Here is a 229,841-nt window from a genome sequence, read left to right on the forward strand (position 1 = left end):
TCAATTAAGCTAAAACCATTCGCCGGAATTTTTGTATTTTTCCAACTTGATAGAAACATATTGCGGCGTTCGTCTAGAGTTTCGAGTTCTTCTTTACTTAACCAAGATAGATCAAGATTTTGACTGAAAAGGTCGTCATTAGGAAGAAGCTGTTGAATAATAAATAACGCCAGTGTGCGTGATTTTTCTATGATTTCTTGGGTGGTTTTTGGATCTTTGAGAGTGTCTAGAAAGAAAACAGCACCATTTTTATCGTATGCTTTTTCTGTGCTGAAAAATATGGTTTCATAGTTAATAGCGACACCATATTCTTCTTCGGTAATACAGTTAAGACTGGCAGCAAGATATTTGATGATTTTTTCAATAGCAGAGTTTGTGATTTTATTTATATCAAATGAAAAATAACTTTTATTTACACTTTTGATGGCGCCAACATTAGGTGCAAGAATGATTACCTGGTTTTCTTTTAATTTTGACATGGTAGCTCCACTGTTATTGACTATATATACATACAGATAAACTTAGCAGCTGTGCCATGTCGTCAATAGACAGAATTACCGCGTTTTTTGATGCTATATCACTAACTTAAGTTCATGGATATGATTTGGGACTATTGCATTTTTCTCATTAAGGAAGGGGAGTGGGTCAGAACCAGCAAAGACAGCTGGCCGTAAAGAATTGATGGCACGATGCTGAGCACTTCGCGTTTGCTCCCCGACATCCAGCGTGAAGCCGACACGGTGCCTCATATTTTTTAAGTATTTGCAGAGCATGTTGCTGAAAATTTGATGTGTAACGTTTTTGCCTACCGGGCGTTTGACTGACCGAGCCTAACGGGTGTCTAGAATATCCGGGGCGATTCAACAATGGCATATGCTCGTTTGACTTTATGAAAAGTTGAAGTGGAGACGACAATTTGCCTCTATAATTGTTGTCCTCACCTGAACTTGACATAATTCACAAAAAGCTTTGCAAAGACAGTTTTGTTAAGTTTTATCATGCCTTTCAAATGGAATTATTTTCATTTTCTCTGCTAAATAATCAATGAACATTCTTAGGCGTATAGGAATGTTCTGCTTATAAGGATAGACAGCATATATATCCGCGTTAGGGAGTTGATAGTCGCTAAGTATCTTCTTTAAAGACCCTTGCTTAATATGATGATAAACATCCCATTCCGCCCTTATTGCAATACCGTGCCCCTTTAAAGTCCAGCTTAGAACGCTTTCGCCGTCATTGGAACTTAAGTTTCCTCCGACCCGAACATGGTAAATTTGATCTTCTTTTGTGAAATGCCAGTTACCGTAAGTTTCGTCATTTTGTCTAAGTACTATACAATTGTGATGAGAGAGTTCATGAGGTGTTGTGGGTTCATTTTTAGTTGCAAAATAACTAGGTGAGGCACACAAAAAACGTCTATGTGAGGCAATTTTCCTAGCGTGTAAACCAGAGTCTGGTAGTGAACCGAACCGGATCCCGATATCAAAGGAGTTGGTGATTAAATTCAAAGGATGATCTGATAGATGCAGCTGGCATTCAATTTTAGGGTGCTCTTCTATAAAGTCTGAAACGAACTTTGAAATATACTTTCTCCCGAATCCGAATGGTGCATTAATTCTGATTGGGCCTTCGGCTTCGTCAGTCTTTTGACGTAATGCTAAGCTCATTTCTTCTAAAGTTGATGTAACTTTTCGGGCGTATTCCAAGTATATCTTTCCATTAGTAGTAAGGCCCATAGAGCGAGTTGATCTTGAAATAAGCTGGCAACCAATATTTTTTTCAATATTAGAAAGACGCTTGCTGGCAGCAGCGGGAGTTATATCAAAATCCTTAGCCGCTTTAGATAAACTTCCAGATTGACAAATTAAAATAAAAAATTCGAAATCATTGCTAACCATGATTGTTAACTCTAGGTTGTTTCTGTATTAACTGATAGTATATTGAAGTCATTTCCACTTGTCATCTAATGTCTGAAGGGCCAAGCAAACGTATTTTCTTATAAAAAAATATATAGGTAGGAGCATTATATATGCGTAGTCATCGTGTTGCAGTTATCCCTGGTGATGGAATCGGCCTCGAAGTGATTGAGGCAGGCAAGCAAGTGCTAGAAACGTTGGCGAAAAAAAGTGGAGATTTCCATTTTGAATTCGAAGATTTTGACTGGAGCTCTCAGCGCTACCTTAGCCAGGGTGAGTACATTCCGGAAGGAGGGCTAGAAAAGCTGTCAAAATTTGATGCTATCTACTTTGGTGCGGTGGGTAGCCAAGATGTTCCCGATCACGTTTCCCTTTGGGAGCTTAGACTTGCTATCTGCCAAGGCTTTGATCAGTACGCGAATGTACGTCCAGCTAGGGTACTGCCGGGTGTTAACAGCCGCTTAAAAGGCGCTGAAGAGATTGATTGGGTAATTGTTAGAGAAAATAGTGAAGGTGAATATTCCGGTAACGGTGGCCGAGTTCACCAAGGACACCCTGAGGAAGTCGGTACTGAGGTATCTGTTTTCACACGAAAAGGGATCGAGCGAATCCATCGTTTTGCGTTCAAACTTGCACAAAGCCGCCCCCGTAAAAAACTGACTTTAGTCACCAAATCTAATGCTCAGCGGCACGGTATGGTGCTATGGGATGAGGTGTTCTTTGAAGTCGCAAAAGACTTCAAAGATGTAAAAATTGATCGGGAGCTTGTGGATGCTGCGACTACTCGCATGGTTCTCAAGCCGGAGACGATGGATGTCATTGTTGCAACCAACCTTCACGCAGACATTTTATCCGATTTAGCGGCAGCTCTTTCAGGCAGTCTAGGTATAGCGCCCACCGCAAACCTGAATCCTGAAAGGACTTACCCTTCCATGTTTGAGCCAATACATGGGTCAGCTTTTGATATTGCCGGACAAGGTATTGCCAACCCAGTGGGGTCCTTTTGGACAGCTGCCATGATGCTGGAACACTTGGGGGAAGCTACTGCGGCTGAAAGACTGATGGCGGCCATTGAGCGGCTGACTGCCTCTGGCTTACAAACAAAAGATCTCGGTGGCTCTGCGAATACGCGCGATGTTACTCAGGCTATTTGTTCTGATATTGAACAACAATAAGGGCATGGCCGTGACTTCAAGAATTGTGTTCTTGAAGCGGCCGAGAGCATCAGTGGTGTTGTTTCGATGCTCAATGCCTACGGCTTTCCTCTGTAGAGGGGATAGTAAATGAAAATTGTCATTGCTCCTGATAGTTACAAAGGCGCGTTATCAGCTCAGGCTGCAGCGGTTGCGATGGAAAAAGGTATCGCCCGTGCTTTCCCTAGCGCAACCACTATTAAGTGCCCCATGGGCGATGGGGGAGAGGGTACGCTTGATGCACTAGTCTCCTCTACAGGAGCTGCCGTATTCCATAAAGAAGTTGCCGATGCTTATGGTGGATCGCGGCGAGCCGCGTGGGGATGGCATAGCGCCAGCTCTACAGCATATGTCGAGTTGGCGGAAGCTTGTGGCCTTGAGTATGTCGATGTCGTAAAAAACTCCATTTACAACAGCACTACTTACGGAGTTGGTCAACTAATTGAACAGGCTTTGAATAAGGGCGCTAAGTCCCTTGTCCTAACATTAGGAGGAAGTGCAACTAATGATGCTGGGGCTGGGATGCTAGTTGCCCTAGGTGGGAAGCTTCTTGATAAAGAGGGTGGTGAACTTCCTCCAGTGGCTGAGAGCTTACATAAGCTGGAGAAAGTTGATCTCTCGGGATTAGATCAACGTTTAAAATATTTACAAGTAGTAGCAGCCGTTGATGTTGATAATCCACTTTTGGGTGCTAATGGCGCCACTGCGATATATGGCCCCCAAAAAGGCGCCTCGCCGGCGGATGTTTCTGTCCTTGACGCATTGTTAGGCAATTTCTCCCAAAAAGTCAGCGAAGTGACTGGCGTCGATGTCAGTGACTTTCCAGGTGCTGGTGCCGCTGGGGGAATGGGATATGCAGCAATGGCTTTCTTAAAGGCAACGCTTAAGCCTGGTATCGACGTTGTAATGGAACAAGTCAATTTTAATAATCATCTTGATGATGCTGATTTGGTCATTACGGGAGAAGGTCGTTTAGATGGACAAAGCTTGGCAGGTAAAACGCCGATTGGCATTGCCAGAGTTGCCAGTGCAAGGGATATACCCGTTGTAATCATCGCTGGACAGTTAGGGGAGGGGTGGCGTGCATCATACTCACAAGGTGTTTCTGCTGTATTTTCGCTAGTAGATGGGCCAATGAGTTTAGCGGAGGCTATTGAGAGAACCGATGAGTTACTCAGTGATAGATGTGAATCAATCGTTAGGCTGTTTCATGCTAGTTCGCTAAGCCACTGTAAATTAACCAACTCAATAAAGGAGGGATTTATTATATATTCGTAATATTTTTTGATTATTGGTTTTAATTAATAACTACAAATTAATGGAGTACTTATTATGAAAATGACAAAAGTTGTAGCAGTCGTATTGCTTGGAGGCACCGTTGGAGGTGCTATCGCTGACGAAGGAAAAGAGAACTGGCCCGAGAGTCTTTCTATTGCGACGGGTAGTCAAGGCGCCACTTATTATATTTATGGTTCAGGCTGGGGGAACCTTGTCGGTGAAGCAACCGGGTCGACATTTGGTGCTGAAGTAACAGGCGGTCCGGTGCAGAACGTGACCCTTGTCCAAATGGGGGAAAGTGAGTTCGGCATGGTGACGACTGGCCCTGCCTTTCAAGCATGGAATGGGGAAAGTGAGCTTGCGCCTGGCGTAGAGCATAAGGACATTCGCGCTGTTTTCCCGATGTATCAAACAGCTCTCCAAGTTATTTCGCTTGAGGGGTCTGACATTGATTCAATTTCCGATCTGGATGGAAAGACAGTTGGTATTGGGCCTGCTGGTGGCACAGGCGATATGTATTTTCCCCAACTCTTCGAAAAGTTGGATGTTGAAGTCGAAACTCGAAATGGTGGTGCTGCCGATCAAGCGAGCCAGGTTCAAGACGGCTTAATTGATGCCTTTGCATTTGCTTCGGGTATTCCCGTGTCGGCTTTCAGCCAGCTTGAGGCTCAGGCAGACGTTAATATTTTCTCATTCTCCGAAGAGGAAATGAGTAAATTCCTTGATGACTACCCAGAGTTGAGCCAGGGAACGATTCCTGCATCCGCATACACCAGCCTTGATGAAGACGTGCCGGCTATCTCATTGTGGAATTTTGCCATTACTCATAAGGATATGTCTGAATCCTTCGTCTATGAGGTTACTAAGACGGTAATGGAAAGCCAGGAGAGGATGTTACAAGTACACGGCTCGGCACGTGAAACGATACCCGAAAACGCTGAGCACAATTCCTTCATTCCGTGGCACCCAGGTGCGGTTCGTTGGTTCGAAGAGAACGGCTACGAGATTCCTGATGACCTACGTGGCTGATTATTAATTATTCAATGCGCCGACTAACAGTTGGCGCATTGTCTCTTCGAACTAGCGGGTAACTGTAACCTCCAAGGTGACCAGGAATGACTCAAGATACTCTACTTCAAGGAGCAGAGGAGAAGATCGGTACTGATAGCGTCTCCGATGTTCCCCTCGCTCATAATGAGCGCGAGTTATCCGGATTGCTCGGTAAAACAGTATTCATTGCATGTGTACTATTTACCGCGATGCATCTTTATGCGCTCAATGTTTCACCCATCGAAACCTGGACGTTTCGCATTCTCCACGTAGCTGGAGGCTTAGCCGTTGGGTTTGCCATCACCGCAGCGATTAGCCTGGATCGCAGCGGCGGAGAAGTACGCGTTACCCAGCGAGAATGGTTTGCCCTAATACCTGCGATAGCCGCTGTTGGCTACGCTAGCTTCTGTTTGGTCTTTGCCTGGTTTCAGCGCGATATTCAGGGAACGATCCCTTCCAATTGGGTTCTGGCTCATTTGAGTTGGGCGCTGGTTGTGGCGAGTACCATTGCGATTATCGGCAGTTGGGTTGGGCGAAGCTCAAGTCATTCGATACATTGGGCTGATATCGTACTGATTATTGCGTCGGTTCTGGTCGCTGGGTACCTTGTGCTAGTGCTCAACCGTTGGCGTATGACGGCGGGTATGCCTATGGCCAACCAAAATGATTTTCTTGTGGCTGCGGTGGGCGTTGCGCTGATTATGGAGCTGACCAGACGTGTAGCAGGACTGGCTCTGATTGCTATTACCGCAGTGTTTCTAATCTATGCATTTGCGGGGCCTTACTTGCCAGGTCTTCTTGAGCATCGCGGTTATACGGCATCACGTTTTTTCACCTACCTCTACACTGACAATGGCGTTCTTGGACCCACTACCGCTGTCTCCTCCACCTACATTATTTTGTTCATTACCTTCGCGGCGTTTCTGCAAGCATCACGTGTGGGCGATTACTTCGTGAATTTCGCCTTTGCGGCGGCTGGGCGTACCCGCGGTGGACCGGCTAAGGTTGCTGTGTTTGCCTCTGGCTTGATGGGTATGATCAATGGAACTTCTGCTGGTAATGTGGTGGCTACCGGTTCGTTGACGATCCCTTTAATGAAGAAAGTAGGCTATCACCCGCGTAGTGCTGGTGGCATTGAGGCTGCTGCTTCAACCGGTGGGCAGATAGTACCTCCGATTATGGGTGCAGGTGCCTTTATTATGGCGGAGGTCACCGGTATTCCCTATACCGAGATCGCGGTGGCTGCACTGCTTCCCGCTGCACTTTACTTTCTTTCGATTTACTTCATGGTAGATCTAGAAGCGCGCCGCGATGGCATGCAGGGTCTGTCTCGGGATCAACTGCCAGTTTTTAGACAATTGGTTAAACAAGTCTATCTTTTCCTACCCATCGTTATTCTGGTGAGCACCTTATACATGGGTTATTCGGTAATTCGAGCCGGTACCCTTGCGATGATCAGTGCCGCGGTAGTTTCTTGGTTTACTCCATATTGGATGGGGCCTAAGGCGCTGCTAAACGCGCTATCTTTAGGTGCACGAATGGCGATTCCGTTGATAGCGGTATGCGCCTGTGCAGGGATCATTGTTGGTGTCATTTCGCTAACTGGCGTTGGTGCCCGGTTTGCTTCCATGCTGCTAGGCATTGCTGATGCCAGCCATCTGTTGGCGCTGTTTTTCGCCATGTGCATTTCGATACTTCTAGGTATGGGGATGCCAACTACAGCAGCCTATGCGGTTGCAGCGTCAGTGGTCGCCCCAGGACTGCAGCAGATCGGTATTCCACCACTGGTTGCGCACTTCTTTGTGTTCTATTACGCAGTGTTATCGGCAATTACTCCACCGGTGGCGCTTGCTGGATACGCCGCCGCGGCAATTGCAGGTACTGATCCTTTGAAGACAGCTGTTACATCTTTCAAATTTGGCCTGGCAGCCTTCATCGTCCCCTTCATGTTCTTCTATAACCCTGCATTGCTCATGGAGGGTAGCTGGTTTGAGATACTGCGCGTTGCCATTACTGCCGGCGTAGGTATCTATTTACTAGCAGCTGCCGTTCAAGCCTGGTTCCTCAACGGCCGAGTAAATTGGATACAGCGCGTATTATTGCTTGTGGCTGCGCTGGCCATGATCGCTGGTGGATTGATGACGGACTTCATTGGTTTAGGACTCGGGGCGTTGGTCTTCGTATGGCAAGCTTCCCTCGAAAGAAGCAAGCATAAGGCACCAATCTGATTACTTATTGCCTCGTTAAAGTGGGGACGTTGCGGGCAGGTGACATACCCGCAATCTACTCCCCGCTTACGCAACTGAAGAAGATACCTATGACAAAAATTGCCGATATCCGTGCCCTTGAAGTACTCGACTCACGCGGTAATCCCACCGTAAATGCTGAAGTTCGCCTAGAAAGTGGGGCCACAGGAAGTGCTTGTTCCCCTAGCGGTGCCTCCACTGGGTCTCGCGAGGCTTTAGAGCTACGTGATGGTGATGAAGGCCGTTACCTTGGTAAGGGCGTTCTAAAAGCCGTCAAAGCCATTAATGGTGTTATCCGTGAAAATCTAATCGGAATGGACGCCTGCGATCAGCGCCGTCTTGACGATACTATGCTGGAGCTCGACGGTACTGACAATAAAGCCACACTTGGCGCCAATGCCATCCTAGCCGTCTCACTTGCAGCTGCTAAAGCGGCGGCAGTCGCCAAGGACATGCCTCTGTATGCGCATATCGCCGTGCTCTATGGCCAGCCGGGCCAATATATGATGCCGATACCTATGATGAACATTCTCAACGGTGGTGAACATGCTGATAACAATATCGACATTCAAGAATTCATGGTAAGGCCAGTAGGTGCACCGAATTTCCGTGAAGGTCTTCGGATGGGCGCTGAGATATTCCACGCCTTGAAGAAAGTGCTTTCACAACGAGGCATGTCTACTTCGGTGGGTGATGAGGGTGGTTTTGCCCCTAGTTTGTCCTCCAACGCTGAAGCGCTTGCTGTGATCCAGCAGGCGGTAGAAGAGGCTGGCTATGTGCTAGGTAAGGATGTCGAGTTAGCGCTGGATTGTGCTGCCTCTGAGTTCTATCACGATGGTCAGTATCATCTTGCTGGTGAAGATAAGTACTTTGATGCAGCTGGCTTTATAGACTACTTGGCTGAACTCTGCGACCAGTATCCCATCACCTCTATCGAAGATGGCTTGGACGAGTCTGATTGGAAAGGATGGAAGAGGCTAACCGATAGGCTCGGTGAGACAATACAGCTGGTTGGAGACGACCTTTTTGTCACTAACACAAAGATCCTTAAGCGCGGTATTGACGAGAAGATTGGCAACTCCATTCTAATCAAGTTCAACCAAATCGGTTCGCTCACCGAGACCCTTGATGCGATCCGGATGGCCCAAAATGCGGGGTTTACGACGGTGATATCCCACCGTTCCGGCGAGACCGAAGACACTACCATCGCCGATTTAGCCGTTGGGGCCTGTGCCGGGCATATTAAGACCGGTTCGCTTTCCCGTAGTGACCGTGTAGCAAAGTATAACCGGTTGTTAGTGATCGAAAGCGAGCTAGAACGACATCGCTAGATGGCCTTGATTGAGCAATGCTCCCCAGTCAGCTCCACGTTAACTCTCTAGGCATATTATGAAACGGCTACAACGACATCCCATTCGACGTACTAAAATCGTTGCCACCCTGGGTCCGGCCAGTGACCGTGATGGGGTGCTCGAAGCAATGTTAAAAGCTGGCGTCGATGTTGTGCGCCTTAACTTCTCCCACGGCTCGGCGGAAGACCATCGCCTGCGATTGTTAAGGGTTAGAGAAATTGCAGATCGCCTTGGTCGGAGCGTCGCTGCCCTGGGCGATCTGCAGGGGCCGAAAATTCGAATTGCTCGTTTTGAAAAAGGGGCTGTGGAACTGACGGAAGGCCAAACTTTCGTGCTCGATATGGCAATGGAGGGCGACGCTGGCAATAACGAGCGAGTAGGTTGCGATTATGCGTCGCTAGTCGAGGATGTGGTCTCTGGCGACCGACTGCTGCTCGATGACGGGCGTTTAGTGCTTGATGTTACCCAGGTTGTAGAAAAGCAAATTCATACCACTGTAGTAGTGGGTGGAAAGCTTTCCAACAATAAGGGCATTAATAAACAGGGCGGTGGGCTTTCGGCACCGGCACTGACGGAAAAGGATAAGGCAGATCTCAAACTAGCAGTAGAGATCGGCGTCGACTATTTAGCGGTTTCCTTTCCACGTAGTGCTGCCGACATGCAGGAAGCTCGTCTCCTGCTTGGTGAGGCTGGAGAGGAGATCGGTTTGGTCGCCAAGCTTGAGCGCGCTGAAGCCGTTGCCGACAACGCTAACCTGGACGGTATTATTGAGGCTAGTGAAGCAGTTATGGTGGCGCGTGGCGATCTAGGTGTGGAGATCGGCGATGCTCAACTAGTAGGCATCCAGAAGCGTATTATCAAACAGGCTCGTACGTTGAATCGCGCGGTGATCACTGCTACGCAAATGATGGAATCGATGATTGAGTCGCCGCTACCCACACGCGCTGAAGTGTTCGATGTAGCCAACGCTGTACTCGATGGAACTGATGCCGTCATGCTCTCTGCTGAAACCGCCGCCGGCGATTTCCCAGTAGAGACCATTGAAGCTATGAACCGTATCTGCCTTGGTGCCGAGCGTGAGCGCATCATCCAAGAATCGGGTCATCGTATCCATGAGGGCTTTAGTCAAATCGATGAGACGATAGCGTTATCCGCCATGTACGCGGCCAACCACCTGTCGAGAGTTGGCGCCATCGCCTGCATGACGGCCTCGGGCTACACACCGCTGATCGCATCGCGCATCAGCTCAGGCTTACCGATTATTGGACTAGCTCATAGTCCCATTGCCCAGCGTCGTATGGCTCTTTATCGGGGCGTTGTCTCTATTCCTTTCAGCACTAGTGAAATGAGTGCCGAGGAACTCAACGATCAAGCCCTAGCGCTGCTGGTAGATAAGGGAGTCGCTGAGAAAGGCGATCGTGTGATCTTGACTCGTGGCGACGAGATGAATGCACACGGAGGCACGAATACCCTTAAAGTTTTGACTATCATATAGCTGGCTATGAAGAGCAGAGAATGAGTAAAAGGGATTACAACATAACTGTTATGAATTGTACGCTATCTGTATGGTCATGGTTTTCCAAACGATAAAATAATAATGGTCGGTTAACCATCGTCTGAAAGATAATTATAAGGCTGAGCACAGCGACGGTTTTGTCGTTAAGGCTTCACTCTATTACTAAATCGTGCATGTTATATGTTTGAAGTTCTTCAGCCCTATCTGAAATTGATTGGTATTAAAGCTTGCTAAACAGGCTTATGTTGGCCCTCCGAAGCCGAGGGGCGCAGGTTCAAATCCTGTCTTTCATACGGACTCAATCTGGCATTCTAAGGCTTCGGCTGAAACAACTTAACCGATCCAATATTATCAATTGATTACTTATTAGAACGGGAACCTAGTGAACATGCTATCCATCGAACTCTATTGGTCTTTTCGCAGCCCATACTCCTACCTCGTTCTGCCTCGTGTTCTATCGTTGACGAAACAGTTCTACGTCAATGTCGATCTGCGGATCGTGCATCCTGCTGCCGTGCGCAACCCTGACTATTTCAAGGGAATGAACCGGCTGGCACGTCCTTATTTCTTCAAGGACACGGCGCGGATGGCGGAATTCCTGGGAATACCGTTTCGTCGCCCGATTCCTGATCCAATCATTCAGGATCCAATTACATTAATGATCGCGGAGGAGCAACCGTATGTCTATCGGCTCGGCAGACTCGGAATCGCGGCAGTTCGCCGCGGTCGCGGCCTGGCATATTGCGACGAGGTTTCGCGCATGCTGTGGGACGGCACAGTCGATGGCTGGAGTACCGGTAACCATCTAGCTAAAGCAGCGCAACGTGCCGGGCTGTCGCACGATGAACTGGAGCGCAGCATTGCTGCCGATACGGCCTCGTTCGACGCTGAACTTGACGCGAACGACGACGCATTGCGTGCGGTCGGACACTGGGGCGTGCCGACGATTGTATTCAAAGGAGAACCGTTTTTCGGGCAGGACCGCTTCGACGTGCTGATGTGGCGCCTCCACCAGCATGGTTTATCGCCGCGATAATGAACTGCGTTGCGAAAGTGAAGCGGGCCTTCTCTGATGCTCTACCTGTACCGAGTCAACCGACCGCACAGCGCCCTCGTAGCACGGATTCCTGGAAGCGAGGATTGCTGAAACCTTTCCCTTCAATAGGTAAACGTGCCGCATCTCGCTATCCTTCGGATTGATGAGGGCCTCTACTTTGGTAATACCCGCTTACTAGAGGAAATGTTGTTTAGTTCGCTGCTGCTAATCCACCCTTACACCCTAAATTCAAAAATTAATCGCAGCACCTGCGGTTTTTAGCGCTACTCAAGAAGGGGGTAACGTCGGCGCGACCAATTGCCGGGACAATAATTGCCCTTGCAGAAAGCCTAGGGTTGGGCGTGATTGCTGAAGGAGTAGAAACAGAAGATCAGCGCTTGGTACTCGCCAATCTGGGGTGAGGTATTTATCAAGGCTTTCTATTTGGGCGCCCCTCGCCAGTGGATATTTTTACAGGCACTTTAAAAGGACAGTTAACCCACTCATTGGATTAGTGCCTTGCTTTCGCGTCTATGCGGGGAAACGGCATTAGGTAGATGGCGTTTACTACTCCATCTACCATTAAACCTTAGAACCAATAATTAGAAACACTCTGGATCAATCTGCAGCGTGAGTCGTCTTGGATCGCGGGGGGACAGGGCCATACGCCCGCCACGAGTATTGCGTAGCATTATGCTGGGTAGAACGCGCGTATGGCCGGTATAAACTTCTTCAATTTCTCTCAGATACTGCCTTAAGCGCGGCCAATGCCGGTTGGCACCAACATTCGGTCGACGTGTGCCCAATCCTTCAAAGGCGTCATCAAGGACATCTCTCAAGAAGTAGCGAAGCTCGATCTCAGAGATTTCATTGAGGCTTAGTTCAGAAAGCCTTTCAAGCATAATACCTATCAAAAAATTAGGACTTAAATCATCAACATCGGCCGCTTTAAGTAGAGCCTGAGCCAGACAGTTGGGATCTTCAGGGTGTTGAATATCCCCATATTCGCTGAAGTCTTTAGTATTTTTTGGGTTGGTAGCTAGCGCATTACTAACTTTAGCAACAGCCTCTTGGAAGGCATCTTTGGCTTTACTTTTCTCGACGCAGAGTTCTGTACCGAATACATCCATCCAGACTTCTTTCAACCGTGAAAGAGCATTCCAATAGGCTTGTGCTGCTCCTTTCCCTTTATCATCGAATGCAAAACTCATAAATAACCTCTATAAATTAATAGCGTGTCGGTACGTTAATGCGGCAATGAGCAACTTTTGTTGCGCACTTGAAATGAACCGATTATTCCGGGGTGCGGTTTATTTGAGGCCGTAAACGATGGCCTTGCATCGCATGCTGTTAGTGTGCCTCAAACTTCTGTTTATTCTGCCATTGCCATTGCCATTGCCATTGCCATTGCCAGCGCATTATCTACTTCAATCCCAAGATATCTTGCAGTGCTTTCCAGCTTCGTGTGGCTCAGGAGCCGTTTCACGGATTCCAAGTTGTTCGTGCAACGGCGTATCAATCTACACATGTGGTCATGTGCATGGTATTGCCTCCCGCCAAAACTGGATTGACGTGTCGGATACCACCCCCTGCTTGGTGCCGATCTCCATGACCGCTTGCTGAAAGGCGCGGGCAAGGTCTGGCTGATGGCACAAGACTAACGACCGAATGATACGTGAGATTCGTAAATGGTTATGGCCACCGGCTTTCAGCCAGATGTGTGTTGGCATCGCCAGGGTTGGTTGAGCGACGATGCCATTCTCTTCCCGAGTGAGGCCAAAAAAATCGAGCATAACCTCCAGCGAGCGCTGCTGGTGCTGGCGCATAACGTCGCTACCCTCAAAGGCTGTTTTGACAGTAGGCGTTAAAAGGGGCGCAAAGCCGTTAAACCGTCCTGCCTCAGGGATAGGGAACAGCCACTGAATGTAGTCGTGGGTATGCTCTAGCCAGAAAGGCGAGAGTGCCCAGATCTCTTCAAGTAGACGCCCTTTATGATCGTGGCCTTCCCCACGATAAAACACGATTAAGCGCGCATTATTGTCCATTATACCCCCCGCACTAATGGTTCAGCGTGTCCATGCAACGCCATTTCGAGCGCGTGGCGTTCGGCATCGTGATCGTGGTGGGCCTCAATGCGTTCCAGCGCACGAATATAGTAGGCGGGTAATCCATGTTCACGTGCACCGGCCAGCACATGGTGCTTGTACCATGTATATGGACGAAGCCCTAGGGCGGTGACGTTGCCCACATACGCCTGCACCTCAAACTGACGGTCACTGGCAAGGTCCGTGACCATCAGCCAGGTTTCGTTGTAGGCCACCCCAAGCCCCTCGTAACGATCGAGGGTGGGCTTATGATGAGAAGCAACCTCCCAAATAACCCCATATACCGCGGACTGCTCTGAGGCGGGCACAATATCGCACTTGCCCGAGCCGTCCCCACTACGCTGATGAAACGCTAACCGATACGCAGGTAGCAGGGCGGTAGTCACAAAGCGTGCCGGAATCCGTGCGGCTAAGCGCTGCGTTGACATATTGGATCCATAGGCAAAGCAGAGCATGGCGTTCTCCTTAACGTGACGTGGTTATTAACAGCCCGTGTTTAGTGCATATCGCAGGTGTCCGGGGTGTCCTGGTAATGTGCCAGTACCTGGGCCGCATTTGCCTTTAGGGTCTCTCGCCACGCACTTGGTGCAAGCACTTTGACATTGGTGCTCATGCCCATCAGCCACCAGAGGGTTTGCTGATCATCGGGCACCTGGGCGGTCAGGCGATACCACTGGCTGCCCGGCAGGGCTTCAATCGTTTGTTGCTCTGACAGCGGTGTTTCTTGCAATAACCAAGCGACCGGGCGTGCGATCTCTGCCTCTAACACCACATTGTCTGGACCTTGGCGATAGCCAAACGCACCGCTTTGGATATAGCGATCAATATCGAAATCGTCACGGGCTTGCCAAGCGCGCTGGCTGAACGCCGCGTGTTTTACCCGGTGCAGCGCGAACTGGCGTAGATCCTCAAACCCATCGACGTGCGCCAGTAAATAAGTAGCGCTATGGCGGCTTACAATCCCCTGGGGATGAAGCGTTAACGGCTTTTCTGTTTCAGAGGTGCGTGATAAATACATCACGTCGATTGCTTTTTGTTCCAGCAATGCCTCAGCGACCGTCTGCCAGATAGCTTCATCTAGCTCGGCGGGAATTAACGCTTTGCCATTAGGAATCGCGCGCACGCAGCGGGCCCATTTACTCAGGCCGTTAGACGCCATGCCGTCTAGTAACTGCCGTGCATCGTTAAAGTGGGGCGTTAACTGACCCACCACCACCGGGGGGAGCAGTCCTTTAAGGTACTCCTCGGCAAGCACCAGCGTTAACGCACTCGGCACGTCCAGTGCCGGTAAGTGGCACTGGAACGCACGATCAAAATACCAACGGTAAGGTTTTTGGCTATCGTCGCAGCCAATCGGAAATTGCGTTGAGAGTTTTTGACCTAAATCACGCTGTAACGACCGCGTATCAATATGAAAACCGCGTTCCGCGAGTTTCTCTTTTAGCACCGGGGTAGAAATGCGCCCTGGGGAGCGAGGAATGAGCTGCAGTAGCGTCAAATAGCGAAAAAGCGTATCGCGCGCATCGGACATAGTGACGCCACCCCGAGGATTAATGATGAAAACGAAAGAGTCTACCGTGACTCACAAAACTTAGCGACTCTCTCGGGCAGTGTATCCGTCTCCCGAGCGAGCAAATGAGCACGGTGACGCCATAGCGTCACGGTGCTCTGTTCAGGTGTCGTATTAGGCAGATGCGCCCAGAGCGCGGCAGGGTGTATGTCGGCCGTTTTCTCTAAAGATGTATTGGGGTGTCCTTCAAGCCATCGATATACCTTCCGCGCGCTTCGCCCAACGCAGACGGGAAACAGCAACGCATCAAACGGGAGCGTGATACCCAGCTCAAGCAACAGTGCGTTCACCTCATGATCACAGGCGAGGTGCCAGCGGTGGTGGTTAGCGACCAGCGGCGCCGTTAAGTGGCCCGCGACACAGTGCCAGAGTAAGTGCGCCTGTAAAAAACGGCGTGATTCATCGGAAAGGGAAGCGCTGTATCGCGGACAGAAATAGAGATGTCGCCCATCGGTACTCGCGGAATCAAATGACGGCGCCACGACCGGCGTTAGGGTCAAAAACTGGCTTAAAAAATTCATGACAGGGAGCGTGTTAGCCCAAGTGTCGCGATCCGCTTGCCACTTGGCAAGCTCCCTCTCTTGCTGGGAAGTCACCGAAGCGGTTAATGAGCACGTCTGTATATCCATATCCTATCTTCCCCAAATGAAGAAGGTAGTACGCTACGGTAGTGCTGCGACAATGTAAGCCGCATAAAGCGAGGATTACCTATGACTGTTCCGTTAACCGCGTATAAGGTGCTGTGCTTCTTTGGACTGTGGGGCGTAATCGCAAGGTTGACGCAAAAGCCGTACTTCCATTTGATAGCCAACGGCACAGGACACATTAAAAGCGATGCGGTTATCGCAGTGCGGGTTGTTTTTACACCAGAAGTGCTGGAAAAAGCCTGAAAGGTTTCCAAGGCGGTGGTGCAAGGTTGGTTGATCAGAGAGCGCGTCATGTCGGCGCTATCTGGAATAGCGCCGTCAATCGTGACCAAGTACGCAGCTCGTACCTCAGATGGTTAAGGCAAACCTTACTTCCTAGTAGGGCAATGCGTGTTATCCATTAATGGAGTGAGTCATGTCCCCCAGCGGCTGTGACAGTATAAAGGGGTCATTGCATCGGACTGCTTTATAAAAAATCATCTTGAGGGCCAACTTTAAAAGTACCCTTTTCTTTGTATAAGGCTATTCCATGCTCAATGTCGATATCTGCATCAAACAGGATCCCCCAGTCACCATTCTCCATGAATAATATATTACGTGGAGTGAGGGCATTGAAAACTTCTTCTTCACTAAAGAATTTATCGTAAGTATTTTTTAAGTACACAGAAATGCTAGGAATTGAAGTTTTAATAATATCTTCAATTCTTTCTTTATATTCCGAGAATGCTGTCCTTTGCTGGTCAGAAATTCCCTCTCCATTGTAGGCATGAGCTGTAATCTGAACATCCACTCCCGTTGTATTCCACCAATAAATGCTTTGCCTTCTATACCAAGAGTGCTTGTACGCCATCTTCCCAAAAATAGGATCGTCAAGCGTGGTAGTATTAGCGCTTTTAGTCATTTATGCGAACCCCTTCTTTGCTTCAGAAATACCGCCAGAGTGTGGAATGTTTCCGTGAACCAATGATGGTACAAGATCCATAGTTTTCTGATCGCTTCGCTCATGCCAGCTTAGGCCATTTTCTTTACGATAGGCTCTTACGTCCGAAGGAGACCAAGCTTTGCCATTTTCTTCTTTCTCTGTCCATTGCTTAGCGCAATTCTCATCGGCCTGAGTGAAGTTGGCATTTCGGTCGGCCGTAAAATCATCTATCTCCACGGTCGCTTCACTAACCGCCTCAAAATTTGGCTCCCCCTTTTCAAAAGGGATGGATTCAAAACTAAGCTCTTCTTTTATCTGTTGCCATGTCATTCCTTCGGGATTGTGTTTTTTGGGTGAAATGCCATCATCCGACACCCAGTCCGAGTCTCCCCTGTCGCCACTCCACTCACCACCGCTTTCAGGCAAGTATCTTCCTTCCGCCGCATAGGGATGAGCCTCGACTTCTATGTTATGAGAAAATCGGGGCACTATCTTTTCATCCAGCTCAGATGTATCTATCTGTCCCTCATAAGAGGAGAAAGTGATAGGCTTGTCCAAATCATCAATGCTGAGTACTTCCTCTGCCTCTAAGGATGTGGGGGTGAAAGATGATGTTTCTTGTAGTAAAAATGATTTACTGAACTCCATCAGAAGCCCCTTTGTTCGATATGGTTACGCCATGCGGAATAAATTTCTATATTTCTATGATTTTGTTGAGCAAAATTATTTAAAAGGCATTGTTGGGTCGAGAGACGTAGCTCTATTGAAATGTCTCCAGCAAGCGTGCTTACCATGTTGTCTAATTTTTCAGCAAGCTGGCCTATGGGGAGTGGGTGCTGGGCAATCTTGTTAACAAAGTTGTGACAACCCAGTAGACATACCACTTTCTGAGCGGTAAGAGAAAAGTCCTCTGTCTTTAGCGTTGTGCTTCTAACATCTTCTTTATATTCGTTCACTTCTTTACTTAGTTTTGCTGTTACATCATCTTTTAATGCTGGGTCGGACAAACCCTGCTCTATGAGCTGGAGGTTTATATCACTCATTACTCGGTTTCTGAGAATAAGCTTCAATGCTTCTTTGTTGAAATGCTTACGGTTGAATTGTGTAGTCTCTGCAGGCTTGCGATAAATCACTTCCTGTCCAGAAAATTTGTTGACTTGGCAGAGTACTGGTTCCAACCAGTCATTCTGATAGACGACCGCAACCCCCTTTGGCAGTTTGGCGATCTCATCGAGTTGTTCGTCCCTCAAGGCCGCGGATTTGCCTATCAATCGCCGATCAGCCTCCTCAGGCAGGCGCAGAATGATTTTTGTACTGGTATTACGAATGGCAGCGATATCAACGGCGTTGGGGGATTGGTCGACGATGATGAAACCCTCGCCATAAGTCCGCATCTCGGCAATGGCATTGGTTAGCATTTCAACCGCTTTGGCGGCAACACCATTCCCTTCACTACCACTGTCCGATGTACGGCGGAGTATGTTGTGAGCCTCCTCCAATACCGTGATATGACGCAACGGCTGGTTCATGCCTCCCTGAGTCATGCGATATTCACTTAAACGCATAACCAAAAGGCCCATAATGAGAGCCTTGGTTTCGGAAGAGCCGACACGGCTGAGGTCAATAATCACGCGACTATCGAACAACACTTCGTCACCAACTTCGTCGCTAGTGAAAATCTGCCCGTTCAGCCCGTTGGTGAGAGAATTAACACGTGTAGAAAGCGAGCCAATGTAGTTGCCTTTAAGTTCTTGTGAATAGGCTGAGTCCTCAATAACCCTCTCCAATGCTTGAAGAAGATCTACGAAGGTAGGAAAAAGGTCGTTACCATTACTATTAGTTGAATCATCAAGGTTCCAACCGCAATCCCGATAGGCATTCAGCACCGCATCTTTTAACACTGCAGGCATGGCCGCATACATTGGCCAGCAAATATTGAAGATTTCGACCAAGCGATCAATGTGCTCCAGCACATGAATTCCTGATGGGAATCGGAAAGGGTTAATCTTGAGCAGTTCGGTATAATTCGGGTTGGTACCGAACACGCGAACGCCGGGCAATTGACCGAAGACATTCTTGTATTCCCCCTTCGCGGGTTCGATGACAAGAAAAGGAATATCAGCTGCGCTGATCTGTTCAAGCATACCGTAAAGTGTATTGCTTTTGCCTGAGCCGGTAGAGCCGCTGACGAAAACATGGCTTGTCAGATGATTAAGGTTCAGCGAGATATTCTGGGGTAGGTTTTGCCACAGGTGGCGCAGTTTTCCCAGGATCAGACTTTTCACCGCGTCGGTATCACTTGTCGTATCGTCCAGGCGCTGAACCTTGCGGCCAAAGGTTTCAGTGGTGACGACAGAAACCGTTGAAGTCGAGCTGCGTGGTAAGCTCAGTTGGATCGCCAACTCTTTGCCTGAGACCAATGTCGCCGGCGTAAGATAAGTGATAGGGATCTGTTTCGAGAAGTTCGTTTGAAGCTGAGGGTGTCGGAATGTCGCTAACCAGTCGATGATGTTTTTCTTGTTTCTGGAGTTCCAGGTACTTAAGGCAAAATCTTCATGGCTGGATTTACTGCCCCGGATCAACCCGAGGAAAATACTGGCCAATGACTCGGAAGACGCTTGGCTATCTCCAATAAAATAAGCTGCAGAGTTCCATCCGCCGTAGGTTTTAGCTTCGTCGATACGCTCCAGGTGGTGATCGATTCTACGCAGTAACTGCTCAATGCTCTTGTCGGTGGCCTCAATCGAGACCTGTTTGCTCGACCCTAAAGTCTTGTTTAGCGAGCGACTATCAGTAACACCCGTTGTTTGTGTGGTCGAGGTTGTTTCGGAGGTAGCAGTGCTTTGGTTGGTGCTAGAGCTTTCGTTCGTGCTATGGGCAGTCGAATGGTTTGACCCCGTAGTTCTCTGGTCAGCAAAAGCGCCCGCGACTGTACCACCCAATTGGGCACCTAGCATGGCACCCATTGGGCTTAGGCTGACCACCCCACCAATAGCCATGCCTGCTGTAGTAGCGACGATAGAGGCGGTTTTTGCGGTTGCTGTCTGCTTGCTTTGAGACTCAGAACTGCCTGTCGTTTCTGTCGTGGATGTTCCCTTGGTCTCCGTCGTACCCTTGGTCTCGGTCAGCCCTAGACTTGTGCCCAGTGATTCGCTTAGGCTCTTGCTTATATTTAGGCCAACACTATCGCTCTCCTGTTCACCGAACGATAACTGCTGTTTGAGCAGCGGGGAAAGTTGTGTGGCGACTTGCTCATAACCTGCACGAATCAGATCGAGGTTCTGCGAGGAAACCGGCTCGGCCAGAATAATAGCCTGATAGGCACGGCCTTCGGCGGCATCAATGAAGCGCTCCAGACCCTGCATGAAGTGTTCGCGATTATCGGTGGAAAGAGCAGGCACCCCTGTCACGGATGTGACGCAGGCAGAAGGATTATTCCGCTGCTCCTGTACATTATTGAGCAGTTGATTGGTTTCTTTCAGCGCTAGAGGGTGCAATGCACTACCTGGAAAATGTCCTTTGAAAACTTCCTTTAACAAGTCGCCTGAATTCTTACCCAGCAATTTGCCGGGCTCGCCACGAGTGCCGAGATAAAGCTCGGTCTGTTGCCCATCGGAGTTCAACAGCATGAATACCGCATATCCGGCGGCACCTAGAGCGGTATAGGCAGCCGTTGTGCTTTCCAATACGGATTGCTTATTGGCCTGAACAATACGTTCAATATGGAACAGTCGCATATCGGCGGCACGGCTGAACTGTGCCTCGGACGTACTTGTCTCTTGAACCGGGTACTGATCAAGTTCCGCCAGATAGCTGCGGTTAATTAGAGTTTGCGAGGCTGCCAGTGAAAGGGCAGCATTTTCTTGGACTTCACGAATGGCCAGAGGCTTTGAGGATGTATTGCTCATTAGTTCTGTCCATTTATCAAAGTAATCAGGAGAATCGCGAGGGCGGCAACTGCACCGCCAATTATCAGCGCGGTCCTAAATACTCGCTTGTGTTCGGCATTGTGCTGCTGAGGTTGGCTGCTGGCAGCATGGGAAAGCGTCTGGCTGCTGCTGTCGTGAGATTGTGTGTTGCGTGCAGCAAAACCTTCGACACCCTGCTGGCGCAGTAAGCTTCGTACTTCGATCAGATGTAAAAAACGCTCTTCGGAGAAGTTGGTTTTCAGGTAGACAACTTGATTAGCATAGTACTCGCTGTCCCAGAGCTTGCTGTCGGTCACCATGCCACGTGCGAGCATCTTCTCCGAGTAAGCCTCGAACAAGCCCGGCACCCTAGCCTTGGTCCACTCGAGATCAGCCCGCAGTGCGTCGCTGGCTAGATTATTTCTGTTCAACTCCAAGCGTAGAGCAGTTCTTATAGTGGGCAGATCACCTGATGCAACGAATTTTTGGAGGTTATCAGAGGGTGTGTGGCTTGAAGCCATGCTGGGTGTACTCCCTTGGTTAGAATTGGAAAAGCGAGGTGGTGAAGGCACGAAGCCTTTCACGCCTTTATCACGCAAAAAATCACGTACCTCAATTAGATGCTCAATTCGCTCGCGGGAGAAATTGTACTTAGCGTGCTCAATATGATGGTCAAAGTATGTTGTGTTCCAGGCTTTGGCTTTCTTGCTTAGAATGTTGTCTTCATTTTGTTGGAATTCACTTAGCAGTTGGGGAGCGTGCCGCGTAGCCTCATTAATGAGACCACGCAAGTGAACCGAACTGACTTCAGGTTGATTGAGCGATGAGAAAAATTCTTTCCTAATCTTATCAAGCCACTCATTAGTCAAAGTCATGGTGCTCTCCCTATTAAATAGCCAGCGTACTATCGAGGTTGGTCTTAAAATTTTCGATCCACGTATGAAGCTCTTTGGCTTCGGCAATGGCTTGCTCGCGGGCTTCACGATCTGTGGCTTTTTCTTTCAGAGAGTCAAGCAGCTCCGCAAATTTAAGGTCGAACTCGTCAGTCATGAAAGCTACGAACTGGTCAATCTGTCGATTCTTCCCAACTTCAATTTCGTCTCGCGCATTTTGTACCAACTTGCTAAATTCCGTTTCGATATGTGTGAGCCTGTCTTCCCACAAGGCACCAAGATCAACGTAGCTTTCAGTACCGTATTCATTAACAGTTTTTTTGCGGCCCCAAGAGAAGGGGTTATACCATTTTGAGTCTTTAACTGGCCGTGAGCCGATGACAACTTTCTTTTCTTGAATATCGTTAGCTTTAACGTTCAGATTGAATGAAATATCGGCGACAGTTTTCTTAATCCCTTCTAGGATTGGCAAGTCTAAATGCTCAGACTCTAGGAAAATATTAGCAATGTAGCGCTGGTAGTCCGCTTCCAAGTCTTTTCGAACGATATCTTGAGTCGAATTGAAGAGGTTCTCGTAGGCATTTATCAGTTTTTTGTGGTGGAACTGGAGGGTTTCCTCGGCTTCCTGAACGCGCATTTCTGCGATGTTGACTTTGACGGGTTTCTGCTGCTTGTCGAAGCGCGCCTCTAGTTTTCGAAGGAATGGATCTGCTGTTGCCTCTAGCTCGAGCAACTGTTGTTCTGTTTCCGGTGGCAGCGTCTTACCTTCCCGTTCCAACTTACCTTTGTAGGCCGCAGTATCAAAGCCCATCTTCTGGCGCTGCTGCAGGGCCTCAATTTCTTCGTTGAGTTGCTCCAGTTGCCGTTCGTTCTGGCCGAGCTGCTCGATCAGTTCGGCTTCGTTCAGTCCAACCTCGATAGCACGCATTAAGGCGTCATAGGCGCGCTTGAGGCGATGTGGAACGTTGTACTTGTCGATGTATTCGTCAATCATTGCCTCGACAGCAGGTAAACCACTGCTCAACATCAAGGGGGAGAGATTTCTCTGTTGTAAGCTGCGTTTCACCTTTTCAGTGATCGGCATATATTGCAGTAGGTTCATGCTTTCCTCTTCGCTGAAGAGGTCAGCCATGGATCGGAAATCACCGCGTTCCTTGCGAGTGTGCTGGTCCTGGGGCTTGCGAATAAGGCGCGTCAGGTTGGCCGAGGCCGGGTAGATTAAAGGGCTATGGATGTCGTTATCGATCAGGTATTGTTTAACCCGTGACAGTACTTGTGAAGGATGTTCGCCGCTTTCTGGGTCGAACACGTCCATCTTGTTAACCACGAAAATAAAGCGATCCTTACTTTGCTTTCCACCCTTGTGCATGGTTTCGGCGACCAAGCTCAGTAGGTTGCGGTCGTCATTGGTGCCTAACTGGCTTGCATTGAGTACATAGAGAATCAGCGGATTACGTTTGGAATCTTGAACGAAGCCCATAGTCGTACGCTGATGTTCTTCATCTTGGCTGTTATTCGGACCGGGAGTGTCGGTCAGTACCAGGCGTACATCGGGGCGCTCCTGAATGGCTGCGATGTTACCCTCGATGTCGATCAGCTGGGTATCGGCTAACTGATTCCACTCCTTCAGCAGTTCCTGATCGGCTTTCTCTTCTTCACCTACCAATTGGCCGCTGCGGTCGAAGCGTTTGGCCGTAAAGTGATCGGGCTTCTGGTCATTATCGGTAATTCGGGCAAGGGTGGCGGTAGTGGCTTCATTGGCGGCGGGCAGCAGATCGCGACCCAGCATTGCGTTAATCAAAGTTGACTTGCCCGATGACATGGTTGCTACAACATACACGTCAAAGTCCCGATTGAAGGCTTCTTCAATTGACTGGCGCGCTTCATCGTTTTCTTCGATAAAGCGCTTGAATGTTGGATGTTCGTTCGCCTCACCTATTAGATCACGGATTTTTTTTAGGCGTTGATCGGCTGGCTCTGACTCTCTCCATACCAGTTCCACCTGCATGCCGTTGGCGATAGCATCATGAGCCGCTTCCTGAACATCTAGAAAGTCTGATTCCACGCCCTGGAAAACAATGTGGAAATTATTGTCTTGGTTAAACAGTTCACTCAATTCGCTGAATAGATCTTCGACCCAAAGTTGTAGACGTGACTCGGTATAGCTGGACAGTTTGCAGCTAGCCGCTGGCGCTTGGCCATTGATCCTAAATTGGGTATCCACCGTAAAGGGATTGTGGATGATTTCAATTTTATTCATGCTGATACCTTGTGTTTTGCTTTTTCTTTACGGGGTTGTGCCTGCAAGAGTGCTGCCCGCTGCCGATTGATAATTAGGACCACTGCCGCTAATCCGCTATACGCCATCAGAAGGTAGAGTTCACTTTTGTCAGCTGGGGTGTCAGTGGTTTTTCGGGACGTGATCTGCATGTACTTCTTAACGTTTTTGCTGATAACGTCAGGTACACGCGAAGCATTAAGAAGAGCGCTACTATCTTGTAAGTAGATGTCCCTGAAATTCGCGAATTCGAGACGTTGTTTTCTTGAAAGAGGCTTGCCTATCAATTTTTTCCTAGCATAAAGCGCCGCATTGGCGATCATGGGAACGATGGTAGGGTTGGTAAAGCCAATATCGACAAGATAAGCAAAGGCTTGCTCAACGTGTTTCGTGAGACTTTCCCCTTTTTCGCAATCCAGCTGGTCGACTTTATTCAGGATAAAAATGACCTCATGTGGCCGCTGGAGTTGGGCTAGTTCGTTTTTGACGGTTGTTAGTAGAGTTCTGTCATCGCGTGTTCCAAGCTGAGTAGCATTTAGAATGTAAAAAACCATATCGAATGGAATGTTCTGAATGGCGTCTATAGTCAGTTGGGCGTGACGGGGATCTTGACTGTTATTGGGGCCAGGCGTGTCATGCAGCGCCAGGCCTTGTGCAGGTCGGCAATAGGTACTGAGGTTCCCTTGCAAGGCAATATTTTTGACCCGGTCATCACTGTTCCATGTTTTTAGCTGCTCAGCCTGAACGTTTACTACCGAATCCAACAGGTCGCCATTGTAGGCATAGCAGCAAGCGCTGGTTGACTTGCTTTGGTCATCATGACTAAGAGTCGTGATACATGCAGTGGTGGCTTCATTGGCAGCATGCAGCAAGTCATCCCCAATAAGTGCATTGATGAAGGAGGATTTTCCTGCACTCATTGTCGCCAAAATGAGTATATCGAAAGGGGGATAAGTGACTGAAGATTGCTCTCTATACTTAGTCAATGTGATGTCAACTTTTGTGGTCGTGAATAGAAATTACCCACCTGGTTAATTTTCCGCTTGATATTCTTTACTCATGCTTTGGCTTATGTATCTGAATTTACAGCCTACACGCACCAAAGGAACTTACGGTCTTGGTGAACTCAGGCATAAAGTCATGCCAAGGATTTCTATAGGCTCAGTTAAAATTTTACTTTGTAGTCAGGCGACATTTAATTAGCTATCGGCTGTTAGCCTGATTACTTTAGAAGCCACTACATTGAAATATCCCAATGGATATCGTCCGCTTCAAATGCCTGTTGAGGTGGCCTGCAATACGTTCGAGATTAGCCCCGCTATTAGAGAATGCAGTCAACACTGGGGCCATTTGGATCGTTTGTTGCATCGGCTACGGATGCTGTATTCACGTCTAAATGTGTTCCCACTGCATGGCCGACCCCTTTGTTGGCTACTGGACTCATCATAACGCCCTAGTACGACGTATTGTGTCGCATTGGATGATGATAAAGAGGGTGTTAAAGGCTATGCGTCTGCTTGCTCAGCCAGCCACTGATGTATCACCTGCTGCGCTTCCGATGATGGCTGGGTATTTCGTACGCCGTGTGCTTGGCTGAGTCCCCACTGGTGGCCCTGAGGCGCAATGGCAATCGTGACCGATTCCGGTAGATGCAGGTGATAAATCGCGACATGGCCCAGCGCAACGGGGCGGTCATAGCTGCCCACACAGTGGTGCATCCGCCTCCCTTCTAGCAGCAATCCTTTCCACGATGTGATGGCCGTAATGGCACCACGGTTAGGTAGTGGTGGTGATGGGTAAGGCCCATGGCGCTTCTCAAGTAAAGCGGCATCACGGGCCATATCCCCCATACCCATGCGCGTATTAAAACTTGTTACTTGTCGGTCGTGCAGTGCTTGCAATCCTGTCACCGTCGTTACGCGATGTAGCGCCTCCAGGTTAGCCTCGGCCAAGCGCTGAGTATCGCTCAGCATCTCTTTCAGCCATGCACTCCCACGGCCAGCACGGCTGGACGTTAGCGCGTCATCCATTAGCAACAGTAAGCCCGGCCAGCGCTCACCGTCGTAATTCGCTAAGAACATAAGTTGCTTCACGTAAGGAGCGGGGTAATGCCGTAACAGCCGGGTCGTCGACGGGTCGTGAAGTGCGCGTTTAAGCACGATAAATTCCCGCTGAATCATAGGGCAGAGCTGACACCGACGGAGCAGCTTGGCGCTGGCCCGTGTGTCTGGCAAGCCGATTATGCCGCATAGCGTGGCTTGTTTTTCGCTAAGCGCAGCAGAAAGTGTCTGTTCAGACCACTGTGCCTGCAGACCTTTATCGACGAGCAGGATAAGCAGAAGTGGCGACGATGTTGCCAGTTCTAACGCTGCACTCAAACGCCCAGCCACTTGCGCCAGCGCGACGCCCAGGAAGGGCACCGAATTAATGGCAACTCGGAGTGCCTCTGGCATGCATTGGGTTAAGGCACCGCCGTGGGTATCCATCAGCGTGTTCCAGCTAATACCGGGCGGTTCTAAAAAAGCGCCTGACGCCAGCGGCTCACCTTCCGCCTCGCTTAGCCACGCAAAGGGTGTTGCAGATTGCCAAGGAGAAAGCCGCACCACCATCGGATAACCCACCGCAGAAGACATATCAAGTGCGATGCGGTGATCAAATGGTGGCTTCTTATTAGGCCAGAAGCGCCGCAAAAAGCCAGAAAGCCCGCTAAGGCAGGTGGATGTAAAGGGCTGGCTGATCAGGGAACGCATCGATTGTTTAACCTAAAGGCAGGGTGGTCGACTGATGGTGATAGATGCATGCGACGTTAGGTGTCGCTTGATTGGGTTAAGCTAGTACTAATGGTTTAGTAAGGTATTTGTAGGATCGACTATTTCTTCTTATAGCATAGTGATAACCTCATTATTATTAATGATTACTCACTATTTAGCATGATAAAAATAGTGCGACGGGGGGGCGGAGCTTTTGCTCACCCTCCTGGCATCCCTTTGTCGCCTCTGGTTGAAACTAGGAAACAGGCATGTCAGCTCTTTACACCCTCGGTGAGCGAGTGGTTATCCGTGATTGCGAATGGATCGTCCGTCGGGCAGATCCCAGTGACGACGGCGGCTATGTGCTCACCGTGGAGGGCCTTTCGGAACTGGTGAGCGGCAAAAGCGCACGTTTTCTTATCAAACTGGAAGAGTAGACCGGTGCCATTCGCACGCTCGACCCCGCTGAATCTCGGTTACGGCGTGAGCAGTCTTAAGTTAAGATAGGTTCGGGTTGGGATGCAATCGCCAAGTTTGCTGACCAAGCTGTTGAGGGCCTTATAGCACAGTATCGTGCAGCGGGTATGCCAGCGATCTCGTAAATGATAAAGGCGAAGTAGTGGCGAATCTGGAGCTTGCTTGGTGGGGCTCAAACATTGGTGTTGCTATAAATGAGCAAGATAATCAGGCGTCACGGAAGTTAGGTTGGCGCGTCGATAAGGTCAACTTCACCATAGAAAACGTCCATCAGCTACAAGATGTGTTGCTGTCAGGATGAAACGTTGAGGTGTCCATTGTTACTGGTCAGGATCAAATCCACTCTGACCCACAGAGTTGTGACAGGAAAGATCAAAATCACCCCCGAGATGCTGGAGGACTGACCAAAGATGACGGTTCAGGTTGCAACATGCAGTGCTGCCCAGTTGTTTTCCGGTTACTTGCTGGGAGATCAGGTTACGGGTGATGCTCGCATTCTCAGTAGTGATGGCACGGCCATTGTTGGGGAGTTGACGATTCCCGAGTATCAACGCCCTTACTGTTGGCAGGATACCCAGTTGAGCGTCTTACTGCAGGATATTACTGAACACAGCAGACACCACCCGGCGCTGTCTTACTACCTTGGCAGCCTGATTCTGCATCAGGCCCATGGTCAGTTGAATATTATTGATGGCCAGCAGCGCATCACCACCTTAGCGTTGATGGGTTGTTTACTACAATCGCACAGCGAAATTCAGGCTTCTTTGCTACAAGGGTTGGAGTACGAGCATCCCATCAGTCAGCAGCAGATCAAGCACAACCTGAAATGGCTGAAAGAGAAATTCAGCAGCCAGCCGGAGTATTGGCAAGGTTTGGTGGATTTTAACAAGCTGCAGTTCACACTGGTGGTCACCCAGTCGGAAGACGACGCTTACCGCTTTTTTGAAACCCAGAATACCGGGGGTGTGCGTTTGGGTGGGCCGGATATTATTAAGGCGCACCACCTGCGTGCGGTAGATAAGCTGCATCAGAAGCCGTTTGCCAAACAGTGGGAATCCTTGGGCAAGCTGGATGACACCGTCAGCGCGCTGTTAAAGGGCCGCTATTGGCAGCGGATCGGTATGCGTGAGCTGCCTTCGCATCAGCAAAAAAAGCAGCTGCGGGACTGCATCGTGTCGGAATTCGCACAACAAACCGGCAAGGGTGAAGATATCGCTTTTGGCCGTACCTATCGCTACACCGGACTGTCAGGTGATGTCAGCCACCATCAGGCGCAACAGGGCTACGATGTGCGCCAGCCGCTGAATGCCGGGGTCAATACCATTCGTTATCTGAGCTATTTCCAGGGCTTGTATAACGGCTACTGGGAAAAACCCGACTTGCCCCATCTGCCCGGCTATCATTCACTCATCGTCTGGCTCAAAGGCATGGAGGGCTGCGGCTATCTGGAAGGTTTGTACAAAGCTTGCCTGCTGCTCTATATCAGCCAGTTCGGCGAGAACCAGCTGGAACAAGCAGCCAAAAAACTCTTCCTTGTGGTGTATTCACGTCGGGTCAGCAATCAGAAAGCCGTGCGTGAAAAATCAATTTATGCCTTTACCAGAGAGTATCCGGTACTGGATTGGATCGGGCTCAGTTACACGCCGGAGCAGTGTTTCGCCTATCTGGATAGCTTTGTGTTAACGGTGGAGGGCAGCAATCTGGATAAAAACAGTGTGAAAAAACGTTATATGGACAAAGTCTGCGAGTTCTTTGCTTTGGAATTGAAGCCTGGGCAATACAAAGAAAGCTTTGCTCAGGCGCTCACTCTTAAAGTGGCAGGAGATCCACTATGAGTTCAGTGGCGACCTGCCATCAGGTGAACACAGAACTACTGACCTTGCAGAAGGTGAACGACCGCGGCCTGGGTTTTCTGATTCCCAGTTATCAGCGGCCCTATGTCTGGTCAGACGACGATGTGGTCAAGTTGTTTGAGGACATTAAAGAGGCTTTCTCAACCGGCGAGACGCAATACTTTATTGGTAGTTCGCTTTCTGCTCGGCGAGCTTTTGACGATCGAGAAGTGTATGAACTGATCGACGGGCAGCAGCGCACAACGACCCTGATGCTCATTTCTATCGCCTTCAAGGCAAAGGCAGAGGGCGTGTATTCGAAACTGGCCGAAGTATCGCTGTTGGCTGAGCATTCACGCCTGAGCTTCGAGATCCGCGATTCTGTCAGCAATCTGCTAGGCAGTTATGCGGGGTTGGAAAAACTTCCCCGGCCAGGGGATGAAGAAATCAAACACGATGAATACCTGAAATCGCTGGCAGCCAACCTGACAGTGCTCCAGCAGCAGGTCGAAAGACTGAAAAAGGACCCTGACTTTGATCTCGGTGCTTTTGCCGATTACCTGTACAGCAAGGTTATTTGGGTCAATAACATCGTGCCAGTCACCATGGACCTGAACCGCCTCTTTGCAAGCATGAATACTGCCGGCATTCAGTTGGAGCCGGTGGATCTGTTGAAAGCTCGCCTCCTGAAGAAGATCAACACCGATAAAGCGTTGTATAGCAAGATCTGGCAGGCTTGCGAGCATCTTGAAAACTATTTCGAGCGCAACCTGCGTCAACTGTTTCCCCAAACCGGTTGGAATGATCTGGAATACAAGGCTCTGAAACGGTTCAGTGGTGCCTTTTCACAACCGGAAAGCGCATCGGGCATAGAAGATAGCAGGGGTAAATCAGTGGTTCTGTTATTGGCAGAGGTGAATGCCGGCGATGCCCCGGAAAATGCCAAAGAGATAGAATTGAACGACACTACGGAAAATATCGACGCAGAAACGGTGTACTGTCGTTCCATCATCGGCTTTGAGCTGCTGCTGATTCATACCCTGCGAATTTTTCATGCGCAAAAGGGTTGGCCTGATCTGGGGCCACGCATCAAAGCCGGTAACTTACTAGCCTGCTTTGAGGGGTTGCTAAAGCAGGATGAGGCCGTCATTAAGGCCTTTATCGAGCTACTGTGGCAAGTGCGCTATCAGTTTGATACCTGGGTGGTGAAGTGGGTTGAACATGATGACAGGGAAGACCCTCAGTTACGTTTAACCACCATCAGCCGATCCTTGTCTGGAAATCATTACTACATCAACCGTACGGCAAAAGATCTGGGCGAATTGGTGCAGTTGCAATCTGTGCGTAATTTTACCGGCGATCGCTCAGCCCAGTATTGGCTAACAGCACTGCTTGGTCGCTTGATTGACCAGCCTGATATGACGGACTCACAGGTGCTGGCAACACTGGAACAGCTGGATAACGAACTGTCGTTAACCACTGAAACCCAGAAAGAAGCCAGCTTTAAAATAGCCAGCGGGCGGCACCCAGTGTTGGCTGCCTGGTTCACGAAGGAGCGGTATTTGGATACGCCCCTTGGTACCAGTTTTGAGCACTACTGGTTTCAGAAGCTGGAGTATCTGCTGTGGAAGAATGGCGATAAGCGCAATGACAAGCTGAAACGCTATCGCATCACCTCGAAGAATTCTATTGAGCATGTGCATCCTCAGAATGAGGAGCATAAAACTGTCCTAGCAAAGAGTTCATTGAATGCGTTCGGTAACCTGGTGCTATTGAGCCCGGGTGAGAACTCATCCTACAGTAATCAGACTGTGCTCAAGAAAAAGGCAGATTTTCAAAGTAAACCCCGGTATGACTCATTAAAGCTCAGAGAGATTTTTGAGCTGCACACCGATGTCGGAAATCAGTGGGCCGAGGCAGAACTTGCCACACACCAAAAACGGATGCTTGAGGTGCTGCGCACACACCAAAAACGGATGCTTGAGGTGCTGCGGATGCATTACCAACAGGGAGAAGGCAGTGATGGTTAGCCAAACCAATGAGCAGACACTGGAGACTACTATCGAGCAGGCCTTCACTGGTATGACAACCGAAGAGCTGAAAGCTGCCGGCGATGTGAGGAAAACACCGGCCGACGATCTGGTGGCCAACAGCGGTTTTCGTCTTGGCTTGCCTATGGTTTTTAAAGCCCAGTACGTCATTGATGAAAAGCTGTTCTGGCGATTTTTTGGAGCAAATTCAGAGCATTCAGCTGGCTAAGCTAAAAAGCATAATCCTGCTGACTGGCAGTGCAAGCTACTGGAACGCTATGACCGGCTGATGAAAAAGCACATCCTACATCTACTGAAAAAGGGCCTGTCAGTCGATCAACGGCTCATGGATCCTCCTAACTTTTAGCATAATACCCGCAGGTGTCTACGAAACCTGGGGCGATTCAGTCCGAATCTCTTCCTGCCAATAGAAAACCATGAGCTTATGCATGCGCAAGCAGGTTATCTTGTCAATGCAGACGAACATGCCCTTGCCGGTCTCCCAGCCGTTAGCGTAGTGGGCCACAAAATCCCTGGCAATTTGATCGAGCCGGCTGCTGGAGGTGATGATGTGGTAATCCCGTTTAAGCTCCCGTTCTAGACGCTGCTGGACATCCAGGTCGTCAATTTCGAGCTCATCCAGCTTTTCCGCAATCTTCTCGTTCAGGCCTTTCGGATCTGCAACGCTATGCCGATTGCCATCTTCGTCTGTGAACAAGAGCTCCTCACCACGGGCATCGTAATACAGCGGCACTGTGGCCTTGTCTTCCACTGCTCTTTGAAAATCATAGGTGGATATATAGTCACCAAAGACTTTTTTGGTGATTTCATCATCCTTGAACAATGGAGTGCCGGTAAAACCAATGAAGCTGGCGTTGGGAAGAGCGTTTCGCATATTTAGAGACAGGGTGCCGTACTGTGTCCGGTGGGCTTCATCGGTCACCACGATAATGTCATCGCGGCTAGAGTATGGATTCTCAGGTTCAACCTTCTCGTTGAACTTCTGAATCAGCGTGAATACGAAGGCTTTTTGCTGGCCAATCAGGGCCTTTAGGTCTCTTCCGTTTCCAGCGCGGCATGGGTCTCTGTCGTTATCCACCAGCCCACAACCGGCAAAGGTTTTGTAGATTTGCGTATCTAGATCTTCCCGGTCAGTCAGCAACACAAAGGTGTAGTTACCACCGAGTTTTCGATGAACCATCTGAGCGAAAAACACGATTGAGTAGGACTTACCGGACCCTTGCGTGTGCCAGAAAACTCCAAGCTTTCCCTCGCGTTCCTGCCGGTGTTTTACCGCTTCGATAGCTCGGGTTACCCCAAGGTACTGATGGTTCCGGGCGACAATTTTTACCAGTCGGCCAGAGCTCTGGTCGAATAGGGTAAAGTTCTCGAAGATGTCCATTAGATTGTGTCGGCTGCATGTGCCCTTCAGCAGAGTTTCCATGTCAACGACACCGGTATCTTCTTCGTGCAGGCGCTTCCAGTCGTTAAAGTGCTCGAACTTACTAGAAACCGAACCAATTCGGGCATCAATGCCGTTACCCAGAATGATAAAGGCGTTGTGGTAAAGTAGATGGGGCACGGTGTCTTTGTAATCGGCAAGGTTTTGCTCATAAGCCGCCCGTATGTCTTTGTGGACGTTTTTTACTTCCATGAACAATAGGGGAATGCCGTTCACAAATCCCGCCAAATCTGCCCTGCGGCGATAAATATCGCCTTTCACCCAGAACTCCCGCACCAGCAGAAAGTGGTTGTTCGTGTAGTCGTGGAAGTCGAACAGCCGCAGTCGTTTCTTGACCCGCTCTCCTTTGTCGTTCAGAAAGCTGACCTCAACGCCGTTCTTGTGCAGTGCGTACTTTTCCCGGTTTACCGCCAGAATGTTGGCTGTTGCCGGAATCTCGGTCACGATTCGAAGAGCTTCCTGATAGGCTACCTGAGGCAGTCCCGGGTTCAGCTCTACGAGCTTTTCCCCCAGATAGCGGGTTAACACCACTTCCCGCTCCGAGGTGCGACCAAGGTCACCCTCTTTGCCAAGGCGCTCATGCATGCCCATGACGGATTGGTTCCACATGAGTTCATTCAGCAAATAGTCTGCGGTAACTTCCTGAACCAGGGTTTCTTCGGTCATGGCCATAACAACGGGATCCTTTTACTGCTCGGCCTTAATGAATTGATAGCGTACTGGACGGCTCAGCTTCTTGATCTGTTCCTCGTTTACAGCACGCTTTAGCCATTCGTTAACCTGGGTTTTATGCAGTCCCAGTTTTTCCGCAATGTCTTCTGCTGCAAGCGGTTCTTCGGCCAACCGGGCCAGCTCCTGCAAGAATAGCTGGTAGAAGTCCGCGGGTTCCGCACCTGCTGAACTGTGCTCGTTGTCGGTCGCAAAATCTGCCGTCTCTTCTTTGGCAGAAAACAAGGTCGGCTGTGACTGCTCAGCAAACCGATCATTGCTTTCAGTAACTTGATGTCCATTGAGGTTAGGGCTCTCAAGCAACTCTCTGACAGAAATCTTGTCGGGGCTGCTTTTACACCAATAGCCACCCTGATTCACCAGATCCGTATTGGCGGCGGCAGGGTCATCGGTCGGTTTTACCCAGAGAGGCACCCAGCCGTGTTTCAGGTTCTCCTTAGCGCCGTTAAAAGTGCCGCCTTTCTTGCCGGAGTGGATCACCAGCGAACTGTCTGCCAGGCAATAGATGTATTTGTTTCTTGCCATGGCATTGCCAGCGCTGAAGCCCGCCTCGGGGTAAAATGGGGACACCAGAACAAGGTTGCCGTCCATCAGGCCTTTACGCCACTTTGCGCTGGTGGCGGCTTTCAGAAGACTGTCTGCCATAACACCGATCGTAGGGCCGCCCTCTTCAATAGCCCCAAGCATGGCGGTTTCATCCACGCCACGAGCTCCACCAGACACAATGGCGATACCCGCAGAGGCAGCCTTGGTGCCAACCTGCTGAGTGAACTGCAGGTCTCCTTCATTAGCGCTGCGGGAGCCAATGATCGCAAGGCCGCCGGTATTGAGAAGCGCTTTATTGCCGCAGCCAAATAGCACCGGAGGTGAGTCGGTTTTGAGCCTGCGTTTCAGGCGCGCGGGGTATTCTTTGTCTGAGCGGGTGATTACCCAGAGGCCAGCCCGTTGCCACTTCTCGACCGCCAACGCCAGGCTGTGGCCACGGTTCAGCAAGTTGACAATACGATCGTGGGTGATCTTGGCATCGTGCCAGCTCTTCAACAGGGCCTGCGGGTCAGTCTTCAGCAAATCAGCCGGGGTGCTGTTCTGGTCCCTCAGCCAGAGCGCAAACCGGCCCCACTCTTTGTTGGTCAACGGCCGCACCTGTTCCGACGAAGCTTTGGAGAAATAGCTGGTCAGCAATAAGGTGGCTTGTGCGGTATGGGATAGATTCATGAGTCTTTTACCGAAGAAGAAGCCAAAGCAACCGGGTAAACAAAACCGCTGCCGGATTGTTGTAGCAAGGCGGCAATAACGGTCAACGTCCACCCTGAATCAACAATATCATCTACAAGCAAAACCGGCTTTTCTGGTATGCCTTCGGTGATCGAAAAGGCACCATCCAAATTCCGGCACTGATGAAAACGATTTTGCTGCCCCTTCTGGGGTTGGTTTTCCTTGATCTTGGCCACTGCATCAATAAACGGCAAGTTCATTTTTGTGGCTAGGCGGCGGGCGAAATCCGGCACCAGCTCCGGATGATTACTCGAGGGTACACAGCAAACCCATTCCGGAGCAGGATTGGGCTGCCAGCGCTGGAGGATCATCTCTGCAAGAGCATCTGCCAGGTCATCGCTGAAGCGCCCGGCGTGTTTTTGATCTGCAACCATACGGCCCCATCCGGCATCACCCCAGCGGGACAGGACGCGGCCTTCCTGCGTCCGCAATTCCTGCGGAAGGTTACCTTTGAACCCATACTCCAAAAAGGCATTCGCCGCGACCTGGGCTTTGGGTGAAATCACCATTTCAGCGTTTTTCAGGAATGTTGCTGCCTGATGGGTCAGTGCAGGGTCAATCGTCTGGTTGATCACTGGTTGTTCAAGGCAGGATTCGCACTTTCCGCAAGGTGTTGTGTCGTTGTCATCCAGTGCTCGACGAAGAAAGGCCATCTTGCAGCCGGTTTCGTTCAGGTAAGCTTGTACCTCAGCCCATTCCTGTTCCCGCTGATGGGTCAGATGGTCAACTCGGGCCTGATCCATGGCAAATGGGACCGCAGTTCTGCGCCATTGGTTGCCCATTTTGACCACCGGTGCCGGGTTCTCGACGCTCAGCAACTTGAGGACTTTCTCGATTTGTCCATGGCGAAGGTTAGTTTGTTCTTCGATCGTGCGAATTGATAAACCGTCACTTCCTGCGAGCACCTGCAGTATTTCATGCACGTGAGCTTGGGAAGGGAAAGCTGAATCTCGGAAGAACTCGTGAATATCGCCATCTTCGGTTCCCGACATCAGCACGCCAACGGCACGGTCTATGCCTCGGCCACCGCGGCCTACCTGCTGGTAGTAAGCCACGATGGAGCCCGGAGCTTGATAGTGAATCACAAAACTGAGGTCCGGCTTGTCGTAACCCATCCCCAGCGCAGTGGTGGCAACCAGTACCTTGAGGTTGTTATTTAGCAGCAGTGTTTCCAGGTGTTGGCGATACAGGTTGCTGTTCTCGAAACCATCCGCCTCAATACTGCCGTGATAAGCCTTTGCGTCGATACCCTGTGCATTTAACCATTGGGCTACTTGTTCTGCATCCCGTACCGTGAGCGTATAAACGATGCCGGTTCCCTCTAACGTCGGGATTACCTGGGCCAGCCACGCCAGACGCGAAGCCTGGTCGGGCAGAACCAAGGTCTGCAATGCGAGGCTTTCCCGGGTCAGCGGCCCCCGCTGAATCCTGATATCGCCGAGCTGGGTTTGAATGTCTGCAACAACCCGGTTGTTGGCGGTTGCGGTAGTGCCCAACACGGGAGTGTTAGGGGGCAGCTGTTGGAGGATGCTCACAATGCGTCTGTAGTCGGGCCGGAAGTCGTGGCCCCAGTCAGAAATACAATGGGCTTCGTCAACCACCATCAGTCCAATCCGGTCGGCTATAGGCTGGAGCACGGTTTCAATAAAGCGATCGTTGGCCAGGCGTTCCGGAGAGATCAACAGGCAGTCGATTTCGTTATCTAGCATACGCTGGGTAACGGTCTGCCAATATTCGCTGTTCGTGGAGTTCATGGTCTCGGCCACAATGCCGAGATTGCGAGCCGATTCGATCTGGTTACGCATCAGGGCCAGCAGGGGCGAGACGATAATAGTTGGTCCCAGCCCCCGGTCCCTGAATATTTTGGTACTGATAAAGTACACCGAACTTTTGCCCCAGCCGGTGCGCTGCACAACAAGCAATTTCTGCCGTTGATTGACGATGGCATTGATGGCTTCCCACTGGCCCTCCCGGAAAGCCGCGTTAGGGTTGGCGAGGGCGGTTTGAAGAAGTTGTTCGGCGTTGGTTTTATCAGTCTGGGTGTTCATCGTCGGTCCTTGATGGGGTTATACGGTGAGCTCTCCACTCATGAGTTTGGGGAGGAGAAGGTCTCGGGCTTGGGCGAGCTTTTCGTTGTATTCCTGAAGTTTGATTATCTGGGCCTGGATGGGATTGGCCTCTTCGAGGAATTGCCCGAGGATGGTGTTGTCGGGAATCAGGATTTCTCTGCTGTAAGCCATGTCGCGGTTTAATCCTGGCACAGCAACATCTGTATTGATGAACTGCACGCTCTGAAGAGCATGAAAAAGAAAAAGATTGCTCTCTTCGCAGTTGATAAAATACACGGTATCGATCGGGTAGAAGTCACGATTTATCCAGAAAACACTCCCCACATTGCCTTTTCGCCCGATAACGATGCCGGGGCCTTTGCACAAAGCTTTTTCATGAGTGCCGACTTCACCGCTAGAACCATATACAGGGTAGGAGCCTGGCACCCTGAGTTCCGCCTTGAGTGCTTTTCCATAATTGAGTGTTGCAATCTGTTTGAGCGGTTTTTTTGCCCACCCCTCAGGAACACCGTCCGTAATACGGACTTGCTCGTGGCCGGGGAATCGCAGGTGAACGAACCACTCTTGATACAGCAGGTGGGCGAATTCATCCAGTAGTTGAATGCGGCGGCGGTTGTTCTCGACCAGGTCGTCGTATGGCTGAATTGCGTGCTCGATGTCTTTTTGTATGGATGAATCTGCGGCAAACCGAATTTTCCTCGCATGCAGATCATTGCGATTAACTCCCGGCACTGCCGCTTTATCGCTTTGCATCCCCCGCAATACAAATTGGAGGAAATAGTAGATGAATCTCGACCGGTTTCCTTTGAAATCTTGCACGTAGAGCGCTGTGTTAAGCGGCCAGCATTGTTCATCCAAATAATAGACTTCTCCCAATGTTCCATATCGCCCGGTCACGACGGCTGGCCCATCTATTTTTGCTTCGTTGTGAAAGCCTGTAATTCCAGAGGAAGAAACTACGGGAACCTCGCCATCTTTTCGCTTTGCGTGAGGTAGGTCATACCCCCTTTTCAAAGTGAGAACGTCTCCGAGGTGGCAGGTAATCCAACTCATACCCCCAACTCCTCAAAGTTCCGGGCAATCTTTTCGGCCAATTCTACCGCTTCAGCATTCAGCCCTGTCAGCTCGATGTGAATATCCTTCAGGGCTTCTTCGAAGTCGAAGTCCTCGTCCACATCTTCCGGTGCCACGCCCACATAGCGCCCAGGAGTCAAGCTCCAGCCGGCGGCTTCAATCTCGCTGATGTCCACCAGTTTGACCAGGCCTTCCACATTTCGCAGCTGGCCTTCAGGAAAGCGGCTGAGTAGCCAGTGGGCCTGCTTGTAGAAGTAACGAACCTGTTTTAACTGCTCCACGGCCACTTTGCGGGCTTCATCGGCGGCCCTTCTCAGGTTCTTGCGGCCACGGCCACTGAACAGAGTGCTGTCCCAGAGTTCGCTGTCTTTGGCTCCGTTGGCTTCGGCCTGCTCGATCACACGGGTGGCCAGCTTGTAAGCCAGGTCCACCTCTTTGATCATGTCACGGCTCTGATTGGCCAGGTCTTTCAGGCAGGCGTCCTTTTCGGTGAATTCCAGCAGGTTTTGGGCATCCTCGTAATCGTACAGGTTCCAACACTTCTGCAGGACGTTGGTAGAAATCTCGAGCACGGACCAGCAACCTTCTACAGCCCCTTTGGCATTTAGGAAGTCGACGTAATGCTCAACGTCTGTGCCATTCTTTTCCAGCTTATCCATAAATGGCTGAAAGGCTTCGGTCAGTTGATGGAGTTGGCTGAGGAAATCCGGCAACGGCTGGCAGGATGGCTCTTCGAGAAACTCGCAGGCGCGGGCCTCCAGAAGTGAGCGATCGATGTAATGTTTGACCAGATCGACAAACCGGCCATTTTGCCCTCGGTAGAGCCAAACAACCGCTGTCAGGTTCTGTTGTTGTTCGGGGCTGAAGTCGTAGATTTTTCGGGTGACCTTGCGGTAAACGTTGCGGGCATCCAGCATCAGCACCTTGTCTTTCAGGTGTTCCGGTTTGTTTTTGTTCAGAAACCAGAGCTGGCATGGCACAGAGCGGGTATAGAAAAAGTTGCCCCGGATATCCACCATGATGTCGACGTGGCCAGTGCGTACCAGTTGTTCCCGCACTTTGGCTTCATCCCGCCCAGCGCTGGAGGCCTGGCTGGACATCACAAATCCAGCTCTCCCTGTCTCGTTCAGGTAGCTATAAAAATACTGAATCCACAGGTAGTTGGCATTGCTCACTCTATTGTTTTTGTTAACACCTGGCAGCCCGAAGGGCAGCCGGCGTCGGTCGCCTTTAATCTTGTCGGCGTCAACTTCGTCCACGTTAAATGGTGGGTTAGCCATCAGATAGTCTACGGTGCCAAACAGGCCATCGTGTGGGTCGTTGTAATAGGTGATGGCCGTTTCGCCCCCTTCTACGTTGCCTTCCAGCCCGTGTACTGCCATGTTCATTTTGGCTAGGCGGGTGGTTACCCGGTTCTTTTCGTGGCCGTAAAAGGTGAGTTCGTGAGGATCCTGGGCATGGCGCTCCATAAAGTGGGCGCTTTGTACGAACATGCCGCCGGAGCCGCAGGCCGGATCAAATACCTTCCCATGGTCTGGTTCCAGTATGTTTACGATCAGCTGGACCAGCGATACCGGAGTGAAGAACTCACCTCCGTCATGGGCTCCTTGGTCGGCAAACTGGGTCAGGAAGTATTCGTAAATTCGTCCGAAGATATCTCCAGTGGCCCGTTGAAGCTCTTCCGGGTTCAGGTGCCGTAACAGCGTCCCGAGCACTTCGTTTGGGATGGTGTTGTATTCCTGCTTGGGCAGCTGGTTACGAAGGTTACTGTAATCCGCTTCGATAGATTCCATGGCCTGGATAATGGCCTCGGCCCGGTTGTCGGCATCGGTCAACGCTACGAGGTAATCAAACTGTGCCTCGGGTTTCAGGTAGATGGCACTTTTTTGGGAAAAGTCTTCTTTGGTTAATGCCCGGGTTTTTCCGCTCCGGCTGGGTAGTGTTTCTGAGATATTGTCCTTTACGGCGAGGTAACGGCTGAAGGCATGCCGCAGGAAAATGAGCCCCATAACGGGAAGGAAGTACTCGTTGCTGGCCAGTTCGGAGTTACCCCGCAGGGTGTCGGCTGCTTTCCACAGCCGTTTTTCGATTGCTTCAATGTTTTCCAGTTGTGCCATGGGGCCAAAATTCCTAGATATCTTTTGATTCATTCGTTTCGCTGACACCGGCACGGTCGTGCTAAATATTGTCAACGCACATAGCCCAGAAAGAAGAGCAAGGGTAAAAGTGATTCACTCTATTTTTGATCGCCAAACAAGCGCTCGAAATCAACCTTAAAGTTGGCAGGCATGTCTGAAAAATATCTCCAGAACTCAACCAGACCATGGATGGTTTTCATATCGGTATGGCCGCAGTCCAGCATGATTTTGAGCAGCTCCAGTGTCGGCATCACCTGTGCGTCGAAAGTTTTGGCTAACTCAGTCATGTCCTGATCATCGGTAACCATTGGAACACCTAGCTCCAACGCATAGGCGATATACCATGCGTCCACTCTGGACGGGCCTGGCAACTCAGTCTGTACATGATCCCAAACGTATTCGAAGGTCTGTTGGATGGACTTTTTCTGTTTTCTGCCGACCTGTGGAAAGTATTCGCGGTTCTCAGCGAATTCTTCTTCACCCACCCAGGGGAACTTGCTTTGCAACTTTGTGGCTGCCAGCTCTTTATTGAGTTCAGGCAGGATGTACAGGCAGTACTCGTCATCACCAAAGGGCACGAACAATAAAGGGCGTATGGTTTTGGCCAACCTCAGGTATGCGTTGGTATCAACGAGGATCTTCGATTGGGGCATCAGGTCAACTCTGCGTGGATACTCCGTGCATCCAGTAGCGGCATATCCAGCACAGTATGGACATACCCCGGTCCTTTATCGTGCTCTTTTAGGTATTTTCGGAGCAGGTTAAAGAACGGAGTTTCAAAAGCACTCTCTGCTTTTTCGATGTAGTCATGCGCGCTCGGTTTGCCATGTTCGTCGAGCTCGCTTCCCCCGAAAAGGGCTTCACTAAGACTGAGAAACTGCTGGTTAAATTTCGTTACAGCCCCGAAAAAGGATCTACCCATTTCAATTTCAGGCTTACTCAGATGGTTTGCGTACTTGTTAACCTGCTGAAAAATTGTGTTTGGTGAAATTACCTGCTGCTCGGCCATCTGCTTTAACGTGTTGATCTTTGCAGCCGTCGATGGCTTCCTGGCCAGAATCTCATAAGCTTGGGCGGCAAGCTCATGCGGGTAGAGTAAGCTTGCGGCGAAGGCATCTGCAAAATCTTCAGCTTCGTCGCCTTCAAGGCTTGGCGATAAGCAGTGCCCCAGCTCATGGGCCATCCAGAACTTGAAATCGTGGATGTTAGTATCCAAGTTCAGATAAACCCATGTGCTTCCTGAATCAGGAAGGTGTATGTGCACGGCGTTTTCATGGCGCTGTTTAGCCCCCCACATTACTGGCACCACAACAGCTTGAAGCTCACTAAAACGGCGAATCAGGTGAGTGAAATCGACGCACTCTACCGGCCCGAGATTAATATCTTCTCTGACTTTTTTTGTCACCGCGCGCAGGTAGTCATAATCGCAGCTTGGTGACTTGAGCACCGGTGGCATTTCAAAAGTATCAAACGGCAAGTAAGGTACAAGATGGCGCAAAAAGCGTCCGATCTCCTGCGCCTTTTCGATGTGATGATCCTTGGTTTTGGTGCCGCGCATTTTGCGGAACGCCACTTTCGGAGCATAAGGATCTTCTTTGATGACCAAATCATCGAAAGGAAGATTCAGCAACTTGCCGAACTGAAGTAGCTTGTTGGGGCGAGGAAAAGACTTGCTTGAGAGCCACTGGGAAACGGCTTCTTTCGTAACGCCGAGGGCATCGGCCACCGCAGTCTGCGTAAGGCCGGCTTCTTGCATTGCTCGCTGGGCTTTGGTTGTGTCTAGTCTTTTTTGCATGGCAGGCAGTTTAGATTCGTGTCAAGTTTTGTCAAGTTTTATTGGGCTTGAAGTTGGTTGGATTTGCTGGAATCCGGATTCTTTCCATTTGATTTTCAGCTGTTGTGCAGTGAGCGAGCTTCTTTAATTTCAAGGTGGCTTTGACAGGGCTTTGCCATTGGTTGCTCTGTGCCACCAGCTTGGTCCACCTCACATGTATTGAATGCGTATGATCGATGGTCTCCAGAGGCTTATTTGTCGGTCTGGGGGGCTTGGGTCGATGGGCGCCCGAAACAGCATGTCGGCGAGAATTCTGGGTCAGGAGTCGACCGGGTATTTAGTGTGCAGGATGTTTGTCGCAAGGGCGTCAGCCTGGGCGCTTCGCGCCACCCGTATCTACTCCGGGTATCCCGAGAGGACGGCTCTCAGCTTGGCGGTTGCAGTGGCGGTAAAGAGCAGGTGAGCCAGCACGTAAGTGGCGAGAGACCAGGAACAGCATCAGGCAGATCGCCTCGTAGTGCTTGCACGCTGCTGCGAGGGCTGCACGATCTAACACCAGGGCGGCCGTATCTTCAGACCAGCGCAGATATGTTATATGGATAAGCAGTGCTTCGGTGAAGGGATAGTGTTCCACTTTTGGCCCTCCTTTGGTCGCATGACGATACTGCTCCCAGGGATTGGATATATATCAGTAAGTTCTAAAGTTCCGCTTTTAACCGAAATCTGGCGCATAAAAAAAAACCGCCAAGCGAATTCGCTGGCGGCATTAAAATAGGGTTCTTCGTCACTTCATTGCATTTGCAACGCAGATTCTCCCGGTCGCCAAAAGAGATTTTGACCCAGTCGGCTGAAGCCCCAACCACCGGTACGGCTAAACGCTCGCTGCTGGTTATCTGTCATGGCGCTTTGCCCATCCGCATCACGGATATAACGGGCCAGTGTCATGGCCGCTGGCTGGCCGTAACGCGCACCCGGTGAAGCGCATGTCCAAATATGACGCAAGGTCATCGCAATATCAGGCTCATGTTGGTCCAAGTAGGCAAGGCCATAGGCACACGCTTCTAACGTAAACGCATCGTGGCTACAGAGCTTCCAGGCGGCATTTGGCTTGCCCTTGGAGTCATAAGTATATGTCTTACCAATATCGTGCAATAGTCCTCCCACGAAACAGGCTTCCTGCATGAGTCGAGGCATGGTTGGCTCGTTAAGGCGCAGCATAGCGACTGAGTGATTACCAACTTCCAGCGAGTGCTTTAGCAAACCACCTGGATACGCATGGTGATAATTGGCGCTGGCCGGCGCATTCAATAAAGCTTCAAGACGATCCTTACGTTCCAGTACCCGTGTCAAAAACGCTCGAAGGCATTCTGATTGTAGCGACTGTACGGTCGCGACTAACTTATCGAATACCTCTGGCATCGGGGAGTACACACGTGGCAACGATTGCAGGGTATCCATAGAGGTCACTTCAACCCGGGACGCCCTGCGGAACTCATCAAGAATGAATTGGCCTGACAAACACTTCACCCCAGAGGCGGTGACAAAATCCAAATGGCCGATGCGCTCAGGTACCGTTGTTTTGCTCAAGTTGAGCATCGCGATGTGATCCCCCACGCAATCGCTTAGCCGCAGCTTTAAGAAGGGCGTTTTCTCGTCATCAAACTCAACCACGCGTCCGGTAAGGCGGTAAGTGCCTGTGAAGGTGCGAGACAGGTGAGTCGGGACTTTATCAAGCCGTTTCATGGCGATGCTCCTTCTGGGGCTTGGTAGGCGTGGAATTGCCGAGCAAACGCTCAAAGGCTGAGCCATCCATACGGGTGGCATTGGGGACGTAACGGGAATAGACCTTGAACAGCATCTCGGTTGAACTGTGGCCTAGCATCCGGGCCACCCATTCTGGATTTTCGCCAGAAGCTAAAAAGAGTGTCGCGGCGGTATGGCGTGTTTGATAAGGACGCCGCTTGGTCAGCCCAAGAGACTTCAGCAAGGGATACCACACGCGCTTCGTTACGTTATTGTGATCAAGCGGCTGCCCCAACTGATTGCAGAACACATATTGGCTCATATGCCCAGTGGCGGCGTACTGCGTTTTGAGGGCGTCGTACACTTGACCAAACATGGGGATTTCACGCTGCGAGCCATCGGTCTTGGTGTATTCTGTTTCGCCGTTGATCAATGTTTCGCGTACCAAAATTTCCCGCTTAGCAAAATCAACGTTTTTCCACTTCAACCCATCGACTTCACCGGTGCGCATGCCGGTAAAGAACCGCACTGTGTAATAGTTGCAATAGTCTGCGCGGACGTTATCGATGATGCGTTGCACCTCATGTAGCGAAAACGGCTCGATATGCGTCTTCTGTAGCTTTAACGGCTTAATATTTTTGTACGGCGTCTCGAAATCGAAACGCTCGGCCGCCTCATCGAGCACCATACGCAAAATGGACATATGGCTGTTGATCGTTTTAGGCGATACCAGCCCCGTGGCCCCACGGCCCTTGCGCTTGGCTAGTTTGGTGCGGAACGCCAGGATGTCCGCCTTGGTGATATCTCCGATGTGTTTTTTCCCAAACGCTGGCTTCAACGAGCTATCCAAGATCGAACTCACATTGCGGACGTGGGAAGCACGCCACTGGATTTTGCTCTCGTCGAACCACTGATCAGAAAAATCATTGAAGAGTGGTGTCTCCACAGCCGGTAGAGTGTTCTTGATCTGGGCAGATTGAAGAGTTTGGTTTTTAGCGGTGTTATTTAACCCCAACTTCTGCAAATTTTTACTGCCAGGGAAAAACTCGGCATAGTCGAGATCATCTAGCAAAATCTTTGCTTCTACCTTTGCCAGTAATTGCTCCACCTTTTTTCTGTTAGTAGGCGTGTCTTTCAGTGCGGTTTGTTCACGCAACCGTAGGCCTTGGTAGAAAAAATCCAGATAGAGCTTACCCGTCTCTTTTCGTTGGCGAACCTTACCCATGGCTATAGCCTCCATTTGCCATCGGAATGGAAATAGTGCCATGAGCGGCTTTCAGCATTTCTTTTTCAACGGCTTCCCACAAGAACAAAATTTTCCGTCGGCCAAATGGCTTGATGTAGTGGGTGCCCTCGATAAGGACGCTGTCTTTTAGCTGCTGTCGGATAGTACGGCAGTCGTACTTGATGCGCTGGGCAAGCTCTTCGGTCGTGAGATAGGTATAAGATGATTCCATCGAAAGCCTCCAAAAGGAGTGGTATTCTGCGTGACTAAAAGGCATTCCAAATATCAGAATGTCACCCTGAATGACATTTTAGACAGCAAAAAACCATTTGCAAGCGTTTTTTGCCATTTAGGATGACAAAAAGCATTTGCAGGAGGTTTTGATGGTTCGTTGTCATCTCGCGCGCTTGATGGGTGAGCACAAAATGAAGATCGTGGATGTTGCGCGTGAAACAGGTCTTAACCGCAATACTGTTACGCTTCTTTATAAAGAAACCGCTCAGCGAATCGAGCTGGATGCATTAGATAGGCTATGCAAACTTTTCAATTGTAAGGTGGGTGATTTGCTTGAAATTCAAGAAGATTATGAGAAAAATGAGGAATGATTAATGCTGCCAATCGTTGACTGAAGGTCGTAAGTATAAATTTAAGAGGCAAGCAACGGAGCGAATGTGTCACATATACGTCACAGATGTGTCACAAGAAGTTAGCAGACGAACAGAAACAAAAAAGGCAGACCAGTAAGTAACTGATCTGCCTCTCAAAATATTGGTAGCGGGGACCGGATTTGAACCGATGACCTTCGGGTTATGAGCCCGACGAGCTACCAGACTGCTCCACCCCGCATCAACGTGTGGCGTATTCTACAGAAGTTTTAGGTGAAGTCAATAGAGGGATTAACACGTTCGGCTTATAGCGGTTGCGCGCCTGCTGCTGCAACATGGAGAAAGTGCAGCTATGCTTTACGTAGCTATAACAACAAGCTTACGTTGGTGCATTGCTCAAGCAAATAGTGCACCAGGGTAATACAGGCGCAGTCGCGCTTATTCACAATGGCTTGCGGCGCAAGGTGCGTGCTTAGAGATCCAAGCCATTTGTAATTTCAGGGAGGTAGTCAATGGCCAATCAAGCCCCCGTCGCCTGGGTAACTGGTGGAACTGGTGGTATCGGTACGGCAATTTGTCGTTCGTTGGCAGATGCGGGATATCTTGTCGTGGCGGGTTACCGCAACCCCGACAAGGCCAAAACCTGGCTAGAAACGCAGCACGCCGACGGCTATAACAATATCGAATTGTCGGGAGTCGATCTTTCTGACCACAACGCCTGCCTGGAAGGAGCCCGCGAAATCCATGACAAGCATGGCCCCATTAGTGTGCTGGTGAACTGTGCGGGGATTACCCGTGATGGCACCTTGAAGAAAATGTCCTATGAGCAGTGGTACGAAGTGCTCGACACCAACCTCAACAGCGTGTTTAACACCTGTCGTAGCGTCATTGAGATGATGCTCGATAGTGGCTATGGCCGGATTATCAATATTTCATCCATCAATGGTCGTAAAGGCCAGTTTGGTCAGGTCAACTACGCGGCGGCGAAAGCCGGTATGCACGGCTTGACCATGTCGCTGGCACAGGAAACGGCGACCAAAGGGATTACCGTCAATACCGTATCGCCTGGCTATATCGCCACCGATATGATCATGAATATTCCAGAAAAAGTGCGCGAAGCAATCCGGGAAACAATCCCGGTGAAGCGCTATGGCACGCCAGAGGAGATTGGCCGACTGGTCACCTTCTTAGCCGATAAGGAGTCAGGATTTATCACCGGCGCGAACATTGATATCAACGGTGGTCAGTTCATGGGTTAGCAGTTAGCCCAAGAGGAGAACGCAAACGGGAGGCTATAAGCCTCCCGTTTTCTTGCTAACGTTATGGCAGCGGGACTCGCGCCAGTCGGCTCAGCAGGTTATCCAACTCTTCTACTTCAGCCTCCCATAGCGTGGCTGGCATTGGCCCTAGCGCCAATAGCGCGACCAAAATATCAATCACTTCTTGATCACGGCTGCGCTCTTGATTGAAGCCTTCATTCAAACGCTCTACCTGAATCGCCAGGCGCAGCGGCTCATCGCTCTGCCGCACGCTACCCACGGCTAGCATCGAGAGGTGCACTCTTAGTCTGGCGAGGGAGTCGGCGAGGCGAGCGTGATCAGCGTCTGATAGCGGTACCGCGACGCTATGGCGATGTTGGTTGCGTGTGTTATGCGCCTCATTAAAGGTGGTAGACAGTGAAGTGCCGAGAACCGCTTGTGCGTCCACATCGCTTGGGGTTCCCTCGCAGAGGTAGCGCTGGTCGGCAGCCAAGTGAGCGCTCACTAATGGCATGATCGCGTGCCACTGTTGAACCGTATCGGCAACCGCCAGACGGTTTAAGCGTTCTCGGCGCGCACGCACGATGCCACTCATCCGCCGCTGCATGCCTTCGCTGCGCCGATTGCGTGGCAGCGGCTCAAGCTGATTGGCCTGTTCAATAAAGCGCTCTAGCGTGGCCGACTCACTCGCCTCAATCGGCTGCCAACTATCCATTGCGTCGATCAGCGTTTGCATCTCATCAAGTTGCTGTTGCTGGCGCGCCGCCTGCTCATTTTTATGCGCATCGCGCTGGGCAAAGAGTTGATCACACTCATGGCGAAAGGTTTTCCACAGCGTTTGCTCTTCGCCTTTGGGCGCCCGGCCTAAGGCTCGCCACTGCTGCTGCAGCTGTTTGGTCAAGTGAATGCGTTGTGCTAGGGGCTGGTTGTCGTCGCTGCGTAGCGCGCTTACCTGACTGATCAGTTCGCGTTTTTGCGCGGCGATCGTTTCAGCGCGCTGATCAATGAGTGTCTGCAACTGGTGACGAATAGTGCCAAAGCGTCGCCCAACGGCCTCGGAGCGTTCACGGGGAACGGGGCTGTAGTGCCGCCATTGGTGGCGCGCTTTGTCGCGGATTTGTCGCAGTACATCCGGGTCGGCGTCTTCGGCAGGCTGAGCCAGCAGGCTTTCAAGCTGATCACACAGTGCTTCGCGGGCTTGAAGGTTGGTCTCACGCTCTTCGCTGAGCTGATCCCGCCAAGGGGCGAGTCGCTCGTGGATGCGGTCCGAGGCGCTGCGGAAACGAGCAGACTGCTCGCGGTTGGCCGCCGCATCTCCCAGTGATTTCCACTCTTTGACCAGTTGGCGATGGTGGCGGTCAAGCGCTTCTTCCGCCATGTGGAGATCGTTAGCCAGTGCTTCGATACTGGCACATAGCTGCTCGCGCTTGGGCCCGGCGACAAACCCCCGCCAGTCGCGTAATTCCGCAAGCCGGGCGGCAAGGTGCTTTAAGCGCGCTTTGAGCGGTTGAGCGGCTGGGCTTTCCAGCGCTTCAATGCGCGGTTTTAGCCGCTGATGCAGGCGGCTGGCGCTTTTAAAGGCGCCGCGCTCTAACAAGTGCTCAAAGGTATCGAGTTCCGCGCCATGTGCCTCAAGTGTGGCGTTGTCTTCGGTAGGCTGCGAAGCCGCGTTGGTTTCAGTGTTAAGCTCCGCTTGGGCGCGGCCGAGCAGCGCGGGAGGCGTTAAAGCATCCGGCCATTGGCATTCGTTAATCAGGGTGGTCAGGTTGGCGTGGTCGCCGCTGGTCAGTGCAGTTTCGATGGAAGCGCTTACCGCACACCATCGCTGCCATGCCTCTAAGCACTGGTCGTAGTGTTGAATCGCCAGCGTATAGCGCTGGCGCATGGTCTCGCTGGGCGGGTGGATATCGGAAAGCGCTTGCCAGCGTTGGCTGAGCAGTTGGCGTTGGGCGCGCAGGCTGTCGATATCCTGTACGGTCATGGCTGAAGCGTGGCACAAACCGTCGAAAGTCTCTTCGATCCCTTCAAGCAACTGCTCGCGGGTGCTTTCGGCTTCCTCTCGGCGCTCGTCGCTCTGCTGGCGAGCCTGCTCCTGGGTTTCGTGGTCGTGTAGCGTTTTCCGGCAATCGATTACGGCTTGATGAAAGCGCTGCTCCTGCTCAACGCTTGGTGGCTGAGTTAGTTGTTCCCACTGCCGCTCAAGGTGGCGAAAGCGGCCACCGTAGAGCGGTTCCCAAGGCGCACGGGCGTGCTGCTCCAGTTGTTTCAGGAGCGTTTCGCGTTGCTGCTCTTCTGCTTCCAGCCATTGGGCGTCGCTACGCAAGCGGTTGAGGCGTTCCCTCGCTAGGCGCACCACTTGGCGGTCGCGGCGCGCCTCTTTCAATAACCGCTTAAGCCCCTCTTCGTCCTCAATGCGCTCGGCAGCCTGGTGGCGAACGGCGGCCACACCGTTGTGGCAGGCTTGATGAATCAGATCATTCTCATCGCTCAGTTTGCTCAGTGCGACCAAGCGTAGATTAAGGTTGTCGCCCTGTAGGGCCACTGCGCTCAGCGCCCGCGGCTCTTCGATCTGCTCGACTAATGATTGGCGCTGATGCAGGTCGGTATGGCCTTCACGTCCGCTGAGGCGTTGGCAAACGGCATTGAACCAGGCTTCATCCTGCTGATGGTGTGGGTAAGCGTCGACAAGACCTGCGCAGTCATCCAGAGCCAGCAGCGCGGCAAGGCGAATCTGGCTATCGCTATCTTGAGTGAGCGACTGCAGCGCTTGACGCTGCTCTGCTTGCTCGGGGTTCAGTCGTTGGAGGGCCTGACGGCGCACCTCGGGGTCAGGGTGCTGCCACCGAGGGGCGAACAGGCGTCTTAACAGTCCGTGCATGGATCATCCTGCTAGTATGAGATGCGTAGCATAAAAAAACGGCTCGGTGGTTGCAGTCACCGACGCTGTCGCTTAGCTTGGCCTTACTATGGTGTGATAAGCGTCTATTTTCTAGGTCACACTGCTTCTAAATCACACTGTTTTTAGACTACAGTGTTTCTAGACGACGAAATGCGTGATAGTACGCTACCTTTATCATCTTATATGAACATGACGGGGAGTTCGGCCATGAGCCTTAACGTGGATACTGCCGCAGTGGCCTTTACCTTTAAAGGCGGCATGCTGCCGATGACCGTCATGGAGCTAAGTAGTGCTGATCCGGAGCAAATCCGGCAGCAGCTGGCTGGCAAATTCTCCCAGTCTCCCGCTTTCTTTCAGCATACACCGGTTGTGCTCAGCGTGGAAAAACTCGATGAACCCCACTTAGCTCTTGAGCGCATTTGTGCCGTTTGCCGTGACCATAAACTGCTACCGGTGGCCGTGCGCGGAGGTACCGAGCCGGTACGTCAATCAGCCTGGGCGTTGGGGCTGGGCTGGTTTCCACCGGTGGCAGAGGGTCGTGCCCGGGTGCTTGAGAGTGTGAGTAACTCGCCGGTGCAAGAAGTCTCCCGCGATGAGGCGGTAAGCCAGGTGGAGGCGCCTTCGCTTGCCACGCGGCTTTATCGCGGTACCGTTCGTTCGGGGCAGCAAGTGAGCGCCTCCGATGGAGATTTGGTAGTAATCGGGGCGGTGAATGCCGGGGCAGAAGTGCTGGCAGCTGGCAGTATTCATGTTTATGGCGCGCTGCGTGGCCGTGCGCTGGCGGGCATTCATGGTAATACTCAAGCGGGTATTTATTGCCGTGAATTGGAGGCTGAATTGCTTTCAGTGGCAGGTAATTATAAACGTTCGGAAGATATCGATGCGCAGCTGCTGGGGCGACCCGCAGAGGTTCACTTTAAAAAAGAACAGCTTGAAATTAAGCCACTGGGGTAAGGTTTTTGTATGAGGCTGCGTTGGTGCTTCATGCCTAGCGACGCCGAAGACGCTATCCGTTACAGTATGGCATGTTGATGACATTGACGTTCCCGTTATGCGCAGAGCGCCTACTGACTCGCGCTCGCGACGAACGACTTCAAGAAGGAAGTGACTTTTGGCCAAGATAATTGTAGTGACCTCTGGTAAAGGAGGGGTCGGTAAAACCACCAGTGCTGCAGCAATCTCCACAGGGCTTGCGCTGCGGGGTAAAAAAACAGTCGTAATCGATTTTGATGTGGGCCTGCGTAATCTCGATCTCATCATGGGCTGCGAACGACGTGTAGTGTATGACTTAGTCAATGTGATTCAAGGCGAGGCGGGGCTTAATCAAGCGCTGATTCGCGATAAGCGCGTCGAAAATTTATTTATTTTGCCAGCTTCCCAAACCCGCGATAAAGATGCCCTGACCCAAGAGGGTGTCGCGGAGATTTTGGAGAAGTTGAAAGAAGATTTCGATTTCATTCTTTGCGATTCACCTGCAGGTATTGAGCGCGGTGCGCAGTTGGCCATGTACTTTGCCGATGAGGCGATTGTGGTCACCAATCCTGAAGTATCGTCAGTGCGCGACTCCGACCGTATTTTGGGGCTGCTGGCTTCCAAAACCCGGCGTGCAGAGCAGGGCGATGATCCCATCAAAGAGCACCTGTTGGTGACTCGCTATAACCCCGAGCGCGTTACTTCCGGTGATATGCTGACGCTCGACGATATACGCGAAATTTTGGCGATTAACTTGCTGGGCTTAATTCCTGAGTCGGAAGCCGTGCTACGTGCATCGAACCAGGGTGTGCCGGTAACCCACGACATCTCCAGCGATGCGGGCCAAGCCTACAGCGATACGGTATCGCGCTTGCTCGGTGAGGACATGCCGTTGCGTTTTCACGAGCTGCAGCGTAAAGGCCTGCTTAGCCGTATGTTTGGGGGGGCGCGCCGATGAAATTACTGGAGTTCTTGAAGCGTGAGCGCAGGAAATCTGCCTCGGTAGCCAAAGAACGTTTGCAAATCATTGTGGCACATCAGCGTAGTCAGCGCGGCCAGCCCGACTATATGCCGATGCTTGAGCGCGAACTGCTTGAGGTGATTCGTCGTTACGTACACGTGGACGATGACGCCATTCAAATTTCCTTGGACAGCGAAGACAACTGCTCTGTGCTGGAGCTTAACGTTACGCTTCCCAAGAGCTGAGCTCCTTGCCTAAGTTCAACAACTGAAGACGGGGCGAAAGAGGCGGTGGGTGTGCTAGGCTTGGGCTTTTCATTGCCGAGCGGAGTGTTTATTCATGGCGCCACCCAATGCTGCCCCTGTCAGTTTCCTCTGGCATGACTATGAAACCTTTGGGGCGGATCCGCGCCGCGATCGGCCCGCTCAGTTCGCAGCCCTGCGCACCGATGCTGATCTGAACGAGATCGGCGAGCCGATCGAACTCTACTGCAAACCCGCCGATGATTACCTGCCTCATCCTGCCGCCTGTTTGATTACCGGCATTACCCCTCAAAAAGCTCAACGCCATGGTCTTCCCGAAGCAGAGTTCGCGGGCGAGATTCAGCGCCACATGAGTGAGCCGGGCACCTGCGTGGTGGGTTACAACAGCCTGCGCTTTGATGACGAAGTCTCCCGCCATCTGTTTTACCGCAATTTGCTCGACCCTTATTCCCGCGAGTGGCAAAACGGCAATTCGCGCTGGGATTTGATCGATATTGTGCGCGCCTTTTATGCACTGCGTCCTGATGGCATTGAGTGGCCGCTGCGCGAAGACGGCGCGCCCAGCTTCAAGCTCGAGCACTTAACCGCGGCGAACGGGATTGCCCATGAGGGTGCCCACGATGCGGTAGCCGATGTACGGGCTACGATCGCGCTGGCCCGCTTGCTCAAGGCGCGCAATGCGAAGCTGTTCGACTATCTACTCGGTCTGCGCGGTAAGCGCGCGGTGGCTAAGCAGCTCGACTTGCCCAACGCCAAACCGCTGCTACATATTTCTCGCCGTTATCCCGCCAGCCGGGGCTGTAGTGCGTTAGTGATGCCGCTGGCCGAGCATCCGACAAACCCCAACGGGGTGATCGTTTACGATTTAAGCGTTGATCCCAGCGATATGCTCAGCATGTCGGCGGAGCAAATTCGTGAGCGCGTGTTTGTCAGCCAGCAGGATTTAACCGAAGGTGAGGCGCGTATTCCGCTTAAGGTGATCCATATCAACCGTTGCCCGGTGGTGTTTCCCGCCAGTGCTTTAAAAGACGTTGAGGGCCCCCAGCAGGGCGAGTACGGCGCCATCGTCGCGCGCTTAGGCTTGGACGTGATGGCCTGTCGGCAGCACTGGAAAACCCTGCGCGATGCCAGCGGTGTCGCCGCTAAGGTCGCAGAGGTGTTTAGTGCAGGTTACGACGATGCGCCGCAAGACCCTGACCTAATGCTCTACTCGGGCAGTTTCTTCTCCGCCGCCGACCGTCAGCAGATGGAACGGGTGCGGGAGATGGGGCCGTGGGATTTGGTAGGCCAGCGCTTTGCGTTTCAGGATCCGCGCTTGGAAGAGATGCTGTTTCGCTTTCGGGCGCGCAGTTACCCCGACACGTTGGAAGGCGAAGAGCGCGAGCAGTGGGAAGCGTTTCGTTGGATGCGGATCAATGATCCGGCCTTGGCGGGCTTTACGCTTAAGGCGTTTGCGCGGGAAATTGCTCAGTACAATCAGCAAACGCTCACTGATCGTGAGCGCCAGATTCTGGAAGAGCTGGTGATGTTTGTGGAAGCCATGATGCCGGCTCAAGCGTTTGACGCCTGAGGTGCTGAGTAAAAAAACCGGAACAGCTCTCTGCGGGGGCGCTATGAACCCCTCCCTGGGCGCTAAATTCGCCATCCATGGCGAATAACCCCCGCTTCAAGCTGATTCCGTTTGCTAGCTTCACGAGCTCTTATTTAGTTTTGGGCAGCGGCGAGCGCGCTTCACGATAAACGCTTACATCGCTGGGTTCGTCGCCGGGGTTGAAGCGTATGTCCAGGCTGTGTTCGCGCAGCGATGGCCATAGCGCCTGTATATTCTCAAGGCTCACGTTTAACACCAGCTCGGCCAGTTGGTCGCGGCGATCAAAGCGCACGTCTTCCATCGCAGTGGCTTGCCAGTAGCGGTTGGCCATGCCTGCAAGGCTGGTGTCGCGCTGGCGCAACTGGTCGTGAACTGCTTGGCGATAAGGCGCTAAGTCATCGTCGCTGAGTTGTTCAAGACGCTGGTTAGCCTCGTCGAGAAACACATCCATGCGTTCGGCAATGGTGCCGCTGTCTACGTCAGGTGATTGCACCATAAGGGCAATTCCTGGCGCTTCGAGCAGCGGCGAATAGCCGGCGTTAACGATGTAGCCGAGCTGCTGCTCGGTGCGCAGCTGCTGATAGAACGGCGTTTCCAGCCACTGGGCGATTACCGCGGTGGTGGCTTGCTCCTCTGGCGTCTGGTCGCGGCCTTGCAGATAGCGCAGAACCAAAGACTCATCCCGAGAGCTGTGGGGGTGCAGCACGCTGTGCTCTTCACTCACTGCAAGTGGGGTGAGGTTGGCAATATCGTTGCGGGTTAACCGCGGCTGGAGCTTGGCACGCATCATCTGTGTCTGTTCACGCGCCAGGTCAGCGTCCAGGTTGCCCACCGCCATGGCATCGACGTACAGGTCATCTAGAAAGCGTTGGCGAAAATCTTCCAAGTGACCACGGTCAAAGCGCTCGCTGGCGGCAAGCAGCTCAGCGGTAGACCACTGTGGTGTGAGGAGGGCTTCGCCTAAGGTGCGGCTGGCTTGACCGGTAAGCGACGCCTGGGGCGCGTTGCGCCACTCGCGCTGCAGCTGGTAACGCACCCGCTCGAAAGCACTGCCGGAGATCTCTGCGTGCGCTAATTGCTCAAGGGCTTGCTCAATCAGCGGGGTTTGGCCATCACGCCAGCCTGAGAAAGAGAGCGTCATGCCCCTGGCATGGGGGTAGGCGCTAAATGATTGCCCTGCCAGCCACGCTGGGTAGAGAGACTCATTCAAACTGTCGTTGAGCCAACTGGCGAGCAGCCGAGTGAGCACTGCTTCGTGGGCGGAGTAGCTGGCGGTGGGGCTTTGCAGGCTGACCCGCCACTCAACTTTGGGAGTGTTAAAGCGCTCATCCTGCATATGCCAAGCGGTAAACGATGGCGTATTGACCAGCAGGCTGGGATGCTCATCCTGGCCTTCCAACAGCGTCAGGTCGCTGGCAATAAAGGGGTTGGGCCCCGGGAGTACCAAACCGCTCAGGGTCTGGCCCGGCTGGTTGGGCACTTGCTCTTCCCACTGGGTATTGAACCACGGCGAGACAGTGTCGCTTTCGATATCCGGTGCTGAATAGAAGCGCAGCATGTTATCCGGCGTTAAAGCGTCAAGATAAACCTGCTGGCGCTCTGCATCGGGGCCATCCATGCGGTAGGCCGCGTACTGCACGTCCTCTACCGGGTAGCGAGATAGGCTCATAGAAAGGCGAGTGGCTTCCTGCTGTGGAGCGCCATGCTGCTGGAAGCGGAAGGCCTGCTCATTGAGTTTTGCCTGCTCTTCGTAGCGCCATTCGGCGAGACCGTCGTTGCGCAGTTGCTCAATGGCGGCAAACAAGGAGGCTTCAATATCATCCAAGCGCTCGGCGCCTGCAGGCGTCAGGCTGATGGAGATAGTGAATAGCGCTTCGTTGCCATCGCCGCGGCCTACTCCGGCGGAAAGCCCATCCGCCAGTCCAGCATCGCGCAGTACCGCTAACAGGCTGCCATCACCCTCGTCACCGAGTAGGTGGGCGATAAGCTGCGTCGGTTTCGTGCGATAGTCATCCGTAGGGTCGGGTACCGGGAAGTAGAAGCGTAATTGACGACGATCCTGCAGCGACTGGCGCTCGATATAGCGGGGCAGAGTGTCGTCGTCCACCAACGGCGCATCGATGGTGGGCGCGCTTAAGTCGTTGTCGGGAATATCGGCAAAGCGCTCGGCTACCCACTCCTCAAGCGTATCGAGCGGCTGTGGCGCCACAATCGCCAGGTTCATCACATTGGCGTCGTAATGCTGGTGATAAAAATCGATGACCCGCTCGCGTAGCGTTGCCTCGCTTTCAGGCGGGCTAGCTAAGGTTTCCCGGCTACCCACGGCAAACCCGGTGGTGGGGTTGTGGGGGTTGAGCAGTTGGTTGAGCACATCGTTTTCGCGCCGGGACTCATCACGAATACGCGCCATATACTCCGAGTGAACGATATTGCGTTCGCTCTCCAAGCGGTCGGCGTTAAACAGCGGTGAGAGGAAAAATTCGCTGAAACGATCCAGTGCACCCGGCAGTGCCGACGGCTCAATATCAAAAAAGTAATTGGTATCCTGCTGTGCGGTAAAAGCGTTGTGAGAGCCCGCGTTGTTGGATATATAGCGCTGGTAGGCATCGGACTCGGGGTAGGGTTCGGTGCCTAAAAACAGCATGTGCTCTAGAAAGTGCGCTAACCCCTGAAGGTCATCGGGATCGTGGGCGCTACCTACTCGCACATTCATCGACGCCGCCGCCTTGTCCGCTTCCGGGTCGCTGACCAGCAGCACATTGAGGCCGTTCTCTAGCGTCAAAACCCGGTAGTCGCGGCTGTCATAGGGGCTAATGATCGGGGTGACTGTCTCAGCAATGGCATCGGCAACGGCGTCATCGGTGGCGGCGAAGGCCAGCGGCGTTAACGCGATGCTGGCGATAACGCCAATCAGTGCGCACTGCGGGAAAACACGCCAGCGGGTTAAGCAAGAGGATCGCAACATTACAGCTCCTGTGGCACGGCCCAACGCAGCATCGACCCGGTAGGATGGGCGCAAGCCGGTGACTGGTAGGCGGGATTATTGACATGTTTAGATACCGGAAAAGCGCCCAACAGTTCCAGCGGAGCGGGCGTTAAAAGCGAATTAAGCGTTTCGGCATCGGTATTTGGATTGAGCCAAGCGGATAATGCATGGCTGGGTATAGTGACCGGCAAGCGGTCGGTTAACGGCGATAGCAGCAGATTGGCGGGCACGGTGATCAGGGCAGCAGAATCGGTGAACGCCGTTAACGTGGTGTGGTAGCGACACCACAGTGCGCCCAACAGCAGCGGCGCTCGGGATACTTGTGTAACTAAATAAGGCTGCTTGCTGCGCGCCTGGGTTTTCCATACATAGAAACCGCTCACCGGAATAACGCAGCGGCGCGCGCTAAAGGCATCGCGAAACATCGCACGTGATTCAAGGGTTTCGGCCCGGGCGCAGTGGGGGGCGTGATCCAGCACCTCCAGCCAGGGCGGTGTCAGGCCCCAGAAAAGCGATGAGAGCCGGTACTGCCCTTGCTCTAAGCGAATCGCTGAGATTGGCCGACGAGGCGCTAGGTTAGGCGACTCAATCAACGGTTCAGGAGTGGCTAGCGTCGGCAATAAACGGGTTAGCGGTAAGTTTTGAACATGCAGTCGCCCCGTCATAGCTATCTCCTTAAGCAGAATCGTCGTGGAAGTGTACCTGGATGGCGGGGGACTTCGCGCAATAAAGCACGAAATGTAGCGTTTTAGTGTCGAAAACAGTGTTCGATGTAAGGTATCCTATCGTATCCCTTGCTCCCGCTAAAGCGCAGTGAGGCTTCCTCCTTGTTTGCCGTTGACCTTAAGAGATCGCCATGGCCCGTCCTAGACAGCATGCGCCCGATGCCCTCCACTCGCAGGTCATGCACGCTTGTGATGAGTGGTTGGCTGAGCAGCCAGTCCATGGTCTCTCACTGCGTGCCCTGGCCAGAGAGGTCGGTTGCGCTCCCAGCACCCTACTGAAGCTATATGGCAGCTTCAATAACTTATTGCAGCACGTCAATGTGGAAACCTTGGCGCGTTTACAGCACACCATTACCAGTCTGAGCGACGATGACCCCGAGCCCTGGCTGCGCGCTCTGGCGCTAGCCTACTGGCGGTTCGCCGAGCAGGACTGCTATCGCTGGCATCTGCTGTTTGATTACCCGCTGGCCCAAGAGGGTGAACTTGATCAGCGCCAGAGCGATTTGATCGAAGCGCTGTTTACCCAAGTGGAAGCGTCGCTTAAATCCTACCAGCCGGCGCTGGGTGATCTTGAGGCACGCCGTTTGGGGCGCACGCTGTGGGGTAGCGTTCACGGGCTAGTCCAGCTTGGGCTGAATGAACGGTTGGGCTATTGGCAGGGTCAGCAGTTGAAAGTGGATGAGCTGTTGGATCAACTGATGAGCACCATTCTGGCCGGCTTGCGCCATCGCGAGGCGGCGACGTGACTGGGGTCACTGCGGCGCGCCAGGTGCTGCGCTGGATAATTTTGGTTTCGATGCGCCTCTGCTACCGGCTTCAGGTGCATGGGCGTGAGCATATCCCCCAGCAGGGGGCTGCGCTGGTGGTGTGTAACCACGTCAGTTTTATGGACGCTTTGGTGCTCGGTGGTGCTAGCCCCAGGCCTTTGCGTTTTGTCATGGACCAGCCGATTTTTGACTCGCCCTGGCTTAAGTGGTGGTTTCAGCTGGTTGGCGCAATCCCTATTGAATCTGAGCGGCGAAGCCCTGGCGCCCTTCGGCGCGCCCTGGATGACGTAAGCGCAGCGCTGCGCCAAGGGCAGGTTGTGATGGTCTTTCCTGAGGGGCGATTAACTCCAGATGGCGAGATTCACGCCTTCCGACGCGGCTTAGAGGCCATTCTCGCTCGCGACGATGTGCCGGTGATTCCGGCAGGGTTAGCAGGCTTGTGGGGATCGTGGACCTCTCACCATGATGGCAAGGCGCTAAAGAAGTGCCCTAAGCGCTTTCGGGCACCGGTGAGCCTGCATTTTGGGCCCCCACTCAACCGCCTGGACGCCGATGATATAGCGCTGCGGCGGTTTCTCGAAGCGCGGGTTAGGGCGCTAAAAGCGGCGGCTGATCAGGATCTGTCCAACCGCCGTTAACTCGCTTGTCACTGACTAGCGGCGTGGCGCCCGCAGCTTTTGCCAGCAGCGCGCTGAGGTAATGAGATTATCGCGAATCTCCAGAATCTCCATGCGCATATTGCCAATCTGTAGGCACGCCGGGCCTTCTGGAAAGGCTTCGAGGTGCTCAAGAATGAGTCCATTGAGCGTTTTGGGGCCATCGGTAGGCAGCTGCCAGCCGAGCATCTTGTTAATCTCACGAATATTGGCGGTGCCTTCAATCACATGGCTGCCGTCATCCTGCTGGTGAATCTCTTCATCTTCAGAGACATCGGTGGTGAACTCGCCGACGATCTCTTCCAGAATATCTTCCAGGGTGACCAAGCCCTCTACGTCGCCGTACTCATCCACCACAATGCCGATGCGCCGTTTCTGCTTCTGAAAATTGAGCAGTTGGGTATGTAGCGGTGTGGACTCAGGAATGAAGTAGGGCTCCCGTGCCTCTTGAACAATTGAGGCCTTGGTAACTTCGTCCCGAGATAGAAAGCGCGCCGCGTTGCGCAGATGCAGCATGCCGATAATATTATTGATATCGCCTTTATAAACCGGCAGCCGGGTGTGCTGGCTGGTGCGAATTTGGGTCAAAATATCTTCCAGCGAATCATCCAGGTCGATACCCAGCACTTCGTGGCGCGGCACCATGATGTCGTTCACGGTGACGTTTTCAAGGTCGAGAATCGACAGCAACATCGCCCGGTGGCGGTAGGGGATCAGCGTGCCTGCCTCGTGAACCACCGTGCGCAGCTCATCACGTGTCAGGCTGTCGCCCCCGTTATCAACGCTTTTAACGCCTACCAGCCGGAGCAGACCGTTAGACATCACGTTAACCAACCATACCAGCGGGTAAAGCAGCTTTAGCAATGGCTCAAGGGCGTAAGACGTAGGATAGGCAATCCGCTCGGGCTTGATAGCCGCGTAGGTCTTGGGCGTGACTTCCGCAAAGATCAAAATGGTAATGGTCAGCAGGGCGGTAGATATTGCAGGCCCAGATACGTCGCCGAAGAAGTGAATGGCGATAATGGTGGCAATTGAGGCAGCCAGGTTGTTAACGAAGTTGTTGCCGATCAGGATAACGCCGATAAGGCGGTCTGGGCGGGTGAGCAGGCGCATGACCCGTTTGGCTCTGCGGTCACCGCTATTGGCCTGATGGCTCAAGCGGTAGCGGTTAATCGACATCATGCCGGTTTCAGAGCTGGAGAAAAACGCAGAAAGCAGTATCAGTAAGGCTAGCAGGCCGAACAGTAACCCCAGGGGGAAGTCGTCGCTCAAGTCGAAAAGTCCTTTGTGGCGGATTAGGCTCGATTTGTAGAAGGTAGCGAGTGGTGTGTCAAGACAACCAAAGGCGTGGTCACGCCCGGTTAGCGGTTGAGCCGTTATCGGTTGAGCAGTATCTCAAGTACAAACTTACTGCCAAAGTAGGCCAGCACCAGCAGGCCGCAGCCGCCCAGTGTCCAGCGCACGGCACGCATGCCGCGCCAACCAAAGCGGTAACGGCCAATCAGAAGCGTTGTGAAGATTATCCAAGCGAGCAGTGACAGCACGGTTTTATGCGCCAAATGCTGGGCGAAAAAGTTGTCCAGAAAAATAAGCCCGCTCGCGATGGAGAGCGTCAATAAAATAATGCCCGCCCACACCAGCTCAAACAGTACCCGTTCCATCGTGGTCAGCGGCGGTAACGACTGCACAATGCCGCGAATGTGATGATGGCGCAGCGCCTGGTTCTGCAGGCCGACTAGCACAGCTTGGGCGGCGGCAATCGCCAGTACGGCAAACGCCAGGGCAGAACTTACCGCATGTAATAAAATGCCCGGAGTCAGGCCAGTATGGCCGCCTTGGTTTGGCAGCCACGTGGCGGCGATTAACGCAATGCCCGCCAGCGGGAAGAGTGCAATTCCGGCGTTCAGCACCGGTTTAAACAGGCTGGCTACCAGCACGACGTTGACCGCGACCGCCATCAGCAGCGTGGCGCTGGTGGTGAAGCCGGGCAGCAGGCCAGGGGATTGGCTGACTAATTTAACCACCACAGGAATGTGCATCAGTAAGCCCAACACGGCGAGCAAACGGACCATGCCCTGGCGTGGGGGCACACGCCGGAACAGCGTCATGCCCTGCCAAATGGCAGCGGCGACATAAAGAATAAAAGCAATCGTGGCGAAAGGGAGCGCCTGCATGATGCTATCCGTGCGCCTTGCAGCGCGTTGCTGTGAATAAATAAACGAATTAAGTGTGATTACGACGAGAATCTATCCAACTACTATAACTAATCCAAGCGGCGTCGCCCAGCAGGGTGGGCGTACGAAAATAGCCATGGGTGCTGAATGCACCCCATGGAGACTCGAGGCGTGAGCGCGTATAATCGCTCCACTATCAGTCCAGGGCGTGCGCGCCAACGGCAGTGACGGAGGCAGAGAGGCCCCATGTTCCAGAATCTAAGCGAGCGTCTTTCCCAGACGTTAAAGTCGATTAAGGGTCAGGCTCGCCTGACCGACGACAATATTAAAGATACCCTGCGCGAAGTACGCCGCGCACTGCTTGAGGCCGACGTAGCACTGCCGGTCATCAAGGAGTTTATCGAACGCGTGCGCGAGCGGGCGGTCGGGCAGGAAGTGTCTAAAAGCCTGTCGCCAGGCCAGCAGTTCGTCAAAATCGTCCAGCAAGAGCTGGAAGCGATTATGGGTGAAGCCAACGACGGCTTTGTGCTCAAGGGCTCTCCCGCCGTTGTGTTGATGGCCGGTCTACAGGGCGCGGGTAAAACCACCTCTGTGGCCAAACTGGCCCGCTACTTACGCGAACGCGAGAAGAAGAAAGTATTAGTAGTGTCTGCCGACGTCTATCGCCCGGCGGCCATCGACCAGCTTGAAACCCTCGCCAAAGAGGTTGAGGTAGATTTCTTCCCCTCACGCTCTGACCAGCAGCCGGTCGCCATTGCCGAAGCGGCTATTAAGCACGCCAAGATCCAGTTCCACGATGTGGTTCTGATCGATACCGCCGGTCGTCTGGCGATTGATGAAGCCATGATGGCGGAGATCCAAGCGCTGCATAAAGCGGTCTCGCCTCAAGAAACGTTGTTTGTCGTCGACGCGATGACCGGCCAGGATGCTGCCAACACCGCTAAGGCGTTCAGTGAAGCGCTGCCGCTAACCGGTGTGATCCTGACCAAAGCCGACGGTGATGCCCGCGGCGGTGCGGCGCTTTCAGTGCGTCACATTACCGGTAAGCCAATCAAGTTCATGGGTGTCGGCGAGAAAGTCGACGCCCTGGAGCCCTTCCACCCAGACCGGGTCGCCTCGCGCATCTTGGGCATGGGCGACATGCTGTCGCTGATCGAGGAAGCCGAGCGCACCGTCGATAAGTCCAAAGCCGAGAAGTTGGCCAAAAAGGTCAAGAAGGGTGACGGATTTGACCTGGAAGATTTTCGCGACCAGCTCCAGCAGCTCAAGAAAATGGGCGGTATGGGCGGCCTGATGGGCAAGTTGCCGGGTATGGGGCAGATGGCCGAGATGGCCCAAGGCCCCGGCCCCGAGAAAGAACTGGGCAAGCTGGAAGCGTTGATCAACTCCATGACGCCCAAAGAGCGCCGCAAGCCCGATATTATCAACGGCTCGCGCAAACGCCGCATTGCCTCGGGTGCTGGTCTGCAAGTGCCTGACCTTAATCGTCTGCTCAAGCAGCATAAACAGATGCAGAAAATGATGAAGAAGGCGGGCCAGAAGGGCGGTATGCAGAAAATGATGCGCGGCATGTCAGGCATGATGGGCGGCGGTGGCCCGGGTGGGCCCGGCGGAATGGGTGGCCCTGGTGGCATGGGTGGTATGGGTGGCCCAGGCGGATTGCCCCGGCGCTAAGGCACCCATAGTAAAGTGCTGATGCGCTTGGTGAGGTTGACGGCCTATCAGTTTTCTGGCTGTCAGGCTTTCCAAGCCGAGCGCATTTGCGTAGAATGCGGCCTCTTCATGCGTGGGTGTTGCGTAAAAGCGCGTTAATCGCGGTGGCAGCGCCTATTCAATGAAGGCCTTTATAAGCATGTAGCACGACGAGTGTTCCGATAGCGGTAAGCGCTATAAACACACTCTCGTAACCTCAACCGAAGGATAGTTATCGTATGGTTACCATTCGTTTGGCCCGTGGTGGCGCCAAGAAGCGTCCCTTTTACCACCTGACCGTTACCGACTCGCGTAACGCTCGCGACGGTCGTTTCATCGAGCGTATCGGCTTCTTCAACCCGGTTGCCCGTGGTCAGGAAGAGCGTCTGCGCGTTGACCTAGACCGCGTTGTTCACTGGCAGAGCCAAGGCGCCCAGCTGTCTGGTCGTGTTGCTGAGCTGGTAAAAGAAGCACGCAAACAGGCCTAAGCCTGCTTTTGAGTCTTGTTGTCTGAGACTTGTTGCGTGAGAAAGAAAGTGAGTGCTGGGTAGCCGAGGTCGTCGATGACGCGTTTTGAAATAAGCCAAACTGACGACACGCATGTGGTGCTAGGCAAGCTGACTAGCCCTTATGGGGTGAAAGGTTGGCTCAAGGTGTACTCCTACACTAGCCCAATGGACAGCATTCTTGAGTACCCGGAATGGTGGGTGCGCCAAGGTGAAACCCTGAAGCGCATTAGCATTGTTCAGGGTCGTCGGCAGGGCAAAGGATTAGTGGTGCAGCTTGAAGGGGTCGATGACCGTAGTGCGGCGGAAGCATTAGCCCAAACGGACATTTTGATGCCCAAAGAGGCGCTACCTGAGCTTTCTGACGATGAGTATTATTGGCATGAGCTTGAAGGCATGGCGGTCTTCACTCAGGCCGGCGAACGGCTAGGACGGGTAAGCTACCTGTTTGAAACCGGCGCCAACGATGTCATGGTAGTTCGCGGCGATTCTGAGTCAATCGACAAGCGCGAGCGACTGCTGCCATTTTTGCCAGACGACGTCATTATCGAAATCAGTTCCCAAGAGGGCCGCATGGTCGTCGACTGGGATCCTGAGTTTTGACCAAACTTATGAACAGTTTGAGTAATGATGCATCTACCGACTCACCAGAGCCGGATAGTGGCAATGCACCGGAAACGGAGAGCGAAGCAGCAGCGCCTGCCATGTGGATTGGAGTAGTCTCGTTGTTTCCCGAGATGTTCGACGCGCTAACGCAACAAGGCGTGATCGGCAGAGCGGTAGAGAAACAGCGTATCGCGTTGGAGTTTTGGAATCCGCGGGATTACGCCACTGACCGCCACCGTAGCGTCGATGACCGCCCCTATGGCGGTGGTCCAGGCATGTTGATGAAAGTCGACACCCTACGCGCAGCGATCTTTGCAGCCCGGGAACGGGCGCAGAAAGCCACCGGCTTAGTGCCGACGGTGATCTACCTCTCGCCCCAGGGGCGTAAGCTGGATCAGCAGGGCGTTCAAGCACTGGCTTCCGCCGGGCCTTTAGTGGTCGTGGCAGGGCGCTATGAAGGCATTGATGAACGCGTGGTGGAGAGTGACATCGATGAAGAGTGGTCGATTGGCGACTATGTGTTGAGCGGCGGTGAGCTGCCAGCAATGGTGCTGATTGATGCAGCGGCAAGGCTGATTCCCGGCGTGCTGGGCCATCAGGACTCCGCTGTCGAAGACTCGTTTAATGACGGTCTGTTAGACTGCCCGCACTATACCCGTCCCGAAGTCATTGACGGGCGCCAAGTGCCAGATGTGCTGTTAAGCGGTAATCATGCAGCCATCAAGCGCTGGCGGTTAAAGCAGTCGCTAGGCCGTACATGGCAGCGTCGTCCGGATCTGTTGGAAGGGCGGCCGTTAGATGCCGAACAGCGCAAGCTGTTGAACGAGTTTATCGAGGAACACGCTCTGTCCACTAATTAGGCCAGAGCGGCGGTGCAGGGCGAAAAAGCGCACCTGTGTCACCCATAACGACTCCCGCGTAGCTCGTTTCGAGCGCCGGGATCACGGCTTCCGCCACCCATGATTGAGCGGTCAAGCCAACACGTTATTCAGGAGTATGATGATGAGCAGCAAAAGCAAAGTGATCCAGGCGATCGAATCTGAGCAAATGGGCAAGGAAATTCCTGCCTTTGCCCCCGGCGATACCATTGTCGTTCAGGTAAAAGTAAAAGAAGGTACTCGTGAGCGTCTGCAGGCGTTTGAAGGTGTGGTCATCGGTAAGCGTAACCGTGGCCTGAACTCCGCTTTCACCGTGCGTAAAATTTCTCACGGCGTTGGTGTAGAGCGTACTTTCCAGACCTACAGCCCGCTGGTTGACTCAATCGAAGTCAAGCGTCGCGGTGACGTGCGTCAAGCCAAGCTTTACTACCTGCGCGAGCGCAGCGGTCGTTCTGCACGTATCAAGGAAAAGTTGGCTTAAACCGCCACTGTTCCCAAGGCGAGCGCGGTACTTTGATCTGCGTCTCGCCTGGATACCAAGACCCCGTCACCGCTTTGCGGGGCGGGGTTTTGTTTATGCCGCTCAATAAAAGCGACTGGAGGTGCCTAACGTATGAGCGTTATTGATGCTTTTTTGGATGCTCTCTGGCTTGAGCAGGGCGCCAGTGATCATACGTTATCCGCCTATCGGCGTGACTTAACCGCCTGGCAAAGTCACCTGGAGAGCCACGGTGAAGCCCTCTTGGCACCGCCGCCCGAGCGCCTTAGTGAGTGGTTGGCCAGCCGCCGAGAGGAAGGCTATCAACTGCGCAGCAATGCCCGGCTGCTGTCGACGCTGCGAAGCTTTTACCGCTGGGGGCGTCTTAATAACCAAGTGACGAGCGACCCGCTCACCGACATCAAGCTGCCGCGTGTCATCCCCGGCTTGCCTAATACGTTGGAAGAGGACGAAGTAGAGCGCCTGCTGTTAGCGCCAGATACCGATACGCCGCTGGGTGTTCGTGACCGCGCCATGCTGGAGCTGCTTTACGCCTGCGGTTTGCGGGTGTCTGAGCTGGTAGGGCTCACCGGCGATGCGGTCAACCTGCGCCAAAACGTGGTGCGGGTGCGCGGTAAAGGCGATAAAGACCGCTTGGTGCCCATGGGTGAAGAGGCGGCAGATTGGCTGGCGCACTATATGCAGACCGCTCGGCTGGCGCTGATGAGCGACCCCACACGCCCGGCGCTGTTTCCAGGCCGGGGCGACAAAGCCATGACTCGGCAAACGTTTTGGCACCGGATTAAGGTGCATGCAATAACGGCAGGGATTACCCGCCCACTGTCGCCACATACGCTTCGCCATGCATTTGCCACCCATTTATTGAATCATGGGGCCAATTTGCGGGTCGTACAGCTGCTGCTAGGTCATAGTGATCTGTCGACGACCCAAATTTATACCCATGTAGCCCAGGCCCGCTTGGAAAGCCTACATGCAGAACATCACCCACGAGGTTAAATTGAAGATGCGTCAACGCCGTTTTGTAACTCTACCTTTACTAACACCTTTCTCAATGCTGGCGTGTTTGCTAACCGCCAGCCTGTTACCTTCTGCTGCCCAGGCTGACGACGTGGCAGATCGACTGGCTGACTCACTTAGCGTCAATGGCCAGTCGATGCCCGTGGAAGCGGTCACCGAAACACCGATGGATGGCGTTTATCACGTACGGTTGGAGAGCGGCGAATCGTTTTATACCAATGCAGACGGCAGTCACTTCCTGGTCGGCGACCTATATGAAAATGCGCCCGATGGGTTGGTCAATTTAACCGAGCAAGAGCAGAACCAAGAGCGTGCCGATGCGCTGGCGGCAGTACCTGAAAGTGAGCGAGTGATCTTCCGCGGAGCTGATGAGCCGAAGGCTACCATCACGGTGTTTACCGATCCTAGCTGCCCTTACTGCGCACGTTTGCACGACACTATTCCGGAATTGAATGAACGCGGCATTGCCGTTCACTACTTGGCGTTTCCTCGCGCGGGTATGGGAAGCCAAGCCGCTACAACACTGCAGCAGGTATGGTGCTCGGATAACCGTAGCGAAGCGATGACCCAAGCCAAGGAAGGAGAAGCTATTTCCAGCGCAGCAAGCTGCGACAATCCTGTGGCGGGGCAGTATGATCTGGGTAAGGCGCTGGGCGTACAGGGTACGCCAGCGATTATTTTGCCCAATGGGCAGCTAGTGCCGGGTTTTGTGCCCCCTGAGCGACTCTCCGCCATGTTAGGCTTGGATGACGAATAACGTCACATTAAAAGATAATGCAAAACGCTGAGACACGGTCTTTAAGATCGTATTCAAAACCGTAATTAAGGCCAGCACCGCCAGGTGCACAACACGAAAGGGGAAGTATTTTGAAACCGGTAAGAGTAGGTATTTGTGGTCTAGGCACTGTCGGTGGCGGCACCTTTAACGTATTGACCCGCAACGCTGACGATATTTCGCGTCGTGCTGGCCGCCCTATTGTGATTGAGCAGGTTGCTCACCGCAGTATTCATCCTGACTGCGATATTACCGGCATCAATGCCACCTCCGATGTGTTTGAAGTCGCCACCAATCCCAATGTGGATGTCCTGGTGGAGCTAATTGGCGGTTACGATATCGCTCGCGAACTGGTGCTGACGGCGATCGCCAACGGCAAGCACGTGGTCACCGCCAACAAGGCGCTAATTGCGGTGCACGGTAACGAAATCTTCAAGGCCGCTCACGAAAAGGGCGTTATCGTGGCGTTTGAAGCCGCAGTCGCAGGCGGCATTCCGGTGATTAAGTCGCTACGCGAAGGCTTGGGTGCCAACCGTATCGAATGGGTGGCGGGGATTATCAACGGCACCGGCAACTATATTCTTACTCATATGCGCGATGAAGGCCGCGCCTTTGAAGACGTGCTCGCGGAAGCTCAGGCGTTGGGCTACGCCGAATCTGATCCCACCTTTGACGTGGAAGGCATCGACGCCGCGCACAAGCTGACGATTTTGGCCTCGATTGCTTACGGCGTGCCGCTCCAGTTTGAGAAAGCTTTTACTGAAGGCATTTCACGGATTACGTCTGAAGATATCGAGCAGGCCGATAATCTGGGCTACGTGATCAAGCACCTGGGTATCTCCAAACGCACCGATCAAGGCCTGGAGCTGCGCGTTCACCCCACGCTGATTCCCAAAGAGCGTCTACTGGCCAATGTACATGGCGTGAAAAATGCCATTGCGATCATGGGCGATGCCGTTGGGCCGACGCTTTACTACGGTGCTGGTGCGGGCGCAGAGCCGACTGCCTCAGCGGTCGTGGCCGATTTGCTCGACGTAGCGCGTGATATCTCCACCGATCACCACTACCGAGTGCCTTACCTGGCATTCAGCGGCATCGACGAAGATGTCACTCAACTGCCCATCATGCCGATGGAAGATATCATCACGGCGTACTACCTGCGTCTGCTGGCGGTAGACCGTCCCGGCGTGCTGGCACGAGTGGCAACGATTCTGGCTGAGCAGGGCATCTCTATCGAAGCGCTGATTCAGAAAGAGGCCACTGAGGGCGAACTGGTGCCGATCATTCTGCTGACGCATCGCACCAAAGAGAAACAGATGAACGAAGCGATCCGTGAAATTGAGTCGATGGCCGATATCGCCGGGCCGGTAACACGCATTCGCGTGGAAAGCCTGGACGAAGGGGAGTAAGACAAGATGCGCTATATCAGCACGCGTGGGCAGGCGCCCGCGCTCTCCTTTGAAGAGGTAGTACTCACCGGCATGGCCAGCGACGGCGGATTGTATGTGCCAGAGACGCTGCCGGAGTTTTCCCGTGAGGAGCTTGCCGATATGGCCGGGCTCTCCTACGCGGAAATAGCCTTTCGGGTGATGAAGCCGTTTGTGAACGGTGAGATCGACGATGCCACCTTCCGCAGCATCGTCACCGAGGCCTACGCGACCTTTAATCACGATGCGGTGCTGCCGCTCAAGCAGCTGGATGCTAACCACTTCCTGCTTGAGCAGTTCCATGGCCCGACCTTGGCGTTTAAAGATGTAGCGCTACAGCTGCTAGGCCGCCTGCTTGATCACTTCCTGAAAAAGCGCGGCGAGCGTGCGGTGATCATGGGTGCAACCTCCGGTGACACCGGCTCGGCGGCGATTGAGGGTTGTCGCCACTGCGACAACCTGGATATCTTTATCCTGCATCCGCATAACCGGGTCTCCGAAGTGCAGCGCCGTCAAATGACCTCGGTGCTGGCTAACAACGTTTTCAATATTGCTATCGAAGGTAACTTCGACGACGCCCAGGCGATGGTCAAGGCGAGCTTCGCCGACCAGACGTTCCTCAACGGTACCCGCTTGGTCGCGGTTAACTCGATCAACTGGGCGCGCATTATGGCGCAGATCGTTTACTACATCGCCTCCGGTGTTGCCCTGGGTGCGCCACACCGTGAGGTGAGCTTCTGCGTACCGTCGGCCAACTTCGGCAATGTGTTTGCGGGCTACATGGCCTATAAAATGGGGCTGCCGGTGAAGCAGTTCATCATCGCCACCAACGCCAACGACATTCTGCACCGCACGCTGGCCGCCAACGATTTCTCTAAAAAAGAGCTAGCGGCTACTTTAGCGCCCTCCATGGATATCGTAGTGTCGTCTAACTTTGAGCGCCTGCTGTTTGACGCCTACGACCGCGATGGCTTGGCCGTGGCGGCGCTGCTTGAGCGCTTCCAGCAGGAGCCCACGGCCTTGGCTGATGCACCGCTGGCCAAGCTGCGCGAGAAGTTCTCCAGCTACAGCGTGGACGATGCGACGATTCTGGAAGTGATCCGCGACGCCCATAAGCGCACCGGTGAAATGCTCGACCCGCACACCGCTACCGGCTATCGCGCTGCCGAGCGTGCCCGCGCTGATCAATCAACGCCGATGATAACCCTCGCCACTGCACATCCGGCTAAATTTGCCGAAGCCGTGGTGAAAGCGGGCTTCCTCGGTGTGCCGCTGCCGCCGCATATGGAAGACCTGATTGAGCGCGAAGAGCGTTACACGGTGCTCCCTGCGGAACTTGCCGCTGTGCAGCAGTACGTTGCGGAAAACCGGCGTTAACGTATCAATGGCCTCAGTGACCGATTTGCCCCATAGCACGCTGTCTGCTAGCACCACCAGACCGCGTTTAGAGCCTCGTCCGGTGGATGAGGCGCTGTATGCCCGTGCTCAAGCCGAAGGCTTAAGCGAACTGCAGGCACGGCTGCTGGCGTCCCGGTTACCCGGCTACAGCGGTGATCTGTTGCCGTTAATCTCACCTAGCCTGCGCTATCTGGCGCATCCCGAGAAGCTTGCGGACGGTAAGCGCGCCGCTGAACGTATCGCCCAGGCGGTGGCAGAAGGCGAAGCCATCGGTATTCTCACCGACTACGACGTGGATGGCATTACCTCCCACGTGGTGATCCGGCGCACGCTGGTGGAGCTGTTTGGGGTGCCGGAGGGCAAGCTGCACAGTTTGATTGGCCATCGTATTCACGACGGCTACGGCATCAGTCTGCCGCTGGTAGAGCGCACGCTGGCGCAAAAGCCTTTTCCCACCCTGGTCATCACCGCCGACTGCGGCAGCTCCGATGAGCCGCGTATCGCGCGATTAAAAGCGGCGGGTATCGATGTGGTGGTTAGCGACCACCACGCCCTGCCCATTGAGGGGCCGCCAAGCTCGGCATTCGCCTGCGTTAATCCCACCCGTGATGACTGTGAGTATCCCGACAAGACCATCGCCGGCTGTATGGTGGCGTGGCTGTTGATGTCACTGGCTCGCGGTGTGCTGATTGAGTGGGGGGCGCTATCAGAGTCGACGCCCAAGCTGTCGCCCTGGCTCTCCTACGTCGCCTTGGGCACCGTGGCTGACTGTGTATCATTGGGCGGCAGCCCCGCCAACCGCGCGGTGGTCAATCAAGGGTTAAAGCTGATCAACCGTATGGATGCGGCGTGCTGGCGCGCCATGGCCACGCGCTTAGGCGCTGACAGCGTGCCGTTTAATGCCGAGACGTTAGCGTTTCAGATGGGGCCGCGTATCAATGCCCGCTCTCGGCTGGACGACCCCTACGCAGCGCTGCACTTTATGCTGGCCGAGAACGATGGGGTCGCTAATCGCCAGCTCGACGTGCTGGATCAGGATAATCAGTCCCGCAAAGCGATTGAAGCCGATATGGCCGCCGAGGCGCGCACTCTGGCGGTAAGTGCGTTAACCGCCGATGAGCCCGCCGTGGTGGTGCTGCTGGAAGATGGCCACCCTGGCGTACAAGGCATCGTCGCCTCGCGGTTGGTGCAGGCCTACGGGCGTCCAGCGCTGGTGCTAACACAAGCTTCAGCACCGGGCATGCTAACCGGCTCCGGCCGTTCGATTGACGGGCTGCACCTGCGCGATGCCCTACAGCGCACCTTTGAGCTTGCTCCCCAGGCGTTACCGCGCTTTGGCGGCCATAGTGGCGCGGCAGGCGTGGGCGTGCCACGGGATCAGCTTGACGCCTTTAAAGCGGCTTTCTTGAGGGCAGTAGGCGAGCAGTTGGAGGGGCGAACACTCTATCCGCGCCTATGGACGGATGGCGAGCTCTCAACTGCGCAGCTTTCTCTGACCACCTTGCAAGAGATTGAAACCCTTGGCCCCTACGGTCGTGAATTCGACCCGCCGCTGTTTGAAGGCCGCTTTATTGTCGAGGCGCTGCGCCCGGTGGGTGCCGACGGCGCGCACCTGATGTTGGAGCTTTCCACTGGCCCGGTGACCTGTAAAGCGATCTGGTTTCGCGCTCTAACGCCGGGTGAACTGCCCGGTTTTAGCGTCGGCGATACGCTGCACTGTGCCTATAAGCTTAACCGCAACCGCTGGCGTGGCCGCGAGACGCTGCAGTTGATGGTCGAGCACGCCAGCCCAATTTAAGCGGTACATCGCATCATCTACTAACAATTTAAGTAAGGACGCCCTATGCGCGTGGAAGATTTACCCAAGGATCAGCATCGCCCCTATGAAGATGTGATGGCGATGCTGCTGGGCACGTTCTTTGTCGCGCTGGGAGTGACCTTTTACACCCATGCAGTGCTGCTAACCGGCAGTACGGCAGGCTTAGCGCTGCTGCTTAGCTATATGACCAGCAGCGTTACCGGTTGGGGCTTTGGGGTGTACTTTTTTGCCATTAACCTGCCGTTTTACTACTTGGCGGTGAAGCGGATGGGGTGGAGTTTTACCCTGCGCACCTTCGCCGCCATCGGCTTGGTATCGCTGTTTTCGGAGCTAACCCAAGGCTGGGTGCAGTTTGCCAGCGTGCCCTCCATCTACGCTGCCTTAATGGGCGGCGCGCTGATGGGAATCGGTATGCTGATGCTATTTCGCCACCGCACCAGCCTGGGCGGTATCAATATCCTCGCGCTCTACTTGCAGGATAAACACGGCCTGCGCGCAGGCTACGTGCAGCTCGCCATCGATGGCGTTATTCTGTTGATTGCGTTAACGCAGCTACCGCTGGATCGCGTGGGCTACTCAGTGCTGGGGGCACTGACACTCAACCTGATTATCGCCTTGAACCATAAGCCAGGGCGCTATATTGGAGTGAGCTAAAAACGTTTAGCCAAGCCAGAACCACCACACTATCAGCGCGATTAGGCCCAGGCCTGCCAAGTTGATCAATAAACTCATGAGGCGTCCTCCTGGCTGGCTTTCCATAGCCGCAAGCGGTTGGCATTACTCACCACGGTGATGGAAGAGAGTGACATGGCAGCGCCCGCTATCATCGGTGAAAGCAGCATGCCGGTGAGCGGGTAGAGCACCCCCGCCGCGATGGGAATACACAGTAGGTTGTAGCCAAAGGCGCCCACCAGGTTCTGTTTGATATTGCGCAGCGTGGCGCGGCTAATCTCGATCGCAGACGCCACCCCGTGCAGCGAGCCGCGCATTAGCGTGATGCCTGCGCTCTCAATGGCCACATCGGTGCCTTGGCCAATCGCAAAGCCCACATTCGCCCGGGCCAGCGCCGGGGCATCATTAATGCCATCGCCCACCATACCAACGATTTCTCCCGCCTTCTGGCGGCGCTCGATCTCGGCGTGCTTGTCCTCGGGTAACAGCCCTGCCCGAAACTCATCAATGCCCACTTCCTGGGCAATGGCTTTGGCGGTGTGCTCGTTATCGCCGGTTAACATAACGATGGTTAAGCCGTCTTTTTGCAGGCGCTTGATCGCGGCCACGGTGTCGTGGCGAAGCGGGTCGCTGATGCCAAACAGGGCGGCCAGTTTGCCATCCACCGCCAAGTACACCAGCGTGCGGGCCTGCTCCTCCAGGGCGCGGGCTTGCTCTTCACCTGCCTTGAGATCCACCCCTGCCTCGCTTAACAGACGCGCATTGCCCAGCAACAGCGCCTTGCCGTCGGCGGTTTGGGCTTTTACCCCGCCACCGGTCACGCTGTCGAAATCCTTAATCTCGGCAGGGTTGGCGTTGTGTTCCTCCGCGTAGGTCATTAGCGCCGCCGCCAGTGGGTGTTCGGAGCCGCGCTCCAGCGCGTTCACCAGCGCGAGTGCTGTGGATTGTTCCACGCCAAACATCTGCGCATCGGTAACGCTGGGCTTGCCCTGGGTGAGCGTGCCGGTCTTATCGACTACTAGCGTGGTCAGCTTGCTGGCGGTTTGCAGCGCCTCGCCGCTGCGTACCAGTACCCCATGCTCTGCCGCTTTACCGACGCCGATCATGGTCGAGATTGGCGTCGCCAGACCCAGCGCACAGGGGCAGGCAATAATCAGTACGGTGGTCGCCGTCACCAGCATATGGATCACCTGGGGAGCGGGCCCCAGGTTGAACCACACCAGGGCCGTCAATATGGCAATGATCATTACCGAAGGGACAAACACACTGGAGACCTGGTCGGCGAGCTCGCCAATCGGTGGGCGCGAGTTTTGGGCGCTCGCTACCTGTTCGGTAATCTGCCCCAGGCGAGTGTCGGCGCCCACCCGCGTGGCGCGATAGATCAAGCTGCCCTTGCCATTCACCGTGCCAGCGCTGACTTCATCCCCCGCGCTTTTGGCGATGGGAAGCGGCTCGCCGGTCAGCATCGATTCATCGATATGGCTTTGACCCTCAACGACCTCACCATCCACCGGTAAGCGCTCGCCAGGGCGCACTCGTACATGGTCGCCAGCACGCACCGCGTCAATATCCACTTCTTGCTCGTGACTGTCGCGAATCACCCGCGCGGTGCGGCTCTGCAGGTCAAGCAGACGCTTTAGCGCATTGCTGGTGCGGCCCCGGGCGCGTAGCTCCATGGCATTGCCGAGTAGGATCAGTCCGATCACCATGGCAGAGGCTTCAAAATAGATACCCTGAGCGACTTCGGGCAGCCATGGCGCAAACAGCACTACGGCCATGGAGTAGAGCCAGGCGGTGCCGGTACCCATGGCAACCAATGTATCCATATTGGCTTGGCGATGCCTAAACTGCTTCCAGGCGTTGACGAAAAAGTGCCGCCCTGGGAAGGCCATAATGCCCAGGGTTAATAGACCAATTACCAGCCAGTAGAGACGCCCTAACCCCATCGGGTGAGGGTGGAAAAAGAGCATGCTCACCATGAGCGGAATCGCCAGTGCCAACGAGATGGCGCTGCCGCGCAGCCGTTTTTGGTATGTCTTGGCATCCTGCTTTGCACGAGTGCGTTCGGCTTCCCGCATATCCACAATCGGTTCGGCGCCATAGCCAGCTGACTCAACGGCGGCGATTAACGCTTGGGTCTCGGCAATGCCAAACACCTGGGCGGAGTGGGTGCCAAAATTGACGCTGGCGGTGTCGACTCCCTCTGTGCGCTCTAGCGCTTTCTGAACGCTTTTGACGCAGCTGGCGCAGGTCATCCCGCTAATCACCAAGCGCTGCTTTTTGCCTTGCCCGTGAGAGTGGGGGCTTGAGCCTTTTTCAGCATCAGCGGGTGTTGCGATTTCTGGCTGTTGATCCGCTACATTCAGAGCAGCTTCGCCTGGCGGGTAGCCCGCCTCGGTCAAGCGTTGATCCAGCTCGGCGTCGGTTAGAGACGAAACAACCTCAAGGCGTTTTTCATTAGGCGTGCCGATCACATCGGCACTAGGGTCAACGCTTTGCACTGCCTCGCGCATACGCTTGACGCAGCCCTGGCAATTCATGCCAGGAATGGTTCGTGTGGTGGCTCCCTTGGCAGGGCTTTCGCTGGAGGCGGCTTCGGTAGAGGCGTCGCTCATGGGGTCTCCTTGGTAGACGTTGCGTCAGGAAAACTCTCGATCAGGCGGCACACGCTGTGGCCGTCTGGGGAGCCATCGGGCATATGCTGCCAACTGGTCAAAGCATGCTCCATACGCTCAGCCAGTGCTTCGAGCTCAGCAATACGCGCCCGTATCTGAGGCAAACGGCTAGCGAGTAGATCGCGGACTAACGGACACGGTGAGTCGCCTTGGTCTGCATGGGTCAGGATGTCGCGAATTTCCGCCACGCTAAAGCCTAGCTTTCGCGCCCGCTGGATAAACCGCAGCCGCTCTAAGTCGTTATCTGAAAATAGCTGATAGCCATTATCAGGGTGACGTTGCGGGGCAAGCAGCCGCTCACGAGCGTAGTGGCGAACGGTCTCCGCGGTAACCCCGCCACGTTTGGCAAGCTCGTTAACTTTCATAGCCTGTTCTCCCGACCGGTTAAATAGTCACTATTTAGTGTAGAACCTATGGGTTACCCATAGGTCAAGGGTGCCTTTGTTCAATAAGCCGAAATGACTAAAACACTGATTTAAAACGGGCGTGCGACTAATGTATAAGCCAGAAACGAAATAAAACGAACGTTTGCCCTTGATCCTTTGGCCCAGTTGCGAGAAAACTGTCATGTGAAAAATAACGAAGGTGGATCTTCGGTATCCACTGGATCATCCGGGAATAGAGACCAACTATGAATAATAAATTTAATAAGCTTACCCTGGCCGCTGCAATTACGGCCGCCTTCGCCAGCCAAGCCCATGCGGGCGGGTATCAAATCAATGAGCAGAGCGTGAGTGGGCAGGGCTACGGCCACGCCGGGCGTAGCTCCAATATTAATGACGCTTCGATTGTCTATGGCAACCCTGCGGGTATGTCGTTTTTAGACCGTGCACAGATTACGGCGGGTGGGACTTACTTAAATGTTAATTCTGATATAGATAATGTCTCTTCAAGCCGCTCTTTGGAAACACAAGCAGGCTCACTGCCACTCGGCTCGGTGGAGGGAAGCAATGAAGGTGACATGGTGCCGGGAACATTAATTCCGTTTGCCTTTTATGCTCAGCCCGTCAACGAACAGTTGGCCTTTGGTTTCGGTGTCTATGCACCTTTTGGCTCCAATACCGACTACGAGGACAGCTTCGAGGGGCGTAATCAGGGTAATTACACCGAGGTGAAGGTGATGACGGCTCAGCCAACGGTCTCTTACCGTTTTAATGAGCAGTGGTCCGTTGGTGCCGGCGTTACTTACAACCGCGTTGAGGGGGAGCTTCATCGGCAGGTACCTACTGTTCTTGGACAGGCGGCTGATGGCTCTCTAATTAGTACTGAAGTAGATTCCCGTGTTGAGGGTGATGACGAAGCTTGGGGCTATAACTTGGGGGTAATCTACCAGCCAGTGCCCGAAACAACGTTAGGTTTAACTTATCGATCAAAAGTTGATTTCAACCTCGAAGGTGGCTTTACTGCGAGCTCGCCAGTTTTAGATCAACTGGGGATCGGTACGCAAACGGATACTGCCGCTCTAGATTTAACAACGCCTGAAACGGTGAATTTCTCTTTAACACAGCAAATGACTGACCGCCTTAAACTGATGTTTGGTGCATCCTGGGCACGTTGGAGCCGTTTCGACCAAATCTTGGTGACTGGCAGTGAGCGCCCTGAAATTACCAATGAGCAGCAGAACTATTCTAATGCTTGGGCGTTTTCAACCGGCGGAGAGTATCAGTTGACACCTCAATTAGCTCTGCGAGCAGGGGTGACTCTTGATTTTACGCCTACCCAAGATGCTACTCGTAGCGTGCGAATCCCTTCCGATGATCGGCGTATTTTCTCCATTGGCGCCGGTTGGAGCCCCACACCAGATCTAACACTGGATTTGGCTTACTCCTACTTGACTGAGCGTGGTACATCTGTTGATCAAACTAAGACAGATCCGCGTATGGGCGCCCCTAGTATTACGTCATCCTACTCTGCCGACTACAAAAACGAAGCTCACGGTTTCGGCGCGCAGCTAACCTACCGCTTCTAAGCTCTAGAAAGCCAGAACCCAATGAAACCCGGCCATTGCCGGGTTTTTTATTACCTAGTGGCAGGCCATTGGATGCGGGGCGTGTCGGCTTTCGTTACACTATGCGCTTTTCTGATCGATACACCTCTGTACGATCCGAGTAGACCAAGCTAGGGCGATCCCATGTTGGAAACCAATCCGATTCACAACCAGCTCAAGGACCTGTCTGAGCGGACAGACGTTCTTAGGGGGTATCTTTGACTATGCCGAGAAGAAAGATCGGCTAGAAGAGGTCACCCGCGAACTGGAAGACCCCAATGTCTGGAACGATCCAGACTACGCGCAGAAGTTAGGCAAAGAGCGCGCCTCCCTCGAAGCCATAGTGGCGACCATTGATGAACTTGAGCAGGGCCTTGGCGATAGCCGGGATCTGCTAGAGCTTGCAGAAATGGAAGAGGATGAAGGCACCGTCGAAGAAGTGTGCAAAGAGCTGGACAGCATGCAGGCGGCGTTAGAAAAGCTTGAGTTTCGGCGCATGTTCTCCGGTGAAATGGATCAGAACAACGCCTATCTGGAAATTCAGTCCGGCTCTGGTGGCACCGAAGCCCAGGATTGGGCCAATATTTTACTGCGCATGTACCTGCGCTGGGCGGAGAGTCACGGCTTCAAAGCCGATATCACCGAAATCTCTGCTGGCGAAGTGGCGGGCATTAAGTCGGCCACCGTGCATATCCAGGGCGATTACGCTTTCGGCTGGCTGCGTACTGAAACCGGCGTGCACCGCTTAGTGCGTAAAAGCCCGTTTGATTCCGGTGGCCGTCGGCATACCTCTTTCGCATCGGTATTCCTGTCACCGGAAATTGACGACAGCTTCGAGGTGGAGATTAATCCCTCGGATCTGCGCGTTGATACCTACCGCTCCAGCGGCGCGGGCGGTCAGCACGTTAACACCACCGATTCGGCCGTGCGGATTACCCACGAGCCGACCGGTATCGTCGTGGCCTGTCAAGGCCAGCGCAGCCAGCATGCCAACCGCGACTTTGCCATGAAGCAGTTGAAAGCGCGGTTGTGGGAACACGAGATGCAAAAGCGTAATGCCGCCAAGCAGGAGGCCGAGGACTCCAAGGCGGATATCGGTTGGGGCAGCCAGATTCGCTCTTACGTGCTGGATGATCAGCGCATCAAGGATTTGCGCACCAGCGTGCAGTCCAGTAACTGCGATAAAGTGCTCGACGGGGATATTGATCAATTTATCGTCGCCAGCTTGAAGCAAGGTTTGTAATCTTTTTAGCGTTTGAACATCAACAGGGTGCCCCATGGCTAACCAAGACGCGTCTCCTGCAGACAACGAAAACCACCTGATCGCCGAGCGCCGTGCCAAGTTGACTGCTCGCCGCGAGCGCGCCGCTGAGCAGGGAAAGAGTGCGTTTCCCAATGATTTTCGCCGTGACAGCTTAACCGTCGAGCTGCAAAGCGCCTTTGGCGATAAAGACAAGGCCGAGCTTGAAGCGCTGGATCACCACGCCGCTGTGGCAGGTCGTGTGATGCGTCAACGTGGCCCCTTCATCGTCATTCAGGATGTGGCCGGGCAAATCCAGCTCTACGTGGATAAAAAAGGCCTGCCCGCCGACGTGCTTGAAGACGTTAAAAGCTGGGATATTGGTGACATCGTTGCTGCCCAGGGGCCAGTGCATAAATCTGGCAAGGGCGATTTGTACGTGATGATGAAAGAGGCTCAGCTGCTCACCAAGAGCCTGCGCCCGCTGCCGGATAAGTTTCACGGCCTCACCGATATGGAAGCCCGCTATCGCCAGCGCTATGTGGATCTGATCATGAATCCGCAGTCGCGCAAGGTGTTTGAAACCCGCGCAGCGGTCATCAGCTCCATGCGCCGCTTCTTTGAAGCCCGTGGCTTTATGGAAGTAGAAACGCCCATGCTGCAGCCGATCCCCGGCGGCGCGGCGGCCCGGCCGTTCATTACCCACCACAATGCGCTGGATATCGACATGTATCTGCGTATTGCGCCAGAGCTTTACCTCAAGCGTTTGGTGGTGGGCGGCTTTGAAAAAGTCTTTGAGATTAACCGCAACTTCCGCAACGAAGGGTTATCAACGCGCCATAACCCAGAATTCACCATGGTGGAGTTCTACTGGGCGTACGCGGATTACCGCGACCTGCTGGATATGACCGAAGCCATGCTGCGTACCGCCGCTGAAGAAGTGCTCGGTAGCGCCATCATCGAGTATCAGGGCGCCAGCTACGATTTCGGTAAGCCGTTTACCCGTTTGACGCTGCGTCAGGCGATTCTTGATCACGGTGACGGCATTACCGACAGCGATTTGGATTCGTTGGAGGCGGCGCGGGCAACCGCAGAGAAACTGGGCATTAAGGTCAAAGAGAGCTGGGGTCTGGGTAAGGTGCAAACGGAGATATTTGAAGAGGTTGCCGAGCACAAGCTCGACCAGCCGACCTTTATCACCGAGTACCCGGCTGAAGTGAGCCCGCTGGCGCGGCGTAATGACGCTAATCCGTTCGTCACCGACCGCTTTGAGTTCTTTGTGGGTGGTCGCGAAATCGCCAACGGTTTCTCGGAGCTCAACGACGCTGAAGACCAGGCTGAGCGCTTCCGTGCCCAGTCAGCGGAAAAAGACGCCGGCGACCTGGAAGCGATGTATTACGACGCGGATTACGTGCGTGCATTGGAGTATGGCATGCCGCCCACCGCTGGCGAAGGCATCGGTATCGACCGCCTGGTCATGCTGTTCACCGATAGCGCCTCGATTCGGGATGTCCTGCTGTTCCCGGCGATGCGCCCTGAAGTGGACTAACACGCTAAGATAGCGGATGAAAAGTTGGTAAGGGCGCGTTATAGCGCCCATAATGGTCAACGTTTCGACGGCGAGGAGAATCCCATGAAACTGCTTAACCGCTCCGCACTGAGCGTCAGGCCGACCCAGCCCTTTGTGGACTGGATCAACGCGCTGGAACCCACCATGGGAGACGACGACCTGACCCTGGACGACGTCGAACGTGAAAGTACCATTTACCTGATTCCAGAGATGGATACTCCAGAAGCGCTGGAAACCTTTGTGCGCGACCGCTACGTGGAAATTCTCGAGACTGAGCTGCGCGCTTGGGAAGAGGACGAACGTCAGTGGCCAGACAAGTTGGACTGGGAATTGTTTCAGGAATTTGTGCGCGTCGAGCACAGCTACCTGGCGATCGACCTGGATGACGAAACGGCGTTAGAGATTTCAGAAGTCGATGATGCACTGCTGCTCGACAGTGAGCAGGACTAGCCGTTAGCGTGCTAGTATTTAAGCAAGCCTAGTATTTAGGTAAGCTTGGTGCTTGCCTGAAAGGCTGGTTGCTAACAGCCAGCTAGCGCTCTTCGAAATAGCGCAATTCGGAACCGGCTTAGGCCGGTTTCTGTGTTTTTAAGACAATGTTTTAAGACAGTAGTTTTTAATACCACTATTTGAGTCGTTTCGCTTTCACTGTGTTGTTTAAGATATCTCCTGCCTAGGAACGCTTGCATGCGACTGTTTGAAACTCGCCCCGGCGACGATGGCCTGCCTGGGCCTGAACGCGCCCTTGCCGTGCTGGCGCTAGTGACCGGCACCTTGATGGCGGTGGTGGATACCACCGTGATCAACCTGGCACTGCCCACCATTGCGGCTGATTTGAATGTCTCGGCTTCCCGGGCGGTATGGATTACCAACCTGTTTCAGGTCGTTTGTGCGGCTTTTTTACTCGTGTTTGCGGGCATTAGTGAGTTAATCACACGACGCAGGCTCTACCTGTTTGGGCTGGCCACCTTTGTTGCTGCCGCACTGGGCGCTGCGCTATCGCGTAATTTAGAAACGTTGCTGGTGTTTCGTGCTTTTCAGGGGCTAGGCGCTGCGGCCACGCTATCGATTGGCCCATCACTCTATCGCGCCATTTTCCCCTCGCGCCTATTGGGCAGCGCCCTGGGCTTAAGTGCCTTGGTGGTGGCCGGTGGCTACGCGGCAGGGCCAACGCTAAGCGGTGTGATCCTGTCCTTTGCCGACTGGCCCTGGCTGTTTGCGCTAAATGTGCCGCTGGGTCTCTGTTCGCTATGGCTCGCCAAGCGTGCGTTGCCACGAGAAGAGCCGCGCAAAGGTAGTTTTGATGTAGCTGGTGCACTGCTCTCAATCGTTATGCTGGCCAGTTTCTTTATTGCCATGGACGCCGTGAGCCACGCCGCGCCGATTTGGCAAAGCGGTGGCTGGGCGCTGCTAGCGGTACTGGCCTGTGCCGGTTTTATTGCTCGCCAGCGTCGCGCACCTTATCCGCTGCTGCCGCTTAGCGTATTTGCTGAGAAGCGCTTTACGCTAGCGGTATCTGCCTCTGGGCTTGCCTTTATTGGCCAAGGGCTTACCTTTGTAGCGCTGTCGTTTTTCTACCAGGAGCAGATGGGCTTTTCGCCGCTAGAAACCGCTTGGCTGTTCACCCCCTGGCCGCTGGCCATTATGTTGGTTGGCCCCATCGCTGGACGCTTGGCTGACCGTATTAACCCCAGTATTCTCTCTAGCAGTGGGCTCGGCCTACTTATCATTGGCCTGATTGCGCTGGCGCTAGTCGATGAATCAACCGGAGTCGCGGGAAGCCTATGGCGTACCGCGCTATGCGGCATTGGTTTTGGCTTGTTCCAGCCACCCAACAACCGCGAAATGATGGGCAGTCTGCCGCCGGAGCGCAGTTCCAACGTTTCTGGCGTCATGAGCACCACGCGTACCGTGGGACAGTCGTTTGGCGTGGCCCTAGTCGGTGCTGCGCTGGCGCTAGGCTGGCCAGTTCAAGTAACGCTCTGGCTGGGGGCGGCGACCACGCTGCTGGCACTCTTGGCAAGTATGGCGCGTATGCCGCTGGCAAGGCGCGCGTTACACGCCCGCCGGGCATCGTCGGCGGGCCAGTAAGCGCGTACAATAAAACGGTTTGTGATCTCTCAAGGAGAACCTTATGACGCTGCAGACACAGATTGAGCAGAAGTTAGCGGCACTTGCGCCGGACGTGCTGCAGGTTGAAAACGAAAGCCACATGCACAACGTGCCCGCTAACTCTGAAACCCACTTCAAAGTGACGCTAGTCAGTGAGACCTTTGACGGTCTGATGCCGGTCAAACGCCATCAAAAGATTTATGCGCTGTTGGCCGATGAGCTATCTGGCCCGGTGCATGCCTTGGCGCTGCATCTCTATACGCCCAGCGAATGGCAGGCGCGGGGCGGTGAACGCCCGAATTCGCCCAACTGTCGCGGCGGCGGGAAGTGAATCAAGAAGTTACTCGGCGCCACTACCTGGACGCCATGGGGATTACCGCCTGGGCCGCTAAATACCAGCTGCCTAATGCGCTGCCAACCGAGGCCTGCGAGTGGGAGGATTCGACGCCTGCCCCTACGCCACCTCGCGAGCGGTTGCAGGCGCTACTGGACGACGCCCCTGCGCCCAGGCGTCAAACGTCCAAACCTCAAACGCCCGAACTTCAATCTTCCGACCCACAGGCTTCTGGCGAAACCATTGCCTCACCTTCGGCGGTGCGGGCCCTGTTGGGTCAAGACAAGCAAAGTCAGGATCAGAAAAAGCCAGCGATTGCCAACCCGGATGCGTCAACGCCTAGCGTGGAAGCTGCGCCTGCCACGCCAGCCAAACCCCTTAAGTTCGAACTCTCATGTGTCTGTCTTGAGGGCCGCTGGATGATACTGCATGCGGGGGAAATGAGTCCGCTTGAGCAGCAGCTGCTGGCTAACCTGTTACAGGCCGCTGGCATTCAGCGTGGAGCGTTGCCGGAAGTGAGCCATTTCACCTGGCCGCAAATGGCCAACGCCTTTGCGGTAGAGGACCCGCTGGATGAAGCCCGCGAGGGCTTGGCGGCGTTTATCGCCGGCAGCGCGAGCCGACAGGGATGGCGTTTAGAGCGATTACTTTGGTGGGGTGAGTTAGCAGCCGAGCTCGATACCAACTCAGGGGCTGAGCAAGCGCCGCTGGATCGCATACTCAACGTGACTGATGGCCACAGCCAAACGCTTTCGCTGCCCTTATGGCAGGGGCCTCCACTTGGGTCGCTGCTCGACGGCAGCCATAGTAAGCGCGACCTCTGGCCTGCGTTGCAGGCGCTAGGCCAGCTGTGGGTGGCTGATGCTAAGCAGACAACTGATGATCACTGAACTCAACGTTGAACACCTGGCCCTGCTGATTGCGCTTGAGCGTCAGGCGCAAAGCGGCACTTCTGATACGCAAATGCTTGCAGCGTTGGGCAGCCAAGACACCTGTGTGTTGGGCTGGTGGCAGGATGAGCAACTGTTGGGGTACGCCATTGTAGCGCGACTGCCGTTTGAGGCGGAGCTGCAAGCCATTGGGGTTTTACCCGAGCGTCGTCAAAGTGGCGCGGGTTTGGCGTTGATGGAAGCGGTGTTTACCACTGCGCAAGGATGGTCCAGCGAGCGGCTGTTGTTAGAGGTGCGGGTGGGTAATCTTAGCGCTATCCGGCTCTACCAGCGCTGTGGATTTAGCGAGGACGGACGCCGCAAAGGCTACTACCCAGCGGCCAAAGGGGTCGCTGGGCGAGAAGACGCGCTACTCATGTCGCAGATACTCTAAGTAGCGCAAAGTCCGTTACGAAACGCTGGTTGTTTCGAGACTGTCGAATTTGCTGAGTAGGCTATTGAGGCGACGCTCCCACTCTTCACGCTCCTCTTTAAGCTTGGCGTTTTCGCCGCGCAGCTCTTCATTTTCCAGTTTCATCATTTCCAGCGCGTCAACGGTATCGGTAACTTTCTGTTCAAGCTGATTAAATAATTCCAGACTCATGTATCTCTCCCTAGCGTAAGAACGAAAACCCATAATAGGTCATAAAAAAGCACCCAAAAAAGCAAGCGCAAAGCTTGTCAGTAGGGATGAATGAGGCGAGCGTAACGCCACCTTCGCTTGGCGGCAAGCGCTGTTTACGGTGCTTGACGTTGATAAAGCCGTGCAGTGCTTTCGCCCGCCTGGGTTTCGCGGTGCAATTGCCAGTTGGCGGGCACATTGGGAGCCAGCGACGTCTCGGTTTCGAGGTAAATCATTGCCTCTTCGCTTAGCAAGCCGCTATTTTCCAGCGCCGAGCAGCAAGGTGCAGCTAATTGCTGATGGAAAGGCGGGTCGAGAAAGACCAGCGCATAGGGTTTGGCTGGGCGAGCCAGGTAGGCCTGAACATCGTTAACATGCACCGCGCTTGCGGTAATATTGAGCGATGCCAGATTGGTCGACAGCTGTGCCGCTACCCGTGGGTCGCGTTCGACAAAATCGACCCACGCCGCGCCGCGGGACAGGGCTTCTATGCCCAGCGCGCCGGTACCTGCGAATAGGTCGAGTACCTGCTGGCCGTAAAGCTGCTGCCCGAGCCAGTTGAACAGCGTTTCACGTACGCGGTCTGGGGTTGGGCGCAAGCCGGGGCTATCCAGCACCGGCAACTGACGGCGGCGGAACTCGCCGCCGATAATGCGCAGTTTGCCAGGTTGTTTACCACCCCGCTGAGCAGGTGTGCGGCGGGACGTAGGGGATCGAGGGGGGCGTTGTCGTGTCATGAAGCGGATTGTAGCGGGCTGTTTATCCAAAGTCTTGGGTTACGGTGTTAGCATAACCCTAATGTTCACTATTTATGTCGGGTAACACTCATGTTTGGTTTTTTTAAACGTAAGAATAAGCAAGATCCGCAACAGGCTCATAATGATCCGCAGCAGGCGCCAGATGAAGAGCAGCTTTTAAAAGATCAGCCTCAAGAACAAGCCGATGAGCTGAACACTGCGACGCCCGACACTTCCACTGAAGCTGTTGAAGAGACCTCAAAGGCGCCGGAAACTTTGCCAGAGCCAGAGCCAGAGCCAGAGCCAGAGCCAGAGCCAGAGCCAGAGCCAGAGCCAGAGCCAGAGCCAGAGCCAGCGCCCGCCCGCGAGACATCCCCGCCGCCCGCCTTGCAAGAGAAACCGGTGGCCACCAAAAGTGACCAGAAAGGCTGGTTTGCGCGTATCAAGTCAGGCTTGGGAAAAACCCGTGCCAACTTAACCGATGGCATCGCTGATCTGTTTCTAGGTAAAAAACAGATCGATGACGAGCTGCTGGAAGATCTGGAAACGCAGCTGTTAATGGCCGACGTGGGCATTGAAGCGACGACCGAGATTATTGGTCGCCTGGAAGCGCGCGTTTCGCGCAAAGAGTTGAACAACCCCGAAGCGCTTTACCGTGGCCTGCAAGAAGAGTTGTCCACTATGCTGGCGCCGGTCGCCAAACCGCTTGTGCTTGAGAAGGCGGGCAAGGGGCCGTTTGTTATTTTAGTGGTGGGCGTTAACGGCGTGGGTAAAACCACCACCATTGGTAAGCTCACCCAGCGTTTTCAGCGCGAAGGCAAAAGCGTTATGTTGGCGGCCGGTGACACCTTCCGTGCTGCCGCTGTCGAACAGCTCAAAGTGTGGGGCGAGCGCAACAAGGTGCCGGTGATCGCCCAGCACACCGGCGCGGATAGCGCCTCGGTGATTTACGATGCGGTAGCGGCCGCTACTGCGCGAGGGGTTGATGTACTGATCGCCGATACCGCCGGACGGCTACCTAACAAAAGCCATCTGATGGAAGAGTTGAAAAAAGTCCACCGTGTGATGCAGAAGCTCGATGATACGGCGCCTCACGAAGTAATGCTGGTGCTGGATGCGGGAACTGGCCAAAACGCAATTTCCCAGGCCAGCACCTTTAACGACGCCGTGCCGGTCAGCGGGATCACGCTAACCAAACTGGACGGCACCGCCAAAGGCGGGATTATTTTCGCGCTGGCCAAACAGCTGGAAACGCCGATTCGCTTTATTGGCGTAGGGGAGGGCATCGACGATCTGCGCCCCTTCGAGGCCAATGATTTTGTCCAAGCGCTGTTTGACCGCCAAGGGGATGATGCCAGCGCATGATCGCCTTTGAGCATGTGGGAAAACGCTACGGCGGACGCTTTGAAGCGCTGGCGCACCTTAACTTTCGGGTTGCCCGGGGCGAAATGGTGTTTCTTACCGGCCACTCCGGGGCAGGGAAAAGCTCGCTACTACGCTTAGTGATGCGTCTAGAGAAACCTAGCCGTGGGCGCGTCGTCGTAGCAGGGCACGATATCGCCCAGCTGCATGCCAGCCAAGTGCCGTTCTATCGGCGCCAAATTGGCGTGGTCTTCCAGGATCATCAGTTGCTCTTTGATCGCAGCATTTTTCACAATGTCTCTCTACCTCTGGAGATTCAAGGGGTTGAACCTCGGGAAGCCGCCCGCCGAGTACGTGCCGCGTTAGATAAAGTGGGGCTGCTGCATCGTGAAAAGGCATTACCCATAGAACTCTCCGGCGGCGAGCAGCAGCGGGTAGGCATCGCCCGGGCGGTGGTTAATAAGCCCGCGCTACTGCTTGCCGATGAACCGACGGGTAACCTGGATCCCCAGCTCTCGGCGGATATCATGGCGCTGTTTGAGGATTTTAATCGGATTGGCACCACGGTGATGATCGCCAGCCACGATTTGGCCCTGATTGCCCGATTGCGCCACCGCATCCTGCGCTTAAGTGACGGCAGGCTGGTCGCCGATGAGGGGGCGGTATGAAGTCATCCGCGACGCCCAAGCGCCGTCAGGGGGCGGCATTAAGGACTCCGCGCAAAGCCGCTGTTAAACCAGCAGTTGAGAAAACCCAAGCGCCACAGCGGGGCGCCAGATCGCAGCAGACGCGTTTTTCCAGTCGCCTACGGGCATGGGGGCGCCATCACCGCAGCATGGCGTGGGATAGCTTTCAGCGCTTAGTGCGCTACCCGCTGGGTAATCTCCTGACCATGCTGGCGATCGCTATTGCGCTGGTACTGCCTGCGGCGCTATGGCTAACCCTGGACAGTGCTCGGTTGCTGGATGCAGAGCTTGATGAGAGCGCCACCCTAACGGTTTACCTGGAGTTGAGTGCCGATGATGCCCAGTCGCTGCGTATCGAAGAGGCAGTCAACGCGGAGCCGGACGTTCTCGAAACACAGTTGATCAGCGCCGAGCAGGGGATGGCGGAGTTCCAGCAGTCGCTGGGGCTTGATGATGCCTTGGCAGGGCTGGAGAGTAACCCGCTGCCTATCAGCATGGTGGTACGCCCAGAAAGTGTTGATCCGGTTGCCATGCAGCAATTGGCCGCCCGCCTGGAAGCGCTCTCTGGGGTTGATGAGGTGCGCCTTGATCTAGCCTGGGTGGAGCGGCTGCGAAACTTGGCGGAACTAGGCCGACGTGTGGCGCTGGCGCTGGGTGCGCTGTTTGGTTTAGGCGTGCTGCTGGTGGTCGGTAATACCATTCGCCTCTCGGTGGAGAGTCGCCGCAGGGAAATTGAAGTTGTGATGCTCATTGGTGCTACGCATGCCTTTGTTAGGCGGCCTTTTCTGTATAGCGGCGCTTGGTACGGTTTTGGCGGTGGGCTGTTGGCGCTGGCTTTGTTAGGTCTGGGCAATCACTGGCTTTCTCTGCCGGTAGCCGCTCTGGCGGCCAGTTACGGGGCGAGTTTCTCTTTACCCCAACTCGACGTGACAGGCTCTACAATTCTGCTATCTTGCAGTACACTACTAGGCTGGTTGGGTGCCTGGCTGGCGGTTACACGTCATCTCTCAAGCATTCGGCCAAGATGATTGATAGATTCTAGGCAGCTAATGCGATACTGCTGAAATGCTTAACGTGCGAACTTTATTTTTGCGTTAAGGTCTTAGTATGCAGACTTTGTATGACTGAATTATTAGTATCACGGTTTGGTAATAGGTTATTGATAACGTGCTACGTCAACCACGATGGGTTACAGGGGAGACCACCTGCACATGAGCACTAGTCTTCTACCGGTGGGGCAGCTTTCGCCCGGCGGCGATCTGGGCGGTTACATCCGCGCGGTCAATGGAATTTCGGTATTAACTGCCGATGAAGAACGCGAACTCGCTTATCGCCTTTATGATGAAGGCGATTTGGAAGCCGCTCGCCGTTTGGTACTGTCGCATTTGCGCTTTGTGGTGCATATCGCGCGTAGCTATTCGGGCTATGGGTTGCCTCAAGCGGATTTAATTCAAGAAGGTAACGTTGGCTTGATGAAAGCCGTCAAGCGCTTCGACCCGAACCAGGGCGTTCGTCTGGTCTCTTTTGCCGTGCACTGGATAAAAGCGGAAATTCACGAATTTGTACTGCGCAACTGGCGGATCGTTAAAATCGCCACGACCAAAGCCCAGCGTAAGCTTTTCTTTAACCTGCGCAGTGCGAAGAAGCGCTTGGCGTGGTTGAACAACGACGAAGTGGCCGCCATTGCCAAGGATCTCGACGTAAAGCCTGAGATCGTTCGCGATATGGAAGGGCGCTTGTCGTCTTACGATGCAGGCTATGATGCCCCGGCAGGCGATGATGAAGAGAGCACCTATCAAGCGCCGATTCACTTCTTAGACGATGCCGCTTCCGACCCTGCAACGCAGTTGGAAGATAGCAACTTCGAGGAAGACTCGACCCGCCGTTTACAGCTTGCACTCGAAGGGCTTGATGAGCGCTCGCGAGATATTCTCCAGCGCCGCTGGTTGGCCGATAGCAAAGAGACGCTGCATGATCTGGCCGATGTGTATGGCGTCAGTGCAGAGCGAATCCGCCAGCTTGAAAAGAATGCCATGAAAAAGCTACGTCAGAAAATGGGCGAGGCGATGGTGGCTTAAACAGCATTGCCAAATCGGTTGTCGCTTTTTTAGCACCAAAAAACCGGCCCCTTTAAAAGGGAGCCGGTTTTTTGTGCCACCTACACGCTAGGCTAAGCGGGCTGCACCGCAGCGCGCAGTAATTGCGCAGAAAGTAATGACCACTGATCTTCCCAGTGTTCGGTGGGCAGGCGCTTAAAGTCGCTACGCACATACTGTGAAATTCGCCCCTCCGCCTGGGCCGCCAGTAAATTGGCAGCAGCAGAGGCGGGAATCGTGGGGCGCAGGCCTTCGCGCAGCTCGGCTTCACGCAGGATCTGCTTAAGCTGCATTTCCAGGCGTTCAAACAGCTGATTAACCCGCTGACGTAGCCGGGCGGTTTCGCCAGTAAGCACGTCGCCGCCCATTACCCGCGCCAGTCCAGGATTTTTTTCAGCGAAGCCCAGCAGCAGTGCGAGGATTGTGCCGCAGCGGGTGGTGGCATCAGGAACGTCTTCTAAAATACGCGTGATGCGGGCAAAAATACTCTCTTCAATAAAGTCGATCAGCCCCTCAAACATACGCGCTTTGCTGGGGAAGTGGCGGTAGAGCGCCGCTTCTGAAACGCCGACCTGACGGGCGAGGGCGGCTGTGGTAATGCGCTTGCCGCTATCTTCCTCGAGCATCAATGCCAGGGCTTGGAGAATCTGCTCGCGGCGGCGAGGTTTTTGATCTTCGCTCATAATGTGGCCTCCGTCGCGGTTAGCTCGCGTCCTTGATTTGAGTACCTACCCCAGCGTTGGTGAAAATTTCCAGCAACACCGCGTGGGGGACACGGCCATCAATAATGTGTGAGCTGTTCACGCCGCCCTTTACTGCCTCCAGCGCGCAGCGGATTTTGGGCAGCATACCTCCATAAATCGTGCCATCGGCGATCAAATCATCCACTTGAGCGGTACTTAAACCGGTGAGTACTTCGCCTTCGGTGTTCATTAAGCCGGCGACATTGGTGAGCAGCATCAGCTTTTCTGCATTGAGCGCTTCGGCGATCTTGCCCGCGACCAGGTCAGCATTGATATTGTAGCTGTGGCCTGCGTCGTCGACGCCAATCGGCGCAATCACCGGAATAAAATCACGCGCCGCCAACATCTCGATAAGCTCGGTTGAGATTGACTCCACTTCGCCTACATGGCCAATATCGATGATTTCAGGGGCGGTCATTTCGGGGCTTTGGTGCTCAACCTTGAGCTGGCGGGCGCGTATTTGTGAGCCATCTTTACCGGTCAAGCCGATCGCTTTGCCGCCGCTTTGATTGATCAGGTTGACGATGCTTTTGTTGACCAAGCCACCCAGCACCATCTCAACGACGTCCATGGTTTGCGAGTCGGTAACGCGCATGCCGTTGACGAAGCGCGACTCAATGTTGAGCTTTTTGAGCAGGTCTCCGATCTGCGGCCCGCCGCCGTGTACCACTACCGGGTTGATACCGACTTCCTTCATTAACACGATATCGCGGGCAAAGGAGTCAATCAGGGTGCTCTCGGTCATGGCGTTACCGCCGTATTTGACCACCACGGTTTTGCCGGAGAACTGCTGAATATACGGGAGGGCTTCGGAAAGCACCTCCACAACGACCTGGGGGTCGCGACTGGCTGAACTCATGAGGTTGTCCCTTGCGAACGTTTATTATGCTGCTAACGTTTATGCTGATTGAGTGGTGAGGGTCGCGCTTTCTAGGTGGTCGCGATCCCTTCAGCGCCTAACTAATTAAGAGCTATTTGAAAAGCTATCTGTCTAGTCGGGTAGCTCAATGTCTGGCGCGACGCGCAATAGCGCGTCGTTAAAAACTGCTTTGATGCGTGCTAGCGCGGCCTCGTCTTTGCCTTCAAAGCGCATGACCAGTGCAGGCGTGGTGTTGGAAGCGCGACACAGCCCCCAGCCATCCTGGTAGTCAACGCGGATACCGTCCAAAGTTGTTTTGATACCTTCGCCGAAGTCGCCCTCGCGAGCAAGCTTATCCACCAGAGAAAATTTGTTATCGTCGGTAACCGCAATATTAATTTCCGGCGTAGCCACGTCTTGGGGGAAGTGGGCAAAAAACGTATCGGCGTCGTCGGCTTGGTTGGCGAAAATCTCCACCAGCCGAGCGGCGGCATAGAGGCCGTCGTCAAAGCCATACCAACGCTCTTTGAAAAAAATGTGCCCGCTCATCTCTCCGCCAAGCTGAGCGCCGGTTTCCTGCATGCGCGCCTTGATCATCGAGTGTCCGGTACGCCACATTTCCGGTTCGCCGCCGGCCTCGCTGATGACTCTGACCAGGTTGCCGGTGCACTTAATATCGAAAATAACCTTGGCCCCAGGTTGGCGCGCGAGCATATCGGTGGCAAACACCATGAGCAGGTGGTCGGGATAAATCAGCTTGCCTGAAGGTGTGACAACGCCCAGGCGGTCGCCATCACCATCGAAGGCAAGGCCAATGTCGGCCCCGGTTTCGCGTACTTTGCGGATCAGATCCTGGACATTTTCCGGCTTGCCCGGATCAGGGTGGTGATTGGGAAAATTGCCGTCAATCTCCGCAAACAGCGGGATAGTCTCGATACCTAATCGTGCCAGCAGCTGTGGGCCGAGTTCCCCGGCAACGCCGTTGCCGCAGTCGACCACGGCTTTTATCGGTCGATTGATCTTAACGTCGCCTAAGATGCGCGTTAAATAGCGTTCACGAACATCCTGTTGGGTGATACTGCCATGACCACTGTCTAAGTTACCGGACTGGATACGTTCGAAAAGGCCGGTAATCGCGTCGCCGGAGAGCGTTTCGCCGTTAAGCACAATTTTAAAGCCGTTATAGTCAGGCGGGTTATGGCTACCGGTAACCATCACACCCGATTGGGTGCCATCCAGTACATGGGTGGCGAAGTAGAGCGCCGGGGTGGGCACCATGCCGATGTCTATCACGTCGCGCCCTGCGGCGTTCAGGCCCCGCATCAACGCTGCTTGAAGCCGAGCGCCTGAAAGGCGACCGTCGCGAGCAACGACCACGCTGGATTCGCCCCGCGCGGCCGCTTCGGAGCCGACAGCACGCCCGATCATTTCGACCGTCTCTTCAGTGAGCGTGTCGTCAACGATACCGCGAATATCGTAGGCGCGAAAAATCGAAGCGGGTACAGAGTGTGCGTTCATAGGGCTTCCCAGCTAAACAGACGTTTCCTTAAAAAGGCTTCCTAAGCAGGCGTGACTATTCGCTACTGACTGCCCGTACTACCAAATCCGCCGCTGCCCCGGGACGAGTCTTCAAAAGCGTCCACCAAGGAGAGTTCGGCTTGCACGACAGGCACAAGCACGTACTGGGCCAGTCGATCGAAAGGGTTTAGCGTAAACGTACTTTGACCACGGTTCCAGACCGAAATCATTAGTTCGCCCTGGTAATCTGAGTCGATTAAACCCACTAAATTGCCCAGTACGATGCCATGTTTATGCCCCAAACCTGAGCGTGGCAGGATCATGCCCGCCAAACCCGGATCTTCAATATAGATGGCAATGCCGGTGCGTACGAGCTGACAATCGCCGGGTGCTAATATTAACGGCTCATCCAACAGGGCGCGCAGATCCATTCCCGCCGAGCCCGCTGTCGCGTAGGCAGGGAGGTAGTCGTGCAAACGCTCATCTAATACTTTGCACTGTAGGCGGGGGCGGGCACTCATTGAGACTCTCCAGATGTTTTCGTAGGGGCTGTTGTGGGTAGCAGGGCGAGCGCTTGACGGATAATGGTGGTGGCCAGCTGGGTCTTAGGCTGCGCTGCTTCTGAACGGCTCTCGACGCCTTTAGGGGTGCGCCAGAGTAACCAGGCGGCGTTCTGGTCGCTGCCAAAGCCCAAACCCGCCTGGGAGACGTCGTTGGCGACGATCATATCCAGTCCTTTGCGCTGTAATTTATCCCGTGCGTAGCGCTCAACCTCCTGGGTTTCGGCGGCAAAGCCGATCACCAGCGGGCGCTGTTTGGCGGGTAGTGCCGCGACGCTGGCGATAATATCGGGATTTTTAACCAGCGTCAGGGTGAGTGTGTCGCTATCGTCCTGCTTTTTGAGCTTATGCTCGGCAGGGGACGCCGCGCGATAGTCCGCGACGGCCGCGCAGCCGATAAACAGCGCCGCCTGGGGCGCTAGCCGCTGAGCTTCAGTGTGCATCTGCTCGGCTGACTCAACGTCAATCCTCGTCACGCCCTGGGGGGTGGGTAGGTTAATCGGCCCGCTGATCAGCGTCACCCTGGCGCCTTCAGCTACCGCGGCTGTGGCCAGGGCAAAGCCCATTTTTCCCGAGCTGTGATTGGAGAGGTAGCGTACGGGATCCAGCGGCTCCCGGGTGGGGCCAGCGGTAATCACAATATGCGGTGCATGTGAGTAAGGTGCTGTGGTGAGAGGCGCTGCAAACAGCGCCGTTACCGCGCCAAAAATCTCTTCAGGCTCGCTCATGCGGCCTGGCCCCACATCGCCACAGGCTTGATCACCGGCGGCGGGGCCTATGGGCTGCCAGCCGTCATGCTCCAGCTGCACTACGTTGCGCTGGGTGGCAGGGTGGCGCCACATCGCCTGGTTCATCGCCGGGGCAATTAGTTTGGGCGCTTCAGAGGCCAGGCAGAGCGTGGTGAGCAGGTCGTCGGCCATACCGTGCACCAAGCGAGCGATAAGGTCCGCAGTCGCCGGAGCGATCAGTACGACATCCGCCCAGCGGGCCAGCTCAATATGACCCATGCCCGCCTCGGCCTCGGGATCGAGTAACGAGGTGCGCACAGGCTCACCGGAGAGCGCTTGTAGCGTGAGTGGGGTAATAAAGGCTTGGGCTCCGTCGGTCATCACCACGCGCACCTCGCAGCCGACCTGCTTGAGCAGGCGCACAATCAGCGCGCTTTTGTAAGCTGCGATACCCGCACTGACGCCGAGCAGTATGCGTTTGCCTGCGAGCGTCGAAGCGCTTGTCGAGTTAACAGCAGAGGCCATGGTCAGTGATCCATATCCGCGTTCGTAAGGAGGCTTACCATACCATTGGCACCAACAATTTGGCATATTGAGCACAAACAAGGTTAAGCTAGGTTTAATGAGCTTATTGCTGTAAAGCTAAGTGCGTTGAGGCTGGCTTTAAGCGACAAAGATGGGCAGCGCGGGTGAGGTGCGATGGGAATCAATCACTGGCCGGAAGGTGAGCGGCCCCGGGAAAAGCTATTAAATACTGGAGCACAGGCGCTTTCAGACGCTGAGTTGCTGGCAATTTTTTTGCGTGTTGGCGTGCAGGGGCGCTCGGCGGTCGATTTAGCGCGTGATTTACTCACTAGTTTCGGTGGTTTGCGTCAACTGCTTGAGGCCGATCAAGAAAGCTTCTGCACTGCTCGTGGGTTAGGTAGCGCCAAGTACGCACAGCTCCAGGCGACGCTTGAGCTATCGCGCCGCCATTTAGCCAGCCAGTTGGCGCGAGGCAATGCGCTGACATCGCCTGCATTGGTACGCCACTATCTGAGTTCGCAGCTGCGTCATTTAGGGCATGAAGAGTTTGCGGTACTTTTTTTGGATACCCAGCACCGAATTATTCGCTATGAATCGCTGTTTCGCGGTACCCTAGACAGCGCATCTGTTTACCCCCGCGAAGTTGCCAAGCGCGCGTTAGAGCTTAGCGCTGGCGCTGTTATCCTGGCGCATAACCACCCTTCTGGTGTGGCAGAGCCAAGCGATGCTGATCGACGTATCACGGAACGCCTAAAAGACGCGCTGGCACTTTTTGACTTGCGCGTGCTGGATCATTTCGTGGTGGGGGACGGAGAAGTGATCTCTTTTGCCGAGCGCGGCTGGCTATAAGCAGCGTCAGTATGCAGTGCTCCATGCAATGTTGACTAAGTAGAATGAGCAAAAAAGTGCTTTTTCAGCCTTTTTTGTGGGTTTTGCTTGCTGTAAGTCGGGTGCTCTGGTATAAAGTGCCACCTTTAAACTTGGGTTGAATAACGGATTTGGATAAAGCTTGGCGGTTAACGGCGTCGACACCTTCCCTGCTCCGGTTTGCCCGACAGTTTTGAACACTCAGGTTATTATATCCTGGCCAAGCAGTTGGAGGCTCTAATGTCCAAAGTATGTCAGGTTACCGGCAAGCGTCCGGTAACTGGAAATAACGTTTCACACTCAATGCGTAAGACACGTCGTCGTTTCTTGCCGAACCTGCATACCCATCGTTTTTGGGTTGAGTCTGAAAACCGCTTCGTCAAGCTGCGCGTTTCTACTAAAGGAATGCGCATTATTGATAAAAACGGTATCGACGCAGTGTTGGTTGATATTCGTAAGCGCGGCGACGCTATCTAAGCCAGCGTTTCGGACCAAGCATTTTGGAAGGATTAAACCATGCGCGATAAAATCAAGCTGGTGTCTAGTGCCGGTACAGGTCACTTCTACACCACTGATAAGAACAAGCGGAACACTCCGGATAAATTCGAATTCAAAAAATTCGACCCGGTCATCCGTAAGCACGTGATCTACAAGGAAGCCAAGATCAAGTAATCGCTTTTGCGATGTTGATCGGCTTCCACTGCAGGCGAGCGCCTGTTCAAAAACCCGGCCTCAAGCCGGGTTTTTGCATGCATGTCTTTCGTGTATCGCATGCTTTGCTAAACCACCTTCACTAGGCTGTCACTACAGGCCGGTACGATGTCTCAATATGCCCGAACTTCCTGAAGTTGAAACCACCCGACGCGGGATTGCTCCCTATATTGAAGGTCAGGAAGTCACCGAAGTGCTGGTGCGTCAGCCGCGGCTGCGTGTGCCCGTGCCCGATGACCTGGCTGAGCGGTTGGTGGGCGCGCGCATTGGGGTGTTGATGCGGCGGGCAAAATACCTGCAGATTCCTATTCAGGCGGGTGGCGCGCTTGAGGGTGACGCTAGCGCGACGCTGCTATGGCACTTGGGTATGTCGGGCAGTCTACGGATTGCCCGGGTGGGGGATTTGCCCAAAAAGCATGACCACGTGGACGTAGTGACTGCCAGCGGCTATGTGCTGCGCTATCACGATCCCCGACGGTTTGGCTTTGTGGATTGGCAGGCCGCAGACGCAGCGCAGGATAAACGGCTTGCTCACCTGGGCCCAGAGCCGCTGTCTGATGCATTTAACGGCAAATGGCTCTATGCGCTCTCGCGTAACAAGCGCGTGGCGGTAAAGCCGTTTCTGATGGATAACCAGGTGGTTGTCGGTGCCGGGAATATCTACGCGGCAGAAGCGCTATTTATGGCCGGTATTGATCCGCGCCGTGCGGCGGGGAGAGTTTCCCGTGCTCGCTACGACGCTTTGGCTCTGGCCGTGAAAGAGGTGCTGGCGGCGGCGATTACCCAGGGCGGCACCACGCTGCGGGATTTTGTCAGTGGCCAGGGCGAGCCCGGTTACTTCGCCCAGCGCCTGAATGTTTATGGCCGCCACGGCCAGCCCTGCTTGCGCTGTGGCACGGAGCTTCGCCGCATTACGCTAGGTCAGCGAGCCAGCGTTTTTTGCCCCGGTTGCCAGCGCTAATGCCTACTTATAAGTGCTACTGTCTTATTTAAGTATCGCTTTGCCTCATCTTTTTGCCTTGTCTGAGTTTTTAAGACACAGGTTCTTAAGACAAAATTTTTGGAGATTGCTGTGACCCAACGCCTGCGCCTGAATAAAAATGCTGACCGCCGCCTGAAAGCGGGCCACCTCTGGATTTACTCCAATGAGGTGGATATCAAAGAGACGCCGCTGAAAAACTTTGCGGCAGGCGAAACCGCACTGGTAGAAGCCTCCAATGGTAAAGTGATGGCTGTCGCCTATGTAAACCCGCATTCGTTAATTGCTGCCAGAGTGATGTCGCGTGACCCTGAAATGCGCTTGGATCGCTCGCTGTTTGTGCACCGCTTTAATCAAGCGCTGTCGCTGCGTCAGCGCCTTTATGCGCAGCCGTTCTACCGCTTGATTCACGGCGAAGGCGACCTGTTGCCAGGCTTGGTGATCGATCGTTTTGGTGATGTCCTCGTCGTGCAGCTCAATACCGCGGGTATGCAGGCGCTGGCGGATGAAATTGTCGATGCGCTGGAAAAAGTCATCAAACCGGAAGTGATCGTTTTCCGTAACGACACCGGTGGCCGTCGTCAGGAAGGTCTTGAGGCCCACGTTGAAGTCATTAAAGGCACGCTGCCTGACGAAGTGGTGTTGGAAGAGAACGGCACTCGTTTTGTCGTGCCTGTTCTGAACGGTCAGAAAACCGGCTGGTTCTTTGATCACCGCGTTAATCGCGAATGGGTCAATCGCCAGGTGGAAGGTAAGCGCATGCTGGACGTATTCAGCTACGTAGGTGGTTGGGGCGTTCAGGCGGCTGTTCACGGCGCGAAAGAGGTGATGTGCCTGGACTCTTCAGGCCCAGCGCTAGACCAAGTTGCGCGAAATGCCGAGCTCAATGGGGTACAGGATAAGGTAGCGGTTAGTGAGGGAGACGCGTTTGAAGCGCTAGCAGCGTTGAAGGCAGAGGGCGAGGAGTTTGACGTGGTCATTATTGACCCGCCGGCGTTTATCAAAAAGCGCAAGGATATCCCTAACGGCGAGCGCGCCTATGCCCGCTTGAACCGCGAAGCCATGCGACTGTTGGGTCGTGATGGTCTGCTGCTGTCAGCCTCTTGCTCAATGCATCTGGCACCTGAGCGTTTAATGGACGTAGTGCGTGGTGCGGTTCGCCATCAGGATCGTCACGGGCAGGTGATTTTCCAAGGCCATCAAGGGCCTGATCATCCGGTGCATCCAGCTATCCCTGAAACGTCTTACCTGAAGGCGCTAGGTGTGCGAGTGTTCCGCGACTAGTTCATGTGGACAGGATCCAGAGAAGCCAGCGTACAGGGGAGTCAAGGTGCACAGGAGTTAGCCGATGGAGTGGGCGCTACCCGATCCTTTTGTGATCGATATCCGCGTGGCTGATGAGGCGATCGATGCTTATCAACACGTCAACAACAGCGAATACCTGCGCTGGGTTGAGCAGATTAGCTGGGCGCACTCGGTCGCGCTCGGCCTCTCTCTCGAGCGCTACCGAGAGCTTGACCGGGCAATGGTGGTTCACCGCCACGAGCTGGATTACCTCGCGCCTGGCTTTGCAGGCGACGAGCTACAGCTTGCTACCTGGATTGTCGATTGCGATGAGCGCTTCAGTCTAACGAGACGTTTTCAGCTAGTACGCGTCAGCGATGCGAAAACACTGCTTTATGCCCGCACGCGCTTTGCCTGTGTGGCGCTTACTTCGGGTCGGCCCAAACGCCTGCCCGAGGAGTATCGACGCATTTACGGCGGCGCGGTTGTTGTGGAGTGACGGCGAACAAAGTGGATTTTTTCGTGCAGAATCGGTAATCGCTAGATTTTTCTCCTAAAAAACGCCTTAACCGGCGTTTTTTTTGTTTTGCGTTCCTGGGGTGGTGGTCAACGTTAGCTGTGCTGTAATTTGCTTAACAACACGACTGACCTTTAAAAGCACAGGAAAAATCCAATGAAAATCGCCGTCCCCAAAGAGATCAAAAATCACGAATATCGCGTGGCTTTAACACCTACCGGCGCACGGGAATTAACCGGACGCGGCCATCAGGTGAGCGTTCAGGCCGGAGCTGGTGAAGGTGCAGGCTTTAGCGATGCTGATTTCCAAGCCGCCGGCGCACAAATAGAAGCGGTTGTGGATACTTTGTGGCGTAACGCCGAGCTGATCCTCAAGGTGAAAGAACCGCAGCCGGACGAGGTGACGCGACTCACCCCGCAGCATACGCTGTTCACCTATCTACATCTTGCCGCCGAAGAGCCCCTTACCCGCGGTCTGATGGAGAGCGGTGCCACCTGTATCGCCTACGAAACCATTACCGATGCCCGCGGTGGCCTGCCGCTGCTGGCGCCTATGAGCACCGTGGCGGGACGAATGGCGGTACAAGCGGGTGCTCATAGCCTTGAGAAGGCCCAGGGCGGTGCAGGCGTGCTGCTGCCCGGTGTACCCGGTGTAGCGCCGGGTAAGGTAACCGTGATTGGCGGTGGCGTAGTGGGCGAAAACGCTGCACGCATGGCGCTGGGGTTAGGCGCGGAGGTGACCATTCTGGATAAGTCGTTAGCACGGCTTGAAGTACTGGATGACCGTTATCAGGGCCGCATCAAAACGGTTTATTCCACCGCAGACGCGCTGGAAACGGCTACCCGTGAGTCGGATATGATCATTGGCGCGGTGCTGGTACCCGGTGCCGCTGCGCCAAAATTGATAACGCGCAGCATGCTGGCTGATATGAAGCCTGGCAGCGTACTGGTCGATGTTGCGATCGATCAGGGCGGCTGTTTTGAAACCAGTAGGCCCACCACCCATGCCGAGCCGACCTACATAGTCGATGGGGTGGTGCACTACTGTGTGGCCAATATGCCCGGCGCGGTAGCACGTACGTCTACCCAGGGGTTGACCAACGCCACGCTGCCCTTTGTGCTCGCCCTGGCTGATAAGGGCTGGCAGCAGGCGCTGCGTGACGACCCGCACTTCCTGCCGGGACTGAACGTGCACGCGGGCCAGGTCACCTACCAGGCCGTAGCGGATGCCTTTGGGCTGGAAAGTAGGGACCCTGCGAGCGTTGTTGGCAGCTAAGCTTTTGAAAGCTAGCTGCCGGCGGCTAATTAATAAGCCGCATCGGGAGCTGTCGCTAGTTCAGTAGTGCGGCGGAAGTTCATCCTCGGGGCGCTGGCCGCCCTGAGGGTCGCTTGCCTGAAGTGCCTGGTGCTGCTCGCGCAGACGTTCACGCATTAGCCCGCTGAGCTGCTCCAGTTTCTCCAGGCGCCGCTCCTGTTGTACCACTGCTTGATCCAGGGTATCCAGCCAGTGCTCTTGATGGGCTAAGCGGCTCTCTAAAGATTCAAGACGTTGAACTAGGTCAACAGGCGATAATTCGTGGGTCATGATAACATTGCAGCCTTATGTAGTAGTATGCCGGTGCTATTGGGAATGGGCCTGATAGTACGGGTATTGTCCTTCGTCTGTTACCCATACAACAAGAGAGCTTTTTTTTTCTATGAACCCAAAAGTTGTGTTTCGCTGTTTCTTAATCAGTGTATTACTTGCCGCCCCCACGCCACTTTTGTTGGCGGGGATTGTTCATTTAACCAATAGTGCCCTCGCTGAACAGTTAATGGAGGTGTTGGCAGACAGTGGCGGGGTCTATATTGCCGTTGCTATAGGTAGTTTTATTGTTCTGTGTATTGGCACATTAGCGTCTGCCGCTTTTGCGCCCTCGATTGTGGTGGCTCACTCCAAGCCAGCACCGCGCCAGCCCCAAGCAGCCGCTCCGTTGGACGATGATGAGGATGAAGATATCATCGACCCTAACGATGGCCGTGAAGAGGGTGAAGTGAAGTGGTTTAATACCAACAAAGGCTACGGTTTTATTACCCGCGATAATGGCGAAGATGTGTTTGTTCACTTCCGTGCCATTCGTGGCCGTGGTCCGCGTATGTTGGCAGAAGGCCAAATTGTGCGTTATCACGTGATTAAAAATGAGCGTGGTTTGCAGGCCGACGATGTGAGTATTATTGAGTGAGCCCAACGTCTAGCTAAATTGATCGTTGGATAGCAAACGACCCCGCTTCGGCGGGGTCGTTTACGTTTAAGCACTCGCTTAACGCCCTGAATCGGGCCACTCTATTGCGCCTTCTTTCCCGCCGGGCAACACTTGCCAAAAGCGGTCGGGATCATCCCCGGGGTGCCAGCCGCCTAGTGAGCAGCGTACCTCGGTTTGCAAGGCCTCCGCGGCCTGCTGGGCACACTCCTGGTCGGTCATCCACGGCGTGTGGTTGCTATCAAACCATAGGCTGGCAAACCCATCAGCGGCTTTGTCTACCAGCAATACCGGCACGCAGTCGCCCTGGTATTGGCCGCGGGTTTTCCATTGGCCTTTGCCTGCGGGGCTCAGCGGCGGTGCGATTAGCGCGCTTTTCAACCACTCATTGAGCGCATCAAGCGACACGCTGGCTAGGTAAATCTCTATATCGGGGTAACGCTCAATCATAGGTTTACCTCGCCGGAGGAGAGCAGCGCTTGCAGCGTCGCTTCGTAAATCCGGCTTAAGTCGTCCAGATCGCTGGCGCGAACACGCTCATTGACCTTATGGATAGTATCGTTGAGCGGGCCTAGCTCGACCACTTGAGCGCCAAGGGTGGCGATAAAGCGGCCATCCGAGGTGCCGCCGCTGGTAGAGAGCGCCGGGCGCTCGCCGGTCACCGCTTCAACGCCTTTAATGGCGGCGTCAACCAGCGCGCCTTCCGCGGTTAAAAACGGCTCACCGTTGAGCGTCCAATCTACCTGATACTCCAATCCGTGCTGGTCGAGAATGGCCTCTGTGCGCGCTTTAAGCTCTTCATGGGTCACCTCGGTGGAGAAGCGAAAGTTAAACACCACTTCCACATCGCCAGGGATCACGTTGGTGGCCCCGGTGCCTGCGCGCAGATTGGAAATCTGAAAGCTGGTGGCGGGAAAAAAGTCGTTGCCCGTGTCCCAGTGCTCGTTGACCAGCGCATCCAGCGCTGGCATCGCCTGGTGGATCGGATTACGCGCTAAATGCGGATAGGCCACATGACCCTGCACGCCTTTAATGTGCAGGGTGGCCCCCAGTGAGCCGCGGCGCCCGTTTTTTATCACATCGCCCAGGCGCGTGGTCGAGGATGGCTCGCCGACAATGCAGTAGTCGAGGCGCTCATTGCGCTCGCGCAGGTGTTCGACCACCGCGCGGGTGCCGTCGACTGCCGGGCCCTCTTCGTCGGAGGTGATCAGAAAAGCAATACGGCCATCGTGATCCGGGTGATTGGTCACAAAGCGCTCAACGGCGGTCAGCATTGAGGCTAAGCTGCCTTTCATATCCGCCGCACCGCGTCCGCACAGCATGCCCTCGTCGTCAATGCAGGGCTCAAACGGTGGGTACTGCCAGTTGGTATAGGGGCCGCTGGGTACCACGTCGGTGTGACCGGCAAAGGCCACCACCGGGCCGTGATGACCGCGAACCGCCCAGAAATTCTTTACGTCGCCAAACGGCAGCCGCTCAATATGAAAACCGAGCGCTGCTAAGCGCTCGATCATGAGTTCCTGGCAGCCTTCATCGTCCGGCGTTACCGAGGCCCGGCTGAGCAGCTCAAAGGCGAGTGTGAGCGTCGGGGACAATCCTTCAGGCTCAGTTGTGGGCATGCAGCGCCTCGTTCAAGGCGATAGCGCTTTTATTGGTCAAGCACTCAATGCGGCCATTCTGGGAGTTGCGGCGCCATAGCTGGTCGTCTTGTCCGGCCAGCTCGCGGGCGGCAACGGTGTTCACTTCCTGGCCTTGGTCATCCAGTAAGGTTACTTTGGAGCCAGCGGTGATATACAGACCTGCTTCTACCGTGCAGCGGTCACCCAGCGGAATGCCGATGCCGGCGTTGGCGCCGATCAAGCAGCCTTCCCCGACCTTAATGACGATATTGCCGCCACCTGAGAGGGTGCCCATAGTTGAGCAGCCGCCGCCCAAGTCGGAGCCTTTGCCGATCATCACCCCGGCTGAGATACGGCCTTCGATCATACCGGGGCCTTCCGTGCCCGCATTGAAGTTGACGAAGCCTTCGTGCATGACGGTAGTGCCTTCGCCGAGGTAAGCGCCCAGGCGCACCCGCGCTGTATCACCAATGCGGATGCCGGTGGGAACCACGTAGTCGGTCATTTTGGGGAATTTATCGACACAGTCGACGGACAGCGCGCGGCCCGCCATGCGCGCCTTCAAGCGGCGTGTAGGCAACTCTTCAATGTCGATGGCGCCTTCGTTGGTCCAGGCAATATTGCGCAGCAGGCCAAACATGCCGGTGAGATCGAGACCGTGAGGTTTGACCAAGCGGTGCGACAGCAGGTGCAGTTTTAAATACACCTCTGGCGCGGTTTGTGGCGCTTCGTCGCTCTCTAGAAACATCGCAACCAGCGGGCGCTGGCTGGCAGAGAGCGCTTCGGCAAGCTCTGCCTGGTCAGAGTGCCCGGCGGCTTCTAACGCTTTAGCCAAGCGTGTGCAGTCTTCGGGCAAAAAGCTGATGGCGGCGTTGCCTTGGGGGGCGTCAAGAGCCTGTTTAGCGGCTTCCACTAGGCTGGCTGGCGGGTTGAGCAGCGGCGCCGGGTAGTAGATTTCCAGCCAGTCGCCCTGGGTGTTTTGGGTGCCGATTCCAAGCGCAAAGCTCAGCATAAGAAGGTGTCCTGTAGTGATAAATAGTGAAGAAAAATAGGCAAAGCCAAGGTGCCTGGTTGTTTAATTACTTTGCTGCTGAAGCACTTGGCCACTTGAGTACTTAGCCGAGCTTGTCGTAATCGCCCTCGCGGTAGCCGACTAAGATAGTGGAGTCGTCTACTTCGAGCAGCGGCCGCTTCAGCAGCGTGGGATGTTTCATCAGTAGTTGGCGGGCCGAGTTGGCGTCGTAATCTTTTTCCTCATCGGAAAGTTCGCGCCAGGTTTTGCTGCGTTTGTTAATGACTTCCACAAGCGGCACGCGATGTAAAATATGTTCTAGCAGCGCAGCGGAGAGACCATCTTTGCGCAGATCGTGGGTTTTATACAGCAGCGCTTTCTCATCCAACGCTTTACGCGCTTTGCGGCAGGTATCGCAGTTATCGATGATATACAGCGTCAGCATACGACCTCCTGAAAATGTTGAGCCAGAGAATGTTGAACCAGAAAATGTTGAATGCGTTAACCGCGCTCTAAGAGTTGACGAATTCGTTGGGCGGCTTCAAGAGTGGGCGCTAGTTCTGCCACCAGCGCGAGGCGCAAACGCCCTGCGCCGGGGTTAACACCATTTTCACCCGTACGCCCCATTAGGCTGCCCGGCAGTACGCTAACGTGCTGCTCGGCAAATAGCCTCTGCGTGAAGGCAATATCGTCGCCACTGGGCACCGCAGGCCATAGGTAAAAGCTAGCTTGTGGTGCGGGAAAATCCATGATCGGGGCAAGCACCTCGGTGACCGCGCTAAATTTTTCGCGGTAGGCGTCGCGGTTGGCGCGCACGTGCTGCTCATCCTGCCAGGCGGCGATGGAGGCGTGCTGAAGCGGCAGCGACATGGCACAGCCATGGTAAGTGCGGTAGCGCTTAAACGGTGTGAGCAGTGCCGCATCCCCCGCTACAAAGCCCGAGCGCAGGCCCGGCAAGTTGGAGCGCTTGGAGAGCGAGTGAAACACCACGCAGCGCCGGTAATCATCACGACCCAGCTCGGCGCAGGCTTGCAGCAGTCCCGGTGGTGGGGCGGCTTCATTGAGGTAGAGCTCCGAGTAGCACTCGTCCGAGGCGATAATAAAGTCGTGTTCGTCGGCGAGAGCAATCAGCTGCTTAAATTCATTAAGGGGCGTGACCGCGCCGGTAGGGTTACCCGGCGAGCAGATAAAAACGATTTGCACGTCGCGCCACGTAGCGGCGGGCATAGTGCTAAAGTCGGGCCGAAAGTTGTTCTCAGCGGTGCAGTCTAAATAGAGCGGCTCGCCGCCTGCCAGCAGCGTCGCACCTTCGTAGATTTGATAAAACGGATTGGGTACCGCGACTTTCGCCGGGCGGCTGCGATCCAGTGCCGCCTGCACAAAGGCAAAAATGGCTTCCCGAGTGCCGTTAACGGGCACCACGTGCCGTTCGCTGTCGAGTTCGCGCAGTTGAAAGCGTTGTCTTGCCCAGTTGGCGATGGCTTGGCGGAGCGCTGGCAGGCCGTTGGACGCAGGATAACGGGCCATTTCCAGCTGGTGCGTCACCAGCGCTTCAAGCGCTGCGGGGTAGGGCGCGTGCTGGGGCTCGCCAATGGTCAGCGGGATATGCGCCAAGTCAGTTGGGGGCGTTAGTTCGGCTTTCAGTGCGGCCAGCTTTTCAAACGGGTAGGGATGCAGGGCGTCGAGGTCGGCGTTCATGATATGTCCGTTGATGGCTGGCTGGCGTAAACCGTCGATTATAGGCAAGCCCCGGTGCAGGCTCAAACCTAATGGTCGGCTCTAGTTAGGCTGCCGGTCGACAGGGTCACGAGGAGGCGCTGTAAATCCCTCCCTGGAAGCTACATTTGCCATCCATGGCAAATGACCTCCTCTTTGACCTGTCCCCGGCGCCTTAGGCTAATGCTGATTAAGCGTTTAAACCCCCAACACTTCAATTAAGCGTTCGCGCAGCTGCTGCTGGCGCTCGGGGTCGGTAAGCGGTTCGCCTGCTTTGGTGGTGATGAAAAAGACGTCCTCTACCCGCTCGCCGAGGGTGGCGATTTTTGCCGCGGAAAGCGAGATATCCTGCTCCATAAAGATACGCCCCACCCGGGCAAGCAGGCCAGGGCGGTCGGGGGCCGTTAGCTCCAGCAACGTACGTTCATTGGCCGGATCCTGCTCAATTAGCACCTCTGTGGGTACCTTGAAGTGCTTGAGCTGGCGCGGCGTGTGGCGGGTGACGATATCCGGGTAGTCGTCGGGGTCATCGAGCTCTTCCACCAGGTGTTGGCGCATCTCTTCGATGTGGCCTGGGTCACGTATGGGCTGCCCATGGCTGTCGAGCACGATAAAGGTGTTTAGCGTCCAATCGTTGTGGGAGGTCGCAATGCGCGCATCGTGAATTGAGAGCCCCAGTTGCTCCATGGCAGCGGCGGTAGCCGCGAAAAGGTCGTCCACCGAGCGGGTGTGGATAAACACTTTGGTGCCGCCTTCGGACATGTCAGCAGTCGGCGCGCTGATCAACACCAGCGGCAGCGGCGACTGGTTGTGATTCAGAATGCCCTGGGTCTGCCAAACGATTTCGCTGGGCGCGTACTGCAGGAAGTAGTCTTCCCCTAGCGATTCCCAAAGATGATCGATTTGCTCACGATTAACGCCAATTGTTTGCAGTAGCGAGCGAGCTTCGGTGCGCGTTTCCCGCACCCAGTCATCGCGGTCGGGCGGGTTGTTCAGGCCGCGGCGCAGGGCGCGTTTGGTTTCCGCATGCAGCTGGCGCAGCAGCGACGCCCGCCAGCCGTTCCATAGCGTGGGGTTAGTGGCATTGATGTCGGCCACGGTGAGCACGTAAAGGTAGTCCAGACGCGTTTCGTTACGCACCACCAAGGCAAAATCGCGAATCACATCGGGGTCGCTAATATCGCGCTTTTGCGCCGTCATCGACATCAATAGATGGTGCTCAACCAGCCAGCTCACCAGATTGGTATCGTGGGGCGAAACGTGGTGGCGCTGGCAGAACTGTTCAACGTCTCGGGCGCCGATTTCCGAGTGGTCGCCGCCGCGCCCTTTGCCTATGTCGTGAAACAGCCCCGCGATCCACAGCAGATCCAGTTTGGGCAGTTGCTGCATTAGTACGGCTGCCACCGGGAAGTCGCCTTTCGCTTCTGGTTTGCGGAAATTGTGCAGAAATTTGAGTAGCAGCAGGGTGTGGGCATCGACCGTGTAAATATGGAACAGGTCATGCTGCATCAGCCCTATGGCACGGCCAAATTCGGGCAGGTATTTGCCCAGAATGCCGTAGCGGTTCATGCGCCGTAGCTGGCGGGGCACGTTGCCGGGGGCGCGCATAATGGCCATAAATAGCCGCTGGTGGCGCGGGTCTTCCCGGTAGTGGTCGTCGATCTGGTGGCGATGGTCGCGAATTAGCCGGATGGTATCAGCACGTACCCCTTCGATTTCGGGGTGCTTGGCCATCAGCAGAAATAGCTCCAGCATCGCCGCAGGCCGCTCGCGGAATAGATTGCGCGAACGGACTTGAATATAGCCGCCCTTGGTCTCAAATCGCTCGTTGAGTTTGACCGTAGTGAGCGTCTCCTTGCCGCGCAGAATGACCTCGTCAAAGTGCTGCAGTAGCATATCGTTGAGACCTGCCAGCGCAGTGACGTGCCGGTAGTAGCGCTTCATAAACTGCTCGACCGCGAGACGCTCTGGCGTATCGCGGAAGCCAAACATTTCGGCGATGGTGCGCTGGTGGTCAAACAGCAGGCGGTCTTCGGCGCGGTCGGTAATCATATGCAGGGCATAACGCACCTGCCACAAGAACGCCTGCCCCTGGCTTAAAATGCGCAGCTCGGCATCGTTCATAAAGCCGTTGGCGACAATGTCGGTGTACTGCTCGGTACCGAAGTGGCGCTTGGCCACCCAGCCGATCATCTGGATATCGCGTAGCCCGCCGGGGGAGCTTTTGAGGTTCGGTTCTAGGTGGTACTCGGAGTTGTTGTAGCGGTAGTGGCGGGAAATCTGCTCCTGCCACTTGGCTTCAAAAAAACGGTCGGCGGGCCAAATGTGCTCGGCGCTGAGGCGCTCGCGCATCGCTTCGCGCAGGCTTTCTGGCCCGGCGATCAGGCGAGATTCGAGCAGGTTGGTAATCACCGTGACATCCGCTTCGGCTTCCCGTTCGCAGTCGCTAAGCGAGCGAACGCTATGACCAATTTCCAGGCCAATATCCCACAAGAAGGTGATAAAGGCGGTCAGCGGTTCTCGATAGGCGGTGTCGTCGTCCTGCTCCAGTAGTAGCAGTAGATCGATATCCGAGTGGGGGTGTAGCTCACCACGGCCATAGCCGCCTACCGCCACCAGCGCAATACCATCATCGGGCCACTCATGCTGCGCCCAGGCAATCGCCAGCAGCTGATCCAGGTACCAGGCGCGGCCGCGCACCAGGTCGCGGATGTCTGCACCGGCGCGAAACTGGTCGTCCAGGCGCGCCTGTAGCTCGCGCAGTGCGGCCTTGAAGGGAGCAACTGGCGAGCGAGATCCGGCAAGTTCAGTGCGGAAAAGATCCAGGTCGTAAAGCGTGGTGTCCGGCTCAAACCGGTGGTGGTGTAGGAGCATCAGTTGGTCAAAAAACTGAAGTCTTCATCGCCACGCGCGGTCAGCACTTCGACGCCGCCCTCGGTCACCAGCAGCGTGTGCTCCCACTGCGCCGAAAGACTGCGGTCTTTGGTGACGGCGGTCCAGCCATCGCGCAGCACCTTGGTTTTATAGCCGCCAACGTTAATCATTGGCTCGATGGTAAAGCACATGCCGGCGGCGAGCTTAATGTCGGCATTCGGGGCGTAGCCGTCGTAGTGCAAAAACTGCGGCTCTTCGTGAAACTCGGCGCCAATACCGTGGCCGCAGAAGTCGCGAACGACGGAGTAGCCGTTGCTTTCGGCATGTTTTTGAATCACGCGGGCAAGCTCAGACAGGTGCACGCCGGGCTTGACCAGCTCGATGCTTTTATACAGGCACTCCTGAGTGATGCGGCACAGCCGTTCACCCTGGATGGTCTCTCCCACCACGAACATCACGCTGGAGTCGCCGTGGTAGCCGTCGGTGGTCTTAACGGTGATATCTAAATTCATGATATCGCCTTTTTTGAGCTTCTTGGCGTCATCGGGGATGCCGTGGCACACCACATGGTTCAGCGAGGTGCAGGTCGCTTTGGGAAAACCATGGTAGTTCAGCGGTGCAGGGGTCGAGCCCAGCTCGTTAACAATATACTCATGACAAAGACGGTCGATTTCCCCCGTGCTAATTCCCGCCTGGACGTGGGGGGTGATCATTTCAATTACGCTAGCCGCTTGGCGCCCGGCTTCGCGCATGTGTTCGATTTCAGAAGGCGTCTTGATAGGAACGTTCATGAATGCTCGATATGAATGCAGAATGGATAATTGAATGGCGCAATTTAAGACCGTCAAACGGGGTGCGACTTCATCTTGGCAATGATCTATGGTATAAAGCCGCGCGCTTTCCTGCAATCGTGATTCCTAGCTTCTTATTAGCTGGGAAGGACGCAGTAGGGCAGGGCGATGAATCCGCAGGGTGCTCGTTAACGGGCGCGTTGCTTACTATCAAGCCTTAAAAACACACATGCACCGGCACATGGTCCCGGGTGCCGCTGGCAGCGTTTAACGCGGTCAACGGTCGGATCCATGGGGTGCGTGGAGGCCTAACCCGAGTTTTAGGAGTTCTACCATGTCTCACGTTAATATGCGTGACCTGCTGAAAGCAGGCGCTCACTTTGGTCACCAGACCAAGTACTGGAACCCGAAGATGAGCAAATTTATCTTCGGCGCGCGCAACAAGATTCACATCATCAACCTTGAACACACCCTTCCGGCGCTGAACGAAGCGATCGATGTGGTCGAGAAGATGGCGGCATCCAACAACAAAATTTTGTTTGTTGGCACCAAGCGCAGCGCTAGCAAGGTAATTAAAGAAGAAGCCAATCGTGCTGGTCAGCACTTCGTCAACCATCGCTGGTTGGGCGGCATGCTGACAAACTTCAAGACCATCCGTCAGTCGATTAAGCGTCTGCGTGATCTTGAAGCTATGCGCGAAGATGGCACCTTTGAGAAGCTGACCAAGAAAGAAGTTTTGGTAGCGACTCGCGAGCAGGAAAAGCTTGAGCGCTCTATCGGCGGTATCAAGAACATGGGCGGCCTACCGGACGCACTGTTCGTGATCGACGTTGACCACGAGCGCATCGCGATCAACGAAGCCAACAAGCTGGGTATCCCGGTTATCGGCGTGGTGGATACTAACTCCAACCCCGATGGCGTTGATTACGTAATCCCCGGCAACGATGACTCTATCCGCGCTATCCAGATCTACGTAAAAGCGATTGCGGATGCCTGTGGTCGTGCCAAAGAAGGCAACGCTCAAGAGTTCGTTGAAGTGACCGAAGAGGCCGCTGCAGCTGAAGACAACACTGCCGCCGAGTAATCGCAGCAGTGGGTGCGGTGAGCAGGTGTGCCGCATCAAGATAAAGGGGGCTGTGCCCCCTTTTTCCCGCTACAGATGAGCTGTCTGAGCGGACGAATTTGCCGGCACTCAGTACCGGCCCCGTAATACAGAGAGACATAGGGCAGCGTGATACATGATGGTCATTTATCATGCCTATACTCTGTGTTGCGTCTAACTCTCATAGAACCATTTTAGAGGTGAATTCTCATGGCAGCTATCAGCGCCTCTCAGGTCAAGGAACTTCGCGAACGTACCGGTCTCGGCATGATGGAGTGTAAAAAAGCACTCACCGAAACCGACGGTGATATCGAAGTTGCGATTGAAAACCTGCGTAAAAGCTCCGGCCTAAAAGCGGCGAAGAAAGCCGATCGTATCGCCGCAGAAGGTGTAGTGGTAACGCGTGTAGCGGAAGACGGTAGCTACGGCGTAATGGTTGAAATCAACTCCGAGACCGATTTTGTTGCTCGTGATGACAACTTCATCGCGTTTGCCGACAAAATCGCCGCAGCCTTCTTTGCAGCGAAAAGTGAAGATGTTGCCGCCGTTATGGCTGGCGAACTGGAAACTGCCCGCGAGCAGTTGGTTCAGAAAATCGGTGAGAACATCGGTGTGCGTCGCGCCATCGTAGTTAACGCTGCTGACGGTGGCCTAGTAGGCGAATACGTCCACGGTGGCCGCATTGGCGTTCTAACCGTGTTGACAGGCGGTACTGCGCAAGTCGCTAAAGACGTTGCTATGCACGTAGCGGCGATCAACCCTGCGGTTGCACATCCTGCCGATATGCCCCAAGAGCAGCTGGATCAAGAAAAAGCGATTATTCTGGCGCAGCCGGATATGGCCGGTAAGCCGGAGCAAATCGCTGAGAAAATGGTTCAGGGCCGCTTGAAAAAGTACCTGGCAGAAAACAGCCTGACCGAGCAGCCGTTTGTTAAAGATCCCAACCAAACGGTCGCTGAGTTCGTCAAAGCTGCGGGCGGCGAAGTGGTAGGCTTTACGCGCTTTGAAGTTGGCGAAGGTATCGAGAAAGAAGAAGTCGACTTTGCTAAAGAAGTTATGGAACAGGCTGGCCGTCGCTGAGGTCAGAAGTTTCAGAAAAAAGATGGCGTGCGCGTGAGCGCACGCCTTCGCGTATCCGGCCCCTGTATAATCAATGCTAGAATAATCGGCCCTTTTAAAGCTGGTTTTATACACTGGTTTTTATACCAAGGGGGCTGCCCCGCCTGCCTGTTTACAGGTCTGCCTCAGGAGAGATGCCATGTCGCGTGATGTTCAAGAGCCTACCCCCCATGTAGCACCCAGCAAAGCTGAGGGCTCGAAGTCAAAATACAAACGTATTTTGCTCAAGCTTTCTGGCGAAGCGTTGATGGGTGAGCACGATTTTGGTATTGACCCTAAAGTACTTGACCGCATGGCGCTGGAAATTGGCCAGCTAGTCGGCATTGGTGTGCAGGTGGGTATCGTGATTGGCGGTGGTAACTTGTTCCGCGGCGCGGCGCTCAATGAAGCCGGCATGGATCGCGTCACCGGTGACCATATGGGTATGCTGGCTACCGTTATGAATGCGTTGGCGATGCGCGATGCTCTAGAGCGTTCCAATATCCGCTCGCGAGTGATGTCGGCTATCCCGATGAGTGGCGTGGTAGAGCATTATGACAGGCGTACCGCCATTCGCTATTTAACTTCAGGGGACGTGGTGCTGTTCTCTGCAGGTACTGGTAATCCCTTCTTCACCACCGACTCTGCTGCTTGTTTGCGCGGTATTGAGGTGGACGCCGACGTCGTGATCAAAGCGACCAAAGTCGATGGCGTCTACAATAAAGACCCGGTAAAACATCCGGATGCGGTGAAGTACGACCAGCTCTCTTACGACGACGCCCTGGATCAAAAATTGGGCGTTATGGATTTGACCGCTATCTGCCTGGTACGTGACCATAATATGCCGGTGCGGGTATTTGACATGAATAAGCCTGGCGCCCTACTGAATATGGTCGTAGGGGGCAAGGAAGGCACGCTGATATACAGAGGGTAATGACGTGATCAACGATATTAAGAAAGACGCCGATTCGCGCATGCACAAAAGCGTTGAGGCGCTGCATAGCAACTTCAATAAAATTCGTACCGGTCGTGCTCACCCGAGCATTTTAGACGCCGTTACCGTGGACTATTACGGCAGCCAAGTACCGCTTAGCCAAGTGGCATCGGTCAACGTTGAGGACGCCCGCACGCTGACGATTGCGCCGTGGGAGCAGGGCATGGTGCAGAAGATCGAAAAAGCCATCATGACCTCTGATCTTGGTTTGAACCCGGCCAGCGCTGGTAACGTGATCCGTGTGCCGATGCCGATGCTCACCGAAGAGACCCGCAAAGGTTACATCAAGCAGGCGCGCAGCGAAGCTGAAAACGCCCGCGTTGCCGTACGTAACGTACGTCGTGATGCGAACGGTGACTTCAAGTCGTTGTTAAAAGATAAAGACATTACCGAAGACGATCAGCGTGAAGGCGAAGACGCGATTCAAAAGCTGACCGACAAGTATATTGCTGAGATCGATAAAGCGCTGACTGCAAAAGAGCAGGATCTCATGCAGGTATAAACCTGTGCTTTATTCAGCCGCGGGCAGCTTAGGCTGCCCGTTTTGCCACACTCTGGCTGGTTTTTTTATGACTGAACTTTGGTGCGAGAATCCATGACGTCTCCGCAGCTTCCTGATAAACAGCCGGACGACGCCTGTGCTTCTTCTCTGGCCGGGGAGGCCCCGCCGTCTCACGTTGCCATCATTATGGATGGCAATAACCGCTGGGCGCGCGCGCGCGGGCTTTCGGGGGTGCGCGGGCACCGCGCAGGTGTAGAAACCGTCCGTGCGGTGATTCAGCGAGCCGCCGAGCGCGAGGTGCAAACGCTCAGCCTGTTTGCCTTCTCCAGTGAAAATTGGAAGCGCCCAGCCGCAGAAGTCAATGCGTTGATGGAGCTGTTTTTGATGGCGCTTAAGCGCGAAGTCAAAAAGCTCAATGAACGTAATGTTCGCCTTTCAATTATTGGCGAACAGCGCGGTTTTTCCCACGCTATCCAAAAGCATATTCAGCGTGCTGAAGCGTTAACGGCAGACAACACGGGTATGCATCTGGTGATTGCCGCTAACTATGGCGGTCAGTGGGATATCGCACGCGCCGCGCGCACTTTAGCCGAGCAAGTGGCGGCTGGTGACTTGGCACCTGCAGATATTGATGAGGCGTGCTTTGATACCGCGATGGGGGTTGATGACGTGCCGCCGGTGGATCTATGCATACGCACCAGTGGTGAGCAGCGGCTATCCAACTTTATGCTTTGGCAGTTAGCTTATGCCGAGCTGCACTTTTCCCCACTGCTATGGCCCGATTTCGGTGCGGATGCGTTTGATGCGGCATTAAACGACTTCTGTCAGCGCCGTCGTCGCTTTGGCATGACGGACGAACAAATAGAGGCGCAGGGTGCTTAAACAGCGGATTATCACCGCAGCCTGGCTAGCACCTCTGGTGCTGGCTGGCCTGTTTGGTTTAGACGGCGGCGCTTTTGCGCTTTTTACGGCGCTGATAGTGCTACTCGCCACCTGGGAGTGGGCCAATCTGGCGGGCGTTACCCGTTCGGCGCAACGTGCCCAGCTCGTGGCCGTGATGGCGGTGTTGATGTTGGTCATGTGGCTGATCGGGGCTGCCACATCGATATGGCCGCTTTGGCTCTCCGCCGCTGGCTGGCTGGTGAATCTCTACTGGGTAACCCACTACCCTGCGGCGGGTGAGCAGTGGCAAGCCACCACGCGGCGCTTGGCGATGGGCCTGTGGGTGCTATTGCCCTGCTGGGTGGGCTTTAACGTTCTGCGTGACATTGGCATGGCCTGGCTGCTGTTTGTGTTGCTGCTGGTCTGGTGCGCGGATATCGGCGCCTACTTTGTGGGGCGTAATTGGGGAAAGCGCAAATTAGCTCCCCATGTGAGTCCTGGCAAATCATGGGAGGGTGTTTACGGCGGCTTAGCGGCGACCGCTATTTTGGCCATCCTCTTTGCGCTGTGGTTGCCGCTGGGTCTAGTGGGTGGCATTACTCTGATACTCATCACCGCCGTGGTCACCTTGGCCTCTGTGCTCGGGGATCTGCTGGAAAGCATGCTCAAGCGCCATCGTAATATCAAAGATTCAAGCCAGTTGCTTCCTGGTCACGGCGGAGTGCTGGATCGTATTGATAGTCTTACCGCAGCGATTCCGCTGTTTGCGCTGTTCTATGTGGAAGTACTGGTTGAGGTGTTTGCTCAGGTGCCGCCGCTATGAGCCAACTCGCTAATAAGCAACGCGTGACCGTGCTTGGCTCGACAGGCTCTGTGGGCACTAGCACGTTGGATGTGATTAGCCGCCACCCCAACCGCTATAGCGTCCATGCCCTGACCGCGCACACCTCAAAAGAGGCTCTGCTAGCGCAGTGCTTGGCACACCATCCCGCGGTCGCCGTGCTGGATGATGAAGCCGATGCGGCTTGGCTGCGCCAAGAGCTCAAGCGGGCAGGCCAGCTAACCGAGGTGAACTCAGGTCCCGAGGCGCTGTGCGAAGTCTCCCGAGAGGCCAGCGTCGACTGCGTAATGGCGGCCATCGTAGGGTCGGCGGGCTTGCTGCCTGCGCTAGCCGCCGCGGAAGCAGGCAAGCGCGTGTTATTGGCCAATAAAGAGGCGCTGGTGATGAGCGGCGCGCTATTTATGGAGGCCGTGGCACGCTCTGGCGCAACATTACTGCCGATTGATTCCGAACATAATGCCATTTACCAGTGTCTACCTGCGGAGCATCGTGGCGGGCTTGCCAAGCACGGCGTTCGTCAGCTGCTGCTAACGGCCTCAGGCGGGCCGTTTCGTACCTGGAGTCAGGACGATATCAATAATGTCACTCCCGAGCAGGCCTGCGCTCACCCGAACTGGTCAATGGGGCGTAAAATATCGGTGGATAGCGCCACACTGATGAATAAAGGGCTAGAGCTTATTGAAGCCTGCTGGTTGTTTGATGCCACGCCCGAACAGATCCAGGTGGTGATACACCCGCAAAGCGTGATTCACTCCATGGCGGCCTATCAGGATGGCTCAGTGATTGCCCAGTTAGGTAATCCTGATATGCGCATCCCCATCGCATACGGGCTAGCGTGGCCAGAGAGAATTGACGCTGGGGTCGAAACACTGGATCTTTTTCAGGTGGCGCGGCTTGATTTCGAAGCCCCCGATGAAACCCGTTTTCCCTGTTTAGGGCTTGCCCGTGAAGCGATGCGGCATGGCGGCATGGCACCCGTTGTGCTCAACGCTGCCAATGAGGTTGCGGTTGAGGCATTCCTACAGCGTCGGCTCGGCTTTACAGCCATTGGGCAGTTAGTAGCCGACGTCTTGTCGCGCCCCTGTCAAGGCCGTGTTGATAGCCTTGATAGCGTATTAGCAACAGATCAATGGGCGCGACAGCAGGCGCTGGAACTGGTAACAAGGTGGTCCGCTTAAGCATTCGCTGAGCTGGTCGTTAGAGCGGGGCATTAAGGAGTTCAGTGTGGGCCTTATTCAGAATATTTTAGCGGTCATTGTGGTCTTGGGCCTGTTAGTGACCTTTCACGAGTTTGGCCATTTTTGGGTGGCCAGGCGATGTGGGGTCAAAGTGCTACGTTTCTCTGTAGGCTTTGGTAAGCCGCTATGGTCACGAGTTGACCGTCACGGCACCGAGTTCGCGATAGCCGCCATTCCGCTGGGCGGCTATGTCAAAATGCTCGATGAGCGTGAGGCGCCGGTTCCGGAAGAGCAGCTTGACCAAGCGTTTAACCGCAAAACCGTGTGGCAGCGTATTGCGATTGTGGCAGCGGGGCCTATCGCCAACTTTTTACTGGCGATCGTCGCTTACTGGGCGCTGTTTGTGGCGGGCACCACGGTGGTGTCGCCGATGGTAGGCAGCGTTGCCCCTGACTCGCCCGCCGCCGAAGCCGGTCTTGCCAATGGCGACGAAATTGTCGCTATCCAGGGCGATGAGATGCGCTCCTGGGAAGATGTTAACCTCAAGCTGGTGTCGATTATTGGTTTCAGCGGTGAGCTGGATATCGACGCCCGCCCTGAAGGCGCCAGCGACCCACAGCGTTTTGGTTTATCGGTGAACGATTATTTGGTTCGCCAAGATCCGCCACAGCCGCTGCAATCGCTGGGCATTACCCCTTGGCAGCCGGAATTTCCAGCGGTCTTAGGTCAAGTGATCAGCGGTGAGGCCGCCGAGCAAGCAGGCCTCGAGGCGGGCGATAGGATAGTAGCGATTAATGGCGAACCAGTGGATGATTGGATGCACTTCGTTAATATGGTGCGAGGTAGTCCTGGTGAAACGCTGCAGCTTACCTATGAGCGTGACGGTGAGCAGTCGAACGTCGACTTAACCCCTGGGCGTAACCGCTTGGAAACGGGGGTTGAAATTGGTTATATCGGTGCAGGCGCCGAGCAGGTTGAGTGGCCAGCAGCGTTTCAGCGTGAAATCCGTTACGGGCCTATTGAAGCGGTAGGTCAGGCACTTTCACGCACCGGCGAGATGACGCTGCTCACCATCGACGCCATTCGAAAAATGCTGGTGGGGCTGATTTCGCCCTCCAATCTATCGGGGCCGATCACCATTGCGCAGATCTCGGGTGATTCAGCCCGTGCTGGAATGGAAGCGTTTATTGGCTTTCTAGCGTATCTTTCTATCAGTCTTGGGGTGCTTAACTTACTGCCTATCCCGGTGCTCGATGGCGGCCACTTGCTTTATTATTTTATGGAGGTTGTGCGTGGACGGCCAGTATCTGAAAAAACTCAAGCTGTAGGATTGCGCATTGGGCTTGCCATGGTCGGCACCCTGATGTTGATGGCACTCTATTTTGATCTGATGCGCCTGTGGTAATGACGCGTGTAGCGCGCAGGATGCCTTGTCATCTGCCTGCACAAATGTATATGGTGCCTTTCTGGAATGAACGGCAGACCAACGCGAGCGAATTGACTGCATGAAAATCAAGACCCTTGGAATGGCGGTACTCTTGCTGGCAGGCGCCAGCGGCGCCCAAGCACAATCCTTTGATGTTTCAGACATTCGAGTGGAAGGACTGCAGCGGGTATCCGCCGCCTCGGTCTTCAATGCCTTCCCGGTAAGCGCCAATGAGCGTGTCAGCGAAGCGCAGTTGGCTGCCGCTGCCCGTGACTTGTTTGCCACCGGGCTATTTGACGATGTCTCCCTGGCCCGCGAGGGAGACGTGCTGGTTATTCAGGTTGTCGAGCGCCCGACCATTGCGCGGCTAGATATTAGCGGCAACGATCAAATATCTGAAGAAGACCTGCGCGATGGTTTGCGTCAATCCGGGCTCTCGGAAGGCCAGGTGCTGGAGCTCTCCACGCTTGAAGAGATTCAGCGTGAGCTCGAAGGTGTCTACCAGTCTCAAGGTCGCTATAGCGCCAGCATCGATACCGAAGTTGAAGAGGTCGATGAGGGCCGTGTTCAAGTCAATATCAATATCAACGAAGGCGAAGTTGCTAAGATTCGTCAAATTAACATCGTTGGTAACGAAGCCTTTGACGATGAAACGCTGCGCGGCGTGTTTGAGTTAAATGATCGGCCAGGACGCTTTTTCGGCTGGTTCTCTAGCGACGAGTACTCCCGTGAAGCGCTATCCGGTGATATTGAGCGACTGCGTTCGTTCTATTTGGACCGCGGCTACGTCAACTTTGATGTGACATCGACTCAGGTGTCGATTGGTCCTGAAAAGTCCGAAATCTTTATTACCCTCAACGTCGATGAAGGTGCCCAGTATCGGGTTGGCAACATCCGTTTTGTGGGTGATCTACAGATCAGTGAAAATGAAGCCCGTCAACTGTTGACCGTCGAAGAGGGTGAGATTTTCTCCCGTGGCGATGTCAATACGTCGACTGAAGCCTTACGCCAACGTCTAGGTGCCGAGGGCTTCGCCTTTGCTGATATTCAGGGCGTACCTGAAATGTCAGACGATGGTGAAACGGTCGATCTTGTTATCTCTGTTGAACCCGGTGAGCGCGCCTATGTACGCCGTATCGAGTTCTTCGGTAATACCACTACCCAGGATGAAGTGCTGCGGCGTGAAATGACCCAGTTAGAGGGCGCACCCGCTTCCACCGAAGCCATTACACAGTCCCGCCAGCGCCTTGAACGGCTGGGCTTCTTTAGCCAAGTCGAAGTTGACACCCAGCCTGTTCCGGGTGAACCCGATTTACTCGACGTTACTTATACCGTCGAAGAGCAGCCCTCTGGCTCGGTTTCCGCAAGTGTCGGTTTCTCCCAGAGTGCCGGTGTTATTTACGGCGTCGGTCTGTCGCAAAACAACTTCCTGGGCACAGGTAACCGGGTCAACGTAGGCGCACAGCGCAGCGACACTTTTACCAGCGTGAACTTTGGTTTCACCGACCCCTACTGGACACTGGATGGCATCTCTCGCGGCTATAATCTGTTCTACCGTGAAACCGACTACGCCGATTCGGATATCTCGACGTACTCAACGGATGCCTACGGTGGCGGTATCAACTTCGGTTACCCCGTCAGCGAGCTATCAAGGCTTAACTTTGGTGCCAGTATTGAAGAGTTGTCGGTTAAAACCTACAACGATACGGCCTCGGAAATTCTTCGCTATGTGGAAGATGAGGGCGAAGATGCGCAAAGCCTGAAGCTGACCGCTAGCTGGACACGCAACAATCTCAACCGCGGTATTATGCCGACCGATGGCAACTATCAGCGCCTATCGCTGGAAACCGGCGTGCCCGGCAGCGATTCGGAGTACTATAAGCTGCGTGCGCGGGCTCAACAGCTTTTCCCGATTAACGACGATGAGTCATGGGCGTTCAAATTTACCGGCAACGTCGGCTATGCCGATACCCTGGGCGGCAACGATCCCTTCCCCTTCTATGAAAACTTCTACGCCGGCGGCCTCGGCTCGGTGCGCGGCTATACCTCCAATACGCTGGGCCAACGCACCACGCCAGCAATGGAAGGCGGCCGTGACCGCACCCTAGGCGGTAACGTTTCTATTGAAGGCAGTGCCGAGATTATCTTCCCGCTGCCCTTTGTTGAAGATCAACGTTCCCTGCAAACATCGCTGTTCCTGGATGGGGGTAATACTTTCCTGAGCTCTTGCTACGATGTGCTTGAGGAAGATGCAGGGCGCCAGCAGTGCAACTCCGGCGTTGATCTGGGTGATTTGCGCTATAGCGCCGGTATCGGCCTTTCTTGGCTGACGCCGGTAGGCCCGCTGACCTTTAGCGTTGCCGAACCATTGAACGATGAGAGCGGAGACGATACCCAGTTCTTCCAGTTCTCACTCGGCCAATCGTTCTGATTTTGCTAGTCCGCGTGCCATGGTGGCGCGCGCTAGTTTAATTTAAGGAGATAACAAGATGCGTAGACTAACAGCGGTGGTATGTCTGTTGGGCGCGATGATTTTGCCTGCTCACGCCGCAGAAGTAGCGGTGTTGGACTGGCGAGCGGCACTGATGAATACCCAGTCTGCACAGGCGTCAATGAGCAGCCTGGAAGGTGAGATTGGCAATCAGCAGCGTGAAGCGCAGAGCCTGGGTAATGAGTTGCAACAGCTTCAGCAGCGTTTGCAGAACGAAGGCGAAACGATGCCTCAGTCCCAGCGGGAGTCGCTGATTAGCGAGCTTCAGCAGAAAGGCAGTCGTTTTGAGCAGCTTCGCCAGGAAGTGTTGCAGGCCCAGCAGCGCTCTGAGCAGCAGTTTTTAGAAGGCGCCGAGCCGAAGCTTGAGCAAGCTGTTGCGGAGGTGCTGGAACGCCACGGTATTGATGTACTGGTCGAACCTCAGGGCGTACTGCACTCTGGGGTTGATCTACCCAATGTGACCAATGAAGTCACCCAGATTTTTGATTCCTTGAACTAAATTTAAACGATGATTGGTGTGGCTTGGCCACACCAAAGCTTCCCTGGGCTCCTATGACGCACGCTTCTCATCAGCTTACTCTCGCAGACATTGCGCGCCAATTGGGCATTACCGTTAGCGGCAATGCCCAGCAGCCGATACGTGGTTTGGCGACGTTAAAAGAAGCGCAGCCGGATCAAGTCGCTTTCCTGGCGAATCGTGCCTATCTGAAAGATTTGGCGACGACTAAGGCGGCAGCGGTATTGCTGCACCCTGAACACGGCAAGCATTGCCCGGTACCTCGTCTGGAAATCGATAACCCTTACCTGGGCTATGCCAAGCTATCGCAGTTGTTTGACCCGCTGCCCGCCCGCGACGTCGTCGGTATTCACCCCACGGCGGTAGTGGCGGAAGACGTTAAGCTAGGCGCCGATGTCTGCATTCAAGCTCACGCCGTGATTGAGTCTGGCGTAGTGCTGGGTGACCGCGCAGTGATTGGCGCGGGCAGTATGGTTGGGGCCGACAGCATTATTGGTGAAGCAACGCGGCTGCATGCCAATGTCACTGTGTGTCATGGAGTGGTGGTAGGTAAGCGAGTCATCCTGCAGAGCGGCTGTGTTATCGGCGGTGACGGTTTTGGCTTCGCCCACGACGGTGCTGGCTGGCATAAAATTGCCCAGCTAGGGGGCGTTGTGCTGGGCGATGACGTTGAGGTAGGCAGCTGCTCCAGCATTGATCGTGGCGCCCTGGGTGATACGGTGATTGGTGATGACGTCAAAATTGATAGTCAGGTACAAATTGCCCATAACGTCATCATTGGCGACCACAGCGCCTTAGCGGGCTGTGTGGGGATTGCTGGCTCTACCAAGGTGGGTAAGCACTGCATGCTGGGTGGCGGCGTTGGTTTATCCGGCCATCTAACCATCTGCGATGGCGTCCAGGTAACGGGAATGAGTTTAGTGACTAACTCAATTCATGAGCCAGGGGTCTACTCCTCCGGTACCGGCGCCATGGCTAATGCCCAGTGGCGTAAAAACGCAGTGCGTTTTAAACAGCTTGATGACATCGCTAAGCGTCTGGCGAGATTGGAAAAAAAACAGCGTGAGTAGTAATAGCTGATTGAATTTTACCTGCTGCGGTTTTGTGGCTAGATAGCAGCGGGGTATAATCTACGTCTTTTAATCAGCGGACGTGCTGGTATTTGCCTGACTCTCTTCAGGAGTACATCAGGTTTTTTGTTATTTTAGAGGTCGCTACGATGGTTATGGATATCAATGAAATTCGCGAGTACTTGCCCCACCGTTACCCTTTTTTGCTGGTGGATCGAGTAACGCAACTAGCCATCGGTGAATCCATCGTTGCGTACAAGAATGTCAGCATTAATGAGCCGTTTTTCAACGGCCATTTTCCCCATCACCCGATTATGCCCGGCGTGCTGGTGATCGAAGCACTGGCCCAAGTCTGCGGCATTCTGGGCTTTAAAACGGTTAATAAATTGCCTGCCGATGGCTATGTCTACTATTTGGTTGGCAGTGACAAAGTGCGCTTTAAGCGCCCGGTAATGCCGGGTGACAAGCTCACCTTAGAGGCCGACGTGATTAAAGGTAAACGTGGTATTTGGAAATTTGCATGCCGTGCCACGGTTGACGGTGAGCTGGCCTGCGAAGCGGAAATTATTTGTGCCGAGAGGAAGGTGGCTTGATACATCCTACTGCACTGGTCGACCCCACGGCGCGCCTTGCCGACGACGTTGAGGTAGGCCCTTTTAGTATCATCGGCCCCGACGTCACGATCGGCGCGGGCTCGGTGATTGGCCCCCATGTGGTGGTTAAAGGCCCTACTACGCTGGGTGAGCGCACGCGTATCTTTCAGTTTGCCTCGGTAGGTGAAGACTGTCAGGACAAAAAATACGCCGGCGAGCCCACGCGGTTAGTCATGGGTGACGATAACGTGATCCGCGAAGGCGCCACGATTCACCGTGGCACCGTTCAGGATCGTAGTGAAACCACCATTGGTTCGCGCAACTTGTTGATGGCCTACGTTCATGTCGGCCATGACTGCGTGATTGGTAATGACTGCATTTTGGCCAATCAGGTAACCCTGGCGGGGCATGTCACCGTCGGCAATCATGTCATTTTGGGTGGTTTGGCGGCAGTGCACCAGTTCTGCCATTTTGGCGATCACGCCATGGCAGGTGGTGGCTCGATTATCACCAAAGACACGCCCGCCTACATCATGATTAATGGCAACCCTGCCGAAGCGCGTGGCCTAAACCTGGTGGGCTTAAAGCGCCGTGGCTTTAGCCGCGAAGCGATTAATGCCTTAACCGCCGCCTATAAAATGGTTTATCGCCAAGGGCTGACCACTGAGCAGGCGCTTGCCGAAATGCGTAGCCGCTTTGAGCTACCCGAAGTCGAGCATTTTGCTGCCTCCATTGAGCGTTCGACTCGCGGCATCACCCGTTAACCGATGCTAATCATTTTATGACCCTGCAACGCGTCTACCTCGTGGCCGGAGAACTCTCCGGCGATATTCTTGGCGCTGGGCTGATGCGTGAACTTAAAGCACGCCATCCCGACATCGAGTTCCGTGGTATTGGCGGGCCGCGCATGCAGGCGGAAGGCATGGAGAGCCGCTTCCCTTTAGAGACCCTCGCGGTGATGGGGCTGGTTGAAGTGCTTAAGCACCTCCCCGAGCTAATCCGGGTGCGGCGCACCCTAAAAGCCGAAGCGTTGGCCTGGCAGCCGGATATTATGCTCGGCATCGATGCGCCCGACTTCAATCTAGGCCTTGAGCGCCAGCTTCGTGAAGAGGGGGTTACCACTGCCCACTACGTGAGTCCTTCCGTATGGGCGTGGCGCCAGGGGCGGGTAAAAGGCATCGCTAAGTCGGTAGATGGTATGCTGACACTGCTCCCTTTTGAAGCCGCCTTTTATCGCGAACACCGTGTCCCCGTCGCCTTTGTGGGACATCCGCTGGCAGATGAAATGCCACTGGAAAATGACCGCGCTGCCACCCGTCTGGCTCTGGAACTGTCGCCTGATAGCCAGGTGTTGGCGCTGCTGCCAGGCTCCCGAGCCAATGAAATTCGTTTTTTGGGCGACACCTTTCTTGCCGCCGCCGAACAGCTTTGCCAGCGCCACCCCGCGCTACAGGTAGTGATTCCTGCGGCCACACTTGATCGGCGCCGGGAAATCAGCGCAGTGATGGCCAAATACCCGCTGCTTGCCGAGCGAACTACGCTGCTGGATGGCCAGGCCCGCGAAGCGATGGTGGCTAGCGATGTCGTACTGCTGGCCTCGGGTACCGCCGCGCTGGAAGCCATGCTGTGTCACCGCACCATGCTGGTGGCCTATAAGATGGCACCGGTCACCCACTGGTTGGCTAAGCGGTTGGTAAAAACCCAATGGGTCTCACTACCCAACCTGATTGCACAGGAAACGCTGGTGCCTGAGCTAATTCAAGACGCCGCCTCGCCGGAGGCGATTGCCGGTCAGCTCAGCACCATGCTGGCGGACGAAGATAGCCGCCATGCCCTGGAAGCGCGCTTTGCCGAGATGCACGCCACCCTCCAGCGCAACGCCAGCCGCCGCGCCGCCGAGGCAATTAGCCTGTTGGCCGCGCGTCAGCCGCTGGAGACTGTTGATGGCCATTGAGTCCTGGTTGATTGACCACAAGGATTTTCCACCACTAGAAATTGCCTACCGTGGTGAGCGGCTGGCAGGGGTTGATGAAGTGGGCCGCGGGCCGCTGATCGGCAGCGTGGTGGCCGCTGCGGTGATTCTCGACCCCGCGCAGCCGATTGACGGTCTTACCGACTCTAAAAAGCTGTCTCCCCGCAGGCGTGAAACGCTGGATACACAAATTCGCGAGCGGGCGTTAGCCTTTGCCGTAGCAGAAGCCAGCGCTGCCGAGGTGGATACGTTGAATATTTACCATGCCACCCACTTAGCCATGCGTCGAGCCATTGATGCGCTGGCACCGGCGGCGGAATATCTACTCGTGGATGGCAATAAATTACCTGAGCATCTGTTGCCCGGCCAGGCCGTGGTGAAGGGCGATTCACGCCACTGTGCCATTGCCGCGGCGTCGATTTTGGCCAAGGTCGCTCGCGACGCCCAGATGGTCGCCTTGGATGAGTGCTATCCTGAGTATGGTTTTGCGCGCCATAAAGGTTACCCGACCAAAGAGCATCTGACGGCGCTGGCAGCCCACGGGCCACTTACCGAACATCGTCGTAGCTTCGCGCCGGTGCAGCGCCAGTTGGCGTTGCTTTAACGTATTTTTTCTTCATCTAGCGTTTTGCTGAGAGTCCCATGACGGTTCCGTTCGTTCATTTACGTTTGCACAGTGAATATTCCCTGGTCGATGGCTTAGTGAAGCTCAAGTCGCTGGTCAGCACCACGGCTGAACGGGCGATGCCAGCGCTGGCCTTGACCGATGAAACCAACCTATTTGGCTTGGTGAAGTTCTACAAAGCCGCCCAAGGCGCGGGATTGAAGCCAATTATTGGCAGCGACTTATGGCTGCAGAATCCCCATGACGAGTCGCACCCTTACCGGTTAACGCTGCTGGCGATGAACGATGTTGGCTATCGCAACCTGACCGAGTTGATCTCGAAAGGCTGGACGCACGGCCAGTGCCAGGGGAGGGCCATTCTCGATAAACAGTGGGTGCTGGAACAGAGCGAAGGCTTGATTGCGCTCTCCGGTGCACGGGAGGGTGAGATTGGCCGTCACCTGCTATCTGATAACGAACAAGACGCACGGGTGCTGCTCGAAGAGTGGCAGGCGGCATTTCCCGAGCGCTTTTATCTAGAGTTGGTTCGAACCGGGCGCCCGCTGGAAGAGGCTTGCGTTCACGCCAGCGTCAAGCTGGCCATTGAAACAGGCACTCCAGTGGTGGCGACCAATGACGTGCGCTTTCTGGAGCGCGAAGATGATTGGGCTCACGAGACCCGCGTCGCCATCGGTGAAGGTAAAGCGCTGGACGACCCGCGCCGCGAACGCCGCTATACCGAAGAGCAGTACTTAAAAAGCCCCGACGAGATGGCGGCGCTGTTTGCCGATATCCCCGAAGCGCTGGAAAACAGCGTGATGATCGCCGAGCGCTGCAGCGTGGACGTGCGCTTGGGCGAGATTTTCCTGCCCGAGTTCGGCATTCCTGAAGGCATGACCCAGGATGAGTTCTTCCGCAAGGTCTCCCATGACGGTTTAACCGAGCGGTTGGATTTTCTGTTTCCCGCTGAACGCTATCCTCGCGACAGCGAAGAGTACCAGGTGATCGACCAGCGCTACCGCGACCGGCTGGAGTTCGAGCTCAACGTTATTATCCAGATGGGCTTCCCCGGCTACTTCCTGATCGTGATGGACTTTATCCAGTGGGCCAAGGACAACAGCGTGCCGGTAGGCCCGGGGCGTGGTTCCGGTGCTGGTTCGCTGGTGGCCTACGCGCAAAAGATCACCGATCTGGATCCGATTGGCTACGACCTGCTGTTCGAGCGCTTTCTTAACCCTGAGCGTGTCTCCATGCCCGACTTTGACGTCGACTTCTGCATGGAGAAGCGCGACAAGGTGATCGAGTACGTGGCCGAGCGCTACGGGCGCAATGCGGTATCCCAGATTGTCACCTTTGGCACCATGGCTGCCAAGGCCGTAGTACGTGACGTCGCCCGTGCCCAAGGCCGCCCTTACTCGCTGGGGGACAAGCTCTCCAAGCTGATTCCCTTTGAAGTGGGGATGACCCTGGCCAAGGCGATTGAGCAGGAACCCGCGCTCAAAGAGTTTATCGGCAACGATGAAGAGGCCGAAGAGATCTGGGAGATGGCGCTCAAGCTTGAGGGCACCACCCGGGGTACTGGTAAGCACGCAGGCGGCGTGGTCATCGCGCCGACCAAACTGACTGACTTCTCGCCGCTGTTATGCGATGAAGATGGCTCAGGTCTGGTGGTCCAATTTGATAAAAACGATATCGAAGAGGCGGGGCTGGTCAAGTTTGACTTCCTGGGTCTACGCACGCTGACGATTATCGACTGGGCGCTGGAGATGGTCGATAAGGTGCGCAGCGTTAATGGCCAGGGGCCGCTCAAGATCGAGAGCATTCCGCTGGACGACGCGCCGACCTTTGAGATGCTAAAACGCGCCGAAACCACGGCGGTCTTCCAGCTTGAATCCCGCGGCATGAAGGAGCTGATCAAGCGTCTGCTGCCCGACTCACTGGACGACATGATCGCCCTGGTGGCGCTGTTCCGCCCTGGCCCGCTGCAGTCGGGCATGGTTGACGATTTTATCAACCGTAAACACGGCCGAGCCGAAGTCTCTTATCCACACCCGGATTACCAGCACGAGCTGTTGAAACCAGTGCTGGCGCCTACCTACGGCATTATCCTCTACCAAGAGCAGGTCATGCAGATTGCTCAGGTAATGGCAGGCTACAGTCTCGGTCAGGCCGATATGCTGCGCCGGGCCATGGGTAAGAAAAAGCCCGAAGAGATGGCCAAGCAGCGTGACGGCTTTATGGAGGGTTGTGCCGCCAACGGTATCGATAAAGACTTGGCCGGTAACATCTTTGATCTGGTAGAAAAATTCGCCGGTTACGGTTTTAACAAATCGCACTCGGCCGCCTATGCGCTAGTTTCTTACCAAACCGCGTGGCTGAAAGCCCACTATCCGGGGCCCTTTATGGCCGCGGTTATGTCCACGGAAATGGACAACCTGGATAAAGTGGTACCGCTGATTGAGGAGTGTCGCAACCTCAAGCTCACAGTGACCCCGCCGAACGTTAACGTCGGTGGCTATAAATTCACCGTCGATACCGATGCTCGTGTGGTTTACGGCCTGGGCGCGATTCGTGGCGTGGGCGAAGGACCGATTGGCGCCATTGTCGAAGCCCGTGAGGCAGACGGCCCGTTTAAGGAGATCTTCGACTTCTGCCGTCGCATGGACCCCAAGCGGATGAATAAGCGCACCCTGGAAGCACTGATTCGTTCCGGCGCGCTGGATACCATCGGTCCCAACCGCGCAGTGCTATTCGCTGCCATGGAAGACGCACTGAAAGCCGCCGCCCAGAACCATACCAATCAAAACCTGGGTATGCTGGACATGTTCGGTGATGCTTTCGTCGAGAGCGACGACAGCGAGAATGATGTTTACGCGGAGTACATCAACGCCCGTGAGTGGACTGATCGCGAGCGCCTCTCCGGGGAGAAAGACACCCTAGGGCTTTACCTGACGGGTCACCCGATCGACGAGTACGAGCGCGAATTAAAGCGCTTTGTGTCGACGCGGATCAGCGATTTAAAACCCTCACGCGACCCCCAGCGCGTTGCTGGCCTAGTGGTCGGCGTGCGCACCATGAAGTCCAAGCGTGGTGATACCATGGCGTTTATTACCCTGGACGACCGCACTGGGCGTATTGAAGCCTCGCTGTTTGGGGAGTTATTCGAGCAGCTACGCGGTCAGATTGAGGCCGATCAAGTGCTCATCGTAGAGGGCGAAGTCTCCAGCGATGAATTCTCTGGTGGCCTGCGCCTGCGCGGTAAAGACGTTACGCCGATGGTGACGGCACGTATTCGCTACGGCCAAGCGGTGGAGCTGGCGCTGGACGCGGGGCAGATCAATGGTCGCTTAATTGAAACCCTGCGCGACAGCCTGACGCCGTATCGCGATCAAGAGGGCTTACCGGTGCGCCTGCAGTATCGACACCCGGCAGCCGTCGCGTGGTTGGAACTCGCCGATGAGTGGAAAGTCGCACCGAGCGACGATTTGCTGCTGGCGTTGAGGGATGTCCAGGGCCAGACAGGCGTTCAGCTACGTTATCGTTAAAAGTATCGTCAACGGGTAAACGGGCGAGCACCCACCTTGCGCAGCAGGGTCAGGGTGCGATAATGCTCTTTATACTCTTTAAACACATATGCATGCTTATTTTGACCAGGCAGAGCCGATGAATCCTAATTATCTCGATTTTGAACAGCCCATTGCCGAACTCCAGGCAAAAATTGAAGAGCTGCGTTTGGTCAGCTCTGATAGCCAAGTGAACCTTTCCGACGAGATCTCTCGACTGGAAGAGAAAAGCCGTAAGCTGACGGAATCGATCTTCAAGGATTTGACTCCCTGGCAGGTTTCTCAGATATCTCGACACCCCCAGCGGCCCTATACGCTGGACTACCTCGAACACATCTTCACCGACTTTGACGAATTACACGGCGATCGAAATTTCGCCGATGATGCCGCGCTAGTCGGTGGCATTGCACGACTGAACGATGCGCCGGTGATGGTGATTGGTCATCAAAAAGGCCGCGATGTAAAAGAGAAAGTACGTCGTAACTTCGGTATGCCGCGCCCAGAAGGCTACCGCAAAGCGTGCCGTCTAATGGAAATGGCCGAGCGCTTTAAGATGCCGATCCTGACCTTTATCGATACGCCTGGGGCTTATCCTGGTATCGACGCGGAAGAGCGCGGCCAGTCTGAAGCGATTGCCTATAATTTGGCCGTTATGTCGCGACTGAAAACGCCAATTATCTCCACTGTGGTAGGTGAAGGCGGCTCCGGTGGCGCACTCGCCATTGGCGTATGCGATGAACTGCAAATGCTGCAGTACTCCACTTACTCGGTGATCTCGCCTGAAGGCTGCGCCTCGATTCTGTGGAAGAGCGCCACCAAAGCCTCGGACGCCGCTCAGGCCATGGGGATTACCGCTGAACGCCTAAAAGAGCTGGGTTTTGTCGATTCACTGATCAAGGAGCCGCTTGGTGGTTCTCACCGCCACCCGCTCACCACCGCTGAACGGGTCAAAGAGGCGCTTACCGGCAGCCTGGAGCGTTTGCAGGCGATGGACACCGACGCGCTGCTAGAGCGTCGCTATAAGCGTTTAATGAGCTATGGCGCCCCAGCCGCTTAATTTGCTGCAAGCCTTACTCAACGACGCCCTGGCGGAAACCCCGCCGGGGCGCTCTATTTGGGTGGCACTCTCGGGCGGTTTAGACTCCTGCCTGCTGCTCGCGTTAGCCGCACAGGTCTGCGAACAAGCAGACCGTCGCTTGCAGGTAATCCACATTAACCACGGTCTGCAGTCGGCAGCGCAGGCATTCGAAGCGAACTGCCGAGATATGTGCGTGCGTTTAAACTTAACGCTGACAGTGGTCAATGTGACGGTAGATGCCCAGGGCGAAGGTATCGAAGGCGCCGCCCGCAACGCCCGCTACGAGGCCTTCTTCGCGACCGTTCCTGCGGGTGACACCCTTTGGCTGGCCCAGCATCAGGACGATCAGGCGGAAACCTTTCTGCTCGCCGCTCTGCGCGGCAGCGGACTACGTGGCCTGGCCGGTATGCCCTATCGCCGGGACGCTCAGAGTATCTCTCTGGTGCGCCCCTGGCTCACCGTGCGCCGAGCGGAACTTGAAGCTGCGGCTAGGCTGCTTGAGTTGCGCTGGTGTGAAGACCCTACCAATCAAGATATTCGCTTTGATCGCAACCGCTTGCGGCACCGGCTACTACCCGCTATTCGCGAGCGCTGGCCGACGGCAGAGACGGCGCTGGCGAATAGCGCTGTCCATGCCAGTGAAGCAGATGCAGTGCTTAGTGAGTATTTAGCTGCGGAGCTAACGGAGCTCTTTACCGGAGAAGGGCAGGTAGATGCAAGCGCGCTTAGTCAGCGCTCCCGCCCCCGTCAGCGGCTGCTGGTGCGCACTCTTTGCCAGCAGCAAGGATTGCCAACGCCGCCGCAGAAGCGTTTAGAGAGCCTTCTAGATCAACTGACAGCCAAAGCCGATGCCGAGGTGTGCGTTGAGTGGCCGGGTGCGCAGGCGCGCCTATGGCGCCAGCGGCTCTATCTGCTTAAGCCCCTTGAACCGCTACCGACTTGGGAAGTTAGCTGGGATGGTCAAACGCCGCTGGAGACGCCCATTGGGCCGTTAGGCTGGCAAGTGGCATTATCTCAACCGCACTCTCAACTATTGAGGGCGAGCTGGCGACAAGGTGGGGAGGTTATTCAATTGCCCAAACGAGGGCGGCGCGATCTCAAAAGGTTGCTACAAGAGGCAGATATGCCGCCCTGGGAACGCGAGCGGCTGGTGGTCATCTTGCTGGATGAGGCGTGCATTGGGGTGATTTGCCCCCCTGCTCAGCTGCTATGGCAGGCAGAGGGCGTTCGCTTTACCCGTCTAACTTCGCCTGCTTAATGACCAGCTTAAAACCGGCGGCTTCCATAAACGCCTGCTCCTGCTCCAAGTCAGTACTCAGTAGGGTAGGTTCATCATTGGCAGGCAGAGTGATCGTCAGGCTATCGCTGTCGGCGCTTATTTCCGGTAGCGGTGGGGCGGTTTCTGGGCGCGAATGGTTGAGCAGTACGGCTAAACGCAACAACCGTGCGAGCTTCTGGGTGATCGACTGCTGCGCGTTGGGCAGGCTCTGCCACTCTTTGAGCGGAAATTTGCGCCGATGGGCGCGCACTAAAAACGCCAATTGACGCTGTTCAGGGCGTGAAAAGCCAGCAAGGTCGGAGTGCTCAAGCAAGTAGGCACCGTGGCGATGAAACTGGCTGTGGGAGATCGCCAGGCCGATTTCGTGCACGTGGCTGGCCCATTGCAAATAGCGTCCTTGATCAAGGTTTAGCGACCAGTCATGGCGCACCTGATTAAACAAGCGCTCGGCAGTGTCGGCAACGTTAACCCCTTGGCGGGTATCGACATCGTACGTGCGCTGCAGCGACTCCAGGCTTTTCGAGCGTGAGTCTTCCGCGGTATTGCGCCCGGCCATGTCGTAGAGAACGCCTTCGCGCAGAGCACCATCGGCAAAGCGCATCTGGGTTAAATCAAAGGCTTCAAAGATCGCGCCAAGGATGGCAATACCCGCCGGGAAGACTTTAGCGCGGTCGGCTTTTAGGCCATCAAGCACGACTTTATCCAGCTGCTTGCACTTTAGCAGCCGTTCGCGCAGTTTCTTCAAACCGCCACGGGTGATCACACCTTCGTGGGGCGTATCGCCGTGAGCATACAGCACGCTGGCGGCGGCCTTGATCGTACCGCTTGAACCGACGGGGTCATCCCAGCCCAGGCGCTGGTAAGGACGCTGAATATTGGCAAGCTCCGAAAGGGCGGCTAGCTCGGCGCGGCGCATACGTTTTTCGTTTAACTCGCCGTCGGGGAAGAAGCGTCGGGAAAAGGTCACGCAGCCCATACGCAGGCTTTCCAGCGCTTTGGGCTCAAAGGCTTCGCCAATGATAAATTCGGTTGAACCGCCGCCAATATCGACGATTAAGCGGCGGCCATTTTCGGCCAGCGCGTGGGCGGCGCCTAAATAAATCAGCCGGGCCTCTTCGCGTCCAGCAATAATTTCGATGGCGTGACCTAATTGAGCCTCGGCGCGTTCGATAAAAGCTTGGCTATTATCGGCATCGCGCAGCGCGTTAGTGCCGACAATGCGCAAATTGGCATCGGTAATGTCGTTTAAAAACGGCGCAAAGCGGCCCAGGCAGTCCAATGCGCGCTGCATTGCCTCTTCGCTGAGCTGGCCGTCATCGTCTAATCCCGCGGCTAGCTGCACCTTTTCACCTAAGCGAGCAACTACCTGGAGGCGTTCATGCTGGTAGTTGGCCACCAGTAGGTGAAAGCTGTTAGAACCCAGGTCTATGGCGGCGAAGCGCTGCGGTGCACCGCTGTCTGCCTCCGCGGCAGAGGTGGCAATGGGGAGCGAAATATCCGTGGGCATGAGCATTCCTTCGTATTGGCTGTGCCAAGGTTGCGGTGGCCTTTATCTATTGTCAATTGCCAAAGGCTTGCGTTTGTCGCGGCGCTTGACTACCATCGAGCTACTGGCCTGATCTGACCTGATTAGTTAGTGTGTCCACAAGTACTTCGTTGTTAAGATGGTTTAGATAGACGAGTTAAATAGACAGTTTAGATAAATCATATTGCATGCGTCGTTCAAGTACGGCACCTTGGTCGCCCCAGACGTTATTCATGTTTATCCCGTTAGCGTCAGCCAGAATTCCAAGTCGTCAGATAGCCCACTGGTCTCACTACTCTCCTGTGTAACCAGATTAAACAAGTGTTAGCACCCTCGAGTTGAGTCTTAAAAACAACAAGCAGTAGCGTTGTTAATTAAGTCCAACGCCGTTCCTTTCATCTTCGAGCGCGTGCCTTTACCGGGGTCTGAACGCATCACACGGCGTCACTTTCACGCCTCCTGTCTTACTCCCGGCGCCTGGCGCCCAGCTTCCATGAGCAACTTTCTAACACACCGATGAATCTCACTGAACTCAAGCAAAAAACCGTTCCCGAGCTCCTCGATATCGCCCGTGAAATGGGTATTGATAACTTGGCCCGTTCGCGCAAGCAGGACATCATTTTCGCCATCCTCAAGAAACACGCCAAAAGTGGCGAGGATATCTATGGCGACGGTGTGCTGGAAATTCTGCAGGATGGCTTCGGCTTCTTGCGTAGCGCTGACAGCTCCTATCTCGCCGGTCCCGACGATATTTATATATCGCCTTCGCAGATTCGCCGTTTCAATCTGCGCAAGGGTGACTCCATTTCCGGCAAAATCCGACCGCCGAAGGAGGGTGAGCGTTACTTCGCCCTGCTGAAGGTCAGTCAAATCAACTTTGACCGTCCGGAAAATGCCAAGCACAAGATCCTGTTTGAGAACTTAACGCCCCTGTTCCCAGACGATCGTATGCGTATGGAGATCGGTAACGGCTCCACGGAAGACCTTACCGCTCGGATCATCGATCTAACCGCGCCGATCGGTAAAGGCCAACGTGGTTTGCTGGTATCGCCGCCCAAGGCGGGTAAAACGCTGATGTTGCAGAACATCGCGACCTCGATCACGCGCAACAACCCAGAGTGTCATCTGATCGTACTGCTGATCGATGAGCGCCCTGAGGAAGTGACCGAAATGTCGCGCACCGTGCGTGGCGAAGTAGTGGCGTCGACCTTCGATGAGCCGCCGGCGCGTCACGTGCAAGTTGCTGAAATGGTTATCGAGAAAGCCAAGCGTTTGGTTGAGCACAAGAAAGACGTGGTCATCCTGCTCGACTCGATTACCCGCTTAGCGCGTGCTTACAACACCGTGGTGCCGAGCTCTGGCAAAGTGCTCACCGGTGGTGTCGATGCCCATGCCCTCGAGAAGCCGAAACGCTTCTTTGGTGCGGCGCGTAACATCGAAGAGGGCGGCAGCCTGACGATTATCGCCACGGCGCTGGTCGATACCGGCTCCAAGATGGACGAAGTCATCTTCGAAGAGTTCAAGGGTACCGGCAACATGGAAGCCCACCTGGACCGTAAGCTGGCTGAGCGTCGCGTATTCCCGGCGATCAATATCCGCCGCAGTGGCACCCGTCGTGAAGACCTGCTGGCCTCTGAAGATGAAATGCAGCGCATGTGGATTCTGCGTAAGCTGCTCAATCCGATGGAAGACACCGCCGCCACTGAATTCCTGATTGACCGTCTGAAAGATACCAAGACCAATCTTGAGTTCTTTGAAGCGATGAAGCGCCGCTAAGGCGGCGCACTTGCCAGCCAGGGAGCGTGCCTTGAAGTATAAAGACTTGCGCGAGTTCATCGCAGCGCTTGAAGCGCAGGGTGAACTCAAGCGTATCTCCGTCGAAGTCGATCCTTACCTGGAAATCACCGAAATTTGCGACCGCACGCTGCGTGCCGGTGGCCCGGCGTTGCTGTTTGAAAACGTCAAAGGCCACGACATGCCGTTGCTGGGTAACCTGTTTGGCACGCCCAAGCGGGTGGCGCTAGGCATGGGCCAGGACTCGGTAGAAGCGCTCAGAGAAGTGGGTAAGCTGTTGGCGTTTTTAAAAGAGCCTGACCCGCCCAAAGGCTTGAAAGACGCCTGGGACAAGCTGCCGATCTTCAAGCAAGTGCTCAGCATGGGGCCGAAAAACGTCAAGCATGCACCGGTGCAAGAGGTGGTGTATGAAGGTGACGAGGTCGATCTTGGCCTGCTGCCGATTCAGCACTGCTGGCCGGGCGATGCGGGGCCACTGGTTACTTGGCCGCTGGTGATCACCAAGGGGCCGCTCAAGAAGCGTCAGAACCTAGGGATTTACCGTCAGCAGAAGATTGGTAAGAACCGCCTAATCATGCGCTGGCTCTCCCACCGCGGCGGCGCGCTGGATTTTCTGGAGTTTCAAAAGGCCCATCCTGGCGATCCCTTTCCAGTCGCAGTGGCGCTTGGCGCCGACCCGGCGACGATTTTGGGTGCCGTGACCCCGGTTCCGGATTCGCTCTCAGAATATGCCTTTGCGGGCCTGCTGCGCGGTTCGCGTACCGAGCTGGTCAAGTGCGGCCACGCAGACCTTGATGTGCCTGCGTCCAGCGAAATTATCCTCGAAGGCTTTATCTACCCGGATGATATGGCGGCGGAAGGCCCCTTTGGTGACCACACCGGTTACTACAATGAGGTCGACCACTTCCCGGTGTTTACCATCACGCGGATGACCATGCGGCGTGATGCGATTTACCACTCGACCTATACGGGGCGCCCACCGGATGAACCGGCGATTCTCGGCGTAGCGCTCAACGAAGTCTTCGTGCCGATCCTGTGTAAGCAGTTTCCCGAAATTGTAGACTTCTACCTGCCGCCGGAAGGCTGTTCTTACCGCATGGCGGTGGTCACCATGAAAAAGCAGTACCCCGGCCACGCCAAGCGCGTGATGATGGGGGTATGGAGCTTTTTGCGTCAGTTTATGTACACCAAGTTTGTGATTGTGCTGGATGACGACGTGGACGCACGCAATTGGGAAGATGTTATCTGGGCGATCACTACCCGAATGGATCCCGCACGCGACACCGTGATGGTCGAGAATACGCCGATTGATTATCTCGATTTTGCTTCGCCGGTCTCGGGCCTGGGCTCGAAAATGGGGCTAGATGCCACCAATAAGTGGCCGGGCGAAACTGACCGTGAATGGGGCACCCCGATTGTGATGGACGATGCTGTTAAAGCACGCGTGGATGAACGCTGGGAAGCGCTGGGGATTGACCTTGAGTTACCGCCCGCTCGCCACTGAATGCGATGTATCGCTGACCAAATTTGTAAAAAGAGGCTTTCATGAGTGCAAGGACGTTGACTTGCCAAGTCACCGAGGTTGAGAACTTAAGCCCCGATGTGTTTGGTGTGACGCTAACCGGGCGCGCCGAAGCCATGCAGCATGCGCCGGGGCAATATTTAGAGCTTAAATTGGACGACACCACCTGGGTGCCGTTTTCAATCGCCAGTGCCGATCGCAGAGATGGGATTATCGAGCTGCATATTCAACACTGGCCGGAGCGGGATAACTCAGCACGGCTGCGTGAACTGCTGCAGGTAGCCAACCAGCTCACACTGCGTTTGCCCGGCGGTGAGTGCGTGCTTGATCGTGAGAGTGAAAGGCCGCTGCTGCTGATTGCAGCAGGAACCGGTTTTTCCCAGATGAAAGCCATTGTCGAAGCAGTACTGCATGAACAGCCCGAACGAGAAGTTTCGCTGTGGTGGGCCGCCCGTGAACACCGCGACCTCTATTTGGAGCAACTGCCCAGTCAGTGGGCGCAAACCCACGCCAATGTCTGCTTTCATGCGGTAACCGAATCAGCCTTGGAAGAGCCGTTAGCTGCGGGCGAGCGGATCACCCATCACCTGGGGCGTATTGATCAGGTGTTGAAAACCGCAGATATCACGCCAGACACCCACGATGTGTATATCTCGGGTTCGCCCAACATGGTCTACGCCTGCCTGGATGTGCTCGATACAAAAGGCATAAAGCTTGAGCGGGTGTTTTCGGATGTGTTTGCCTACGCCCCCCGTTCTACTTAATATGACCGCAGCGTTGTAACGCTCCCCCTGATATAGCGTTGATAAAAAAGGAGGCTAACATGGCCCATCACGACGAAAACTTTAAAGACGATTCTGGTTTCCTGTCCATCTTTCTAGGATTGGTGGTGCTGGTTAGTATGAGCGCGCTGCCCGCTACCATTGGTTGGGTACAAGCTTTTAGCGGTTGAGTGTTGCCATTTGCAGCGCTTGCAGGCAGGATAAAACCACAGCGCTATAGCGCGGCCCTGTCAGACGGTTTACTTGGGCTAGCTATTCGGTACTAACAGAATCTAACGGAATATGGGCATGCAGCGACTAACCAACCCTCATACAGTGAACCCGCAGCCAGAATTGGCTGGCGGCTTTGCGTTTTATGGGTATTGGTTTAGCCACGGTGTGCCCCTGGCCGACGCCTAACGTCGCGCCACCAGGCACACCACTCGGTTGCCTGCCGCAAGCACAGAAGCCCCGGTCGGTAACCCCGCCGGGGCTTCTGGCGTTTTAGGGCCCTAGCGATTTATAGACTGAGCGATTTTCGGCAATAGTTATTCATCATTATTTCATCAAGGAGCAGCATCATGATTTCTCGCGCACTGACTAACGCTTACGCTACCGGTTTTGTGGGTTACGGCTATAGCTGGCGATTTAGCGACGCGCGGTTGGTGCTAGCTACCACCTCCGACCGTGTTCACTTGGGTGGTCACACAGCCATACGATGTCACACGATTGCGGAGAATTAATCATGAATGCGCCTATCAGCCCTGTTATTAATAAAACCACGGTAACCCCTGCCCACGCTACTTCCCGGCTAACGCCTTCAGCGCCTGAGCCCAATGCAAAGCGGCTGCCTACCCCCGCCGAACTCCGCCAACGTATCTCGTTAAGCGACCCGCTAATTGAGCAAATTGCCTGCCAGCGCCACTCCGTACAGCAAATTTTGAGCGGTCAAGATGAGCGCCTACTGGTGGTGGTCGGCCCCTGCTCCATTGACGACCCCGATGCAGCACTAGAATACGCGGATCGCCTGGCTGCGCTAAGTGAAGAGATAGGCGAACGTATTTTGCCGGTCATGCGCGTCTACGTTGAAAAGCCGCGCACCACCGTGGGCTGGAAAGGGCTTGCCTACGATCCAGACTTGGATGGTAGCGGCGATATGCCCCGTGGTTTGGCGCTCTCTCGTGAACTGATGCATGCCGTAGCCGCACGCGGCCTGCCGGTGGCCACCGAGCTCCTACAGCCGATGCTGGCACCTTATTTGGACGATTTGTTGAGCTGGGTCGCAATTGGTGCGCGCACCACCGAGTCGCAGCTGCACCGTGAGCTGGCCAGCGATTTGTCAGCGGCGGTAGGGTTCAAAAATGCCACCAGTGGCGATGTACAAGTGGCTATCGATGCCATGAGTGCGGCGGCCCACCCGCACCAGCGTTTCGCGGTAGATCCTCAAGGCTACCCGATCGTCCAGCAAACTGCAGGCAACCCGCACACCCACGTGGTGCTGCGTGGCGGGCACGGCGAACCGAACTATCAGGCACAACACGTTCGCGCGGCAACCACCGCGCTGCGCAATGCAGGGCAAAACCCACGGCTAATGGTGGATTGCAGCCATGCCAATGCGCGCAAAGATCATCGCCGCCAGAGTGAAGTAATGCTGGATGTATTGGCGCAGCGTCAGGCGGGCGAAGCCAACCTGGTGGCGCTGATGCTGGAAAGCCACCTGTTCGAAGGTAAGCAGCCGCTCAAGCCTGGGGCCATGCGCTACGGCGTATCGGTCACCGACGCCTGCGTGGGCTGGGAAACGACCGAGCAATTACTCAAAACGGCTGCAGAACGTTTGGCGTAATTGCATTTGTAAACGCTATTACTTGTTTGCCCTGGCCAGCCCCGTATCATAAGTAACTTATTTTGATGATGAGACTGGCCATGGTATTTACCCTAGAGCACCACGACCCCGAGACCTACCGCCGTAAAGCCCGCATGATCAGCTTTGCCATGGCGGGGCAACTGATTATTTTTGGCCTCCTATTCTCAATGCTCCTTACCTCCACCTTTGGCAGCAGCCTATGGCTCAATGCCCTAGGCGTGCTACTGGGACTATTGGCCACCAGCGCGCTATTTGCCGTGCTGCGTGAGCGCCCATGGATGACGGAGGTGCGCTACGTCTGGCAGCTCAAACATCACCTCTCGCAAGTCAGTGGCTATCTTTCGCAACTGCGCAAAGCGGTGGAAGAGAACAATCGCACGGCGCTGGATCTGCTCACTTTCTATCACCAGGGCATGGCACAGTTGGCGGAGCTTAATGGGCGCACCACCGACGACGATGCCGAACGGCTAGCGGAAAAAATGCAGGTTAAAATCAAGCGTGAAGAGTTGGAGCTGCCTCCGCAGGTGGAAAGTATCGATACGCACGATCTTCAGGCGTTCAAACGTGGGTAAGTAGCTAAAAAAATAGAATTAGTCATACAGGGAGCATGATGCATGAATTCATTAAAAGCGTGGGGTGGGGCCATCGCCGCTGCCGGTGTGATGGTGGTGCTCGCGGGGTGTGCAGCCACCCCCTCCACAGAAACTACGGCCGCTAACCAAGCAACGCTGGATAACCGGGCTCCCTTTCTGCCCTCGGCGCTGTTTCCTGGCTCCGCTGAGCAATTTGCCGCATGGCACTGCGAGCCTGCGAAACAACACTTGGTCACCGCCACCAATGCCAACGATTTGCGCCTATGGTCGCTGCACGGCGCATGGCGGCTGCCCCAAGCCGTCGTAGCCAGCGGCGCCCGCTATCAAGATGGTGAGATCAGCTTCTGGAACCGGGGTGACAAGGCGCTAGTGGAAACGCCTCGAGGGCAACTGCAGTGCTCGCTGGCCGAGCAGCGTGACGCCTTAACCCGAACTGCGAAGCCCGGCGTGATGTTCTTTGGCCAGGGTAACGAACCGGGCTGGACGGTTGCGTTAGCGAATGACACGCCGACGCTAACGATGGAGACAAACTACGGGGAAGAGCGCCTTCAACTACCGTATATGGTTAGCGTGATGGACAACGAAGCGGGACGGGTCGTGATTGAAAACGCCGACGTGGAGCCCTTTTTCCGCGTGCGTATCGACGCTGGGGCCTGTTTCGATAACATGAGCGGTAAGCCTTTCCCCGCTCGCGTTACGCTGACCTACGGTGGTGAGCAGTATAGCGGCTGTGGCCAAGGTATTGCTCCCTAATAAAGCGTTAACTCAGCAGCGATAAACAACACGCTCGGCCCGCCACTCTTGCGCTACAAAGTCGCTGGCGCACAGGGCCGAGGTGTTACCTGTGGCTCGAGCGGCGAGACGCGATAGCGTTTCCATCTGAATACCACGGGTACTCTCCAGCTGTTCGCTGACCGCAAGTGGCACCCAGCGTTCGTCCTCTAACGTTGCCAGAGTAAAGCTAAACGGGTGAAAGCCTGGGAAGCCGAGTCGAATATCGGTGGCGATCAGCGTCTCTTTTCCCTCTAGCTGCCGCGTTTCATAGCGTAGGAAAGGTCCCGTAAACCAGGTTAAGCGCAGCCCTTGCTGGCTGGCCAAGGCGAACGTTTCTAGTTCAGCGTTACGAACCAGCGGCTCAAGACGCGGTTGACGGTCACCGTCAAATACGCTGATAAGGCTTTCATAATAGCGCTCCCCGTCAATCACCGTGGCGCGCCATAGCACAATGTTAAACGGCGTTGGCTGTATCAGCAGCGGCGCCTCTTCCAGACCCCTCTCCGCTAGGGCTGGGGCAAGACGTTGCTCTACCGTCAACTTCGCACCCGCTGCTACCACTAGGTAAATACTCGTGATGGCCAATCCCCATGTGCAGGCTTTACGTACCCGTTGAGAGATCAAGGCAATCCCCAGGGTGAGTAACAGCGGCAGCGTATAGAACGGATCAATAATAAAAATAATCGGCCACGCGGCGGGAGCGAGGTCAAGGGGCCAAAGTAACTGGGTACCGTAAGTGGTCAGCGCATCAAGCAGAGGATGGGTAAGCAAAATAAGCGCAAAGAAGCACCACCAGTGAGGCAGACTAATATCTTTTGCGGGAGCAAATCGCGCGCTCAGCAGCGCCAACAGGGTGGCCAACCCTGTTAGTACAAAAAGCGAATGGCTAAAACCGCGATGCTCGGTGACATTGGCCACGGCATCGCCATAATCCAACGCTACATCAAGATCGGGCAGGGTGCCCAGTACGGCGCCGATGAGAATAGCCTTCCGGCCAAGGCGTCGGCCCAGTACCACCCCACCAATGGTTGCGCCAAGTGCGGCTTGAGTGACTGAATCCACAGGTTTCTCCGACAGGTAAACCCAGCTAAGATAAACGTTATGATTTAATTATACAGCGTTGTAGCGATTTATTTTCGCTGTCACGTTTCTGTAAAGTATGACCAAGCCCCTTTTTAACAGGAGTCGATATGCAATATCTACATACCATGGTGCGTGTTAGTGACCTAGATGCTTCGCTGCGTTTTTATTGCGATCTGCTGGGTCTTAAAGAAGTACGCCGTAAAGAGAATGAGAAAGGGCGCTTCACGCTGGTGTTTCTGGCCGCACCAGAAGATGAGCCACGCTCCGAGCGGCTGACGGCTCCGGAGCTTGAACTGACGTATAACTGGGATCCCGAAGAGTACACAGGCGGGCGTAACTTTGGCCACCTAGCCTATCGGGTGGATGATATCTATGCGCTCTGCCAACACCTTAAGGACAATGGCGTGACAATTAATCGCCCGCCCCGTGATGGCCATATGGCGTTTGTTAAATCACCGGATGGTATCTCTGTGGAACTGCTGCAGAAAGGCGATGCCTTGGCGCCACAAGAGCCATGGGCCTCCATGGATAACACCGGTAGCTGGTAGCTGTTACATAAATAGCTATTACACAAAGAGCTATGCCACACAGACTATTCCACAAAGGCTATGACACAAGGAAAGTTCACCATGACCATGAAAGGTTGGCGCTTACTGCCACTGCTCGCTTCCGCTGCGCTGCTGTTAAGTGCTTGTAGCAGTTCGCCAGAATCAGGCTCTGCGCCGCAACCAGGGCCGAGTGACGCCTCGCTTTCGGGCGCTATCGTCGACCAGCGTTGGAATTTATTGCTGGTGGGAACCGATGAGCGGCTCTCCATGCCGGAAACGCCTTTTTTCCAGATTTCAAAAGAGGGCAAAGTTAGCGGCTACGACGGCTGTAACCGCTTTACTGGCGAAGTAACACTCGGTGAGAACCAGCGCATTGAGTTTAGCCAACTGGCCACCACCCGAATGGCGTGTCCACAAATGGCCGATGCCAAACGGGTCACCGATATGATGGAGACCGCCTATCGATATTTAATTGACCACGATCGGTTGGTCTTCTTTGGTCCGGATAGTCGGGTGCTAGGCGGTTGGCGCGAAGGTAACTGATAGCCGGTTAGTCTTCAAAAGGCGGATTGAAGCGGGCGATAAAGCGCGCATCAATCCGCTTTTTCCATTTCCATACCCATTTTCCTGATAGGCCAAAGGTACCGCGGCTGGCAATTGCCCGGCCATCGCCTGTACCAATCAGAGCCAGTACGCGCTTGGGTGGCTGCCAATCGTTGAGGGTCTCGCCGTGGCAGGCATGGCGCAGGTTATCCGCTAAGGGTGGCCCCATGCGCACCGCATAAACGCCGGCGTTTGGCAGTGTGGGAGTGAGCGCGGCGCAATCACCCGACGCAAAAATGCCCGGCTGATCGATGACCTCAAGGGTTTTCGCTACTCGAATAAAGCCATTTTTATCTAATGGCAGCGCGCTGTCAGCGAGCCAACCATGACCCACCGCCCCAGTGGCCCAGAGTACTATATCCGCAGGAATGAGTACGTTACAGTGAGTTAATACCCCGCCGTCTACCAATGCTTCCCCACGTACTTGATGATGCACGCTAATGTCTGCGCGTAATAACGCTCGCTGAATAAGCCAGCGCGGTAAGTCACCAGCACCGGGCAGCAGCTCGTTTGATGCGCTTAGTAAATGGCCCTGCCAACGAATATCCGGGCGCTGTTTACGTAGCTGAGCCAGAACACTCATCAGCGTTTCGCAGCCCGCCGCACCGCCACCAACGCCCACCACGCGTTGGTGGCCGCCACTGGGTAAGTGGTTAACGTCATTTTGCAGTGCCTGCCAGCGTCGATGCAGCGTACTTAACGGGCGCATAGCGATTAACTGGGGTAGCCGATTCCCGTGCTGTTGGGGAGGTTTTAACGTGGAGCCGATATTGAAAGAAGCGACGTCAAAATCAATCCGGTCACCATTTGCCAGGATTACGTAGCGCGCCTGGGTATTCACCGTTTTAGCCGGGGAGAGAATCAGCCGGGCATTGGCCCGCTGGCACAGCGCGGCTATATCAATCTGCGTCTCTTCCAGCGTGCTTTCACCTGCAAGCCAGGCTGGCACGCTGCCTGAGTAAGCGGCGGTAGCTGCGTCGCTCACCACGGTCAGTGCGATATGGTGATCTGTCTGGTTGGCAAAGGCCTCCAGTACAAAGGCGTGAGCATGGCCCGCGCCAATGAGTAACAGCTGCTTCATTGACTGTCACCGCGCCGCCAATTGAAGTAGCGCTTCAATAGTGCCAGCACCCGTTCGGGTTTATGAGCATTCTTCCATACACCCGCAGTGGCTTTGGCCGCCTCGCCGAGTGTGGGGTAGGGGTGGATAGTGCCCAGCAGCTTATTGAGACCCAGGCCGTGCTTCATGGCGAGGGTGAATTCGCCCAGCCATTCGCCGGCATTTTCCGCCACGATGGTTGCGCCTAAAATCTTGTCTTTGCCGGGCACGGTAAGCACTTTGATAAAGCCTTGGGTCGCGCCTTCGGCAATGGCACGGTCGCTTTCGCTCATGGCGTAGCGGGTGATTTCAAAGGCAATGCCCTGTGCATTAGCCTCTTTTTCGTTTAACCCCACCCTGGCTACTTCCGGCTGCACATAGGTGACGGCGGGCATATAGCGGTAATCCACCGCAAAGCTTTTCAGCTCACCAAACAGCGCATTGACTGCTGCGTGCCACGCCTGGTGAGCGGCGGCATGGGTGAGCTGATAGGGGCCCGCTAAATCGCCGCAGGCCCAGATATTGGGTAGATGGGTTTGCAGACGCTCGTTCAGCTCTAACGTTCCCGCTTGGGTGGTCGTGATGTCTAATGCTTCCAGCCCTAAGCCTTCCACATTGGCTTGACGACCGGCACTCACCAGCAGGTAGTCAAAGGCAAGCATCTTGCGCTCGCCGTGATGCTCCACCGCTAGCCGATAGCCAGTTTCGTCGCTGATAACTTCCAGCGCCTTGGCGTCGGTCATTACCCTGACACCTTCGTTAACCAAAGTGCCTTCGATCAACTCACCTACCTCTGGGTCTTCGCGACCCAGAAGTTGGGAAATGCCTTCGACCAGGGTGACTTGGCTACCCAGGCGGGCAAAGCTCTGGCTTAGCTCGCAGCCAATGGCACCACCGCCCAACACCACTAAACGCTCGGGCAGTTCAGTAAGCGACCAAAGATTTTCTGAGGTTAGAACGGGCGCATCCATAATGCCGGGTAACGGGGGTACTTTGGGCCTAGCGCCGGTGGCCAGCACGATATGTCGGGCGGTGAGAGTTTTATCCCCCACCTGCACTTCCCAGGGTGAGATCAACTTGGCGTGGTCCTGGTACACCTCAACGCCTAGGCCGCTGTAGCGCTCCACGCTGTCGTGGGGTTCGATATCGCTAATTGCCTGTTTCACATGCCCCATCACCTTGGCAAAATCGACCTGCGGCTCGCTGGCAGTCACTCCGAACCGGTGTGCGGTGCGAATCTCATGGGCGGAGCGAGCAGCGCGAATGAGCGCTTTGGAGGGCACGCAGCCGGTATTCAGGCAATCGCCGCCCATTTTGTGTTTTTCCACCAGCGCCACTTTGGCGTTCACGGCGCTGGCGATATAGCTGGTGACCAGCCCGGCTGAGCCGCCGCCGATGACCACAATGTCGTAGTCAAAACGCGCTGGCTGGGTAAAACCTTTATAAGCTTTGCGCTTCTGCAACAGCTGTACAATGCGCCGAGCTATCCAGGGGAAGATAGCCAGCAGTAAAAACGAGGCGATAAGCGTCGGCGAGAGAATACCCCCCAGACTCTCTAAATCACCTAGCTGCCCACCCGCATTCACATAGATGGCGGTGCCGGGTAGCATCGCGAGCTGGCTTACCCAGTAAAAAGTGATGGTTTTGATGCGTGTCAGGCCCATGACCAGGTTGATCATAAAAAACGGAAACACCGGCACTAAACGCATTGTGAAGAGGTAGAGAGCTCCATCGCGCTCGACACCGCGATTCACTGAGGCAAACTGGCGCGGAAAACGCTTTTCAATGGGGCTACGAAAGAGAAACCGCGAGAGTAAAAAGGCCAGCGTGGCGCCCATTGTGCTGGCGAAGGAGATAATCAGCAGCCCCCAACCTAAACCAAATAGCGTACCGCCAAGCAGGGTCATCAGCGTGGCGCCCGGCAGTGAGAGCGCCGTTATCACCACATAAACGACAAAAAACATCCCGGCTACCTGCCAAGGGTTTTGATTAAATGCCGTTTGGAAGTCGCTTTGGTACGCTTTGATGGTTTCCAGGGTGAACCATTGATGGGCACCGCTGATGAAAAACACGCCAATGGCGGTGATCAGTAGCGCTGCAATAATCAAACGTTGTCGGGTCACAATAAAAGCTCCAGCGCTAATAAGGTAAGTATCGGGTGGTCACTGAGTGAGGAGAGAGCCCGTTTCCTTACATCGACACGGGCAAACCTTTCCAGCGCTGCCAGTCTTCGGGGCGATCCACATCCCAAATAGTCGCGGGGTAGGCGGCGCGCAGGCCTAATGCTTCAATGCGCTGCTGCGTGGTGGTCAGCACGCTTTGGGTACCCCAGGGGATATCTTCAAACAACGCGGGGTAGTCTTGCCTAGTGCCCACAAAACCGTAGCCGCCATCTTCAGCGGGTAAAATCACCACCTCAAAGTTAGCCAACTGGTGCGCGCAGGTAGTTATCAGCGCGCTGGTAATGCTTGGGCAATCGCTGCCCATCAGCATGGCTGGCCCTGGGGTACTGTTCAGGGCATGGCGAACCCGTGCGCCTAAATCGCCGTCTGGCTGGGCGCTTAACGTTACACCAAACGTCTCGCTAAGCTCGGTAAACAGCGGGTGGGCGTGATCAAGCGCCGTCCATAGCGTGATATTTTCGGCTGACAGCGCTTTGCAAGCATTAGCGACGCAGTGGCGTACCAGCTCCGCGTGGGCGTTGGCAGCACCTTCCAAACCGAGTAGGGGCGAGAGGCGCGTTTTAGCTTGCCCCGCTAGCGGGGCTTTGGCTAGTAGGTGTAGATGAGGCGTTTCAGCGGGCATCGCGATACTCCTTGGCGAGTTGGGTTGCGCTAACGCCGCGCCAGTAGCGGTAGCGCAGCCGCCACATCAGGCGGATGGTTTTCCAGGCGCCGAACGCATCCCAGCGCCTGCCCGAGCTTACCACTTTCGCCTTCAAACAGGCGGGCCGAGACACCCGTTTGAGCCGTTTAGACAGCTCAATATCTTCCATCAGTGGCTGTTCGGGAAAACCACCGCCTGCTTTGAAAGTGCTTGCGCGCAGAAACAGGCCCTGGTCGCCGGTGGCGATGCCGGTAAGCCGTGAGCGTTGGTTCATCATCCAGCTCACCACGGGCAGCCAGCCGCTGCGCCCTGCAAGCTCAATATCAAAACGCCCCCAGGCGTGGCGGGAAAGCGCTTGGGTTATCTGCTCAACGGCATTCTTGGGCAGTCGGGTATCCGCGTGCAGGAACAGCAGTGCGGGCGCACTGGCATGCTGGGCGCCCAGGTTCATTTGCAGTGCCCGTCCGGCAGGGCTGCTGAGCAGGCAATCCACCAGCGGTTTGGCAATGCGAGCGCTGTCATCGCAACTCCCGCCATCCACCACAATGATTTCTATGGGTATAGCAATGCGCAGCGGTTGCAGCGGCGTCAGGGCCGACTCAATTCCCGCGGCCTCGTTAAGCACCGGTATCACGATGCTGAGGAGGGGAGGTTTTTCAGCCGAGCTCAATGACTGGTCCTCCTGCCGCGCCTGCATCAGCGTGGTCGTGGGTGACCAGTAGCGCGGGCAGACCTGCCTCACGCAGTTGGCTAAACACCAGTGCGCGCATCTCCTGGCGCAGCGCTGTATCCAGCTTTGAAAACGGCTCGTCCAGCAGCACTGCGTGAGGCTTGGAAAGCAGCAGACGCATCAACGCTACGCGCGATTGCTGGCCGCCGGAAAGGGTGGTCGGGTCGCGGGCCTCAAAGCCCGCTAGCCCAACCTGTTCAAGCGCTTGAGTAACCTGCTGGCGCTTCTCTTTGCTGTGGCGAGGTAGCCCGAAACGCAAGTTGCCGCCCACGCTTAAGTGCGGAAACAGCAGCGGATCCTGAAACAGCAGACCAATGCCGCGCTTTTCAGCGGGAAGGCTGAGTAAATCGTGCTCGCCTAGCCATACGCCGCCGCTGGCGTTGAACTCACGGTCAAGAAAACCTGCAATATACGCCAATAAGGTGGATTTCCCCGACCCAGAAGGCCCCATTACCGTGAGTACCTCACCGGGGGCAATAGTGGCATTCACTGTCAGTAACTCGCGGCCTGACAGGGCGATGCTGATTTGCTCAAGACGTAGCGGCGCGCAAAAAGAAGCTGTCACAATGTTCCTCTTAGGTAGCTAGACCACGGCGGTGGGTGCCCAATAAACGGGGCAGCCCTAGCGCAAGCATAAAGCCAATCAGTGGCAGGCCCGCCTGCACTAATGCCCAGACACCGATTAAACGTCGATTACTGCCAGAGGCAAGCGAGACTGCCTCGGTTGTCACGGTAGTTACGCGGCCCGCCCCGAGTAACTGGGTGGGTAAGTATTGGCCAATGCTCACAGCCAAGCCAACGGCAAACGCCGTTAATAGCGGCGCGAGCAACAGCGGCAGGCGAACCCGCCAAAACGCGGCGCTACGTGACACCCGCAATGAACGCGCCACCTTTAGCCAGCGCGGATCCAGGCGGCGATAGGTTTCCGCCAAGGAGAGGTACACATAAGGCAGCACAAACAGCAGGTGGCCCGCGATAACCAGAACCAGTTGAGGGCGAACGCCCAAACTTTCAGCGGCCACTATTAGCCCAAAGAGAAACGCAATTTGCGGCACTAATAGGGGTAAATAGAGTAACCATAACGCGCGCTTGGGTTGGATGTGCTGACGGTGTTCATTTTCCAGCGTTGCTACCACCAGCGCTGCGGCAATCGCGGTGGAAATCAGGCCAATCAGTGCGGTATTGATGAGCGGTGTGACCAACGAGGGGCCGCTGCGTTGCCAGTGATCTAGCGTTAGCGTCTGCGGCAGCAGCTCTGGAAAGCGCCAAAAACCGGCCAGGGAAAATAGCCCCAACCCGACCAAGGCTGCCAGCGCCGTGATACTCGAAAACAGTAACGCCGAGCGGCCAACTATGCGTAGGACAATTTCACCGCGCTGGCGGCTGCCGTCGGTCAGCCAGCGACGCGTCAGCATACTGATCAGTTGCTCCAGCAGCCACCAGCACAGCAGCGCAGCGATGGTGACCCCTAACTGCAGTATCGCTGCCGCCGAGGCCATAAAGCGGTGGCTAATATCGGGGTCGTTGAACCAACTTAAGATAGACACGCTCAGCGTGGGCGGGAGCGTCGGCCCCAGAATCAGCGCCATATCGACGACCGAAGAAGCGTAGGCGATCACCGCATATACTGGCAGGCGAATCAGCGGGTAGAGCGAAGGCAGCACCGTTTTTAACCAGGCAATGGTGGGTGAATAGCCTAGCGAGCGTGCCAGTATCAAGCGTTTTTCAGGTGCTAACTGCGGCAGCGCCGCTAAACTCATCAGCAGCAGGAAAGGCACCTCTTTCAACACTAGCCCTGCTATCAGAGAAAGCCCCCAAGGGTCGTTGATGATCAGCGCATCTGGCGGGCGCTCCCAGCCGGTTAGCGACGGAGAAATCAAACGTGCCATCAGGCCTGATGGGGCAATCAAAAAGGCAAACCCAAAGGCGATAGCCGCATGGGGAATGGCGAGCAGCGGCGATACCAAACGTCGTATGCCGCGATCTAACCAGGTGCCCCGACTGGCGGCCAAAAACAGCACCACAATAACCAGCGCTACGGCGGTGCTCACCAACCCGCTGGCAAAGCTAACCGCCACTGAACGTTCAAGCCCCGGCTGGGCAAACAGCATCTGCCAGGGGGCTAAGCTGAAGGTATTGCCGCCTAGCGCTGGCAGGTAGCCAAATGCTGGCAGCAGAACCATGAGTAGCCCCGACCCCACGGGCAGCACTAGCAAGGCAATGATCAGTATCGGGGGCAGTCGCAGCATGGCCTAGTTAACGCCGTAACGCTCAAGCCAGGCGTCTTGCAAGGCGGTCATCCAGCTGGGGTGCGGTTCGGGTAGGGTGTTAGACAGCGCGTCCGCTGGTAGCTCTGAAGGATGGCGATCTCCCCGCTCAAACAGCGCTTGAGACTCACCGTCTAGCTGATCGATATCCAGCACGCTGCGGTCGCCCCACATCGCTAGCGACTGCTTTTGTGCCTGAGCTTGCGGTGAAAGCAGGAAATTGGCGAGCGCCATAGCGCCGACTTTATGCGGCGAATTATAGGGAATCGCTACAAAGTGAACGTTACCCAGCGTGCCGCCTTCCAGCACGTAGCTGCGTACGCTTTCGGGCAGCTCATACTCCATGACCGCCACGGCGGCATCGGTGGGGTAGAACGAAAAGGCTAGGCTCAGCTCGCCGTCGCTCATTAACGTACGCAAATGGGGACCCGAGTCGGGAAAGGTGCGCCCGCTGCGCCACAGGTGCGGGTGCAGCGTATCCAAATAGGTCCACAGTGGCGCTGTCACGGCCTCGAAATCGCTCTCTGAAACCGGTCGGTAAAGCGCCTCATCCTGCTCGGTAAGCTCGATCAGTGCCTGCTTCAAAAAGGTACTGCCGGTGAAGTCAGGAATACGCGGGTAGCTGAACTGGCCGGGGTTGGCTTCGGCCCAGGCGAGCAGTGCCTGCATATCCTGGGGCGGAGTCTCGGTTTGGGCACTGTCGTAATAGAAGGTGATCTGCGCTTTACCCCAGGGCGATTCATAGCCATCGGTGGGTAGCGTAAAGTCGGTCACCACTTCAGGATTTTCGGTCGCGTTGGTGAGCGCGAAATTGGGCAGCGACTCGGCAAAGGGGCCGAATAGCAGATCGTTTTCGCGCATGGCAGCGAAGTTCTCGCCGTTGATCCAAATCAGGTCGATACTGCCCTCGTCTTGGTTACCCGCCTGTTTCTCCGCCAGCACCCGCGCCACGGCACTGCCGGTATCGTCCAGTTTTACGTGCTCAACCTCGACGCCGTACTGCGCCTGCATCTGCTTTGCCACCCAGTCGATGTAGCGATTGGTGCGCGTATCACCGCCCCAGGCATTCCAGTAAACGGTTTGGCCTTCGGCTTCTGCTACCACACTTTGCCAATCACTAGGGTCAGGGTTGGCCATTGCCGGAAGCGTAAAGGCTAGCATCGCTGTGGAAATAGTTGTGGCTAGCGCTGTTGAAAAAATCGCATGCAGCGGGTGACGGGTAATGGACATCGCACACCTCAGTATTAGGGAAATAAAAACGTTATAGGGAGGCTTGTAAGCACTGAAGCTCGCTATGAACGTGATCAATAATCGGCAGCGAGAGGTAGTGCTCAACGCGGTCGCGCACGTGGTCAATCACCGCGGGGTCGGTGAGCTCTGCCGACCAGTCTTCACCGCGCTGTTGGGCATCTTTGGCGTTTAAGTGCTGGGCGCGCCATTTAGCGCACCAAGTTAGGGACCAGAGCCAGGTTGCGCGGCGGCAAGCGACCAGCGTGTCCGTGTCGGGCGAGTCGCCCATGGCTGACTGCCAGCGGCGGTAAAAGTTAATCACCTCACGCAGTGAAAGCACGGCTTGGCTGTTGATATCCCAAGTGGTCGAGGTGTAAAGCGAGGTATGGGCAAGATCGATACCCGGCAGGCCATAACGACACTTCTCTAAATCCACGAGCACTGCACAGCCATCGTCACGGATTAAAAAGTTGCCTGGGTGGGTGTCGAAGCTAATCAGCGTAGGGGCAGCATCGCTTAAGCGGGGCGGGAGCAGATCCAATTCCTGTTTAATGCGCTGCGTGACTTTGCTCGAAAGCTGGGCGTCGCCCAACCAATTCGCCTGCTGGCGCACCTCATCGACCATCGCCTGCCATGGGTCTTCAGGCGCAAGCAGTGGTGCCTGCTTAGCGACACTGGGCAGCGGTTGGCGATGCAGGCTCGCCAAGGCATCGGCGATGGCGGGTAAGTCTTCCGGCAACTTGGCCAAACGACCCCGGATAGCTTCGACCAGCAGCCCGCCCCGGGGCAATGCCTCGCTTGGCGGCAGGGTGTCGTGAAGTGTTGGCGTGTGCCCGCCAGGGCTAGAGCGCTGGTAACAGGCGGTCTGATAGGCGAGGTTCTCTGCAGGCGGCAGGTTCATCTGACTCTGCTTCGGTAGCCGCGCCACCCAGTCATCGCCTTCGCGATGAATCCAGACGTGATCGTGAGCCAGACCGGTATCCGCCATCGGCGTAAGCTCACGGTAGGTGATTCCGGCCCGCTTTAATTCGGTTGCCAGCGCCTGTAAACGCGCTTCAGTTGGTGTCGGCATAGAGCAGTCCGTGTTGTTGCTGAATCAGCGATGCCACTTAGTGGCCGTTCTTGTACCAACCTTACACCGTTTATAAGAAAAAGTGGTCAAGGCGTGGCGTAAGAGCGCAGAAAGGCGTCGATTCCCGCGGAGTAAGCCGGTTCGCTGTCTAAGAAGCCGATATTATGACCGCCTTGGATCTCTAGTAGTTGCTTGGGCTCCCGGGCTGCCTGGTAGACCGCCTCACCTTGGGCGAAGGGAATGATCTCGTCGTCGCGGCTGTGGATCACCAGTAGCGGGGCGGATATTCGCGTTACGTAGGTCTCCACTGGGTACTCAATGCGCGCAAACCAACGGGCGGGTAGGAAGGGGTAGAGCTGCTGGGCGAGCTCTGGCACCGAACGAAACGGTGACTCGAGAATCACCGCTGCGGGAGTTGATTGTTGCTCGTCAAGGCTCGCGGCGAGCTCTGCGGCCACTGCCGCACCCAGCGAGCGACCAAATAAGACGATCTCGCCTGCCTCTTGCTCGGCTTCATCACGCAGCCATTGCCAGGCGGCGCGAGCATCCAGCGCCGTGCCTGCCTCAGACGGACTCCCCTCGCTGCGACCATAGCCGCGATAATCAATGATTAATACCGACAGCCCAAGGCGCTGAAACTGAGCGATACTCTCCAGCCGGTGTGAAATATTGCCTGCATTGCCATGAAGGAACAGCAGGCTGGCGCGGGGCACTGGGGCGGGTATCCACCAGGCATCAAGGGCCACGTCATCTTCAGTGGTTAGCGTCACTTCTTCCCACGCCAAGCCTAGGTCGGCGGGGGTGGCAGCATGCTCGCGACCCGCATTAGGCAGGTACAGTAGACGATCCTGGAAAGCCCACATCAATGCCACTACCAGACCATAGATTATCGCTAGAGACAGCAGTATTTTCGCCATCATGTTCGCCATAGATTCGACTCGTGGCTAGTATGAGCAAAATGCAGACGGCACCCTTGGGTGCCGTCTTTAGTTTAGCTAAGAGTGAGCTTTATAACGCTTCAATCTTAGCCCGCTGCTCTTCCAGCAACTGCTTGGTGGCCTGAAACTCGGCCAGCTTGCCGCGCTCTTTATCCACCACGGCGACCGGGGCTTTGGCGATAAAGCCGTCGTTGCCGAGTTTCTTCTCGATGCCGCCGATCAGCTTGTCTTGCTTCTCGATCTCTTTGCAGAGGCGGGCGATTTCGGCATCTTTGTCGATCAGATCCGCCATCGGCACCAGCATTTCCATATCACCTACCAACTGGGTGGCTGAGAGCGGGGCGTCATCTGGGTTTTCAAGCCAGGTAACGCTTTCCAGCTTGGCGAGTTTGGACAGGAAGCGACGGTTGCTCTCCAGGCGCTCGGCGTCTTCGGGCTTGCCTTTGGTGAGCAGCACGTCAAGCGGTTTGCCGGGGGCGATGTTCATCTCGGCGCGGATATTACGCACGGCGATGATGACGCCTTTCAGCCACTCGATATCCAGGCTGGCCTGGTCGTCGATTTTGCTTTCGTCGGCTTCGGGCCATGCTTGCAGCATGATCGACGCATTTTCACCCATATACACGCCCGCCAGCGGCGAGACGCGCTGCCAGATCTCTTCGGTGATATAGGGCATCATTGGGTGAGCAAGGCGCTGAATCGCTTCGAGTACGCGTACCAGCGTGCGGCGGGTACCGCGCTTCGCCTCTACCGTGGCATTTTCGTCCCACAACACTGGCTTGGAAAGCTCAAGGTACCAGTCGCAGTACTCGTTCCAAACGAATTCATACAGCGCCTGGGAGGCGTGGTCGAAACGGTACTCGTCCATCGCCTTGGTGACCTGAGCTTCGGTTTTTTGCAGTTGTGAGATAATCCAGCGGTCGGCCAGGGAAAGCTCAACCTCTTCACCACCAGTGCCGCAATCTTCGCCTTCGGCGTTCATCAGTACGTAGCGCGAGGCGTTCCACAGCTTGTTGCAGAAGTTGCGGTAGCCATCCAGGCGGCTCATATCGAACTTGATATCACGCCCGGTGGTGGCTTGGGAGAGGAACGTAAAGCGCAGCGCATCGGTGCCGTGGGCTTCAATGCCGTCCTTGAACTCGTCCTTGGTCGCTTTGGCAATCGCTTTGGCCTGTTTCGGTTGCATCATATTGCCGGTGCGCTTTTCGAGCAGCTCATCCAGCGTAATGCCGTCGATCAGGTCGATGGGGTCGAGCACGTTGCCTTTGGACTTGGACATCTTCTGACCCTGACCGTCGCGCACCAAGCCGTGCACGTAAACCGTCTTGAACGGTACCTGCTTGGTGAACTTCAGGGTCATCATGATCATCCGGGCAACCCAGAAGAAGATGATGTCAAAACCGGTCACCAGCACGCTGCTGGGGTGGAAGGTCTCCAGCTCCGGCGTCTCTTCTGGCCAGCCGAGGGTGCCGAACGTCCACAGGCCCGAGCTGAACCAGGTATCGAGTACGTCTTCATCTTGCGTCAAGGTTATATCGGGGCCTAGCTCATGCTTCTCGCGCGCTTCAATCTCCGTACGGGCAACGTAGACATTACCTTCGGCGTCGTACCAGGCCGGAATGCGGTGGCCCCACCATAGCTGACGGGAGATACACCAATCCTGCAGGTCGCGCATCCAGGCGAAGTACATGTTCTCGTAGTTCTTGGGCACGAACTGGATATCGCCATTTTCCACCGCTTCGATAGCGGGCTTGGCGAGGGACTCCACGGCCACAAACCACTGGTCGGTGAGCAGCGGCTCGATGACATCACCGGAACGGTCACCATAAGGCAGGGTGTTGTTAACGGCTTCGACTTGCTCCAGCAGGCCCAGGGCGCCCATGTCGGCCACGATCTGCTTGCGTGCTTCAAAGCGGTCGAGGCCTGCGTACTTGGCGGGCAGGCTGGCATCTTCGTCCGGCTGGGGCTGGCCTTTAAGATCGAAAATCTCAGCGCTTTCAAGGATCGCCGCGTTTTTGGAGAAGACATTGATCAGCAGGTGATTCTGGCGCTTGCCGACTTCGTAGTCGTTGAAGTCGTGAGCGGGGGTGATCTTGACACAGCCCGAGCCTTTCTCCATATCGGCGTGCTCGTCGGCGACTACTGGAATGCGGCGTCCGACCAGAGGCAGCTCGATAAACTTGCCGACCAGTGAGGCGTAGCGTTCATCTTCCGGGTTAACTGCCACGCCGGTATCGCCCAGCAAAGTTTCCGGGCGGGTGGTGGCGACCACCAGGTAGTCTTTGCCATCGTCGGTTTTGACGCCGTCCGCCAGCGGGTAGCGGAAGTGCCAGAAACTGCCCTGCTGCTCTTTGTTCTCCACTTCCAGGTCAGAAATGGCGGTGTGTAACGTCGGATCCCAGTTGACCAAGCGCTTGCCACGATAAATCAACTTCTCTTCATGCAGGCGCACAAACACTTCCTGCACCGCTTTGTAGAAGCCGTCGTCCATGGTGAAGCGTTCGCGAGACCAGTCGACGCTGGCGCCCATGCGGCGCAGCTGGCGGGTAATATGGCCGCCGGACTCGTGTTTCCACTCCCACACCTTGTCGATAAACGCATCGCGGCCCAGGTCGTGGCGGGTCTTGCCCTCTTCAGCCGCAATCTTGCGCTCCACCAGCATCTGCGTGGCGATACCGGCGTGGTCGGTGCCTACCTGCCACAGGGTGTTATTGCCCTGCATCCGTTTCCAGCGCGTCAAGGTATCCATGATGGTGTCCTGGAACGCATGGCCCATGTGCAGGCTGCCGGTCACATTGGGCGGTGGAATCATGATCGAAAAAGGCGTGCCCTGGCCGGAGGGAGCGAAACGGTTGTCAGCTTCCCAGCGCTCGTACCAGCGGGTTTCGATCTGTTCGGGTTGGTAGGTCTTTTCCATGGAGAGTTGGCTCACGGCTGGCGAGAAATGTGAATAAGTGCATAAGTTAATGGGCGTGAGTATACCGCGTAAGGGCCGTGGTCGTCAGGGGCTACTCACGCTCTATTGTGGGTGCAAAGTACTTATGCGATGTGTTTATGAGAACTGTTTATGGGCAGAAAACCCGCGCATGGCGATAAGCCCGAGGATGGGCCCTGGCAATAGCCACCAAATGACCGCCAGCGACTGGCTCGACCATAGCGAGGTGACCAGTGCGATGGAAGGAATGGTCAACCCAAAACCAATAGCATTCATCATCGCCAGCGCCGCCCCTAGCCGCTCGGGTGGAGCCGTGGCGCTGGCCAGCGCAGAGAACTGCGCGGAGTCGGCAATAACGCTAACGCCCCATAATCCGAGAAGTGTCAGCAGCAGCCAGGGCGAGGCGCCGCCCAACAGGGGATAAACCAAACAGAGCGCACCTGAGGTTGCCAATGCTATGCAGGCCACTCGGTCGCTGCCGATGTGGCGGCTCCATTTGCCTGCGAGCACGCAGCCCGGTAAGCCCAACGCGATCACCGCAAAACTTAGCCAGGGCTGAGCGCTGTTTGAAGCGCCCAAACGCTCCAGTTCCCGGGCGACCAGAAACGGCACCAGCGCCCACAGCGCATACAGTTCCCAGCAGTGGCCGAAATAACCCAGCGCAGCGGCACGAAAACGGGGCTGCCTGAACGCCGCTAAACCCGCCCAAGGCCGTCCGCTTTTGGCGGTCGCCGGGAGGTGGGGGCCAACGCCCAGTTTGAAAATCATCAGCGCGGCGACCAACGCCAGCAGTGAGGCCAGCAGCAGTGGCCACTGCCAGGGTAAATTCAGTGTTAAACCGCGTAGCAGGTGCGGGGAGGCGATACCCAGGGTGAGCATACCCACCAGCCAGCCCAACGCCGCCCCGGCGTGGCTGGGTGTCCAGCTCACCACCAGCTTCATACCCAGCGGGTAGATACCCGCCAGGCAGAGCCCTGTCGCAAAGCGCGCAACAGCAGCTAACGTCACGCTCTCGGCGACGCCGATAAAGGCGGCGTTGATCAGCGCGCCGAGAACAGCGGAGATCGCAAACAGGTGGCTGGCACGAATGCGGTCGGCAATGCCGGTGGTTGCGATCAGCAGCGTGCCGCTAATAAACCCGGCCTGAACGGCGATGGTGAGCAGACCTAAATCGCTTTCGCTTAGGCCTAGTGCCTCCTGAAGCGCCAAGCCAACGCCATTAACGCTAAACCACAGTGAGGTGCCAAACAGTTGGGCGATAACAATAACGGCTAAAGGGTAGCGCGTGAGCACGTTGACGTCTCCATGGATGCGAATAGCGCGGCAAGGACCCGCTTATGGTAATCAACAATTTACCGTTACGACGAATTTTTTGAAAACAGCAGTGTCGGACCACAAGACCCGTCAGGATTTTGTCGGGCAGGAAATACAAATTTGTAAGTAATTGGAGTTTTTATGCACGTAGCTAAGCTTTTCGTTCCGGCAGTCGCAGCACTGGCATTCAGTGTTCCCGCCATGGCCCAACAAATGGGTGGTGGCACCCCCAGTGTCGATGACCAAGTTAATCAACTCGACGAAATGGTGGATCTGGATGAAGGCCAGAAAGAAGAGATGAGCAACCTCTTGACCCAGATGCAAGATGAAATCAGTGGCAAGGAGCAGGAAGCCCAGCAGTTGCAACAGCAACTCGGCGAGCAGGTTCAGCCCGATTACGATGAAGCTTCCATTCGTGCGGACGCGGAGCGTCTTGGTGACCTAACGGCCGAGATGACCGCTGAAAGCGTCATTATACAGTCTCAGATCGAAGGCGTATTCACTCAGGAACAGCGCGAACAACTGGATGAGGCCATGGCTCAGCAGCAAGAGCAAATGCAACAACAGATGCAGGAGCAGATGCAGGAGCAGATGCAGCAACAGGGTGGCTAACTCTGTTAACGGCCCCGCCAAGTGCGGGGTCACGTCTTTATGGTATATGGTCTCCCCGGCCATTTACCCCAACTTATGCGGCACGACCTCATGACCCATTTCTTTATAGCGCTGCCAGCAGGCGCGTTTGGCGACCAGCACTTGTTGATGCTGATTGATGATCTCGGCAATTCGCGCGTAGCGCTCTACGCCTTCGGGGATATCGGGGTGCAGGTTGAGTAGCGCGGTCTCTTCCTTGGGCACCGGCAACTGCTGCCAGCCTAGCGTGATCGGTACGCTGTTGGCCATTTCACTATCTTCTAATGCGTGGGGCAGGTAGGCGTCCGGGCGGAAATTCCACAGCGCGTTATCGGCCTGCTCGGCGAGGGCTTTATCTTCGCAATGCAAATGCAGGCGGTAGCCTTTGCGCCAGATGGTTTCGGCGAGCTTGCAGGCAAACTGCAAACGCGCTTCTAAGGTTGTATCGGGCAAAATGTAGAAATCAATGCGCGCCATGGCGGTTCCACCAGGTAAGTCGGTTCCAGAAACAACACCGCCGCATAAAATGCGGCGGTATGTGGGGTAAGCCCTAGCGTTACACCAGCTTGGTTAGCCAGCCGTACTTATCTTCGCTGCGGCCGTACTGCAGATCGAGTAGCTTGGTCCGGATGCGCATGGCGACCTCATTGCTGTTGTTATCTGCTGTGAGACGAATACGCTCGTTCCCGCTGACCAGTTCGCCCACCGGGGTGATGACCGCAGCGGTGCCGCAGGCAAATACTTCGGTGATCTCGCCAGACGCCGCGCCTTCACGCCACTCGTCGATGCTGATAGCGCGCTCTTCCGGCGTCAGACCTTCATCTTTGGCCAGCGTGAGGACAGAATTGCGCGTCACGCCTTCTAAAATGGTGTCGGTCAGGCGCGGGGTGACCAAGCGACCGTCTTTGAAGACGAAGAACAGGTTCATACCGCCGAGCTCTTCCACCCACTTGTTTTCAGCGGCATCAAGAAACGCAACCTGACCACACTGATGGGCTTCGGCCTCTTTCTGCGCGGCTAATGAAGCGGCGTAGTTACCGCCACATTTAGCAAAGCCGGTCCCACCGGGGGCAGCGCGCTTATAGTTCGAGGAGAGCCAGATCGAAACCGGGGCAACGCCGCCTTTAAAGTACGCCGCCGCCGGAGAGGCGATCACGTAGTAATCGACTTCCTGCGATGGACGTACGCCCAGAAACGCTTCCGAGGCGATCATAAACGGACGTAGATAGAGGCTGCACTCGTCAGAAGCGCTGGCAGGCGTTGGCACCCAGGCGTGGTCTTGCGCCAATAGCGCTTTCAGTGAGCCAATAAAGTCTTCATCGGAAAGCTCTGGCAGTGCCAAGCGGCGGGCACTGCGGCGAAAACGCTCGGCGTTTTTCTCTGGGCGGAATGTCCAGATAGAGCCGTCGGCATGGCGATAGGCTTTGATGCCCTCAAAAATCTCCTGGCCGTAGTGCAGTACAGAGGCAGCAGGGTCGAGGGTTAGCGGGCCGTAGGGGCGCACCTGATGTCCGTGCCAATCAGCATCGCCAGTCCAACGGATGTGCGCCATATGATCGGTAAAGTAGCGACCAAAGCCGGGATTTTTAAGAATATTGTCACGTATTTCATCGGCCATCGGTTGATTGGATGGCAGGGTTTCAAAACTCGTTTCAAAGCTGGCAGTGGGCACGGCTGTTACTCTCCGCTTGAACCGACTCTGTTAGCAGGACGGTTGGGTGTTATTGACGATAAGTTGATAGCGATAGAGGCCCAGCGAGTGTTAGCCCGCTGCACCTTGATATGTTCAGGTTTAACGGTTGCCGCGCTGAAAGGCAACCGTTGATGACGCGTTGTGATATTAGGTGTCGCTCTTTTCTACTTGCGCGTCTGTTTCACGATCAAGCAGGTACTGGGTTAGCAGCCCCACAGGACGGCCGGTGGCGCCTTTCTGCTTGCCGGAGTGCCAGGCGGTACCGGCAATATCCAGGTGCGCCCAGGGGAAGTGATCGGCAAAGCGCGACAAAAAGCATGCGGCGGTAATCGTGCCCGCCGGGCGGCCGCCAATATTGGCCAGATCGGCAAAGTTGGATTCAAGCTGCTCTTGATACTCGTCCCATAGCGGTAGGTGCCAAGCGCGATCCCAGGCGGCTTCGCCCGCATCCAGCAGATCCAGCGCCAGGTCGTCGTCGTTGGAGAGCAGCCCGGTAGCGTGGTGGCCCAGGCCCACAATCACGGCGCCGGTGAGAGTGGCGATATCCACCACGCTGGCCGGGGTAAAGCGCTCGGCATAAGTGAGTGCATCGCACAGCACCAGGCGGCCTTCCGCGTCGGTATTGAGCACTTCGACGGTCAGGCCTTTAAGGGTTTTGATGATATCGCCAGGCTTGGTGGCATTGCCGTCGGGCATGTTTTCCGCAGCGGCAACGATAAATACCAGATTGAGCTTGGGTTTAATCGCCAACACCGCTTTGACGGTGCCGAATACGCTGGCGGCGCCGCACATGTCGAACTTCATTTCGTCCATGCCTTCGCCGGGCTTGAGCGAAATGCCGCCGGTATCAAAGGTAATGCCTTTGCCTACCAATACATGGGGCGCTTCTTCGCTTTCTTCGGCGCCCTGGTACTTCATAACGATCAGGCGTGTTGGCTCTTTGCTGCCACGACCTACAGAGAGCAGCGAACCTGCGCCCAAGGCTTCCAGCGCTTCTTCATCGAGAATTTCGACCTCAAGCGCGCCTTTTGAGTCGCGGCCCAGTTGCTGCGCCTGCTCTGCTAAATAGCGGGGCGTGCAGATGTTAGCGGGCAGGTTGCCCAGGGTGCGGGTATAGTTGATGCCTTGGCCAATAGCATTGCCCACTAACGCACCTTGCTTAACCTGGGGCACAGCATCAGCATCGCTGATCATTAATGTCAGCTTGGCAAGGCTGGGGGCCGGTGCAGGCGATGATTTGAACTGGTCGAAGCGATAAATAGCCCGCTCGGCCGCTTCCATTACCTTGCGTGCTTTCCAGGCCGCATCGCGGTCAGTCAGCGGAACATCGCCAAATACGACGCTGGCTTCATCGATGGGCAGCTTTACCAGCGCGGTCATGGCCGCATCCAGCGCCTTGATAAAGGCCGCTTCCTGGCATTTTTCGCGCTCACCCAAGCCCACCAGTAAGATGCGTTCGGTGCCCAGGCCCGGTGCAAAGGGTACCATTTGCACGTTGCCCAGCGCTGAGTCAAAGTCGCCGCGCTCCAGTAACTGGCCGATCAGGCGCTCGCTGGCGTCGTCCAGTTTGGCGACGGTGGGTAATAGATCGCCCCCTTTAAAAACCGGTACCAAGAGGCAGGGTGTTTCAGCTTTGGCTGGGTTCGCGGTCTGAACGGAAAATTCCATGACGTCTCCAACAAGACAAGCATCGAGGGATTCGGGATAATGCCCCGTTGCTTTTGATTTTGAAAAGGGACTGTGAATAGTTTGATTAGTGTACCCAAGCCATGCGCTTATTGCATGGCATCCTGCACGACTAGCCGGAGAGCGCGTTGATTTTATTTCGGTATCTAACTCGCGAAGTGTTACTCACCATGTCAGCGGTCGCTGGCATTCTACTGCTGGTGATCATGGGCAGCCGCTTTATCCGTTATTTTTCGGACGCGGCGGAAGGCGATATCCCTGTCTCCATGTTAGGTAGTCTGATGATGTTTCACCTGCCTGGCTTTATGGAATTGATCCTACCGCTGTCGTTTTTTCTAGGCATCCTGCTCGCCTACGGGCAGCTCTATATGAACAGCGAAATCACCGTGATGGTCGCCTGCGGGATGAGCCCCACGCGGCTGTTGAAAGTGACCCTGCTGCCCGCCAGCGTCGTCGCGGTGCTGGTCGGTATCTGTAGTCTATGGCTGACGCCTTTTGGGGCGCTGCAAACCGAGACTGCGCTGGAAGAGCAGCGTAGCCGCCTGGATGTTTCCGTCCTGGCCCCAGGGCGCTTTCAAGAGTTCGGCGGTGGCCGTACCGCGTATATAGGCGGCTTCTCTAGCGACGGCACAGAAATGCGAGACGTGCTGGTGCACGAACAGAACCAGCCGGGCGACGAAGGCACCCACGACTTCGTTACCCGCGCGGTATCGGGTTATCAGGAAACCCGCCTCGAAACCGGTAGCCGTTTTCTGGTGTTGGATGACGGTGAGCGCTACGGGGTGACGCCTGGCGAGAAGAGCGCCGAGCGGCTCACGTTTGAGCGCTACACGCTGCGCCTGGGTTTGAGTCGCGACCGACAGGAGCTTGATTCACTGGAGTACGCCACCACGGCCGCGCTATGGAATAATCCCAACCCCCGTGCCCAAGCCCAGTGGCAGTGGCGGGCCGGGCTGCCACTGATGGTGTTTGTATTGGCCTTATTGGCGCAGCCACTTTCACGGGTTAATCCCCGTCAGGGGCGTTTTGGCAAGCTACTACCTGCCGTATTTTTATACGTCGCCTATCTCAGCCTGCTGCTTGCGGTAGTTGATGCGATTGGCAGCGGTACTTGGCCCACCATGCTGGGCGTTTGGCCAGTGCATGGGCTGTTTTTAGGGCTGGGCCTATTATTGCTATGGCGCTCGCAACACAAGGGGATGCGCTAATGGTGCTTGACCGTCTCGACCGTTATATTGCCCGCAACGTGCTGGCGGCCATTATCGTCGTTCAGTTCGTGCTATTGGGCTTGGATATTACCATCGCCTATATCGATGATTTAGGTGATGTACAGGAAGGCTATACGGCCTTAGATGCACTCCTTTACTTGCTAATGCGTACACCTTGGCGCTTCTATCAGTACGCCCCGGTGGCGGTATTGATCGGGGCGCTGATTGGTTTGGGCAGCATGGCTTCCAGCAACGAGCTTACCGTCATGCGCGCCGCTGGCCGCTCCCTGGCGCGGATTTTGTGGGGAGTGATGAAGCCAGTTCTAGTCGTAGTGGTTGTAGTGCTGTTAGTCGCCGAGTATGTCAGCCCGCGCACCGAGCAGTATGCCGAGGCGTGGCGACTGGAAAAAGTCCAGGGCGAAGGGACCATGCTAACCAGCCGCAGTGGCTGGCAGATTGAGGGCGACAGCGTCTACCGTTTCGGGGCGATTCGTGCGGATGATATCGTGCTTGAATTATCCCGCTACCGTTTTGATGAGCAGCAGCTAGTCGAAGCCACCTACGCCCAGCGTGCTCGCTGGGAGGGCGATGCTTGGCGTTTGGAAAACGTCACTACCACGCGCATTTTTGATGATCATACCGAGTCTGACCAAGCCGCAAGCTTGGACTGGGAAACCTCCTTTACGCCCACCCAACTAGAGCGGCTGCTGCGCGATATTGAGAGTCAGGCACCCAGCGAACTTTGGGCTTATGCACAGTTCCTTGAAGGTCAGGGCCTGCAGAATGACCAAGCGCTGCTCTATTTTTGGCAGAAGATGCTGATGCCACTCACCATGGGGTCGCTGGTGCTAATTGCTGCCTCCTTTGTGTTTGGTCCCCTGCGCACCGTGGCTGCAGGCACCCGGGTGTTTTACGGCGTTATCACCGGGCTTACCTTTAAGTACGTTCAGGATCTGCTGGCGCCCGCCTCGACGATTTTTGGCTTTTCACCCGTCTGGGCTGTGCTGGTGCCGACTCTGGCGTGTGCAGGGGTCGGGATCTTCTTCCTACGTCGCAACGGTTAATGCCGCAACGGCGAGCTACTACGGCCGATGATTATCCAAAACAGCCAACCAGGAGCCGAGAAAAACGATGGGAACACGACGCTTTACTCAGTTGGATAGCGTATGGCCAGCGGGCCTTGGCCGACGACTGGGCGCCATGCTGTACGACGGCTTCTTAGTCACCGCGATTTGGATCGCGGTCACGGTCGCGCATATGGTTTTTTTCCGCTATGTGCTTGGCCAACAGCCCGAAGAGGTTGGCACTACGCCCGGTGATATTTGGAGTCTGCGTCTTATGCTGGTGTTTTTTGTCACACTTTTTTTCGTTTTTTCCTGGTCGCGTGGGGGTATGACCTTGGGCATGCAGGCTTGGCGATTAAGGGTGCAAACGGAAGAGGGGCGTTCATTGAACTTAAAGCAGTGCCTTATCCGCTGCGCGGTAGCATGGCTCTCGCTATTGGCGTTTGGTTTGGGCTACTTATGGGTGTTGTTCGATAAACAGCGTCGTAGCTGGCCGGATATTGTTTCCAAGACGCACACGGTGGTTTTGCCGAAAAAATAATTCTTACTGACGTGAGCCGAAAAGTAGCGCTGAGACAACATCTTATGGTGGTGCTTTTGTTGGTTAAGACGAATAGATAACAAAAAGCAGTCATTTCTACTTGATAAGATGTATGCGAATCATTTACATTCATCTCATGACTTTTATGAGGTGTCGCCATGTACGTTTGCGTGTGCAAGGGAGTAACCGACCATCAGATTCGCCAGCACGTTAGCGACGGAGCGCGCAGCTGGCGAGAAGTACGCGAAGCAACCGGCTGCGCAACGCAGTGCGGTAAGTGCGCGTGCTACGCTAAATCTATTACCCGCGATGCCGTTCATGAAGCACGCCAAGAAGCCGATATGGGCCTTGCTTACGCCGTGTGACGCGAATCACTATTGTTAGGGTTATCTTTAGCAAATATATGATTTGCTTGAACTTTTGAATACCTTATCTATACTCTCTGGAAAGCTGGGAGTATAGCTATACACGTCTATACTTCTCTCCAAACGTAACTGCTTGATCGCGTTATTTAAAGGCCAGCTTAACCATTGGCATATACATCAGCATTACAGTAGATAAGGTGACGTTATGAAAGGTGATACTAAAGTTCTCGAGCATCTCAATAAGGCGCTCGGTAACGAACTGGTCGCGATTAATCAGTACTTTTTGCACGCCAAAATGTACAAAGATTGGGGCCTGAAAGCGCTAGCCAAATGGGAATACGATGAATCCATCGAAGAGATGCAGCACGCTGACAAGATCATTGAGCGCATTCTGTTCCTTGAAGGCATTCCCAACCTGCAAGACCTGGGCAAGCTGCACATCGGTGAAAACGTCAAAGAGATGCTCGAAAGCGATCTTAAAATCGAGCACGATGGCCGCAACGACTATATCGAAGCCATCACTTACTGCGAAAGCGTTAAAGATTACGTTACCCGCGATATGCTCCGCGATCTGCTCGCCGACGAAGAAGGTCACATCGACCATATCGAGACTGAGCTCAAACTGATTGAGCAGGTCGGTATTCAGAACTACCTGCAGCGCCAGATGCAAATGGCAGGCGAAGAGTAAAACGCTTTAGCCAATTTGTTAGCTGACTTTTAGCTCAGCTATTAGCGCAACGCAAAACGGGCAGCCCATAGGCTGCCCGTTTTTTATTGCTGGTACTCAACCTTCATCGCACTACGAACTAGTGGCCAGCCTATCACCTGTTTTGCCAGCGGCGAGCGCTGATGTTACAGGCTCATCAACGGCAAAGGTTGTGCGGCTCAAGCGGCGTACACGCTTCATAAACAGCGCAATGCAAAGGAGCGTGCCTAGCGCAGCCACCACATAGCTTAGCTGCAGCGGCAGACCAAAACCGATCGGCGCATAGGCTAAGTAGGTAAACGTGGCCATGGTCATAAAGGTGGCGGGGATTGAGGTAATCCAGTGAGGCTTACGCGACAGCACCAGGTACATGGTACCTACCCATAGGGCGATGACGGCGGTGGTCTGGTTCGCCCAGGAGAAGTAGCGCCACAGCAGGGTGAAGTCCATGTGCGTTAGCGCGTAAGACACCACAAACAGCGGGAGAGCGACCATGACGCGCTTCATAATCGGCTTTTGATCGATCTTGATGTAGTCGGCGATGATCATCCGTGCACTGCGGAAAGCGGTATCGCCCGAGGTGATCGGCAGCACAATAACGCCGAGTACCGCCAGGGTGCCGCCTACAGCGCCGAGCATGGTGGTAGAAACTTCACTTACTACCGCGGCAGGGCCACCGGCAGCCAGTACATCGGAAAGCGACTGGTCGCCGTAGAACAGGCTCATGGCGGCGGCCGCCCAGATCATCGCAATGATGCCTTCGGTGATCATCATGCCGTAGAAAATTTTGCGGCCATTGGTTTCGTTTTGCGTGGTGCGCGAAATGATCGGCGTTTGGGTGGCGTGAAAACCGGAAAGCGCGCCGCAGGAAATGGTTAAAAACAGCAGCGGGAAAATCGGTGCAGCGTCGGGGTGCATATTCTGGAACGAGAGCTCGGGAATCGGAGCGCCAGTAACGATCAAGCCGATACCGATACCCGCCGCGCTGAACAGCAGCAGGGCACCAAAGTAAGGGTAGATACGACCGATGACCTTATCAATCGGCAGTAGGGTGGCAATCAGATAGTAAATAAAGATAGCGACGATGATCAGCGTTAGCGACAGTGAGGTCATATTGGCCAGCAGCGCCGCAGGCGAGGTGACAAAAACCGTGCCGACTAACAGTAGCAGCAGAATGGCGAAGCCATTGACCACGTGCTTCATTGCTTTACCCAGGAACTTGCCTGCCAGCTGTGGCAAGTGAGCGCCGTGGTTGCGGATCGAGATCATGCCGGTCAGGTAATCGTGCACGGCGCCGGCAAAAATGCAGCCGACCACAATCCAAATAAACGCCACCGGTCCATACAGCGCGCCGAGAATTGGGCCAAAAATAGGGCCGACACCGGCAATGTTTAATAACTGAATGAGCGAGTTACGCGTGGTGTTCATCGGCACGTAGTCGATGTTGTCGCGCATGCTGAAAGCGGGCGTCTGACGTTTGCGGTCAGTCACGAAGACGCGCTCAACGAATTTCCCATAGGTAAAGTAGCCCGCTATCAGCAGCAGGATCGATACGATAAAGGTGATCATCTAAGGTACCTAGAGCAGTGAGGGGAATGGGCGAGCATGCCGATGAGCATGCAAGCAGGCACTTCTTTAGCCGGGCTGAATGTACAGATAAGCACTATAAAATCACAGTTAGACTTTAGTGGGTTGTAAGCAAAAAAATGGACAGCCGAATGGCTGCCCATTTTATCGTTTAGCAACGGCAAATTTTAAGACTCAACGATGCCGCAGGCCATCCGGGTGCCGCCGCCGCCCAGGTGGGGCTCATCTTTGTAGGTATCGCCACCTTCATGAATCATCAGGCTGCGACCCGGCATATCTTCCATGCTGAGGCGCGGGGCAAGAACGGGCAGATTGGCTTCGCCCTCTTCATTAACGGTTAGCACCGGCAGATCGCCTAAATGACCTTCACCGTAAGGACCTTGGTGCGTGCCGGTCTCTTCGGGGTCATAGTGGCCACCTGCAGATAGCGCAGCGGTCATTTCACCGCTGTCATTCTCTTCAGGTTCACAGCTGGCGTTCTGGTGGACGTGAAAACCGTAAACACCGGGTTCAAGATCCGTAAGCGAGGGTGTCAGCAATAAGCCATGATCCGTATGCTCCAGGGATACGGTACCAATCGACTCTTCAACTCCTTCGGCGCTGACTTTATGCATCTCCACATCAAGCGTTTCATTCGCATGCGCCGCCGACGTGGCGAGCAGTAACGAGGCAGCAATAGCGGTAAGTGGTGTTGAATAGCGCATAGAGTATTCTCCTTCCGAATCCATGGAAACGCTGTAGCAGCGTTGCCCATTCAAGGTAGCCGTCTAGGGTGGACTTCGCCACCTTATCCAGTTGATGACATCTCATGGCCAAGCCGCGACAATGGCGCCCTATTTAGATTGTTAGCTTTAACCGGGGATCGTTATGACGCCACTCAACATCCTCTACCAGGATGAGCACCTCGTTGCAGTGCATAAGCCGGCAGGGCTTTTGGTGCATCGCTCGGCGTTGGCGCGTGGTGAAACCGAATTTCTACTTCAGCGCCTACGCGACCAGCTTGGCAAGCGGGTCTATCCCGTTCACCGGCTGGATCGACCGACTTCGGGGGTGATCGTGTTTGCGCTATCTTCAACAGTGGCTGGCCTGCTCAGCGAAGCGTTTAGTGAGCGGCAGGTGGAGAAGCGCTACCTGGCGGTGGTGCGCGGTAAAGCGCCGGAAAGCGAACGTTTGGACTACCCGCTGCGGGAGGAGGACGGCACACGCCCCAAGGCGGAAATGCCAGCCATGCCGGCGATGACCGATATTCGCCGCCTAGATAGCGTTGAGCTGCCAGTGCAAGTCGACCGCTATCCGGTGGCGCGCTATTCGCTGGTCGAAGCGCGGCCGATGACCGGGCGCCGCCATCAAATTCGCCGTCACCTCTCGCGGCGGGGCTATCCGATTATTGGAGATGCCAAGCACGGTAAAAGTGTCCACAACCGCTTTTTTGCCGACCAGATGGGCGCGCCACGCTTACTGCTCGCCGCAACCTATTTGGCCTTTGACCATCCCCTGTTAGACAAGCGTGTGCAATTGAGCTGCGCCTTGGATGACACCATGATCGCGCTGTTTAATCAGCTTGGCTGGGCGGGTCATTTGCCGCTGGATAGCGTGCGCACACCGCCTCACACCACGCCTTCAGCCCTTCAAGCGCTATGAGTGAATCTGCTATGCCCTCAACCTCTCCAATGTCCACGGCTAACGTGAAACCTCCTTCTGCAGACTCAGTTGCTAGCGACTCAGTTTCTAATGACTTAGTTTCTAACAACAATGTTTCTAGTGATTATGACTTTCGCTTTGGTGGGATTCGTCGCCTCTACGGTCAGCGTGCATTTGATGCGTTTCGCCATGCCCACGTGGTGGTGGTCGGTGTCGGTGGGGTTGGGAGCTGGACGGTAGAGGCGCTGGCACGCTCGGGCATTGGCAAGCTGACGCTGATAGACCTGGATGACGTCTGCGTTTCCAACGTTAACCGCCAGCTCCACGCGCTGGATGGTACTATCGGTCAGCCCAAGGTTGATGTGCTGGCCGAGCGCTGCCGCTTGATTGCCCCGGAAATCGAGATTGTGGCGGACACTGCCTTCGTGACCCCCACCAACCTGGCCGAGCGTATCCCCGATGATGCTGATCACGTGGTGGATGCCATAGACAGCGTGATTGCCAAAGCCGCGCTGATCGCCTGGTGCAAGCGACGCAAAATGCCCATCACCGTGACCGGTGCGGCCGGTGGACAAACCGACCCAACGCGCATTCAAGTAGCGGATCTCACCCGCACAGAGCACGACCCGCTGCTATCCAAAGTACGCTCGCGGCTGCGTCGGGATTACGGCTTTTCCCGCAACCCCAAACGGCGCTTCTCGGTGGAGTGCGTTTACTCCGATGAGCAGTTGATCTATCCCGGCGCCGACGGTGAAGTCTGCCTGCAAAAGCCCGGCAGTGGTGATGCCACGCGGTTGGACTGCGCTTCGGGCTTTGGTGCGGCAACCTTTTTAACCGGCACGTTTGGTTTTGTCGCCGCTTCAAAGGTGCTCGAACGCCTCGCCAAAAAAGCCAACCAGCCAGCCGCCGCAAACGCCACTCAAGAGGAGAGCCAATGAGCGCCCCCGTTCCCGGTATTTATCGCCACTACAAAGGCAGCCTTTACGAAGTGCTCGGCACTGCCCAGCACAGCGAAAGCGAAGAGCCTCTGGTAGTCTACCGCGCCCTTTACGGTGAATACGGCCTCTGGGTGCGCCCGCTCGACATGTTTGTTGAAACGGTGACTAAAGAAGGTCACACCCAGTCGCGCTTTGCGCTGGAGAAAGCGTTTTAAGCCGGAATTTCGCTATCAAGGAGTATTCATGCCCCCTATATCACCGCAGCAAACGCTGAAAGACGTATTTGGTTTTGACGACTTTCGTGGCGGGCAGCAGGCGGTGGTCTCCAGGGTGTTGGCGGGGCACTCCACGGCGGCTATTTTCGCCACAGGCGCGGGAAAGTCACTTTGCTATCAACTCCCGGCACTGCATTTGCCGCACTTAACCCTGGTGGTATCGCCGCTGCTGGCGCTTATGCAGGATCAGCTCGCTTTTCTGGCCCGCCACGGCGTGGCAGCGGCTAGTATTGACTCTACCCAAGACCGCGACACCACCCGGGATGTCATGGAGCGCGCCAAAAGCGGCGAGCTTAAAATATTGATGGTCTCGGTGGAGCGGCTCAAGAACGAGCGCTTTCGGCACTTTCTACGCCAGGTTCAGATATCGCTGCTGGTGGTCGACGAAGCCCACTGCCTCTCTGAATGGGGGCATAACTTCCGCCCCGACTATTTGAAGCTACCGGACTACCAGCGCGACTTTGCTATTCCCCAAGTCCTGCTGCTCACCGCCACGGCAACGCCCACCGTTATTGCCGATATGGGCGAGAAGTTTGCCATCGCAGCGGATAACGTCATCACCACCGGTTTTTACCGTTCAAATTTGGAGCTACTGGTGGCGCCTGCCATGGAGGATCGCCAACAGCAGCTGATTGACTGGCTAAAGCCGCAGATGCAGCCGGGTAGCGAAGCGCCGACGATTATTTACGTTACCCTCCAGCAAACTGCCGAACGCGTAGCAAAGGCGCTAGTGGCCCAGGGTATTGCCGCCCAGGCGTACCACGCGGGGCTAAATTCCCAGCGGCGGGACGAGATTCAGCGTCAATTTATGGGCGGGGAATCGCCCTGTATTGTGGCCACCATTGCTTTTGGCATGGGCATCGACAAGGGCGATATTCGTAACGTGGTGCACTATGACTTGCCTAAATCGATCGAGAACTACAGCCAGGAGATTGGCCGGGCGGGGCGCGACGGCCTGCCTTCCACCTGCCTGACCATGGCCGGGCGGGATGGTCTGCGGGTACTGGAAAACTTTGTTTATGGCGATACTCCCGAATACGGCGGCATTTACCGGCTACTGGAAGAGATCGCTACGGCAAGCCAAGCGCCGGATCGTCAGTGGGAGGTGCTGCTCAATACGCTTTCCCGGGATACCAATATCCGCCCGCTGCCGCTTAAAACGCTGTTGGTGCGGCTGGAGATGCACGGCATTATCGCGCCGCGCTTCGCATTTCTAGCTGAGTATCGGCTGCGCTACCATCTCGAGCCTAGTGAATTGGTAAACCGTTTTGAAGGTGAACGGGCGACCTTTGTGCGGCTTTTAGTCGATAATATTCCCATCGCACGCACCTGGGGCACGGTGGATTTTGACCGCCTACACCAGGCGGGGCAGGCGCAGCAGATTGATGGCTCCCGCGCTCGCGTCATTACCGCCCTTGAGTACTTTCAAGATAAGGGCTGGCTGACCCTGGAAGGCAAACGGATGACCGATGTCTACGAAGTGTCCAAGCCGAATTTTGCCATTGAGACGCTGGCGAGCCAGTTGTACGACGACTGCCTGAATCGGGAACGGATAGAGATTGAGCGACTGCAGGCCATGCTGGCGCTGTTTGAGTCGGAGAGCTGCCTGACGCGGCGGCTAGCCGAGCACTTTGGCGATAGTACTTTTGATACACCATCCAATGCCGAGCAGGGCCGCTGTGGTCACTGCTCGGTGTGCTATGGAAACAGCGTGCGGCTTCCAGATGCGCCGCTTCCTCCCTCACTCTCTGACGCTGATTTTCAGCGTTACGCCACACCATTGATTGAGCGCCACACCGAACAGCTCGGCCAGCCGCCCAATGCCCAGCGGGTGGCGCACTTTTTGTGCGGCTTAACCATGCCGGTGTTTACCCCGCTCAAAGCGCGAAGCCTTAACGGCTTCGCGGTCTTTGAACAGCGCGGCTATCCACAGGTGCGTGAGTGGGCGGCGGGATATGTGGAACGCTAAAAGGTACTGTGTTTACACATAAGGCCGATCATTGTCTACGCTGAAGCACTTTCTTGGAAATTAATGCAGGGAGCAGCAATGTTAAGCGGAAGTGGGGCGGCCATTCTTATTACGGCGATAGCGGTACTGGCCAGTGTGGTTGTGCATTTTGAAGTGGCCATTCGGGTGAGCCGTAAACTTGAGTATTGGCCGCTAACGTTAAGGCGGCGTTTTTTAGTACTCATGTTTTCGCTGTTTGGAGCGCATGTTGCCGAAATTTGTCTGTTTGCCCTCGCGTTGGCAGCTCTTCAATACCTGCCTGAAACGGGTCAACTTTCGGGCAGCGAAGCGGTGACGATTTGGGATTATCTCTATGTGTCGGCAACAAGCTATACCACCCTCGGCTTTGGTGACCTAACCCCCGAGGGTGGTATCCGATTGCTTCTCAGCGCCGAAGGTCTGATCGGGTTTATGCTGATTACTTGGTCGGCTTCGCTCACCTTCCTGCAAATGCAGCAGCACTGGGCCGTGGGGGCAGAGTAGCCGGTTAGGTTATTCCCAGGCAGGGAAGGGGTCGGGTAGTTGCTTCCACGCGGTCATACCAAGCAACAGCTCACCTTCGCTTAGTAGGCAGGCGTCCAGCGCTTCACGCATCCGGGGTTGATCCAGATTCTGGCCGATAAATACCAACTCCTGGCGCATATCGCCAAACGGCTCCTGCCACTTCTCCATAATAAACTGACGCGTTTCTGGGTCTGTTGGCCAACGCTCTTCGGGAATGGCTTTCCAGAATACCCCGGCCGGGCCGTGGTGGGCGATGCCGCCTGCCTGGCTCCACTGACCAGCAGATTGAGGGCGAGTGGCCAGCCAGAAAAAGCCTTTCGAGCGCAACAGACCTTTACCAAACCACTCCTGGTTCAGCAGATCGTGGAATTTCTGCGGATGGAAGGGGCGACGGGCGTGATAGGCAAAGCTGCCAATCCCGTACTCTTCGGTCTCTGGCACATGCGCGCCGCGCATCTCCTTTAGCCAGCCTGGTGCTAGCTGGGCACGCTCGAAATTGAACTTGCCGGTATCCAGCACTTTATCCAGCGGCACGCCGCCTTGGGTGATTGGCACCAGCTCCGCGTTGGGGTTCAGCGAGTGTAGGATAGCCTTTAGCGCCTCTAGCTCTTTTGCATCAATCAGGTCCGTTTTGCTGATTAGTAGCACATCGCAAAACTCGATTTGATCGACCAGCAGGTCGGCGACGTTGCGCTCGTCGTCTTCACCTAAACTCTCACCCGCTTCGGCGAGACTTTGCGCTTCACGGTACTGGTCCAGAAAGTTGGCACCATCGACCACGGTCACTAGCGTATCTAACCGTGCTACATGGGAAAGGCTCTGACCACTTTCATCTTCAAAGGTGAAGGTTTCCGCCACGGGCAGCGGCTCGGAGATGCCGGTGGACTCAATGACCAGGTAATCGAATTTGCCTTCTCGGGACAGCTGGCTTACTTCTTCCAGCAGGTCTTCGCGCAGGGTGCAGCAGATGCAGCCATTGCTCATCTCCACCAAGCGTTCCTCTGAACGATTAAGGGCTACTTCGCCATCCAAAGTCGACTCGCCAGGGCCGCCGCGCACCAGCGCACCGTCGATATTCACCTCGCTCATATCGTTGACGATGACCGCCACCCGACGGCCTTCACGATTGGCGAGAATATGATTGAGCACGGTGGTTTTGCCAGCGCCTAAAAAACCCGACAGAACGGTGACGGGTAGGGGAGAAAACGCAGTCATTGCTAATACACCTCTAGAAGTTTTATGTTATGTGATAATATAACAATAAAGGTGTTTAGAGAAAGGTCTGTTTTGGAGGAGGTCGGATCAGTTTCGTATCTGCTAGTGAGTCTCAGCGCTTATATTGTGTCGGGCAGTATCCACGGAGAACGTCTGGCGAGCGCAGGGCTTGGTGTTTGGTGGCGCGGCCGGTGACACGTTTGCGCCATAAACGAAACGAGGCGGGTTTAAGCTGGTGGCGCATCACCTCAATCACATCGGGCTCGGCAAGCCCAAACAGCGTTTCGATCGCTTCAAACGGCGTGCGGTCCTCCCAAGCCATTTCAATCATGCGCGACTGCTCATCATCGGGTAAGCGGCGAAAGCGCTTAACGGGGGCTTTTGGCATCGATCACCTCAACGTATCTGAGTGGCGGGTATTCAGGTTGCGGACAGTGTAGCGCTTTTTAACATACCAGCGCAGCGCATCAATCAAGACGAAAATCAGCAAGCTGACACCCCATACTGGCAGCGCCAGGCCCAGCGCGATAGCGATAAACAGCACGCTTAGTTTGGCCGTGAGTGGGAGCAATAACCAGGGCTCTGTTAGCGTTGGAAAGCGCTGACCACTCGCCGTGCGCAGTCGCCGCCACGCCATGACATAACCCCACGCGATAAGTGTCACCAGCCCGACGGCGATTAACGCCAGCACTATTTGATTAGCAATACCAAATAGCACTCCCATATGCAGATCAATTCCCCAGCGGGTCAGCTTGGCGGCTAGTGGAAAGGTGGCGAAGTCGGTTTGATCGGTCACCGCCATGCTGCGCGGATGCAGCGCCACTTGGTCTACCTGCGTAGGCCACTGGCGGTCAATTTCTGCTACCCGCCACGCCTGCTGGGGGCCGCTCGGGGGCGTTAGTTGGAGTCGTCCAGCGCTGAGTCCCGCCTCACGAGCTGCACTCAGTGCTCGGTCAAAGTCTGCTAAGACGATGGCCGTGGAAACCATCGCCATGTGTCCGCGATGCTCGGCATGTTCATTGGCTACTGGGCTATCGGTATCGCTTAGCGTCGTTGAAGCACTAGGCGTGTTCCAGCCCCAGGCATGGCGAAACTCTGCAATATTACCCCCTGCCCACTGTGACCAAGTAAGCCCCGTTGCTGAAAAGAACAGTAGCCCGAAGGAGAGTATTACCCCTAGCGTTGCGTGTCGACGGCGGGTCGTATGGGCCCCCGGGAGAGCTTTTAGCGCCCAGCGTTGCTGAATCCACAGCGTTACGCCACCCAGCGCGGCAAGCCAAAGCCAAGAGGCGGCCAACTCACTATAGAGACGTCCCACCTCGCCCATTAACAGCTGGCGGTGAAAATGATCGATCGCTGTGCGTAACGGTAAAATACCGCTGGTACCGTAAACCGTCGTATCACCGGTCACTTCCAGAGAAATAGGGTCGACAAACAGCGCATGATGTTCAGAAGGCCCCAGTCCTGACTCGCTAAACATTAGCCGGGTGGTGTCGCCTAGTGTCGGTGCAGGGCGCACTGCGCTGGGTATGGTTGGGGCGCCCAGGTGCCGCTGGGCAGCAGCGATCTGTTCAGCAAGTGGTTGAGGCTCACCCTGCGTAACGCCATACAGGGTGTCATGGTATAGCCACTCTTCAAGGGGTGGGCTCAGTAAGTAAGCAATACCGGATAGTGCCGCGATGAGAATAAAAGGGCCGATGAAAAGGCCCGTATATAAGTGCAGTCGGCTAAGCAGGGCAAAAAGCAGTTTGCTAGAGCGAGTAGGGGAGCGGGCTGTCATTCGCTGAATCCGAGTGGTATCGGTAAAGTAGTGAGACAGCTTAGATAGTTTACTTAACGATCGCTAGCCTTCACGCAGCGGTAAAAAGTCACACGATTAACGTTTAGAAGGCACAGGTTTGTAGGCTAGCAGTGCACGGAATAAGCCATCCATCAGCACCGGTTCGTCATGACGAATCTGGAAGCCAGCCTCGGTGAGCAGTGGCTGCGCTTGACGAGTAATATCGGTCGCAAGCGCTGATGTTAGCTGGTTCAGGAGGCGCCGACCCGGGCCTGCCGGCTGTTCATCCGACTGAAACTTATCCATCACACACAGCTGTCCGCCGGGTTTTAGCACACGGTGCGCTTCGGCAAGCCCTTGTTGCGGGTCAGGCATTACCGCAATAATCAAATGCATGATGACGGCATCAAAGTGCTCGTCGGGGTAGCTGAGCGCCTCGGCATCCATTACACAACACTCAACATCGCGGCGAAGGGCTTCGGCCCTTTTAGCCGCGCGCTTCACCATGGCTGGAGCGATATCGGTGGCGTGCAATTCGATATCATGAGGCAGAAAAGGCAGATCTAACCCTGTTCCGGCACCTACCAACAGCACCCGCATACCGGGCTCCCAATCCACTTGGCCAAGCGCAATACGCCGCGGTCTGCGAAACGCACGAGCGGCTACCGCATCGTAGAAAGGTGCGTACACGTTGTAGCGTAGGCGATTCCAAGCGGTGGTGTTGAACATAACGCCTCTTTGCAGCGCAACGCTGCGATTGCTGAAGAGCGGATGTCGACCATCTACATCAAACTACCTATAGCATGAAAGTAATCATTTAACCAATAAAGTATGTCCTTGTTGTATGGCTAATTTTATAAAAAAATGTTGTAAAAATAATGCTATCCACCCTATTTAATTCATTGCGTGAGATTTATAAAGTAGTAAAAAATACATGAGCTTTTAATTAATTTTTTTGTTGCAGTTGTTGATTGTTTTTAAGGTTGTGCAAGAGAGCTCTTATCGCTATAAATTATTAATCTTTTTGTAGGCGTGTGGTTAAATTTTCAACAATGTCGATAACCAGCATGCGATCATCTTGATTTAAAGGCTCTAAAAGCTGTTCCAATCTGCTTGTTTGATCATCGATATGAAAACTTGCTTGCCCAAACAACTCCGCTGCTTCGCAGTTGAAAATTTCAGCAAGCTCTATTAGACGCACAATGTTGGGGATCACCCGCCCGCGCTCAATGCGCGAAACGGCTTCATTACCAACACCTAAGCGCTCAGCAACTTCTTCTTGGGTCAATTGACTGCGCACCCTCTGCTTGGCAATGGCCCGGCCAATACTGCCCGCCAGCCGTTCCTGTTCTGTTTTATTCACAATGCCCTCCATTAGACCTAGATGGTTGAGGAACGACCTATTGACATGAAGGACTGTTTAGGTTGAATATCATCTTCTAAGGTTGATTTGGATGCTGCTGGTTACTTTTTGTATCATTTGTCTACTAGCTGAAACATATAATAGAGCGTTAGTGATTAAATTTTGCATCGATAAAAATTCTGTAGCTATGAGGTAAATAACTGAACGCAGATTGAGAAATGCACGAGATAATTATGTTTTTAATAGTAATGTTTGAGATTTTTAATGATTTTTTGAAGTTATTTAAAGGGTATTTAAGTAACGGTTGTTGAGGATTGAATGATTTTCTTTTATGAGCTTTTAATGTTTTGTCGACAGCCGAAAAACGTTTATGCGGTAAGCGGGTGTGTTTTTTTGCAAAAATACTTTTCAAATAAAGCGGGTGAGAAGCTTGATGTGTAAATTCGAAGGCGCTTGATAACATGCTCCCTACTTCTGCTCCAGAGATTTTTCGACAGTTGGCGGATAAGTTATCTAACGTCAGTGAAGAAGGTTTTTTTCAACACCTTGTGAAGTCCTTGGCGGACATCCTTGGAGTTAATCATGCCGTTGTTGAACATGTCGATAGCCGTCAGGGCATTTCGACAACGCTGGCGGTGTGGTCTCAGGGCGAGTTCATTGAGACGGCCCCATATTCGCTACAAGGTACACCATGCCAACAGGTCGCCGAACACTCACGACTGTATGTACCCTCTCAGGTTCGTCAGCAGTTCCCAGATGATCAACGCTTGGCCGCTTTGAGAGCTGAGGGGTATTTGGGTATCGCCATCGCAGCGCCTGGAGGGGGATTCTTGGGCGTCATTGCGCTAATGCACTCCTCTGCTTTGAGACTTCCACCGTATACCGATGAAGTGTTACGTATCGCTGCGGCGTTGGCTGGTGCCGAGTTGGCGCGTCAGTTAGCGGAAGGCCAAACGCGCGAACGTATGCTGCATAATCAACGGGCGCTGAAGCGCATTGGCCGACACAACACCGCCTTAATCAATACCATTAATGAGCAACAGCGCTTCCAACACGCCGTTGTCAGCGTGGCGACCGCTGTTTCGGCTGAAAATGGCGAAGCGTTTCTGCACCAACTGACCGCCCATATGGCTGAGGCGTTATCCGCCGAAGTGGGGTTTATTGCACTGCTGGATGAGCAAGATTCTGATATCGCTCATACCTTAACACTGTATGTAAATGGTCAAGTTCAAAGCAATTTTGCCTACTACCTTCCCGGTGTTCCCTGCCACAAGGTGATGGTGGAACAGGAGTGTATCGTTCATGAGGGCGCCGCCATTATGCTACCTGCTGAAAGCAACGGGGCGCTTTCCTGGGTAAATGGTTATGTTGGGCGGCGGCTAGATAATAGCCATGGTCAGCCGTTGGGACTTATTGGCGTAATGTTTAAAAAGCCGCTGGCCGATGTCGATGTTGTGCGTAATGTATTGCAGATATTTGCAGCACGGGCAGCTTCAGAGCTTGAACGTCAACAAGACGAAGTACGCATACGCCAACTCGCTTTTTGTGATCCCGGTACTCGATTGCCCAATCGTGCTGCCTTTATGCGCCACTTAGAGCGAGTGGTCGCCGATACGCAGACTACTGAATTGGCGCTATTGCTACTGGATCTTAATCATTTCAAAGAGATCAACGACACTGCTGGCCACGATCTGGGGGATTTAGTGCTTAAGGACGTTGCCAAACGCTTTGCAGCGTCGCTAACTAAGGGACAGTATTTAGCACGCTTAGGCGGTGATGAGTTTGTGGTGGTGTGCCCTGGGATCGAGGAAGACAGCGCAATAGCCATCGCTCAGCGGCTCTATGACAGCATCGCGCTACCGTTTATTGTTGAGCAACACTCTTTCGAACTCACGGTGGGAATCGGACTAGCGCTTTATCCTCAGCATGCGGCAACACCCTTAGAGCTGTTGAAACACGCTGACATCGCTATGTATCAAGCCAAACGGCAAAAGCTTTCCGTATGTGTATTCGAGTCCTGGATGGGGCGCGTTGTGGCCGAACAGCTGCATATTGCCAAACGTCTGGCGTCTGCCATTGCAGAAAAACAGCTTAGCCTGCACTTTCAGCCCCAAGTGGATTTGCACAGCGGTTTATTGATTGGCGCTGAGGCGCTGTGTCGGTGGCACGATGATGAGCTTGGCGACGTATCGCCGGGTAAATTTATTCCTATTGCTGAAGAGCGCGGTATGATTGTCGCGCTCGGTAACTGGGTGATTGAAGAAGCCTGCAGTCAGTTGGCCGCGTGGCGAGAGCAGGGACACCCTATGGTTGGCCAGTTGGCGATTAATATTGCCGCACAGCAGTTTGAAGAGGACGACCTGGCCGCCAACGTGCTCCATTGTTGTGCCCATTACGGCGTTGAGGCGTCACAACTGAGTCTGGAAATTACCGAAAGCGGCATCATGGAAAATCCTGAAAAGGCGATCGCCATGACTGAGGTTTTAAAGAGCAAAGGGTTAGGGCTTTCCATTGATGATTTTGGCACTGGCTATTCCTCGCTTGCCTACCTAAAGCGCTTTGCCGCCGATAAAATAAAAATCGATATTTCTTTTATCCGCGATATGCTTACCAGTGACAATGACCGTGTCATTGTGGCGACGATTATTGCTATGGCGAATACGCTGGGACTTGAGACCATTGCGGAGGGTATTGAGAACCAAAACCAAATCAAAGCATTGCTTGCAATGGGCTGTGCTCAGGGGCAAGGCTACTACTTTGATCGGCCATTGGCAGCCGCACAGTTTGCCCAACGCTGGCTCATTTAGCCTAGGTAGATAGACCATGAAAATTTCTGCATGCCTACACGGTGACTGAGCTTATAGTAACTGTCAGCAGAAATACTTACGCCTGTAGCCCACCAGCTTAATAGATCGCCCATCCTCACTGCTCAACATATTGAGTAAGTTCTAATTTTTCGCCTCAGTCCTTTCAAAAAGCTCGGTCAGTCAGGGTGCCAAGTAGTCTAGACTCATGCTATACCTAAAATGTAATCTAATCTTTACATGCGCGCATGGTGTGTATTTTGGCGATGGCGAGCAGTAGCAGAAGGACGCAATTAGCTGATCGAATGGTCTCTCAGGTATGTCGATTCGGCAAATAAGCGTATTTGAATTCAGTCAAAGGATTGTACAGGAGGATTACGCTAAATGAGTGGATCGACCCCGCTAAGTAAATTTTCACGCCGCAACGATTTTTTTTCTCTAGCCGTTCTAGGCGGGCTGCTGGTTGGAAGCTTTCCTCTTGAGGCTTTTGCATTTGGCTTTGATGATGTCGCTAGAAAAGCAGAAGAGCTGGCCCAGCAGGGCTATCGTGCTCCAGAAACATCGTTGCCCAATGAACTGCGCGAACTCAGCTTTTCGGAATATGCGCAAATACAGTTCAAGCGAGATCGCGACGTGTGGAGCGGTAGAGGCGCACCTTTCACCCTGAGCTTTATCCATGAAGGGATGCATTATGACAGTGCCATCCAGCTAAACAGCATTGATCAGGATGGCGAAGTTCATGGCTTTGCTTACAACCCAGATGACTTCACGTACGGTGATTTAGGTATCTCCGATGAAGTGAAGAATAGCGATGGCATTGGTATTGCTGGTGTCAGGATCAACCATGCGCTCAATGAAGGTGATCGCAATGAGGAGATGATGGTCTTTTTGGGGGCAAGCTATTTTCGCGCTATTGGCAGAGGGCAGGTTTATGGTCTTTCAGGGCGCGGCTTGGCTGTTGACACAGGGTTGCCTTCAGGCGAGGAGTTCCCTCGTTTTACAGAAATGTGGATCATCGAGCCTAGCCAAGAAAGCCAGTACTTGACGATTTTCGCCCTGCTTGACTCGCCTAGCGTTACCGGTGCCTATCGCTTCGTGTTACGCCCCGGAGAAGACACCTTAGTAGATGTACAGTCGCGGCTATATTTGCGCCGGGCGGTCGAGAAATTGGGGATAGCACCGCTCACCAGTATGTACCTTTACGGCCCGGAGCAGCCCTCTTCGACACAACACTATATCCCTGCAATCCATGACTCTAATGGCCTATTAATCAATGATGCCCAGAATGGTTGGACATGGCGCCCGCTAGCCAATCCGGCCAGGTTGATGATGAATCGACAGGCAACGCCTCAGTTACGCGGCTATGGCCTGATGCAACGGGGTCACAATTTTAGCGATTATCAGGATATTGCCGCACGTTATGATCTGCGCCCAAGCGCCTGGGTTGAGCCACAAAACGAGTGGGGGGCCGGTAGCGTTGAGCTGATCCAGATTCCCACAGACAACGAGACCAACGACAACATCGTATCGATGTGGCTGGCTGATGAAACGCATGATCCTGGAACACCGCTGGCGTTCGATTACCGTATTACGTTCACAACCGATGAAAGCCGCCACCTTGATCCTCAGCTTGCGTGGGTTGAAGAGACACGTCGCTCACGGGGAGAAGTGATTCGCGATAACTTGGTGCGTGAGCCCGACGGTACGCTCGCTTTCGTCCTCGATTTTATCGGGCCCTCGCTCTCCGGTATCCCCAGCGATGCAAATATGGGCGTAGAGGCCAGCGTTGGCGATAATGGCGAATTAGCCAATAGTCGCGTTGTTCATAATCCGGCGACCAACGGTTGGCGGGTGTTTGTCAACGTGAAGCGCAATAATGGCAACCAGCCTTTAGATATCAGGGCCAAGCTAGTACTCGATGGCAAGCAAATGTCCGAGACTTGGTACTATAGGCTACCCGCTAATGGCTGAAACAATATCTCCCTCCCAGGCAACGCCAACGGATCTTTATTTAGAGCGATTGGCGTTGGAAACCCAGGATCGTAAGGAGCGCTACACGTTATTAGTGGGTGATCTAGATCAACACGATATGGCGGCGCTACATGCTGCGTTAGGTGGGGACAGTGACGTCGAGAAAGATTGGTCGAGTAAGAGTAGTGATGATCCAGCAGCATTATCAGTAGGTCGACGCTTGGCGCTTGCCTATGCAGAGCCGCCGTTAGCGCCGCCAGAGGTATTGTCAACGGATGCGTCTGGCATTACGCGCCTGCGCACTGCGCCACCGATGAAACGAACACCGTTGGGCCCCCAGAAGTGGTCGACTAACCCCTTTGTGAATATTGGTCGACGTTTCAAGCGCTGGGCTAACGGGGATTTTGGTCAGCGCAAAAGAGCGTCGCCCTCCGCGTCCTGGAAGTGGGTTGCCAGAAGGCGCCGTTGGATTTTGCTGGTGCTGATTTTTGGTCAAAGCATCATCGCTGCCAATCAGATGCGTACTGTACTCCCTGGCCAGGGTCTGCAGTGGCTTGAGATAGCGATCCTATCGCTGTTTGTGCTGCTATTCGCCTGGGTGTCCGCCGGGTTTTGGACCGCGTTGATGGGGTTCTTCCAGCTATTACGACGCCATGACCGCTACGCCATTGACAGCGAAGTGGGTGACGAGCCGATTGATGATGAGGCGCGCACAGCACTGCTGGTGCCGATCTGTAATGAGGATGTTGCACGAGTCTTCGCCGGGGTGCGCGCCACCCTGGAGTCACTGCGCAGCACAGGCAATGACCGGCATTTCGATATCTTCATCCTAAGCGATACGTCTGACCCCGATATTGCCATTCAAGAAACCTATGCCTGGTTGGTGTTGTGCCGTGACCTGGATGCTTTCGGCCAAGTTTACTATCGCCGTCGACAGCGCCGGGTCAAGCGCAAGAGCGGTAACCTTGACGATTTTTGCCGACGCTGGGGGGCGCTCTACCGCTATATGTTGGTACTGGACGCCGATAGCGTTATGAGTGGCAAATGCCTTACCCGGCTAGTGCAAATGATGGAGGCGCGTTCCGAGGTTGGTATTATCCAAACGGCGCCACGGGCTTCCGGGCGCCTCAATTTGTACGCTCGCATGCAGCAGTTTGCGACGCGGGTTTACGGGCCGCTGTTTACCGCAGGGCTGCATTTTTGGCAGTTAGGCGAGTCGCACTACTGGGGGCATAACGCGATCATTCGCCTGGCCCCGTTTATGCAGCACTGCATATTAGCGCCGCTACCCGGTAAAGGCTCAATGTCCGGCGAGATTTTGTCCCATGATTTTGTCGAGGCGGCGCTGATGCGGCGCGCCGGTTGGGGGGTATGGATTGCCTACAAACTGGAAGGGAGCTATGAAGAAATGCCTCCTAACCTTCTCGATGAGCTCAATCGCGACAGGCGTTGGTGCCACGGCAATTTGATGAACTTCCGGCTGTTTTTCTCCCAAGGCATTCATCCTGTTCACCGTGCCGTCTTCCTGACCGGTTTAATGTCTTATCTTTCAGCGCCGCTATGGTTCCTTTTCTTAGTTCTTTCTACCGCACTGTTAGCCGTGCATAGCTTTAGCACCCCCAACTACTTTCCTGAACCGGGAATGTTGTTTCCTGTTTGGCCGCAATGGAATCCCACCTTAGCGGTGGGGCTGTTCGGTGTGACGGCGTTACTGCTGTTCTTGCCGAAACTGCTAAGCGTACTGCTGGTGTGGATAAAGGGCAGCCGTCAATTTGGTGGGCCGCTCAAGGTGTTGGCGAGCATGGTGCTCGAGTCGCTATTCTCGATGCTATTAGCGCCGGTAAGAATGCTGTTTCACACCCGCTTTGTACTTACATCAGTGATAGGGTGGGCGGTTCAGTGGCGCTCACCGTCCCGAGAAAATAGTGACACGACGTGGCGTGATGCCATCCGCGCGCATTGGTCCCAAACGCTAATAGGGGCTGTGTGGGCAGCGGGTGTTTACGTGATGGAACCGACATTTCTTTGGTGGCTCTCGCCCATCGTCGTTGCTTTGATGCTATCCATCCCGGTGTCGGCACTCTCAAGCCGTGTTTCGCTAGGGCAGCTCAGCTTTCAAAAGCGGCTGTTCCGGATTCCTGAAGAAACGCAGCCACCACGGGTGCTGCGGCGCATGGTTAGCTTACTTACCCGCATGAACACAGGGTTGTCGGCACCCTCTTTTGTCCGTGTGGTGGTTGAGCCCGTGCCTAATGCGTTGGCAACTGCCTTAGGAGCATCACGACACACCGATGTCGAACCCATACGCCAGCGCCGAGCCGAGCGGGTTTCTCGCGCCGTATTGATGGGGCCAGCGGGGATGAGTCGATTGGAACGGCTGGATTTTCTAGATGATCCAGTGATGATGTCGCAACTGCACTATCACCTGTGGGTCGACAGCAAGGCACATCGCACTTGGTTTGAGTTGGGTCTGCCAGGGCGTGAATCGACGCATCTACCGACCTTTAACTAAGCTTAATTTTGCGTTAAGCGTATGTGACGGACACTCACCAAACTGCTGCTTATAGTCGTGGGCGAACTGACCCAGATGCCAGAACCCCCAGTAGGTGGCTATTTCCGTTACCGACTGCTCGGGTGATGCGGCGCGCAGCGCTCGACGCACACGATTGAGCCGCGTTAAACGTAAATACTGCAGTGGGCTAATACCCAAAATGGCCGTAAAGCTGTACTGCAGCGTGCGCCGACTAACATGGGTCAGCTTGCAAAGTTCATTCATCGTTACCGGGCCATCCATATGCTCGTCCACGTAGCGCTTTACCCGGTCAACCACTTCCTTACGGTGGGCATAGCTGGGTGGCAGCTCTGCTCCAGGCTGTTCGACTTGCAGGAGTTCCAGCAACGCCATTAGTAGAATGTCTTGATGGATATGACTGGCAATGGCCAGCGTTTGGCTAGAAAGCAGGCGCTCGATAAGAAACGCGACGGCATTGAGCGTTTCGTTAGCCGCTTGTCGGCGGGGCATGACATGCCAGCCTGTATCCAAGCTCACACCTTGTCGCTTAGCCGCCTCTGCTAACGCTGGCAATTGAATCACCAGCCCGTAGATATCGAAAGCCTCTGGGGTAACCAGTTCAAAATCCTGCCCACCGGGGCGGCACATTACTTCGCCCTCGCTAAGCGCTTGGCCATTGATCCGCGTGCCATGGCGAGTAGTGGGGATACCGATCCATAGCGAGTTTGGCCATACCCGACACTGCTGGCGTAGCGCTTGCCCGGTGTGCTCCTTAAACACCTGCATCGTCTCTAATGCCACTTCATCCAGGCGACCATAGAAGCTACCAGGGCTGATTTGATCGTACTCCTGCTGCCAGCGCGTCAGGTTTTGCGCGTGCTCATCGGCATCGAACGCTTCCTGAACGCATCTTTTTGGTGCAAATGCGCTGTCGAGCGTGGTCATGGGGGCTCCTCGGGGCGTTATACGCGCTCACTATTGCTTGGTTAACGCCTTATGTTTCTGTATTTATTTGAATTTATGAAATGTTGACGGGTTTGCCGAAACTCGATACTCCCTCTCTAGTGATAGCGCTATGGTAGAAACAAGCAAGTTTTATACCTTAATAAGCAGTCGGCGAAATTAAAAAGCAGGCGTAAATAAAAAAGGAAAGCTCCATGGCGCAGACCTATCACACCACGGTGGGGAGTCGCAGCTACCGCTTCGCAAGCCTAGCCGAGCTGATGGCCAAAGCCACACCGCCCCGTTCTGGTGACCGCTTAGCTGGAGTAATGGCGGAGAGTGCCGAAGAGCGCGTGGTCGCCCAGATGGTACTCGCCGAGCTCCCGCTCACCACTTTTTTGAATGAGGCCCTGATTCCATACGAAGAGGATGAGATCACCCGGCTGATTATGGATGATCATGACGCTAACGCCTTCGCCCCCATTCGCCATCTTACCGTGGGCGATTTTCGTAACTGGCTACTCTCCGATCACGCGACTAGTGATGTATTAACGGAAGTGAAAGCGGGGATTACCCCCGAAATGGCCGTCGCCGTCAGCAAGCTGATGCGTAATCAGGATCTGATTCTAGTCGCCAAGAAGTGTCGGGTGACTACCGCCTTTCGCAACACGATTGGTCTGCCGGGGCGACTCTCGACACGCCTTCAGCCCAATCACCCCACCGATGATGTGACCGGTATTGCCGCCAGTATCTTGGATGGCCTGCTCTACGGCAGCGGCGATGCGGTGATTGGCATTAATCCCGCGACAGATAACGTCGCCCAGAGCGTCAAACTGATGCGCCTGATGGATGAAGTGATCCAGAAGTATCAAATCCCCACCCAATCCTGCGTGCTTACCCACGTAACGAACACCCTGGAGGCGATCGAGCAAGGCGCCCCGGTCGATCTGGTCTTCCAATCGATTGGCGGCACTGAGGCCACTAACCGCAGCTTTGGTTTTGACTTGAGCACTCTCGCCGAAGCCGAAGCGGCGGCGCAGTCGCTCAGTCGCGGTTCGGTGGGGCGCAACGTGATGTATTTCGAAACCGGCCAGGGCAGCTCGCTCTCTGCCGATGCTCACCACGGGCTCGACCAACAAACCTGCGAGGCCCGCGCCTACGCGGTGGCGCGTAAGTTTAATCCACTGCTAGTGAATACCGTGGTGGGCTTTATCGGCCCCGAGTACCTGTTCGACGGCAAAGAGATCACTCGCGCAGGGCTTGAGGATCACTTCTGCGGCAAGCTGTTGGGCGTGCCTATGGGCTGCGACGTTTGCTACACCAACCACGCCGAAGCCGATCAAAACGATATGGATAACCTGCTGACTCTTCTGGGCGTGGCGGGCTGCAATTTCATTATGGGCATCCCCGGCTCAGACGACATTATGCTCAATTACCAGACGACTTCGTTTCACGACGCGCTCTATGCGCGGCGAGTGCTGGGGCTAAAGGCGGCGCCGGAGTTTGAGCGCTGGCTCGAAGAGATGCAGATTTTCCAGGATGTCAGCACCCACCGGTTAAATGACCAGCTTCCGGCCGCCTTTGCCAACAGCCTGCGCCACCTGCCCAAGGAGCCACGTCATGGCACATGATCCCTCATCACCCATCGTGGTGGAGAACCCTTGGGAGCGGCTAAATGCCTTTACCGACGCGCGGATTGGCCTGGGGCGCGCAGGGGTCAGCCTGCCCACCAGTAAACTGCTGGCGTTTCAGCTAGCTCACGCCCAAGCCCAGGATGCCGTTCACTATCCGCTGGATGTGGAAGTGCTCTCCACCGAGTTAACCCAAGCCCTAGATTTGTCTGAGGCACCGCTTCGCCTGCACAGCCATGCCCAGGATCGTGCCATGTACCTGCAACGGCCCGACTATGGGCGGCGCCTTAATGACGAGAGCCGTGAATACCTGCGTGAACACCTGCAACAAGCCGCCGTGTCTCAGCAGCGCTTTGACCTTGCGGTGGTCGTGGTCGATGGGCTTTCCGCGTTGGCCGTGCAGCAGAATAGCTCGCCGTTTCTTAGCGCGCTTTATCAGATGTTGAGCAGTGATAGCGCCGATTGGCAGCTGGCGCCGTTAACGATTGTCGAGCAGGGGCGGGTAGCGATTGGCGATGAGATTGGAGGGCTGCTCAATGCTGACGCCGTGCTGGTGATGATCGGCGAGCGACCAGGGCTAAGCTCGCCGGATAGCTTAGGGCTGTATATGACCTGGGCGCCGGAACCGGGGCTTAAAGATGACCGGCGCAACTGCATTTCCAACGTGCGTCCGGCGGGTTTGCAAATAGAGGAGGCCGCCCGGCGTTTCTTTCTACTCTTAAAAGAGGCCCGCCAGCTCAAATTGTCTGGCGTTAAGTTGAAAGACCGCAGCGAAGACGATGTGTTGGAAGGGGATTCAGCATCAGGCTCGACGCGTAACTTCCTGGTGGCGGAGTAGCTTCCCAAAAAGCGACTCCTATAACAACGATCAAACAACAACAGTCACATAACAAAATGGAACAACGTTGGTAAACAACAGCACGCCGCTGACGACGATTTCGTTCCACACTGAAAGGGCATAACGATGACACAACCATCGATAGATCAGGCGTATCTGGCAAAACGCCAACTGCGCAAAGGCACCGCTGGCTGGATACTGCTGGCGGGGCTTGGGGTTTCCTACGTCATTTCCGGTGACTTCGCCGGGTGGAACTTTGGCATCGCTGAAGCGGGTTGGGGTGGCTTTGCGATTGCCGCCTGTTTGATGGCGCTGATGTACTTAGCCTTGGTGCTGTCGCTCGCGGAAATGTCAGCGGCACTTCCCGCTGCGGGCGGTGGCTACAGCTTTGCCCGCCAAGCAATGGGGCCTGCCGGCGGTTACTTAACCGGGTTGGCGGTATTGATCGAGTACGCCTTGGCCCCAGCGGCGATTGTGATTTTTATCGGTGCCGCCGTAGAGGCGTTACTAGGCATTAACGGCCCGCTGGTGTACCTGATTTTCTACGCCGTGTTTATTGGAATCCATCTGGCGGGGGTGGGGGAAGCGCTCAAGGTCATGATGGTGATTAGCGGCATGGCGGTGTTCGCCATTCTGGCCACCGCTGTCGCACTGATAGGCAGTTTCGACGCTGCCAACCTGTTTGATATTGCCCCCACCGATGCGGCGGGCGCCAGCACCTTCATGCCGTTTGGCTGGTACGGTGTTTGGGCGGCGCTGCCGTTTGGTATGTGGCTGTTCCTGGCAGTGGAAGGCGTACCACTGGCGGCGGAAGAGGCCAAAGACCCCGCCCGGGATATGCCCAAAGGCATTATCGCGGCGATGCTGTTTCTGCTCTTCACTGCGCTGTTAGTCGTGGTGCTACTGGCCGGTGCGGCGGGTGCCGAAATGATTGGCCAAAGCGGCGTACCCTTAGTAGATGCGCTGAACGCGGCGGGCAATCCAACCCTGGCCACGATAGTAAACGTGCTGGGCTTAGCAGGGCTCATTGCCTCGTTCTTTTCGATTATTTATGGCTATAGCCGGTTGGTGTTCGCGCTCTCACGGGCGGGCTATTTGCCTAAGCGCTTATCGCTGACTAGCGGGCGTAAAGTGCCTTATCTAGCGCTGATCGTGCCCGGTGTGTTTGGCTTTATAGTCTCACTCAGCGGTGAAGGTGACCTAATGCTGGGCATGGCCGTGGTCGGTGCCACCATTTCCTACGCACTGATGGCACTTAGCCACATTATGCTGCGCGTACAGCAGCCCGATCTGCCTCGCCCCTATAAAACCCCTGGCGGTGTTGTGACATCAGGCATTGCGCTAGTGCTCTCTCTGGTCGCGCTAACCGGGGTCTACGCTTTTGACCCGCGCGCTTTTAACTACACTATTGTGCTGTTTATTGCCGGTGCGGCCTACTTCTTCCTCTACAGTAAAAATCATCTGGTGGCGAAAACCGCAGAGGAGGAGTTTGCGCTAGTGGTGGCATCACCTGAAGACCTAGGCGGAGACGAGCCTGCTCACGCAGCGCCCTCTACCAAGCTGTAGCGTTCACTCTTTCGCTCACAGGGCAAAGAAGCCTCTGCATCTATGGATGTAGAGGCTTTTGTGTTTCTATCGACTAACACTTAATCGCTTACCTATGGGGAGCACCGATGACGTTGATATTTGATAATCCTAATGAGCAGCAGCGCTGGTACGCAGTAGATGATGACGTAATGGGCGGTGCTTCCCAGAGCGCGTTCAGTGTCATCGACGGTGAAGGGCGTTTTCATGGGGAGGTATCACTGGAAAACGGCGGGGGTTTTGCGTCCGTTCGCCGCGACCCCAACGGTTTTGAACCCACGCTAGCAGATGCCCAGGGCATAGCGCTGACAGTACGGGGTGATGGTCGTACCTATCAACTGCGCCTAAAAAGTACCTCTCTGGGCAATGCCTCAGCGTATCGGGTGAAATTTACGCCTGCTCAGGATAGCTGGGAAACGCTGCACTTCCCCTGGAGCGTCTTTGAGGCGGTGCGGCGTGGCACGTTGCTCAACGATGCCCCCGCAGTAACGCCCAGCGAGATTCACCAGCTCGGCTTTTTAATTGCAGACCGCACCGCAGGGCCTTTCTGTTTGCAGGTAAGTGCGATAAACGCAGTGCTTGATTAACGATAAAAATAGCAGCAGTACCATCCAATAGTATTAGTTGGTTGTCTTAGGTACATGATGCTGCTAATTTTAATACGGCTTACAGTTTGTGCATAATTTTTGTGGCAGGTCTGTAGAGCTTTTTGGTGGGTCGAAATGCCTGCCATTCGTTCAATCAGGAGGTGTGGTAATGGCGATGGAAACGGTTCGCTTTGGTGGCGACGATATTGAAAATTCACTGGCGAAAATGGATGACAAAAAACTCGACGAGTTAGCCTTTGGGGCGATCCAGTTGGATGCCAACGGTAAAATTATTCAATACAACGCCGCGGAAGGCGGTATTACCGGTCGAGACCCCAAAAGCGTGATCGGTAAAAACTTCTTTACCGACGTAGCCCCCTGCACACAAAGCAAAGAGTTTCAGGGCCGTTTTAAAGACGGGGTTAAAAGTGGCGACCTCAACACGATGTTTGAATACATTTTTGACTACCAGATGACGCCTACCAAAGTGAAAGTGCATATGAAGAAAGCCATTTCAGGTGACACTTACTGGATTTTTGTTAAGCGTTTATAACGCGCCAAAAGCCGCTTGCTCAACGGTCAACAGGGGTAGGCGGCTTGGTGCTTGAACCGGACAATGTTTCTGACGTCGTTAAGGATAACAAGATGCCTCAGTGGCTAAGCGAAGCCGATTGCAAAGCGGTTCTGCAATCACTGCTGAGCGCAGAACTGTCTGTTTACCGGGGTACCTCAGTGCCGAACTGGCAGGATACACCGGCTATCGATTCCCTCGAACGACTTCACCTCGCCGCTTGTGTTAACGAGTTCTTCTGTTTGCACGAGACCGGCGCCGAAGACCGCCTGTTAATGACCCAACGCTTTGATGATTGGGCGGCCCTAGTGGCGCGAGCCATCACTGAAACCTCAGGGCTGACGTTTAGAACTTCGGGCAGTACTGGGTCTCCCTCCGCTCATTTACACCGCTGGGAAGATATTGCAGCCGAGGCGAATGCCTTAGCGCAGCGTTTTGCGTCGCTAGCGACGTTACACCGCGTGATTAGCTGGTTACCGCTACATCACCTATACGGTTTTATGCTGGGGGTGGCGTTGCCAGGGGTGATGGGTATTCCGCGCATTAGCGTCGACAACGCAACGCTACCTACTTTAACTGCTGGTGATTTAGTGGTCACGGTTCCTCCCCGCTGGGACTATTTGGCCTTATCGCGCGGCAGCTGGCCCGCCAATGTCGTCGGGGTGTCTTCGACTGCACCGCTCTCTGCCGAGACCTCAGATACGTTGAACGCACGCGGACTAACCGGACTGCTGGAGATTTACGGCAGCACCGAAACCGGCGGTGTCGCCACCCGCTGGCAGCAGGATGAGCCTTATCGGCTGTTAGCCCATTGGCAACGCGTCGATACGCGGCATATTCAACGCGTTAATAGCCGCATCGCCACACCGCTGCTGGATAATACCCACTGGCACGACGAACACACCTTCACGCTGCAGGGGCGTCACGATGATGTAGTGATGATCGGCGGCGTTAACGTCAGTCCCCGCTTTGTGGCCGAGCGCTTACGTACTTTGGAGAGCGTGGCTGAGTGTGCGATACGTACCACGGGGCCCACCACAAAACGGCGGTTGAAAGCCTTTGTGGTACCTGTGAAAAACGAGCAGGAAACCGCTAACGCGATAGCGCAAACCATTGCCCAGTGGCCTGCCGCCGAGCGCCCCGTGGGGGTTACTTATGGCGCTGCCTTGCCCACCAATACGATGGGCAAGCTAACCGACTGGTAGTTATATAAAACAAGCTTCTAGACAGGATATGCCGCTATGGACGATGGGCGTCGCACGCTTGAAGAGATTGAACGGATTGCGTTGGGGCGACAGTCGATAACACTATCCTCAACCGAAAAAAACGCGGTGGCAAAAGCCCATGCGTTTTTATGCACGGCCATTGAACAGCGTCGGCGAATCTATGGCGTGACAACCGGATACGGACCGCTGGCGACCACTGATGTGGATCCCAAGCAGTCGGCGTTGCTGCAGCAAAATTTGGTTTATCACTTGTGCAGCGGTGTTGGCGAGCCGCTATCGCATCGCCATGCGCGCGCGATGATGGTAGCGCGCCTGGCCAGCTTAGTGCGCGGTCACTCGGGCGCCAACCCTGTGCTAATTGAACGGCTGCAGGCTTGGTTAGAGGCCGATTTGGTGCCTGAAGTACCGTCGCGTGGCACCGTGGGCGCTAGCGGCGATTTAACCCCGCTGGCGCATTTAGCGCGGGCACTTAGCGGTGAAGGAAAGGTTAGCCTGCGCGGGGGAAGTTGGATAGACAGCGGTGAGGCACATCAACAGTTGGGCTGGAAGCCGCTGGTATTACAGGGTAAAGACGCTATCGCGTTGGTCAATGGAACGTCGACCACGGCCGGCATTGCTGCCTTGAACGCCACCGCAGCGCAAAGGGCACTAAAACTCAGCACGTTGCTGGTATTGCTTTACGCCGAACTGTTGGAAGGGCATCGCGAAGCCTTTCATCCCGCTATCGGCGAGCTGCGTCCGCACCCTGGTCAGCAGCAGCTGCACCGCTGGCTTTGGTCACTTTCTGAAGATAGCGATGCGTTAACTCCCTGGCAGCGGACCCCTTCATCGCTGCCTGATATGCACAACGATATCGAACAACACCGGCCGCTACCCCAAGATGCCTATACCTTGCGTTGCGCGCCGCAAGCTTTGGGGGCTGTTTGGGACGTAGTCGAGCAGCACGCACAAACCGTGCGTATCGAGCTGGAGGCCGTTACCGACAACCCGCTACTGTTGGCTGATGACGATCTTATCCTCCACGGAGGCAACTTTTTTGGCCAGCAGCTCGCCTTTGCCAGTGACAGTCTCAACAGTGCGCTTATCCAGATGGCGCTGTACAGCGAACGGCGTATTGCCAGGATTACGGATCCATTGAAAAACAGAGGTTTGCCTGCCTTTATGCAGCCGCTCGACACCGGTTTGCATAGCGGTTTTATGGGCGCCCAGGTCAGCGCAACAGCGCTTGTTGCAGAGCTGCGCAGCCATGCCATGCCCGCCTCTATTCAATCGATCCCCACCAACGCCGATAACCAAGATATCGTCCCCCTGGGCACCATCGCCGCAAGGCGGGCCAGCACAAGCTTAGAGCAACTTTACCAAGTGTTAGCGATTGAAGCTTTGGTACTGGCACAGGGGGCTGAGTTAAAAAATGCACACCTACTTAGCCACGCCTCCCAAACGCTGTGTGCCTGGGTGCGCGAGCATGCGCCGCCGCTTAAGCAGGATCGGCCACTGTCAGAAGAGATTGCCAAAGTGGCAGCGGCACTCGCTGACCCGGACGAGGTAGCGCCGTTAATAGCGTTACTGAGCTCAAAGCCTTAACCCCACCAAGGTCGTCTCGCATGTAGTTTCCGGTTACGCGAAGCTGGTAAAAATAATCAGGAGCCCGGCCCGTGAAACACTCACCTGCGTACCGCTTAGCGACGACGATTTTGCATGGCTTCGATGAGTACCGTGCGCGTTTTAAAGAGATCACGGCGGATGCAAGCCGCCGCTTTCGTGACGCGGCGTGGCGTGATACCCAACTGGCTTCGGCGGAGCGCATCAATCTCTATCAGGAAAAAATCGACGTCACTCTGGGGCGTTTAAAGCGTACCTTTGACCCCGAGGTGGTTTCTCACTGCGAGTGCTGGCGAGAGGCGCGCAACCACTACGCCGAACTGATCAGCCATCGGCTCGATTTTGAACTGGCGGAAACCTTTTTTAACTCGCTGTTCTGCGCCATTTTCCATCACCGCCATATCCGCAACGAGTGGATGTTTGTGTATAGTTCACGGGAAGATGCCGCTCACCGCTCGGGGATTGATCTCTGCCGTCGCAAACAGGTTAATGGCGACTGGCAAGCCGCGCTCAAATGGGCGCTTATCGATGCCCCCTTCGAAAATCGCTTTGCGGAAATAGACCAGGATACCCAGTTAGGCGCAACGTTTTTACAGCAGCACTTACCGGCGGCAATTTTGCACGCCGATGATGCTGAAATCGAGCTGTTGAATAGCGTCTTTTATCGCAATAAAGGTGCTTATCTGGTGGGGCGGGTTATCGGCGGCGGTCAGCAGGTGCCGCTGGTGCTGCCGGTACTCCACGGCGAGGGCTTTGGTGAGCAGGCAGGCGGCGATCCCAGCCTGCACCTGGATACGGTATTGATCGAAACTGACGAGGTGTCGATTATCTTTTCCTTCACCCGCGCTTACTTTCAGGTCGAGGTAGCGGTGCCCAGGGAGTTTGTCGATTACCTTCAGCAGTTGATGCCGCATAAGCCAGAAGGTGAACTCTATGCTGCCATCGGCTTTTTCAAACATGGTAAAACCGAGTTTTTCAGGGCCCTGAATCGTCAGGTGGCGAAGCGCGAAGATCAGTTTATTATCGCCCCAGGCGTGCGTGGCATGGTGATGGCGGTGTTTGTGCTGCCCAGTTTTCGCACCGTATTTAAGATCATTAAAGATAAATTCGACCCGGCCAAAGACGTGACCCACGCCGTAGTACGCGAGAAGTATCGGCTAGTGAAGCGCCACGACAGGGTAGGGCGCATGGCGGACACCCAGGAGTTCTCTAATTTTATCGTCCGCCAGGATCACTTCTCTGCCGAGTGTTTAACCCATCTGCTAGAGGTAGCACCCTCGACGGTGGTGCTTAGAGACGACAAAGTTATCATCAAACACTGCTACACCGAGCGCATGATGACGCCGCTGAATATCTACCTGGAGAAGTGCAGCGACGAAGAGACGCTCATGGTGCTGAAAGATTATGGCAATGCCATTAAACAGATGGCCGCGGCAAATATTTTTCCTGGCGATATGCTACTGAAAAACTTTGGCGTGACGCGCCATGGCCGGGTGGTCTTCTATGACTACGATGAAGTCTGTTACCTCACCGAATGCCGTTTCCGGCATATTCCTAAATCCTATGGCAACGACTTCCAGGGGGGCGATACGTTATCCATTGGCCCTAACGATATTTTTCCGGAGGAGTTCGGGCCCTTTATGTTCGCTAACCCTGCGCTACGTCGCATCTTTGTGGAGCAGCACCCAGAGCTATTTGACCCGGATTACTGGTTGGAACTGCAGCAGGCAATCATCGATGGCCGCGTCATTGATGTTTATCCTTACCGTAACAAACAGCGTTTTGCGGGCAGTATCGGCCAACTAGTATATTAGGCCTCTATTTAAGGTGCGGTGGAACATAAACGACGAGGTGAATATGGCAGCAAGCCCGCATTTGGTGGTATTTACCGGCTCGGGAATTAGCGCCGAGAGCGGGATCAAAACCTTTCGCGCCAGCGACGGCCTGTGGGAGAACCACCCGGTTGAAGATGTCGCCACCCCTCAGGCCTGGCGGCGCAACCCGCAGCAGGTATTGGATTTTTATAATCAGCGCCGTGAACAGATCCGTCGTGCCAAGCCCAATGCTGCCCATAAAGCGCTGGCTGCTCTTGAACAAGGTGGGTTTAACGTCAGCATCATTACTCAGAATATCGATGACCTCCACGAGCGTGCAGGCTCCCGCCAGGTGCTGCACCTGCACGGTGAGATTTTAAAAGCGCGCTCCTCCATCGATGAGCGTATGCGCTACCCGCTGCCCAAGGGCGGAATTGAACTGGGGCATGTCTGCGATAAAGGCAGCCAGCTGCGTCCCGATGTGGTCTGGTTTGGCGAGTCGGTACCGCTGTTTGCCGAGGCCTGTGAACTCGTCAGTCAGGCGGACTTTCTGCTGGTCGTCGGCACATCGCTGGCAGTCATGCCCGCCGCTTCGCTACTCTCGCACATTGACTACGACACGCCCTGCGCATTGGTCGACCCAGAGGCGGATATGCTTAGCCCGCCGGGTGTGCTGGCAATTAACACCACCGCCGGTGAAGGCGTTCCGGCACTGGTCAATCGCTGGAAGCAGCAGGGTAATCTTTTGCTGTCATAGCCCTGGCTTTAGCTGCGGTTAAACCACGCCTTCATTACGTCGGTTATCTGGGTGATTCCCGCTTTAGAGGTGATATAGGCGGGCATGGTGTAGAGCCAACGGCCAATGGGGCGCAGCCATACGCCTCGCTCGCGGGCGAAGTCACCTACGCCTTTTAACGCTTCAGTGGAGTGCGCTTCGATCACGGCGGTGGCGCCAAGGACTCGAACGTCGGCCACGGCCGGATGTGCATTCAGCGCTTGGTCTTCAAGTAGCTCACGCTGCAGCTGCTGGCTGAGCTTGGCAATTTTGCCGAGGTAATTCTCTTCCTCGAAGACGCGCAGGCTTTCCAGCGCCACGCGGCAGGCCAACGGGTTGCCCATAAAGGTAGGCCCGTGCATAAAGGCGTGCTGGGGAGTGTCGCCGATAAAGGCGCCGTGGACACGATCTGTGGCGAGCGTTGCGGCGTGGCCCAAATAGCCGCCGGTCAAGCCTTTGGAGAGCACCATAATATCTGGAGTAACGCCCGCGTGGTCAGCGGCAAACAGCTTGCCGGTGCGGCCAAAGCCGGTAGCGACTTCGTCAAAAATTAGCAGCACCCCAAACTCATCGCACAGTTCGCGGGCGCCAGTAACATAGTCCGGTGAGGTCATATTAAGCCCGCCAGCAGCTTGTAAAAGCGGCTCCATTAGCAGGGCGGCGATCTCCTCATGGTGGCTCTCAAATACGCTACGCAGGGCGCTAAGGTCGTGTTCGACCTGACCAGTGGTGGCATCAAAAGGGGCCGTGGGCGCCGGGGCGAAATGGTGCTGGGGGAGTAGGCTGGCAAACAGACTGTGCATGCCCTCTTCCGGGTCGCACACTGCCATGCAGCCGGTGGTGTCACCGTGGTACGCCTTCATCAACGAGAGCATCTTTCGCTTGCCGGGGTTGCCGGTGAGCACCTGGTACTGGAGGGCCATTTTCATCGCCACTTCCATGCCTACCGAGCCGCTGTCCGAATAGAAAACGTGGTTCAGGCCGGCGGGGGTAATGCGCACCAGCTCACGCGCTAATTGATCGGCCGGGTCGTGGGTTAAGCCGCCAAGCATCACATGGCACAGCTCGCCTGCCTGCTCGCGAATGGCCGCGACAAGGCGCGGGTGGCCATAGCCGTGGATCATGCACCACCAGGAGCAGGTGGCATCCAGCAGGCGCTCGCCGTTCTCAAGCACAAAGTGAGTACCGTCACCGCCAACCACCTTGGGCGCGGGCGTCTGGGTTTTTAAGTGGGCATAAGGATGCCAAACCGGCGTGTTCATAACGGCTCCAGGGAGAGATAGGGGGCGGCAGTCGCGGCGTCGGGGGCATCAAGATGGGGAATAATACCTAAACAGGGGGCCGCGAGTTGGGCGTTCAAATGGGCAATATTGGCCTCAAAGCGGGCTGTGTCAGCCGCAAAAGCGGGATCAACTACGCTACCCGCCCATCCTGCTACTACCAAGCCGTCGGCGCGAATGGCTTCTGCCGTTAAGCGGGCATGATTCAAGCAGCCCAGCTTTAGGCCAACCACCAGAATCACTGGCAGCTCAAGCGCTATCGCCAGGTCGGCGAAATCTTCCTGCTCGTTTAACGGTACCCGCCAGCCACCGGCGCCTTCAATAAGGGTGATGTCTCTAGATGTTTGGGCAAGTGTTTCGCGCAGCAAGCTAACGATGGCGCTAATCTCAAGCGGCTTGCCCGCCTCTAACGCTGCAAGATGAGGCGCGATGGCGGGGGCAAAGGCGATGGGATTAACCGTGGCGTAGTCGACCGGGGGCACGCTTTGATGCTGAAGGGCGAGGGCATCGCTATTTTGCAGGCCTTCAGACGTCGCTTGGCTACCCGAAGCGATAGGTTTTAAGCCTAGAGTGCTCAACTGCTGTTGGCGGGCGGCAAAGAGCAATCCGCTTGTCACCAGGGTTTTACCCGCATCGGTATCGGTGCCAGTCACAAACCAGACGTTCATAGCGATTTTTCCAAGTGCAGCGTTAAGCAGTGGTAGCTCACGGGTAGGCCTTCCGGCTGGCGCAGCTGTTCGAAACGCGCTTGTGCGGCGGCGATGTCATTTCGGCTAAGGCTGGCTTGTGGCCGAGCAATCTGGGCGCCGACACCTTTGATAGATGCCATCACCGCCTTCAAATCAGGGTAATAGAAGCGCTCAACGGTGGCCGCCTGGCGGGCAATGGTTAAGCTGCTTTCACCGATGGCCCTCTCGACGCTGGCGCGATCAGGTGTTTGCAGCAGCGCCTCCGGGCGCTGCCAGGCAAAGGCGATCTCCTCTAGAGTGCCGGGCAGTAGCGTGGTGATATGTGCCTGCCCACCGGGCGTGAGTACCCGGTAAAGCTCATCCATCACCGCGCCAATATCGCGACACCACTGAACCGCCAAATTGGAAAACACTAGATCAAAGGCATGCTTACCAAACGGCAGTGCCGCAGCGTCACCCGGTTGCCAGTGGATACTTTCACCATAGCGTTGGCGAGCCTGTTCCAGCATGCCGGGGGCTAAATCTAACCCCGTTATACGAGCATTCGGGTAACGTTCAGCCAACCGTTGTGTCCAGTAACCAGTGCCGCACCCCATATCCAACACGTTAAAAGCGCGTGGAGGTAACGAATCCCAAAGCATCTCGCCTATGTGGCGCTGGGCAGTAGCGAGCACATCATAGCGGGGCGCAGCCCGGGAAAAGGCGTGGGCGACCCGTGCTTGCCAGTTAACCTCGCTGTTCAGCATTAGGTCGCTCATAAAACCGCCGTGCTGACGTTAGTCATCTGGGTGGCATGACTGACAATCGCGGCGGCGAGCACCTGGGGCTGCGAGAGCATCGGGCAGTGGCCGACACCACTTAGGGTCTCACTAATGCGGCGCTGGGCAGGGCTGATGAATGGATCATGGTCGCCTATGAGGCGCACCAACGGGCAAGGGGGCGCTGCTAGCCTTGGGCGATTATCAATCGACGCCAGCCACTGCAGGCCGGCAGCTAAGGTGGTGATATCGGCGGGCGGTGTATCGCCCAGCAAGTCCTGTAGCTGCCGGTAAGCGCGTCTGGGACTGGGCTCCCCTTGGGTCTGCCAGCGCAAAAAGTGTTGCCAGGTTGCGGTGGGGTCGCGCTTAAAGGCGCGCTGAAAAGCCTTTAGCTCGGCGGTGGTAACGCCATCATCGGCGCAGAAAGTTGCGCCCGCGCCTAATAATATAAGCCCCTTCGGGGCTGGGAGGTGGTCGAGCAGGGCGGTCGCCAGTAGGCCGCCCAGGGACCAGCCTACCCACACTGTATCGTGGGGTAATGACGTGGCCATCGACTCCGCTAACTGCGCAATGGTCGCATTAGCGGGTAGCGCGGGGGTATCGCCATCACCTTCACTATACCCCGGCCAATCGTGAGACTGAGCTTCAGTCTCACGCGGCCAGTAGGCTTCAAGTGACTGCCAAATACGACGGTCAATGCCCCAGCCAGAGAGCAGCATTAGGCGTGGGTAAGACACATGGCCTCCTCACGCTGACACGTTGTTAGCGCTGCTAATAACTGATCGATATGGTCACGGGTATGAACTGCGCTTAGCGTAATACGCAAGCGTGCTTCACCGCTGGGTACCGTAGGTGGGCGAATCGCTCCTACGTGTATGCCCCGCTGTTGTAGTTGCGCTGCCCAGCTTAGGGTGCGCGCTTCATCACCCAAAATCAGTGGCTGAATAGGGGTGGCCGAATCGCTGAGCGGGAGCCCCAAGAGAAGCGCTTCGCGGCGAAAATAAGCGATAGTGGCGTTTAGCTGGGCGCGGCGTTCCGGTTCACTCTGAACGATCTCCAGCGCTTTTAAAGTCGCGGCGGCAATCGCCGGGGGCTGGGCGGTGGTATAGATATAGCTGCGTGAAAACTGAATCAGGTGGTCGATTAGCTCGGCATCTCCGGCTACAAAAGCCCCGGCGGTACCTAATGCTTTACCCAGGGTTCCGACCAAAATCGGCACCTCGGCACTGTTCCAAGTGCTGCCCACGCAGCCGCTGCCATTGTCGCCTAACACGCCCACGCCGTGGGCGTCGTCGATCATCAGCCAAGCGCTATGGCGTTGGCAGGTGGCGACTAAGCTGGCGATGTCAGCCACATCGCCATCCATACTGAAAACACCATCGCTGACCACGAGTTTGTGCACGCACTCACTGCGCGCCAGCAGGCTTGCCAGGTCAATGGCATCGCGGTGATGAAAGCGCCGAGAGCGGGCACCGCTTAATGCGGCGCCATCGATTAGCGATGCATGGTTGAGTCGGTCTTGGAAAAGTGCGGTATGGCGCTCTGCCAGCGCTTGCAGCACGCCGACATTGGCCATATAGCCGGTAGAAAACAGCAGCGTACGTTCGCGGCCTGTCCAGCGTGCTAACGCTTCTTCCAGGGCGTCGTGAATCTCCAGATGACCGCTGACCAAATGCGAAGCGCCTGCACCTGCACCGTAACGGCGGGCGCCCGCTGCCTGGGCTTCACAAACGCGCGGGTCTTGGGCAAGACCCAGGTAGTCGTTACCGGCAAAGTCCAAAGTGCTATTTTCCACTACCTGTCGAGTTCGCCAACGATTTGCCTGCTGGCGATCAGCGCGGGCGTCGGCCAGGCGCTGTTGCCACGCTTTAGACACTGGCGTCTACCGCCAGCTCGGCAACGCGTTCGGCGTGCATCTGCTGCTGTGCCTGTTGGGCAAGGCGTGCCGCTTGGGTAGCTTCGCTTTCGCAGGTTTCGCGCTTTTCAGGGTGCAGGCCCAGCTTGGCAAACAGCGCACGGTCGCGATCCACTTGGGGGTTTCCGGTGGTCAGTAGCTTGTCGCCGTAGAAGATCGAGTTGGCGCCTGCCAAAAACGCCAGCGCCTGGGTCGATTCGTTCATCTGCTCACGGCCAGCGGAGAGCCGCACATGGCTTTGCGGCATCATGATGCGGGCGACCGCAATAGCGCGGATAAACTCGATGGGGTCTAAATCTTCGACATTTTCCAGCGGTGTGCCGGGCACTTTTACCAGCATATTAATCGGCACGGATTCAGGGTGCGGGGAGAGCTTGGCCAGCTGTTGCAGCAGGGCGCTACGATCTTTGGCATCTTCGCCCATGCCGAGAATGCCACCGGAGCACACTTTCATGCCTGCATCGCGCACGTTGGAGAGTGTTTCCAGCCGGTCGGAATAGGTGCGGGTGGTGATGATTTCGCCGTAGAACTCCGGCGAGGTATCCAAGTTGTGGTTGTAGTAATCGAGCCCCGCCGTGGCCAGTCGGCTAGCTTGCTCGCCGTCGACCATCCCCAGGGTCATACAGGTTTCAAGGTCCACGGCTTTCACCTGACGAACCATCTCTTCGACCAGCAGTAGATCTTTATCGCGAGGGCTGCGCCACGCCGCGCCCATGCAAAACCGGCTGGCGCCTGCCTCTTTCGCGGCCTTGGCTTGTTCGACGACCTTTTCGATTTCCAGCAGCTTCTCTTTCTCCAGCTGGGTGTTGTAGTGGCCGGACTGGGGGCAGTATTTGCAGTCTTCCGGGCAGGCGCCGGTTTTAATCGACAGCAGGGTAGAGACCTGCACCGCGTTAGCATCGAAGTGAGCACGGTGAACCTGCTGGGCTTGAAACAGCAGATCATTGAACGGCAGCGCAAAAAGCGCGTTGATCTCATCCAGCGTCCAGTCGTGACGTTGTTCATGAAAGAAATGTTCATGAAGAAGCTGTTCGTGATGCACGGTCATGGTGTAAACCTTTTTACCTTTAATAGTTGACGAGACTTTAGCGGCGTTGCGCTTTGGGTGTCAACGTTGGTGGTTTTTTAGGTTTACGGTGGTGGTGGAAACATTCGTCAAAAGACGGCGTGCTCATTTATACTCGGCGCCCTTTTTCCACATTCTGGAGCGCGGATGTCTGATTTTGATAGCTCTGTTGTAGATGGCTTAGTTAATCATGATTCAGCCACCGAGCATCCGCGTCCGCCGCGGCGTGAGTTTAAAGCGCGGGGCAGTTTTGTAACGCGCTGCGATAACTGTCAGCTACCCGTGCTGAACTGCCTGTGCCCCTATCAGGTGAAGGCAGAGAGTCATGCTCAGGTCTGGCTATTAACGCATCCGATAGAGCACTTTAAGCCGACCAATACCGGGCGCTTGATTCGCGATGTGATCACGACGACCCAGGTGTTTACCTGGTATCGCACGGCGCCGGATGCTCAGTTAGCTGGGTTGCTAAAAGACCCGCGTTACGCGCCTTTTGTGATCTTTCCGGATGATCAGCCCGATTACGCGGATCGCGTGGTGGGTATACAGGCTGTTCACGCAGCGAAAGAGCAGGCGCGCATACCGGTGTTTATCATTCTGGATGGCACTTGGCGGCAGGCGCGCCGCATGTTCCGTAAAAGCGCCTATCTGGAGGCTTTGCCCGTGCTGCCATTGAGAACCGAGCGCGAGACGCGCTACCGGCTGCGCAAGCCAGCGTCGAAAGCGCACCTTTGCACTGCGGAAGTGGCTATCGAGCTGCTGCGTCAGGGTGGGGATACGGTTGCTGCGGACGTGCTGGATGACTACTTTGAGGTGTTTAACGATAGCTACGCGGCGAGCCGATTGCATCACAAAATCGACCCGCCGACTGCAGCGATGCGGCGCCTAGCCGCCAAACAGAGCACCAGCGATTCGGAATCCGGCCACCCAGGTGCCCACCGCGGAGCCTAGCGTGGCGAGAATAAACACCAGCAGGGTGCGCGATACGCGGTTTTTCCACCAGCCTTTCAACTGCGTGACATCGTGGCGCAGCGATGAAAAATCGCGCACTTTGGGTTTGCGCATAAAAAGCTCAACCCCAGCGGCCACAAAGCCAGCGCCAATGGTGGGGTTGAGCGAGGTGAGCGGCGCGGCAAAGAAGGTAGCAATCACGGTCACCGGGTGGGCCATGGCGATAATTGTTGCACCGCCAGAGAGAATGCCGTTAATCAAGAACCACTCAAGCACCAGTTGCCAGCCAAGGTCGGTGTTGCGCGAAAAACCAATGGCAAAGCCGGTAAGTACCAAGGCGGTAATCAGCCACGGCAGCGCTTTCCAAAGCTTGGACGGCGGCGGGGTGGCTTCCAGTGATTCACGCTCCACTTTGGGGGCGGCGGGCAGCGGTGCTTCCAAGTGTTCGCCTGTGCCTTTTAAGTGGCCTGCGCCGATGACTACTAGCACGTGCTTGTAGCGCCCCGGCGGTGCCTCTTCTGCCAAGCGAAGCGCCATATAGCGGTCGCGCTCGCGAATCAGCGGCGTATACAGCGCTTCGGATTCGGCCGCAAACTCGCTGAAGGTGGCTTCCAGCATATCGCCCTCTTTGAGCTTTTCGATATCCTCTTTAGAGACATCCTGCCGAGAGAGCACGCTGCCGATAAGACCTGAAAACAGCGAAAAGCGCTGCCACCAGGGCACGTTGCGGTAGATGCGCTTTAGCGTTACGCCCACATCGCGGTCGACCAGCAACAGCGGTAGTTCTAATCGGCTGGCTTCTTCAACGGCAGCGCGCATTTCGGCGCCCGGCTGGATGCCAGACTGGTCGGCAATCCGCTGCTGAAAGGCACCCAGCGCCAGGCTTGCGGCAACCATGCCCGCTTTGCCTTCTTTAAATACTTGAAACAGATCCTGCTCGCCCATGGCATCCGGGTTGGACATGCTGTGGTGGCGAGCGTCGCAGAGCTCAATCGCCACCGCATCAAAGGCGTCGCTGCCCATCAGCCTGCGCACGTCGTCGGCACTTTCCGCCGACACATGGGCTGTGCCCAGCAGCGTGTAGCGGGTTTCACCGATAGTGAACGTTTTTAACGGCCCGCTGGTGGTCGGCAGGGAAGTCGGTGTTTCGGCCAGCGACCCCGCTTCTGCGTTGGGCGTTTCTTCGTGAGATGTATCTTCGTGGTTCATTAACAGCTCTCAAATCGGTCAATAAAGGGGCAGGCGTGAAGTGCTTAACGTCGCCAGAACGCGGGGGTAAACAGCACCAGTACCGTAAAAATTTCCAGGCGACCAAGCAGCATGGCTATCACCAGTATCCATTTCGCCAAGCTGGGCATGTCGCCATAGTTAGTGCTGGCATCGCCTAGCGCAGGGCCAAGGTTGTTGAGCGCAGATCCCACTGTCGACCAAGCGGTTACCTGATCAACCCCGGTGGCCATGACGCCCACCAGCATTAAAAAGAACAGCATCACATAGACCGAAAAGAACCCCCATACCGCCTGGGCAATGCTGTCGGGAACGCTGACTTTGCCCACTTTGACCGCAATCACCGCATTGGGGTGGATCAGCCGCATGATTTCGCGCATGCCCTGTTTGATGATCAAAATAATCCGTATCACCTTCATACCGCCAGCGGTAGAGCCGGAGCAGCCGCCAACGAAGGCCGCTACAAACAGCAGAAAGGGCAGCGCGCCGGGCCACATGGAGAAGTCGGCGACACTAAAGCCCGCGGTGGTGGCCACCGAAACGACTTGGAAGACCCCGTGGCGCAGGCCGCGTAGCGTGTCGTAGGTGTCTGTTAACCACAGGGAGAGCACGGTGACCACGGCCAGGGCGAGCAGAAATAGCATTAAAAAGCGCGCTTCGGGGTCGTGAAAGTAGTGCATCAGGCTTTTTTCGCGCCAGGCGATAAAGTGCAGGCTAAAGCTGAACGCCGAAATCAGCATAAAGCCTACGCATATCATCTCGATGGTGGCGCTATCGAAATAGCCGATACTGGCGTCGTAAGTGGAGAAACCACCAATAGCGACGGTTGAAAAGCTATGGCTCAAAGCATCGAACCAGCTCATGCCCGCTAACATATAGGCGATCATGCAGGCGAGGGTGAGCGTAGCGTAGATGTACCACAGCGCCTTGGCGGTTTCGGTAATGCGAGGGGTGAGCTTGGAGTCTTTCAGCGGCCCCGGAATCTCGGTGCGATAGAGCGCCATACCGCCGACGCCTAGGGTGGGCAAAATGGCGACGGCCAAAACGACGATCCCCATGCCGCCCAGCCACTGGAGCTGCTGACGATAGTAGAGAATCGACTCAGGTAAAAAATCGATGCCGGTAATCACCGTGGCGCCGGTGGTGGTCAAACCGGAGAACGACTCGAATACCGCATCGGTGATGCCCAGCGAGCCTTCGCCGAATAGCATCAGCGGCAGCGAGCCGAACAGCGCCAGCACCGTCCAGAACATCGCAGCAATAATAAAGCCGTCACGAATACGCAGCTCTTTTTGCGAGCGCCTATTGGGAAGATAAAGCAGTAACCCCGTCGCCACCGAAATCGCAATGCCGCTAATAAAGGCACTCCACACGCCGTCGCGAAACCAGAGTGAGATTAGCGTTGGGGGGAGCATGGTCAGGCTGAAGAGCATCAGCAGCAGCCCCAAAATGCGCAAAATAACCCGCAGACTCATGGTTGTTGCATGCTCCTGTTATTAGCAGCCAGTGGCCGTGGTTCGAGGGTTATCAAAAGAACGTTAAACCGACTTGGAACAGGCGCTCCACATCGCGAATGCGGCGCTTATCGATGACAAACAGAATCACGTGGTCGCCGCTCTCCACCATCACATCGCCGTGGGCGATGATGACTTCCTTGCCGCGCACAATCGCACCGATGGTGGTGCCGTCGGGCAGGTCGATCTCGCGGATCGTGCGGCCGACCACCTTAGATGACTGCTTATCACCGTGGGCGATGGCTTCAATGGCTTCGGCAGCACCCCGACGCAGCGAGTGAACGTTGACGATGTCGCCGCGGCGCACGTGGGTCAGCAGGCTGCCGATGGTCGCCTGCTGGGGTGAAATAGCGATATCGATCTCGCCCCCCTGCACCAAATCCACGTAAGCGGCGTTGTTAATCAGCGTCAGCACCTTCTTCGCCCCTAAGCGCTTAGCGAGCAGCGACGACATGATATTGACCTCGTCGTCGTTGGTCAGCGCGCAGAAGATATCGCACTCTTCGATATTCTCCTCTTCCAGCAAGCGCTTGCTGGTGGCACTGCCGTGGAGCACCACGGTGCGATCCAGCCGCTCTGAGAGGGTGGTGCAGCGTTCCAGGCTGTGCTCAATGATCTTTACCTGGTGGCTATGCTCCAAATGCTCCGCCAGCCGCTCGCCGATATTGCCACCCCCGGCGATCACCACCCGCCGGAAATCCCGCTCGACCCGGCGCAGCTCACTCATTACCGCGCGAATATCGCGACGAGCGGCGAGGAAGAAGACCTCGTCATCAGCCTCGATGACCGTATCGCCGCGGGGAATAATCGGCCGGTTGCGCCGGTAGATCGCCGCCACGCGGGTATCCACATTGGGCATATGGCGGCGCAGAAAAGCCAAATCCTGACCCACCAGCGGGCCGCCGTAGAAGGCTTTCACCGCCACCAGTTGCACCAAGCCACCGGCAAACTCCAGCACCTGTAAGGCACCGGGGTGCTCGATCAGGCGGCGCACGTGGTCGGTGACCACCTGCTCGGGGCTGATCAGTACGTCGATGGGGATCGCTTCGTGGGCGAACAGCCCTTTACGGGTTAAGTACGCCGTGGCGCGCACTCGGGCGATTTTGGTTGGGGTGCGAAACAGCGTATGGGCGACCTGGCAGGCGATCATATTGATCTCGTCGCTGTTGGTGACGGCGATCAACATATCGGCGTCTTCGCAGCCTGCCTGGCGCAACACAATGGGGTAGGAGCCCGCCCCGGTGACGGTGCGGATATCGAGTTTGGTGTGCAGGTCGCGCAGTTTTTTGGCGTCGGTGTCAACGACAGTGATGTCGTTCTCCTCGCGGGCGAGGTGTTCTGCCAGTGTGCCGCCGACCTGGCCGGCGCCGAGAATGATGATTTTCATTGCTGAGCATCGGTTCCATTAAAAGCGCCAGCGCGCGATGTCGTTAAGACCATTCCGTTAAGGCATGCCGTTAAAACCAGGCAACGGTCTATCATGCGCTGCAATAAAGACGGCGGCCAGTGTAAACCAGCCGCCGTCGAAAAGCAGGTGAGGATTACTCTAGCGTAAAGCCGACTTTAACCGTGACCTGCCAGTGGGCCACCTGGCCGTCTTCAATATGGCCACGGGTATCGACTACTTCCAGCCAGCGCATGTGCTTAATAGTCTCTGACGCCTTGGCCAGAGCGTTCTGTACCGCTTCCTCAATACCCTTTTCGGAAGAGCCGGTCAGTTCCACGTGCTTATAAGTATGATGACTCATAATATCTCCTTCCTTGTCATGAAATCACTGCCTCCCGCATCAGCGAGCGCTTAGACAGTGCGCTTCTCTAGTCTGGCATAAAAAAAGCCATCGTGACTGCTCTGGGCCGGAAACAGCTGGCGACCCGCGCCACTGGAAATACCCCAGGCAACGTCGTTAGGCGTGGTGACATGAGCGTCGGGCGTGCGGGCGAGAAACGCCTCAATCTGCTCACTGTTCTCTTCCGGCAGTACGGAGCAAGTTGCGTAAAGCAGTGTGCCGCCTTCGCGTAGCATTGGCCAAAGGTTATCTAACAGCTGGCGTTGAAGCTTGGCCAGCGGCCGGATATCGTCTTTGCGGCGCAGCTTTTTAATATCCGGGTGGCGACGGATAACGCCGGTGCCCGAGCAAGGGGCATCGAGCAGAATGGCATCAAAAGGCGTGCCGCTCCACCAGTCGCGCTCGGTGGCATCGGCGTGTTCGAGCACTGCCTCAACACCGAGACGGCTGAGGGTGTCCTCCACCCGCGCCAGGCGCTGGTTGTCGCTATCGATAGCCGTTAGAGCAATATCAAACTGTTCGAGCAAGTGAGCCGTTTTGCCGCCTGGGGCGCAGCAGGCATCGAGTACACGGGCACCGGGACGCGGTGCCAGCGCGGGGCCTAGTAGTGCGGCAGAAAGCTGGGCGGCCTCATCCTGAACGCTAACGTGGCCCTCTTCAAAGCCGGGCAGCGCGGTCACATCGCAGGGCGTTTCCAGAGTAATGGCGTCAGGAGCATGGGGGCATAAATGGCCATTCAACCCCTGCTCGGTGAGCATACCCAAATAGGCTTCACGGTCGTTGTAGCGCTGATTCACCCTTAACGTCATCGGGCCCGAGTGGTTATTGGCTTCAACAATATCGCGCCACTGCTCTGGCCATGCTTGACGCAAGGCATTAAGTAGCCAGGGCGGATGTTCTAGCGCGACACTCTCATCCTGGTCTACCTGGGCCTGGAGCGCTTCGGATTCGCGCTGTAGCCGCCGCAAGCAACCATTTAAAACGCGGGTGGCCCACTCCTTATTCAGTAAGCGCGCAGCGCCCGCGGTTTCACCTACTGCCGCGTGGGCAGGAATGCGCATGTACAGCAGCTGGTAAATGCCCAGCAGCAGCAGCGCCTGAACATCGCTGTCGCGCTTTTTGAACGGTTGCTTAAGTAATGCGCCTGCCAAGGCTTCTAGGCGCGGTAAGCGCCGGCAGGTGCCGAAGCAGAGCTCTTTTAGCAACCCGCGGTCGCGGGCCACTACGCTGTGCTCATCGAGCCCCGCCAGTGAGCCTTGGTCGCTGAGCACCGGGGCCAGCGCGCGGGCCGCAGCAGCGCGGACTTCCTGGCCACTGCCGCCTTGGGGGGAGCGCTTTTGGCTCATGGTGTTTCTCCTTCGCTGGCTTGTGCCGCAGAATTTCCAAGACGTCTGCCGAGGCGGGTGCCGGTAGCAAGGCGCGCGTGGCGCGCATTCAGTAAGTCACGCACGGCCATGGCTTTGCCGCCGGGCAGCTGTGCGCTGCTCACGCACAGTACCTCGCGGCCATCGATACCGCAGGCAATGCGCAGATGATCGTCGCCATGCTCAAGCAGGGCGCCGGGGGGGCAAGGGGGATGCTGGCCTTCTTCTACTCTCGCCATTAGCAACCGTAGGCGATCGTCGCCGAGCGCGCACCAGGCCACCGGCCAGGGGTTAAAGGCGCGAATCTTGCTGGCTAGCTGATGCGCTGGCTGGCCAAAGTCGAGCTCAGCTTCCGCTTTGCTCAGTTTGGCGGCATAGGTAACACCCTCTTCGGGCTGAGGCGTCGCATGCGCGGTGCCGGTGGCCAGGGCATCCAACGTGTTGATCAGCGCATTGGCACCTTGAATGGCTAGGCGGTCGTGCAAATCGCCGCCGGTGGTGCGTGGGGTAATCGGCGTGCGCACTTCCGTAAGCATTGCGCCGGTGTCCAGGCCAGCGTCCATCTGCATAATGGTTACACCCGATACGCTATCGCCCGCTTCAATCGCCCGTTGGATGGGGGCAGCGCCGCGCCAACGGGGCAGCAGCGAGGCGTGAACGTTAACGCAGCCTAGACGCGGTATGTCCAACACGGCCTGGGGAAGCAGTAGCCCATAGGCCACAACGACCATAATGTCGGCATTGAGCGCGGCTAGCTCGGCTTGAGCCTCGGGTTGCTTCAACGTCTGAGGCTGATAGACAGGTAGGCTGTGTTCCAGAGCCAGCTGTTTGACCGGGCTGGGCGTTAGCTTACGGCCGCGACCAGCGGGGCGGTCGGGTTGGGTATACACCGCTACCACCTCGTGCTGGCTTTCCAGCAGCGCGGCAAGGCTAGAGGCGGCGAATTCAGGCGTGCCAGCAAAAACAACGCGCAATCTTGACATAGAGAGAGGGCTACCTAGCGTATCTGATGTGTAAGTAGGAAAAAGGATTAGGCGTCCTGCATCTGCTTATGGCGTTTCTGCATTTTCTTGCGGATACGGTCACGCTTTAGCGGCGACAGGTAGTCAACAAACAGTACGCCCTCAAGGTGGTCGTACTCATGCTGAATACAGTGTGCCAGCAGACCCTCTGCCTCTAACTCATAGGCCTCGCCATTACGATCCAGTGCGTTGAGCTGCACCTTAAGGTAGCGCGGCACTTCGGCGTAGTGCTCAGGAATCGATAGGCAGCCTTCCGAAAGCAGATCTTTCTCGTCGTCAATCGGGGTATAGCGCGGGTTGATAAGTACCAGCGGCTGGGAGTTATCGTCGCTGACATCCATGACGACAACACGGCGATGGACATCGATCTGGGTCGCGGCTAGACCGATACCACGGGCGTCATACATGGTCTCCAGCATATCGTCGACGAGCTGGCGTACCTCATCGTCGACGGTTTCCACCGCAGCGGCCTTGGTGCGTAGGCGCTCATCGGGGAATTCAAGAATAGGAAGTTTGGCCATGGCGTTACAATCACCGTTATGCTGAGTCTAAATTAAGTCAAGCTAGGCAGTGACGAGCGTCTTCTAACCTAGGTACTTTATGATGGGTCACTATATCATGCTGTCAACGTTTCTGGGCATGGGCGCCTGATACGCTCTGGGTTTCAGCAGCAACATAATGACTGCGCTTATGCAGCGTTTCGACATGTAATTAAGAGTGACGCATTTTATTGGGGAGAGCAGGATGGCGGCAAAACAACACGCCTATCGGGGGGCATTAAGTGGTTTGCTGCTGAGTGCAGTGATGCTGTTGAGTATCGATGCCGCCGCTTGGGAGCGTGATCAGGAAGTGATTAAACTCTCGCCGCAGGTGCGTACCTTACCCCACCGTGAAGCGATCGAGCCCATCGCCTTGGAGGAAGCGCGGGCCTTTCTGCGCGAACACCGTGTGGTCGATGATGCCGAGGCGTTGCAGGAGCTGGCTTACGTAGTGGCGGGAGATGATCGCCGCTTGATCAGCGGCGCGGGAGACCGGTTATACGTGCGTGGAGATGTGCCACGCCATGGTCAACTGGGTATCTATCGGCAGTCGGAGCCCTACCTGGCGATGGATGGCACGCTACTTGGTTTAGAGTTGATCAGCGTCGGTGTCGCTCGGCCTATCAGCAGTGAAGGTGAGATTGCGCAGCTCGAAGTCGTTAGCTCCCATCAGGAAGTGCGGGTTAACGATATTGTGTTGCCCTTGGAGGAGCGCGAGCTGAACCATGAGTTTATGCCCCGCGCGCCGCTCAATGACGTCGCAGGTCATGTTATTGCCGTGCCAGGTGGCGTGCGCTTTATTGGCCGTTTTCAGATCGTTGCGCTGGATCTTGGCACCCTGGATGGTTTGCAGGCGGGTCATATGCTGCGAGTCAATCAGCAGGGTGAGCTGATCAACGACCCACGTACCCAGGAGCTAGTGCAACTGCCCAGTACAGAGGCGGGCAGTGTGATGGTATTCAAGCCCTATGATCGCGTCAGCTACGCCCTGGTGATGCAGGCATCGCGGGTGCTGGAAGTGGGCGATGAGGTTGGGTCAGCGACGAACTAACGGGCGGCACACAAAGACGTTTAAAAGGAGGAAGTATGGACGCCCAGGCGTGGCTGGTGGTCAATGCGTTGCCGAGTATGGGCGCTCTGCGAATCGCGCAATTAATAGCCCGTCAGCCGCAGTGGCCGGAGGGGTGGTTGGCAGCACTTCCGAGCCGTGCCTCCAGCGAGCTGCGCCTGTGGCTTGAACATCCTGATCGCAGCCCGTTGCAAAAAGTAATTGATGAAACCGAGGCGTGGCAGCAAAGCGGCCCAAGTCGTCACGTGCTGCATCGCGACCACCCCGCCTGGCCTGCACTGTTAAATGAGTTGCCCGACCCGCCCGTTGTGCTCTGGGCCCAGGGTGACCTTAGCGCCCTGGAGGGCCCCAAGCTTGCCATGGTAGGCACTCGTCGCCCCACCGGCGAAGGCACCCATAACGCCCAAACCTTCGCTCGCGATCTAGCCCGCCGCGGCTGGTGCGTGGTCAGCGGTATGGCCTTGGGAGTTGACGGCGTGGCCCAGCGGGCAGCGCTAAATGCCGGTGGACGCACGATCGCTGTACTCGGCTGCGGTGTGGATGTGATCTATCCTGCCTCCCACCGTGACCTTCACGAGCAGCTTAGTTCTCTACCCGGTGGCCTGCTGCTATCAGAACATCCACCTGGTACACTGGCCCGCCCGGCATTTTTCCCGCGGCGCAACCGCATCGTTACCGGCCTCTCTCTCGGCACCCTGGTGGTCGAAGCCACCGAAAAAAGCGGTTCGCTGGTCAGTGCCCGGCTCACCTTAGAGCAAAATCGCGAGCTGTTTGTGCTGCCCGGTTCGCTGCATAACTTTCAGGCCCGCGGCTGCTTGGCATTACTGCGTCAGGGCAGCGCCCACCTGGCCTGTAGCGTCGACGATATCATCGCCGATCTTGGCCACTGGGCGGAGGCGTTTATCCCGCCCGAAGACACCATGCAGCAACCCTTACCGACGACGGCAGACAAACCACCCGCGCAAGAGCCGCTGCCTGATAGCTTGCCCGATTCATTATTAGCGTCTTTATCCGCTACGCCAACGCCAATTGATCTCTTGGTACACGACACCGGTGTAACGGTCAGCGACTGCCAGCAGCGCCTGCTGATGCTGGAGTTAGAAGGCTGGGTCGCCCAGCAGGCGGGAGGCTGGGTGCGGCTGCCGCGGCCATGATAGGATAAAACCCTTAAAGGCCTGTTAGCCGTGAGGAGAGAGCATGAGTTTGGCGACCGATCTAGCCCCTGCGATTAGCGCGCTGCGTAGTGGAGGAGTAATTGCCTGCCCCACAGAAGCGGTTTGGGGGCTTAGCTGTGACCCCGAAAACGACGAAGCTTTAGCCCATCTAATGCGCATGAAAGAGCGCGATCCTGCCAAGGGCGTCATCCTGGTTGCTGCCAATATTGGCCAGTTCCAGCCCTGGCTGAGCCAGCTTCCGCTCGCGATGCACGCTCCCCTGGCGGCAAGCTGGCCGGGGCCCAATACCTGGCTAGTGCCTGACTATGGCCGCAGTCATGGTCTGGTGCGTGGCGCCCATGAGCGTGTGGCGCTGCGGGTGACCGACCACCCGGTGATGAAAGCCCTATGCGAAGCCTTTGGTGGCCCGTTGGTATCCACCTCGGCCAACCGTTCGGGGGAGCCGCCGGCGATGAGCGCTGCAGAGATCACTGAAATCTTTGCTGATGAAGTGGCCCATTTGGTGCAAGGGGAGCTAGGTGGCAATGCAAAACCCAGCACCATTAGAGATTTGGCCACTGGCAAAGTCATGCGTTCTTAACCGGCTCTCCAACTACTTACTATTCTCCACTTACTATTCACCACCCAGGAGTCACCGTGGCCCACGAGCACCTTGATGACGTTAAACGCTACCTTCTTGATCTGCAGGATCGGCTCTGCACCGGATTGGCGAAAGCCGATGGAGCTGCACAGTTCCAAGAAGATAGCTGGGAGCGTGAAGAGGGCGGCGGCGGCCGATCACGGGTGATGACCCATGGCGGCGTGTTTGAAAAGGGTGGCGTCAACTTCTCCCATGTCTATGGCACCCAGCTGCCGCCTTCGGCCACCGCCGCGCGTCCTGAACTGACCGGACGCAGCTTCCACGCGGTGGGCGTTTCCTGGGTGCTGCACCCGGAAAACCCCCATGTGCCTACCAGCCATGGCAACGTGCGCTTCTTTATTGCCGAGAAAGTCGGCGAGCCGCCGGTGTGGTGGTTTGGCGGCGGCTTTGACTTAACGCCGTTTTATCCCGTGATGGAGGACGTCGTCCACTGGCACCGGGTGGCGAAAGCCGCCTGCGATCCCTTTGGTGAGGACGTATATGCTCGATACAAATCCTGGTGCGACGAGTACTTTTATCTCAAGCACCGTGATGAGACCCGCGGCGTGGGCGGGCTATTTTTCGATGACTTGAATGAAGGCGAATTTGCCGACTGTTTTGCCATGCAACGGGCAGTGGGCGACAGCTTCTTAGAGGCTTATTTGCCCATCGTGGAGCGCCGCAAGAAGGACACCTGGACCCAGCACGAGCGCGAGTTCCAGCTTTATCGTCGTGGCCGCTATGTGGAGTTCAACCTGGTGTGGGACCGCGGTACGCTGTTTGGCCTACAGAGTGGTGGGCGCACAGAGTCGATTTTAATGTCGATGCCGCCAATGGCGCGCTGGGAGTACGCCTTTGAGCCAGAGCCCGGCAGCGCCGAAGCGCGTTTGAATGACTTTTTACATGCTCGCGACTGGCTCGGTGAATCCGCTGCGGATGCAGGTCAAAGAAAAAGCGGAGAGCTCTCATGACCGATCGCTACTGCGTGTTTGGCAACCCGGTCAAACACTCCAAATCCCCGCAGATCCACGCTGAGTTTGCCCATCAAACCCAACAAGCGCTTGAGTACACCGCTGAAGAAGCGCCGCTGGATGGCTTTGCCGCTGCCTGGCGGGCGTTTAACGACGCGGGCGGGCGTGGCGCCAATGTTACCGTACCGTTCAAGGGCGATGCCTTTGCGTTGTGCGATACCTTGAGCCACCGCGCCCGTCGTGCAGGGGCGGTGAATACACTGATCCTGGGGGGCAATGGCCGTACCTACGGCGATACTACCGATGGCATTGGCCTAGTGCGCGATTTGGCCTATCACCGCGTGGCGTTGGCGGGAAAGCGTATTTTGGTGGTAGGCGCCGGCGGTGCCGTGCGCGGCATTCTGGAGCCCCTGCTTGCCGAGCAACCCAGCGAACTCGTCGTGGTCAATCGCACCGCCACCAAAGCCGAGCAGTTGGCCAGCGATTTTGCTGATCTGGGGCCTATCACTGGCGGCGGCTTTGACACTCTTGACGGTACGTTTGATGTGGTGATTAACGGCACCAGCTCTAGCCTTTCAGGCGACTTACCGCCGCTACCTGATACGTTGTTTAATACCAACGCCTGGGCCTACGACATGATGTACGGGGCCGAGCCGACGGTATTTTTACAATGGGCAGGCCCGCGTGGCGCGAAGTTGCTTGATGGATTAGGCATGCTGGTCGAGCAGGCCGCCGAGTCGTTCTTTCTGTGGCGCAATGTGCGCCCCGAAACCGCGCCCGTGCGCGAAATGCTGCGCCAATCGCTTAACTATTCATAGCCGCAACCAGCCAACGCTGCTAAAAAAGCGGGGGCGGATACATTATCCGCCCCCGCTTTTTAGTTGTGCCGCTAATAACGCTTTACCTAGCGCGCTTGACGTACAAACCCACCATGCAGATCACCAGCCCCACCACCGAGAGTAGCATGCCGCCATTGACTAACAGCGGCGAGCGCTCCAGCCAGGAGACAAATGGCTGGGGGACGTCTCTACAGGCACTCTCGATATAGTCCCAATGGCCGCCATCAAGCTGACACGCGCGTACATCATTGAGCTCCCAGAAATACACGCCCATCAGCACAAACAGCGGCAGCACTAGCAACAGTAATCCCAGCTTGATCATTTAAACCTCAATAGCCGTTAAGGACGCGGGCAGTTGGGTGTACGACCATTGCTGCGAGCCTGCTCATAGACAGCCAGGGCTTGATCCATATTACCTTTCAAGCCTTGAATTCGCTGGCCTTGGCCAGGGTGAGTGGACATCCACTCCGGGGGCGAGCCACCACCGGACACCGCCTGCATGTTTTCCCACAGAGTAACGCTCTCACGTGGGTCGAAACCTGCTTGCGCCATTAGCTCCAGGCCAATCACATCAGCCTCACTCTCATGAGCCCGGGAGAACGGCAGGACGATGCCGTACTGCGCGCCCATGCCGAGTACGCCCATCAACTGCTGGCCACCAGCGGACTGCATGCCGGAAGTGCTGGAAATAACCGACAGGCCTAACGAGGTAGCGCTCTCGGTTGAGGCGCGCTCATTGGCATGGTTGGCCAACACGTGACCAATTTCGTGACCAATCACGGAGGCAAGTTGGTCTTGGCTAGTGGCAATATCCAGCATGCCGGTATTCACCCCCATATAGCCGCCGGGCAGCGCGAAGGCGTTGGGCTGCTCGGATTCAAACACGCGGATTTGCCAGTCTAACTGTTGCTGCTGTGCGGGGAGTTCCGCCACGATGGCATCGGCAATACACTGCACATAGCGCTGACTGGCTTGACCAGCGCTGGGTAGCTCCTGCTGATATTGAGAAAATGCCTGACGGCCCATCTCATTGAGTTCACCATCAGAGAGCAGCAGGAGCTGCGAGCGCCCGGTCGGCGAGGTGGTACAAGCGGTGATAGACGCACATAAAGCGGTTATAGCGAGAGGGCGAAGCCAGCGCATGAGTCGGTTTCCTTATAGACGAAAGAATTTCTTGCACACAAGATAACCGCTGATAGCAGTAAATCAATCCCCCATCATAACCCACCTTGAGGATGAGTATGGATGCTGAATTGACCACCCCTCTGAACCAAGGCTAGGCCGCAGAGGATTGGCTGTAAGCTTCCAGACACAAACCCTCAGCGCTGGGGTACTAACTGCCCATCGGCACCTACATTTAGGCGAATGGTGGGCGTCAACAAACCTGCAGGTAACCGCATGCCTAAACCGCGTAGATCGCCAGGCGTGATGGCCAGCTGACTGCCGGGCGGTAGCTCGCCTTGAGTCGCCAACTGGCTGGCAAGCTCCAGCATGGGGGCCATGCGCTGGGTGTCGGTGGCGAGGACATCAAAGGCAACCGGTAGGCGTAAATTTGCATCGTCGCCAGAAGTAAGCGTGACGTCCTGCTCATAGTTGCCCTGTACAGGATCAACGCCAGGCATATCCAGCGCCCAGCGAAAGCCCGACATCTCCACCGGTGGCATGCCCGCGGGCAAGCCCAGCCCCATGGCAATGGTGGCTTGTATAGGCAGGCTACCGGCGCCAAGGCTGGAAGCAATCAGGCTGGTTAAATCGCTGGTGTCTAGCCCTGCATTAATGCTGTAAGGACCGATACGAACATCCTCGACCCCCAGGGAGGTCACCGCCAAACGAAACGCAAACAGGCCGGTTTGGGGTAGGGCGAGACAGCCCGTGAGCAGGCTGGCAACGCCAAATAGGGTAAGCCATCGCCAGTAGCGAGCAATATGAAGCATAGGACTCCCCTTAAGTAGGGCGTAAGTAGTGGGGTAATAGCGCCAATAGTAAGGTGCTGATGCGAACTTACTAGGTTTGGGCTAATAAGCGCGGCTATTTGAGGGCTGAAGCCATTTTCTGTCAAGACAATTTGCGTGTTCAGGCGCCTATTTAAGGCTAGAGGCAAAAACGCCCGCTTGTCGGTGCAAACGGGCGAAATCAAATAGCAGTTACTAAAGCGATTAGCGACGGCTTTTGCGCGCCTCTTTGGTGCGGTTAAGCTCGCGCTTTTTAGCTTTTTCTTTATCGCTGGCGCCTGCCATGTCATCAAACGGGTTACTGCCCGAGCGGAACTCAAAGCGAATCGGCGTGCCGCGCACCTTGAGCACCTTGCGGAAGGTGTTGGTCAAATAGCGACGGTAGGCTTCGGGTAGCGACTCGGTTTGGTTGCCGTGGACGACGATAATCGGCGGGTTGCTGCCGCCCTGATGAGCCATCCGCAGTTTAATGCGACGACCGTGCACCATCGGCGGCGGGTTTTGGCTTACCGCGTCCTGGAGCAGGGTGGTGAGACGGTTAGTCGACCAGTGGGCGTTAGCGGCGTCAAAGGCGCGATCAATCGAGGGGTAGAGATCCCCCACCGCCGTACCGTGTAGAGCAGAGATAAAGTGCAGCTCGGCGTAATCCGCAAAGCCCAGGCGGCGCTTCACTTCAGTGCGCATTTTATCCTTGGCTTCGGTCTCCAGGCCGTCCCACTTGTTGACTGCCAGCACCAGGGCGCGCCCGGTGGTCAACACATAGTCAAGCAGGTGCAAATCCTGCTCCACCAATCCGCTGGAGCCATCCAGTACCATGATCACTACATGGGACTCTTTGATCGCATCCAGGGTCTTGATGATGGAGAATTTCTCGGCGATTTCGCGCACGTTCTTGCGCCGCCGAATACCCGCGGTATCAATCAGTACATAGGGCTTGCCGCGGCGCTCGAAGGGGATCTCGATGGCATCGCGGGTGGTGCCCGCCTCATCAAACACGACGACTCGATCTTCACCCAGTAGACGATTGACCAGGGTCGATTTGCCCACGTTGGGGCGGCCAATCACGCCGATGCGAACGCCTTTGCTGCCGGTGTCCGCGGGAATGCTGGCATCGCGCTCGGGAAACGGCTCAAGTACCACGTCAATCAGGGTAGAAACGTTGCGCCCGTGGGCGGCAGCAATCGGCCAGGGGTCGCCTAGGCCGAGCGACCAAAAGTCGCCCATTGCCGAATGCTCTTCCAGCCCATCGGTTTTATTCACCACCAGCCAGGTTTTTTTCTGGTTGACCCGCAGGTGGTTGGCAATCGCCTGGTCAGCGGCGATAAGGCCGGCGCGAGCGTCGACCATAAACAGCACAATATCGGCTTCATCAATTGCGGCGAGTGACTGCTCCGCCATTGCGGCGTCAATACCCTCTTCGTCACCGCTGATACCGCCAGTGTCGATAACCGTATAGACCTTATCGCCCAGCATGCCATTGCCGTACTTGCGGTCGCGGGTGAGGCCAGGAAAGTCGGCCACCAGTGCATCACGCGAACGCGTTAGGCGGTTAAACAACGTCGATTTGCCCACATTGGGGCGACCGACTAAAGCAATGACGGGTGTCATGGAGTTACTTCCAGGGTTTCCAGGCGACCATTGTTGGCCTGGACATGAATTGTGCTGCCTTCAGTGACCGGGCGTACGCTGATGCCCGAGCTGTGCACGCGAGTGCGACCCACGATATCGCCTTCGCGAGCGTCGATCAGGTGAACATAACCTTCAAAATCGCCGAACACTAAACGGCCATCGGCGAAGGCCGGGGCGGTCAACCAACGATCTTCTAAATCGTCGTTGCGCCAAACTTCGCGACCGCTGTTAGCGTCGAGGGCGACCACCTGGCTGTCATCGGTGACCACAAACAGGAAGTCGCCGACCAGAATAGGCGTATGACGGCTGGAGAGATCCGCTTCCCAAAGCACGTTGCCTTGGGTCGCTTCCAGCGCTACTACACGGCCGTTATAGCTGGTCACAAACAGGCGGCCATCGGGGCTGATGATCGGCTGGCCGGAAAGGTCGACCAAGCGATCCACTTCGCTACGCCCTTGGGGGGCGGCAATCTGCATATCCCATAGCGGCTGGCCGCTACGGTTATCCAGCGTTGCCAGACGGCCGTTGGCTAAGCCCACAAAGCTGACCGGATCAATCACCATCGGCGTGCCGGTGCCGCGCAGGGTGAGCGATGGCTGCGAGCTGGTGTATACCCAGCGCTCTTCGCCGCTGGCGCGATCCAAGGCCGTCACGCGGCCATCGACACTTTGCACGACCAGCAGCTGTTGGTTGGCCTGGGGCGCGGCCAGCACTTCGCTGGATACCCGCGAGCGCCAGTTTTCGCTGCCATCGCGCTGATCCAGAGAGATGACTTCGCCGTTACCGGTGGCCAGATAAACCTGACCTGCAATCGCCGTTAATGCGCTGGAAACAGTGGTATCAAGGTCGATTTCCCACTCGATGTTGCCGTTATTGGCATTCATCGCCATGACCACACCTTCGACATCTGCCGCGAACACGGTGTCGCCTTCACGGGAAGGTGCGATGGGGTAACGAGCATGGCCCAGGCCGTCGCCCACTTTGCGATCCCATTGGGTCTCTAGCGAGGAGGTTTCGTCGAAACTGCGCAGCTCTTTGGGGGTATAGGCAGGTTCACCCTTACTCGCGCAACCGACCAGTAGTGCCAGCGACAGCGCGCCCAAGCTTGCGCGTACTAGCTGTTTCGTTGGGATACCAAAAGTCATTGTGTCGCCTCCTCAGCGCCGAGATCGTCAAGCTTGAACTGCACGCCGTAAAGCGGCTGGTCTTGAGTTTGTGCCAGTTCCAGAGCGGTTTCCCATGCATCGCGGGCCGCCGGAGTGTCGCCTTGGGCAGCGAATGCATCGCCGCGTACGTTGGCGCGCTGTGCCGCTAGCGCATCGCTAATCGGCTCGTCGAGCAGGGCCAGTGCCTGTTCAGGATTGCCGTCGGCAAGCTCGACACGGGCCAGGCGCAGCCACGCAAGGCTCTGCACATAGCGGCGCGAGGAGTCGGCTGCGCTTTCCAGTGCGGTTCGCGCGCCCTCCAAATTGCCTTGCTGAACCGCCAAGCGTGCGTCGAGCAGCAGGGCGAGTTCGGCGTAGAGCGTATCGCCATGCTCGTCGGTCAGTTCGCTGACCATTTCCCGCGCACTTGCCAACTGCTCTTCGTCAAGCTCGTTGCCAGCGGTCATGTTAACCAGCTGTTGATAGCGCATGGAGGCCGCTTCGGCTTGGCCTTGCTGATAGTTCTGCCAGGCATTCCAGCCGAATACCCCAGCCGCCGCCAGGACAGCGCCTGCGATCAACGACATGCCGTTCTCTTTCCACCAGCGCTTAACGGCGTCTAGCTGTTCTTCTTCGCTTCTCAGCTCCACCACGGGCGGGCTCCTTTCTTCTAAAGTCGTATGTTTAGACCGTCGCATGCAAGCAGGCAGCCTGCAGGGCTTATGCGTTAGCCGTTAATAGCTCGCCCAGCGTGCGGCCTAATGCGGCTTGAGGAACGCTTTGCTGTTCGCGGCCATCGCGCAAAAATTTGACCGTCGCCGACTGCGTCGCGATTTCATCTTCACCGATCAGTATGGCGATCGAAGCAGCACTCTTGTCAGCTTTTTTGATTCGGCTTTTAAAGCTGCCGCCGCCGCAATGAAGCTGAAGACGCAGTTCCGGCAGTTCGCCACGCAGCTGCTCGGCCAGGGTGATCGCTGCCGTGGTGGCGCTATCATCCATGGGCAGCAAATAGACATCGCAGCCGCCAAGGGCATCTTCAGGAATCAGCTCAAGAGTTTCGAGAAGCAGAATCAGCCGCTCAATACCCATGGCAAAGCCCACTGCTGGGGTAGGCTTGCCACCCAGCTGTTCGACCAAGCCGTCGTAGCGCCCGCCAGCACACACGGTGCCCTGGCTGCCCAGCGCAGTCGTCGTCCACTCGAACACGGTGCGGCAGTAGTAGTCGAGCCCGCGCACTAAGCGCGGGTTGATGACATAGGCAATGCCTGCCGCTTCAAGCATCTTAGTGAGCTGCTCAAAATGCTCCTGGGACTCGGCATCCAGGTGATCCATCAACTGCGGTGCGCCGTCGAGCATCTCCGCCATGGCCGGATTTTTGGAGTCGAGAATACGCAGCGGGTTACTGGTCAAGCGGCGCTTGGAGTCTTCATCGAGAGCGTCTAGGTGCTGCTCAAAGTAGGCCACCAGCGTATCGCGGTAAGCCGCCCGCGCCTCAGACGAACCCAGCGAGTTTAGCTCCAGGGTGACGTGTTCCATCAAGCCGAGTTCTTGCCACAGGCGCGCCGAAAGCAGGATCACCTCGGCGTCGATATCCGGGCCATCAAAGCCAAAGGTCTCAACGCCAATCTGGTGAAACTGGCGGTAGCGGCCTTTTTGTGGGCGCTCATAGCGAAACATCGGCCCCTGGTACCACAGCCGCTGGGTTTGGTTATACAGCAAGCCGTGTTCCATGGCCGCGCGCACGCAGCTGGCGGTGCCTTCGGGGCGTAGGGTCAAACTCTCGCTGTTGCGATCATCGAAGGTATACATCTCTTTTTCGACGATATCGGTGACTTCACCGATAGAGCGCGCAAACAGCGCGGTTTGCTCAACGATCGGCGTGCGAATTTCATTAAAGCCGTAACGCAGCATTAGCTGACGTACTTTTGCTTCAAAAAACTGCCAGCGCGGGCTATCGCTGGGCAGTAGGTCGTTCATACCACGAATGGCTTGAATCTTTTTAACGGCGGACTTGCTCAAAGAAAACTCCTTATTCTGCCATCAGGCGTGGCTCACCCAGGCTGGCAGCCAGCCCCAGCGGTTAAACGCTGCGGGCAATCATATCGTCTTGCTGCTGCTGTTTTTCACGCACTTTATCGCGAATCAACTTTTCAAGATCGTCGACCAAGTGGTCATTGCGCAGCTTGCTGGCGGGCTTGCCGTCGATATACACCAGGTTGGCGGGACTACCGCCGGTCAGGCCGATATCGGTCTCTTTGGCTTCGCCGGGGCCATTGACCACGCAGCCGATCACCGAGACGTTGAGCGGCGTCATTACGTCTTCCAGCCGCTCTTCGAGCTGGTTCATGGTGTCAATAACGTCGAAGTTCTGGCGCGAGCAGCTGGGGCAGGCAATAAAGTTGATGCCTTTAGAGCGCAGCTTGAGGCTGCGCAGCATGTCAAAGCCGACCTTGATCTCTTCCACCGGGTCTGCCGCCAACGAGACGCGGATCGTGTCGCCGATGCCATCCATCAGTAGCATACCCAGACCAATCGATGACTTGACCGTACCCGAGCGCAGGCCGCCTGCTTCGGTAATCCCTAAGTGCAGCGGCTGTTCGATGCGCGCGGCAAGGTCGCGATAGGCGGCCACGGCCATAAACACATCCGAGGCTTTGACGCTGACTTTGAATTCTTGAAAGTCGAGGCGATCCAGGTAGTCGATATGGCGCATAGCAGATTCCACCAGCGCCGCAGGCGTGGGTTCGCCATACTTTTTCTGCAGGTCTTTTTCCAACGAACCCGCGTTAACGCCAATGCGAATCGGAATGCCATGGTCACGGGCTGCACTGACAACGGCGCGCACGCGGTCTTCACGGCCGATATTGCCGGGGTTGATGCGCAGGCAGTCAACGCCGAGTTCGGCAACGCGCAGGGCAATTTTGTAATCAAAATGAATGTCGGCAACGAGCGGTACATTGACGAGCTTTTTGATTTGACCAAAGGTTTCGGCGGCGTCCATATCGGGTACTGAAACGCGTACGATATCCGCACCGGCTTTTTCCAATTGCTGGATCTGGGCCACGGTCGCGGCGACATCCAGCGTGTTGGTGTTGGTCATGCTTTGAACGGAAATGGGCGCATCACCGCCCACGGCAACATTTCCGACCTGAATTTGGCGGGAAACACGGCGTTTTATCGGAGAAGGGGCGTGCATAGGACGGGTCACTCTCCCAGGGTAAATCGGGCAACATTATTGGCGCCTGCGCGAGCGGGAAGATCAACTTCCTCGCCTTGGTAGCGCAGCTCAACGCCGGTGGCATTGCCTACGGTTAAGCGAAATGGTGGCTCGCCTTCGACGGTCGTCGAGGTGCCGGGCGTTTGCAGACCAACGAAGACGCGCTGGTTGGTGGCATCAAAAATTTCAGTCCAAGACTGCTCGTTAAACGTCAGCTCAAGCAGATTGGCATTGGCGTTTTGGGCGGCGGCAGCGGTTTGCTCGCTATCAGCGCCGTTCTGCTCATTAGCACTTTCTTCACTAGCGCTTTCTTCACTACTCGTCTCTTCGCTATCAGTTTCTGCAGTAGTGCTGAGCTCATCATTTTCATTGGCTGCGCTATTGTCGCTATCCTGTAGTGGCTCATCTAGCCCAGCAATGGCGTCAGCGTCATCTTGCGCGCTGGGAGCCTGGTCTTGTGAAACTGTAGGTGTAACGCGAGCAGCATCACTTTGCAGCGACGCGCTTTCATCGCCACTGGTAAAGCTTGAGTCAGGGCTCTCTTCTGCGTCAGCTGGTTCACCTGCTGGCTCTGCAGAGGCGGGAGCGGTCTCTTCTGTGGAAGTGGAGCCAAAGCCCGGCGGCTCATTGCCGCCCCGGCTCTGCCACCACATAACGGTCACGGCGATAAGCGCCACAATCACCAGCAGGGTAACCAGCTTAAACAGCCAGGCGCCAATCCGGGAGGGCGGCCTGGCGGTGGAGACCGGGGTGACTTTGCGTTCGGTGTCGGTACCACCGCTGCGGGCTTGATAAGCCTCCAGCACCAGCCGGTCATCCATGCCCAGGTATTTTGCGTAAGAGCGCAGATAGCCGCGGCGATAAGCGGCGACGGGAATCTCTTGATAGTTATCCTGCTCAAGCCCGCCCACCACGGCGGGGCGCAGGTTTAACGCCCGGGCTGCATCGGCGAGCGGAATACCAAGCTGCTCGCGCTGGCGAGCAAGAAGTTCGCCAGGAGAGGCGCTAGTGTTCGAGCTATCAATGACGTTTTCTTGTGACTGTGTATCGCTCATGGCTGAGCATCCTTGATTAAATAAGCGGTGATCAGGGCGTCTGTCTATTAGTCAGTCGTTGCCAAGCAGGCGCTGATATTCGGCGGCGGCGCTATGCTCGCCGCGTGAATGAGCGATATCAACCGCCATTCTTAGCGCTGCTTGGTCGGGGTCGGCGAGCTGTAAATAAGTTTGCAGCGGTGCCCAGGCCTGAGAGTAATTGCCCTGCGAATATTCGAGTTCAGCTAACATTAAATAGCCGCGTGAATTACGCGGATCAATACTTTGCGCGCGCTCCAACCGAGCGCGCGCTTTATCAAAATCTTCCAGCGCCAGGTAACACTGCCCTAAATTGGTAAATAGCTGGGCTCGGTTGGCGTACTGGGCATCTTCTGATGCGGTTTCTAACTGCTCACAGGCAGCGTCAAACTGGCCCTGACCATACAAGAACGCCGCATAGTTGTTGCGGGCGCGGGTGTAGTCAGGTTCGGCGTTGACCGACTGTTGAAAATAGTCGTCGGCAAGCGCGTTTTCGCCCTGGCGTTGGTAGACCAGTGCCAGTGCTTGCAGCGCTTCTGCATGGCGTGGGGCAATTTCCAGCGCCCGATCCAGTGCGTTGAGTGCGCGGGGAAGGTTGTTGCGTTCCAGATAGGCGACGCCAAGCTGGGTATAAGCGTCTGCCGCCGCGGGGTTGGCTTGCGGTGTAAGGTTGTTGGACGAGGCACAGCCGGCTAGCCACAAGCTACCGATAAGCACGGTGAGCATGGGCACCCGCGATGGGTGTTGGCGCCTGCGGTGAGCGATCATGTAAATCCTCGTGTGGTGAACGTCCAACTGCTAGTAAGGCAATACAGACAAACAGTAGTGCTAATCTAAATAAAAACCGTGACCATCAAAGCGCCGTGCCAAGCGGAAGTCAAGATAAGCCCGGTTTTCTACACTCCACCTTAGTCCGCATCGAGCTGTACTGACTGGATATAGCGCGCGCTGCGTTTGGTGCGGTCTTTCACGCGACCAACGAGCTGGCCGCAGGCGGCATCAATATCTTCACCTCGGGTTGTTCTCACCGTGGCGTTATAGCCTAAATCATACAGCCACTGCTGGAAGCGCATCACCTGGTTACGCGACGGTTTTTCGTAACCCGAGTTGGGGAACGGGTTAAACGGTATCAGGTTGATCTTACACGGCAGCTCTTTCAGCAGCGCGGCAAGCTGCTCGGCGTGCTCCTGCTGATCGTTGATGTCCTTGATCAGCGTGTACTCAATAGTGACCTGACGATTATCCGGGCACTTGGAAAGGTAGCGGTGGCAAGCATCCAGTAGCGCGCGAATATTGTACTTACGGTTGATGGGCACCAGCTCATTGCGCAATTCGTCCGTAGACGCATGCAGCGAAATCGCCAAGCTAACGTCCATTTCATCGCCAAGCTTGTCGATCATCGGCACCACGCCAGAGGTCGACAGCGTCACGCGGCGCTTGGAGAGGCCATAGCCGTTGTCATCAAGCATCAGCTTCATGGCGGGCACAACGTTGTCGAAGTTGAGCAACGGTTCGCCCATGCCCATCATCACCACGTTGGTCACCGGACGGTTCGCCGTATCACGGCGCGGGCCAACGCTGCGCTGGGCGACCCATACCTGGCCGATAATTTCAGCAGCGGTTAAGTTGCGCTGAAACCCCTGCTTGCCGGTGGAGCAGAAGCTGCAGTCCAGCGAGCAGCCGACCTGGGAGGAGACGCATAGCGTGCGGCGTTTACCGTTCTCCGCCGGGATCAGCACCGTTTCTACATAGCTGCCGTCCTCCACTTCCAGCACCCACTTACGGGTGCCGTCGCTGGAAGTACCCTCATAAATCACCCCTGGGCCACGAATTTCTGCCAGCCGGGCCAGTTTTTCACGCAGCGGTTTGGAGAGATTCGTCATGGCAGCAAAGTCATCGCTACCTTCCTGGTGAATCCACTTCATCAGCTGCGTAGCACGGAACTTCTTTTCGCCGATCGACAAAAAGAAGGCTTCCATCTGCTCGCGGGACATGCCAAGCAGGTTTTGACGCTCAGGCGTCGCTTTTGCAGCAGGCGTGCGGGCGGCGTCTGAGCTCTCGGCGTCAGTGCGTGGGGCGGGCGTATGTTGGGCTACATTGGTGGTCATGGCGGTCAGCGTTATAGAAAGGGGCGGGGGACTAGCCCCCGCAAAATGGCCGGCAACGAAAGTTGAGACGGCAGCGCTACCTGACTGGCTTAGCGCGGGCAGATTTCGTCGTTGCCAAAGAAGTAGCTAATTTCGCGCTCAGCGCTTTCCGGAGAATCAGAACCATGGACAGCGTTAGCGTCGATTGTTTCCGCAAAGTCGGCGCGAATAGTGCCGGGTGCCGCTTCTTTCGGGTTAGTCGCACCCATCAGATCACGGTTTTTAGCGATAGCGCCTTCACCTTCCAGCACTTGAACAACGACCGGGCCAGAGGTCATGAAACCGACCAGATCTTTAAAGAAGGGACGCTCTTTGTGCTCTGCGTAGAAACCGCCAGCCTTCTCTTCAGAGAGCTGAACCATCTTCGCGGCAACGACTTTTAGGCCAGCTTTTTCGAAGCGGGCGATGATGTCACCGATCGCATTTTTAGCAACGGCATCAGGCTTGATAATAGAAAGAGTGCGTTCAGTAGCCATGTTAATGGTCTCCATAAATGGGGGCTAAGCAAAATTGCCGCCCCAGAAAGCCGGGGCGGCCCAGAAAATAATTCGGCTAATAGCGTTTAAGCAGCTAGCGTTTTAACAAGCGTCGAGAGTTACCCGGCGCTTGTTGTTGGGTATCTAGGGGCGCGATTATAACCCTTAAGCCAGGGGATGAATACCGGTGATGAAACCTGACCGAAAAGGCTAAACGGTAAAGCTTTCGCCGCAGCCGCACTCATCTTTGACGTTGGGGTTGTTGAAGCGGAAAAAGCGGTTCAGCCCTTCGCTGACGTAATCCACTTCGCTGCCGTTAAGCATCTCCACTGCATCGGGGGCGACATAGACGCTGGCACCGTGGGCTTCAAAATGGACTTCTTCGTCGCTAACCGAGTCGGCAAAATCGAGCACGTAGCTATAGCCAGAGCAGCCGCTTGGCTTGACCGAAACGCGCAGGCCGAGGCCTTGACCACGCTCATCAAGCACGTGGCGAATCTGTTGTGCGGCAGCCGGGGTAATATTGAGTGTTGCCATGAGGCGTCCTCCTTGAAAATAGTCAGCTAGTCAGCCGCTTGACGGGGCGGTGTACGTAAACCGCTCACCGCATGGCGTATGAGCGTTAGCGCATGATCAATGTCGGCTTCGGTGGTAAAGCGCCCGAAGCTAAAACGCAGCGATGAGAGGGCCAGTGAGCGCGGCGTGCCGATGCCGAGCAGCACGTAGGACGGGTCGACGCTGGCCGAATTGCACGCCGAACCTGTAGAAACCGCCACATCGCGGAGCGCCATCAGCAGCGATTCACCGTCGACGCCTTCAAACGCCAAGTTGAGAATGTTGGGTACGGAGCGCGGCTCTTTGTGACCCAATGGCGTATTGGAAAACACACCCTCGACGCCTTCAAGGCCGCGCAGAAAGCGCTGCTGCAAGCGCGTAATATGTGCATTGTCTTCGTTGTACTGCTGCTGCATCAGCGCAAAGGCTTCACCCATGCCCGCAATTTGGTGTGTTGGCAGGGTGCCGGAACGCATGCCGCGTTCATGGCCACCGCCATGGATCAGCGCCTCAACGCGAATATCCGGGTGGCGCTTTACATACAGCGCCCCGACGCCTTTAGGGCCGTAGGTTTTATGGCCAGACAGCGACATTAGATCAATTTGCTGGGCCACTACGTCTAAGGGAATACGCCCCACCGCCTGGGCGGCATCGGTATGAAAAGCTGCGCCAAACTCATGAGCAACCGCCGCCAGAGCAGCGATATCGTTGACGCTGCCAAGCTCGTTGTTAACCGCCATCAGTGAGACCAGCGCTGTGTCGTCGCGCATGGCGTCGCGCAGTTGTTCAGGCTGGATACAGCCATCCCGTCCCGGCGTTAGCCAGGTGACCTCAAAGCCCTCTTTCTCTAGCGCATGGGCAGTGTCAACGATGGCTTTGTGCTCAATCGTCGAGGTCACCAAGTGTAGGCCGCGTTCGCGGTTAGCGCGCATAAAACCAATCAGCGCTAGGTTGTCTGCTTCGGTGGCGCCGCTGGTCCAGACGATCTCTCTGGGATCGGCGCCAATCGCGTCGGCTACCTGACGCCGCGCCTGCTCAATCACCTGCTCTGCCTGCCAGCCCAGCATATGGCTGCGCGAAGCTGGGTTGGCAAATAGCTGGTCAACCGTCAGGTAGCGTTGCATAACCTCAACCACGCGGGCATCCGCCGGCGCGGTGGCGGCGTAATCCAGGTAAATGGGTAGCGTGGGTGTGGTCATCGTTACGTTCCAGCGGTTAAGCGGTCAGGGTAATCGGGTTTATGTCGTAGGGTCAGGGTGAAGAGGCGAGAATGCCTGCCTCGACACGCTGCTTCTGTCGCGACGCAATACGTATGACATCAGGACGCAGCATCAGTTGTGCCAGAGTCATATCGTCAAGGAAGTGGCGGATCTGCACTGAGAGCTCGCACCACAAATGGTGGGTCAAGCAGGTGTCTCCCTGCTGGCAATCGGAAAGCCCCTGGCAGCGGGTGGCATCAACGCTTTCGTCCACCGCGTCAATCACCTTTGAAACGCTAATCTCGTCTGCAGGCTGCGAAAGCAGGTAGCCGCCGCCTGGGCCGCGCACGCTGTTGACCAAGCCTGCACGGCGCAGGCGAGCAAAAAGCTGCTCTAAATAAGACAGCGATATCTCTTGGCGCTGGGAGATATCGCTTAGGCTGGTCGGGCCGTTGTGGGCATGCAAAGCTAAATCGAGCATGGCGGTAACGGCGTAACGGCCTTTGGTGGTCAAGCGCATGGCAAGCCTCTCGACGCTGAACGCTCAGCGCACTAACGGCAAATGTGCTGCCATTATGGGAAAGCCTGAGTGCTTTGGTCAACCATTACGCGGCGGCAGTGTTTCTTGCTCGGTCTCATGCCCCGCCTCTTGCTTAGCTGATGGCGGTGTGGCCGAGCGTTTGCCAACGCCGGGGCAGCCGGTATCGTGCTCATCCAGTATGTCGGCAAAGTCTTCATCGCGCAGCGCCGGTAATTGGCCGTCGCGGTAGTTATCATCTAGCTTGCGCAGGGTCGAGCACATGCGCTCGATACGCTCATCCACGGCGTGCATATGGTCGAGCATGGCCTGCATCGAGCGGGCTACCGGGTCGGGCATGTCCTGGCTGACGCCGTAGGCATCAAAGCCAAATTTTTGGCAGATGGCTTCGCGGCGGGCGGGGTCGACGTCCAGTGCCTCTTCCACATCCGGGTCGGCGCGTTTGACTATTTTGCCGGGAATGCCCACTACCGTGGCGCCCGGCGGTACCTCTTTGGTGACCACGGCATTAGAGCCAATTTTCGCTCCGGCACCAACGGTGAACGGGCCTAATATCTTAGCACCTGCACCGACAATGACCCCATCGCCCAAAGTAGGGTGGCGCTTGCCTTTGCTCCAGCTGGTGCCGCCCAGGGTGACACCTTGATAGAGCGTCACGTTATCGCCGACCAGCGCCGTTTCGCCAATGACCACACCCATGCCGTGGTCAATAAAAAACCGCCGACCAATCGTGGCGCCCGGATGAATTTCAATGCCGGTGAGCCAGCGTGAAAACGTCGAGAGCGTGCGCGCCAGCCACTTGAGGTTTTTTTTCCACAGCCAGTGGCCGCAGCGGTGTAGCAGTAGGGCGTGCAGGCCGGGGTAGTTGGTCAGCACCTCAAGAAAGTTACGTGCGGCCGGGTCGCGGTCAAATACGCTGTTGATATCTTCACGTAGACGTTGAAACATGAGGTGTTCCTTGGCGTTAAAGGGCGGCGTCTAGCTATCGAAATACCCATAGTCGGTCAAATATCGATAGTGGAATCACGTTAGCAGAATAGCGAAGTTGGGGCGCGCAGCATCAACTTCAAGTTTAGCGTTTCCAGCCTAATAAGTTACGGCTTGGGTGGCTTGGTGTTCGCAGCCTTTTCAGTGGCCGACAGAATCCCGCGCAAAATATTCATTTCCATACGCTCAGGGCGGGCGCGCAGGTACAAGCGGCGCAGTCTCGCCATTAGCTGCCGCGGCTGATCAGGGTCGTGGAAATCTATACCAATCAGCGTGCGCTCTAAATGCTCGAAGTAGCGCTCAAGTTCGGCATGCGTTGCCAGCTCATCGTCATCACTCGCTACGACTGCGGGCGCATCAGCTTGGCTTAGCCATGCCATGCGACACTCATAGGCAAGCACCTGAACTGCTGCGGCCAAATTGAGCGAGCTAAAATCAGCATTGGTGGGGATATGCACGTGGGCGTGGCAGCGCTGCAGCTCGGCATTCGTCAAGCCGCTGTCTTCGCGGCCAAACACCAGCGCCACGCGGGCGCCTTCGGGTTGGCACTCGGTGGGTAGGCGATCAGCTAATTCCCTGGGCGAAAGCATCGGCCATGGCAGAGTACGCGAGCGCGCACTGGCGCCCACGGCCAGGGTGCAATCAGCCACCGCCTCTTCCAGTGTGGCATGCACACTGGCTTGATGAAGGAGGTGGTCAGCGCCGGACGCGCGGGAAATGCTGTCCTGGGCAATCACTTCACAGCGGGGGGCAACGAGGGCTAAATCTGCCAGGCCCATATTGTGCATGGCGCGTGCCACGCCGCCGATATTGCCGGGATGGCTGGTGCCGATAAGAACAATGCGAATGCGCTCAAGCATGATAAGGCTCGGTGAATAATGAAGGTGATTATTATCGCGTAAAGCGCGCAGTCTAGCATGAGTCGATGGCATGCCCGAGAGCGGTCTGCTAGAATTACGCGCCACTGGCGGCTAATTGCGCCCATTTATTATTACCCGTTCTTTAACATCACTGTGACAAGGCCCAACCATGAATCCGATGGTCCAATTTACGCTGCGCGCTGCGCGTGGCGCCGTTGAACACTTCCTGCGCGTACGCGAACGTATTGAAAACGCACACGATGAATTTAACCTTGACCGCCTGCTCGATGAGACAGCGCGCAAGGCAGAAGCGACGATTGTTCAGCAGTTGGAACGCGGTTACCCCCAGCATGGAGTTACCGGCCGCTTTACCCCGCACCGTGCGGGTGAAGGCGAAGGCGCGGATATCGTCTGGAAAATTGAACCGATGCATGGCTACTCCAATTTAGCCGTTGCCGGTAAGGGCTTTGCACTCTCAGTGGTGTGTCTCATCAAAGGTCGTCCCGAACACGCAGTGATTATCTGTCCGTTCGCCGACGATGAATATATCGCCAGCCGCGGCCGCGGCGCCCAGCACAACGACAAGCGCATGCGCGTTAGCAAGCCTACCGCCATCAGCGGCACGCGTATGGCCATGAGCCTGCCGGAAGTTTGGCTGCGCCCGCGCAATTTACCTGCCTATTTGACCGTTTCACAGCAGCTTGCCCCGCAGGTCGAAAACCTGCTGGCCACGGGCTGTGGGCTGCTGGATTTGTGTGAGTTGGCCACTGGGCGCGTGGATAGCGCTTTTGTACTCGGCCTGGAAGAGCAGGATATGCAGGTAGGCACGCTGTTCCTGAAAGAGGCGGGCGCCTTGATGGGAACGCCGGACGGCCAGCCCACGGTGAAAGTAGAAGGGCAGTTAATGGCAGCCGGGCCGCGTCTCTATAAAGCGCTGATCAAGCAGCTAACGCCGCACTTCTAAGCAGCGCTGCTGAATCTTTCAAGACATAAGTTTTAAAGACGAAAAAAGGCCCCTGCTGGGTTCCCAGCAGGGGCCTTTTTGTAGGCTAAATAAGAGGAGTAAAGAGATGCGCCGTTAAGGCAGCTCTTCCTCTTCTTCGTCGAGCTCTTTCTTGGTGGGAATCAAATCTTCTCGCGACAGCTTCAGCGGTAGCAGCAGCGCCGCGGCAATATAGATAGACGAGAATGTGCCCACAACGATACCGACCAGCAGCGCAATGGCGAAGTTCTCAATCATATCGCCGCCAAGCAGTAGCAGCGCGAGCAGTACCAGTATAGTTGTGCCCGAGGTTGCCAGGGTGCGCGAGAGCGTGGCGTTAATCGCTTCGTTGAATATCTGCGGCATATCGTCGATACGCGAGGTGCGGATGGCTTCGCGGACGCGATCATAAACCACAATGGTATCGTTCAACGAGTAGCCGATAACTGCTAGGATCGCCGCCAATACGGTAAGGTCGAAATCGAGCTGAAACAGCGCAAAAACGCCCACCACAATCAGTACATCGTGCATCAGTGCCAGCAGTGCGCCAATCGCAAACTTGTACTGGAAGCGAAAGGCAACGTAGATCATGACTACGCCGAGTGCTACCAGCAGGCCTAGGCCGCTTTGATCACGCAGTTGGTCACCAACTTGGGAGCCCACAAACTCAGAGCGAACAAGGTCAACGCTATCGCCACTCGCGCGCAGCAGGTTAACGACCTCAGCGCCCACATCGGCATCAAACGCCTGCTGAAGGCGGATCAATACTTCGGTTGATGCCCCAAATGTCTGTACGGAGACATCCTGAAAGCCGCTCTCTTCAAGCAGCACACGGATAGCGTCCAGAGAGGGCGCAGCGCCATAGCGCACCTCTACGAGTGTGCCGCCAGTAAAGTCCAACCCTAGGTTGAGCTGCTGGAGCAGGATGGCACCAATCGACACGATAAGTAGCACGGCGGAGACGACAAACGCGATGTTGCGTCGTCCCATAAAGTCGATTTGCAGGTGTGATATGGGTTTCATTACCACCTCTTAAGTTCTGGGCTAAGCACGTGGATTAAATCCACAGCTTTTTGACGGGTTTGCTGCCATAGGCCAAGTTGACCATGGCGCGAGTCACCATCAGAGCGGTGAACAGCGACGTCAAAATGCCGATAGAGAGTGTGACGGCGAAACCTTTCACCGGGCCGGAGCCAATCGAGAACAGGATAACGGCCACCAGTAGCGTGGTGATGTTGGCGTCGACGATGGAGGTGAAGGCGCGCTCATAACCGGCTTGGATCGCCTGCTGAACCGACATTCCATTGCGCAGCTCTTCGCGTATTCGCTCGAAAATAAGCACGTTGGCGTCCACCGCCATACCCAGCGTCAGTACGATGCCAGCAATACCCGGCAGCGTCAGCGTGGCGCCCAACATCGACATCACCGCGACCAGCAGCGTTAAGTTAAGCGCCAGGGCGATATTGGCAAACACGCCAAACACCTTGTAGCGCACCAGCATAAACAGCACGACCAGCAGCAGGCCGATCTGTACCGAAAGCAGGCCCCGCTCGATGTTTTCAGCGCCCAAGCTTGGCCCGATCGTGCGCTCTTGCACAAAGTAGATGGGCGCGGCAAGGGAGCCAGAACGCAGCAGCAGCGCCAGTTCAGCGGCTTCCGTTGGCGAGTCTAGGCCGGTGATCCGAAAGCTGTTGCCCAGAGCGCTTTGAATCGTTGCCAGACTGATCAGGCCGCGCTCAACGTAAGGCTCGCGTTCAATGGTCTCTTCACCCGTTTCCGGGTCGGTCACCACGGTATCTTCGCTCTTATGCTCAATGAACAGCACCGCCATGTTGCGGCCGATATTGGTGCGCGTGGCGCGGTTCATCAACGTACCGCCGGTGCCGTCCAAATCAATGTTGACCTGCGGGCGGCCATTCTCATCAAAACTGTTGCTGGCGCTGGAAACGCTATCGCCGGTAATGATCACATCGCGCATTAGCTCGGCAGAGCGCGAAGGTTCATTTCGGAAGGTAAGGGTTTCCGTTTCGTTATCCGGGG

General features: G+C 55.4%; 214 protein-coding genes and 1 tRNA gene (2 of these 215 only partly in view). 111 read left to right on the forward strand and 104 right to left on the reverse strand.

What is annotated here, in order from left to right:
* A protein-coding gene (locus QHL1GM_RS15110; RefSeq protein WP_071695196.1) for a hypothetical protein crosses the window boundary here: on the reverse strand, positions 1–479 show its 5' portion. 388 nt of this gene lie to the left of the window's left edge; the window shows 479 of its 867 coding nt (coding positions 1–479); it begins with the start codon at positions 477–479; the stop codon falls past the left edge of the window.
* Positions 480–986: 507 nt separating this feature from the next.
* Positions 987–1,898 (reverse strand): LysR substrate-binding domain-containing protein, encoded by a 912-nt coding sequence (locus QHL1GM_RS15115; protein WP_071695197.1) that lies wholly within the window; start codon positions 1,896–1,898, stop codon positions 987–989.
* A 131-nt stretch (positions 1,899–2,029) separates the two neighbouring features.
* On the opposite strand from QHL1GM_RS15115, the gene QHL1GM_RS15120 reads away from it, so the two are divergent.
* From QHL1GM_RS15120 to QHL1GM_RS15150, 7 genes are all read left to right on the forward strand, one after another.
* A complete protein-coding gene (locus tag QHL1GM_RS15120) occupies positions 2,030–3,091 on the forward strand; it encodes a tartrate dehydrogenase (protein ID WP_071695198.1) in 1,062 nt (353 codons plus the stop codon).
* Positions 3,092–3,199: 108 nt separating this feature from the next.
* Positions 3,200–4,387 (forward strand): glycerate kinase, encoded by a 1,188-nt coding sequence (locus tag QHL1GM_RS15125; RefSeq protein WP_071695199.1) that lies wholly within the window; start codon positions 3,200–3,202, stop codon positions 4,385–4,387.
* 54 nt (positions 4,388–4,441) lie between these two features.
* Positions 4,442–5,416 carry a TAXI family TRAP transporter solute-binding subunit gene (locus QHL1GM_RS15130; RefSeq protein WP_071695200.1) on the forward strand — a complete coding sequence of 325 codons (975 nt, stop codon included), beginning with the start codon at positions 4,442–4,444 and terminating at the stop codon, positions 5,414–5,416.
* A 230-nt stretch (positions 5,417–5,646) separates the two neighbouring features.
* A complete protein-coding gene (locus QHL1GM_RS15135; protein ID WP_254795363.1) occupies positions 5,647–7,665 on the forward strand; it encodes a TRAP transporter permease in 2,019 nt (672 codons plus the stop codon).
* Positions 7,666–7,754: 89 nt separating this feature from the next.
* Positions 7,755–9,014 carry a phosphopyruvate hydratase gene (gene eno / locus QHL1GM_RS15140; protein WP_071695202.1) on the forward strand — a complete coding sequence of 420 codons (1,260 nt, stop codon included), beginning with the start codon at positions 7,755–7,757 and terminating at the stop codon, positions 9,012–9,014.
* A gap of 58 nt (positions 9,015–9,072) precedes the next feature.
* On the forward strand, positions 9,073–10,530 hold the full coding sequence (gene pyk / locus QHL1GM_RS15145) for a pyruvate kinase (RefSeq protein WP_071695203.1): 1,458 nt from the start codon (positions 9,073–9,075) through the stop codon (positions 10,528–10,530).
* Between the two features lie 409 nt (positions 10,531–10,939).
* The gene (locus QHL1GM_RS15150) at positions 10,940–11,587 is read left to right on the forward strand and encodes a 2-hydroxychromene-2-carboxylate isomerase (protein WP_071695204.1); all 648 of its coding nucleotides are present in this window, start codon (positions 10,940–10,942) and stop codon (positions 11,585–11,587) included.
* Positions 11,588–12,189: 602 nt separating this feature from the next.
* Here the strand turns inward: QHL1GM_RS15150 and QHL1GM_RS15160 are convergent.
* From QHL1GM_RS15160 to QHL1GM_RS15180, 5 genes are all read right to left on the reverse strand, one after another.
* Positions 12,190–12,798: a hypothetical protein gene (locus QHL1GM_RS15160; protein WP_071695205.1), complete on the reverse strand. Its 609-nt coding sequence runs from the start codon at positions 12,796–12,798 to the stop codon at positions 12,190–12,192.
* A gap of 321 nt (positions 12,799–13,119) precedes the next feature.
* Entirely contained in the window at positions 13,120–13,632 is a 513-nt protein-coding gene (locus QHL1GM_RS15165; RefSeq protein ID WP_071695206.1) for an opioid growth factor receptor-related protein, read from the reverse strand.
* A complete protein-coding gene (locus tag QHL1GM_RS15170; RefSeq protein ID WP_071695207.1) occupies positions 13,632–14,147 on the reverse strand; it encodes a gamma-glutamylcyclotransferase family protein in 516 nt (171 codons plus the stop codon). Before QHL1GM_RS15170 ends, QHL1GM_RS15165 begins: the two co-directional genes overlap by 1 nt.
* 41 nt (positions 14,148–14,188) lie before the next feature.
* The gene (locus QHL1GM_RS15175; protein WP_071695208.1) at positions 14,189–15,223 is read right to left on the reverse strand and encodes a YafY family protein; all 1,035 of its coding nucleotides are present in this window, start codon (positions 15,221–15,223) and stop codon (positions 14,189–14,191) included.
* A 41-nt stretch (positions 15,224–15,264) separates the two neighbouring features.
* Positions 15,265–15,891 carry a hypothetical protein gene (locus tag QHL1GM_RS15180; protein WP_071695209.1) on the reverse strand — a complete coding sequence of 209 codons (627 nt, stop codon included), beginning with the start codon at positions 15,889–15,891 and terminating at the stop codon, positions 15,265–15,267.
* A gap of 81 nt (positions 15,892–15,972) precedes the next feature.
* Here QHL1GM_RS15180 and QHL1GM_RS15185 point away from each other — a divergent pair, with 81 nt between their 5' ends.
* Positions 15,973–16,152, forward strand: a complete 180-nt coding sequence (locus tag QHL1GM_RS15185) for a hypothetical protein (RefSeq protein ID WP_071695210.1) — start codon at positions 15,973–15,975, stop codon at positions 16,150–16,152.
* A gap of 223 nt (positions 16,153–16,375) precedes the next feature.
* Here QHL1GM_RS15185 and QHL1GM_RS15190 read toward each other — a convergent pair whose 3' ends face one another.
* From QHL1GM_RS15190 to QHL1GM_RS15220, 7 genes are all read right to left on the reverse strand, one after another.
* Positions 16,376–16,810: a hypothetical protein gene (locus QHL1GM_RS15190; RefSeq protein WP_071695211.1), complete on the reverse strand. Its 435-nt coding sequence runs from the start codon at positions 16,808–16,810 to the stop codon at positions 16,376–16,378.
* Entirely contained in the window at positions 16,811–17,479 is a 669-nt protein-coding gene (locus QHL1GM_RS15195) for an HNH endonuclease (RefSeq protein WP_071695212.1), read from the reverse strand.
* Positions 17,479–20,739, reverse strand: a complete 3,261-nt coding sequence (locus QHL1GM_RS15200) for an ATP-binding protein (protein WP_071695213.1) — start codon at positions 20,737–20,739, stop codon at positions 17,479–17,481. The genes QHL1GM_RS15195 and QHL1GM_RS15200 overlap by 1 nt, the downstream gene beginning before the upstream one ends.
* Positions 20,739–21,614 (reverse strand): hypothetical protein, encoded by an 876-nt coding sequence (locus tag QHL1GM_RS15205; RefSeq protein WP_217648548.1) that lies wholly within the window; start codon positions 21,612–21,614, stop codon positions 20,739–20,741. Before QHL1GM_RS15205 ends, QHL1GM_RS15200 begins: the two co-directional genes overlap by 1 nt.
* Positions 21,615–21,627: 13 nt before the next feature.
* The gene (locus QHL1GM_RS15210; RefSeq protein ID WP_071695214.1) at positions 21,628–23,892 is read right to left on the reverse strand and encodes a dynamin family protein; all 2,265 of its coding nucleotides are present in this window, start codon (positions 23,890–23,892) and stop codon (positions 21,628–21,630) included.
* Positions 23,889–24,839, reverse strand: coding sequence for a dynamin family protein (locus QHL1GM_RS15215; RefSeq protein ID WP_175540389.1), 951 nt, complete (start codon positions 24,837–24,839; stop codon positions 23,889–23,891). Before QHL1GM_RS15215 ends, QHL1GM_RS15210 begins: the two co-directional genes overlap by 4 nt.
* 576 nt (positions 24,840–25,415) lie before the next feature.
* The gene (locus tag QHL1GM_RS15220) at positions 25,416–26,660 is read right to left on the reverse strand and encodes a PcfJ domain-containing protein (protein WP_071695216.1); all 1,245 of its coding nucleotides are present in this window, start codon (positions 26,658–26,660) and stop codon (positions 25,416–25,418) included.
* Positions 26,661–26,929: 269 nt separating this feature from the next.
* Here QHL1GM_RS15220 and QHL1GM_RS19400 point away from each other — a divergent pair, with 269 nt between their 5' ends.
* The 5 genes from QHL1GM_RS19400 (at position 26,930) to QHL1GM_RS15235 (ending at position 31,228) form a co-directional block, all read left to right on the forward strand.
* Complete coding sequence (locus QHL1GM_RS19400) at positions 26,930–27,097, forward strand: hypothetical protein (RefSeq protein WP_175540390.1); 168 nt, start codon at positions 26,930–26,932, stop codon at positions 27,095–27,097.
* 182 nt (positions 27,098–27,279) lie between these two features.
* Positions 27,280–27,438 (forward strand): hypothetical protein, encoded by a 159-nt coding sequence (locus QHL1GM_RS19405; protein ID WP_172515299.1) that lies wholly within the window; start codon positions 27,280–27,282, stop codon positions 27,436–27,438.
* A gap of 109 nt (positions 27,439–27,547) precedes the next feature.
* On the forward strand, positions 27,548–28,972 hold the full coding sequence (locus QHL1GM_RS15225) for a DUF262 domain-containing protein (protein ID WP_071695217.1): 1,425 nt from the start codon (positions 27,548–27,550) through the stop codon (positions 28,970–28,972).
* Positions 28,969–30,999: a DUF262 domain-containing protein gene (locus QHL1GM_RS15230; protein WP_071695218.1), complete on the forward strand. Its 2,031-nt coding sequence runs from the start codon at positions 28,969–28,971 to the stop codon at positions 30,997–30,999. The genes QHL1GM_RS15225 and QHL1GM_RS15230 overlap by 4 nt, the downstream gene beginning before the upstream one ends.
* Positions 30,992–31,228, forward strand: a complete 237-nt coding sequence (locus QHL1GM_RS15235) for a hypothetical protein (protein ID WP_071695219.1) — start codon at positions 30,992–30,994, stop codon at positions 31,226–31,228. The genes QHL1GM_RS15230 and QHL1GM_RS15235 overlap by 8 nt, the downstream gene beginning before the upstream one ends.
* A gap of 156 nt (positions 31,229–31,384) precedes the next feature.
* Here the strand turns inward: QHL1GM_RS15235 and QHL1GM_RS15240 are convergent, their stop codons facing one another.
* The 11 genes from QHL1GM_RS15240 to QHL1GM_RS15290 form a co-directional block, all read right to left on the reverse strand.
* Positions 31,385–33,133, reverse strand: a complete 1,749-nt coding sequence (locus QHL1GM_RS15240; protein ID WP_217648549.1) for a type I restriction endonuclease subunit R — start codon at positions 33,131–33,133, stop codon at positions 31,385–31,387.
* A gap of 15 nt (positions 33,134–33,148) precedes the next feature.
* Entirely contained in the window at positions 33,149–34,405 is a 1,257-nt protein-coding gene (locus QHL1GM_RS15245; protein WP_071695220.1) for a DNA-processing protein DprA, read from the reverse strand.
* Entirely contained in the window at positions 34,402–36,513 is a 2,112-nt protein-coding gene (locus tag QHL1GM_RS15250; RefSeq protein WP_071695221.1) for a RecQ family ATP-dependent DNA helicase, read from the reverse strand. Before QHL1GM_RS15250 ends, QHL1GM_RS15245 begins: the two co-directional genes overlap by 4 nt.
* Positions 36,514–36,531: 18 nt before the next feature.
* Positions 36,532–37,587, reverse strand: a complete 1,056-nt coding sequence (locus QHL1GM_RS15255) for a restriction endonuclease subunit S (protein WP_071695222.1) — start codon at positions 37,585–37,587, stop codon at positions 36,532–36,534.
* Positions 37,584–39,725 (reverse strand): N-6 DNA methylase, encoded by a 2,142-nt coding sequence (locus tag QHL1GM_RS15260; RefSeq protein ID WP_071695223.1) that lies wholly within the window; start codon positions 39,723–39,725, stop codon positions 37,584–37,586. Before QHL1GM_RS15260 ends, QHL1GM_RS15255 begins: the two co-directional genes overlap by 4 nt.
* A gap of 119 nt (positions 39,726–39,844) precedes the next feature.
* A complete protein-coding gene (locus tag QHL1GM_RS15265; RefSeq protein ID WP_071695224.1) occupies positions 39,845–40,399 on the reverse strand; it encodes a DNA-binding protein in 555 nt (184 codons plus the stop codon).
* Entirely contained in the window at positions 40,399–41,502 is a 1,104-nt protein-coding gene (locus QHL1GM_RS15270) for a helix-turn-helix domain-containing protein (RefSeq protein WP_217648550.1), read from the reverse strand. The genes QHL1GM_RS15265 and QHL1GM_RS15270 overlap by 1 nt, the downstream gene beginning before the upstream one ends.
* Positions 41,503–41,887: 385 nt before the next feature.
* Positions 41,888–42,154, reverse strand: coding sequence for a hypothetical protein (locus QHL1GM_RS15275; RefSeq protein ID WP_071695226.1), 267 nt, complete (start codon positions 42,152–42,154; stop codon positions 41,888–41,890).
* Between the two features lie 155 nt (positions 42,155–42,309).
* The gene (locus tag QHL1GM_RS15280; RefSeq protein ID WP_071695227.1) at positions 42,310–43,263 is read right to left on the reverse strand and encodes a TraI domain-containing protein; all 954 of its coding nucleotides are present in this window, start codon (positions 43,261–43,263) and stop codon (positions 42,310–42,312) included.
* Positions 43,250–44,488 (reverse strand): tyrosine-type recombinase/integrase, encoded by a 1,239-nt coding sequence (locus QHL1GM_RS15285; RefSeq protein ID WP_071695228.1) that lies wholly within the window; start codon positions 44,486–44,488, stop codon positions 43,250–43,252. Before QHL1GM_RS15285 ends, QHL1GM_RS15280 begins: the two co-directional genes overlap by 14 nt.
* Entirely contained in the window at positions 44,481–44,720 is a 240-nt protein-coding gene (locus QHL1GM_RS15290) for a hypothetical protein (protein WP_027957726.1), read from the reverse strand. The genes QHL1GM_RS15285 and QHL1GM_RS15290 overlap by 8 nt, the downstream gene beginning before the upstream one ends.
* Before the next feature lie 151 nt (positions 44,721–44,871).
* On the opposite strand from QHL1GM_RS15290, the gene QHL1GM_RS15295 reads away from it, so the two are divergent.
* Complete coding sequence (locus tag QHL1GM_RS15295; protein ID WP_071695229.1) at positions 44,872–45,093, forward strand: helix-turn-helix transcriptional regulator; 222 nt, start codon at positions 44,872–44,874, stop codon at positions 45,091–45,093.
* 164 nt (positions 45,094–45,257) lie between these two features.
* Here the strand turns inward: QHL1GM_RS15295 and QHL1GM_RS15300 are convergent.
* Positions 45,258–45,334: transfer RNA gene (locus QHL1GM_RS15300), tRNA-Met, on the reverse strand.
* Between the two features lie 271 nt (positions 45,335–45,605).
* On the opposite strand from QHL1GM_RS15300, the gene phbB reads away from it, so the two are divergent.
* Positions 45,606–46,352, forward strand: coding sequence for an acetoacetyl-CoA reductase (phbB, locus tag QHL1GM_RS15305; protein ID WP_071695230.1), 747 nt, complete (start codon positions 45,606–45,608; stop codon positions 46,350–46,352).
* A 61-nt stretch (positions 46,353–46,413) separates the two neighbouring features.
* On the opposite strand, the gene QHL1GM_RS15310 is transcribed toward phbB, so the two are convergent.
* The gene (locus QHL1GM_RS15310; protein ID WP_071695231.1) at positions 46,414–49,230 is read right to left on the reverse strand and encodes a DUF349 domain-containing protein; all 2,817 of its coding nucleotides are present in this window, start codon (positions 49,228–49,230) and stop codon (positions 46,414–46,416) included.
* A gap of 228 nt (positions 49,231–49,458) precedes the next feature.
* Between QHL1GM_RS15310 and minC the strand changes: the two genes are divergently transcribed.
* The 4 genes from minC to sbcB all read left to right on the forward strand — a co-directional run bounded on the left by minC (position 49,459) and on the right by sbcB (position 53,017).
* Entirely contained in the window at positions 49,459–50,205 is a 747-nt protein-coding gene (minC, locus tag QHL1GM_RS15315; RefSeq protein WP_071695232.1) for a septum site-determining protein MinC, read from the forward strand.
* Between the two features lie 157 nt (positions 50,206–50,362).
* On the forward strand, positions 50,363–51,181 hold the full coding sequence (minD, locus tag QHL1GM_RS15320) for a septum site-determining protein MinD (RefSeq protein ID WP_040479443.1): 819 nt from the start codon (positions 50,363–50,365) through the stop codon (positions 51,179–51,181).
* Positions 51,178–51,429, forward strand: a complete 252-nt coding sequence (gene minE, locus QHL1GM_RS15325) for a cell division topological specificity factor MinE (RefSeq protein ID WP_007111776.1) — start codon at positions 51,178–51,180, stop codon at positions 51,427–51,429. Before minD ends, minE begins: the two co-directional genes overlap by 4 nt.
* 94 nt (positions 51,430–51,523) lie before the next feature.
* Positions 51,524–53,017, forward strand: coding sequence for an exodeoxyribonuclease I (sbcB, locus tag QHL1GM_RS15330; protein WP_071695233.1), 1,494 nt, complete (start codon positions 51,524–51,526; stop codon positions 53,015–53,017).
* 130 nt (positions 53,018–53,147) lie between these two features.
* Here the strand turns inward: sbcB and QHL1GM_RS15335 are convergent, their stop codons facing one another.
* Positions 53,148–56,003 (reverse strand): insulinase family protein, encoded by a 2,856-nt coding sequence (locus tag QHL1GM_RS15335; protein ID WP_071695234.1) that lies wholly within the window; start codon positions 56,001–56,003, stop codon positions 53,148–53,150.
* Positions 56,003–56,689 (reverse strand): SOS response-associated peptidase, encoded by a 687-nt coding sequence (locus QHL1GM_RS15340; RefSeq protein ID WP_071695235.1) that lies wholly within the window; start codon positions 56,687–56,689, stop codon positions 56,003–56,005. The genes QHL1GM_RS15335 and QHL1GM_RS15340 overlap by 1 nt, the downstream gene beginning before the upstream one ends.
* A gap of 191 nt (positions 56,690–56,880) precedes the next feature.
* Between QHL1GM_RS15340 and QHL1GM_RS15345 the strand changes: the two genes are divergently transcribed.
* The gene (locus tag QHL1GM_RS15345; protein ID WP_071695236.1) at positions 56,881–57,495 is read left to right on the forward strand and encodes a TetR/AcrR family transcriptional regulator; all 615 of its coding nucleotides are present in this window, start codon (positions 56,881–56,883) and stop codon (positions 57,493–57,495) included.
* The gene (locus QHL1GM_RS15350; protein ID WP_071695237.1) at positions 57,492–58,154 is read left to right on the forward strand and encodes a 1-acyl-sn-glycerol-3-phosphate acyltransferase; all 663 of its coding nucleotides are present in this window, start codon (positions 57,492–57,494) and stop codon (positions 58,152–58,154) included. The genes QHL1GM_RS15345 and QHL1GM_RS15350 overlap by 4 nt, the downstream gene beginning before the upstream one ends.
* 15 nt (positions 58,155–58,169) lie before the next feature.
* Here QHL1GM_RS15350 and QHL1GM_RS15355 read toward each other — a convergent pair whose 3' ends face one another.
* Complete coding sequence (locus QHL1GM_RS15355; protein ID WP_009288263.1) at positions 58,170–59,444, reverse strand: HlyC/CorC family transporter; 1,275 nt, start codon at positions 59,442–59,444, stop codon at positions 58,170–58,172.
* Positions 59,445–59,548: 104 nt separating this feature from the next.
* Positions 59,549–60,346 (reverse strand): inner membrane protein YpjD, encoded by a 798-nt coding sequence (gene ccsA, locus QHL1GM_RS15360; RefSeq protein WP_071695238.1) that lies wholly within the window; start codon positions 60,344–60,346, stop codon positions 59,549–59,551.
* A 246-nt stretch (positions 60,347–60,592) separates the two neighbouring features.
* Between ccsA and ffh the strand changes: the two genes are divergently transcribed.
* From ffh to QHL1GM_RS15415, 11 genes are all read left to right on the forward strand, one after another.
* Entirely contained in the window at positions 60,593–62,020 is a 1,428-nt protein-coding gene (gene ffh, locus QHL1GM_RS15365; RefSeq protein ID WP_071695239.1) for a signal recognition particle protein, read from the forward strand.
* A 257-nt stretch (positions 62,021–62,277) separates the two neighbouring features.
* Positions 62,278–62,526, forward strand: a complete 249-nt coding sequence (rpsP, locus tag QHL1GM_RS15370; RefSeq protein ID WP_007111767.1) for a 30S ribosomal protein S16 — start codon at positions 62,278–62,280, stop codon at positions 62,524–62,526.
* A 75-nt stretch (positions 62,527–62,601) separates the two neighbouring features.
* Complete coding sequence (gene rimM, locus QHL1GM_RS15375) at positions 62,602–63,147, forward strand: ribosome maturation factor RimM (RefSeq protein WP_071695240.1); 546 nt, start codon at positions 62,602–62,604, stop codon at positions 63,145–63,147.
* A 101-nt stretch (positions 63,148–63,248) separates the two neighbouring features.
* On the forward strand, positions 63,249–64,010 hold the full coding sequence (gene trmD, locus QHL1GM_RS15380) for a tRNA (guanosine(37)-N1)-methyltransferase TrmD (protein ID WP_071696020.1): 762 nt from the start codon (positions 63,249–63,251) through the stop codon (positions 64,008–64,010).
* A gap of 142 nt (positions 64,011–64,152) precedes the next feature.
* A complete protein-coding gene (gene rplS, locus QHL1GM_RS15385; RefSeq protein ID WP_008958726.1) occupies positions 64,153–64,509 on the forward strand; it encodes a 50S ribosomal protein L19 in 357 nt (118 codons plus the stop codon).
* Between the two features lie 132 nt (positions 64,510–64,641).
* Complete coding sequence (gene xerD / locus QHL1GM_RS15390) at positions 64,642–65,523, forward strand: site-specific tyrosine recombinase XerD (protein WP_071695241.1); 882 nt, start codon at positions 64,642–64,644, stop codon at positions 65,521–65,523.
* Positions 65,498–66,301 (forward strand): DsbC family protein, encoded by an 804-nt coding sequence (locus QHL1GM_RS15395; protein WP_071695242.1) that lies wholly within the window; start codon positions 65,498–65,500, stop codon positions 66,299–66,301. Before xerD ends, QHL1GM_RS15395 begins: the two co-directional genes overlap by 26 nt.
* Positions 66,302–66,411: 110 nt before the next feature.
* Positions 66,412–67,728, forward strand: coding sequence for a homoserine dehydrogenase (locus QHL1GM_RS15400; protein WP_071695243.1), 1,317 nt, complete (start codon positions 66,412–66,414; stop codon positions 67,726–67,728).
* Positions 67,729–67,734: 6 nt separating this feature from the next.
* Positions 67,735–69,123 carry a threonine synthase gene (gene thrC / locus QHL1GM_RS15405; RefSeq protein WP_071695244.1) on the forward strand — a complete coding sequence of 463 codons (1,389 nt, stop codon included), beginning with the start codon at positions 67,735–67,737 and terminating at the stop codon, positions 69,121–69,123.
* Between the two features lie 7 nt (positions 69,124–69,130).
* The gene (locus tag QHL1GM_RS15410) at positions 69,131–70,942 is read left to right on the forward strand and encodes a DHH family phosphoesterase (RefSeq protein ID WP_071695245.1); all 1,812 of its coding nucleotides are present in this window, start codon (positions 69,131–69,133) and stop codon (positions 70,940–70,942) included.
* Between the two features lie 45 nt (positions 70,943–70,987).
* Complete coding sequence (locus QHL1GM_RS15415) at positions 70,988–71,617, forward strand: YitT family protein (RefSeq protein WP_035564950.1); 630 nt, start codon at positions 70,988–70,990, stop codon at positions 71,615–71,617.
* A gap of 74 nt (positions 71,618–71,691) precedes the next feature.
* On the opposite strand, the gene QHL1GM_RS15420 is transcribed toward QHL1GM_RS15415, so the two are convergent.
* Positions 71,692–74,250: a heavy metal translocating P-type ATPase gene (locus QHL1GM_RS15420; protein WP_071695246.1), complete on the reverse strand. Its 2,559-nt coding sequence runs from the start codon at positions 74,248–74,250 to the stop codon at positions 71,692–71,694.
* Positions 74,247–74,675, reverse strand: a complete 429-nt coding sequence (locus tag QHL1GM_RS15425) for a MerR family DNA-binding protein (protein WP_071695247.1) — start codon at positions 74,673–74,675, stop codon at positions 74,247–74,249. The genes QHL1GM_RS15420 and QHL1GM_RS15425 overlap by 4 nt, the downstream gene beginning before the upstream one ends.
* Before the next feature lie 266 nt (positions 74,676–74,941).
* Here QHL1GM_RS15425 and QHL1GM_RS15430 point away from each other — a divergent pair, with 266 nt between their 5' ends.
* The 8 genes from QHL1GM_RS15430 to rimI all read left to right on the forward strand — a co-directional run bounded on the left by QHL1GM_RS15430 (position 74,942) and on the right by rimI (position 82,876).
* A complete protein-coding gene (locus QHL1GM_RS15430) occupies positions 74,942–76,279 on the forward strand; it encodes an OmpP1/FadL family transporter (RefSeq protein ID WP_071695248.1) in 1,338 nt (445 codons plus the stop codon).
* A gap of 162 nt (positions 76,280–76,441) precedes the next feature.
* Positions 76,442–77,540, forward strand: a protein-coding gene (gene prfB / locus QHL1GM_RS15435) for a peptide chain release factor 2 (RefSeq protein ID WP_138800386.1) whose coding sequence is annotated in 2 segments (ribosomal slippage) — positions 76,442–76,516 and positions 76,518–77,540 — 1,098 coding nt in all. Because the reading frame shifts where the segments join, the coding sequence is not laid out codon by codon here.
* 34 nt (positions 77,541–77,574) lie between these two features.
* Positions 77,575–79,086: a lysine--tRNA ligase gene (lysS, locus tag QHL1GM_RS15440; protein ID WP_071695250.1), complete on the forward strand. Its 1,512-nt coding sequence runs from the start codon at positions 77,575–77,577 to the stop codon at positions 79,084–79,086.
* An 84-nt stretch (positions 79,087–79,170) separates the two neighbouring features.
* A complete protein-coding gene (locus tag QHL1GM_RS15445; RefSeq protein ID WP_071695251.1) occupies positions 79,171–79,557 on the forward strand; it encodes a hypothetical protein in 387 nt (128 codons plus the stop codon).
* A gap of 237 nt (positions 79,558–79,794) precedes the next feature.
* Positions 79,795–81,198, forward strand: a complete 1,404-nt coding sequence (locus QHL1GM_RS15450; RefSeq protein WP_071695252.1) for an MFS transporter — start codon at positions 79,795–79,797, stop codon at positions 81,196–81,198.
* A 43-nt stretch (positions 81,199–81,241) separates the two neighbouring features.
* Positions 81,242–81,550: a BolA family transcriptional regulator gene (locus QHL1GM_RS15455; RefSeq protein ID WP_071695253.1), complete on the forward strand. Its 309-nt coding sequence runs from the start codon at positions 81,242–81,244 to the stop codon at positions 81,548–81,550.
* Positions 81,547–82,443: a hypothetical protein gene (locus QHL1GM_RS15460; protein WP_071695254.1), complete on the forward strand. Its 897-nt coding sequence runs from the start codon at positions 81,547–81,549 to the stop codon at positions 82,441–82,443. Before QHL1GM_RS15455 ends, QHL1GM_RS15460 begins: the two co-directional genes overlap by 4 nt.
* Positions 82,433–82,876: a ribosomal protein S18-alanine N-acetyltransferase gene (gene rimI, locus QHL1GM_RS15465; protein WP_071695255.1), complete on the forward strand. Its 444-nt coding sequence runs from the start codon at positions 82,433–82,435 to the stop codon at positions 82,874–82,876. The genes QHL1GM_RS15460 and rimI overlap by 11 nt, the downstream gene beginning before the upstream one ends.
* Before the next feature lie 15 nt (positions 82,877–82,891).
* Here rimI and zapB read toward each other — a convergent pair whose 3' ends face one another.
* The gene (gene zapB, locus QHL1GM_RS15470) at positions 82,892–83,086 is read right to left on the reverse strand and encodes a cell division protein ZapB (RefSeq protein ID WP_071695256.1); all 195 of its coding nucleotides are present in this window, start codon (positions 83,084–83,086) and stop codon (positions 82,892–82,894) included.
* A gap of 134 nt (positions 83,087–83,220) precedes the next feature.
* Positions 83,221–83,841 (reverse strand): 16S rRNA (guanine(966)-N(2))-methyltransferase RsmD, encoded by a 621-nt coding sequence (gene rsmD / locus QHL1GM_RS15475; protein WP_071695257.1) that lies wholly within the window; start codon positions 83,839–83,841, stop codon positions 83,221–83,223.
* 90 nt (positions 83,842–83,931) lie between these two features.
* Here rsmD and ftsY point away from each other — a divergent pair, with 90 nt between their 5' ends.
* The 4 genes from ftsY to rpoH all read left to right on the forward strand — a co-directional run bounded on the left by ftsY (position 83,932) and on the right by rpoH (position 87,967).
* Positions 83,932–85,206 carry a signal recognition particle-docking protein FtsY gene (gene ftsY / locus QHL1GM_RS15480; protein WP_071695258.1) on the forward strand — a complete coding sequence of 425 codons (1,275 nt, stop codon included), beginning with the start codon at positions 83,932–83,934 and terminating at the stop codon, positions 85,204–85,206.
* Positions 85,203–85,871, forward strand: coding sequence for a cell division ATP-binding protein FtsE (gene ftsE / locus QHL1GM_RS15485; RefSeq protein WP_071695259.1), 669 nt, complete (start codon positions 85,203–85,205; stop codon positions 85,869–85,871). Before ftsY ends, ftsE begins: the two co-directional genes overlap by 4 nt.
* Positions 85,868–86,917, forward strand: a complete 1,050-nt coding sequence (gene ftsX / locus QHL1GM_RS15490; RefSeq protein WP_071695260.1) for a permease-like cell division protein FtsX — start codon at positions 85,868–85,870, stop codon at positions 86,915–86,917. Before ftsE ends, ftsX begins: the two co-directional genes overlap by 4 nt.
* Before the next feature lie 183 nt (positions 86,918–87,100).
* Positions 87,101–87,967: an RNA polymerase sigma factor RpoH gene (rpoH, locus tag QHL1GM_RS15495; protein WP_071695261.1), complete on the forward strand. Its 867-nt coding sequence runs from the start codon at positions 87,101–87,103 to the stop codon at positions 87,965–87,967.
* A gap of 92 nt (positions 87,968–88,059) precedes the next feature.
* Here rpoH and slmA read toward each other — a convergent pair whose 3' ends face one another.
* From slmA to coaBC, 5 genes are all read right to left on the reverse strand, one after another.
* Positions 88,060–88,668, reverse strand: a complete 609-nt coding sequence (slmA, locus tag QHL1GM_RS15500; protein ID WP_071695262.1) for a nucleoid occlusion factor SlmA — start codon at positions 88,666–88,668, stop codon at positions 88,060–88,062.
* A 19-nt stretch (positions 88,669–88,687) separates the two neighbouring features.
* Positions 88,688–89,587 (reverse strand): acetylglutamate kinase, encoded by a 900-nt coding sequence (argB, locus tag QHL1GM_RS15505; protein WP_071695263.1) that lies wholly within the window; start codon positions 89,585–89,587, stop codon positions 88,688–88,690.
* Between the two features lie 132 nt (positions 89,588–89,719).
* Entirely contained in the window at positions 89,720–91,105 is a 1,386-nt protein-coding gene (locus tag QHL1GM_RS15510; protein ID WP_071695264.1) for a phosphomannomutase/phosphoglucomutase, read from the reverse strand.
* A 62-nt stretch (positions 91,106–91,167) separates the two neighbouring features.
* The gene (gene dut / locus QHL1GM_RS15515; protein WP_071695265.1) at positions 91,168–91,626 is read right to left on the reverse strand and encodes a dUTP diphosphatase; all 459 of its coding nucleotides are present in this window, start codon (positions 91,624–91,626) and stop codon (positions 91,168–91,170) included.
* Complete coding sequence (gene coaBC, locus QHL1GM_RS15520) at positions 91,623–92,918, reverse strand: bifunctional phosphopantothenoylcysteine decarboxylase/phosphopantothenate--cysteine ligase CoaBC (RefSeq protein ID WP_071695266.1); 1,296 nt, start codon at positions 92,916–92,918, stop codon at positions 91,623–91,625. The genes dut and coaBC overlap by 4 nt, the downstream gene beginning before the upstream one ends.
* 174 nt (positions 92,919–93,092) lie before the next feature.
* On the opposite strand from coaBC, the gene radC reads away from it, so the two are divergent.
* From radC to ald, 7 genes are all read left to right on the forward strand, one after another.
* Entirely contained in the window at positions 93,093–93,767 is a 675-nt protein-coding gene (radC, locus tag QHL1GM_RS15525; RefSeq protein ID WP_071695267.1) for a DNA repair protein RadC, read from the forward strand.
* 258 nt (positions 93,768–94,025) lie between these two features.
* Complete coding sequence (gene rpmB, locus QHL1GM_RS15530) at positions 94,026–94,262, forward strand: 50S ribosomal protein L28 (RefSeq protein ID WP_008959893.1); 237 nt, start codon at positions 94,026–94,028, stop codon at positions 94,260–94,262.
* A gap of 39 nt (positions 94,263–94,301) precedes the next feature.
* The gene (rpmG, locus tag QHL1GM_RS15535; protein WP_022520204.1) at positions 94,302–94,457 is read left to right on the forward strand and encodes a 50S ribosomal protein L33; all 156 of its coding nucleotides are present in this window, start codon (positions 94,302–94,304) and stop codon (positions 94,455–94,457) included.
* 157 nt (positions 94,458–94,614) lie between these two features.
* A complete protein-coding gene (gene mutM / locus QHL1GM_RS15540; protein ID WP_071695268.1) occupies positions 94,615–95,457 on the forward strand; it encodes a bifunctional DNA-formamidopyrimidine glycosylase/DNA-(apurinic or apyrimidinic site) lyase in 843 nt (280 codons plus the stop codon).
* 111 nt (positions 95,458–95,568) lie between these two features.
* Complete coding sequence (locus QHL1GM_RS15545; RefSeq protein ID WP_071695269.1) at positions 95,569–96,759, forward strand: class I SAM-dependent rRNA methyltransferase; 1,191 nt, start codon at positions 95,569–95,571, stop codon at positions 96,757–96,759.
* Positions 96,760–96,823: 64 nt separating this feature from the next.
* Positions 96,824–97,258 (forward strand): thioesterase family protein, encoded by a 435-nt coding sequence (locus QHL1GM_RS15550; RefSeq protein ID WP_071695270.1) that lies wholly within the window; start codon positions 96,824–96,826, stop codon positions 97,256–97,258.
* A gap of 174 nt (positions 97,259–97,432) precedes the next feature.
* Complete coding sequence (gene ald, locus QHL1GM_RS15555) at positions 97,433–98,551, forward strand: alanine dehydrogenase (protein ID WP_071695271.1); 1,119 nt, start codon at positions 97,433–97,435, stop codon at positions 98,549–98,551.
* Positions 98,552–98,611: 60 nt separating this feature from the next.
* Here the strand turns inward: ald and QHL1GM_RS15560 are convergent, their stop codons facing one another.
* Positions 98,612–98,860 carry a SlyX family protein gene (locus QHL1GM_RS15560; protein ID WP_071695272.1) on the reverse strand — a complete coding sequence of 83 codons (249 nt, stop codon included), beginning with the start codon at positions 98,858–98,860 and terminating at the stop codon, positions 98,612–98,614.
* Positions 98,861–98,972: 112 nt separating this feature from the next.
* Here QHL1GM_RS15560 and QHL1GM_RS19835 point away from each other — a divergent pair, with 112 nt between their 5' ends.
* Positions 98,973–99,497: a cold-shock protein gene (locus tag QHL1GM_RS19835; protein WP_071695273.1), complete on the forward strand. Its 525-nt coding sequence runs from the start codon at positions 98,973–98,975 to the stop codon at positions 99,495–99,497.
* Positions 99,498–99,575: 78 nt separating this feature from the next.
* Here the strand turns inward: QHL1GM_RS19835 and QHL1GM_RS15570 are convergent, their stop codons facing one another.
* The 7 genes from QHL1GM_RS15570 to map form a co-directional block, all read right to left on the reverse strand.
* Entirely contained in the window at positions 99,576–99,965 is a 390-nt protein-coding gene (locus QHL1GM_RS15570) for a hypothetical protein (protein WP_071695274.1), read from the reverse strand.
* Positions 99,962–101,134, reverse strand: coding sequence for a succinyl-diaminopimelate desuccinylase (gene dapE, locus QHL1GM_RS15575; RefSeq protein WP_071695275.1), 1,173 nt, complete (start codon positions 101,132–101,134; stop codon positions 99,962–99,964). The genes QHL1GM_RS15570 and dapE overlap by 4 nt, the downstream gene beginning before the upstream one ends.
* Entirely contained in the window at positions 101,121–102,146 is a 1,026-nt protein-coding gene (gene dapD, locus QHL1GM_RS15580) for a 2,3,4,5-tetrahydropyridine-2,6-dicarboxylate N-succinyltransferase (protein WP_071695276.1), read from the reverse strand. Before dapD ends, dapE begins: the two co-directional genes overlap by 14 nt.
* Positions 102,147–102,249: 103 nt before the next feature.
* The gene (locus tag QHL1GM_RS15585) at positions 102,250–102,591 is read right to left on the reverse strand and encodes a Spx/MgsR family RNA polymerase-binding regulatory protein (protein ID WP_071695277.1); all 342 of its coding nucleotides are present in this window, start codon (positions 102,589–102,591) and stop codon (positions 102,250–102,252) included.
* A gap of 56 nt (positions 102,592–102,647) precedes the next feature.
* Positions 102,648–103,844 (reverse strand): succinyldiaminopimelate transaminase, encoded by a 1,197-nt coding sequence (gene dapC, locus QHL1GM_RS15590; RefSeq protein ID WP_071695278.1) that lies wholly within the window; start codon positions 103,842–103,844, stop codon positions 102,648–102,650.
* A 216-nt stretch (positions 103,845–104,060) separates the two neighbouring features.
* The gene (locus QHL1GM_RS15595) at positions 104,061–106,736 is read right to left on the reverse strand and encodes a [protein-PII] uridylyltransferase (RefSeq protein ID WP_071695279.1); all 2,676 of its coding nucleotides are present in this window, start codon (positions 106,734–106,736) and stop codon (positions 104,061–104,063) included.
* Positions 106,736–107,527, reverse strand: a complete 792-nt coding sequence (map, locus tag QHL1GM_RS15600; RefSeq protein ID WP_071695280.1) for a type I methionyl aminopeptidase — start codon at positions 107,525–107,527, stop codon at positions 106,736–106,738. Before map ends, QHL1GM_RS15595 begins: the two co-directional genes overlap by 1 nt.
* A 2-nt stretch (positions 107,528–107,529) precedes the next feature.
* On the opposite strand from map, the gene QHL1GM_RS15605 reads away from it, so the two are divergent.
* The 19 genes from QHL1GM_RS15605 to tilS all read left to right on the forward strand — a co-directional run bounded on the left by QHL1GM_RS15605 (position 107,530) and on the right by tilS (position 128,696).
* The gene (locus QHL1GM_RS15605; RefSeq protein WP_071695281.1) at positions 107,530–107,748 is read left to right on the forward strand and encodes a hypothetical protein; all 219 of its coding nucleotides are present in this window, start codon (positions 107,530–107,532) and stop codon (positions 107,746–107,748) included.
* A 113-nt stretch (positions 107,749–107,861) separates the two neighbouring features.
* Entirely contained in the window at positions 107,862–108,611 is a 750-nt protein-coding gene (rpsB, locus tag QHL1GM_RS15610; RefSeq protein ID WP_007111720.1) for a 30S ribosomal protein S2, read from the forward strand.
* Positions 108,612–108,839: 228 nt separating this feature from the next.
* Positions 108,840–109,709: a translation elongation factor Ts gene (tsf, locus tag QHL1GM_RS15615; protein ID WP_071695282.1), complete on the forward strand. Its 870-nt coding sequence runs from the start codon at positions 108,840–108,842 to the stop codon at positions 109,707–109,709.
* Positions 109,710–109,887: 178 nt separating this feature from the next.
* Positions 109,888–110,661 carry a UMP kinase gene (gene pyrH / locus QHL1GM_RS15620; RefSeq protein WP_007111718.1) on the forward strand — a complete coding sequence of 258 codons (774 nt, stop codon included), beginning with the start codon at positions 109,888–109,890 and terminating at the stop codon, positions 110,659–110,661.
* Positions 110,662–110,665: 4 nt separating this feature from the next.
* Positions 110,666–111,223, forward strand: a complete 558-nt coding sequence (gene frr / locus QHL1GM_RS15625) for a ribosome recycling factor (RefSeq protein WP_071695283.1) — start codon at positions 110,666–110,668, stop codon at positions 111,221–111,223.
* Between the two features lie 93 nt (positions 111,224–111,316).
* Entirely contained in the window at positions 111,317–112,105 is a 789-nt protein-coding gene (gene uppS / locus QHL1GM_RS15630; protein ID WP_071695284.1) for a polyprenyl diphosphate synthase, read from the forward strand.
* Complete coding sequence (locus QHL1GM_RS15635) at positions 112,098–112,928, forward strand: phosphatidate cytidylyltransferase (RefSeq protein WP_071695285.1); 831 nt, start codon at positions 112,098–112,100, stop codon at positions 112,926–112,928. The genes uppS and QHL1GM_RS15635 overlap by 8 nt, the downstream gene beginning before the upstream one ends.
* Complete coding sequence (ispC, locus tag QHL1GM_RS15640; RefSeq protein ID WP_071695286.1) at positions 112,925–114,124, forward strand: 1-deoxy-D-xylulose-5-phosphate reductoisomerase; 1,200 nt, start codon at positions 112,925–112,927, stop codon at positions 114,122–114,124. Before QHL1GM_RS15635 ends, ispC begins: the two co-directional genes overlap by 4 nt.
* Positions 114,125–114,170: 46 nt before the next feature.
* Positions 114,171–115,529: an RIP metalloprotease RseP gene (gene rseP, locus QHL1GM_RS15645; RefSeq protein WP_071695287.1), complete on the forward strand. Its 1,359-nt coding sequence runs from the start codon at positions 114,171–114,173 to the stop codon at positions 115,527–115,529.
* A 100-nt stretch (positions 115,530–115,629) separates the two neighbouring features.
* A complete protein-coding gene (gene bamA / locus QHL1GM_RS15650) occupies positions 115,630–117,981 on the forward strand; it encodes an outer membrane protein assembly factor BamA (protein WP_368087066.1) in 2,352 nt (783 codons plus the stop codon).
* Positions 117,982–118,039: 58 nt separating this feature from the next.
* The gene (locus tag QHL1GM_RS15655) at positions 118,040–118,540 is read left to right on the forward strand and encodes an OmpH family outer membrane protein (RefSeq protein WP_071695288.1); all 501 of its coding nucleotides are present in this window, start codon (positions 118,040–118,042) and stop codon (positions 118,538–118,540) included.
* A 53-nt stretch (positions 118,541–118,593) separates the two neighbouring features.
* Positions 118,594–119,628, forward strand: a complete 1,035-nt coding sequence (lpxD, locus tag QHL1GM_RS15660) for a UDP-3-O-(3-hydroxymyristoyl)glucosamine N-acyltransferase (protein WP_071695289.1) — start codon at positions 118,594–118,596, stop codon at positions 119,626–119,628.
* A gap of 149 nt (positions 119,629–119,777) precedes the next feature.
* Positions 119,778–120,221 (forward strand): 3-hydroxyacyl-ACP dehydratase FabZ, encoded by a 444-nt coding sequence (gene fabZ / locus QHL1GM_RS15665; protein ID WP_071695290.1) that lies wholly within the window; start codon positions 119,778–119,780, stop codon positions 120,219–120,221.
* Positions 120,218–120,985, forward strand: coding sequence for an acyl-ACP--UDP-N-acetylglucosamine O-acyltransferase (gene lpxA, locus QHL1GM_RS15670; protein WP_071695291.1), 768 nt, complete (start codon positions 120,218–120,220; stop codon positions 120,983–120,985). Before fabZ ends, lpxA begins: the two co-directional genes overlap by 4 nt.
* A gap of 17 nt (positions 120,986–121,002) precedes the next feature.
* Positions 121,003–122,175, forward strand: coding sequence for a lipid-A-disaccharide synthase (lpxB, locus tag QHL1GM_RS15675; RefSeq protein ID WP_071695292.1), 1,173 nt, complete (start codon positions 121,003–121,005; stop codon positions 122,173–122,175).
* The gene (gene rnhB, locus QHL1GM_RS15680) at positions 122,165–122,797 is read left to right on the forward strand and encodes a ribonuclease HII (RefSeq protein ID WP_071695293.1); all 633 of its coding nucleotides are present in this window, start codon (positions 122,165–122,167) and stop codon (positions 122,795–122,797) included. The genes lpxB and rnhB overlap by 11 nt, the downstream gene beginning before the upstream one ends.
* 38 nt (positions 122,798–122,835) lie before the next feature.
* A complete protein-coding gene (gene dnaE / locus QHL1GM_RS15685; protein ID WP_071695294.1) occupies positions 122,836–126,342 on the forward strand; it encodes a DNA polymerase III subunit alpha in 3,507 nt (1,168 codons plus the stop codon).
* A gap of 118 nt (positions 126,343–126,460) precedes the next feature.
* Positions 126,461–127,417: an acetyl-CoA carboxylase carboxyl transferase subunit alpha gene (gene accA, locus QHL1GM_RS15690; RefSeq protein WP_071696022.1), complete on the forward strand. Its 957-nt coding sequence runs from the start codon at positions 126,461–126,463 to the stop codon at positions 127,415–127,417.
* Positions 127,398–128,696, forward strand: a complete 1,299-nt coding sequence (gene tilS, locus QHL1GM_RS15695) for a tRNA lysidine(34) synthetase TilS (RefSeq protein WP_071695295.1) — start codon at positions 127,398–127,400, stop codon at positions 128,694–128,696. The genes accA and tilS overlap by 20 nt, the downstream gene beginning before the upstream one ends.
* Here the strand turns inward: tilS and ppx are convergent.
* Positions 128,671–130,224: an exopolyphosphatase gene (gene ppx / locus QHL1GM_RS15700; RefSeq protein ID WP_071695296.1), complete on the reverse strand. Its 1,554-nt coding sequence runs from the start codon at positions 130,222–130,224 to the stop codon at positions 128,671–128,673. The two genes, tilS and ppx, sit on opposite strands and share 26 nt — an antisense overlap.
* Before the next feature lie 534 nt (positions 130,225–130,758).
* On the opposite strand from ppx, the gene rho reads away from it, so the two are divergent.
* The 8 genes from rho to QHL1GM_RS15730 all read left to right on the forward strand — a co-directional run bounded on the left by rho (position 130,759) and on the right by QHL1GM_RS15730 (position 137,529).
* Positions 130,759–132,018 (forward strand): transcription termination factor Rho, encoded by a 1,260-nt coding sequence (rho, locus tag QHL1GM_RS15705; protein WP_007111700.1) that lies wholly within the window; start codon positions 130,759–130,761, stop codon positions 132,016–132,018.
* Positions 132,019–132,049: 31 nt separating this feature from the next.
* Positions 132,050–133,540 (forward strand): 4-hydroxy-3-polyprenylbenzoate decarboxylase, encoded by a 1,491-nt coding sequence (gene ubiD, locus QHL1GM_RS15710; protein ID WP_071695297.1) that lies wholly within the window; start codon positions 132,050–132,052, stop codon positions 133,538–133,540.
* 41 nt (positions 133,541–133,581) lie between these two features.
* The gene (locus QHL1GM_RS15715) at positions 133,582–134,322 is read left to right on the forward strand and encodes an FAD-binding oxidoreductase (protein ID WP_071695298.1); all 741 of its coding nucleotides are present in this window, start codon (positions 133,582–133,584) and stop codon (positions 134,320–134,322) included.
* A 59-nt stretch (positions 134,323–134,381) separates the two neighbouring features.
* Entirely contained in the window at positions 134,382–134,510 is a 129-nt protein-coding gene (locus QHL1GM_RS19840) for a hypothetical protein (RefSeq protein ID WP_007111697.1), read from the forward strand.
* A 390-nt stretch (positions 134,511–134,900) separates the two neighbouring features.
* On the forward strand, positions 134,901–135,062 hold the full coding sequence (locus QHL1GM_RS19420) for a hypothetical protein (RefSeq protein WP_175540391.1): 162 nt from the start codon (positions 134,901–134,903) through the stop codon (positions 135,060–135,062).
* A 2-nt stretch (positions 135,063–135,064) separates the two neighbouring features.
* Positions 135,065–136,162 (forward strand): 3-deoxy-7-phosphoheptulonate synthase, encoded by a 1,098-nt coding sequence (locus tag QHL1GM_RS15720; protein WP_071695299.1) that lies wholly within the window; start codon positions 135,065–135,067, stop codon positions 136,160–136,162.
* Between the two features lie 80 nt (positions 136,163–136,242).
* Positions 136,243–136,755, forward strand: a complete 513-nt coding sequence (locus tag QHL1GM_RS15725) for a DUF3087 family protein (protein WP_035576573.1) — start codon at positions 136,243–136,245, stop codon at positions 136,753–136,755.
* A 42-nt stretch (positions 136,756–136,797) separates the two neighbouring features.
* On the forward strand, positions 136,798–137,529 hold the full coding sequence (locus QHL1GM_RS15730) for an MliC family protein (protein ID WP_071695300.1): 732 nt from the start codon (positions 136,798–136,800) through the stop codon (positions 137,527–137,529).
* Between the two features lie 12 nt (positions 137,530–137,541).
* On the opposite strand, the gene QHL1GM_RS15735 is transcribed toward QHL1GM_RS15730, so the two are convergent.
* Positions 137,542–138,612 (reverse strand): metal-dependent hydrolase, encoded by a 1,071-nt coding sequence (locus QHL1GM_RS15735; RefSeq protein WP_071695301.1) that lies wholly within the window; start codon positions 138,610–138,612, stop codon positions 137,542–137,544.
* A 128-nt stretch (positions 138,613–138,740) separates the two neighbouring features.
* Between QHL1GM_RS15735 and gloA the strand changes: the two genes are divergently transcribed.
* Both gloA and QHL1GM_RS15745 read left to right on the forward strand, forming a co-directional pair.
* Complete coding sequence (gloA, locus tag QHL1GM_RS15740; RefSeq protein WP_071695302.1) at positions 138,741–139,181, forward strand: lactoylglutathione lyase; 441 nt, start codon at positions 138,741–138,743, stop codon at positions 139,179–139,181.
* Positions 139,182–139,262: 81 nt separating this feature from the next.
* Positions 139,263–139,724, forward strand: coding sequence for an META domain-containing protein (locus tag QHL1GM_RS15745; protein WP_071695303.1), 462 nt, complete (start codon positions 139,263–139,265; stop codon positions 139,722–139,724).
* 7 nt (positions 139,725–139,731) lie between these two features.
* Here QHL1GM_RS15745 and QHL1GM_RS15750 read toward each other — a convergent pair whose 3' ends face one another.
* From QHL1GM_RS15750 to QHL1GM_RS15800, 11 genes are all read right to left on the reverse strand, one after another.
* Entirely contained in the window at positions 139,732–140,865 is a 1,134-nt protein-coding gene (locus QHL1GM_RS15750) for an FAD-dependent oxidoreductase (RefSeq protein ID WP_071695304.1), read from the reverse strand.
* Entirely contained in the window at positions 140,862–143,006 is a 2,145-nt protein-coding gene (locus QHL1GM_RS15755) for an FAD-dependent oxidoreductase (RefSeq protein ID WP_071695305.1), read from the reverse strand. Before QHL1GM_RS15755 ends, QHL1GM_RS15750 begins: the two co-directional genes overlap by 4 nt.
* Positions 143,007–143,073: 67 nt before the next feature.
* Entirely contained in the window at positions 143,074–143,688 is a 615-nt protein-coding gene (locus QHL1GM_RS15760) for a TIGR04282 family arsenosugar biosynthesis glycosyltransferase (protein ID WP_071695306.1), read from the reverse strand.
* Positions 143,678–144,379, reverse strand: coding sequence for a TIGR04283 family arsenosugar biosynthesis glycosyltransferase (locus tag QHL1GM_RS15765; protein WP_254795320.1), 702 nt, complete (start codon positions 144,377–144,379; stop codon positions 143,678–143,680). Before QHL1GM_RS15765 ends, QHL1GM_RS15760 begins: the two co-directional genes overlap by 11 nt.
* Positions 144,366–145,004, reverse strand: a complete 639-nt coding sequence (locus QHL1GM_RS15770) for an ATP-binding cassette domain-containing protein (protein WP_071695308.1) — start codon at positions 145,002–145,004, stop codon at positions 144,366–144,368. Before QHL1GM_RS15770 ends, QHL1GM_RS15765 begins: the two co-directional genes overlap by 14 nt.
* 10 nt (positions 145,005–145,014) lie before the next feature.
* Entirely contained in the window at positions 145,015–146,688 is a 1,674-nt protein-coding gene (locus QHL1GM_RS15775; protein WP_071695309.1) for an ABC transporter permease, read from the reverse strand.
* A gap of 3 nt (positions 146,689–146,691) precedes the next feature.
* Positions 146,692–147,936: an ABC transporter substrate-binding protein gene (locus tag QHL1GM_RS15780; protein ID WP_071695310.1), complete on the reverse strand. Its 1,245-nt coding sequence runs from the start codon at positions 147,934–147,936 to the stop codon at positions 146,692–146,694.
* Positions 147,937–147,967: 31 nt separating this feature from the next.
* The gene (locus tag QHL1GM_RS15785) at positions 147,968–149,008 is read right to left on the reverse strand and encodes an aminoglycoside phosphotransferase family protein (RefSeq protein ID WP_071695311.1); all 1,041 of its coding nucleotides are present in this window, start codon (positions 149,006–149,008) and stop codon (positions 147,968–147,970) included.
* 86 nt (positions 149,009–149,094) lie between these two features.
* Complete coding sequence (locus tag QHL1GM_RS15790) at positions 149,095–149,937, reverse strand: alpha/beta hydrolase (protein WP_083571041.1); 843 nt, start codon at positions 149,935–149,937, stop codon at positions 149,095–149,097.
* Positions 149,938–150,016: 79 nt separating this feature from the next.
* The gene (locus QHL1GM_RS15795) at positions 150,017–152,863 is read right to left on the reverse strand and encodes a valine--tRNA ligase (RefSeq protein ID WP_083571042.1); all 2,847 of its coding nucleotides are present in this window, start codon (positions 152,861–152,863) and stop codon (positions 150,017–150,019) included.
* A 135-nt stretch (positions 152,864–152,998) separates the two neighbouring features.
* Positions 152,999–154,174 carry an MFS transporter gene (locus tag QHL1GM_RS15800; RefSeq protein ID WP_071695313.1) on the reverse strand — a complete coding sequence of 392 codons (1,176 nt, stop codon included), beginning with the start codon at positions 154,172–154,174 and terminating at the stop codon, positions 152,999–153,001.
* A 162-nt stretch (positions 154,175–154,336) separates the two neighbouring features.
* On the opposite strand from QHL1GM_RS15800, the gene QHL1GM_RS15805 reads away from it, so the two are divergent.
* Entirely contained in the window at positions 154,337–154,807 is a 471-nt protein-coding gene (locus QHL1GM_RS15805) for a Spy/CpxP family protein refolding chaperone (protein WP_071695314.1), read from the forward strand.
* Positions 154,808–154,870: 63 nt separating this feature from the next.
* Here the strand turns inward: QHL1GM_RS15805 and QHL1GM_RS15810 are convergent, their stop codons facing one another.
* The 3 genes from QHL1GM_RS15810 to QHL1GM_RS15820 form a co-directional block, all read right to left on the reverse strand.
* Positions 154,871–155,302 carry a DNA polymerase III subunit chi gene (locus QHL1GM_RS15810; RefSeq protein ID WP_071695315.1) on the reverse strand — a complete coding sequence of 144 codons (432 nt, stop codon included), beginning with the start codon at positions 155,300–155,302 and terminating at the stop codon, positions 154,871–154,873.
* 79 nt (positions 155,303–155,381) lie between these two features.
* Complete coding sequence (locus QHL1GM_RS15815; RefSeq protein WP_071695316.1) at positions 155,382–156,497, reverse strand: branched-chain amino acid aminotransferase; 1,116 nt, start codon at positions 156,495–156,497, stop codon at positions 155,382–155,384.
* Positions 156,498–156,665: 168 nt separating this feature from the next.
* A complete protein-coding gene (locus QHL1GM_RS15820) occupies positions 156,666–158,186 on the reverse strand; it encodes a leucyl aminopeptidase (RefSeq protein WP_071695317.1) in 1,521 nt (506 codons plus the stop codon).
* A gap of 146 nt (positions 158,187–158,332) precedes the next feature.
* On the opposite strand from QHL1GM_RS15820, the gene lptF reads away from it, so the two are divergent.
* From lptF to bfr, 5 genes are all read left to right on the forward strand, one after another.
* The gene (lptF, locus tag QHL1GM_RS15825) at positions 158,333–159,412 is read left to right on the forward strand and encodes an LPS export ABC transporter permease LptF (protein WP_071695318.1); all 1,080 of its coding nucleotides are present in this window, start codon (positions 158,333–158,335) and stop codon (positions 159,410–159,412) included.
* Positions 159,412–160,476 carry an LPS export ABC transporter permease LptG gene (lptG, locus tag QHL1GM_RS15830; RefSeq protein WP_071695319.1) on the forward strand — a complete coding sequence of 355 codons (1,065 nt, stop codon included), beginning with the start codon at positions 159,412–159,414 and terminating at the stop codon, positions 160,474–160,476. Before lptF ends, lptG begins: the two co-directional genes overlap by 1 nt.
* Before the next feature lie 67 nt (positions 160,477–160,543).
* Positions 160,544–161,017: an RDD family protein gene (locus QHL1GM_RS15835; protein ID WP_071695320.1), complete on the forward strand. Its 474-nt coding sequence runs from the start codon at positions 160,544–160,546 to the stop codon at positions 161,015–161,017.
* Positions 161,018–161,175: 158 nt separating this feature from the next.
* Positions 161,176–161,382, forward strand: coding sequence for a bacterioferritin-associated ferredoxin (locus QHL1GM_RS15840; protein WP_071695321.1), 207 nt, complete (start codon positions 161,176–161,178; stop codon positions 161,380–161,382).
* Positions 161,383–161,587: 205 nt separating this feature from the next.
* Positions 161,588–162,070, forward strand: coding sequence for a bacterioferritin (bfr, locus tag QHL1GM_RS15845; RefSeq protein ID WP_008959829.1), 483 nt, complete (start codon positions 161,588–161,590; stop codon positions 162,068–162,070).
* A gap of 111 nt (positions 162,071–162,181) precedes the next feature.
* Here bfr and QHL1GM_RS15850 read toward each other — a convergent pair whose 3' ends face one another.
* On the reverse strand, positions 162,182–163,657 hold the full coding sequence (locus QHL1GM_RS15850) for a carbon starvation protein A (RefSeq protein ID WP_071695322.1): 1,476 nt from the start codon (positions 163,655–163,657) through the stop codon (positions 162,182–162,184).
* Between the two features lie 185 nt (positions 163,658–163,842).
* A complete protein-coding gene (gene sodC, locus QHL1GM_RS15855) occupies positions 163,843–164,379 on the reverse strand; it encodes a superoxide dismutase family protein (RefSeq protein WP_071695323.1) in 537 nt (178 codons plus the stop codon).
* A 163-nt stretch (positions 164,380–164,542) separates the two neighbouring features.
* Between sodC and QHL1GM_RS15860 the strand changes: the two genes are divergently transcribed.
* The 5 genes from QHL1GM_RS15860 to QHL1GM_RS15880 all read left to right on the forward strand — a co-directional run bounded on the left by QHL1GM_RS15860 (position 164,543) and on the right by QHL1GM_RS15880 (position 169,020).
* Positions 164,543–165,316 carry a pseudouridine synthase gene (locus QHL1GM_RS15860; RefSeq protein ID WP_071695324.1) on the forward strand — a complete coding sequence of 258 codons (774 nt, stop codon included), beginning with the start codon at positions 164,543–164,545 and terminating at the stop codon, positions 165,314–165,316.
* Positions 165,317–165,327: 11 nt separating this feature from the next.
* Entirely contained in the window at positions 165,328–166,254 is a 927-nt protein-coding gene (tcdA, locus tag QHL1GM_RS15865; protein ID WP_139245622.1) for a tRNA cyclic N6-threonylcarbamoyladenosine(37) synthase TcdA, read from the forward strand.
* Positions 166,251–166,469 carry a DUF1653 domain-containing protein gene (locus QHL1GM_RS15870; protein WP_071695326.1) on the forward strand — a complete coding sequence of 73 codons (219 nt, stop codon included), beginning with the start codon at positions 166,251–166,253 and terminating at the stop codon, positions 166,467–166,469. The genes tcdA and QHL1GM_RS15870 overlap by 4 nt, the downstream gene beginning before the upstream one ends.
* Before the next feature lie 28 nt (positions 166,470–166,497).
* Complete coding sequence (locus QHL1GM_RS15875; protein ID WP_071695327.1) at positions 166,498–168,498, forward strand: ATP-dependent DNA helicase RecQ; 2,001 nt, start codon at positions 166,498–166,500, stop codon at positions 168,496–168,498.
* A gap of 78 nt (positions 168,499–168,576) precedes the next feature.
* The gene (locus QHL1GM_RS15880) at positions 168,577–169,020 is read left to right on the forward strand and encodes a potassium channel family protein (RefSeq protein WP_071695328.1); all 444 of its coding nucleotides are present in this window, start codon (positions 168,577–168,579) and stop codon (positions 169,018–169,020) included.
* Between the two features lie 9 nt (positions 169,021–169,029).
* On the opposite strand, the gene zigA is transcribed toward QHL1GM_RS15880, so the two are convergent.
* The 5 genes from zigA to QHL1GM_RS15905 all read right to left on the reverse strand — a co-directional run bounded on the left by zigA (position 169,030) and on the right by QHL1GM_RS15905 (position 173,411).
* Positions 169,030–170,256 (reverse strand): zinc metallochaperone GTPase ZigA, encoded by a 1,227-nt coding sequence (zigA, locus tag QHL1GM_RS15885; RefSeq protein ID WP_071695329.1) that lies wholly within the window; start codon positions 170,254–170,256, stop codon positions 169,030–169,032.
* 112 nt (positions 170,257–170,368) lie between these two features.
* Positions 170,369–170,644 (reverse strand): TIGR03643 family protein, encoded by a 276-nt coding sequence (locus QHL1GM_RS15890; RefSeq protein ID WP_071695330.1) that lies wholly within the window; start codon positions 170,642–170,644, stop codon positions 170,369–170,371.
* 3 nt (positions 170,645–170,647) lie between these two features.
* Entirely contained in the window at positions 170,648–172,036 is a 1,389-nt protein-coding gene (locus QHL1GM_RS15895) for a PepSY domain-containing protein (protein ID WP_071695331.1), read from the reverse strand.
* 96 nt (positions 172,037–172,132) lie between these two features.
* Positions 172,133–172,765: a class I SAM-dependent methyltransferase gene (locus QHL1GM_RS15900; RefSeq protein WP_071695332.1), complete on the reverse strand. Its 633-nt coding sequence runs from the start codon at positions 172,763–172,765 to the stop codon at positions 172,133–172,135.
* Between the two features lie 286 nt (positions 172,766–173,051).
* Positions 173,052–173,411, reverse strand: a complete 360-nt coding sequence (locus QHL1GM_RS15905; protein ID WP_083571044.1) for a helix-turn-helix domain-containing protein — start codon at positions 173,409–173,411, stop codon at positions 173,052–173,054.
* A gap of 449 nt (positions 173,412–173,860) precedes the next feature.
* Here QHL1GM_RS15905 and QHL1GM_RS15910 point away from each other — a divergent pair, with 449 nt between their 5' ends.
* The 3 genes from QHL1GM_RS15910 (at position 173,861) to mdoH (ending at position 180,686) form a co-directional block, all read left to right on the forward strand.
* Positions 173,861–176,206: a bifunctional diguanylate cyclase/phosphodiesterase gene (locus tag QHL1GM_RS15910; protein ID WP_071695334.1), complete on the forward strand. Its 2,346-nt coding sequence runs from the start codon at positions 173,861–173,863 to the stop codon at positions 176,204–176,206.
* Positions 176,207–176,587: 381 nt separating this feature from the next.
* On the forward strand, positions 176,588–178,174 hold the full coding sequence (locus QHL1GM_RS15915) for a glucan biosynthesis protein G (protein ID WP_083571045.1): 1,587 nt from the start codon (positions 176,588–176,590) through the stop codon (positions 178,172–178,174).
* Positions 178,167–180,686 (forward strand): glucans biosynthesis glucosyltransferase MdoH, encoded by a 2,520-nt coding sequence (gene mdoH / locus QHL1GM_RS15920; RefSeq protein WP_071695335.1) that lies wholly within the window; start codon positions 178,167–178,169, stop codon positions 180,684–180,686. Before QHL1GM_RS15915 ends, mdoH begins: the two co-directional genes overlap by 8 nt.
* Here mdoH and QHL1GM_RS15925 read toward each other — a convergent pair.
* Positions 180,669–181,631, reverse strand: a complete 963-nt coding sequence (locus QHL1GM_RS15925) for a helix-turn-helix domain-containing protein (protein ID WP_071695336.1) — start codon at positions 181,629–181,631, stop codon at positions 180,669–180,671. The genes mdoH and QHL1GM_RS15925 overlap by 18 nt on opposite strands.
* Before the next feature lie 212 nt (positions 181,632–181,843).
* On the opposite strand from QHL1GM_RS15925, the gene QHL1GM_RS15930 reads away from it, so the two are divergent.
* From QHL1GM_RS15930 to QHL1GM_RS15970, 9 genes are all read left to right on the forward strand, one after another.
* On the forward strand, positions 181,844–183,259 hold the full coding sequence (locus tag QHL1GM_RS15930; RefSeq protein WP_071695337.1) for an ethanolamine ammonia-lyase subunit EutB: 1,416 nt from the start codon (positions 181,844–181,846) through the stop codon (positions 183,257–183,259).
* Positions 183,249–184,097 carry an ethanolamine ammonia-lyase subunit EutC gene (gene eutC, locus QHL1GM_RS15935; protein WP_071695338.1) on the forward strand — a complete coding sequence of 283 codons (849 nt, stop codon included), beginning with the start codon at positions 183,249–183,251 and terminating at the stop codon, positions 184,095–184,097. The genes QHL1GM_RS15930 and eutC overlap by 11 nt, the downstream gene beginning before the upstream one ends.
* Before the next feature lie 126 nt (positions 184,098–184,223).
* Positions 184,224–185,663 (forward strand): ethanolamine permease, encoded by a 1,440-nt coding sequence (eat, locus tag QHL1GM_RS15940; protein ID WP_071695339.1) that lies wholly within the window; start codon positions 184,224–184,226, stop codon positions 185,661–185,663.
* A 107-nt stretch (positions 185,664–185,770) separates the two neighbouring features.
* On the forward strand, positions 185,771–186,268 hold the full coding sequence (locus QHL1GM_RS15945) for a CIA30 family protein (RefSeq protein WP_071695340.1): 498 nt from the start codon (positions 185,771–185,773) through the stop codon (positions 186,266–186,268).
* Positions 186,269–186,437: 169 nt separating this feature from the next.
* Positions 186,438–186,821 (forward strand): photoactive yellow protein, encoded by a 384-nt coding sequence (gene pyp, locus QHL1GM_RS15950; RefSeq protein WP_071695341.1) that lies wholly within the window; start codon positions 186,438–186,440, stop codon positions 186,819–186,821.
* Between the two features lie 92 nt (positions 186,822–186,913).
* The gene (locus tag QHL1GM_RS15955) at positions 186,914–188,044 is read left to right on the forward strand and encodes an AMP-binding protein (protein WP_071695342.1); all 1,131 of its coding nucleotides are present in this window, start codon (positions 186,914–186,916) and stop codon (positions 188,042–188,044) included.
* Positions 188,045–188,080: 36 nt separating this feature from the next.
* Positions 188,081–189,649 (forward strand): histidine ammonia-lyase, encoded by a 1,569-nt coding sequence (gene hutH, locus QHL1GM_RS15960; RefSeq protein ID WP_071695343.1) that lies wholly within the window; start codon positions 188,081–188,083, stop codon positions 189,647–189,649.
* 71 nt (positions 189,650–189,720) lie between these two features.
* Positions 189,721–191,481: a bifunctional isocitrate dehydrogenase kinase/phosphatase gene (aceK, locus tag QHL1GM_RS15965; RefSeq protein WP_071695344.1), complete on the forward strand. Its 1,761-nt coding sequence runs from the start codon at positions 189,721–189,723 to the stop codon at positions 191,479–191,481.
* 43 nt (positions 191,482–191,524) lie between these two features.
* Positions 191,525–192,238, forward strand: a complete 714-nt coding sequence (locus QHL1GM_RS15970) for an NAD-dependent deacylase (RefSeq protein ID WP_071695345.1) — start codon at positions 191,525–191,527, stop codon at positions 192,236–192,238.
* Between the two features lie 8 nt (positions 192,239–192,246).
* Here QHL1GM_RS15970 and bioA read toward each other — a convergent pair whose 3' ends face one another.
* Genes bioA through bioB form a run of 6 tightly spaced genes read right to left on the reverse strand, consistent with a single transcriptional unit; the run spans position 192,247 to position 197,946 of the window.
* Positions 192,247–193,518 carry an adenosylmethionine--8-amino-7-oxononanoate transaminase gene (gene bioA / locus QHL1GM_RS15975; RefSeq protein WP_071695346.1) on the reverse strand — a complete coding sequence of 424 codons (1,272 nt, stop codon included), beginning with the start codon at positions 193,516–193,518 and terminating at the stop codon, positions 192,247–192,249.
* Positions 193,515–194,204, reverse strand: a complete 690-nt coding sequence (bioD, locus tag QHL1GM_RS15980) for a dethiobiotin synthase (RefSeq protein ID WP_071695347.1) — start codon at positions 194,202–194,204, stop codon at positions 193,515–193,517. The genes bioA and bioD overlap by 4 nt, the downstream gene beginning before the upstream one ends.
* Complete coding sequence (gene bioC, locus QHL1GM_RS15985) at positions 194,201–194,983, reverse strand: malonyl-ACP O-methyltransferase BioC (RefSeq protein ID WP_071695348.1); 783 nt, start codon at positions 194,981–194,983, stop codon at positions 194,201–194,203. The genes bioD and bioC overlap by 4 nt, the downstream gene beginning before the upstream one ends.
* Positions 194,980–195,720, reverse strand: coding sequence for an alpha/beta fold hydrolase (locus QHL1GM_RS15990; RefSeq protein WP_139245623.1), 741 nt, complete (start codon positions 195,718–195,720; stop codon positions 194,980–194,982). Before QHL1GM_RS15990 ends, bioC begins: the two co-directional genes overlap by 4 nt.
* Positions 195,702–196,859 carry an 8-amino-7-oxononanoate synthase gene (gene bioF / locus QHL1GM_RS15995; protein WP_071695350.1) on the reverse strand — a complete coding sequence of 386 codons (1,158 nt, stop codon included), beginning with the start codon at positions 196,857–196,859 and terminating at the stop codon, positions 195,702–195,704. Before bioF ends, QHL1GM_RS15990 begins: the two co-directional genes overlap by 19 nt.
* Entirely contained in the window at positions 196,852–197,946 is a 1,095-nt protein-coding gene (bioB, locus tag QHL1GM_RS16000; RefSeq protein WP_071695351.1) for a biotin synthase BioB, read from the reverse strand. Before bioB ends, bioF begins: the two co-directional genes overlap by 8 nt.
* Positions 197,947–198,111: 165 nt before the next feature.
* Here bioB and QHL1GM_RS16005 point away from each other — a divergent pair, with 165 nt between their 5' ends.
* On the forward strand, positions 198,112–198,912 hold the full coding sequence (locus QHL1GM_RS16005; RefSeq protein WP_071695352.1) for a tRNA-uridine aminocarboxypropyltransferase: 801 nt from the start codon (positions 198,112–198,114) through the stop codon (positions 198,910–198,912).
* On the opposite strand, the gene QHL1GM_RS16010 is transcribed toward QHL1GM_RS16005, so the two are convergent.
* The 7 genes from QHL1GM_RS16010 to def all read right to left on the reverse strand — a co-directional run bounded on the left by QHL1GM_RS16010 (position 198,847) and on the right by def (position 206,347).
* The gene (locus QHL1GM_RS16010) at positions 198,847–200,121 is read right to left on the reverse strand and encodes a TraB/GumN family protein (protein ID WP_071695353.1); all 1,275 of its coding nucleotides are present in this window, start codon (positions 200,119–200,121) and stop codon (positions 198,847–198,849) included. The two genes, QHL1GM_RS16005 and QHL1GM_RS16010, sit on opposite strands and share 66 nt — an antisense overlap.
* Positions 200,122–200,165: 44 nt before the next feature.
* Entirely contained in the window at positions 200,166–201,614 is a 1,449-nt protein-coding gene (locus QHL1GM_RS16015) for a TrkH family potassium uptake protein (protein WP_071695354.1), read from the reverse strand.
* A 52-nt stretch (positions 201,615–201,666) separates the two neighbouring features.
* Positions 201,667–203,040 (reverse strand): Trk system potassium transporter TrkA, encoded by a 1,374-nt coding sequence (gene trkA, locus QHL1GM_RS16020; RefSeq protein WP_071695355.1) that lies wholly within the window; start codon positions 203,038–203,040, stop codon positions 201,667–201,669.
* A gap of 154 nt (positions 203,041–203,194) precedes the next feature.
* Positions 203,195–203,401, reverse strand: a complete 207-nt coding sequence (locus tag QHL1GM_RS16025) for a dodecin (protein WP_008959783.1) — start codon at positions 203,399–203,401, stop codon at positions 203,195–203,197.
* 50 nt (positions 203,402–203,451) lie between these two features.
* Complete coding sequence (rsmB, locus tag QHL1GM_RS16030; protein WP_071695356.1) at positions 203,452–204,786, reverse strand: 16S rRNA (cytosine(967)-C(5))-methyltransferase RsmB; 1,335 nt, start codon at positions 204,784–204,786, stop codon at positions 203,452–203,454.
* Complete coding sequence (gene fmt / locus QHL1GM_RS16035; RefSeq protein ID WP_071695357.1) at positions 204,783–205,787, reverse strand: methionyl-tRNA formyltransferase; 1,005 nt, start codon at positions 205,785–205,787, stop codon at positions 204,783–204,785. The genes rsmB and fmt overlap by 4 nt, the downstream gene beginning before the upstream one ends.
* A gap of 47 nt (positions 205,788–205,834) precedes the next feature.
* Positions 205,835–206,347 (reverse strand): peptide deformylase, encoded by a 513-nt coding sequence (gene def, locus QHL1GM_RS16040; RefSeq protein WP_071695358.1) that lies wholly within the window; start codon positions 206,345–206,347, stop codon positions 205,835–205,837.
* 223 nt (positions 206,348–206,570) lie between these two features.
* On the opposite strand from def, the gene QHL1GM_RS16045 reads away from it, so the two are divergent.
* The 5 genes from QHL1GM_RS16045 to aroE are packed head-to-tail and all read left to right on the forward strand — an operon-like array spanning position 206,571 to position 211,017.
* The gene (locus QHL1GM_RS16045) at positions 206,571–207,416 is read left to right on the forward strand and encodes a peptidoglycan-binding protein (protein ID WP_071695359.1); all 846 of its coding nucleotides are present in this window, start codon (positions 206,571–206,573) and stop codon (positions 207,414–207,416) included.
* Positions 207,417–207,451: 35 nt separating this feature from the next.
* Positions 207,452–208,588 (forward strand): DNA-processing protein DprA, encoded by a 1,137-nt coding sequence (gene dprA, locus QHL1GM_RS16050; RefSeq protein ID WP_071695360.1) that lies wholly within the window; start codon positions 207,452–207,454, stop codon positions 208,586–208,588.
* A gap of 43 nt (positions 208,589–208,631) precedes the next feature.
* Positions 208,632–209,189, forward strand: a complete 558-nt coding sequence (locus QHL1GM_RS16055; RefSeq protein ID WP_071695361.1) for an L-threonylcarbamoyladenylate synthase — start codon at positions 208,632–208,634, stop codon at positions 209,187–209,189.
* Positions 209,190–209,245: 56 nt separating this feature from the next.
* The gene (gene hemF, locus QHL1GM_RS16060; RefSeq protein ID WP_071695362.1) at positions 209,246–210,199 is read left to right on the forward strand and encodes an oxygen-dependent coproporphyrinogen oxidase; all 954 of its coding nucleotides are present in this window, start codon (positions 209,246–209,248) and stop codon (positions 210,197–210,199) included.
* Positions 210,196–211,017 (forward strand): shikimate dehydrogenase, encoded by an 822-nt coding sequence (aroE, locus tag QHL1GM_RS16065; protein WP_071695363.1) that lies wholly within the window; start codon positions 210,196–210,198, stop codon positions 211,015–211,017. The genes hemF and aroE overlap by 4 nt, the downstream gene beginning before the upstream one ends.
* 82 nt (positions 211,018–211,099) lie before the next feature.
* Here the strand turns inward: aroE and QHL1GM_RS16070 are convergent, their stop codons facing one another.
* The 17 genes from QHL1GM_RS16070 to trmJ form a co-directional block, all read right to left on the reverse strand.
* On the reverse strand, positions 211,100–211,360 hold the full coding sequence (locus QHL1GM_RS16070; RefSeq protein ID WP_071695364.1) for a hypothetical protein: 261 nt from the start codon (positions 211,358–211,360) through the stop codon (positions 211,100–211,102).
* 17 nt (positions 211,361–211,377) lie between these two features.
* Positions 211,378–212,181, reverse strand: a complete 804-nt coding sequence (locus QHL1GM_RS16075; RefSeq protein WP_071695365.1) for a M48 family metallopeptidase — start codon at positions 212,179–212,181, stop codon at positions 211,378–211,380.
* Between the two features lie 176 nt (positions 212,182–212,357).
* Positions 212,358–212,972: a hypothetical protein gene (locus QHL1GM_RS16080; protein WP_071695366.1), complete on the reverse strand. Its 615-nt coding sequence runs from the start codon at positions 212,970–212,972 to the stop codon at positions 212,358–212,360.
* A gap of 222 nt (positions 212,973–213,194) precedes the next feature.
* On the reverse strand, positions 213,195–214,598 hold the full coding sequence (gene der, locus QHL1GM_RS16085; RefSeq protein ID WP_071695367.1) for a ribosome biogenesis GTPase Der: 1,404 nt from the start codon (positions 214,596–214,598) through the stop codon (positions 213,195–213,197).
* Entirely contained in the window at positions 214,595–215,764 is a 1,170-nt protein-coding gene (bamB, locus tag QHL1GM_RS16090) for an outer membrane protein assembly factor BamB (RefSeq protein WP_071695368.1), read from the reverse strand. Before bamB ends, der begins: the two co-directional genes overlap by 4 nt.
* Entirely contained in the window at positions 215,761–216,417 is a 657-nt protein-coding gene (locus QHL1GM_RS16095; protein ID WP_071695369.1) for a tetratricopeptide repeat protein, read from the reverse strand. Before QHL1GM_RS16095 ends, bamB begins: the two co-directional genes overlap by 4 nt.
* 67 nt (positions 216,418–216,484) lie before the next feature.
* Positions 216,485–217,786: a histidine--tRNA ligase gene (gene hisS, locus QHL1GM_RS16100; protein WP_071695370.1), complete on the reverse strand. Its 1,302-nt coding sequence runs from the start codon at positions 217,784–217,786 to the stop codon at positions 216,485–216,487.
* A gap of 61 nt (positions 217,787–217,847) precedes the next feature.
* Positions 217,848–218,963: a flavodoxin-dependent (E)-4-hydroxy-3-methylbut-2-enyl-diphosphate synthase gene (ispG, locus tag QHL1GM_RS16105; RefSeq protein ID WP_071695371.1), complete on the reverse strand. Its 1,116-nt coding sequence runs from the start codon at positions 218,961–218,963 to the stop codon at positions 217,848–217,850.
* Positions 218,964–218,971: 8 nt separating this feature from the next.
* Positions 218,972–220,039: a RodZ domain-containing protein gene (locus tag QHL1GM_RS16110; protein WP_071695372.1), complete on the reverse strand. Its 1,068-nt coding sequence runs from the start codon at positions 220,037–220,039 to the stop codon at positions 218,972–218,974.
* Between the two features lie 51 nt (positions 220,040–220,090).
* Complete coding sequence (gene pilW / locus QHL1GM_RS16115; RefSeq protein WP_071695373.1) at positions 220,091–220,825, reverse strand: type IV pilus biogenesis/stability protein PilW; 735 nt, start codon at positions 220,823–220,825, stop codon at positions 220,091–220,093.
* Between the two features lie 140 nt (positions 220,826–220,965).
* On the reverse strand, positions 220,966–222,165 hold the full coding sequence (rlmN, locus tag QHL1GM_RS16120; protein ID WP_071695374.1) for a 23S rRNA (adenine(2503)-C(2))-methyltransferase RlmN: 1,200 nt from the start codon (positions 222,163–222,165) through the stop codon (positions 220,966–220,968).
* Positions 222,166–222,254: 89 nt separating this feature from the next.
* The gene (gene ndk, locus QHL1GM_RS16125; protein ID WP_071695375.1) at positions 222,255–222,680 is read right to left on the reverse strand and encodes a nucleoside-diphosphate kinase; all 426 of its coding nucleotides are present in this window, start codon (positions 222,678–222,680) and stop codon (positions 222,255–222,257) included.
* 210 nt (positions 222,681–222,890) lie between these two features.
* Positions 222,891–223,217 carry an iron-sulfur cluster assembly accessory protein gene (locus QHL1GM_RS16130; protein ID WP_007111592.1) on the reverse strand — a complete coding sequence of 109 codons (327 nt, stop codon included), beginning with the start codon at positions 223,215–223,217 and terminating at the stop codon, positions 222,891–222,893.
* A 26-nt stretch (positions 223,218–223,243) separates the two neighbouring features.
* Positions 223,244–224,434 carry an aminotransferase class V-fold PLP-dependent enzyme gene (locus QHL1GM_RS16135; protein ID WP_071695376.1) on the reverse strand — a complete coding sequence of 397 codons (1,191 nt, stop codon included), beginning with the start codon at positions 224,432–224,434 and terminating at the stop codon, positions 223,244–223,246.
* Between the two features lie 52 nt (positions 224,435–224,486).
* Positions 224,487–224,954, reverse strand: a complete 468-nt coding sequence (iscR, locus tag QHL1GM_RS16140) for a Fe-S cluster assembly transcriptional regulator IscR (protein ID WP_071695377.1) — start codon at positions 224,952–224,954, stop codon at positions 224,487–224,489.
* 78 nt (positions 224,955–225,032) lie between these two features.
* The gene (cysE, locus tag QHL1GM_RS16145) at positions 225,033–225,920 is read right to left on the reverse strand and encodes a serine O-acetyltransferase (protein ID WP_071695378.1); all 888 of its coding nucleotides are present in this window, start codon (positions 225,918–225,920) and stop codon (positions 225,033–225,035) included.
* A gap of 146 nt (positions 225,921–226,066) precedes the next feature.
* The gene (gene trmJ, locus QHL1GM_RS16150; protein WP_071695379.1) at positions 226,067–226,819 is read right to left on the reverse strand and encodes a tRNA (cytosine(32)/uridine(32)-2'-O)-methyltransferase TrmJ; all 753 of its coding nucleotides are present in this window, start codon (positions 226,817–226,819) and stop codon (positions 226,067–226,069) included.
* Between the two features lie 169 nt (positions 226,820–226,988).
* Here trmJ and QHL1GM_RS16155 point away from each other — a divergent pair, with 169 nt between their 5' ends.
* On the forward strand, positions 226,989–227,783 hold the full coding sequence (locus QHL1GM_RS16155) for an inositol monophosphatase family protein (protein ID WP_071695380.1): 795 nt from the start codon (positions 226,989–226,991) through the stop codon (positions 227,781–227,783).
* Between the two features lie 114 nt (positions 227,784–227,897).
* Here the strand turns inward: QHL1GM_RS16155 and secF are convergent, their stop codons facing one another.
* Complete coding sequence (gene secF / locus QHL1GM_RS16160; RefSeq protein ID WP_071695381.1) at positions 227,898–228,824, reverse strand: protein translocase subunit SecF; 927 nt, start codon at positions 228,822–228,824, stop codon at positions 227,898–227,900.
* Positions 228,825–228,858: 34 nt separating this feature from the next.
* Positions 228,859–229,841: the 3' portion of a protein translocase subunit SecD gene (secD, locus tag QHL1GM_RS16165; RefSeq protein WP_071696025.1), read on the reverse strand. 871 nt of this gene lie beyond the right edge of the window; the window shows 983 of its 1,854 coding nt (coding positions 872–1,854); its start codon lies off the right edge, out of view; it ends in the stop codon at positions 228,859–228,861.

The sequence above is a fragment of the Halomonas sp. QHL1 genome, assembly GCF_001882345.1.
Lineage (GTDB): Bacteria > Pseudomonadota > Gammaproteobacteria > Pseudomonadales > Halomonadaceae > Vreelandella.

Excerpts from the sequence above, each read along its gene's own strand:
- QHL1GM_RS15115 (WP_071695197.1), bottom strand. The coding sequence starts at position 1,898 with ATGGTTAGCAATGATTTCGAATTTTTTATTTTAATTTGTCAATCTGGA.
- QHL1GM_RS15120 (WP_071695198.1), top strand. The coding sequence starts at position 2,030 with ATGCGTAGTCATCGTGTTGCAGTTATCCCTGGTGATGGAATCGGCCTC.
- QHL1GM_RS15125 (WP_071695199.1), top strand. The coding sequence starts at position 3,200 with ATGAAAATTGTCATTGCTCCTGATAGTTACAAAGGCGCGTTATCAGCT.
- QHL1GM_RS15130 (WP_071695200.1), top strand. The coding sequence starts at position 4,442 with ATGAAAATGACAAAAGTTGTAGCAGTCGTATTGCTTGGAGGCACCGTT.
- QHL1GM_RS15135 (WP_254795363.1), top strand. The coding sequence starts at position 5,647 with ATGCATCTTTATGCGCTCAATGTTTCACCCATCGAAACCTGGACGTTT.
- eno (WP_071695202.1), top strand. The coding sequence starts at position 7,755 with ATGACAAAAATTGCCGATATCCGTGCCCTTGAAGTACTCGACTCACGC.
- pyk (WP_071695203.1), top strand. The coding sequence starts at position 9,073 with ATGAAACGGCTACAACGACATCCCATTCGACGTACTAAAATCGTTGCC.
- QHL1GM_RS15150 (WP_071695204.1), top strand. The coding sequence starts at position 10,940 with ATGCTATCCATCGAACTCTATTGGTCTTTTCGCAGCCCATACTCCTAC.
- QHL1GM_RS15160 (WP_071695205.1), bottom strand. The coding sequence starts at position 12,798 with ATGAGTTTTGCATTCGATGATAAAGGGAAAGGAGCAGCACAAGCCTAT.
- QHL1GM_RS15165 (WP_071695206.1), bottom strand. The coding sequence starts at position 13,632 with ATGGACAATAATGCGCGCTTAATCGTGTTTTATCGTGGGGAAGGCCAC.
- QHL1GM_RS15170 (WP_071695207.1), bottom strand. The coding sequence starts at position 14,147 with ATGCTCTGCTTTGCCTATGGATCCAATATGTCAACGCAGCGCTTAGCC.
- QHL1GM_RS15175 (WP_071695208.1), bottom strand. The coding sequence starts at position 15,223 with ATGTCCGATGCGCGCGATACGCTTTTTCGCTATTTGACGCTACTGCAG.
- QHL1GM_RS15180 (WP_071695209.1), bottom strand. The coding sequence starts at position 15,891 with ATGGATATACAGACGTGCTCATTAACCGCTTCGGTGACTTCCCAGCAA.
- QHL1GM_RS15185 (WP_071695210.1), top strand. The coding sequence starts at position 15,973 with ATGACTGTTCCGTTAACCGCGTATAAGGTGCTGTGCTTCTTTGGACTG.
- QHL1GM_RS15190 (WP_071695211.1), bottom strand. The coding sequence starts at position 16,810 with ATGACTAAAAGCGCTAATACTACCACGCTTGACGATCCTATTTTTGGG.
- QHL1GM_RS15195 (WP_071695212.1), bottom strand. The coding sequence starts at position 17,479 with ATGGAGTTCAGTAAATCATTTTTACTACAAGAAACATCATCTTTCACC.
- QHL1GM_RS15200 (WP_071695213.1), bottom strand. The coding sequence starts at position 20,739 with ATGAGCAATACATCCTCAAAGCCTCTGGCCATTCGTGAAGTCCAAGAA.
- QHL1GM_RS15205 (WP_217648548.1), bottom strand. The coding sequence starts at position 21,614 with ATGACTTTGACTAATGAGTGGCTTGATAAGATTAGGAAAGAATTTTTC.
- QHL1GM_RS15210 (WP_071695214.1), bottom strand. The coding sequence starts at position 23,892 with ATGAATAAAATTGAAATCATCCACAATCCCTTTACGGTGGATACCCAA.
- QHL1GM_RS15220 (WP_071695216.1), bottom strand. The coding sequence starts at position 26,660 with ATGCGTTCCCTGATCAGCCAGCCCTTTACATCCACCTGCCTTAGCGGG.
- QHL1GM_RS19400 (WP_175540390.1), top strand. The coding sequence starts at position 26,930 with ATGTCAGCTCTTTACACCCTCGGTGAGCGAGTGGTTATCCGTGATTGC.
- QHL1GM_RS15225 (WP_071695217.1), top strand. The coding sequence starts at position 27,548 with ATGACGGTTCAGGTTGCAACATGCAGTGCTGCCCAGTTGTTTTCCGGT.
- QHL1GM_RS15230 (WP_071695218.1), top strand. The coding sequence starts at position 28,969 with ATGAGTTCAGTGGCGACCTGCCATCAGGTGAACACAGAACTACTGACC.
- QHL1GM_RS15235 (WP_071695219.1), top strand. The coding sequence starts at position 30,992 with ATGGTTAGCCAAACCAATGAGCAGACACTGGAGACTACTATCGAGCAG.
- QHL1GM_RS15240 (WP_217648549.1), bottom strand. The coding sequence starts at position 33,133 with ATGGCCATGACCGAAGAAACCCTGGTTCAGGAAGTTACCGCAGACTAT.
- QHL1GM_RS15245 (WP_071695220.1), bottom strand. The coding sequence starts at position 34,405 with ATGAATCTATCCCATACCGCACAAGCCACCTTATTGCTGACCAGCTAT.
- QHL1GM_RS15250 (WP_071695221.1), bottom strand. The coding sequence starts at position 36,513 with ATGAACACCCAGACTGATAAAACCAACGCCGAACAACTTCTTCAAACC.
- QHL1GM_RS15255 (WP_071695222.1), bottom strand. The coding sequence starts at position 37,587 with ATGAGTTGGATTACCTGCCACCTCGGAGACGTTCTCACTTTGAAAAGG.
- QHL1GM_RS15260 (WP_071695223.1), bottom strand. The coding sequence starts at position 39,725 with ATGGCACAACTGGAAAACATTGAAGCAATCGAAAAACGGCTGTGGAAA.
- QHL1GM_RS15265 (WP_071695224.1), bottom strand. The coding sequence starts at position 40,399 with ATGCCCCAATCGAAGATCCTCGTTGATACCAACGCATACCTGAGGTTG.
- QHL1GM_RS15270 (WP_217648550.1), bottom strand. The coding sequence starts at position 41,502 with ATGCAAGAAGCCGGCCTTACGCAGACTGCGGTGGCCGATGCCCTCGGC.
- QHL1GM_RS15280 (WP_071695227.1), bottom strand. The coding sequence starts at position 43,263 with ATGAAACGGCTTGATAAAGTCCCGACTCACCTGTCTCGCACCTTCACA.
- QHL1GM_RS15285 (WP_071695228.1), bottom strand. The coding sequence starts at position 44,488 with ATGGGTAAGGTTCGCCAACGAAAAGAGACGGGTAAGCTCTATCTGGAT.
- QHL1GM_RS15290 (WP_027957726.1), bottom strand. The coding sequence starts at position 44,720 with ATGGAATCATCTTATACCTATCTCACGACCGAAGAGCTTGCCCAGCGC.
- QHL1GM_RS15295 (WP_071695229.1), top strand. The coding sequence starts at position 44,872 with ATGGTTCGTTGTCATCTCGCGCGCTTGATGGGTGAGCACAAAATGAAG.
- phbB (WP_071695230.1), top strand. The coding sequence starts at position 45,606 with ATGGCCAATCAAGCCCCCGTCGCCTGGGTAACTGGTGGAACTGGTGGT.
- QHL1GM_RS15310 (WP_071695231.1), bottom strand. The coding sequence starts at position 49,230 with ATGCACGGACTGTTAAGACGCCTGTTCGCCCCTCGGTGGCAGCACCCT.
- minC (WP_071695232.1), top strand. The coding sequence starts at position 49,459 with ATGAGCCTTAACGTGGATACTGCCGCAGTGGCCTTTACCTTTAAAGGC.
- minE (WP_007111776.1), top strand. The coding sequence starts at position 51,178 with ATGAAATTACTGGAGTTCTTGAAGCGTGAGCGCAGGAAATCTGCCTCG.
- sbcB (WP_071695233.1), top strand. The coding sequence starts at position 51,524 with ATGGCGCCACCCAATGCTGCCCCTGTCAGTTTCCTCTGGCATGACTAT.
- QHL1GM_RS15335 (WP_071695234.1), bottom strand. The coding sequence starts at position 56,003 with ATGTTGCGATCCTCTTGCTTAACCCGCTGGCGTGTTTTCCCGCAGTGC.
- QHL1GM_RS15340 (WP_071695235.1), bottom strand. The coding sequence starts at position 56,689 with ATGACGGGGCGACTGCATGTTCAAAACTTACCGCTAACCCGTTTATTG.
- QHL1GM_RS15345 (WP_071695236.1), top strand. The coding sequence starts at position 56,881 with ATGGCCCGTCCTAGACAGCATGCGCCCGATGCCCTCCACTCGCAGGTC.
- ccsA (WP_071695238.1), bottom strand. The coding sequence starts at position 60,346 with ATGCAGGCGCTCCCTTTCGCCACGATTGCTTTTATTCTTTATGTCGCC.
- ffh (WP_071695239.1), top strand. The coding sequence starts at position 60,593 with ATGTTCCAGAATCTAAGCGAGCGTCTTTCCCAGACGTTAAAGTCGATT.
- rpsP (WP_007111767.1), top strand. The coding sequence starts at position 62,278 with ATGGTTACCATTCGTTTGGCCCGTGGTGGCGCCAAGAAGCGTCCCTTT.
- rimM (WP_071695240.1), top strand. The coding sequence starts at position 62,602 with ATGACGCGTTTTGAAATAAGCCAAACTGACGACACGCATGTGGTGCTA.
- trmD (WP_071696020.1), top strand. The coding sequence starts at position 63,249 with ATGTGGATTGGAGTAGTCTCGTTGTTTCCCGAGATGTTCGACGCGCTA.
- rplS (WP_008958726.1), top strand. The coding sequence starts at position 64,153 with ATGAGCAGCAAAAGCAAAGTGATCCAGGCGATCGAATCTGAGCAAATG.
- xerD (WP_071695241.1), top strand. The coding sequence starts at position 64,642 with ATGAGCGTTATTGATGCTTTTTTGGATGCTCTCTGGCTTGAGCAGGGC.
- QHL1GM_RS15395 (WP_071695242.1), top strand. The coding sequence starts at position 65,498 with ATGCAGAACATCACCCACGAGGTTAAATTGAAGATGCGTCAACGCCGT.
- thrC (WP_071695244.1), top strand. The coding sequence starts at position 67,735 with ATGCGCTATATCAGCACGCGTGGGCAGGCGCCCGCGCTCTCCTTTGAA.
- QHL1GM_RS15410 (WP_071695245.1), top strand. The coding sequence starts at position 69,131 with ATGGCCTCAGTGACCGATTTGCCCCATAGCACGCTGTCTGCTAGCACC.
- QHL1GM_RS15415 (WP_035564950.1), top strand. The coding sequence starts at position 70,988 with ATGCGCGTGGAAGATTTACCCAAGGATCAGCATCGCCCCTATGAAGAT.
- QHL1GM_RS15420 (WP_071695246.1), bottom strand. The coding sequence starts at position 74,250 with ATGAGCGACGCCTCTACCGAAGCCGCCTCCAGCGAAAGCCCTGCCAAG.
- QHL1GM_RS15425 (WP_071695247.1), bottom strand. The coding sequence starts at position 74,675 with ATGAAAGTTAACGAGCTTGCCAAACGTGGCGGGGTTACCGCGGAGACC.
- QHL1GM_RS15430 (WP_071695248.1), top strand. The coding sequence starts at position 74,942 with ATGAATAATAAATTTAATAAGCTTACCCTGGCCGCTGCAATTACGGCC.
- lysS (WP_071695250.1), top strand. The coding sequence starts at position 77,575 with ATGGCTAACCAAGACGCGTCTCCTGCAGACAACGAAAACCACCTGATC.
- QHL1GM_RS15445 (WP_071695251.1), top strand. The coding sequence starts at position 79,171 with ATGAAACTGCTTAACCGCTCCGCACTGAGCGTCAGGCCGACCCAGCCC.
- QHL1GM_RS15450 (WP_071695252.1), top strand. The coding sequence starts at position 79,795 with ATGCGACTGTTTGAAACTCGCCCCGGCGACGATGGCCTGCCTGGGCCT.
- QHL1GM_RS15455 (WP_071695253.1), top strand. The coding sequence starts at position 81,242 with ATGACGCTGCAGACACAGATTGAGCAGAAGTTAGCGGCACTTGCGCCG.
- rimI (WP_071695255.1), top strand. The coding sequence starts at position 82,433 with ATGATCACTGAACTCAACGTTGAACACCTGGCCCTGCTGATTGCGCTT.
- zapB (WP_071695256.1), bottom strand. The coding sequence starts at position 83,086 with ATGAGTCTGGAATTATTTAATCAGCTTGAACAGAAAGTTACCGATACC.
- rsmD (WP_071695257.1), bottom strand. The coding sequence starts at position 83,841 with ATGACACGACAACGCCCCCCTCGATCCCCTACGTCCCGCCGCACACCT.
- ftsY (WP_071695258.1), top strand. The coding sequence starts at position 83,932 with ATGTTTGGTTTTTTTAAACGTAAGAATAAGCAAGATCCGCAACAGGCT.
- ftsE (WP_071695259.1), top strand. The coding sequence starts at position 85,203 with ATGATCGCCTTTGAGCATGTGGGAAAACGCTACGGCGGACGCTTTGAA.
- ftsX (WP_071695260.1), top strand. The coding sequence starts at position 85,868 with ATGAAGTCATCCGCGACGCCCAAGCGCCGTCAGGGGGCGGCATTAAGG.
- rpoH (WP_071695261.1), top strand. The coding sequence starts at position 87,101 with ATGAGCACTAGTCTTCTACCGGTGGGGCAGCTTTCGCCCGGCGGCGAT.
- slmA (WP_071695262.1), bottom strand. The coding sequence starts at position 88,668 with ATGAGCGAAGATCAAAAACCTCGCCGCCGCGAGCAGATTCTCCAAGCC.
- argB (WP_071695263.1), bottom strand. The coding sequence starts at position 89,587 with ATGAGTTCAGCCAGTCGCGACCCCCAGGTCGTTGTGGAGGTGCTTTCC.
- QHL1GM_RS15510 (WP_071695264.1), bottom strand. The coding sequence starts at position 91,105 with ATGAACGCACACTCTGTACCCGCTTCGATTTTTCGCGCCTACGATATT.
- dut (WP_071695265.1), bottom strand. The coding sequence starts at position 91,626 with ATGAGTGCCCGCCCCCGCCTACAGTGCAAAGTATTAGATGAGCGTTTG.
- coaBC (WP_071695266.1), bottom strand. The coding sequence starts at position 92,918 with ATGGCCTCTGCTGTTAACTCGACAAGCGCTTCGACGCTCGCAGGCAAA.
- radC (WP_071695267.1), top strand. The coding sequence starts at position 93,093 with ATGGGAATCAATCACTGGCCGGAAGGTGAGCGGCCCCGGGAAAAGCTA.
- rpmB (WP_008959893.1), top strand. The coding sequence starts at position 94,026 with ATGTCCAAAGTATGTCAGGTTACCGGCAAGCGTCCGGTAACTGGAAAT.
- rpmG (WP_022520204.1), top strand. The coding sequence starts at position 94,302 with ATGCGCGATAAAATCAAGCTGGTGTCTAGTGCCGGTACAGGTCACTTC.
- mutM (WP_071695268.1), top strand. The coding sequence starts at position 94,615 with ATGCCCGAACTTCCTGAAGTTGAAACCACCCGACGCGGGATTGCTCCC.
- QHL1GM_RS15550 (WP_071695270.1), top strand. The coding sequence starts at position 96,824 with ATGGAGTGGGCGCTACCCGATCCTTTTGTGATCGATATCCGCGTGGCT.
- ald (WP_071695271.1), top strand. The coding sequence starts at position 97,433 with ATGAAAATCGCCGTCCCCAAAGAGATCAAAAATCACGAATATCGCGTG.
- QHL1GM_RS15560 (WP_071695272.1), bottom strand. The coding sequence starts at position 98,860 with ATGACCCACGAATTATCGCCTGTTGACCTAGTTCAACGTCTTGAATCT.
- QHL1GM_RS19835 (WP_071695273.1), top strand. The coding sequence starts at position 98,973 with ATGAACCCAAAAGTTGTGTTTCGCTGTTTCTTAATCAGTGTATTACTT.
- QHL1GM_RS15570 (WP_071695274.1), bottom strand. The coding sequence starts at position 99,965 with ATGATTGAGCGTTACCCCGATATAGAGATTTACCTAGCCAGCGTGTCG.
- dapE (WP_071695275.1), bottom strand. The coding sequence starts at position 101,134 with ATGCCCACAACTGAGCCTGAAGGATTGTCCCCGACGCTCACACTCGCC.
- dapD (WP_071695276.1), bottom strand. The coding sequence starts at position 102,146 with ATGCTGAGCTTTGCGCTTGGAATCGGCACCCAAAACACCCAGGGCGAC.
- QHL1GM_RS15585 (WP_071695277.1), bottom strand. The coding sequence starts at position 102,591 with ATGCTGACGCTGTATATCATCGATAACTGCGATACCTGCCGCAAAGCG.
- dapC (WP_071695278.1), bottom strand. The coding sequence starts at position 103,844 with ATGAACGCCGACCTCGACGCCCTGCATCCCTACCCGTTTGAAAAGCTG.
- QHL1GM_RS15595 (WP_071695279.1), bottom strand. The coding sequence starts at position 106,736 with ATGCTCCTACACCACCACCGGTTTGAGCCGGACACCACGCTTTACGAC.
- map (WP_071695280.1), bottom strand. The coding sequence starts at position 107,527 with ATGAACGTTCCTATCAAGACGCCTTCTGAAATCGAACACATGCGCGAA.
- QHL1GM_RS15605 (WP_071695281.1), top strand. The coding sequence starts at position 107,530 with ATGCTCGATATGAATGCAGAATGGATAATTGAATGGCGCAATTTAAGA.
- rpsB (WP_007111720.1), top strand. The coding sequence starts at position 107,862 with ATGTCTCACGTTAATATGCGTGACCTGCTGAAAGCAGGCGCTCACTTT.
- tsf (WP_071695282.1), top strand. The coding sequence starts at position 108,840 with ATGGCAGCTATCAGCGCCTCTCAGGTCAAGGAACTTCGCGAACGTACC.
- pyrH (WP_007111718.1), top strand. The coding sequence starts at position 109,888 with ATGTCGCGTGATGTTCAAGAGCCTACCCCCCATGTAGCACCCAGCAAA.
- uppS (WP_071695284.1), top strand. The coding sequence starts at position 111,317 with ATGACGTCTCCGCAGCTTCCTGATAAACAGCCGGACGACGCCTGTGCT.
- ispC (WP_071695286.1), top strand. The coding sequence starts at position 112,925 with ATGAGCCAACTCGCTAATAAGCAACGCGTGACCGTGCTTGGCTCGACA.
- bamA (WP_368087066.1), top strand. The coding sequence starts at position 115,630 with ATGAAAATCAAGACCCTTGGAATGGCGGTACTCTTGCTGGCAGGCGCC.
- QHL1GM_RS15655 (WP_071695288.1), top strand. The coding sequence starts at position 118,040 with ATGCGTAGACTAACAGCGGTGGTATGTCTGTTGGGCGCGATGATTTTG.
- lpxD (WP_071695289.1), top strand. The coding sequence starts at position 118,594 with ATGACGCACGCTTCTCATCAGCTTACTCTCGCAGACATTGCGCGCCAA.
- fabZ (WP_071695290.1), top strand. The coding sequence starts at position 119,778 with ATGGTTATGGATATCAATGAAATTCGCGAGTACTTGCCCCACCGTTAC.
- lpxB (WP_071695292.1), top strand. The coding sequence starts at position 121,003 with ATGACCCTGCAACGCGTCTACCTCGTGGCCGGAGAACTCTCCGGCGAT.
- rnhB (WP_071695293.1), top strand. The coding sequence starts at position 122,165 with ATGGCCATTGAGTCCTGGTTGATTGACCACAAGGATTTTCCACCACTA.
- dnaE (WP_071695294.1), top strand. The coding sequence starts at position 122,836 with ATGACGGTTCCGTTCGTTCATTTACGTTTGCACAGTGAATATTCCCTG.
- accA (WP_071696022.1), top strand. The coding sequence starts at position 126,461 with ATGAATCCTAATTATCTCGATTTTGAACAGCCCATTGCCGAACTCCAG.
- tilS (WP_071695295.1), top strand. The coding sequence starts at position 127,398 with ATGGCGCCCCAGCCGCTTAATTTGCTGCAAGCCTTACTCAACGACGCC.
- ppx (WP_071695296.1), bottom strand. The coding sequence starts at position 130,224 with ATGCCCACGGATATTTCGCTCCCCATTGCCACCTCTGCCGCGGAGGCA.
- rho (WP_007111700.1), top strand. The coding sequence starts at position 130,759 with ATGAATCTCACTGAACTCAAGCAAAAAACCGTTCCCGAGCTCCTCGAT.
- QHL1GM_RS15715 (WP_071695298.1), top strand. The coding sequence starts at position 133,582 with ATGAGTGCAAGGACGTTGACTTGCCAAGTCACCGAGGTTGAGAACTTA.
- QHL1GM_RS19840 (WP_007111697.1), top strand. The coding sequence starts at position 134,382 with ATGGCCCATCACGACGAAAACTTTAAAGACGATTCTGGTTTCCTGTCC.
- QHL1GM_RS19420 (WP_175540391.1), top strand. The coding sequence starts at position 134,901 with ATGATTTCTCGCGCACTGACTAACGCTTACGCTACCGGTTTTGTGGGT.
- QHL1GM_RS15720 (WP_071695299.1), top strand. The coding sequence starts at position 135,065 with ATGAATGCGCCTATCAGCCCTGTTATTAATAAAACCACGGTAACCCCT.
- QHL1GM_RS15725 (WP_035576573.1), top strand. The coding sequence starts at position 136,243 with ATGGTATTTACCCTAGAGCACCACGACCCCGAGACCTACCGCCGTAAA.
- QHL1GM_RS15730 (WP_071695300.1), top strand. The coding sequence starts at position 136,798 with ATGAATTCATTAAAAGCGTGGGGTGGGGCCATCGCCGCTGCCGGTGTG.
- gloA (WP_071695302.1), top strand. The coding sequence starts at position 138,741 with ATGCAATATCTACATACCATGGTGCGTGTTAGTGACCTAGATGCTTCG.
- QHL1GM_RS15745 (WP_071695303.1), top strand. The coding sequence starts at position 139,263 with ATGACCATGAAAGGTTGGCGCTTACTGCCACTGCTCGCTTCCGCTGCG.
- QHL1GM_RS15750 (WP_071695304.1), bottom strand. The coding sequence starts at position 140,865 with ATGAAGCAGCTGTTACTCATTGGCGCGGGCCATGCTCACGCCTTTGTA.
- QHL1GM_RS15760 (WP_071695306.1), bottom strand. The coding sequence starts at position 143,688 with ATGCCCGCTGAAACGCCTCATCTACACCTACTAGCCAAAGCCCCGCTA.
- QHL1GM_RS15775 (WP_071695309.1), bottom strand. The coding sequence starts at position 146,688 with ATGCTGCGACTGCCCCCGATACTGATCATTGCCTTGCTAGTGCTGCCC.
- QHL1GM_RS15780 (WP_071695310.1), bottom strand. The coding sequence starts at position 147,936 with ATGTCCATTACCCGTCACCCGCTGCATGCGATTTTTTCAACAGCGCTA.
- QHL1GM_RS15785 (WP_071695311.1), bottom strand. The coding sequence starts at position 149,008 with ATGCCGACACCAACTGAAGCGCGTTTACAGGCGCTGGCAACCGAATTA.
- QHL1GM_RS15790 (WP_083571041.1), bottom strand. The coding sequence starts at position 149,937 with ATGGCGAACATGATGGCGAAAATACTGCTGTCTCTAGCGATAATCTAT.
- QHL1GM_RS15795 (WP_083571042.1), bottom strand. The coding sequence starts at position 152,863 with ATGGAAAAGACCTACCAACCCGAACAGATCGAAACCCGCTGGTACGAG.
- QHL1GM_RS15805 (WP_071695314.1), top strand. The coding sequence starts at position 154,337 with ATGCACGTAGCTAAGCTTTTCGTTCCGGCAGTCGCAGCACTGGCATTC.
- QHL1GM_RS15810 (WP_071695315.1), bottom strand. The coding sequence starts at position 155,302 with ATGGCGCGCATTGATTTCTACATTTTGCCCGATACAACCTTAGAAGCG.
- QHL1GM_RS15820 (WP_071695317.1), bottom strand. The coding sequence starts at position 158,186 with ATGGAATTTTCCGTTCAGACCGCGAACCCAGCCAAAGCTGAAACACCC.
- lptG (WP_071695319.1), top strand. The coding sequence starts at position 159,412 with ATGGTGCTTGACCGTCTCGACCGTTATATTGCCCGCAACGTGCTGGCG.
- QHL1GM_RS15835 (WP_071695320.1), top strand. The coding sequence starts at position 160,544 with ATGGGAACACGACGCTTTACTCAGTTGGATAGCGTATGGCCAGCGGGC.
- QHL1GM_RS15840 (WP_071695321.1), top strand. The coding sequence starts at position 161,176 with ATGTACGTTTGCGTGTGCAAGGGAGTAACCGACCATCAGATTCGCCAG.
- bfr (WP_008959829.1), top strand. The coding sequence starts at position 161,588 with ATGAAAGGTGATACTAAAGTTCTCGAGCATCTCAATAAGGCGCTCGGT.
- QHL1GM_RS15850 (WP_071695322.1), bottom strand. The coding sequence starts at position 163,657 with ATGATCACCTTTATCGTATCGATCCTGCTGCTGATAGCGGGCTACTTT.
- sodC (WP_071695323.1), bottom strand. The coding sequence starts at position 164,379 with ATGCGCTATTCAACACCACTTACCGCTATTGCTGCCTCGTTACTGCTC.
- QHL1GM_RS15860 (WP_071695324.1), top strand. The coding sequence starts at position 164,543 with ATGACGCCACTCAACATCCTCTACCAGGATGAGCACCTCGTTGCAGTG.
- tcdA (WP_139245622.1), top strand. The coding sequence starts at position 165,328 with ATGCCCTCAACCTCTCCAATGTCCACGGCTAACGTGAAACCTCCTTCT.
- QHL1GM_RS15870 (WP_071695326.1), top strand. The coding sequence starts at position 166,251 with ATGAGCGCCCCCGTTCCCGGTATTTATCGCCACTACAAAGGCAGCCTT.
- QHL1GM_RS15875 (WP_071695327.1), top strand. The coding sequence starts at position 166,498 with ATGCCCCCTATATCACCGCAGCAAACGCTGAAAGACGTATTTGGTTTT.
- QHL1GM_RS15880 (WP_071695328.1), top strand. The coding sequence starts at position 168,577 with ATGTTAAGCGGAAGTGGGGCGGCCATTCTTATTACGGCGATAGCGGTA.
- zigA (WP_071695329.1), bottom strand. The coding sequence starts at position 170,256 with ATGACTGCGTTTTCTCCCCTACCCGTCACCGTTCTGTCGGGTTTTTTA.
- QHL1GM_RS15890 (WP_071695330.1), bottom strand. The coding sequence starts at position 170,644 with ATGCCAAAAGCCCCCGTTAAGCGCTTTCGCCGCTTACCCGATGATGAG.
- QHL1GM_RS15895 (WP_071695331.1), bottom strand. The coding sequence starts at position 172,036 with ATGACAGCCCGCTCCCCTACTCGCTCTAGCAAACTGCTTTTTGCCCTG.
- QHL1GM_RS15900 (WP_071695332.1), bottom strand. The coding sequence starts at position 172,765 with ATGTTCAACACCACCGCTTGGAATCGCCTACGCTACAACGTGTACGCA.
- QHL1GM_RS15905 (WP_083571044.1), bottom strand. The coding sequence starts at position 173,411 with ATGGAGGGCATTGTGAATAAAACAGAACAGGAACGGCTGGCGGGCAGT.
- QHL1GM_RS15910 (WP_071695334.1), top strand. The coding sequence starts at position 173,861 with ATGCTCCCTACTTCTGCTCCAGAGATTTTTCGACAGTTGGCGGATAAG.
- QHL1GM_RS15915 (WP_083571045.1), top strand. The coding sequence starts at position 176,588 with ATGAGTGGATCGACCCCGCTAAGTAAATTTTCACGCCGCAACGATTTT.
- mdoH (WP_071695335.1), top strand. The coding sequence starts at position 178,167 with ATGGCTGAAACAATATCTCCCTCCCAGGCAACGCCAACGGATCTTTAT.
- QHL1GM_RS15925 (WP_071695336.1), bottom strand. The coding sequence starts at position 181,631 with ATGACCACGCTCGACAGCGCATTTGCACCAAAAAGATGCGTTCAGGAA.
- QHL1GM_RS15930 (WP_071695337.1), top strand. The coding sequence starts at position 181,844 with ATGGCGCAGACCTATCACACCACGGTGGGGAGTCGCAGCTACCGCTTC.
- eutC (WP_071695338.1), top strand. The coding sequence starts at position 183,249 with ATGGCACATGATCCCTCATCACCCATCGTGGTGGAGAACCCTTGGGAG.
- eat (WP_071695339.1), top strand. The coding sequence starts at position 184,224 with ATGACACAACCATCGATAGATCAGGCGTATCTGGCAAAACGCCAACTG.
- QHL1GM_RS15945 (WP_071695340.1), top strand. The coding sequence starts at position 185,771 with ATGACGTTGATATTTGATAATCCTAATGAGCAGCAGCGCTGGTACGCA.
- pyp (WP_071695341.1), top strand. The coding sequence starts at position 186,438 with ATGGCGATGGAAACGGTTCGCTTTGGTGGCGACGATATTGAAAATTCA.
- QHL1GM_RS15955 (WP_071695342.1), top strand. The coding sequence starts at position 186,914 with ATGCCTCAGTGGCTAAGCGAAGCCGATTGCAAAGCGGTTCTGCAATCA.
- hutH (WP_071695343.1), top strand. The coding sequence starts at position 188,081 with ATGGACGATGGGCGTCGCACGCTTGAAGAGATTGAACGGATTGCGTTG.
- QHL1GM_RS15970 (WP_071695345.1), top strand. The coding sequence starts at position 191,525 with ATGGCAGCAAGCCCGCATTTGGTGGTATTTACCGGCTCGGGAATTAGC.
- bioA (WP_071695346.1), bottom strand. The coding sequence starts at position 193,518 with ATGAACACGCCGGTTTGGCATCCTTATGCCCACTTAAAAACCCAGACG.
- bioD (WP_071695347.1), bottom strand. The coding sequence starts at position 194,204 with ATGAACGTCTGGTTTGTGACTGGCACCGATACCGATGCGGGTAAAACC.
- bioC (WP_071695348.1), bottom strand. The coding sequence starts at position 194,983 with ATGAGCGACCTAATGCTGAACAGCGAGGTTAACTGGCAAGCACGGGTC.
- bioB (WP_071695351.1), bottom strand. The coding sequence starts at position 197,946 with ATGACCGTGCATCACGAACAGCTTCTTCATGAACATTTCTTTCATGAA.
- QHL1GM_RS16005 (WP_071695352.1), top strand. The coding sequence starts at position 198,112 with ATGTCTGATTTTGATAGCTCTGTTGTAGATGGCTTAGTTAATCATGAT.
- QHL1GM_RS16010 (WP_071695353.1), bottom strand. The coding sequence starts at position 200,121 with ATGAACCACGAAGATACATCTCACGAAGAAACGCCCAACGCAGAAGCG.
- QHL1GM_RS16015 (WP_071695354.1), bottom strand. The coding sequence starts at position 201,614 with ATGAGTCTGCGGGTTATTTTGCGCATTTTGGGGCTGCTGCTGATGCTC.
- trkA (WP_071695355.1), bottom strand. The coding sequence starts at position 203,040 with ATGAAAATCATCATTCTCGGCGCCGGCCAGGTCGGCGGCACACTGGCA.
- QHL1GM_RS16025 (WP_008959783.1), bottom strand. The coding sequence starts at position 203,401 with ATGAGTCATCATACTTATAAGCACGTGGAACTGACCGGCTCTTCCGAA.
- rsmB (WP_071695356.1), bottom strand. The coding sequence starts at position 204,786 with ATGAGCCAAAAGCGCTCCCCCCAAGGCGGCAGTGGCCAGGAAGTCCGC.
- fmt (WP_071695357.1), bottom strand. The coding sequence starts at position 205,787 with ATGTCAAGATTGCGCGTTGTTTTTGCTGGCACGCCTGAATTCGCCGCC.
- def (WP_071695358.1), bottom strand. The coding sequence starts at position 206,347 with ATGGCCAAACTTCCTATTCTTGAATTCCCCGATGAGCGCCTACGCACC.
- QHL1GM_RS16045 (WP_071695359.1), top strand. The coding sequence starts at position 206,571 with ATGGCGGCAAAACAACACGCCTATCGGGGGGCATTAAGTGGTTTGCTG.
- dprA (WP_071695360.1), top strand. The coding sequence starts at position 207,452 with ATGGACGCCCAGGCGTGGCTGGTGGTCAATGCGTTGCCGAGTATGGGC.
- QHL1GM_RS16055 (WP_071695361.1), top strand. The coding sequence starts at position 208,632 with ATGAGTTTGGCGACCGATCTAGCCCCTGCGATTAGCGCGCTGCGTAGT.
- aroE (WP_071695363.1), top strand. The coding sequence starts at position 210,196 with ATGACCGATCGCTACTGCGTGTTTGGCAACCCGGTCAAACACTCCAAA.
- QHL1GM_RS16070 (WP_071695364.1), bottom strand. The coding sequence starts at position 211,360 with ATGATCAAGCTGGGATTACTGTTGCTAGTGCTGCCGCTGTTTGTGCTG.
- QHL1GM_RS16075 (WP_071695365.1), bottom strand. The coding sequence starts at position 212,181 with ATGCGCTGGCTTCGCCCTCTCGCTATAACCGCTTTATGTGCGTCTATC.
- QHL1GM_RS16080 (WP_071695366.1), bottom strand. The coding sequence starts at position 212,972 with ATGCTTCATATTGCTCGCTACTGGCGATGGCTTACCCTATTTGGCGTT.
- der (WP_071695367.1), bottom strand. The coding sequence starts at position 214,598 with ATGACACCCGTCATTGCTTTAGTCGGTCGCCCCAATGTGGGCAAATCG.
- bamB (WP_071695368.1), bottom strand. The coding sequence starts at position 215,764 with ATGACTTTTGGTATCCCAACGAAACAGCTAGTACGCGCAAGCTTGGGC.
- ispG (WP_071695371.1), bottom strand. The coding sequence starts at position 218,963 with ATGCACGCCCCTTCTCCGATAAAACGCCGTGTTTCCCGCCAAATTCAG.
- QHL1GM_RS16110 (WP_071695372.1), bottom strand. The coding sequence starts at position 220,039 with ATGAGCGATACACAGTCACAAGAAAACGTCATTGATAGCTCGAACACT.
- pilW (WP_071695373.1), bottom strand. The coding sequence starts at position 220,825 with ATGATCGCTCACCGCAGGCGCCAACACCCATCGCGGGTGCCCATGCTC.
- rlmN (WP_071695374.1), bottom strand. The coding sequence starts at position 222,165 with ATGACCACCAATGTAGCCCAACATACGCCCGCCCCACGCACTGACGCC.
- ndk (WP_071695375.1), bottom strand. The coding sequence starts at position 222,680 with ATGGCTACTGAACGCACTCTTTCTATTATCAAGCCTGATGCCGTTGCT.
- QHL1GM_RS16130 (WP_007111592.1), bottom strand. The coding sequence starts at position 223,217 with ATGGCAACACTCAATATTACCCCGGCTGCCGCACAACAGATTCGCCAC.
- QHL1GM_RS16135 (WP_071695376.1), bottom strand. The coding sequence starts at position 224,434 with ATGACCACACCCACGCTACCCATTTACCTGGATTACGCCGCCACCGCG.
- iscR (WP_071695377.1), bottom strand. The coding sequence starts at position 224,954 with ATGCGCTTGACCACCAAAGGCCGTTACGCCGTTACCGCCATGCTCGAT.
- cysE (WP_071695378.1), bottom strand. The coding sequence starts at position 225,920 with ATGTTTCAACGTCTACGTGAAGATATCAACAGCGTATTTGACCGCGAC.
- trmJ (WP_071695379.1), bottom strand. The coding sequence starts at position 226,819 with ATGCTTGAGCGCATTCGCATTGTTCTTATCGGCACCAGCCATCCCGGC.
- QHL1GM_RS16155 (WP_071695380.1), top strand. The coding sequence starts at position 226,989 with ATGAATCCGATGGTCCAATTTACGCTGCGCGCTGCGCGTGGCGCCGTT.
- secF (WP_071695381.1), bottom strand. The coding sequence starts at position 228,824 with ATGAAACCCATATCACACCTGCAAATCGACTTTATGGGACGACGCAAC.